Origin of the sequence: Hymenobacter antarcticus (assembly GCF_039539545.1) — a bacterium.
In the GTDB taxonomy this organism is placed as follows: domain Bacteria; phylum Bacteroidota; class Bacteroidia; order Cytophagales; family Hymenobacteraceae; genus Hymenobacter; species Hymenobacter antarcticus.
The window spans coordinates 1-230,686 of sequence record NZ_BAABDI010000001.1; the positions used below are offsets into that span (position 1 = coordinate 1).

The 230,686-nt window shown below is 62.0% G+C and carries 178 protein-coding genes, 2 pseudogenes and 1 riboswitch; of the genes and pseudogenes, 94 read left to right on the top strand and 86 right to left on the bottom strand.

Annotated elements, in window-relative coordinates:
* Nucleotides 1-128 (top strand): annotated as a pseudogene (locus tag ABD819_RS00005) (IS481 family transposase); the annotation flags it as partial.
* 192 nt (nt 129-320) lie between these two features.
* Here the strand turns inward: ABD819_RS00005 and ABD819_RS00010 are convergent.
* Nucleotides 321-1,319, bottom strand: coding sequence for an aspartate-semialdehyde dehydrogenase (locus ABD819_RS00010; RefSeq protein WP_345119694.1), 999 nt, complete (start codon nt 1,317-1,319; stop codon nt 321-323).
* Nucleotides 1,320-1,632: 313 nt separating this feature from the next.
* Between ABD819_RS00010 and ABD819_RS00015 the strand changes: the two genes are divergently transcribed.
* Nucleotides 1,633-4,227, top strand: coding sequence for a lamin tail domain-containing protein (locus ABD819_RS00015; protein ID WP_345119695.1), 2,595 nt, complete (start codon nt 1,633-1,635; stop codon nt 4,225-4,227).
* Here the strand turns inward: ABD819_RS00015 and ABD819_RS21465 are convergent.
* Nucleotides 4,159-4,572, bottom strand: coding sequence for a transposase (locus tag ABD819_RS21465; protein ID WP_425553862.1), 414 nt, complete (start codon nt 4,570-4,572; stop codon nt 4,159-4,161). The two genes, ABD819_RS00015 and ABD819_RS21465, sit on opposite strands and share 69 nt — an antisense overlap.
* A 97-nt stretch (nt 4,573-4,669) precedes the next feature.
* Entirely contained in the window at nt 4,670-4,897 is a 228-nt protein-coding gene (locus ABD819_RS21470; protein ID WP_425553895.1) for a DUF4007 family protein, read from the bottom strand.
* A 760-nt stretch (nt 4,898-5,657) separates the two neighbouring features.
* Between ABD819_RS21470 and ABD819_RS00020 the strand changes: the two genes are divergently transcribed.
* Both ABD819_RS00020 and ABD819_RS00025 read left to right on the top strand, forming a co-directional pair.
* On the top strand, nt 5,658-6,845 hold the full coding sequence (locus ABD819_RS00020; protein WP_345119696.1) for a T9SS type A sorting domain-containing protein: 1,188 nt from the start codon (nt 5,658-5,660) through the stop codon (nt 6,843-6,845).
* Nucleotides 6,846-7,193: 348 nt separating this feature from the next.
* Nucleotides 7,194-7,484 (top strand): hypothetical protein, encoded by a 291-nt coding sequence (locus tag ABD819_RS00025; protein WP_345119697.1) that lies wholly within the window; start codon nt 7,194-7,196, stop codon nt 7,482-7,484.
* An 80-nt stretch (nt 7,485-7,564) separates the two neighbouring features.
* Here the strand turns inward: ABD819_RS00025 and ABD819_RS00030 are convergent, their stop codons facing one another.
* Nucleotides 7,565-8,332: an alpha/beta fold hydrolase gene (locus ABD819_RS00030; protein ID WP_345119698.1), complete on the bottom strand. Its 768-nt coding sequence runs from the start codon at nt 8,330-8,332 to the stop codon at nt 7,565-7,567.
* Nucleotides 8,333-8,581: 249 nt separating this feature from the next.
* Here ABD819_RS00030 and ABD819_RS00035 point away from each other — a divergent pair, with 249 nt between their 5' ends.
* Together ABD819_RS00035 and ABD819_RS00040 are read left to right on the top strand one after the other, a co-directional pair.
* Nucleotides 8,582-9,415 carry a hypothetical protein gene (locus ABD819_RS00035; RefSeq protein WP_345119699.1) on the top strand — a complete coding sequence of 278 codons (834 nt, stop codon included), beginning with the start codon at nt 8,582-8,584 and terminating at the stop codon, nt 9,413-9,415.
* A 254-nt stretch (nt 9,416-9,669) separates the two neighbouring features.
* Nucleotides 9,670-12,495 (top strand): bifunctional transaldolase/phosoglucose isomerase, encoded by a 2,826-nt coding sequence (locus tag ABD819_RS00040; protein ID WP_345119700.1) that lies wholly within the window; start codon nt 9,670-9,672, stop codon nt 12,493-12,495.
* Nucleotides 12,496-12,700: 205 nt separating this feature from the next.
* Here the strand turns inward: ABD819_RS00040 and ABD819_RS00045 are convergent, their stop codons facing one another.
* A complete protein-coding gene (locus ABD819_RS00045; RefSeq protein ID WP_345119701.1) occupies nt 12,701-13,747 on the bottom strand; it encodes an aldose epimerase family protein in 1,047 nt (348 codons plus the stop codon).
* A 428-nt stretch (nt 13,748-14,175) separates the two neighbouring features.
* On the opposite strand from ABD819_RS00045, the gene ABD819_RS00050 reads away from it, so the two are divergent.
* The 3 genes from ABD819_RS00050 to ABD819_RS00060 all read left to right on the top strand — a co-directional run bounded on the left by ABD819_RS00050 (nt 14,176) and on the right by ABD819_RS00060 (nt 16,575).
* Nucleotides 14,176-14,529, top strand: coding sequence for an ASCH/PUA domain-containing protein (locus ABD819_RS00050; RefSeq protein ID WP_345119702.1), 354 nt, complete (start codon nt 14,176-14,178; stop codon nt 14,527-14,529).
* A gap of 208 nt (nt 14,530-14,737) precedes the next feature.
* Nucleotides 14,738-16,009, top strand: a complete 1,272-nt coding sequence (locus ABD819_RS00055; RefSeq protein ID WP_345119703.1) for an AAA family ATPase — start codon at nt 14,738-14,740, stop codon at nt 16,007-16,009.
* On the top strand, nt 16,009-16,575 hold the full coding sequence (locus tag ABD819_RS00060; RefSeq protein ID WP_345119704.1) for a hypothetical protein: 567 nt from the start codon (nt 16,009-16,011) through the stop codon (nt 16,573-16,575). The genes ABD819_RS00055 and ABD819_RS00060 overlap by 1 nt, the downstream gene beginning before the upstream one ends.
* A gap of 67 nt (nt 16,576-16,642) precedes the next feature.
* Here the strand turns inward: ABD819_RS00060 and dxs are convergent, their stop codons facing one another.
* Nucleotides 16,643-18,589: a 1-deoxy-D-xylulose-5-phosphate synthase gene (dxs, locus tag ABD819_RS00065; RefSeq protein ID WP_345119705.1), complete on the bottom strand. Its 1,947-nt coding sequence runs from the start codon at nt 18,587-18,589 to the stop codon at nt 16,643-16,645.
* A 313-nt stretch (nt 18,590-18,902) separates the two neighbouring features.
* On the opposite strand from dxs, the gene ABD819_RS00070 reads away from it, so the two are divergent.
* Nucleotides 18,903-21,851, top strand: coding sequence for a TonB-dependent receptor domain-containing protein (locus tag ABD819_RS00070; protein ID WP_345119706.1), 2,949 nt, complete (start codon nt 18,903-18,905; stop codon nt 21,849-21,851).
* 112 nt (nt 21,852-21,963) lie between these two features.
* Here ABD819_RS00070 and ABD819_RS00075 read toward each other — a convergent pair whose 3' ends face one another.
* The 7 genes from ABD819_RS00075 to ABD819_RS00105 form a co-directional block, all read right to left on the bottom strand.
* Nucleotides 21,964-24,204, bottom strand: a complete 2,241-nt coding sequence (locus ABD819_RS00075; protein WP_345119707.1) for an efflux RND transporter permease subunit — start codon at nt 24,202-24,204, stop codon at nt 21,964-21,966.
* Nucleotides 24,205-24,366: 162 nt separating this feature from the next.
* Complete coding sequence (locus ABD819_RS00080; protein WP_345119708.1) at nt 24,367-25,428, bottom strand: hypothetical protein; 1,062 nt, start codon at nt 25,426-25,428, stop codon at nt 24,367-24,369.
* A gap of 101 nt (nt 25,429-25,529) precedes the next feature.
* The gene (locus ABD819_RS00085; RefSeq protein WP_345119709.1) at nt 25,530-28,250 is read right to left on the bottom strand and encodes a PEP/pyruvate-binding domain-containing protein; all 2,721 of its coding nucleotides are present in this window, start codon (nt 28,248-28,250) and stop codon (nt 25,530-25,532) included.
* A gap of 4 nt (nt 28,251-28,254) precedes the next feature.
* Nucleotides 28,255-29,166 carry a UbiA prenyltransferase family protein gene (locus ABD819_RS00090; RefSeq protein ID WP_345119710.1) on the bottom strand — a complete coding sequence of 304 codons (912 nt, stop codon included), beginning with the start codon at nt 29,164-29,166 and terminating at the stop codon, nt 28,255-28,257.
* Nucleotides 29,163-30,401 carry an aminoglycoside phosphotransferase family protein gene (locus ABD819_RS00095; RefSeq protein ID WP_345119711.1) on the bottom strand — a complete coding sequence of 413 codons (1,239 nt, stop codon included), beginning with the start codon at nt 30,399-30,401 and terminating at the stop codon, nt 29,163-29,165. The genes ABD819_RS00090 and ABD819_RS00095 overlap by 4 nt, the downstream gene beginning before the upstream one ends.
* Nucleotides 30,398-31,558 carry a DUF3419 family protein gene (locus ABD819_RS00100; protein ID WP_345119712.1) on the bottom strand — a complete coding sequence of 387 codons (1,161 nt, stop codon included), beginning with the start codon at nt 31,556-31,558 and terminating at the stop codon, nt 30,398-30,400. The genes ABD819_RS00095 and ABD819_RS00100 overlap by 4 nt, the downstream gene beginning before the upstream one ends.
* Nucleotides 31,559-31,665: 107 nt before the next feature.
* Nucleotides 31,666-33,075 (bottom strand): AMP-binding protein, encoded by a 1,410-nt coding sequence (locus ABD819_RS00105; protein WP_345119713.1) that lies wholly within the window; start codon nt 33,073-33,075, stop codon nt 31,666-31,668.
* Between the two features lie 402 nt (nt 33,076-33,477).
* Here ABD819_RS00105 and ABD819_RS00110 point away from each other — a divergent pair, with 402 nt between their 5' ends.
* Nucleotides 33,478-34,611 carry a lysylphosphatidylglycerol synthase transmembrane domain-containing protein gene (locus ABD819_RS00110; RefSeq protein WP_345119714.1) on the top strand — a complete coding sequence of 378 codons (1,134 nt, stop codon included), beginning with the start codon at nt 33,478-33,480 and terminating at the stop codon, nt 34,609-34,611.
* Nucleotides 34,612-34,640: 29 nt separating this feature from the next.
* Here the strand turns inward: ABD819_RS00110 and ABD819_RS00115 are convergent, their stop codons facing one another.
* Nucleotides 34,641-35,060: a hypothetical protein gene (locus tag ABD819_RS00115; protein ID WP_345119715.1), complete on the bottom strand. Its 420-nt coding sequence runs from the start codon at nt 35,058-35,060 to the stop codon at nt 34,641-34,643.
* A gap of 186 nt (nt 35,061-35,246) precedes the next feature.
* Between ABD819_RS00115 and ABD819_RS00120 the strand changes: the two genes are divergently transcribed.
* The 5 genes from ABD819_RS00120 to ABD819_RS00140 all read left to right on the top strand — a co-directional run bounded on the left by ABD819_RS00120 (nt 35,247) and on the right by ABD819_RS00140 (nt 41,089).
* Nucleotides 35,247-35,528: a LysM peptidoglycan-binding domain-containing protein gene (locus tag ABD819_RS00120; protein ID WP_345119716.1), complete on the top strand. Its 282-nt coding sequence runs from the start codon at nt 35,247-35,249 to the stop codon at nt 35,526-35,528.
* A gap of 221 nt (nt 35,529-35,749) precedes the next feature.
* Nucleotides 35,750-35,865: riboswitch (SAM riboswitch) on the top strand.
* Nucleotides 35,866-36,257: 392 nt separating this feature from the next.
* Nucleotides 36,258-37,637, top strand: a complete 1,380-nt coding sequence (locus tag ABD819_RS00125) for an O-acetylhomoserine aminocarboxypropyltransferase/cysteine synthase family protein (RefSeq protein WP_345119717.1) — start codon at nt 36,258-36,260, stop codon at nt 37,635-37,637.
* A 57-nt stretch (nt 37,638-37,694) separates the two neighbouring features.
* Nucleotides 37,695-38,726, top strand: coding sequence for a homoserine O-acetyltransferase family protein (locus ABD819_RS00130; RefSeq protein ID WP_345119718.1), 1,032 nt, complete (start codon nt 37,695-37,697; stop codon nt 38,724-38,726).
* A gap of 65 nt (nt 38,727-38,791) precedes the next feature.
* Nucleotides 38,792-40,048 carry a homoserine dehydrogenase gene (locus tag ABD819_RS00135; protein WP_345119719.1) on the top strand — a complete coding sequence of 419 codons (1,257 nt, stop codon included), beginning with the start codon at nt 38,792-38,794 and terminating at the stop codon, nt 40,046-40,048.
* A 138-nt stretch (nt 40,049-40,186) separates the two neighbouring features.
* Nucleotides 40,187-41,089, top strand: coding sequence for a S66 peptidase family protein (locus ABD819_RS00140; RefSeq protein ID WP_345119720.1), 903 nt, complete (start codon nt 40,187-40,189; stop codon nt 41,087-41,089).
* Here the strand turns inward: ABD819_RS00140 and ABD819_RS00145 are convergent.
* The 4 genes from ABD819_RS00145 to ABD819_RS00160 form a co-directional block, all read right to left on the bottom strand.
* Nucleotides 41,086-42,117, bottom strand: coding sequence for a M28 family peptidase (locus tag ABD819_RS00145; RefSeq protein WP_345119721.1), 1,032 nt, complete (start codon nt 42,115-42,117; stop codon nt 41,086-41,088). The two genes, ABD819_RS00140 and ABD819_RS00145, sit on opposite strands and share 4 nt — an antisense overlap.
* A 142-nt stretch (nt 42,118-42,259) precedes the next feature.
* Nucleotides 42,260-43,813 (bottom strand): cysteine--tRNA ligase, encoded by a 1,554-nt coding sequence (gene cysS, locus ABD819_RS00150; protein ID WP_345119722.1) that lies wholly within the window; start codon nt 43,811-43,813, stop codon nt 42,260-42,262.
* 95 nt (nt 43,814-43,908) lie between these two features.
* Nucleotides 43,909-44,274 carry a four helix bundle protein gene (locus ABD819_RS00155; RefSeq protein ID WP_345119724.1) on the bottom strand — a complete coding sequence of 122 codons (366 nt, stop codon included), beginning with the start codon at nt 44,272-44,274 and terminating at the stop codon, nt 43,909-43,911.
* Nucleotides 44,275-44,308: 34 nt separating this feature from the next.
* On the bottom strand, nt 44,309-45,565 hold the full coding sequence (locus ABD819_RS00160; RefSeq protein ID WP_345119725.1) for an endonuclease/exonuclease/phosphatase family protein: 1,257 nt from the start codon (nt 45,563-45,565) through the stop codon (nt 44,309-44,311).
* A 211-nt stretch (nt 45,566-45,776) separates the two neighbouring features.
* On the opposite strand from ABD819_RS00160, the gene ABD819_RS00165 reads away from it, so the two are divergent.
* Both ABD819_RS00165 and ABD819_RS00170 read left to right on the top strand, forming a co-directional pair.
* Entirely contained in the window at nt 45,777-49,313 is a 3,537-nt protein-coding gene (locus tag ABD819_RS00165) for a DUF7948 domain-containing protein (protein WP_345119726.1), read from the top strand.
* A 185-nt stretch (nt 49,314-49,498) separates the two neighbouring features.
* A complete protein-coding gene (locus ABD819_RS00170) occupies nt 49,499-52,843 on the top strand; it encodes a DUF7948 domain-containing protein (protein WP_345119727.1) in 3,345 nt (1,114 codons plus the stop codon).
* Nucleotides 52,844-52,980: 137 nt separating this feature from the next.
* Here ABD819_RS00170 and ABD819_RS00175 read toward each other — a convergent pair whose 3' ends face one another.
* The 4 genes from ABD819_RS00175 to ABD819_RS00190 form a co-directional block, all read right to left on the bottom strand.
* Nucleotides 52,981-54,261, bottom strand: a complete 1,281-nt coding sequence (locus ABD819_RS00175; protein ID WP_345119729.1) for a lipopolysaccharide biosynthesis protein — start codon at nt 54,259-54,261, stop codon at nt 52,981-52,983.
* 249 nt (nt 54,262-54,510) lie between these two features.
* Nucleotides 54,511-55,749, bottom strand: a complete 1,239-nt coding sequence (locus ABD819_RS00180; protein WP_345119730.1) for a glycosyltransferase — start codon at nt 55,747-55,749, stop codon at nt 54,511-54,513.
* Nucleotides 55,750-55,930: 181 nt separating this feature from the next.
* Nucleotides 55,931-57,661 carry a T9SS type A sorting domain-containing protein gene (locus tag ABD819_RS00185; RefSeq protein ID WP_345119731.1) on the bottom strand — a complete coding sequence of 577 codons (1,731 nt, stop codon included), beginning with the start codon at nt 57,659-57,661 and terminating at the stop codon, nt 55,931-55,933.
* 129 nt (nt 57,662-57,790) lie between these two features.
* Nucleotides 57,791-60,640 carry a TonB-dependent receptor gene (locus tag ABD819_RS00190; RefSeq protein ID WP_345119732.1) on the bottom strand — a complete coding sequence of 950 codons (2,850 nt, stop codon included), beginning with the start codon at nt 60,638-60,640 and terminating at the stop codon, nt 57,791-57,793.
* A 375-nt stretch (nt 60,641-61,015) separates the two neighbouring features.
* On the opposite strand from ABD819_RS00190, the gene ABD819_RS00195 reads away from it, so the two are divergent.
* Nucleotides 61,016-61,915: a YicC/YloC family endoribonuclease gene (locus ABD819_RS00195; protein WP_345119734.1), complete on the top strand. Its 900-nt coding sequence runs from the start codon at nt 61,016-61,018 to the stop codon at nt 61,913-61,915.
* Between the two features lie 328 nt (nt 61,916-62,243).
* Nucleotides 62,244-62,780, top strand: coding sequence for a hypothetical protein (locus ABD819_RS00200; RefSeq protein ID WP_345119735.1), 537 nt, complete (start codon nt 62,244-62,246; stop codon nt 62,778-62,780).
* A gap of 53 nt (nt 62,781-62,833) precedes the next feature.
* Here the strand turns inward: ABD819_RS00200 and ABD819_RS00205 are convergent, their stop codons facing one another.
* The 6 genes from ABD819_RS00205 to ABD819_RS00230 form a co-directional block, all read right to left on the bottom strand.
* A complete protein-coding gene (locus ABD819_RS00205) occupies nt 62,834-64,624 on the bottom strand; it encodes a VanZ family protein (protein ID WP_345119736.1) in 1,791 nt (596 codons plus the stop codon).
* A 32-nt stretch (nt 64,625-64,656) separates the two neighbouring features.
* Nucleotides 64,657-65,037: a glycine cleavage system protein GcvH gene (gene gcvH / locus ABD819_RS00210; protein WP_345120342.1), complete on the bottom strand. Its 381-nt coding sequence runs from the start codon at nt 65,035-65,037 to the stop codon at nt 64,657-64,659.
* A gap of 168 nt (nt 65,038-65,205) precedes the next feature.
* Nucleotides 65,206-72,744, bottom strand: coding sequence for a T9SS outer membrane translocon Sov/SprA (gene sov / locus ABD819_RS00215; protein WP_345119737.1), 7,539 nt, complete (start codon nt 72,742-72,744; stop codon nt 65,206-65,208).
* Between the two features lie 232 nt (nt 72,745-72,976).
* Complete coding sequence (ruvA, locus tag ABD819_RS00220; protein WP_345119738.1) at nt 72,977-73,582, bottom strand: Holliday junction branch migration protein RuvA; 606 nt, start codon at nt 73,580-73,582, stop codon at nt 72,977-72,979.
* Between the two features lie 272 nt (nt 73,583-73,854).
* On the bottom strand, nt 73,855-76,125 hold the full coding sequence (locus ABD819_RS00225) for an NADP-dependent malic enzyme (RefSeq protein ID WP_345119739.1): 2,271 nt from the start codon (nt 76,123-76,125) through the stop codon (nt 73,855-73,857).
* Nucleotides 76,126-76,382: 257 nt separating this feature from the next.
* Entirely contained in the window at nt 76,383-78,560 is a 2,178-nt protein-coding gene (locus ABD819_RS00230; protein ID WP_345119740.1) for a LysM peptidoglycan-binding domain-containing protein, read from the bottom strand.
* 221 nt (nt 78,561-78,781) lie between these two features.
* Between ABD819_RS00230 and ABD819_RS00235 the strand changes: the two genes are divergently transcribed.
* Complete coding sequence (locus ABD819_RS00235; protein WP_345119741.1) at nt 78,782-79,669, top strand: hypothetical protein; 888 nt, start codon at nt 78,782-78,784, stop codon at nt 79,667-79,669.
* A gap of 212 nt (nt 79,670-79,881) precedes the next feature.
* On the opposite strand, the gene gatA is transcribed toward ABD819_RS00235, so the two are convergent.
* Genes gatA through tatA form a run of 3 tightly spaced genes read right to left on the bottom strand, consistent with a single transcriptional unit; the run spans nt 79,882 to nt 82,147 of the window.
* A complete protein-coding gene (gene gatA / locus ABD819_RS00240; RefSeq protein ID WP_345119742.1) occupies nt 79,882-81,309 on the bottom strand; it encodes an Asp-tRNA(Asn)/Glu-tRNA(Gln) amidotransferase subunit GatA in 1,428 nt (475 codons plus the stop codon).
* 28 nt (nt 81,310-81,337) lie between these two features.
* Nucleotides 81,338-81,781 carry a Sec-independent protein translocase subunit TatA/TatB gene (locus ABD819_RS00245; RefSeq protein ID WP_345119743.1) on the bottom strand — a complete coding sequence of 148 codons (444 nt, stop codon included), beginning with the start codon at nt 81,779-81,781 and terminating at the stop codon, nt 81,338-81,340.
* Nucleotides 81,782-81,799: 18 nt separating this feature from the next.
* Nucleotides 81,800-82,147 carry a twin-arginine translocase TatA/TatE family subunit gene (tatA, locus tag ABD819_RS00250; RefSeq protein WP_345119744.1) on the bottom strand — a complete coding sequence of 116 codons (348 nt, stop codon included), beginning with the start codon at nt 82,145-82,147 and terminating at the stop codon, nt 81,800-81,802.
* A gap of 273 nt (nt 82,148-82,420) precedes the next feature.
* On the opposite strand from tatA, the gene ABD819_RS00255 reads away from it, so the two are divergent.
* On the top strand, nt 82,421-83,365 hold the full coding sequence (locus ABD819_RS00255) for a GAF domain-containing DNA-binding protein (RefSeq protein WP_345119745.1): 945 nt from the start codon (nt 82,421-82,423) through the stop codon (nt 83,363-83,365).
* A gap of 241 nt (nt 83,366-83,606) precedes the next feature.
* Here the strand turns inward: ABD819_RS00255 and ABD819_RS00260 are convergent, their stop codons facing one another.
* From ABD819_RS00260 to ABD819_RS00290, 7 genes are all read right to left on the bottom strand, one after another.
* Nucleotides 83,607-85,193 carry a murein hydrolase activator EnvC family protein gene (locus ABD819_RS00260; protein ID WP_345119746.1) on the bottom strand — a complete coding sequence of 529 codons (1,587 nt, stop codon included), beginning with the start codon at nt 85,191-85,193 and terminating at the stop codon, nt 83,607-83,609.
* Between the two features lie 26 nt (nt 85,194-85,219).
* On the bottom strand, nt 85,220-85,996 hold the full coding sequence (gene lolB1 / locus ABD819_RS00265) for a lipoprotein insertase outer membrane protein LolB1 (RefSeq protein WP_345119747.1): 777 nt from the start codon (nt 85,994-85,996) through the stop codon (nt 85,220-85,222).
* Nucleotides 85,989-87,821, bottom strand: a complete 1,833-nt coding sequence (locus ABD819_RS00270) for a tetratricopeptide repeat protein (RefSeq protein ID WP_345119748.1) — start codon at nt 87,819-87,821, stop codon at nt 85,989-85,991. Before ABD819_RS00270 ends, lolB1 begins: the two co-directional genes overlap by 8 nt.
* Before the next feature lie 112 nt (nt 87,822-87,933).
* A complete protein-coding gene (locus ABD819_RS00275) occupies nt 87,934-88,944 on the bottom strand; it encodes a sugar phosphate nucleotidyltransferase (RefSeq protein ID WP_345119749.1) in 1,011 nt (336 codons plus the stop codon).
* Between the two features lie 114 nt (nt 88,945-89,058).
* The gene (gene dut / locus ABD819_RS00280; protein WP_345119750.1) at nt 89,059-89,493 is read right to left on the bottom strand and encodes a dUTP diphosphatase; all 435 of its coding nucleotides are present in this window, start codon (nt 89,491-89,493) and stop codon (nt 89,059-89,061) included.
* A gap of 71 nt (nt 89,494-89,564) precedes the next feature.
* The gene (locus ABD819_RS00285) at nt 89,565-91,073 is read right to left on the bottom strand and encodes an oligosaccharide flippase family protein (protein ID WP_345119751.1); all 1,509 of its coding nucleotides are present in this window, start codon (nt 91,071-91,073) and stop codon (nt 89,565-89,567) included.
* A gap of 108 nt (nt 91,074-91,181) precedes the next feature.
* Nucleotides 91,182-91,973, bottom strand: a complete 792-nt coding sequence (locus ABD819_RS00290) for an enoyl-CoA hydratase/isomerase family protein (protein ID WP_345119752.1) — start codon at nt 91,971-91,973, stop codon at nt 91,182-91,184.
* Between the two features lie 238 nt (nt 91,974-92,211).
* On the opposite strand from ABD819_RS00290, the gene mscL reads away from it, so the two are divergent.
* Both mscL and ABD819_RS00300 read left to right on the top strand, forming a co-directional pair.
* Nucleotides 92,212-92,640 (top strand): large conductance mechanosensitive channel protein MscL, encoded by a 429-nt coding sequence (gene mscL, locus ABD819_RS00295; protein ID WP_345119753.1) that lies wholly within the window; start codon nt 92,212-92,214, stop codon nt 92,638-92,640.
* A 239-nt stretch (nt 92,641-92,879) separates the two neighbouring features.
* Nucleotides 92,880-93,329 carry a hypothetical protein gene (locus ABD819_RS00300; RefSeq protein WP_345119754.1) on the top strand — a complete coding sequence of 150 codons (450 nt, stop codon included), beginning with the start codon at nt 92,880-92,882 and terminating at the stop codon, nt 93,327-93,329.
* A gap of 221 nt (nt 93,330-93,550) precedes the next feature.
* On the opposite strand, the gene infB is transcribed toward ABD819_RS00300, so the two are convergent.
* The 3 genes and pseudogenes from infB to ABD819_RS00315 all read right to left on the bottom strand — a co-directional run bounded on the left by infB (nt 93,551) and on the right by ABD819_RS00315 (nt 98,906).
* Complete coding sequence (gene infB / locus ABD819_RS00305; RefSeq protein WP_425553866.1) at nt 93,551-96,616, bottom strand: translation initiation factor IF-2; 3,066 nt, start codon at nt 96,614-96,616, stop codon at nt 93,551-93,553.
* Nucleotides 96,617-97,053: 437 nt separating this feature from the next.
* Nucleotides 97,054-98,286: pseudogene (gene nusA, locus ABD819_RS00310) on the bottom strand (transcription termination factor NusA); the annotation flags it as partial.
* Between the two features lie 149 nt (nt 98,287-98,435).
* A complete protein-coding gene (locus tag ABD819_RS00315) occupies nt 98,436-98,906 on the bottom strand; it encodes a ribosome maturation factor RimP (protein WP_345119757.1) in 471 nt (156 codons plus the stop codon).
* 276 nt (nt 98,907-99,182) lie between these two features.
* Here ABD819_RS00315 and ABD819_RS00320 point away from each other — a divergent pair, with 276 nt between their 5' ends.
* From ABD819_RS00320 to ABD819_RS00330, 3 genes are all read left to right on the top strand, one after another.
* Nucleotides 99,183-99,713, top strand: coding sequence for a DUF2911 domain-containing protein (locus ABD819_RS00320; protein WP_345119758.1), 531 nt, complete (start codon nt 99,183-99,185; stop codon nt 99,711-99,713).
* Nucleotides 99,714-99,856: 143 nt separating this feature from the next.
* The gene (selD, locus tag ABD819_RS00325; RefSeq protein WP_345119759.1) at nt 99,857-100,894 is read left to right on the top strand and encodes a selenide, water dikinase SelD; all 1,038 of its coding nucleotides are present in this window, start codon (nt 99,857-99,859) and stop codon (nt 100,892-100,894) included.
* Nucleotides 100,895-100,916: 22 nt separating this feature from the next.
* Entirely contained in the window at nt 100,917-101,513 is a 597-nt protein-coding gene (locus ABD819_RS00330; protein ID WP_345119760.1) for a PH domain-containing protein, read from the top strand.
* A 10-nt stretch (nt 101,514-101,523) separates the two neighbouring features.
* Here ABD819_RS00330 and ABD819_RS00335 read toward each other — a convergent pair whose 3' ends face one another.
* From ABD819_RS00335 to ABD819_RS00360, 6 genes are all read right to left on the bottom strand, one after another.
* The gene (locus tag ABD819_RS00335) at nt 101,524-102,936 is read right to left on the bottom strand and encodes a hypothetical protein (RefSeq protein WP_345119761.1); all 1,413 of its coding nucleotides are present in this window, start codon (nt 102,934-102,936) and stop codon (nt 101,524-101,526) included.
* 139 nt (nt 102,937-103,075) lie between these two features.
* Complete coding sequence (locus ABD819_RS00340; protein ID WP_425553867.1) at nt 103,076-103,687, bottom strand: porin family protein; 612 nt, start codon at nt 103,685-103,687, stop codon at nt 103,076-103,078.
* A gap of 204 nt (nt 103,688-103,891) precedes the next feature.
* Entirely contained in the window at nt 103,892-104,632 is a 741-nt protein-coding gene (locus tag ABD819_RS00345; RefSeq protein ID WP_345119763.1) for a hypothetical protein, read from the bottom strand.
* Nucleotides 104,633-104,673: 41 nt separating this feature from the next.
* Complete coding sequence (locus ABD819_RS00350; RefSeq protein ID WP_345119764.1) at nt 104,674-105,582, bottom strand: hypothetical protein; 909 nt, start codon at nt 105,580-105,582, stop codon at nt 104,674-104,676.
* Complete coding sequence (locus tag ABD819_RS00355; RefSeq protein ID WP_345119765.1) at nt 105,579-106,271, bottom strand: hypothetical protein; 693 nt, start codon at nt 106,269-106,271, stop codon at nt 105,579-105,581. Before ABD819_RS00355 ends, ABD819_RS00350 begins: the two co-directional genes overlap by 4 nt.
* Nucleotides 106,268-106,810, bottom strand: a complete 543-nt coding sequence (locus tag ABD819_RS00360; protein WP_345119766.1) for an RNA polymerase sigma factor — start codon at nt 106,808-106,810, stop codon at nt 106,268-106,270. Before ABD819_RS00360 ends, ABD819_RS00355 begins: the two co-directional genes overlap by 4 nt.
* A 152-nt stretch (nt 106,811-106,962) precedes the next feature.
* Here ABD819_RS00360 and ABD819_RS00365 point away from each other — a divergent pair, with 152 nt between their 5' ends.
* The 10 genes from ABD819_RS00365 to ABD819_RS00410 all read left to right on the top strand — a co-directional run bounded on the left by ABD819_RS00365 (nt 106,963) and on the right by ABD819_RS00410 (nt 120,462).
* Nucleotides 106,963-107,385: a ribosome-binding factor A gene (locus ABD819_RS00365; RefSeq protein ID WP_345119767.1), complete on the top strand. Its 423-nt coding sequence runs from the start codon at nt 106,963-106,965 to the stop codon at nt 107,383-107,385.
* Nucleotides 107,386-107,487: 102 nt separating this feature from the next.
* Entirely contained in the window at nt 107,488-108,297 is an 810-nt protein-coding gene (locus ABD819_RS00370; protein ID WP_345119768.1) for a class I SAM-dependent methyltransferase, read from the top strand.
* A 149-nt stretch (nt 108,298-108,446) separates the two neighbouring features.
* A complete protein-coding gene (locus ABD819_RS00375) occupies nt 108,447-109,679 on the top strand; it encodes an ABC transporter permease (protein WP_345119769.1) in 1,233 nt (410 codons plus the stop codon).
* A 1,634-nt stretch (nt 109,680-111,313) separates the two neighbouring features.
* On the top strand, nt 111,314-113,821 hold the full coding sequence (locus ABD819_RS00380; RefSeq protein ID WP_345120344.1) for an SNF2-related protein: 2,508 nt from the start codon (nt 111,314-111,316) through the stop codon (nt 113,819-113,821).
* 158 nt (nt 113,822-113,979) lie between these two features.
* Complete coding sequence (locus ABD819_RS00385; RefSeq protein ID WP_345119770.1) at nt 113,980-114,420, top strand: SRPBCC family protein; 441 nt, start codon at nt 113,980-113,982, stop codon at nt 114,418-114,420.
* Between the two features lie 42 nt (nt 114,421-114,462).
* Complete coding sequence (locus tag ABD819_RS00390) at nt 114,463-115,659, top strand: class I SAM-dependent rRNA methyltransferase (RefSeq protein ID WP_425553896.1); 1,197 nt, start codon at nt 114,463-114,465, stop codon at nt 115,657-115,659.
* Between the two features lie 58 nt (nt 115,660-115,717).
* Nucleotides 115,718-117,235 carry a 1-hydroxycarotenoid 3,4-desaturase CrtD gene (crtD, locus tag ABD819_RS00395; protein ID WP_345119772.1) on the top strand — a complete coding sequence of 506 codons (1,518 nt, stop codon included), beginning with the start codon at nt 115,718-115,720 and terminating at the stop codon, nt 117,233-117,235.
* A gap of 99 nt (nt 117,236-117,334) precedes the next feature.
* Complete coding sequence (locus ABD819_RS00400) at nt 117,335-118,015, top strand: carotenoid biosynthesis protein (RefSeq protein WP_345119773.1); 681 nt, start codon at nt 117,335-117,337, stop codon at nt 118,013-118,015.
* A 72-nt stretch (nt 118,016-118,087) separates the two neighbouring features.
* Complete coding sequence (locus ABD819_RS00405; protein ID WP_345119774.1) at nt 118,088-118,702, top strand: TetR/AcrR family transcriptional regulator; 615 nt, start codon at nt 118,088-118,090, stop codon at nt 118,700-118,702.
* A 38-nt stretch (nt 118,703-118,740) separates the two neighbouring features.
* Nucleotides 118,741-120,462: a M28 family metallopeptidase gene (locus ABD819_RS00410; RefSeq protein WP_345119775.1), complete on the top strand. Its 1,722-nt coding sequence runs from the start codon at nt 118,741-118,743 to the stop codon at nt 120,460-120,462.
* 4 nt (nt 120,463-120,466) lie between these two features.
* Here ABD819_RS00410 and ABD819_RS00415 read toward each other — a convergent pair whose 3' ends face one another.
* Nucleotides 120,467-120,898 (bottom strand): hypothetical protein, encoded by a 432-nt coding sequence (locus ABD819_RS00415; RefSeq protein ID WP_345119776.1) that lies wholly within the window; start codon nt 120,896-120,898, stop codon nt 120,467-120,469.
* A 160-nt stretch (nt 120,899-121,058) separates the two neighbouring features.
* Between ABD819_RS00415 and ABD819_RS00420 the strand changes: the two genes are divergently transcribed.
* On the top strand, nt 121,059-123,107 hold the full coding sequence (locus ABD819_RS00420) for a M13 family metallopeptidase (RefSeq protein WP_345119777.1): 2,049 nt from the start codon (nt 121,059-121,061) through the stop codon (nt 123,105-123,107).
* A 193-nt stretch (nt 123,108-123,300) separates the two neighbouring features.
* Here ABD819_RS00420 and ABD819_RS00425 read toward each other — a convergent pair whose 3' ends face one another.
* The 4 genes from ABD819_RS00425 to ABD819_RS00440 all read right to left on the bottom strand — a co-directional run bounded on the left by ABD819_RS00425 (nt 123,301) and on the right by ABD819_RS00440 (nt 128,238).
* Nucleotides 123,301-125,238, bottom strand: a complete 1,938-nt coding sequence (locus ABD819_RS00425; protein WP_345119778.1) for an ATP-binding protein — start codon at nt 125,236-125,238, stop codon at nt 123,301-123,303.
* Between the two features lie 124 nt (nt 125,239-125,362).
* Nucleotides 125,363-125,791: a ribose 5-phosphate isomerase B gene (gene rpiB / locus ABD819_RS00430; protein ID WP_345119779.1), complete on the bottom strand. Its 429-nt coding sequence runs from the start codon at nt 125,789-125,791 to the stop codon at nt 125,363-125,365.
* A 126-nt stretch (nt 125,792-125,917) separates the two neighbouring features.
* Complete coding sequence (gene tatC / locus ABD819_RS00435; protein WP_345119782.1) at nt 125,918-126,790, bottom strand: twin-arginine translocase subunit TatC; 873 nt, start codon at nt 126,788-126,790, stop codon at nt 125,918-125,920.
* Between the two features lie 155 nt (nt 126,791-126,945).
* The gene (locus ABD819_RS00440) at nt 126,946-128,238 is read right to left on the bottom strand and encodes a serine hydroxymethyltransferase (RefSeq protein WP_345119784.1); all 1,293 of its coding nucleotides are present in this window, start codon (nt 128,236-128,238) and stop codon (nt 126,946-126,948) included.
* Nucleotides 128,239-128,468: 230 nt separating this feature from the next.
* On the opposite strand from ABD819_RS00440, the gene ABD819_RS00445 reads away from it, so the two are divergent.
* Nucleotides 128,469-128,990 carry a sigma-70 RNA polymerase sigma factor region 4 domain-containing protein gene (locus ABD819_RS00445; protein ID WP_345119786.1) on the top strand — a complete coding sequence of 174 codons (522 nt, stop codon included), beginning with the start codon at nt 128,469-128,471 and terminating at the stop codon, nt 128,988-128,990.
* Nucleotides 128,991-129,128: 138 nt separating this feature from the next.
* The gene (locus tag ABD819_RS00450) at nt 129,129-129,923 is read left to right on the top strand and encodes an anti-sigma factor (protein ID WP_345119787.1); all 795 of its coding nucleotides are present in this window, start codon (nt 129,129-129,131) and stop codon (nt 129,921-129,923) included.
* 102 nt (nt 129,924-130,025) lie between these two features.
* Here the strand turns inward: ABD819_RS00450 and ABD819_RS00455 are convergent, their stop codons facing one another.
* The 4 genes from ABD819_RS00455 to ABD819_RS00470 form a co-directional block, all read right to left on the bottom strand.
* Nucleotides 130,026-132,548: an autotransporter outer membrane beta-barrel domain-containing protein gene (locus tag ABD819_RS00455; protein WP_345119789.1), complete on the bottom strand. Its 2,523-nt coding sequence runs from the start codon at nt 132,546-132,548 to the stop codon at nt 130,026-130,028.
* Between the two features lie 714 nt (nt 132,549-133,262).
* Nucleotides 133,263-133,961 carry a metallophosphoesterase family protein gene (locus ABD819_RS00460; protein WP_345119791.1) on the bottom strand — a complete coding sequence of 233 codons (699 nt, stop codon included), beginning with the start codon at nt 133,959-133,961 and terminating at the stop codon, nt 133,263-133,265.
* A 150-nt stretch (nt 133,962-134,111) separates the two neighbouring features.
* Nucleotides 134,112-134,330, bottom strand: a complete 219-nt coding sequence (locus tag ABD819_RS00465; protein WP_345119793.1) for a hypothetical protein — start codon at nt 134,328-134,330, stop codon at nt 134,112-134,114.
* Between the two features lie 215 nt (nt 134,331-134,545).
* Nucleotides 134,546-135,049 (bottom strand): hypothetical protein, encoded by a 504-nt coding sequence (locus ABD819_RS00470; protein ID WP_345119795.1) that lies wholly within the window; start codon nt 135,047-135,049, stop codon nt 134,546-134,548.
* Between the two features lie 131 nt (nt 135,050-135,180).
* Here ABD819_RS00470 and ABD819_RS00475 point away from each other — a divergent pair, with 131 nt between their 5' ends.
* The 6 genes from ABD819_RS00475 to ABD819_RS00500 all read left to right on the top strand — a co-directional run bounded on the left by ABD819_RS00475 (nt 135,181) and on the right by ABD819_RS00500 (nt 139,793).
* Nucleotides 135,181-135,435, top strand: a complete 255-nt coding sequence (locus ABD819_RS00475) for a 4a-hydroxytetrahydrobiopterin dehydratase (protein ID WP_345119797.1) — start codon at nt 135,181-135,183, stop codon at nt 135,433-135,435.
* Between the two features lie 232 nt (nt 135,436-135,667).
* Nucleotides 135,668-136,438, top strand: coding sequence for a 16S rRNA (cytidine(1402)-2'-O)-methyltransferase (gene rsmI / locus ABD819_RS00480; RefSeq protein WP_345119799.1), 771 nt, complete (start codon nt 135,668-135,670; stop codon nt 136,436-136,438).
* Nucleotides 136,332-138,116, top strand: a complete 1,785-nt coding sequence (gene lnt, locus ABD819_RS00485; protein WP_345119801.1) for an apolipoprotein N-acyltransferase — start codon at nt 136,332-136,334, stop codon at nt 138,114-138,116. Before rsmI ends, lnt begins: the two co-directional genes overlap by 107 nt.
* Nucleotides 138,117-138,202: 86 nt before the next feature.
* The gene (locus ABD819_RS00490; protein WP_345119803.1) at nt 138,203-139,000 is read left to right on the top strand and encodes an inositol monophosphatase family protein; all 798 of its coding nucleotides are present in this window, start codon (nt 138,203-138,205) and stop codon (nt 138,998-139,000) included.
* A 108-nt stretch (nt 139,001-139,108) separates the two neighbouring features.
* Complete coding sequence (locus tag ABD819_RS00495) at nt 139,109-139,318, top strand: FeoB-associated Cys-rich membrane protein (protein ID WP_345119805.1); 210 nt, start codon at nt 139,109-139,111, stop codon at nt 139,316-139,318.
* Nucleotides 139,319-139,451: 133 nt separating this feature from the next.
* Nucleotides 139,452-139,793 carry a hypothetical protein gene (locus tag ABD819_RS00500; protein ID WP_345119807.1) on the top strand — a complete coding sequence of 114 codons (342 nt, stop codon included), beginning with the start codon at nt 139,452-139,454 and terminating at the stop codon, nt 139,791-139,793.
* A gap of 85 nt (nt 139,794-139,878) precedes the next feature.
* Here the strand turns inward: ABD819_RS00500 and ABD819_RS00505 are convergent, their stop codons facing one another.
* The 4 genes from ABD819_RS00505 to ABD819_RS00520 all read right to left on the bottom strand — a co-directional run bounded on the left by ABD819_RS00505 (nt 139,879) and on the right by ABD819_RS00520 (nt 145,056).
* Nucleotides 139,879-140,898, bottom strand: coding sequence for an SPASM domain-containing protein (locus ABD819_RS00505; RefSeq protein ID WP_345119809.1), 1,020 nt, complete (start codon nt 140,896-140,898; stop codon nt 139,879-139,881).
* Between the two features lie 127 nt (nt 140,899-141,025).
* Nucleotides 141,026-142,627 carry a TlpA family protein disulfide reductase gene (locus tag ABD819_RS00510; protein WP_345119811.1) on the bottom strand — a complete coding sequence of 534 codons (1,602 nt, stop codon included), beginning with the start codon at nt 142,625-142,627 and terminating at the stop codon, nt 141,026-141,028.
* A 244-nt stretch (nt 142,628-142,871) separates the two neighbouring features.
* On the bottom strand, nt 142,872-144,269 hold the full coding sequence (radA, locus tag ABD819_RS00515) for a DNA repair protein RadA (RefSeq protein ID WP_345119813.1): 1,398 nt from the start codon (nt 144,267-144,269) through the stop codon (nt 142,872-142,874).
* Between the two features lie 85 nt (nt 144,270-144,354).
* Nucleotides 144,355-145,056, bottom strand: a complete 702-nt coding sequence (locus ABD819_RS00520; protein ID WP_345119815.1) for a hypothetical protein — start codon at nt 145,054-145,056, stop codon at nt 144,355-144,357.
* A 72-nt stretch (nt 145,057-145,128) separates the two neighbouring features.
* Here ABD819_RS00520 and ABD819_RS00525 point away from each other — a divergent pair, with 72 nt between their 5' ends.
* On the top strand, nt 145,129-146,151 hold the full coding sequence (locus ABD819_RS00525) for a cyclic nucleotide-binding domain-containing protein (protein WP_345119817.1): 1,023 nt from the start codon (nt 145,129-145,131) through the stop codon (nt 146,149-146,151).
* Nucleotides 146,152-146,243: 92 nt separating this feature from the next.
* Here the strand turns inward: ABD819_RS00525 and rfbA are convergent, their stop codons facing one another.
* The 6 genes from rfbA to ABD819_RS00555 all read right to left on the bottom strand — a co-directional run bounded on the left by rfbA (nt 146,244) and on the right by ABD819_RS00555 (nt 152,571).
* Nucleotides 146,244-147,122: a glucose-1-phosphate thymidylyltransferase RfbA gene (gene rfbA, locus ABD819_RS00530; protein ID WP_345119819.1), complete on the bottom strand. Its 879-nt coding sequence runs from the start codon at nt 147,120-147,122 to the stop codon at nt 146,244-146,246.
* A gap of 135 nt (nt 147,123-147,257) precedes the next feature.
* Nucleotides 147,258-148,265, bottom strand: a complete 1,008-nt coding sequence (locus tag ABD819_RS00535) for an SDR family oxidoreductase (protein ID WP_345119821.1) — start codon at nt 148,263-148,265, stop codon at nt 147,258-147,260.
* 122 nt (nt 148,266-148,387) lie between these two features.
* Entirely contained in the window at nt 148,388-149,443 is a 1,056-nt protein-coding gene (rfbB, locus tag ABD819_RS00540) for a dTDP-glucose 4,6-dehydratase (RefSeq protein ID WP_345119823.1), read from the bottom strand.
* Nucleotides 149,444-149,532: 89 nt separating this feature from the next.
* The gene (gene galE / locus ABD819_RS00545) at nt 149,533-150,549 is read right to left on the bottom strand and encodes a UDP-glucose 4-epimerase GalE (RefSeq protein WP_345119825.1); all 1,017 of its coding nucleotides are present in this window, start codon (nt 150,547-150,549) and stop codon (nt 149,533-149,535) included.
* A 95-nt stretch (nt 150,550-150,644) separates the two neighbouring features.
* Nucleotides 150,645-151,940, bottom strand: a complete 1,296-nt coding sequence (locus ABD819_RS00550) for a nucleotide sugar dehydrogenase (RefSeq protein ID WP_345119827.1) — start codon at nt 151,938-151,940, stop codon at nt 150,645-150,647.
* A 4-nt stretch (nt 151,941-151,944) separates the two neighbouring features.
* Nucleotides 151,945-152,571, bottom strand: coding sequence for an acyltransferase (locus tag ABD819_RS00555; RefSeq protein ID WP_345119829.1), 627 nt, complete (start codon nt 152,569-152,571; stop codon nt 151,945-151,947).
* A gap of 91 nt (nt 152,572-152,662) precedes the next feature.
* On the opposite strand from ABD819_RS00555, the gene ABD819_RS00560 reads away from it, so the two are divergent.
* Entirely contained in the window at nt 152,663-153,241 is a 579-nt protein-coding gene (locus ABD819_RS00560) for a Uma2 family endonuclease (protein ID WP_345119831.1), read from the top strand.
* A gap of 139 nt (nt 153,242-153,380) precedes the next feature.
* On the opposite strand, the gene ABD819_RS00565 is transcribed toward ABD819_RS00560, so the two are convergent.
* The 3 genes from ABD819_RS00565 to ABD819_RS00575 form a co-directional block, all read right to left on the bottom strand.
* Nucleotides 153,381-154,829, bottom strand: a complete 1,449-nt coding sequence (locus tag ABD819_RS00565; protein ID WP_345119833.1) for an aldehyde dehydrogenase — start codon at nt 154,827-154,829, stop codon at nt 153,381-153,383.
* A gap of 90 nt (nt 154,830-154,919) precedes the next feature.
* Nucleotides 154,920-155,873, bottom strand: a complete 954-nt coding sequence (locus ABD819_RS00570; protein WP_345119835.1) for a glycosyltransferase family 2 protein — start codon at nt 155,871-155,873, stop codon at nt 154,920-154,922.
* 33 nt (nt 155,874-155,906) lie between these two features.
* Nucleotides 155,907-156,665 carry a class I SAM-dependent methyltransferase gene (locus ABD819_RS00575; protein WP_345119837.1) on the bottom strand — a complete coding sequence of 253 codons (759 nt, stop codon included), beginning with the start codon at nt 156,663-156,665 and terminating at the stop codon, nt 155,907-155,909.
* A gap of 98 nt (nt 156,666-156,763) precedes the next feature.
* Between ABD819_RS00575 and ABD819_RS00580 the strand changes: the two genes are divergently transcribed.
* From ABD819_RS00580 to ABD819_RS00590, 3 genes are read left to right on the top strand one after another with little or no spacing between them, the layout of a single operon-like run.
* Nucleotides 156,764-158,338 (top strand): ArnT family glycosyltransferase, encoded by a 1,575-nt coding sequence (locus tag ABD819_RS00580; RefSeq protein WP_345119839.1) that lies wholly within the window; start codon nt 156,764-156,766, stop codon nt 158,336-158,338.
* Between the two features lie 38 nt (nt 158,339-158,376).
* Entirely contained in the window at nt 158,377-158,937 is a 561-nt protein-coding gene (locus ABD819_RS00585) for a hypothetical protein (protein WP_345119841.1), read from the top strand.
* Nucleotides 158,938-158,992: 55 nt separating this feature from the next.
* Nucleotides 158,993-159,544 carry a hypothetical protein gene (locus tag ABD819_RS00590; RefSeq protein ID WP_345119843.1) on the top strand — a complete coding sequence of 184 codons (552 nt, stop codon included), beginning with the start codon at nt 158,993-158,995 and terminating at the stop codon, nt 159,542-159,544.
* 98 nt (nt 159,545-159,642) lie between these two features.
* Here ABD819_RS00590 and ABD819_RS00595 read toward each other — a convergent pair whose 3' ends face one another.
* Nucleotides 159,643-161,952: a DUF6311 domain-containing protein gene (locus ABD819_RS00595; RefSeq protein ID WP_345119845.1), complete on the bottom strand. Its 2,310-nt coding sequence runs from the start codon at nt 161,950-161,952 to the stop codon at nt 159,643-159,645.
* Between the two features lie 245 nt (nt 161,953-162,197).
* Here ABD819_RS00595 and ABD819_RS00600 point away from each other — a divergent pair, with 245 nt between their 5' ends.
* Both ABD819_RS00600 and ABD819_RS00605 read left to right on the top strand, forming a co-directional pair.
* A complete protein-coding gene (locus ABD819_RS00600; RefSeq protein WP_345119847.1) occupies nt 162,198-163,541 on the top strand; it encodes a glycoside hydrolase family 16 protein in 1,344 nt (447 codons plus the stop codon).
* A 106-nt stretch (nt 163,542-163,647) separates the two neighbouring features.
* Nucleotides 163,648-164,199 (top strand): carbohydrate binding domain-containing protein, encoded by a 552-nt coding sequence (locus ABD819_RS00605; RefSeq protein ID WP_345119849.1) that lies wholly within the window; start codon nt 163,648-163,650, stop codon nt 164,197-164,199.
* A gap of 67 nt (nt 164,200-164,266) precedes the next feature.
* Here ABD819_RS00605 and ABD819_RS00610 read toward each other — a convergent pair whose 3' ends face one another.
* On the bottom strand, nt 164,267-164,992 hold the full coding sequence (locus tag ABD819_RS00610) for a glycosyltransferase family 2 protein (RefSeq protein ID WP_345119851.1): 726 nt from the start codon (nt 164,990-164,992) through the stop codon (nt 164,267-164,269).
* 144 nt (nt 164,993-165,136) lie between these two features.
* Complete coding sequence (locus tag ABD819_RS00615) at nt 165,137-165,928, bottom strand: SDR family oxidoreductase (protein WP_345119853.1); 792 nt, start codon at nt 165,926-165,928, stop codon at nt 165,137-165,139.
* Between the two features lie 186 nt (nt 165,929-166,114).
* On the opposite strand from ABD819_RS00615, the gene ABD819_RS00620 reads away from it, so the two are divergent.
* The 6 genes from ABD819_RS00620 (at nt 166,115) to ABD819_RS00645 (ending at nt 172,643) form a co-directional block, all read left to right on the top strand.
* Nucleotides 166,115-167,899 carry a DUF6311 domain-containing protein gene (locus tag ABD819_RS00620; RefSeq protein ID WP_345119855.1) on the top strand — a complete coding sequence of 595 codons (1,785 nt, stop codon included), beginning with the start codon at nt 166,115-166,117 and terminating at the stop codon, nt 167,897-167,899.
* Between the two features lie 75 nt (nt 167,900-167,974).
* Nucleotides 167,975-168,508 carry a 3-hydroxyanthranilate 3,4-dioxygenase gene (locus tag ABD819_RS00625; RefSeq protein ID WP_345119857.1) on the top strand — a complete coding sequence of 178 codons (534 nt, stop codon included), beginning with the start codon at nt 167,975-167,977 and terminating at the stop codon, nt 168,506-168,508.
* 92 nt (nt 168,509-168,600) lie between these two features.
* The gene (locus ABD819_RS00630; protein WP_345119859.1) at nt 168,601-169,695 is read left to right on the top strand and encodes an amidohydrolase family protein; all 1,095 of its coding nucleotides are present in this window, start codon (nt 168,601-168,603) and stop codon (nt 169,693-169,695) included.
* Between the two features lie 199 nt (nt 169,696-169,894).
* Entirely contained in the window at nt 169,895-171,169 is a 1,275-nt protein-coding gene (kynU, locus tag ABD819_RS00635) for a kynureninase (RefSeq protein ID WP_345119861.1), read from the top strand.
* A 113-nt stretch (nt 171,170-171,282) separates the two neighbouring features.
* Nucleotides 171,283-171,993 (top strand): hypothetical protein, encoded by a 711-nt coding sequence (locus ABD819_RS00640; RefSeq protein ID WP_345119863.1) that lies wholly within the window; start codon nt 171,283-171,285, stop codon nt 171,991-171,993.
* A gap of 56 nt (nt 171,994-172,049) precedes the next feature.
* Nucleotides 172,050-172,643: an alpha-ketoglutarate-dependent dioxygenase AlkB family protein gene (locus tag ABD819_RS00645; protein WP_345119865.1), complete on the top strand. Its 594-nt coding sequence runs from the start codon at nt 172,050-172,052 to the stop codon at nt 172,641-172,643.
* A gap of 90 nt (nt 172,644-172,733) precedes the next feature.
* On the opposite strand, the gene ABD819_RS00650 is transcribed toward ABD819_RS00645, so the two are convergent.
* Nucleotides 172,734-175,493 carry a TonB-dependent receptor gene (locus tag ABD819_RS00650; protein ID WP_345119867.1) on the bottom strand — a complete coding sequence of 920 codons (2,760 nt, stop codon included), beginning with the start codon at nt 175,491-175,493 and terminating at the stop codon, nt 172,734-172,736.
* A gap of 136 nt (nt 175,494-175,629) precedes the next feature.
* Nucleotides 175,630-175,887: a hypothetical protein gene (locus tag ABD819_RS00655; protein ID WP_345119869.1), complete on the bottom strand. Its 258-nt coding sequence runs from the start codon at nt 175,885-175,887 to the stop codon at nt 175,630-175,632.
* Nucleotides 175,888-176,079: 192 nt separating this feature from the next.
* On the opposite strand from ABD819_RS00655, the gene ABD819_RS00660 reads away from it, so the two are divergent.
* On the top strand, nt 176,080-177,459 hold the full coding sequence (locus ABD819_RS00660; RefSeq protein ID WP_345119871.1) for an FAD-dependent oxidoreductase: 1,380 nt from the start codon (nt 176,080-176,082) through the stop codon (nt 177,457-177,459).
* Between the two features lie 188 nt (nt 177,460-177,647).
* Here the strand turns inward: ABD819_RS00660 and ABD819_RS00665 are convergent, their stop codons facing one another.
* Complete coding sequence (locus tag ABD819_RS00665; RefSeq protein ID WP_345119873.1) at nt 177,648-178,049, bottom strand: hypothetical protein; 402 nt, start codon at nt 178,047-178,049, stop codon at nt 177,648-177,650.
* 235 nt (nt 178,050-178,284) lie between these two features.
* On the opposite strand from ABD819_RS00665, the gene ABD819_RS00670 reads away from it, so the two are divergent.
* From ABD819_RS00670 to ABD819_RS00685, 4 genes are all read left to right on the top strand, one after another.
* A complete protein-coding gene (locus tag ABD819_RS00670) occupies nt 178,285-179,001 on the top strand; it encodes a LytR/AlgR family response regulator transcription factor (RefSeq protein WP_345119875.1) in 717 nt (238 codons plus the stop codon).
* Nucleotides 179,002-179,067: 66 nt separating this feature from the next.
* Entirely contained in the window at nt 179,068-181,959 is a 2,892-nt protein-coding gene (gene polA / locus ABD819_RS00675; RefSeq protein ID WP_345119877.1) for a DNA polymerase I, read from the top strand.
* 106 nt (nt 181,960-182,065) lie between these two features.
* Nucleotides 182,066-182,485: a DoxX family protein gene (locus tag ABD819_RS00680; RefSeq protein WP_345119879.1), complete on the top strand. Its 420-nt coding sequence runs from the start codon at nt 182,066-182,068 to the stop codon at nt 182,483-182,485.
* Between the two features lie 13 nt (nt 182,486-182,498).
* On the top strand, nt 182,499-182,981 hold the full coding sequence (locus tag ABD819_RS00685) for a DinB family protein (protein WP_345119881.1): 483 nt from the start codon (nt 182,499-182,501) through the stop codon (nt 182,979-182,981).
* A 68-nt stretch (nt 182,982-183,049) separates the two neighbouring features.
* Here ABD819_RS00685 and ABD819_RS00690 read toward each other — a convergent pair whose 3' ends face one another.
* Together ABD819_RS00690 and ABD819_RS00695 are read right to left on the bottom strand one after the other, a co-directional pair.
* A complete protein-coding gene (locus ABD819_RS00690; RefSeq protein ID WP_262891837.1) occupies nt 183,050-183,172 on the bottom strand; it encodes a hypothetical protein in 123 nt (40 codons plus the stop codon).
* Between the two features lie 124 nt (nt 183,173-183,296).
* Nucleotides 183,297-185,429, bottom strand: a complete 2,133-nt coding sequence (locus ABD819_RS00695; protein ID WP_345119885.1) for a sigma-54-dependent Fis family transcriptional regulator — start codon at nt 185,427-185,429, stop codon at nt 183,297-183,299.
* Between the two features lie 249 nt (nt 185,430-185,678).
* Here ABD819_RS00695 and ABD819_RS00700 point away from each other — a divergent pair, with 249 nt between their 5' ends.
* The 3 genes from ABD819_RS00700 to ABD819_RS00710 all read left to right on the top strand — a co-directional run bounded on the left by ABD819_RS00700 (nt 185,679) and on the right by ABD819_RS00710 (nt 188,757).
* Nucleotides 185,679-187,013, top strand: coding sequence for a TolC family protein (locus ABD819_RS00700; RefSeq protein ID WP_345119887.1), 1,335 nt, complete (start codon nt 185,679-185,681; stop codon nt 187,011-187,013).
* A gap of 101 nt (nt 187,014-187,114) precedes the next feature.
* Nucleotides 187,115-187,543 (top strand): universal stress protein, encoded by a 429-nt coding sequence (locus tag ABD819_RS00705; protein ID WP_345119889.1) that lies wholly within the window; start codon nt 187,115-187,117, stop codon nt 187,541-187,543.
* Nucleotides 187,544-187,644: 101 nt separating this feature from the next.
* The gene (locus ABD819_RS00710; RefSeq protein ID WP_345119890.1) at nt 187,645-188,757 is read left to right on the top strand and encodes an HlyD family secretion protein; all 1,113 of its coding nucleotides are present in this window, start codon (nt 187,645-187,647) and stop codon (nt 188,755-188,757) included.
* Nucleotides 188,758-188,824: 67 nt separating this feature from the next.
* Here the strand turns inward: ABD819_RS00710 and ABD819_RS00715 are convergent, their stop codons facing one another.
* Entirely contained in the window at nt 188,825-189,220 is a 396-nt protein-coding gene (locus ABD819_RS00715) for a four helix bundle protein (protein WP_345119892.1), read from the bottom strand.
* 44 nt (nt 189,221-189,264) lie between these two features.
* Here ABD819_RS00715 and ABD819_RS00720 point away from each other — a divergent pair, with 44 nt between their 5' ends.
* A complete protein-coding gene (locus ABD819_RS00720; RefSeq protein WP_345119894.1) occupies nt 189,265-190,839 on the top strand; it encodes a DHA2 family efflux MFS transporter permease subunit in 1,575 nt (524 codons plus the stop codon).
* A gap of 121 nt (nt 190,840-190,960) precedes the next feature.
* On the opposite strand, the gene ABD819_RS00725 is transcribed toward ABD819_RS00720, so the two are convergent.
* Nucleotides 190,961-191,998: a hypothetical protein gene (locus ABD819_RS00725; protein WP_345119895.1), complete on the bottom strand. Its 1,038-nt coding sequence runs from the start codon at nt 191,996-191,998 to the stop codon at nt 190,961-190,963.
* Nucleotides 191,999-192,558: 560 nt separating this feature from the next.
* Between ABD819_RS00725 and ABD819_RS00730 the strand changes: the two genes are divergently transcribed.
* Complete coding sequence (locus ABD819_RS00730) at nt 192,559-193,374, top strand: porin family protein (protein ID WP_345119897.1); 816 nt, start codon at nt 192,559-192,561, stop codon at nt 193,372-193,374.
* A gap of 155 nt (nt 193,375-193,529) precedes the next feature.
* Here the strand turns inward: ABD819_RS00730 and ABD819_RS00735 are convergent, their stop codons facing one another.
* Entirely contained in the window at nt 193,530-195,491 is a 1,962-nt protein-coding gene (locus ABD819_RS00735) for a vWA domain-containing protein (protein WP_345119899.1), read from the bottom strand.
* Nucleotides 195,492-195,741: 250 nt separating this feature from the next.
* Here ABD819_RS00735 and ABD819_RS00740 point away from each other — a divergent pair, with 250 nt between their 5' ends.
* The 4 genes from ABD819_RS00740 to ABD819_RS00755 all read left to right on the top strand — a co-directional run bounded on the left by ABD819_RS00740 (nt 195,742) and on the right by ABD819_RS00755 (nt 199,511).
* A complete protein-coding gene (locus ABD819_RS00740) occupies nt 195,742-196,206 on the top strand; it encodes a DUF2147 domain-containing protein (RefSeq protein ID WP_345119902.1) in 465 nt (154 codons plus the stop codon).
* Between the two features lie 129 nt (nt 196,207-196,335).
* Nucleotides 196,336-197,412 (top strand): DUF6268 family outer membrane beta-barrel protein, encoded by a 1,077-nt coding sequence (locus ABD819_RS00745; RefSeq protein WP_345119904.1) that lies wholly within the window; start codon nt 196,336-196,338, stop codon nt 197,410-197,412.
* 211 nt (nt 197,413-197,623) lie between these two features.
* The gene (locus ABD819_RS00750; protein ID WP_345119906.1) at nt 197,624-198,310 is read left to right on the top strand and encodes an RNA polymerase sigma factor; all 687 of its coding nucleotides are present in this window, start codon (nt 197,624-197,626) and stop codon (nt 198,308-198,310) included.
* Nucleotides 198,297-199,511: an energy transducer TonB gene (locus ABD819_RS00755; protein WP_345119908.1), complete on the top strand. Its 1,215-nt coding sequence runs from the start codon at nt 198,297-198,299 to the stop codon at nt 199,509-199,511. Before ABD819_RS00750 ends, ABD819_RS00755 begins: the two co-directional genes overlap by 14 nt.
* A gap of 77 nt (nt 199,512-199,588) precedes the next feature.
* Here the strand turns inward: ABD819_RS00755 and ABD819_RS00760 are convergent, their stop codons facing one another.
* Both ABD819_RS00760 and ABD819_RS00765 read right to left on the bottom strand, forming a co-directional pair.
* A complete protein-coding gene (locus ABD819_RS00760) occupies nt 199,589-200,689 on the bottom strand; it encodes a proline iminopeptidase-family hydrolase (RefSeq protein ID WP_345119910.1) in 1,101 nt (366 codons plus the stop codon).
* Between the two features lie 235 nt (nt 200,690-200,924).
* Entirely contained in the window at nt 200,925-201,308 is a 384-nt protein-coding gene (locus ABD819_RS00765; RefSeq protein ID WP_345119912.1) for a dodecin family protein, read from the bottom strand.
* 204 nt (nt 201,309-201,512) lie between these two features.
* Between ABD819_RS00765 and fumC the strand changes: the two genes are divergently transcribed.
* The 5 genes from fumC (at nt 201,513) to ABD819_RS00790 (ending at nt 205,218) form a co-directional block, all read left to right on the top strand.
* Nucleotides 201,513-202,913: a class II fumarate hydratase gene (gene fumC, locus ABD819_RS00770; protein ID WP_345119914.1), complete on the top strand. Its 1,401-nt coding sequence runs from the start codon at nt 201,513-201,515 to the stop codon at nt 202,911-202,913.
* 146 nt (nt 202,914-203,059) lie between these two features.
* Complete coding sequence (locus tag ABD819_RS00775) at nt 203,060-203,653, top strand: GNAT family N-acetyltransferase (protein WP_345119916.1); 594 nt, start codon at nt 203,060-203,062, stop codon at nt 203,651-203,653.
* Nucleotides 203,646-204,047 (top strand): diacylglycerol kinase family protein, encoded by a 402-nt coding sequence (locus ABD819_RS00780; protein WP_345120346.1) that lies wholly within the window; start codon nt 203,646-203,648, stop codon nt 204,045-204,047. Before ABD819_RS00775 ends, ABD819_RS00780 begins: the two co-directional genes overlap by 8 nt.
* A 115-nt stretch (nt 204,048-204,162) precedes the next feature.
* Nucleotides 204,163-204,621, top strand: coding sequence for a DUF6970 domain-containing protein (locus ABD819_RS00785; protein ID WP_345119918.1), 459 nt, complete (start codon nt 204,163-204,165; stop codon nt 204,619-204,621).
* 108 nt (nt 204,622-204,729) lie between these two features.
* A complete protein-coding gene (locus tag ABD819_RS00790) occupies nt 204,730-205,218 on the top strand; it encodes a DinB family protein (RefSeq protein ID WP_345119920.1) in 489 nt (162 codons plus the stop codon).
* 102 nt (nt 205,219-205,320) lie between these two features.
* On the opposite strand, the gene ABD819_RS00795 is transcribed toward ABD819_RS00790, so the two are convergent.
* Both ABD819_RS00795 and ABD819_RS00800 read right to left on the bottom strand, forming a co-directional pair.
* Entirely contained in the window at nt 205,321-206,163 is an 843-nt protein-coding gene (locus ABD819_RS00795) for a DUF4382 domain-containing protein (RefSeq protein WP_345119922.1), read from the bottom strand.
* Nucleotides 206,164-206,264: 101 nt separating this feature from the next.
* Nucleotides 206,265-209,297 carry an AsmA family protein gene (locus ABD819_RS00800; RefSeq protein WP_345119924.1) on the bottom strand — a complete coding sequence of 1,011 codons (3,033 nt, stop codon included), beginning with the start codon at nt 209,295-209,297 and terminating at the stop codon, nt 206,265-206,267.
* 465 nt (nt 209,298-209,762) lie between these two features.
* Between ABD819_RS00800 and ABD819_RS00805 the strand changes: the two genes are divergently transcribed.
* The 3 genes from ABD819_RS00805 to ABD819_RS00815 all read left to right on the top strand — a co-directional run bounded on the left by ABD819_RS00805 (nt 209,763) and on the right by ABD819_RS00815 (nt 213,439).
* Nucleotides 209,763-210,962 (top strand): carboxypeptidase regulatory-like domain-containing protein, encoded by a 1,200-nt coding sequence (locus tag ABD819_RS00805; protein ID WP_345119926.1) that lies wholly within the window; start codon nt 209,763-209,765, stop codon nt 210,960-210,962.
* Nucleotides 210,963-211,054: 92 nt separating this feature from the next.
* The gene (locus tag ABD819_RS00810; RefSeq protein WP_345119928.1) at nt 211,055-212,104 is read left to right on the top strand and encodes a PorP/SprF family type IX secretion system membrane protein; all 1,050 of its coding nucleotides are present in this window, start codon (nt 211,055-211,057) and stop codon (nt 212,102-212,104) included.
* Nucleotides 212,105-212,173: 69 nt separating this feature from the next.
* Nucleotides 212,174-213,439, top strand: a complete 1,266-nt coding sequence (locus ABD819_RS00815; RefSeq protein ID WP_345119930.1) for an SUMF1/EgtB/PvdO family nonheme iron enzyme — start codon at nt 212,174-212,176, stop codon at nt 213,437-213,439.
* A 214-nt stretch (nt 213,440-213,653) separates the two neighbouring features.
* Here the strand turns inward: ABD819_RS00815 and ABD819_RS00820 are convergent, their stop codons facing one another.
* The gene (locus ABD819_RS00820) at nt 213,654-214,358 is read right to left on the bottom strand and encodes a ComF family protein (RefSeq protein ID WP_345119932.1); all 705 of its coding nucleotides are present in this window, start codon (nt 214,356-214,358) and stop codon (nt 213,654-213,656) included.
* Nucleotides 214,359-214,576: 218 nt separating this feature from the next.
* On the opposite strand from ABD819_RS00820, the gene ABD819_RS00825 reads away from it, so the two are divergent.
* The 13 genes from ABD819_RS00825 to ABD819_RS00885 all read left to right on the top strand — a co-directional run bounded on the left by ABD819_RS00825 (nt 214,577) and on the right by ABD819_RS00885 (nt 228,990).
* Nucleotides 214,577-214,996: a carboxymuconolactone decarboxylase family protein gene (locus tag ABD819_RS00825; RefSeq protein ID WP_345119934.1), complete on the top strand. Its 420-nt coding sequence runs from the start codon at nt 214,577-214,579 to the stop codon at nt 214,994-214,996.
* A complete protein-coding gene (locus ABD819_RS00830) occupies nt 214,993-215,382 on the top strand; it encodes a hypothetical protein (RefSeq protein ID WP_345119936.1) in 390 nt (129 codons plus the stop codon). Before ABD819_RS00825 ends, ABD819_RS00830 begins: the two co-directional genes overlap by 4 nt.
* A gap of 119 nt (nt 215,383-215,501) precedes the next feature.
* Nucleotides 215,502-216,272 carry an exodeoxyribonuclease III gene (locus tag ABD819_RS00835; RefSeq protein ID WP_345119938.1) on the top strand — a complete coding sequence of 257 codons (771 nt, stop codon included), beginning with the start codon at nt 215,502-215,504 and terminating at the stop codon, nt 216,270-216,272.
* A 143-nt stretch (nt 216,273-216,415) separates the two neighbouring features.
* Nucleotides 216,416-219,922, top strand: a complete 3,507-nt coding sequence (locus ABD819_RS00840) for a DUF4175 family protein (RefSeq protein WP_345119940.1) — start codon at nt 216,416-216,418, stop codon at nt 219,920-219,922.
* A gap of 164 nt (nt 219,923-220,086) precedes the next feature.
* Nucleotides 220,087-220,533: an ATP-binding protein gene (locus tag ABD819_RS00845; RefSeq protein WP_345119942.1), complete on the top strand. Its 447-nt coding sequence runs from the start codon at nt 220,087-220,089 to the stop codon at nt 220,531-220,533.
* A gap of 6 nt (nt 220,534-220,539) precedes the next feature.
* Nucleotides 220,540-221,037: an rRNA maturation RNase YbeY gene (ybeY, locus tag ABD819_RS00850; protein ID WP_345119944.1), complete on the top strand. Its 498-nt coding sequence runs from the start codon at nt 220,540-220,542 to the stop codon at nt 221,035-221,037.
* Between the two features lie 117 nt (nt 221,038-221,154).
* Complete coding sequence (locus tag ABD819_RS00855; RefSeq protein WP_345119946.1) at nt 221,155-221,916, top strand: arginine-tRNA-protein transferase; 762 nt, start codon at nt 221,155-221,157, stop codon at nt 221,914-221,916.
* Nucleotides 221,917-222,053: 137 nt separating this feature from the next.
* On the top strand, nt 222,054-223,922 hold the full coding sequence (mnmG, locus tag ABD819_RS00860; protein ID WP_345119948.1) for a tRNA uridine-5-carboxymethylaminomethyl(34) synthesis enzyme MnmG: 1,869 nt from the start codon (nt 222,054-222,056) through the stop codon (nt 223,920-223,922).
* Nucleotides 223,923-224,089: 167 nt separating this feature from the next.
* A complete protein-coding gene (locus ABD819_RS00865) occupies nt 224,090-224,995 on the top strand; it encodes a class I SAM-dependent methyltransferase (protein ID WP_345119950.1) in 906 nt (301 codons plus the stop codon).
* Nucleotides 224,995-225,261 carry a hypothetical protein gene (locus ABD819_RS00870; protein ID WP_345119952.1) on the top strand — a complete coding sequence of 89 codons (267 nt, stop codon included), beginning with the start codon at nt 224,995-224,997 and terminating at the stop codon, nt 225,259-225,261. Before ABD819_RS00865 ends, ABD819_RS00870 begins: the two co-directional genes overlap by 1 nt.
* Nucleotides 225,245-226,879 (top strand): Ig-like domain-containing protein, encoded by a 1,635-nt coding sequence (locus ABD819_RS00875; RefSeq protein ID WP_345119954.1) that lies wholly within the window; start codon nt 225,245-225,247, stop codon nt 226,877-226,879. Before ABD819_RS00870 ends, ABD819_RS00875 begins: the two co-directional genes overlap by 17 nt.
* 1,000 nt (nt 226,880-227,879) lie before the next feature.
* Entirely contained in the window at nt 227,880-228,374 is a 495-nt protein-coding gene (locus ABD819_RS00880; RefSeq protein ID WP_345119956.1) for a DUF4385 domain-containing protein, read from the top strand.
* Nucleotides 228,375-228,504: 130 nt separating this feature from the next.
* On the top strand, nt 228,505-228,990 hold the full coding sequence (locus ABD819_RS00885) for a hypothetical protein (protein ID WP_345119958.1): 486 nt from the start codon (nt 228,505-228,507) through the stop codon (nt 228,988-228,990).
* Between the two features lie 183 nt (nt 228,991-229,173).
* On the opposite strand, the gene ABD819_RS00890 is transcribed toward ABD819_RS00885, so the two are convergent.
* Nucleotides 229,174-230,577 carry an inorganic phosphate transporter gene (locus ABD819_RS00890; RefSeq protein WP_345119960.1) on the bottom strand — a complete coding sequence of 468 codons (1,404 nt, stop codon included), beginning with the start codon at nt 230,575-230,577 and terminating at the stop codon, nt 229,174-229,176.
* Between the last annotated feature and the right edge of the window lie 109 nt (nt 230,578-230,686).

Here is a 230,686-nt window from a genome sequence, read left to right on the forward strand (position 1 = left end):
ACTTTGCCAAACGCCTCAAACGGCTCAAGGGATTGACACCCTACGAATTTGTTTGTGCGGAATGGCGGAAAAATCCTAGTAGCTTTATTCGAGAACCGACCCACCATACTCCGGGACCATACAGCTAACCTATCTCGACTGAGAAAAGGCTCCTTTCGGTGAACGGTAGGAATCAGCCCATGTTAATGGACATTTTCCGAAAAAGCAAGAATCAGCGCATCCCGCTATCCCTCTGGAAATGCTATTTAATCCGGTTACTCAAATCTGTTTACCGGCTGGCGCACATCTGTGACGAGCGCCAGCGGGTTGGGTAGCAAGCATCACGCTTTTGAGGCCTGTTTGCTCACCAGATACTCGGCAATCTGTACGGCGTTGGTGGCGGCGCCTTTGCGCAGATTATCGGCCACTACCCACATATTCAGCGTTTTGGGCTGGGTTTCGTCGCGGCGCAGGCGGCCCACCAGCACGGCATCGCGGCCGTGGCTGTCTTTGGGCATCGGGTATTGGTTCTGAGCGGGGTTATCCACCAGCTCCACGCCGGGCGTGTTAGTCAGGATTTCGCGCACCTCGGCCATGTCAAATTCCTCGGCAAACTCCACGTTGATGGACTCCGAATGCCCGCCCATCACCGGAATGCGCACGCAGGTAGCTGTGACCCGAATGCTGTCGTCGCCCATGATTTTCCGGGTCTCGTTCACCATTTTCAGCTCCTCCTTGGTATAGCCGCTGGGCTCGAACACGTCGATGTGGGGCAGCACGTTCAGGTCGATGGAGTGCGGGTAGGCGGGATTGCTGGCCGGCTGGCCGGCGCGCTCTTCCAGGAGCTGGTCCACGGCTTTTTTGCCGGTACCGGTCACGCTCTGGTAGGTGCTCACCACGATGCGGCGCACCTGGTATTTCTTGTGCAAATCATTCAAAGCCACCACCATTTGAATAGTGGAGCAATTGGGATTGGCGATGATTTTATCGTCTTCGGTCAGCGTGTCGGCGTTTAGCTCGGGCACCACCAGCTTCTTGGTGGGGTCCATGCGCCAGGCCGAGGAATTGTCGATAACGGTGGTGCCCACGGCGGCAAAGCGCGGGGCGTGCTCCTTGCTCACCGAGCCGCCGGCCGAGAAAATGGCGATATCGGGGCGGGCCGCGATGGCCTCGTCCATGCTCACCACGGGGTATTGGTTGCCTTGATACTCCACGAGCTGGCCCACCGATTTGGCGGAGGCCACGGGCAATAATTCGGTCAGGGGAAAGTGGCGCTCGGCCAGCACTTTCAGCACTTCGGTGCCCACCAGGCCGGTGGCACCCACAATGGCAAGTTTCATGGGACTGGGAAATCAGAACGGTCCTCCAACGGTACCGTCGGGCGCAAAGGTCGGCAGGAACGGCGCAATGCGTTACGGCAAGCGGTTGGGGCACGTTGGACGAGTACCCCGAATTTCCAATTCGGCCCGTGCGCACATCCCGAAACGCCCGTTCCGACAAACCCCACGGACCGAATTGAAAATTCGGGGTACTCCGCCAATGGCTCCTCACCAACGCAAACGGTTTCCAGGACAATCGGGAACTCCCCAAAAGTGCGGAATATCACTCTAATGGGCTTACATTGGGCACAGCTAAGACTCCCTCGTTATTCAAATGAAGCAACTGCTACTGTTACTCTTCCTGTTGCCCCTGCTGGCCAGCGCCCAACTGCGCGACGATTTCACCGACGGCAACTTCACCGCCAACCCCACCTGGACCGGCGACGCATCCAGCTTTCAGGTAGCCGCGCAGCAGCTGCAAAGCAACGGCCCGGCCGTGACGGGCACTGCCATCCAGCTCAGCACGCCCAGCCAGGCCAGCACCGGCACCGTGTGGGAATTCTGGGCCAACCTGAAGCTGGCCACCAGCTCCGGCAACCTCGCCGACGTGTGGCTGATGGCCTCCCAAGCCGACCTCAAAAACCCCAACAACTCGGGCTACTTCGTGCGCCTCGGTGGCACCGACGACGAAGTGAGCCTGTTTCGCAAAGACTCGACCCGCGCCGCCGTGCTCGTCGTCGACGGCCTGAATGGCACGCTGGCCAGCCTCACCAACAACCTGGTGCGCGTGCGCGTGACCCGCAGCACCGCCAACCGCTGGACTCTGGAGCGCGACCTCAGCGGCGGCCGCACCTTCGTGGCCGAGGCCGCCCAGCCCATCGATGCCACCTACCAGCGCAGCGTAGCCCTGGGCGTGTCGCTGCTGTATTCATTGGCCAACAACCGCAGCTTTTACTTCGACGACTTTGCCGTAACCGACGCCACGGCCCCGCTCCTGCTCCGCGCCGTGCCCGTGGATTCGCGCCAGGTGAACGTGGCCTTTAATGAAACCCTGGACCCGGCCAGCGCCACGATTCTGGCCAACTACCGCCTGCAAAACGGGGCGGTGCCCACGACGGCCCAGGTGCTCAGCAATAACCCGGCAGTAGTGCGCCTCACCTTCGCCGCCGACTTTACCACGACCAATGTGCTGGAAGTGCGCAACATGGCCGACCTGTTCGGCAACGTGGCGGCGGGGCCACTCACGGCCGCGTTTGCCGGGCCGCCCGTGGCCCCGCAGGTGGGCGACCTGCTCATCACCGAGATTTTTGCGGATGAAACCCCGCAGATTGGCCTGCCGCTGTCGGAGTATATTGAGATTTACAACCGCAGCGCCACCAGGGTTATCAGCCTGGGCGGCGTGCGGCTGGGCAAGGGCGGCACCACCACGGTAGCCGTGCTGCCCGATACCGCCCGCCTGCTCCCGGGCCAATACGCCATCGTGTGCGGCAGCACGCGGGTGCTGCAATTTGCCGGCTACGGCAAGGTGTACGGCCCCACCAATTTCCCCTCGCTCAGCAACGGCGGCGACCAGCTGGTGCTGCGTGGCCGCGATGGCCGCACGCTATTCGAGGTGACTTACTCGGACTCCTGGTACCGCGACGCCCGCAAGAAAGACGGCGGCTGGAGCCTGGAAATGATTGACACCAACAACTACTGCGCCGGGGCTAATAACTGGATTGCCAGCTCCGACCCCATCGGCGGCACGCCCGCCCGCGCCAACTCGGCGCGCGCCGCCAACCCCGATGCCCGGGCCCCCACCCTGCTCCGGGCCCTGGCCCTGAATGCCACCACCGTGCGGGCCTATTTCTCCGAAAAGCTCGACAGCACCACGGCCGCCACCCTGAGCCGCTACGGGCTGAGCCCGGCCACCACCATCACGCGGGCCGCGCCCGTGGCCCCCGATTTCCGGCAGGTCGACCTGACCCTGGCCGCGCCCCTGACCGCCAGCCGACCCCTCACGCTGGCCGTGCAAACGGCCACCGACTGCGTCGGCAATGCCAGCGGCCCCTTGCAGTCGGCCACGTTTGCCCTGCCCGAGGCGGCGGTGAGTGGCGACGTGGTGATTAACGAGCTGCTGTTCAACCCCCGCGTGGGGGCGGTGCGGTTTGTGGAGCTGCTGAACCGCAGCCCGAAATACCTGAACCTGCAGGGCTGGCAGTTTCTGCGGGGCCGCGTGAACGGCAAAGCCACGGCCACGCAGCTTACCAGCGGCCCGCTGGTGATGGCGCCCGGCCAGGTGCTGGCCTTCACCACCGACGTGGCCAGCATCCAGGCGCAGTATCCCACCAGCCACGACCCCGCCAACCTGGTGGAAGTAGCCAGCCTGCCGTCGTTTGCTGACGTGGACACGGTGTTTTTGCTGAACGGCAGCGGCATGGAGCTGGACCGGCTGGCCTATTCCAAAAAACTGCATCTGAGCCTGTTATCTACCCAGGAAGGCGTGTCGCTGGAGCGCATCCGCACCAGCGGGGCCAGCCTGGGCAGCAACTTCCACTCGGCGGCCGGCGCGGTGGGCTACGCCACGCCCGGCCGGCCCAACTCGCAGGCGCAGGACGAGCTCGGCGGCAACCAGGAACTGACCGTGACCCCGGAAATCTTCACCCCCGACGACGACGGCCAGCAGGATTTCACCACCCTCAACTTCCACCTCGACCAGCCCGGCTACGTCGCCACCGTGACGGTATACGATGCCCTGGGCCGCCTCACGCGCCGCCTCGTGCGCAACGAAACCCTGCCCACCACCGGCTTCGTGCAGTGGGACGGCATTGATGATAGAGGCCGCAAAGCCGCCGTGGGCTACTACATTCTGCTGGTCGAGCTATTCCGCCCCAGCAGCGGCGAGAAGCGCGAGTATAAGAAGACGGTGGTGCTGGGCGCGCGGTTTTGAGGCTGCGCTAAATGAGGAATGAGGGTGCTGGCCGCAGTGTAGCGCGCTGCGCGTAACTGCGGCCAGCACCGGTTTATTGCATACGTTATTGAGGACGAGCATTTTGTTCTTGCCTTCGGCCACCTTTCGCTCGTAGTAAGCCTTCAGCGGCTTGCACCAGCGCACGGCCGGGAGCATGGCCAGATGCAGCAGGGCCTTGACGCGCTTGTTGGCGTAGTCACTCACGCGGGACTGGCCCCGGTGCCGGCCCGAGCTGCGCGCAAAGAGTACCACGCTGGCGTAGCACCTGGAGTCGGTACGGTCGCGAAACGCGTTGGTGGTCAGCAGTATTTCCGTGGTCAGCACCGGTCACACGCCCGGCACGGAGGTGAGCTGTCCAAAGACCGTTTGGGCGTTGGGCATGGGCAGAGACGATAACTCCTGTGCGGCATCGCGGACGATGTTACCGGAAAGGCTGAACGGTCTGGCCATAACATTCTTGTAGCACTTCAGCGAGGTTGATTTGGTCTTTCTTGACAGTTAGCACTCGGTTGCCCGCCGTGCTCGAATAGACGATGGCATTTGGGTAGTATGCCATCATTTCTTCAATCTTGTAAAATAGCCCTTTCTCGTTCAGGGCAAACACTAGCCCTGGCGAGTCAGGCGCAACTTCGAGGTCGGTGAAGCCAATGGTGTCGCCTTACACCTCCATTTTCCAGGATTACCAGCAGCACTTACCTGCCAGGGCAATGCCTGGTTGAAGTGGTACCCAAGCATCGCAAGAGGGCTTTCCACAGCATTGGCCCATCCACAAATCGTAGCAGATGGCGCAGAATCGCCGACGGTTTCGAGCAGGCGGCTGATGCCGGGCTTCGGGCAATTGCTCGACGGCAAACCACAGGACCAGTGAGGGGGAAAAAGTAAGACAGGTGCAATGGCCCAGGTGCTATCTAGCCCGCCCAAATGCAAACTCTTCCTCGATGCAATAGATACCCCTAAGCTTTTATCTAGTTTCGTATATTATATTTTATATATAACATATTATTGATAAGCAGTAAATTGAGCGCTTTGTAAAATTTATTTTGTAATTATTAACTGAATCATAACTTGTTTACAAATATTATAATCAATATTTACACAGAAAGTTACTATCAGCAGTCTGGGTTACTCCACATGCATTACTCCTTATATTCAATTCGAATACGCTTGCCAACCTCAACCCTGATGCATTATGCGTCGAAGCATGAGCAAAGCTTGTTCACAAGACTGTGTTTTTTCTCAAAATACCTTTTTACCATTCAATAAAATCTTTCTCCATGAATACTCTCTTTACTCCGACTACACAGCAACCAAATTATCGGAAAGCCGCATTTCTTGGGGCTCTCGTTTTGCTGCTGAGCCCGCTGAGCGGTTGGGCTCAAACCGTTCAACTCCAACAAGACTTTGAGGGCATGGCTTCCCCCTCGGCTCCTTATGTTGGCTATGCAAATGCGCCCACCATTACCACGGCTCTCACCGTGACAGCCAACGGCCGGCCCAATGATGCTCCGTACTATTCACAAGTATTGGGCAACCGTGCCTGGAATGTGGTCAACGGGGGGACTGGCACACAGACGGAAACCGTTGCGTTCCGCAACATCCGGTTTGCTCCGGGTTCGACAGGCAACAGCATCGAGTTTTTGCTGACGGCACTCTCTGACGTACCAAACAACGGCTTGTTCTTAGCCGACAGAGTCACGGTGGATATCAGCCCTGACTACGGCACCACGTTCTACCCAGTAGCGACTATTACCGGAAACGATGGGCCAGGATATGCCAATGGGGTTACCTGGGGATACGCTGGCAACATCATTGCCCCGGGAGGAAGCACGGCTCAGGGTTCCTTCAACGGCCTGACTCCATCGGCCGGGGCAACGGTCAATACGCCGCCGCTGGACCCAAGCATCGACCCAAAATCCAATGCGGGGAGTCTTACCGGAACCGCTGGGTTCGGCAAGGTGCGCATCACCATCACCAACTCGATAAATGTGCTGCTGCGGATTAGAATGGCGAATACCCGGAATAACCAAATCTGGGGCGTGGATGGCTTAAAGGTGTTCAGCAGCGCGCCCACGCCGTTGCCCGTCGAGCTTACCCACTTCGATGCCACCGCCAAAGCACAGGGCGTGAACCTGAGCTGGGCCACGGCCAGCGAGAAAAACAACGACTATTTCAACGTGCAGCGTAGCGCCACCGGCCAGGAGTTCCAAACCATTGCCACCGTTATGGGCCAGGGCAACAGCACCAGCGCGCACAAATACACCCTGCTGGATAGCCGCCCACTGACTGGCTTGGCCTACTACCGCCTGCGTCAGGTCGATACCGACGGGACCAGTGTATTCTCCCCCGTCGTCACCGTGAAAGGGCAATTGCATACCGACATCGCAGTGTATCCGAACCCCAGCACCGGCACGCTGACGCTACCGGCTACCGTTGGCACCGTGCGCTACAACATTATTAATGCCCTGGGCCAAACTATGCTGAGTGGCCAGGCGGCCGGCAACGACCAGCTCGATATTACTAAACTGACCAAAGGAATTTTTTTCCTGGAGCTGGCCGGTGAAGCCGGCCGCACGACCCAGCGCCTGGTGCGCGAATAAGACGGGTATTCTTGCGGGACGGGCACCCCCTCCCGACGGCTACAATCATCGTGCGGCAAGAGTAGCTCGGCTTGTATTGTTTACCCAAAAAATGCCGGTGGTGGTCCAAATTAGGATGATTTAGATTTTATTATTGCGAAATCAATTTCGGGGAAAGCTGCCCCAACAGACATCCAAAAGGCTCTTTTGATGGCTGGCTAATTGATTGAATCTTGTTTTTCATCCCACTTTGGACCACCAAACGGAGCTTCTGTCACGGTTACCAACCGCCGGGGCGAATCGGTGTATACTGGCACCACGCCGGCTGCTGTTATGCTCAAATCGGGCTCAAGCTTTTTCAAGCGCGAGATGTACAAGCTCGACTTTAACCTGCCTGGTTACGGCACGAAAACCACCACGCTGGAGGCCGACGTGAATGGCTGGTATTTTGGCAACCTCGTATTCGGAGGAGCCATCGGAATGCTCATCGTGGACCCTGCATCGGGCGCGATGTACCGCATTGCTCAGAAAGATGTGCAGGTGTCACTGTCTAAAACTGAAGCGATGAACTTCCTGAAGCCCTCGCCCACCGACTTGCAAATTGTTTCTATTGACCAGGTACCGGCAGCTCTGCGCGACCATGTGGTGCCGCTGAAATAGTAAGTGCCTAGTTCGGGCAAAAAGCAAAAAAGCGCTGGTTTCACCAGCGCTTTTTTGCTTTTTGCCCACTCATTACTCGCTCATTGCCCAAACACCGCCGCCGCCAGTGCCAGCACGGCCCGGCGCGTGGGCTCGGGCTGCTCCAGATACGCCTGGTGGCCGCTGCCTTCCAGAAACAGGGCGTGGCCCTCGGCGGGCAGCGCGGCCTGGCGCACGGCATCGTCGAAATGCACGGCTACGTCGTGCTTGCCGGCCACCATCAGCACCGGGAATTTGGCGGTGGCCAGCACTTTGGTGCGCTCGGGGCGGGCGGCCATGCCGCGCATGGCCCCGGTGATGGTGGCAACGGGCGTGGCCTTGCCAATTTCTTCCAGCAGCGCCCGGGCATCGGTCAGCTTATCACGGTTCGACGGCGCGAAGAGCGGGCGCACGAACGACTCCATGAACTTGGCCACGCCGTACTTTTCCACGAATCCGATGTTTTTCTCACGGTTCTGGCGCTTCTCGTCGGTATCGGCCAGGGCCGTGGAGTTGATGAGCGCCAGGCCGGCCACGCGTTGGGGCCAGCGCTCGGCCAGGGCCAGGGCCACGTAGCCGCCCATGCTGTGGCAGACCAGCAGCACGGGCTCGGGGCAGCCCTTTTGGTTGAGGTAATCGATGACGTGGCGGGCCTGGGCCTCCATCGAAAAATCGGGCACGGGGGCCAGGTTGGTGCCATGGCCCAGCAGGTTGGGCACCAGCAAGCGGTAGCCGTCGGGAAAAGTGCGGGTGAAATCGGTCCAGACCTCGCGGCTTTCGGCAAAGCCGTGGAGGAAAACGATGGTGGGCAGGTTGGGGGTAACGGACATGGGGGCAAATACCTTGCGAGACGGGTGGCGCGGCGATTTCGGAAGCTGCTCCGGCCGGGGCAGCACCGCGCCAGGAGCTCAGTTTTGTCAAAATTACTCATGCGGCGGCAGCAAGGTAGCCGCGCTTCTCCCCCGCGTGTTCCGCCACGTAGCCGGGCGCTGAACAATCACGCCAGCCCGGAGCTTAGGCAGGAGTAAATTACCCTCACTATGAAGCTCTTAGACCTTGTAAAGAAAACTTACCATCCTGTGCACGACTTCTGGGAGAGCCGCCGCACCAATTATTTCATCAGCGGGGTGCTGGTCAGCGTTTTCGTGCTGTGCATGGTGGTGGCCCTGCTCAATTACCTCGGCTGGCTGCCGGTGGGCGGCCTGCTGGGCCGGGTGCATTTCCTGCAAGCGGTGGAAATATCGTTTACGCTGCTGCTGTTTTTCGAAATGATAAGCCTGGTGTTCGTCATTCCGCAGTCCATTGCCAATTCCATCGGCAAGCAGATTGAGATTCTGAGCCTGGTGCTGCTGCGCTCGTCGTTCAAGGAATTCTCGCACTACAATTTTCAGCTGCCGCTGCAAAGCCAGCTCGAATCGGTGTACAAAATGGTGTCGGACGGCATCGGCGCGCTGCTGGTCTTTTTGCTGCTCTCCACCTACTACGGCGTGCAGCGCCACCGCGCCGTCACCCAGGAGGGCGACCGGCAGCAGTTCGTGGCCCTGAAGCAGTTTATCGCGCTGCTGGTGCTGGCCACCCTGCTCGTGCTCTCCGGCCACGACCTGGTGTACATGCTGCGCAGTGGCGTCTGGGTGCACTCGGTCGACCGGTTCTACCTGATTCTCATTTTTGCCGACTTGCTGTTTATGCTCGTCGCCTTTCGCTACACGCTGCACTACCCCGATATTTTTCGGTACTCGGCCTTCGTGCTGGTCACGGTTTTCATCCGGTTTTCGCTGCTGGCCCCGGTGTACTACAACGCCCTGCTGAGCTTGTTCTCGGTGCTGTTTGCCATTGCGGTGGTGCATTTCCACAACTTGTTCACCGATGGCCGGCTGGCGTACATCAACAAAAATCAGCCGCCCGAGAGGTAGCGGGCCGAACCTTCGGAGGGTGCGCCGGGCCGGGTTCAGGGTGCCGGATTCTGCTGATGCTGAAGCGCCTTTGTGAAACGGCGAGAACGGGGTGGCGGCGCGCCGGCAATGGGGATAATGACCACTGTGCAGAGCCTGCTATCTCGCCGGCTCAGGCCACCTTATGCGGGCTCTTTTCCCACATTTCGCGGAGCGCCGTTGAAAACAACGCCGTTCTTGCCGGACCTTTGGGCTCCTGAACCAATTGTCTTTCTATGAATCCTCTCGTTGACATCCGCCAGTTCGACCAAAGCCTGTGGCTGGATTTTATCAGCCGCCCGATATTGATTGACGGCAAGTTGCAGCGCCGCATCAGCGACGAAGCCCTGCGCGGCGTCACCTCCAACCCGGCCATTTTTGCCAAAGCCATCGGCGACAGCACCGACTACGACGCGGCCATTGCCGCGCTGGCCACGCAGGGCAAAACCAACGACGAAATCTACACCAGTCTGGCCGTGGCCGACGTGCAGCACGCCTGCGACCTGTTTCGGCCCCTCTACGACGGCGAGGGCCACGGCTCCGACGGCTACGTGAGCCTGGAAGTGTCGCCCACGCTGGTGAACGACACCGAAGGAACCATCACGGAGGGCCTGGAGCTGTGGCACGCCGTGAACCGCCCCAACGTGATGATAAAAGTGCCGGCCACGCTGGAGGGCCTGCCCGCCATCCGTCGCCTCATTGCCGAGGGCGTGAACGTGAACGTGACCCTGATTTTCAGCGTGGAGCGCTACAAATTGGTGGCCGAGGCATTTTTGACTGGCCTCGAAGACCGCGCCGCCGCCGGCAAGCCGCTGGCCCGCATCGATTCAGTAGCCAGCTTCTTTCTCAGCCGCATCGATGTGCTGATTGACCCGCTGCTGGAAAAAATTGCGGCCGAAGGCGGCGAAAAAGGCACCCTGGCGCAAAGCCTGGTGGGCGAAGTGGCCCTGGCCAGCGCCAAGCAGGCGTATCAGCTCTACAAGGAGCTATTTGCCGGCCCGCGTTGGGCCGCGCTGCAAGCCCAGGGAGCCGAAACCCAGCGCCTGCTGTGGGCCAGCACCGGCAACAAAAACCCGAAATACGACGACCTGAAGTACGTCGAAAACCTCATTGGCCCGCACACCGTGAACACCGTGCCGGTGGAAACGCTGGACATTTTCCGCGCCAAAGGCCAGCCCAAAGTGCGCCTCGAAGACGACCTGGAGCAAGCCCAGGAGGTGCTGCGCCGCCTGCCCGAGCTGGGCCTCAACCTGGAAGAGCTGACCAACCACCTGGAAGTGGACGGGGCCAAGAAATTCAACGAGCCCTTCGGTAAGCTGATGGAGTCCATCGACAGCAAGCGCCAGCAGGCCCTCACCGGAGCCGTGGCCGCCGCCACCATGCAGCTGGGCCAGTACCAGGCCGCCGTGGATGCCAAGATTCAGGCCCTGAACCAGCAGGACTTCACCACCGGTTTCTGGGATAAGAAGGCTGATTTGTGGGTGCAGGACGAGGCCGGCCAGGCCAGCATCCGCAGCTTCATGGGCTGGCTGCGCGTGGCCGAGACGATGGTGGGCCGCGTGGCCGAAATCGAGCAGTTTGTGCACGAGGTGAAGGCCGCCGGCTTCAAGCATGTGGTGGTGATGGGCATGGGCGGCAGCACCATGGCCCCCATCGTGTTCAAAGCCGCCTTCGAGCAGGGCGTGGGCGGCCTGCCCATGTCGGTGCTCGACACGACGGACCCCGGCACCGTGCGCGAGATTGAAGCCGCCGTGCCGCTGGCCGACACGCTGTTTATCGTAGCCAGCAAGTCTGGCACCACGGCCGAGCCGCTGGCTTTCGGCGATTATTTCTACGCTAAGCTGAAGGAGCTGAAAGGCGACAAGGCCGGCGAAAACTTCGTGGCCATCACCGACCCGGGCTCCAAATTCGTGACTGCGGCCACGGAGCAGGGCTACCGCCGCATTTTCCTGAACTTCTCGGAAGTGGGCGGGCGCTTCTCAGCCCTCTCCTACTTCGGGCTGGTGCCGGCGGCGCTCTACGGCCTGCCCATCGGCGAGATGCTGGCCCGCGCCGTGCGCATGATGCGCGCCTGCGGTGCCTACGGTCCGGTGGCCCACAACCCCGGCCTGGAGCTGGGCGCGGCGCTGGGCGTGCTGGCCGAGCAGGGCCGCGACAAGCTCACGCTCGTGGTACCCGATGCCCTGGCCGACCTCGGCCTGTGGCTGGAGCAGCTCATCGCCGAAAGCACCGGCAAAGAAGGCAAGGGCATTCTGCCCGTGGCCGGCGAGCCGCTGGGCGACGTGAGCATCTACGGCTCTGACCGCGTGTTTGTGTACGTGGGCTACCAGGGCCAGGCCGATGCAGCCAACACCGACAAGCTGCGCCAATTGCAGCAAGCGGGCCACCCGGTCATCACCATCCTCATGCAGGATGCGCTGGATTTGGGCGCGGAGTTTTACCGCTGGGAAGTGGCCACGGCCGTGGCCAGCGCCGTATTCGGCATCAACCCCTTCGACCAGCCCAACGTGCAGGCCGCCAAAACGGCCACCGATGGCCTGATGAAAGTGGTGGAAACTCAAGGCAGTCTGCCCGAAAAAACCCAGCCCGTGGCCCGCGAAAACGGCGTGGACTACTACGCGGCCGTGAGCGGCACCAATGCCGCCGAGGTGCTGCAAGCCTTCTTCGCCCAGACCAAGCCCGGCGATTTCCTCTGCCTGCAAGCCTACCTCACCGAAAGCCCCGCCGTGAGCGCCAGCCTGCAGGAGCTGCGCCTGCGGGTGCAGCAGCAGCTGCACATCGCCACTACGTCGGGCTACGGACCGCGCTTCCTGCACAGCACCGGCCAGTACCACAAGGGCGGCCCCGACACCGGTTTGTTCGTGCAGTTCACCGACGACAACCCGCAGGACCTGGCCCTGCCCGGCCGCTCCTACACCTTCGGCACCTTCAAAAATGCCCAGGCCCTGGGCGACCTTGAAGCCTTGCAGAGCTACCACCGCCGCACCTTGCGCGTGCACCTCGGCAGCAATGCCGAGCAGGGCCTGAAAACCCTGCTGGCGGCCCTGCCGAAGCTGGGGTAGCTGTCATTGCGAGGCCGGAGGCCGGGGCAATCCGTCCTGTCAAAACCAGGCATTTTCTAAATCGCCAAGCCCCGGTACTGTGTAGTATCGGGGCTTGTCACATTTCAGGGCTGGCCGCTGAGAACAGGACGGATTACGTCTCAGGGCTGGTCGCTGAGAACAGGACGGATTGCCCCGGCCTCCGGCCTCGCAATGACAAATGCCCCTAATGGCGCACCCCAAACTGATAAACCGTACCCGACCGAAACGTTTCTCCCGGCCGCAGAATGGTAGTCGGGAAATCGGGTTGATTCGGCGAATCGGGGAAATGCTGGGTTTCGAGGCAGAAGCCGGCGTGCTGGCCATACACGGTGCCGTTTTTGCCCGTAAGACTGCCATCGAGGAAATTGCCGGTGTAGAGCTGGATGCCCGGTTGGTCCGTCATGACTGCCATCGTGCGGCCGGAGGCGGGGTCGTACACGCTAGCGGTTACCCGCAGGCCTTCATTCAGCACAAAGTTGTGGTCGTAGCCGCCGGGCACCTGCGCTATCCGCTCGCCAATGGCGTGGGGCATCGTGAAATCGAAGGGCGTACCCGCCACGGACCGCAGCTCCCCGGTCGGAATCAGGGTATCGTCGACTACGGTGTAGCGGTCGGCGGCCAGGGTTATTTCGTGACTCAGAATATCCTTGCTCGTGCCGTGGCTCAGGTTGAAGTAGGCGTGGTTGGTGAGGTTGAGGGGCGTGGCCTGGTCGGTGGTGGCGCTGTAGTCGAGGCGCAGGGCGTTATCGGCGGTGAGGGTGTACACCACCGTCACGGTCAGGTTGCCGGGGTAGCCTTCTTCGCCATCGGGGCTGTGGTAGGTCAGGGTCAGGGTTTCGCCGGCGGCTGAGGTACCCAAAGCAGCTTGCCAGATGCGCTGGTCGAAACCCAGGGTGCCGCCGTGCAGGGCGTTGGGGCCGTTGTTGGTGGCGAGGCCGTAGTCCTGGCCGTCGAGCGTGAACCGACCCTTGGCAATGCGGTTGCCATAGCGCCCAATCAGCGCCCCAAAGTAGGGGTTTGACTTGCGGAAGGCCGGACTTTGATAGCCGCTCACCTCGTCAAAACCCAGTACCACGTCACCCAGCTGCCCAGTTTTATCCGGCATCAGCAGGCTGGTGAGCGTGCCACCGTAGCTGCTGATGGTGGCGATGGCCCCGCGAGCATTGCGCAGGGTGAAAAGCTGAACTTCGATGCCGTCGGTGGTGTGGCCGAAAGAGGTAGCAGTGGGCATGAGCGCGGAAAGGCTAAGAGAGTGGAAGCGACGTAATATCGATTCGAAAGTAGGCACTCAGGGCCGGGGCGCGGGTCGGCCACGTTATTTTATTAGCAGCTCCATACCTGGCGTGCGCCTCGATTGAAGCCGAAGCAACGGCCTTCGGTGAGCTGCCGGCCCTGGCTTCCCAAAAGGGCTAATGCCGTCCGTTCAATCGATTGGGGAGGCCGGATTTGCGGCACCTGACAGCCCGCGCCGCCAGTTTCAGCGCATCAAAAAGGAGGTGAACTACTCTGATTTTCTTATTGTTAAGCACTCTTGGACCAAAATAGGTCTGCTATCTTTTCCTTATCTTCAATCTATTCCGATTCCCGTTACCCAAGTCCCGACTCCGGTTGGGCAGGCCACCACGGCACCGGTAGCCTTCTCTCTAAATGACTACTATCATGACCACCACCGTACTATCCCCCGAGCAATTTATTCCGCAGTTTCAAACCCTGAACCCCGCGCAACACCAAAACCACGAGCTGAAAATCTGGCCCGGCTGCTTTGCCGCCGTCAAGGCCGGCAGCAAGCCCTTCGACGTGCGCGAAAACGACCGTAACTTCCAGGTCGGCGACGAGCTGCTGCTCCGCGAATACGAAACCGAAACCGAGCAGTACACCGGCCGCAGCCTCACCCGTTGGGTGAGCTACGTGCTGCAGGGCGGCGTATTCGGCATTCAGCCCGGCTGGTGCGTCCTCGGTTTCAGCGACCAGCCCCCGATACCCAGCGGCATCACCGATATCCGGCTCTGGTAGCCCCCACCTGGTATTTAGGCAAGCAGCTTTGCGGCACCCGCCACAGAGCTTCTCCGTCGTTGCCCCAAATCCCGGTCCGTTCGCCCAGCGCCGCCCTGCCGCCGCTGCAGTAACCTTCGTAGCTTCGGCTACCCCCGCCGCGCGGCGGTTCCCGGCAACGGGGGCCGCCGCGTGTTACTTTTGGGCCCGTCCCTTTGTTGAGAATCTCATGAACGAGCAGCTAGTTGTCAAGAATTTCGGCCCCATCAAAGACGCCACCGTGGACTTTAAGCGGGTGACGGTTTTCATTGGGCCAACGGGTGGCGGGAAGAGCACGCTGGCGAAGCTGGCGGCGATAATGAAGCAAAATGAGATTGTGAAGCAGGAAAAAATCGACCTAGATGACCTCCTAAGTACCTACTCAATCAAAAATTTTGAAACAGAAAGAATGCGGATTGACTGGACTAATTCCAATAGTTTGGGGTTTTCTGTAAACTATAGAAGCAAAGACAACGAGGAAAAAGCCCATACAAAAGCTGTCAACGAATTAAATTCAATGGTTGATATTGCCTATGATTCTCACAAAGTAAAAATCGAATCCTTAATTGATGAAGGAATCAAAGAGGCGTTGGAAGAACTCAGCATTGATATCCAACAAGTACCTATTAATCTATTAGACAGGGTAAAGGAACGCGCTAAAAGGGCAGCAAGTATAGCACTCCTTAAGCACATTGTTTTTCCTACTAAGCCCACTTATATTCCATCAGAACGAGTATTCTTACCCGCAATAGAATACTCATGGGCAGGCCTGATGCGTGATGATATTGGCTTGTCTAAACTCTTGCTAGAATTCGCGAATAGTTTTTCGCTGTCAAGAAAAGAAATTTCTGAACTAGACATTCAATTTCTTAATGTAAAATACCTGCATATAGACGGCCGCGACTTCATCAAAATCCCCGAACGCGAAGAGCCTCTAATGCTTCTAGAAGCCGCCAGCGGCATCCAATCCGTCACGCCGCTGCTGGTGCTGCTGGAGCATCTGAGCCGCAACACTGAGCAGGCGCAGAGCTTCATCATAGAAGAGCCTGAATTAAACCTGTTTCCAACTGCCCAGTTTGAGTTAGTCAAAATACTCGTTGAGAAATGTGCGCGGCTGGATGGCCAAAATGACTTGGTGCTTACCACTCACAGCCCTTACGTCCTCACGGCCTTAAACCTCATGTGCTATGCCTTCCGCATCGCGCAGCAGGACGAGGCCACCGCCAAGAAAGTGGCCCGGCTGATTCCACGCCACTGCTGGATTGACCCTGACCAATTTGCCGCCTACTACGTGGACCGGCCCGACACCAAGCGCAAGCAACAGGTGCGCTCCATCATCAATAAGAAAACCGGCCTGATTGAAGAAAATGAGTTGGATACCGCCTCAGACGAATTAGCCGACGTTTTCGACAAGTTGGTAAAGCTGCGTAAACCGTCGAAAACTGTAGCCAGCGCCAAATAATGAATGCTGAAAAAGTACGCCAGCACTCCCGCGTAGTGGCCGGCAGTTGCCTTGTCACGTTGAATGCCCGCCAAGCCGCGATTTACGACCACAAGAAAGGAGAAGACCAAGCCGCTGAAGACTTACGCATAGACGGGCGCTGCTATCTGCGCTCATCCCGCGAAGAGGGCGACGAATTTGACTTTATTGTCCGAAACGCTAAAGGTCAAGTTTTTCAGTTTTTAGCGGTGGATAAATGCATGTTTACTGACTCCGAAGGAAAAAGGTGTGACTGCATCATATTCAATGAATCGGTCACGCTGTTCATCGAGATGAAAGAGAACAAAGCTCGAACCCGGAAAGAGGGCCGAAAATCAGCTATTCGCCAGCTACGCCAATCAGTCGAATGGTTTCTAAGCGAAGGATTATTGGCCGAACTCGAAACGGTAGAAGTCATCGTTGCTAATGGGATTCACAAACGCCCGCCACGCTTTGACCAAAGTATTATTGACCGAACTACGGAGCTACAGCTAACCTTCCCAAACTTGAACATTCGCTACGGCGAGTTACCGTTCTACAAATTGTAACCACATAAAGAAGCCCCCGCAGCAACTGCTACGGGGGCTTCTTTATATTTAAAAAGCTCTTTCTGACCTACAGCAGCACCGTTTCCCGAGCCGCCGCCGTCATCTTAGCGCTCAGCTCGCGCACGGCCTGGGCGATGCCGGCGGCATCGAAACCACATTCTTTATACAGCTCATCCTGGGTGCCGTGCTCCACCACGCGGTCGGGGATGCCAAGGCGACGGACGGGCAGGCTGAAGCCGTGGTCGGTCAGGAATTCGAGCACGGCCGAACCGAAGCCGCCGGGCAGACAGCCGTCTTCCACCGTCACGATGGCGCGGTAGCGCCGAGCAATGTCGCGCAGCATTTCCTCGTCCAGCGGCTTGCAGAAGCGCATATCGTAGTGGCCCGCCGAGAGACCTTCAGCGGCCAGGGCAGCGGTGGCCTTCACGGCGTAGTTGCCGATGTGGCCGATGCTGAGGATGGCCACACCGCCCTCTTCGCCCTCGCGCACCACGCGGCCCGTGCCAATGGCCACGCGCTGCAATGGCGTGCGCCACTCGGGCATCACGCCCTCGCCGCGCGGGTAGCGAATGCTGAAGGGGCCGGCATTTTCGGGCAGCTGCGCGGTGTACATCAGGTTGCGCAGCTCCTGCTCGTTCATCGGGGCCGATACCACGATGTTGGGGATGCAGCGCATGTAGGCCAGGTCGTAGCAGCCGTGGTGGGTGGGGCCGTCGGCCCCCACGAAGCCGGCGCGGTCGAGGCAGAACACGACGTGCAGGTTTTGCAGGGCGACGTCGTGAATCACCTGGTCGTAGCCGCGCTGCATGAACGTGGAATAGACGTTGCAGAACGGCACCAGCCCCTGCGTGGCCAGGCCGGCCGAGAACGTAACGGCGTGCTGCTCCGCAATGCCCACGTCAAACGTGCGCTCGGGCATGGCGGCCATCATGATGTTCAGCGATGAGCCCGAGGGCATGGCCGGCGTCACGCCCATGATTTTGTCGTTGGCCTGGGCCAGCTCCAGCAGCGTGTGGCCAAACACGTCCTGATACTTGGGCGGCTGGGGTTTATCAGGCGTTTTCTTGGAGATTTCGCCGGTGATTTTGTCGAACAAACCCGGGAAATGCCATAGGGTCTGGTCTTGCTCGGCCAGGGCATAGCCCTTGCCTTTCACCGTGACGCAATGCAGCAGCTTGGGACCGGGAATGGACTTCAGGTCGTTGAGGATGGTGGCGAGATGCTGCACGTCGTGGCCATCCACGGGGCCGAAATAGCGGAATTTCAGCGCCTCAAACAGATTGCTCTGCTTGAGCAGCGTGGCCTTCATAGCCGCTTCTACTTTGCGGGCAATCTGCTGCGGGTTGGGGCCGAATTTGGAGAGCTTACCCAGCACGTTCCACAGCTCGTCGCGCACCTTGTTGTAGGTGCGGGAAGTGGTGATATCGGTCAGGTATTCCTTGAGCGCGCCCACGTTGGGGTCGATGCTCATGCAGTTGTCGTTGAGGATAACCAACAGGTTGGAATTCACCACGCCGGCCTGGTTGAGGGCCTCGAAAGCCATGCCGCCCGTCATGGCCCCGTCGCCGATGACGGCAATGTGCTGGCGGTCGAATTCACCCTTGTAGTCGGAGGCCACGGCCATACCCAGCGCCGCCCCGATGCTGGTGCTGCTGTGGCCCACGCCGAAGGCATCGTACTCGCTTTCGCTGCGCTTGGGAAAGCCCGACATGCCGTGGTAGCGGCGGTTGGTGGGAAACTGCTCGCGGCGGCCGGTGAGGATTTTGTGGCCGTAGGCCTGGTGGCCCACGTCCCAGACCAGCTGGTCGTGGGGCGTATTGAAGACGTAGTGCAGGGCCACGGTCAGCTCGACCACGCCCAGCGAGGCCCCGAAGTGGCCGCCGTAAATGCTGACGGAATCAATGATAAAATCGCGCAGCTCGGTGCTGAGCTGGACTAACTGCTCGGGGGCGAGCTTCTTGAGGTCGTCGGGCGAGTCAATCGCCGCCAGGAGCGGGCCGGGTTCAATTATCATCGGGGCAGGCGTGGTGGGAATGAGTGACGGGGATGTAACCGCCTGACCCGCTAAAAGATTATCGGGCTGGCACAAAGGTACGACCGCGGGCGAAGTGCGGTTGTTAGGCGGCGATAGAATCGGGGCCTTGGTCGGGGATTCGGACTTGATAATCTATTTAATGGCAGCACGGGCGACTTTCAGAAAGACCTTTGCACATCGGCAAGCTGATTGAGGCGATTACTGGTTAAACAAGTAGGCAGCCTTGCCGGAAAGAAGTAAGCCGGATGCAACCTCCGGGCAGAATTATGGCACTTTGGCCGTTATGAATTGTATGAGACAAAAATTACCGGTTAGCGCCGTTTTGCTATCTACCCTGCTGGGCATCAGCCACTTGGCCGCAGGCCAGCAGACTCCGGCCGGAGCACGGCCCGCTCCGGCCGCGCCGGCGGCACCCCGCGCCGCCACGGGCCGCGTAACCGGCACCGTAACCGATGCCGCCACCGGCAAGCCCGTATCGTACGCCACGGTGGCCGTGCTGGAAACGGGCACGGGCAAGGTGGTGAACGGGGGCGTGTGCGGCGACGACGGCAAGTTTGTGCTACCCGGCATTCCGGCGGGCACCTACACGGTGCAGGTGAGCTTCCTGGGCTATAAAAACGAGGCGCGCCCCGGCGTGACCGTGCCTGCCGGCGGTGTGCTCGAGCTGGGCACCGTGGCCCTGGCTGCCACGGCCCAGAAGCTGGGCGAAGTGGTAGTGGTGGCCCAAAAACCGCTGATTGAGGAGCGGGTGGACCGCACGGTGTACAACGCCGAAAACGACCAGACCGCCCGCGGCGGCGACGCCACCGACGTGCTCAAGCGCGTGCCGCTGCTGAGCGTGGACCTGGATGGCAACGTGAGCCTGCGCGGCTCCAGCAACATTCGGGTGCTCATCAATAACAAGCCCTCGACCATCGCGGCCAGCAGCATTGCCGACGCCCTGAAGCAGATTCCGGCCGACCAGATTAAGACCGTGGAGGTCATCACCTCGCCCTCGGCCAAGTACGACGCCGAGGGCTCGGGCGGCATCATCAACATCATCACCAAGCAGAACACGCTGCGCGGGGCCACGCTGGGCGTGGACCTGAGCGTGGGCATCCGGAGCAGCAACCTGAGCCTGAACGGCGGCCTGCGCACCGGCAAAATGGGCTTTTCGCTGGGTGGCTTCGGCCGGGCGACGTACAACGTGCCGGGCGAGTTCTCGAACACGCAGCTGACGCGCAGCATCGCCGATGGCTCGGCCACCACCACGCTGCAATCGGCCAACACGCGCCAGCAGAACGTCTTCGGCCGCTACACGCTGGGCTGGGACTACGATATCGACAAGTTCAATTCGCTGCAGGCCTCCGTGGCCTACGGTACCCGCAGCGGCCAGAACTACCAGGACGGCCTGCTGCGCACCAGCTTCCGGGGCGAGTCTGCCACGGGAACTCCCTTCGGCAGCGACCGGCGCGACACGTATTCGAAGGACCTGTCGGGCACCGTGGATGCCAGCCTGAACTACACGCACAACTTCGAGAAGCCGCAGCACGAGTTCAGCATCCTGACCTTGTTCAGCCGCAACGACCGCACCAACAGCTTCGTCAACAACATTCTGAGCTCGACACAGCCCGGCCCGACCCGGGTTGTGAACGACAACCCCAGCTACAACGAGGAATATACGGTCCAGCTTGACTACCAGAACCCCATCAGCAAAACCCAGATTCTGGAGATGGGGGCGAAGAACATTCTGCGGCGGGTGAATTCGGACTACGCCACCGCCCGCTTCGGCGCCAGCGGCGAGCTGCTGCCCGTCGTGGGGCTTACGTCCAGCAACGTGTTCACCTACCGCCAGAACGTGACGGCCGCCTACGTGGCCTACACCCTGGGGCTGCCCAAAGGCTTTACGCTGAAGCCCGGCCTGCGCTACGAGTACACCACTATCAACGCTGATTTCGCTAATTCCACCGAGGCCGTCAACATTCCCGACTACGGCGTGCTGGTGCCCAGCGTGAACTTCTCGCGCAAGCTCTCGAACGGCAACGTGCTGAAACTGGCCTACAACAAGCGGATTCAGCGCCCGTCGCTGCAATTCCTCAACCCCAACGTCAACGCCCAAAACCCGAAGAACATCAGCTTCGGCAACCCCCTCCTGGACCCTGAGTTCACCAACAACTACGAGCTGGGCTACAGCACGGCCTACAAGCGCCTGAACCTGAATTTCAGCACCTTCATGCGCAACACCACGGGCTCCATCGAGGCCCTGCGCACGGTGCGCGGCCTCGATACGGTGCAAACCAGCTACGCCAACATCGGGCGGCAGAATGCCTACGGCGGCAGCCTGTTTGCCAACATCAACAACGGCAAGCTCAGCCTGAACGCCGGCACCGATTTCTACTACGTCACCCTCACCAACAACGTGCCCGACCGCAATTTCAACGCCGCCAACGAGGGCTGGGTGATGAGCGGCCGGGTGTTTGGTTCCTACAATTTCACGCCGATATGGGGCTTGCAGGCCTTCGTGTTTTACCGCGGCAACCAGGTGCAGCTGCAAGGCGACCAGAGCGGCTTCGGCGTATACAGCCTCAGCGTGAAGCGCGACTTTGCCGAGAAGCGCGGCAGCATCGGCTTTGGGGCCGAGAACTTCTTCTCCGCCTCCGGCATCGTCATCCGCAACAACGTGACCTCGCCCCTCATCGACCAAACCAGCCGCAACCTGCTGCGCAACCTCAGCTTCAAGGTGAACGTGAGCTACCGCATCGGCAAGCTCACGGTGGACCAGCGCCCCCGCCGCGGCAAGAGCATCAACAACGACGACCTCAAAGGTGATGGCGGTGGCGGTGGTGATATTGGTGGCGGTGGCGGTGGCGCTCCTGGCGGCGGTGGCGGGGCCCCGGCCGGCGGCGGTGGCCGCCCGGCTGGCGCACCCGGCACCCGGCCCGCCGGCGCACCCGGTGCGGCCCCCGGCACCCCTGGTGCCCGGCCCGGCGGCTATCCTGGCGCACCCGCTGGCGCGGCTCCCGTAGCGGCCCCGGGCACGCAGCCCGCCCCTGCCCGCGACTCGACCACAACCCAGCCCAACGCAATGCCCGGCCCTGTGCCCGCTACCCCGGCCCCGAGCGTACAGCCGGCCGATTCGACCAACCAGCGGCCCGCCGTCCCGGCCGGCAACCCCATTAACGCGCCAGCCAACGCACCATCGCCGGGCACGACTACGCCGGGCGGCATCACGCCGGCTGGCAGCCCCGGCGGGCGGCCATAGCGGCTCAGGCTATGAAAGTTAGGAGTCAAGAGTTAGGAGTCAAGAGTGAGGACTATATGGGCTTACTATTTAATCTCTTAACTCCTCACTCTTAACTCCTAACTCCTAACTATCACAGCCGGGCTCGCCGGTCGAACCGTTCCAGCACCAGCGGGAAAATCACCAGCTCGCCAAACAGCGCCCCGACGATGGCCACGGCCGTGAGCGCCCCAAACAGCTGCACGGTTTTGAGCGAAGCCAGCAGCATAACCGCGTAGCCGAGAAACAGAATAACGCTGGTGAGCACCACCGTAGGCCCAATGTGGGCCACGGTGGCCCGCCGGGCCACGGCCGGCAGCTCGCCCCGGAGCCGGCCCTGCTGGTAGGCGTGGATGAAGTGAATACTGTCGTCGGTGCAAAGGCTGAGCACGATGGCGGCGATGCTGGCCGTGGCCGCGTCGAGGGCGATGCCCGCCCAGCCCATCACACCCAGCAGCACCAGCACCGGAAACAGGTTGGGCACCACCGCCAGCACCGCCAGCCGGAAATTGCGGATAAATGCCCAGGTGAGCAGAAACACCAGCCCGAACGAGGTGAGCAGGCTGTTGGTCTGGGAGGTGGTGACGTAGGCCGTGATGCGGGCGTACATGGGCTGGTAGCCGGCGGGCGTGACGCGGGCCACCGGCCCCAGCGTGGCCCGCGCAATGCCCAGCACCGTGGCCATGCGGGCAGTGAGCTGCCGGGCCGAGAGCATCGGGCCCGCTACCGTGATGCGGCCCGTCTGGCTGGGCTCGTGCACATACTGCCGGGCCAGGGCCGGGTAGCTGGCCCGCAGCTGCGCGTGCACGGCCCGCACCACGCCCTGGCTGTGCAGGGCGCGGCGGGCTTTGGGGCCAAACCGGGGCTCCAGCGCCGCCAGGTACAGCGACTGAAACCCGAACCCCGCGCCCGCGCCGGGCATGGTTTGCACCGAATCGGCGAAGGCCACGGCGGCTCGCAGCACCCGGCTGCTATCGAGGGTGAGGCCGGGGCGGGGCTGCACCAGCAGCTCCAGGGGCATGTAGGGGCCCCAGGCGGCTTCCATGGCCCGGTGGTCGGTCACGACCACGTAGTCGTCGGGCAGGTAGCCCAGGGTGTAGGTGTCGCTGTGCAGGCGCGGGAGGCCGGCCAGCAGCGCCAGCATAAGGCCCACGGCCAGGGCCGCGAACGCCCGCCGGTGCCGCAGCACCAGCTCGTACAACCGCAGCACCGCGCCCCCGGTGGCGCGGGTGGCCCGCGGCACCGGCCGGGTGAGCGGCAGAATCGTGACCCCCAGCAAGAACGTGAGCCCCAGGCACAGCGCGATACCGAGCGCCGCGAACAACCCGAAATCGCGCAGAATGGCCATCGGGCTGGTGAGCAGCGCCAGGAAGCCGGCGGCCGTGGTCGTCATCGTGAACAGGCAGGGCTGAAACACGTTGCGCAGGGCCTGCAAGGCACTGGCCCGCGGCGTGTCGGTAGCGGCGGTGGGCAGCAGGTTGCGCTCGTTCACCACGTGCATCGAATCGAGAAAGCCCAGCAGGATGATGACGATGGGCAGCAGCACGGTAAGCAGGTTGATACGGTGCCCCAGCGCCCCATACACCCCCAGCGTGAGGTAGGTGGCCAGCCCCACGATACCCAGGGTGTAGAGCAGCAGGTAAAAATTGCGGTAGATGACCAGAAAAATGGTGAACATCAGCAAGTAGCCCACCCCCAGAAAAAGCCCAAAATCGTGCTGCGACAGCTCATTAAGCCCCGCGAATACGACTCCCACCCCGCCCAGCAAGGCCTGCCCGGGGGCGAAGTGCCGGTACACCACGGCCCGCACCCGGCCCAGAATTGCCCCCCGACGATTGTCGAAATCGGGCAATTGGCGCAGCACCACCAGCAGGCGCGTGGCCCGGTAATCGGGGCTGAAAAGCTGCCCGCGCAGCGTGGGCAGCTCGCCCAGGGCCGCCCGCACCGTGCCGGCCGTGGCCCCCGGCGGCAGCAGGGCCCGGGGGGCTTCCGCACCGAGCAGCCCCCCCCGGCCCGGCAGCTCCGTGGTACCGGCGCCCAGCACCTGGGCCACTTCGGGCAGCCCCGCCAGCTCGGCGCTGAGGGCCCGCAGGCCCGCGAAATACCCCGGCGTGAGCACCGTGCGGTCATCCTTCACCACCACCACCACCACTTCGTCGTTGCCGAAGCGCCCCTGAAAGTCGCGGTACGCGGCCAGGGCCGGGTCGTCGGTCAGGAACCAGGCCGACAGGTTGTTATCCACGACCAGGGCGGCCTGCACGCCCGGCCACAGCACTACGCAAGCTACCCCGGTGAGGGCGAGCAGCAGCAGGCGGATTTTATAGAGAAAGGCCATTGGGGGGAGAGGGTCCTGGGCTGATTTAAGAACGTCATGTCGGGCGCAGCCGAGATATCCCGCTCGGGGCAGTACTCCATGCTGTTGCTGCAATTGAGTTACCAAATCACGCGAAATATTCCGGCTGCGCTCGACATGACGGGCCGACGGGCGTTTCCCCGCTCAGCCTCCCAGCGCTCGCCCAAACAGGGCGTAATGGGCCACCTCCGCCGGTAGCCCATCGGTGAAGTGCCGGGAAAAATTATCGGAGCGCATCAGGCAGAAGATGATTTCCTGGTAGAATTCCCGGAAGCTCATCATGCCATACGCCCCGAGGTAGCTCATGAGCTGCTGCTGGCGAAAATCGGGGTGGACGCCCACGGTTTTGGCCAGCAGCGTTTTGCGCGGCAGGCGCGGGTAGTCGCGGGCAAAATCGGGTGCTGTGGTGGTCGCCAGGCGTAGCGGGGCGTAGTTGGGCTGGCAAAAGCTGAGGGCCACGAGCTGCCCCGTGGGCCGGTCGCGGAACAGCACCGACGTGTGCGGGCACAGCCCCGCCGCGAACCCGGCATTGTATTGCCGCCGGAACTGCGCCGGCGGAATGCGCCGATAAGCCGGGTTGGCGCTGAAAATGCCGTCGACCAGCGCGTGCAGCTCGGTTTCGTGCTGCTGCCAGGTGTCCGGGTTCAGCGGAATCAGGTCGAAGGGAATTTGCTGGAAGGCGGCCAGCAGGTCGGCCTTGCGGCCGTAGGCTTCGGGCACGGTATCGGCCCGAATCAGCCGGCTTTCAAACGTGAGACTGGGGGTAAAACCCAGCTGCTCCAGCAGCGCCGGGTAGTAGGCCGGGTGGCCGGGCTCGCGGTCGAACACTCCCCAGGAAGGAGCCGCGCCCAGCCGCAGCCGGTACGCCTGAAAAGTATTGAAGTTGAGTGGCCCCAGCAGCCGGGCATAGCCGCGCCGCCGCGTTTCGGCCGCCAGCCGGGCAAAAGCTTCGCGGTTCAGCGCCAGGTCGTCGGTAGTCTCCCAGAAGCCGAAATACGCCTCCCCGCCCTCGTGCGGAAAGATGCCTACGACCCGCAGCGCGACGTGGTCGGTGAAAACGACGATGTTGTTGCGCGCTGCTTCCGCCTGAAACAGGTCGAGGATGGCGACGGGGTTTTCAGCCGGCCGGCTGGGGTGAATAGCAGCAGGGATTTCGAAAAAGGAAGCCGGCAGCTGGCCTGTAAACGCCTGACTGGTGATGGACATGAGGAGAGTTGACAGTTAAGAGTTGAGGGTTAAGAGTTGAGGGTTGAGGGTTGAGGGTTAAAGATTTGCCAGCGAAATTTTTAACCCTTAACTTTTAACTCTTAACTCTCCCCAATCTCCCCCGTCCGCCCATCCAGCCAAATGCGCTGGCCGGAGTGCAGCCGCTTGGTTACGCCCGGCACGTTGATAATGGTAGGGATGCCGAGCTCGCGCAGCAAAATGACCGAGTGCGACAGCGAGGAGCCTTTTTCGATGATGACACCCCGGCACATGGGGAACAGGGCCGCCCAGCCGGGGTCGGTGCGCAGGGCACACACGATTTTGCCGCTCACGTCGAGGTTGCCGCCGGGGTCGGTGATGACGAGCACCTCGCCCTCGACCGTGCCGGGATAGCAGCCCGTGCCGCGCAATGCGCGGGGATTTTCGGGCGGCGCGGCCCCGCTCACGGGCGGGCTCGGCACGGTCACCCGCGAAGGCACGTCCTCACGGGCGTAGCCGGCAAACTCGCGGCGGCGCTGCGCTACCAGCGTCGGCAGGGCGGGCGCAGGGTCGGGCCGCGGGGCATCTGCCGCGCCTGGCGTAGCGGCTACTACTGCGGCGGTGGCTATTTCATCCTCGGTGAGCCAGAAGATTTCCGCTGGTTCGGCCAGCTGGCGCTGGGTGGTCAGGTGCTGGCCCAGAGCCAGGTAGAGGGTGCGGTACATTCCAAAAAGGCGTGTCCGCTCCAGCCGCAACGCCTCGCGGTAGCCGATGGCCCGCTGCAGCTGGCGCAGGGCGGCCCAGGTTTGGCGGCGCCCCCAGAAGGGCCGGCCGGCCAGGCGGGCGGCCAGCTCCTGAAGGGCCCGCTGGTGCAGCGCATCGCCGGGCCGGGCGGTGGGCGGCGGCGGGGGCTCGGCCAGCAGGAAATTGCGCAGGTACTGGTAAAAGACCTCGGGCGCGACCCGCATGGTGCGGGTTTCCAGCTTGAGCTCGCCGGCCGTGCGGTCGCCGTACTGGCCGATGAACCCCTCGACTTCACGGTAGAAATCGGGGGCCGTGCGGGCCACTTGCGCGTGGACATCGGGGGGCAGGGCCAGCAGCAGCTCGCGGAGCGCGGGCCGGGGCCAGGCCAAGCGGGCGAGGGCCTGGAGGCGATGGGTGGGCTGGGTGCCGGCCAGCTGCGCATCGCCGGCCAGGTAGCGGCTCAGAAACTCGTCCGGGTCCGCGATGCCGGCTTTTTGCAGGGCGCGGGCCACCCGGCCGTTGGCCATCATCACGTAGAAATCGTTGATGATGGGCGTGGTCCAGCGGTCCAGCAGCGCCGCGTCGAGCCGGGCTTTTTCGCGCAGCAGCGCCGCCGGGGGCAGCGTGGCCAGGGGCAGGGCGTAGAAGCGGCCGTACTCGGCCCGAAAGTGCGCGTGAAAGGCCGCTACCCGCGTTTTCAAATACCCAAAGGCCCAGAGCAGCCGCGCCAGGTTCAGGGCCAGGCGGGGCAGCAGGCGCAGGCTGGCGGCCAGGGTTTTGCGCTGGCTGGTTACGAAATCCACGGGTTCTTCCAGGCCCATCATGCGCTCCATGTCGGCCTTGTTTTGCCGAAAGGCGGGCAGCAGCTGGAGGCCCCGGTACCAGTTGTTGATGTTGTAGTAAATCCGGCCCCGCACCAGGCCCAACAGCTGCGATACCACGGCTTCGTGGGCCGCCACCTGGGCGGCCGGCAGGCCCAGCACCCGCATGGTTTGGCGGTACACGGTGGCATAGGCGCGCTGCGCGAAGCTGAACGTGAGCGGCGTAGTTACTCCGCAGTAGCTCTCCTGAATGTTGGAATTATCGTACACCACCACCTCCGGAATGGGCTGCGTGATAGGCCGGGCCTGCACTACCCACACGCCGTCGGCCGTGGCCACGAACTCCACATCCTGCGGGCCGCCGAGCGCCTGTTCGAGGCGGGTGCCGAGGGCGAATAGCTCGGCGAGCTGGGCGGGCGTGAGGCAGGCGCGGTTTTGGTCGGGCGCGGGCACGGCGGCCAGGTGTAGGGTGGCATGGGAGTCGGCCTTTGTTCCAGCAGCGCCAACAGCTTCAGCAATTTCAATAACTTCATCGGAAGTCGGGGCAACTGCATCAATATTACCGTCAACAGCAAGGTCATTGACGTCGGTACTAACGTCAGCGACCGCCACCAACTGCTCAGGCTTGTGGGCGATGGCGTGGCGGGATAGCTGGCCGGTTTGCTTGGTGAAGTAGAACTCGTCGGGTTGCAGCGTACCGCCCACCAGCCCTTCACCAAAGCCCCAAACGGCATGAATGGCCAGCTCCTGCGGGAACTCGGGCAGGGTGCTGAACAGCACGCCGCTGGCCACGGGCCGCACCTGCCGCTGCACCACCACGGCCGGCCGGGCCACGGCCAAGCCCCGGTGCTGCCGGTAGGCAGAGGCCCGGTCGGAATAGGCACTGGCCGCGCACCGCGCCACGGCGTCCAGCACCTGCGGCAGCGTGGTCAGGTTCAAAAATGAGTCCATTAGTCCCGCGAAAGCAGCCTGGCCCCCATCCTCGTCTACTACCGACGAGCGCACCACCACCGGCTGCCGCGGAAAACCCCAGGCCGTGAGGCAGTCGCGCAGGGCTTGCTCATCAGCAGTTGTGAGGGTAAACTCCAGGAGCCGGGCGCGGCGTTGAGCCAGGCCCTTGGCATCCGTTGGCAACCCGCGCAGCAGCGCGTCGAAGGTTTCGGCCGGGATTACGGCGAAGTCGGGCACGGGCACGCCGGCGGCAAGCAGGCGGCGCAGGCCGTGGCCTTTGCCGCCGAGGGCCTGGGCGGCGGTGAGCTGGGAAGCGGTCAGGAACATGGGGCTAGATGGTCGGTCGAATCGCACTTACAATCACGGCTACATAGCTTCCCAGCAGCGCCAGCGACACCAGCTTTTCGGCTGCCCGCACCAGCTTTTCGCGGGGCCGCCACAGCGCCACGCCGTAGGCGGCCACCGTGGCCAGCAGCAGCGCGGCCAGCAGGCCAAACGCTTCCCCGCCCGCGCCCAGCCGGGCCAGCAGTTGGGCCTGGGCACCGGCGCTGGCCAGCACCACCACCAGCACCGCCGCCACCGCCCCGCCGTAGCCCAGTGTGCGGGAATAAGAATCGACCCCGGCCCGCTCGGCGGCTGGCGTGCGGATTTTGCGGGCCAGCTCGAACGCGAAGCCGCCCAGCAGGCTCAGCAGGGCCAGCAGCCCGCCACCGCCCGGCCCGAACTGCGCCGCCGGGGCATACGCCAGCCACAGCCAGCCAATCACCAGCGGCATGATGAGCATATGCGTGCCAGCGTACAGCAGCAGCCGCGCCCGCAGCCAGGCCGGGGCGCCAAACTCGTAGCGCATCAGCAGGCTGTAGCCGAATAGCAGGCCCCAGCCCAGCACCACCGGGCCGCCCCGGTGCGCCGACCACGCCAGCTCCAGCCCCGCGCCCGCCCAGGCCAGCAACCGCAACTGGCCCAAGCGAACCCGGCCCGATTGCAGCACCCGCTCCGGATGCAGCACCGCATCGGAGGCGAAATCCTTGATTTCATCGAACACGCGCAGCCGGAAAAAGAAGGAGATGGTGGCCGCCATGCCCCCGATTTCGGCCCAGCCCAATGCCGATGGAAATGCCCCCGGCCCGCCCGCTACCCGGCCCGCCACCACGAACACCGTGGCGAACAAAATGGCAAACAGCGCCATGTTCACCACCGGAAACCGCTCGCGCAAATACGCCCATAAGTTCTTGATATTCATGATACAATCAGCGCTTCCGGCTGGCATTTTTCCCGAACGATTTCACTGGCCCGGCGCGGCTCCGGCAGTGCGCCCGGCAGCTCCAGCGGCCGCAGCTGCGCCAGGGTGTCGAAGTAGCTGTCCACCACCCTTGGCAGGAAGGGATAGGGGCTTACCGAGTGCGCCATGAGGTACATGCCGAGGCGGTGCAGGCCGAAATCCAGCGCGGCATAGCCGGCTCCGGCCCGGAAGGCGGCGGCATCGGCGTAGTGGCCGGTGAGGCCGTGCAGCACCTGCCGGTAGTGCTCCAGGTAGCCCAGCCGGAGGCCGTACCGGTCGGGTCCGAGCACGAAGCTGAGCAGCTCCACTACGTCGTACTGCGGTACGTGCCAGGTGGCCAGCTCCCAGTCGTAGGCGCACAGGCGCAGGCCGTCGGGGCTGGTTTTGAAGCAGGTATTGCGCGGGTTGAGGTCGTTGTGGATGAGGGTTCTGGGCATCGTCTCCAACACCGCCCAGTAAGCCGGAATTTGGGCGATGGCCGTGCGCAGGGTACGCTGCCGGGCGGCCGTATACAAGTCCGGAAAATGGGCGGCGGCGTTGGCCAGCAGGGCTTCCCAGAGGGGCGCGAGCTGCCGCATGTGGGCCAGCGAAGGCTGGTCGTCGAAGCCATGCGGGGGCGAGGGCGTGAGGTGGGCGGCGTGCCAGGCGGCCAGCTGCGTGAGCGCCGCCCTAATGTGCGCGTCGGTCCACGCCTCCGGAGCCATCACCGAGTTCAGCAGGGTCACATCGTCGAGGTACTCCATCAGCACGCAGTAGGCTTGCCGGGCATCGTCGGCATACACGCCCCAAATGGTGGGCATGAGGCCGGCGATGGGCAATTGGTAGGCGGCCAGCTCGCGGCGGTGGGTGTGGTGAAAGCCCGTGCGGGCCGCAAACTGCGGGTACACCGTGGCCAGCGGCTCGCCGCAGGCCTGGGCGAGGCTGGCGAGCATGGCCGAAATCTCGCGGCCGGGCGGCTTCACCTTCAGCACCAGGCGCTGGGTTTGGCGGCGGCCGTCGGCTTCCAGCGTCACGGCCAAGCCGAAGTGGCCGATGGCCGCATCAGTCTGCCCCGCCGTGAGCGCCGTGAGGATGCTGGCCGAGCTGTCGAGGGCCAGTGGGGCCACGGCCAGCACGCGAATCTGGCGGGCCGGGGCGTGGGCGCGCATCATTTCTTCCAGAAAAATGGGACGCAGGAAATCAGCCGTGGTCATCATATCGAGTTGGAAATAAATTGATTGGAAACCGGTGCGGCAAGCAGCGCCGGCACGCGGGCCAGCGCCGTGCGGGCGCTCAGCACCCGCACGTTGCGAAAAAAGAAGCAGCCGTCTTCGTGGGCCAGCCGGGCTTGCGCGGCGGCCGGCAGCGCCTCGCCCGCCGGGCCGGCGGGGTGGTGCTGGTCCTGCAGCAGGTTCCAGTAGAGGAGGCGCAGGGGCCGGCCGGCGCTGACTTGCAGGCCCGCGCACACCCGCTCAAACTCGGCCGGACTGGCGTATTCGAAGATGTTGGAAAGGCTGGCCTTCGTGACGGTGCGGCCGGGCGCGGTGCTCAGGTAAGCCACGGCCTCGCCGGTGGTGATGCGGAGGCGGGGCAGCAGCTGGCGCAGGCGGCCGTGGTTGCGGCGCTGGTAGCAGGCCGGCAGCAGGGTTTCGGGCAGGCCCTGGGGGCCGAAAAAGAAGAAGCGGAAGAAGAAGTTGTCGCGCACCAGCTTCGTGGCGATGAGCTGCCGCAGGCGGCCGTAGAACGTAGCCCCGCCCGACTCCGGCGCGTACCGGAACAGCGCCGGGTCGCGCCCCTTGCTCAGGTTGGCCGCGTCGAAATAGGCCACGAACGCTGCCCGGAAGACCGGCCCATCAAGCTCCGCCGCGAAAAAATCGCGCTGGGCCGTCACGCTTTCAAAGGCCAGCAGCTGCCGCAGTTTCGCCTGCAAATCGGCCGGCAGCGTCGGCAGGAAACCCGTGACGTAGCCCTCCAGCCGGCCCGCCGGGAGCAGGCCCGCCGGGTGCGCCGCGAAAAAAGGCTCCCAAAAAGCCCGCAGCTCAACCGGTAGGCTGGCCGCCACTTGCCCCCAGGCCCGCGCCACCGGCGCGGGACCGTCGAAACCCATCAGCGCCCGCAGCACTTCCGGCTCGTAGTGCGCGATGAGGTAGCACTTGAGGCGCAGCAGGGCATTTTGCACGGGGTTCAGGTCGATGGCCGTGACCTGGCGCGGGCCGGCCAGCAAGGCATTCAGCACGTTGCAGCCGGCTGAGGTCACGACCAGCACGTGGTCGGCCGGGCCGATGGCCAGGGCCGCGTGCAGCGTCCGGCTGTCTTCCCACACCAAAGAGTAGCGTACCTGGTCGAGGGCGAGGTTGGCGAATTCAGAGTTCATAATTGACGGAGGTTTTTTGAGTTAAAAGTTGAGAGTTAAAATCCTTGATTATCAATTTTTTAACTCTAAACTTTTAACTTTTAACTAATTTTTCAACTGCTGCCGGATTAGCGGAGTCGGTCGTAGCGGATTTTGGAATGATGCCGGGCATCGACGGGCAGGCGCGGCCGAAACTGCACGGCCCCGCACAAGCCGGGCGGGAAGTCGCGGGCCAGCACCTGGGCAATGGCCCGCGGGCAGGCCGGCCCCTGCACAAACACCGTGAACCCGGCGGCCCCGGCCCGCGCGGCCACCCGCTCCACGCCCGGCAGCTGGCTCAGCACATGCTCAATCTGATAGTGCTGCACGCCCTGGTGCAGGCGTTCGTTGCCTTTTCGTCCCGTTAGAAACAGCTGTCCGTCTGCCACATAGCCGTAGTCGCCGGTGGGCAGCCACTCGCCCGGCTGGGGGCTGGCTACGTGCGCGCCCCGTACCAGCACCTCGCCCACGGCCTGCCCGCCCCGCAGCCGACCCAGCGGGCGCAGCTGCCACTCCAGCGCCGGATGAAACCCTCCCACGTAGTAGCCGGCGCACGGGTCGGCGGGCACCGCGCCCACCCGCCGCACGGCAATGGGCTCCGCTTCCGACGACCCGTAGATGACATGCACGGCTGCCCCCGGAAAGCAGGCCCGCAGCTCCTGCACCAGCCCCTCCGGCACCGGCGAGCCGCCCACGCCAATGCCGACCACCGCCGGCAGCGCCACCGGGTGCTGCCGCAGATACTTCAGCAGGGCGCTGAAATAATGCACGTTGCCGGTCAGCGTCTGCACCTGCTCGCGCACCAGCTGGGCCACCAGCCGGGCCGGCTCCGGCGGGCCGCCAGCCCACGGCACATCGGGCATGATGCTCAGCACCCCCGCCGCCAGGTTGTGCAGCAGCAGGTTGGGAAACAGCGGAAAATCGCGCTGCCCCGCCCACGGCGGAAAAACTTCTTTTATGGCTTCATGCTGCGCCCGCAGCACCCCGTGGCCGCGCCGGATGGCCTTGGGGGCTCCCGTCGAGCCCGAGCTGTGCGACACCAGCGCCGCCTGCCCGGCGACCACTGGGACGGCCGGTTCCGTTGGCTCGGCCGGTTCCGTCACGGTATTCACATCCACGAGGCGCAGGCCCAGCATTCGCGCCAGCAGCCGCACGCCCCGCCCCGGCCGCTGCACGATAATCGTGCGGATGCCGCCGCGGCGCAGCAGCCACCACAGCTGCCAGGGCGAAGCGCCGGCCGGCGGCAGCATGGGCACGGCTCCCCGCGCCTGCACGGCCAGCAGGGCACACACCAAATCCATGCCCACGGGCAAGGCCAGCAGCACCGGCGTGCCGGCGGCCATGGGACTCAGCGCCTCCCGCACTGCCTGCGTCCGGCTCAGAATAGCCGCCCCGGTGAAGGCGCGGCGGCCCGCCGGGCCACCCGGCCATACCACCAACGGCTCTTCAAAAAGCCGTTGCAACGTAGCGCGGATAAGCTCAAAGAAATTCGGGGCCATAACGACGTAGTGAGGAGCCGGACGAAGCGGCGAGTAAAGGTGACGGCTCCGCTGCGCTAAGGCAAACTGATTATTATCAAAACAAGACCCTGAACAATCGGCAATATTACGTATTATGCATTGATTTTTAAGATATTACACGTATTTAATCAGACTTTTAAGTTTGTCTGGCTTCGTTGTGAACGGCTCGTGAGTAAATCAGCGGTTTAAACCACTATTCATGTTTATTTCGACGCTGCCTGCTTCGGCCGAATACTTGCTTTATCGAACCGGCTGGGCCATCAATTTTGGCTGAGCGCCGGCTGGTGCTTCGGTTTCGTCTGCATCCGCACCCCGGCCGGCCTACTTTTGCCTGTCCTCCTTCCGAGCTCTTATTTTTGTCCGCCCGCCCCCTCCCCCGCAATGTCCGAGAAGCTGCTCCCGCCCCTGGCCGAAGACGACGCGCATTTTTTGCAGCGGCTGCAGCCCTCGCGGCTCATTCTACCCGTCGTCATCGGGCTGAGCGTGGTAGGCTTCATGTTCTGGCGCAGCTATAAGCCGGGTGGCCTGGCCCCCCTGGCCCAGGCCAGCTGGGAGTGGCTGCTCATCACGCTGGGGGTGCTGCTGGCCCGCGACCTGGGCTACATCTACCGCATCCGGCACATTGCCGAGCGCGAGCTCAGCTACCGCCAGAGCCTCGACGTGATTATGATTTGGGAGTTTGCCTCCTGCGTGCTGCCCTCGGCGGTGGGCGGCACGGCGGTGGCCTCGTTTATTCTCAATAAGGAGGGTATCACACTGGGCAAATCCATGGCCTACGTCATGGTTACGGCCCTGATGGACAACCTGTACTACGTCATCATGGTGCCACTGGTGGTAAGTATTGCGGGGGCCGGCCTCTACCCGCATGAGGCCTTGCAGGGCGGCTTTATTGCCACGCTGCGGGTGGCCTTCGTGCTTAGCTACATCTTCGTTTCGGCCTACGCCGGGCTCATGCTGTACGCCATTTTTGTCAATCCCCGGTCGGTGCGGCGGCTGCTGGTGCGGCTGTTTTCGTGGCGGCTGCTGCGGCGCTGGCAACGCGCGGCCTACAAGCACGGCCACGAAATGATGCTGGCCTCGGTGCAGCTGCGCGGCAACCCGGCCGGCTACTGGTGGCGCGCCGGCCTCAGCACGTTCTTCGTCTGGACGGCCCGCTACCTGGTCATCGGCTGCCTCATCGCCGCCTTCGTGCCGATGGATACGGACACGTTCCTGTTCATCTTCGCCCGCAACCTCACCTACAAAGTGCTGCTGCTGCTGGCCATCACGCCCGGCGGCGCGGGCATCGTGGAGGGCGCGTTTCCCACGTTTTTCGGCAAGTTCATCGGCACGGCCACGCTCACCAGCTTCATGGTGCTGCTGTACCGGGTGGTTACGTACTACCTGTATCTGGTGCTGGGCAGCGTATTTCTGCCCCGCTGGGTGGCGCGGGTGTTTGCCAAGCGGCCGGCCGCAAGCCCGCTCAACGAACCGGCTCTCGCAACCACAAAAAAAGCCCCTAACCACAAGGGTTAGGGGCTTTACTACTGCCTGAGCGCGGATGCTTACTCGGCTTCGAGCATCAGGGCCGCGCCGTCGGCCGACTTGAGCGTGAGCTTGTCGTCGGTGAGGGTCTCCACGGCGAAGGTGTTGCTGGTGGTGCCACCGTCGGGGGTCATGGTAATGGTTTTGCCGGCCTGGTCGAAAGTGTATTTGCCCGCTACTGCCCCGTTGGCCCCGGTCATGTTGTAGGTGCCGTTTGCAAAAATGCGCAGCTCCTCGTCCTTCTGGGCGTCGGTCTGCTTCACTTTGTCGCCGGTGGTGTCGGTTTCTTTATGCGTTTTCCACACCTTGCTATCGGTGCCGTACAGAATGTTCACGCCCTCCACTTTGCCTTTGTCGTTGCTGCACGAAGCGGCAAAAAGCGACACAAGCACCAAGAGGCTGGCCAAGTAACGGAACGAGAAAAGGGACTGGAGTTTCATAAGCACAAGGAGTAATGATGAGGAAAATGGAACGACGGCGCGCGGAGTGCGAACTCGTCGGCTTACGGCCCACACGCGAAAGAGTTTAGAACGAAACCCGGCCTGTACTTGTCCGTATAGCACCCGGTCGGACTGCCAAAGGCGTTTCCGGCCGCATTCATCCCTCATTTAATCAGCAGCCAACCCATGGGACTCTTAGATTTTCTTAGCGACAAAGGCGAGCAAAAGCCCGTAGAGCCCGCGGCCAAGCCTGCGGCCGGCGGTACCGATTTTTTCGGCAATGCCAAACCGGAAACTGCCGGTGACTCGTATACCGTAGTCAGCGGGGATTCCCTCTCAAAAATAGCCAAACACCACTACGGCGACGCCGCCAAGTGGCATCAGATATACGAGGCCAATAAGGCCCTCATCGGCAACAACCCTGACCACATTGAAGTGGGCCAGGTGTTGACCCTACCTAGTCTCTAGGTACTTTTTTGCAGAAAAAAGGTGAGAAAAGCCACTCTGTTTCAGGGTGGCTTTTTTGCGTCTGATGGGTTCGGGTTTGGCTTTTAAAAAACCGTCATGCAGCGCGTAGCGAAGCATGACGGTCTTCTTTTTTTGCGGGCAACATTTGCCCACGGAAAAATTTCTGCCGTACATTTGGGCCACCAACCCGGTACTCCTCGCTAACGGTGAGCAGTTTTCAAGTTTTATACAGAAGCGGCGAGAGACTAGGCTCCCTGACCCGCTGGCAACCTTCGCAAAACGAAAGGTGCCAATTCCTACCCACTCGCAGCTTCGGCCACGATGGGACAGATGATTCGAGTGCCATGGAAACTTCCCCTCATTCTGCTCCTTTTGCCCCGACTACTCCGGCTGCTTTGCGCGCCGTGGTCTCGGGCTTTTTTGTTTCGGCCCCAGACGGCCGCAGCGTGGCATTGCGCCCGGCGCGAATGCGAATGCGAATGTGTTGTTGCTGCCCGTGTTGTTGCTAAGCTGATTCCGGCTTAGAACCCCTCCCCTTTCTTCTGGATTTTTTTGGTGGCCCCGTGGGTCTGCCGCATGCTCTTTTTCGGGCTTGGCGGTGGGCTCGGGCCAGCCGTTCAGCACGGGCGTTTCGGGGAGTTGCCGCGCTTAGAATCGGCCTTATTCAGCTAATCAGCGCCTTTTAATTTGTATTTCTGATTTTTCACAAACGTTAAATAACCCCGCATCATGTCCACTCCAGCCCAACATTTCGAAACCCTTCAGCTCCACGCCGGCCAGCAGCCCGACCCCACCACCGGGGCCCGCGCCGTGCCGCTGTTCCAAACCACCAGCTACGTCTTCAAGAGCGCCGAACACGGTGCCAACCTGTTTGCGCTGAAGGAATTCGGCAACATCTACACCCGCCTGATGAACCCCACCACCGACGTGTTTGAACAGCGCGTGGCGGCGCTGGAAGGCGGCGTGGCGGCACTGGCCACGAGTTCGGGGCAGGCGGCTCAGTTCATTGCCCTGAACAACATTCTGCAGGCCGGCGACAATTTCGTGAGCACGGCCTACCTCTATGGCGGCACCTACAATCAGTTCAAGGTGGCCTTCAAGCGCCTGGGCATCGAGGCGCGCTTCGCGGATGGCGATAATCCGGCCAGCTTTGAGCCGCTGATTGACGAGAAAACCAAAGCCATTTACCTCGAAACCATCGGCAACCCCAGCTTCAGCATTCCCGATTTTGAGGCCATCGCGGCCATTGCCAACAAGCACGATTTGCCGCTGATTGTGGACAACACGTTTGGCGCGGGCGGCTACCTGTTCCGGCCCCTGGAGCACGGCGCGCACATCGTGGTCGAGTCGGCCACGAAGTGGATTGGCGGGCACGGCACCAGCGTGGGCGGCGTGATTGTGGACGGCGGCACCTACGACTTCGGCAACGGCAAATTTCCGCAGTTCTCCGAGCCCAGCGAGGGCTACCACGGCCTGGTGTTCAGTGATGTATTCGGCAAGAACGGGCCGTTTGGCAACATCGCCTTCATCATTCGGGCGCGGGTAGAGGGGCTGCGCGACTTTGGGCCGGCCATCAGCCCGTTCAACTCCTGGCAGCTGCTCATCGGCCTCGAAACCCTGAGCCTGCGCGTGGAGCGCACCGTGGAAAATGCCCTGAAAGTGGCGACCTGGCTGGAGCAGCACCCGCAGGTAGAAAGCGTGAACTACCCCGGCCTGGCCAGCAGCCCCTACCACGCCATTGCCCAGCGCTACCTCAAGCGCGGCTTCGGCGGCGTGCTCAGCTTCCGGGTGAAGGGCACGAAGGAAACGGCCACGCAATTCATTGACAGCCTGAAGCTCATCAGCCACCTGGCCAACGTGGGCGATGCCAAGACGCTCATCATCCAGCCCTCGGCCACCACGCACCAGCAGATGAGTGAGCAGGAGCAGCTGGCGGCGGGCGTCACGCCCACGTCGCTGCGGCTATCGGTCGGCATCGAGCACTTTGAGGATATCACGGCTGATTTGCAGGCAGCGTTTGATGCCATCGGCAACACGGCCAGCCTGCCCACGGAGGGCGAGGAAGTAGGCGAGCCCGAGTTGCAGCACACCCAACCGCTGGAGGTGTAGATAAATTTCTCGCGGAAACCGCTGCGGACCTCCGCGAGAAACCACACCAGAATAATTATGGAAAACCACCTTTTTCATCTCCCCGACCTGACTCTGGAAAGCGGCGAAGTGCTGCATGGAGCCCACGTAGCCTACCAGACCTGGGGCCAGCTCAACGAAGACCGCGACAACGTGGTGTGGGTGTGCCACGCCCTCACGGCCAACGCCGACGTGCTGGCCTGGTGGCCGGGCCTGGTGGGGCCGGGCTGCTACTACGACCCGGCCGAGTGGTTCATCGTGTGCGCCAATGTGCTGGGCTCGTGCTACGGCAGCACGGGGCCGCTGGATGCTGACCCGGCCACCGGCCAGGCCCGTTTCGGGCACTTCCCGCTGCTGACCATCCGCGATTTGGTGGCGGCGCACGAGGCGTTGCGCCAGGACCTGGGCCTCACGGATATCAACACGCTGATTGGCGGCTCGCTGGGCGGGCAGCAGGCGCTGGAGTGGGCCGTGCTGCGGCCCGATTTGTTCGACCATCTGGTCGTCATCGCCACCAATGCGCGGCATTCGGCCTGGGGCATTGCCTTCAACGAGGCCCAGCGGCTGGCCATCGAGGCCGACCCGACCTACGCTGCCGGGCAGCCCGGCGGCGGCGACGATGGCCTGCGGGCCGCCCGCGCCATTGCCCTGCTCAGCTACCGCAGCTACCCGGCCTACGCCGAAACCCAAACCGACCCCGACAACGACGATGCGCTGCTGCGCGAGCACCGCGCCAGCCGCTACCAGCGCTATCAGGGCGAAAAGCTGGTGGCCCGGTTCGATGCTTACAGCTACGTTTCATTGAGCCGCAGCATGGATTCGCACCACCTGGGCCGGGGGCGGGGCGGGGTGCCGGCGGCGCTGGCCCGCATCGGGGCGCGCACGCTGGTGCTGGGCATCACGTCCGACGTGCTATTCCCGCTGAGCGAGCAGCGCGAGCTGGCGGCGCACATTCCGGGAGCCATGTACGCGGAGCTGGAATCGCGGTTTGGGCACGACGGCTTTTTGCTGGAAACGGCCGCCATTACGCACTTCCTGGAGTTGTTCTACGCGCCCACGTTCGTGCATTAGCGGGTAGGGTGCGGGGCTTGCCCCGCACCCTACTTCTTTTCTGACCTTTGAGAACTCTCCATTCTATGGATAAGCAACAACCGCCCCTGCGCATCGGCCTGATTGGCTTTGGCTGCGTGGGGCAGGGCTTTTACGACATCATTCAACAGCAGCCCGCCCTGGGTCTGGCCATCACGCGCATTGCCGTGAAGCACCCGGCCAAAGCCCGAACGCTGGCTCCCGAGCAGTTTAGCTACCACGCCGAGGCGCTGGTGAACGACCCCACGCTGGACCTGCTGGTGGAGGTGATTGACGACCCGGCCGAGGCCTTTCGGCTGGTGAGCGCGGCCCTGCGCCTGGGCCGCCGGGTGGTCACGGCCAACAAGGCCATGCTGGCCCGGCACTTGCCGGAGCTGGTGAGTTTGCAGCAGGAGTTCGGCGGCACGCTGCTGTATGAGGCGGCGGTGTGCGGCAGCATTCCCATCGTTCGCACCCTGGACAGCTACTTCAGCCACGAGCCGTTGCACGCGGTACTTGGCATCTTCAACGGCTCGTCCAACTACGTGCTCACGCGCATGAGCGAGGCCGGCACCGACTATGGCCCGGCGCTGGCCGAAGCCCAGGCCCAGGGCTTCGCCGAAACCGACCCGGCGCTGGACATGGGGGCATTCGACCCGCGCTCGAAGGCCGTGATTCTGGCAGCCCACGCCTACGGGGTTTTCCTGAATCCCGAGGAGGTCCTGAATCTGGGCATCGAGCATATCAGGGCGGCCGATATCGCGCATGCTGCCGCGCAGGGCCAGAAAATCAAAGTAGTAGCCGGCCTCTACCGCCTGCCCAATGGCCGGGTGACAGCGCTGGTGATGCCGCAGCTGCTGGGGCCCGAGTCGCCGCTTTTCACCGTGGAGCACGAATTCAACGGTGTACTTATCGAGGCCCGGTACGCGGGCCCGCAGTTTCTGCGCGGGCGCGGCGCGGGCGGGCATCCCACCGGCTCGGCGGTGCTGACCGATGTGCTGGCCCTGCGGCGCGGCTTCCGCTACGCCTACGCGAAGCGAGCCACGCCCCCTGAAATCCAACTAACCGAGGGGCTGGAGCTGAATACCTACGTGCGCCATGCCGACGCTGGGGTGCTGCGCGAAGTGCTGACCTGGCTGGAGATGCCAGCCGAAGCGCTACGCACCGATGCCGAAGGGGCTTATGCCACTGGCCCGGTGACGCTTCAGCAGCTATGGGCCTGGCGCAAAGAACTGCGGGCCAATAGCGTGTTTGTGGCCCGCACGGGCGCGGTGCGGCTGGCGGGTGTACCCGTTCCCGCAACCCATGTGGCGGCGCTGGTGTAGCGAGATTAGCGGAAACGACGGGCTGCGACCCGGCCGCCGGCTTTCTGATTGACGCAGAACCCGGAGGCCAGATTCCCGAGCCGGGGCACCCAAAGTTGCGGTTGCGTTATTTGCAGTCCCTTTTTGTCGGTTCCGTTTATGTCGATTCAATTTCCGCCCGCCCTGCAAGCCGGCCAGCGCGTGGCCCTGGTCAGTCCCGCCCGCAAAATCAGCGCCGCCGAGCTGGCCCCCGCCATCGAAATCCTCACCGCCTGGGGCCTGGAGGTAGTGCTGGGCGACAGCATTGCCGGCGACCACCACCAGTTCGCGGGCGACGACACCCTGCGCCGCCGCGACTTCCAGCAGCAGCTCGACGACCCCAGTATTCGGGCCATTCTCTGCGCCCGGGGCGGCTACGGCACCGCCCGCATCGTGGACGGGCTCGATTTTACCCGCTTCAATGCTCATCCCAAGTGGGTGGCCGGCTTCTCCGATATCACCGTGCTCAACACCCACCTGCTGGCCCTGGGCCACGCCAGCATTCACGGCGTGATGCCGGTGCTTTTCCACCAGACCGGCGGCGAAATGGCGCTGGAGAGCCTGCGCCGCGCCCTGTTTGGCGAAGCCGCTCTGCCCGTCATCGTGCCCACGCACCCGCTCAACCGGCCCGGCACGGCCACCGGCGAGCTGGTGGGCGGCAACCTGAGCTTGCTGCATACCGTCACGGCCACGGCCTCGCAGGCCAGCTTCGCGGGTCGGATTTTATTCCTGGAAGACCTCGACGAATACCTCTACCACCTCGACCGCATGATGCTGCACTTGCACCGCAGCGGGCAGCTGGCCGGCCTGGCCGGGCTGGTGGTGGGCCACTTCTCGGCCATGCGCGACAACACCATTCCCTTCGGCAGCGCCGCCCTGGAAATCATCGATTCCTACGCCCGGCTCTATAATTTTCCGGTGGGCTACGGCTTCCCCATCGGGCACGAGGCGGAGAACGTGGCGCTGGTGGTGGGCCAGCTGGCGCACCTGACCGTGGATGAGGCGGGGGCCCGGCTGTTTTAGTCCACGTACAGCGCCTGCACCATGGTCTGGCCCACGGCCTTCAGCGTTTTGCGGTCGATGATGCTCATGTTATCGGTGGTGGCGTGGTGGTAGGCCGGGAAGTAGTCGGTGCCGTAGCGGGGATGGTCGTAGATGTCGATGGTCGGGATGCCAGCCCGGTTGGTGTACACATGGTCGTCGGTGATGCCGGCCGTGTCTTCGTAGCGGAAGAAATCGGAGTAGCCGAGCTGGGTAGCCACGTTCCAGATTTTATCGAGGGCGGCGCGGGCGTTGGTGCGCGAGGTTTCTTCGCGGGTGAAGCTGCCGCCCTTGGCTCCTACCATGTCGAGCAGCACCCCGTACTCGGCCTTGTAGTTGGCGGGCAGCAGGTTTTTGGCCCAATACTGCGAGCCCAGGCACCAGGAATCGGTGCCGCTGCCGTCGAGCTGATTCTTAAGGTCGGCCTGCGTGGTATCATCGTGGCCCCAGTCTTCGGCATCGAAGAAGATGAAGTCGACGCCCACGTTGGGGGCCAGGCTATCGGGCTGTAGGCTGAGCACGCGGGCCATTTCCAGGGCCACGGCCACGGCGCTGGCCCCGTCGGAAGCGCCATCCATGGGGGCGTTTTTCTTCACCTTGTCGTTATCGGCAAACGGCCGGGTGTCCCAGTGGCCGAAGATGGCGACCCGGCGGGCCGCCGTGGGCTGATACTGCGCGATGATGTTGCGGGCCCGGATGTTGGTGCCGTCAAACGTCATGGCCTCGAAGGGCTGCTCCATCACCTTCAGGCCGTAGCTTTTGAGTTTGGCCACGAGCCAGTCGCCGGTGGCAACGTGGGCTTTGGAGTTGGGCACGCGCGGCCCAAACGCCACCTGCTTCGCCGTGAAGGCATAGGCCGAATCAGCGTTGAAAACCGGGGCCCTGGGCAGGACCAGCGCGGCCGGCGTGCCGCCGTCGGCGGTTTCGGCGGGCTTTTTATCGGGGCAGCCGGTGAGGAGCAGGAGGCCGGCGAGCGCGGCGAGGGGAAGGCGAAAGGAGCGAAGACGCATATTTTATTCTGTCATCCTGAGCTTGCGAAGGACCTTATCGCGTCAGGAGGCATTTTGATTACTAATTCAATAAAGCGCTAACGTGATAAGGTCCTTCGCTGCGCTCAGGATGACAGACGAAAAACCCTATTCATACCCGCCTCTATTCCTCGCTGTAGGCCCACTCCACGCCGGCCTTGGTGTCTTTTATCACGATGCCCTGGCTTTTGAGGGCGGCCCGGATAACATCAACCTTGTCGTAGGCTTTGTCGGCTTTGGCTTCGGAGTAGAAGCCCAGCGTGAGGTTCAGCAGCTGCTCGGCGTTGGCGCGGGGCTCGTCGTGCAGGCCTAAGATGTCCTGCACGAAGGTGCGGTAGGTGGCGGCGGCCTGCGCCACGGCTTCGGCCCCAACTTCGGCCAGGGCGGCGGGCGTAGCGGCCAGGGTGTTGAAGCGCTTGAGCAGGTCGAACAGGGCGGCCAGGGCGCGGGGCGTGTTCAGGTCGTCGTTGAGAAATTCGGCGGGCTTGGCGGCGAGGGCCAGCAGCTGCGTTGCTTCAGCGGTTAGTGATGAATGGTTAGTGGTTAGTGGTTGGGGGTTATCCTCGTTCACCATTAACCGTTCACCACTAACCACTAATTTATCGAGCAACCGCAGGCCGTTCATCAGCTTGCGATAGCCTTTGCGGGCGGCTTGCAGGGCATCGTCGCTCACATCTACGGGCGAGCGGTAGTGGGCCTGCAGCAGGAAAAAGCGCACCACCATGGGCGAGTAGCCGAAAGCCAGCGGCCCGGTGGGGCCCTTGAACATATCGCCGAGCAGCACGAAGTTGCCCAGGCTCTTGCTCATCTTGGTGCCGTTCACGGTTATCATGTTGTTGTGCATCCAGATTCGCGCCTCGTCGGTGTGCGAGTGGCTGGCCTGGCTCTGCGCGATTTCGCACTCGTGGTGCGGAAACATCAGGTCCAGGCCGCCGCCGTGGATGTCGGAGAGGTCGCCGAGGTACTTGCGGCTCATGGCCGAGCACTCGAGGTGCCAGCCGGGGAAGCCCTCGCCGGGGGCAGCGCCCCAGGGCGAAGGCCAGCGCATGATGTGCTCGGGCGAAGCCTGCTTCCAGAGCGCAAAATCCAGCGGGCTGCGCTTCTCGCTCTGGCCTTCGAGGTTGGCGCGGGTGCCGGCCAGCTGGTCCTCAATGCTGCGGTTCGAGAGCTTGCCGTAGCGCCCCTCTTTATCGTGCTGTTCGTTGTATTTGGGCACATCGAAATACACCGAGCCGTTGGCTTCATAAGCCAGGCCGTTGGCGATGATTTCGGCAATTACCTGAATCTGCTCGATGATGTGGCCGCTGGCCTGGGGCTCGATATCGGGGGGCAGGCAGCCCAGGGCCAGCATGTGCTGGCGGTAGCGGTTCACGAAGTGCTGGGCCACCTGCATGGGCTCGATACGGGCTGCGCGGGCGGCTTTTTCCATCTTGTCCTCGCCGGTGTCGGCGTCGCTTTCGAGGTGGCCCACGTCGGTCACGTTGCGCACGTAGCGCACCTGGTAGCCCAGGTGGCGCAGGTAGCGCGTGAGCGCATCGAACACCACCGGCCCCCGGGCATTGCCCAAATGCGCCTCGCTATACACGGTAGGGCCGCACAGGTACACGCCCACCTGGGGCGGGTGCACGGGCTGGAATTCTTCTTTTCGGCGGGAGAGGGTATTGTAAAGCGAAAGCATAAAAATCAGTTAACAGTTATCAGTGAGCAGTTAACAGTTGCCGAAGGCGAGTAGAACAGCACTGATAACTGCTCACTGATAACTGTTAACTGAAATTATGCGCGGCCGCTTGACCGCAGGATGGAATAAAGAATACGGCAAAGTTGCTGGCAGTCGTCGTGTAAAGACAGAAACAATTTTTCTTCGATGTACCCAGCGGCCTGCAATAACCGAAGCCAATAGCTTGTCTCGCGGGCCTCCTTGTAGGCGATGGAAATCTTGCTGGTAAAATCAGCCATTGAGATAGCGCCGGTAGCTTCCTCTGCATTCGCACCTATCGATGTGGCGCTGCGAACCATCTGCTTGGAAACAATAAATTCCCGCTCGCTGGTTTGCAGGTACCGATGGAACTTCATCATCTGCACCGCGAAGGCAAAAGACTTTTGCAGCAGCGGTCCATCTTCATGCTTTGGCCTATCCATAGCCAAAACTACTAGCCAGCAAGTTCCCAACTGTTCACTGCTCACTGTTAACTGTTAACTGATAAAGCCCCTCGACCGGGAAATGGTCGCTCCACTTCATTTCGCGATGTACCTGGCAGCCGCGCACCTGCCACTGCGGGCCGGCAAACAGCTGGTCGATGCGCAGGCCGGGCAGGCGGCCGTTGTAGGTGAAGCCCGGGCCGAGGCCCACGGTGGCCCAGGCGTTCTGGAGGTGGTCGGCCAGCTGGTCGTAGGTGTAGGAATAGGGTAGGTCGTTGAGGTCGCCGGCCAGCAGCACGGGGTAGGGCGAGCGGACGATATGGGCCACCAGGGTATCGACCTGCGTGCCCCGGGCCACGGCCCCGTTGCGGAAGCGGCGCAGCAGGTTGGGCGCTTTTTGGCGGAGGCCGGCGCGGCTGGCGGTGGCGGTGGCAATGTCGGCATCGGCCATGGCCATGCTTTGCAGGTGCAGGTTGAACACCCGAATGGTATCGGGGCGGCCCCGGCCGGTGCGGGCGGCGGGGCGGGCCAGGTCGGCCCACATGGCGTGGTTTTGCGAGAGCTTGCCGAAGGGAATCACCCCGCGCCGCACGATGACGAAGCGCGAGAAAATGGCCATCCCGAACTCGGCCCCAATGGCATTGGTGAGCGTGGTGGACACGAAGGAGTGGCGGCCGCTGGCCCGGCCCAGGGCCCGCTCGGACCGAAACACGGCCCCGTCTTCCTTCGAGCCGCCCGGCTCGTTGTAGTATTCCTGCAGGCAGAGCACGTCGGCCGGGCTCTCGGCCAGCCAGCGGATGAAGCCGATGGAAGAGGTGTTTTTGGAATCGCGCAGCTGGGCATACACGTTGAAGATGCGAACGTTGGCCGAGAGCAGGCTCACTTCGTGAGGATGAGGAATGAAGAAGGAGGAAGGAGGAATTTTTATATCATCCAATTTCCTGCTCTGCCCTGGCTTGCGCCGTCCGTCGGCTCCCAATCCCTGCTGCTTCATTGGCTTGCGCCGTCCTTCGGTTCCTGATTCCTCATTACGCGGAGCGTGCAGCGCCAGCCCGCGCTGCACCTGCGGCCAGGTGAGGGCCAGCGCAATGACGGGCAGCAGGGCCACCCGCCAGTTGCGGCGCAGCCAGTAGAGGGCCAGCAGGGCCGTGGCCGCCAGCGCCACCGGCGTAGTGAGCGCCCCAAACATGACGGGCCAGAAAACCCGGACGGGCACCTGCTGGCAAGCAATGGCCAGCAGCAGCCAGGCCAGGGTCAGCAGGGTAATTTTGAAGGCAAAAGAGCGGCGCACGGCACAAGCAAGGAGGAGTCGCAAAGGTAGCGGCAGGGCAGCGAGGGCGCGGCGGGCCGGGGTTATTTATCTTTAAAGCCGGGTGGGTTGATGGGCGGCGTGGTTTGATTTTTGTGTGCCCGTAACTTCGCTCGGCCTGATGCTTTATGCCCGGCTTCGTGGTTCCTTTCCAACCATTCGCCTTCCACTTATTCGTCCTTCTGGTATTCGTATGACTACACGTTTTCGCTCATTCTACCGGCCCTGGCTGAAGCTGCTGCCCGGCTTGGCACTACTGGCCACTGCCGCGCAGGCGGCGCGCCCGGCTGCCGTGGAGCCCCGCTCGCCCAGCCTGGAATTCATTCAAAACAAAGGCCAGTGGGACAGCCGGGTGCGCTACGAAGCGGCCCTGCCCGCCGGCTGCCTGTATGTGCAGGCCGATGCCCTCACCTATAGCTTTCTGGACCCCGCCGCGCTCCGCAACCACCACGGCGGCGCGGCCCCGGTGGCCGCGCCGGCCGAGGGCATCGCGGGCCACGCCTACACCGTGCATTTCGAAAAAGCCAGTGCCCGCGCCCGCCTCACGGCCAGCGTGCCCACGGCCGGCGAGCGCAACTACTTCGTGGGCCAGGACGAAGCGCGCTGGGCCAGCCACGTGGGGGCATTCCGGCAGCTGCGCTACGAGGAGCTGTGGCCGGGCATCGACCTGACGCTGTACGAAAACGCCACCCAGCACCTGGAATACGACGTGCTGCTGGCCCCCCGCGCCAACCCCGCCCGCGTAGCCCTGCGCTACGACGGGGCCGCCGCCCTGGCCCTAGACGCGGCCGGCAACCTCGTCATCAAAACCACGGTGGGCACTACTACCGAGCTGGCCCCGCGGGCCTGGCAACTCTCGGCCGGCGGCCAGCGCCAGCCCGTGGCCTGCCGCTACGTGCTGCGGGGCCGCACCCTCAGCTTCGCGCTGGGGAGTTATGATAAGTCGCGGGCCCTGACCATCGACCCGACGGTGCAGTTCTCGACCCTGACCGGCTCGACGGCCGACAACTGGGGGTTTACGGCGACGTATGACGAGGCGGGCAACATGTACTCGGGAGGTATCGTGTTCAATACCGGGGGCTCATTTCCAGCCACGACGGGCGCTTTTCGCACCACCTTCGGCAGCATCGTTGACATGGCCCTCATCAAATACAACACCGCCACTACCGGCGCGGCTTCGCGGGTGTGGGCCACCTACCTGGGCGGCAACGAGGCCGATTTTCCGCACAGCCTGGTGGTGAACGCGCAGAACGAGCTGGTGGTGATGGGCAGCACGTCGTCGCTGAACTACCCCACCACGACCGGGGCGGCGCAGCGCACCTTCGGGGGCGGCTCGGTGCTGAACCCGTTTCGCGTGGGAGCCGGCAGCCCCGCCCACTACCTCATGGCCAATGGCTCGGACCTGGTGGTGAGTCGCTTCAGCGCCACCGGCAGCGCCCTGCTGGCCAGCACCTACCTGGGCGGCTCCGGCAACGACGGCGTGCTGAACCAGCCCGATGCCATCTCGGCCAACTACGGCGACCCGTTTCGCAGCGACGTGCTGCTCGACGGCGCGGGCAACGTGTACGTGGCGGCGGCCACCAGCTCCACCAACTTCCCCGGCGTGGGGCTGGGCTTCAACGGCACGTACCGGGGCGGGGCTTCGGATGCGCTGCTGTGCAAGCTGCCCCCGGCCCTGAACGCCGTGACCTGGGCCAGCCTGCTGGGCGGCAGCAATGCTGAGGCGGCCTACTCGGTGCAGCGCGACGCGCAGGGCCGGGTGTACGTGTGCGGCGGCACCACCTCAACCAACTTCCCGGCCACGGCCGGGGCCTACCGCCCCAGCTACCAGGGCGGCAGCACCGACGGCTTCGTGGCCCGCGTCAGCGCCGATGGCCGCACCCTGGAGCGGGCCACGTTCATCGGCACCAGCGCCTACGACCAGGCCCAGTTTCTCCAGCTTGATGCAACCGGCAACGCCTATTTATTGGGCCAGACGCTGGGCCAGCTGCCCATCACGCCGGGCCTGTACGGCAGCGCCAGCGGCCCGCAGTTTATCCAGAAGCTGAACCCCGACCTCACCGCCAGCCTCTACAACACGGCCTTCGGCCAGCGGGGCGGCTTCAACAACGGCCCCAACCTGGTGCCCACGGCCTTTTTGGTCGACGACTGCGAGCGGGTATACGTGAGCGGCTGGGGCGGCCTGGATAACGACCTGGGCGGCCAATGGCTGGGCGGCACCACCGCCGGCCTGCCCACGACGAGCACCGCCGTGCAGCGCACCACCGACGGCTCCGACTTCTACCTGGCGCAGTTCGCGGCCGGCATGCGCGGCCTGGAATACGCCACTTTCTTCGGCCAGCTGGGCGGCGTGGCCGAACACGTCGACGGCGGCACCTCGCGCTTCGACAAGCGCGGCGTGGTGTACCAGGCGGTGTGCGCCAGCTGCGGCGGGGCGCAGGGCTTCCCGGTGCCGGCGGGCGCGGGCAGCTACACCACCCGCAACGGCAGCAGCAACTGCAACAACGGGGCCTTCAAAATGAACTTCGAGATAATAAACGCCGACCCCGGCCCCCGCCGCTTCGTGTGCGTGGATGGCGGGCCCATCGTGCTGGGCGGCAGCCCGGCGGGCGGCGTGTGGGCCGGGCCGGGCGTGCAGGCCGGGGCGGGCGGGGGCTACCGCTTCGTGCCCGCCGCCGTGGGGCCGGGCCAGTACGGGCTGAGCTACACGGTGGCGGCCACCGGCACCTGCCAGAGCACGCGGACCGTGCGCTATGTGGTGGCCCCGCCCGTGGTGCCGGTGTTTGCGGCCGTGCCGCCGCAGTGCACCACGCTGAGTGCCGTGACGCTGGCGGCCACGCCGGCGGGCGGCACGTTCAGCGGCCCCGGCGTGTCGGGGGGGCGCTTCGACCCGGCCGCAGCCGGCGCGGGCGTGCACACGCTCACCTACGCCGTGAGCGACTCGCTGGGCTGCGGCATCATTACCCGGCAGGTGACGGTGGGCCGCCCCCCCACCCTCACGGCCGGCCCCGATACTACACTCTGCGCCGACCAGCGGCAGCCGTTTCAGCTGCGCGGCTTCACGCCGGCCGGCGGCACCTGGAGCGGAACGGGCGTGACGGCCAGCGGCTTTTTCACGCCGCCAAACACCAACAACCGGGGCGGCCTGTACCCGCTCACCTACACCTTCAGCCAGGGCCCCTGCCAGGCCACGGCCACGCGCACCGTCACCCTGGCCCCCACTTCCAACCAGAATGTGGGCCTGAACCTACCCGTGTGCGCCACCGCCCCGCAGTACGCCGGCCTCGCGCCCTTCGACTGCCCCCTCACGCCCGTGCTACTGACCCCCACGGCTACTTACCGCTGGGATTTCGGCGATGGCAGTCCCATCAGCGAGCTGCCCACGCTCACGCACCGCTACGAGCGGCCGGGCTTCTACCGCATTCAGCTCACGGCCCGCTACGCTAACTGTGAGGTCGTGACCGGCTTTGCTCCAATTGAAGTGGGCGAGGTGTTCGTGCCCAACATCATCACTCCCAACGGCGATGCCGCTAACCAGACTTTTCAGCCCCGCTTCAGCTGCCGCCCGGCCTCGCTGGAAGTGTACTCGCGCTGGGGCCAGCGCGTGTACCAGACCGATGACTACCGCAACAACTGGGACGCCTCGGGCCTGGCCGATGGCATCTACTACTACCTGCTGCGCGATGCCGACGACCGCCGCGTAAAAGGCTGGGTGGAAGTGCGGCGGTAAAGGGCGGTTGGCGCTGACGCGCCGCGGGAACGAGTACCCCGAATTTCCAATTCGGCCGCGGGAACGAGTTGTTTGAGCATCGTTCAGGCGGCCGAATTGGAAATTCGGGGTACTCGTTCAACACCTTTCGGCTGATGCAAAAACCGCTGCCTGGCGCTATCTTCCGTTCTCCCCATTCCATTCCCATGAAGCTACTTCTACCGTTTGCGATTTCTGCCGGGCTGCTGGCTCCCCGTGCCTTTGCCCAGCCCAGCGAGCACCCCGGCCCGGCCAATCACACGCTGGAATTTATCGAGAATAAAGGCCAGTGGGATGCCCGGGCCCGCTACGTGGCCCCGCTGCCCGGCGGCCGGCTCTTTGCCGAAACCGACGGGCTGACCTTTGCCCTGCTGGCCGACGGCGGCCCGGCCCAACATGGTCACCAGGGCCGAAACGAAAGCCCGCCTCCGCCTGGTCAGGCCGTGCGCGGCCACGCCTTCACCCTGCACTTTGAAGGAGCCCGGCCAGCCGCCATCACGGCCGAAACGCCCACCGCCGAGCACCGCAGCTATTTCCTGGGAAATGATGCCAAGCACTGGGCCGCCGATGTGCGCAGCTTCCGCACGCTGCACTACGCCGGCCTGTGGCCCGGCGTGCGGGCCCGCGTGTACGAAAGTGCCGACCAGCACCTGGAATACGACTTCGAGCTGGCCGCCGGGGCCAACCCGGCCGCCATTGCCCTGCGGCACGACGGGGCTGAAAGTCTGACCCTGGACGCCACTGGCAACCTCGTCACCAAAACCAGCGTGGGCACTGTGATGGAGCGCGCCCCCGTGGCCTGGCAAACCACGGCCGCCGGCCAGCGCCAGCCCGTGGCCTGCCGCTACGTGCTGGCGGGCCGGGTGGCGCATTTCGCGCTGGGCAAGTACGATACCACGCGGGCCCTCACCATTGACCCGGTGGTGGTATTCTCGACCTACTCGGGCTCAGTGGCCGACAACTGGGGCTTCACGGCGACGTATGATGCGCAGGGCAACCTGTACTCGGGCGGCATCGCGTTTGGGCCGGGCTACCCGGCTAGTCCGGGCGCGTTTCAAACGTCGTTCGCGGCGCTTATTGACATTGCCATCATCAGGTACAACACCAGCGTGAGCGGGCCGGCGGCGCGGGTGTGGGCCACCTACCTGGGCGGCAGCAGCGCCGATTTTCCGCACAGCCTGGTGGTGAATAACCAGGGCGAGCTGCTGGTGCTGGGCTCGTCGGGCTCGCTTAATTACCCCACTTCGGCCGGCGCTTTGCAACGCACATTCGGAGGCGGCAGCAGCACGGCCCCGCTCGGCTACGGCGCGCCCTACGACTCGCCCAATGGCTCCGACTTAGTGATTACGCGGCTGGCCGCCAACGGCGCGGCCCTGGTGGGCTCGACCTATCTGGGTGGCTCCGACAACGACGGCCTGCTGCCGCTCGACCCCAACCTGTCGTCGTTCAGCCCCACGCCGCAGCTGCCCCACAACTACGGCGACCCGTTTCGGGGGGATATTCTGGTGGATGCGGCCGACAACGTGTACATCGCCTCGCACACTACTTCGACCAATTTTCCGGTGGCGCGGGGCTTCTCGGGCACGTACCGGGGCGGCACCTCCGATGGCGTGGTGTGCAAGCTCACGCCCGGCCTCACGGCCCTGACCTGGGGCAGCTACCTGGGTGGCTCTGGGGCCGATGCCGCGTATTCCATTCAACTAGAGCCCGTCAGCGGCGACGTGTATGTGGCTGGCGGCACCCTCAGCCCGAACTTCCCGGTGACGGCCGGGGCCTACCGCACCACCCGGCCCGGCAATGTCGACGGCTTCGCGGTGCGCATCGCGGCCAATGGCACGGCGCTGCTGCGGGCCAGCTACGTGGGCACCGCCGCCTACGACCAGGCCTATTTCCTGCAGCTTGGCACCGATGGCGGCGTGTATCTGCTGGGCCAGACGCTGGGCCAGTTTCCGGTGTCGCCCGGCCTGTTCAGCACGCCCGTCGGCACACAGTTTATTCAGAAGCTGGATGCCAACCTGGGCCAGAGCCTGCTGGCCACCGCCTTTGGCAGCACCGACCCGGCCAATGCCGGCCGGGTAGCCCTCAACCCGACCGCCTTCCTCGTTGACCGCTGCGACCGGGTGTACGTGTGCGGCTGGGGCGGGCAGGTAAACGGCTGGACCGGCGGGGCCCCGGCCTCCTCGCCCTACCTGAGCGGTAACGGCAGTACCGACCGCCTGCCCCTCACGACCGATGCCGCGCAGTCCGTCACCGATGGCAGCGACTTTTACCTGGCGCAGTTTTCGGCCGGCCTCACGGCCCTCGCCTACGGCACCTACTACGGCAACTCCGACCCCAACAGCGGGGGCGAACACGTGGACGGCGGCACCTCGCGCTTCGACCCGCGCGGCGTGGTGTACCAGGCGGTATGCTCGTGCTTTTCGCGCACCGGTTTTCCCATTCCGCCCGGCGCGAACACCTACTCAACTGTGAATAACAGCAACTCTCCAGCCGCGGCGGGCTGCAATAACGCGGCGTTCGTGTTCAACTTCCAACCCAACATTGCCAATGCTGGGCCGGCCCAAACGCTGTGCGTGTCGGCCAGCCCACTGGCGCTGGTGGGCAGCCCCGCGGGCGGCGTGTGGGCCGGCCCGGGCGTGAGCGGCAGCGTGGCCACGGGCTTCGTGTTCACGCCCTCGCCGGCCCTGGTGGGCGTGAACGTGCTCACCTACACCGTGGTGAATACTGGCCTGTGCACCACCGTGGACACCCGCCGCGTGACGGTGGTGCCGGCGGTAACGGCCGGGGCCGATACCACGCTGTGCAGCAATACGGGCCAGTCGTTTGCATTGCGCGGCACCCCGGCGGGCGGCACTTTCAGCGGGATTGGCGTGAGCGGCAGCGTGGCCACGGGCTTCGTGTTCACGTCGCCCGTCAACTTCACCGGTACGCTCACCCTGACCTACACCGTTACCTCCACGGGCTGCGGGGGCAGCAACGCGGCTACCCGGCAGGTAACAGTGGCCCCGGTGCCGGTTTTGCGGCCGTCCTGGGCACCAGTGGCTTGTCCCGAAACCCGCCTTGCCCCGCTCACAGTGCGTTTCAGCCTGGGCGATATCGCCAGGCCGCCGGGCCTGACAGTGGTCTGGGATTTCGGCGATGGCAGCCAAAGTACCGAAGGCAGCCCCACGCACACCTACACTACGCCCGGCACCTACCAGCCCCGCGTGCGGGTACGCTACAACTCGGACCGCTGCGAGACCCAGGCCAACGCGCCCCTGGTAGTGGTCACGGAGCGCAAAATCCCCAACATCATCACCCCTAACGGCGACGACCAGAACCAAACTTTCAAAATTGGGCCCGACTGTACCCCGCGCCTACAGGTATTTTCCCGTTGGGGGCAGCAGGTGTTCAATTCGCCCGCCTATCACGACGAATGGGACGCCGCCGGCCACCCCGATGGCGTGTACTATTACCTCCTCTCCTACCCCGATGGCCACCGGGTGAAAGGCTGGGTGGAAGTGGTGCGGTAGTGGTTTCTGAAAGGGAATATGAAAACCACTGGCACGTCATGCTGAGCGTAGCCGAAGCATATCTACTGCGCAACTAATCAATGCTATGGCAACGAAGCGGTAGAGATGCTTCGGCTACGCTCAGCATGACCGTTTTTTTAGTTTTTATTCCCAATTTTCCCCACTACCCAGCGCACATCTGCCGGGCCGGGCAGCAGGGCGGCCCAGGTGGCTCCGGTGGCGCGGCGGTAGTGCCAGCCCAGGTAGGCCACACTAGCCGCGTAGGAAGCCGACATGCCCAGCGCCGCGCCCACCATGCCCAGGCGCGGCACCAGCAGCAGGCCCAAAGGCACCGTGACGGCCAGGCCCAGCAGGGCAGCGTAATTATTCACGCGGTAGCGGGCCGTACCGCTGAAGTAGGTGCTGGCCTGCATGCCCGCCCCGTTGATGAAGATGCCGGGAGCCAACGCCAGGATAACGCCGTGCGCCGCCCCAAACTCCGGCCCGAAAACAGCGGCCAGCCACCCGGCCGGCACGGCGGCCAGCGCCAGCACCGCCGCGCCCGTGGCCAGCAGCGTGAGGCGGCTGCCGCGCAGCGCCGCGTAGGTCTGCTCGCGCTGGTCGGCCGCGTTCACCAGGGCCACGTACTGAATGAGGGCCGTGCTGCGCGGAATCAGCCAGATGGCCTCGGCCAGAGCCACCCCGACCGAGAGGATGCCCAGCGCCCGGGCATCGGCCAGGTAGGCCACGGCATAGTAGCCGAAGCGGTAGTTGGCAAACGTGAGCAGGTTGGACAGCTGCGCGCCCCGGCTGTGGCGGGCCAGCTCGCGGGCGGCGGCGTAGCGACGGGCCCGGGTGGCCCCACCTGGCCGCAACGCCCGGGCATCGGGCAGCCGCAGCAGCAGCCCGGTGCTGAGGAGCCACGGCAGTCCGTACGCCACGTAGTTGGCATAGTAGTACGCCCGGATATCGAACCAGTGCGCCCCGGCAAAGGCCAGGGCCAGCGCCAGGGCCAGCAGCGCCGCCTGCACGGTGGTGAGCACGTTGTAGTCGCGCTCGCGCTTGCGGCCCAGCAGCAGAAACAGGTTGATGGAGAGCAGCACCTGCACCAGCGTCACGGCTCCGAGGTGCAGCGCGTAGGCCGGGCCTACGGGGCGCAGCAGGGCGATTGCGCCCGCGCCCAGCCCACTCACCAGCGCGGCCCAGGCGTAGGCCGGCGGCAGCAGGTGCCACACGTTGCGCCGGGGCACCAGGTATATCAGCGACGAGCCGCCCACCAGCCCCGATAGCAGCACCAGCCCCGACATATCGGTGAAAAACAGGCTGACCTGCCCACGCCCCGCCGCCCCCAAATACCGCGCCGTGAGCCACACCACCGCGAAGCTCAGCCCCGCCGTGAGGACCCGCGCCGCGAAATGCTGAAGTATGCGTTTTATCATGGGAGAAACTGCCGGCAAAGAACGACAAACTCCCCTCCTTTTTTAAGGAGGGGATGTTCGAGCCGCAGGCTCGGACGGGGGTGGTGAAATCGTTGAACGATGGCTGAACGATGGGGTGGCTGAACGATTTGTGGCGGGTGTCGTGCGGGTGTCGTTGGCTACGCCGACCTTCGGTTCAACGACTTCACCACCCCCGTTTCAGCTTTGCTGAAACATCCCCTCCTTAAAAAAGGAGGGGAGTTTGCCGTTCTATTCCTCATCCAGCACCTGCCGGTACACCGCCCCGAATGCCTGCCCCACGGCCACCGGCGCGCAGCGAACGGCGACGTCGGCCCGCAGCCGGGCGGCATCAAAAGTGGTGGTGCCGCTGAGCACGGCCGTCAGGGCGACTTCCAGGCCGGGCTCATCGTCGGGGTTCACCAGCAGGCCGAAGGTGTTTTCGGGTTGGAAAAGCTCGGGCACGCCGCCGGTGCGGGTGGCTACTACGGGGCAGCCGCAGGCCCGCGCTTCCAGCAGCACGCAGCCGAAGGTTTCGGCGCGGCTGAAGGAGACCAGCGCGGTGGCGCGGGCCATCTCGGCGGCCACGGCCGCGTGCGACAGCTTACCCAGGAAAATGACGGTGCCATCGGCCAGCAGGCCCAGGGAGGCCGCGTATCCATGGAGATAAACTTCATCGGGCCCGTAGCCGACGATGCGCAGACGCAGGCCGGGCCAAACGGCTCGCAGCCGCACCACCACCCGCAGCACGCCGGAGAGGTTTTTTACCTGGTCGTGAAAAGCCGAAACATGCAGCAGCGTTGGGGCAACCAAGGATTTATCAGCCACCGCCGAAACGTGCGCTACCTGGGCTTTGGGCAGTTTTTCAGGGTGAAACAGGTCCGTATCCACCACATTGGCAATGACGACGGAGTTCGGATTGACAAAGCCCAGCGCCGCCATGGCATCGCGCAGCCCCCCCGATACCGTGTGCAGCGCCGCCGCCCGCCGCACCACCGCCCGCGTGAGCACCCGCCGCAGCCCCGAGATGCCGCCCGCCCGCAGGGGCAAGTACAGCGTCCAGTGCTCGGTGACGATGAACGGAATGCCGCGCACGGCTTGCAGCGCCCACGCGAATAAGCCCGTGCGCAGCAGCACGTGCACGTGCACCAAATCGGGCGCTTGGCCGCCCCAGTGCTGCCGCAGCCGCCGGTAGCCGCGCCGCAGGCACCAGAAATACAGCAGCAGCTTCAGCGGCTTGTCGAGTAGGGCCAGGCCGGTGGGGGCGGCGCGGTAGTAGTAGCGCAGCGTGGGCCAGGGGCCGGTGAAATCCTCCTCCGCATCAATCAGCCCCGGCAGCGGCCCGCGGGCCACAGCGGCAAACAGCACGGCTACTTCCGCGCCGCCGTGGGCGGCGATGGCCGCTACGTGCCGGCCCACGAAGTCCCCGTCCTGGTCGTCGTAGCGGTGCGGGTACCACTTGGGCAGCATCAGCACGCGGGGCGTTTTCAATGAAGAATAAGAAATGAGGAAGGAAGAATGAGGAATTACCAACAAAGTAAGTCCTGGCTCACTGCTTCCGAAAAAAAGAATGGCCTGCCCCGTTGCCGGACCAGGCCATTCATAAACTATAACTACGATAATCAACTCATTATCATCTCAATAATCCAGTAATCTGCATAATCTGCGGTTATTACTTGGTCACCACGAAGCGGACCGACTGCACGGCATCGCCGGTGGCCACGGTGGCTACGTACACGCCGGGGGCGAGCGTAGCGGGCAGCAGCAGGCGCTGCGGGCCGGCGGCCAGCTTGCCGGCGTTCAGCACAGTGGCCACCGAGCGGCCCATCATGTCTACCACGCGTACGGTGGCGGTAGTGGCGCGGGTCACGTCGAAGCCCAGCGTGGCGGCGGCGCCGTCGGTGGGGTTAGGCGATACGGAGAGGGCTTGCAGCGGGGCGTTGGCCACTTCGCGGGTGGCCAGCGTTTGGCCAGCCACGTTGTAGCAGGTAATCTGGGGGTTGAAGTTCACCCAGCCGGTAGCCCAGTTGGTGGCTCCGAAAGCACCGCGGTAGGTTACTACGTCGAAGGTGCTGTTCGGGCCGCCGTTGCCGGCACCGGTTAGTTTGGCATTGGTGAAGGCCGCGCCGGTGTTCAGCAGCGAAGCAGCGGGCAGGTTGAAAGCAGGAGCGCAAGACTTGTTGACGGCGCTGCACACGCCTTCGAAAGCGAAGTTGTCGGCGTTCAGGCCCAGGGCGGCCACCGTGCGGGTAGTGTCGCTGTTGGCACCTACGAAGGCGTTGATTCTAAAGCCGGCCAGGGCCCCGCCCGTGGCGCGGGCCGCGCGGGGGCTGTAGCCGGCCAGCACGTTGTTCTGGAAAGCCAGCAGGCCCGACTGGGCATTGTTCTGGGTGTTGCCACTCGCGCCGCTGTTCAGCTCCAGGCCGAAGGGACGGCCGGCGAAAACCGAGTTAAAAATGCTCTGGGCCGAGTTGCGGCGAATCTGCGCCGCGTTGGCATTGGCGAAGGGGGAGGCGGCGGCCGGCGTGGTGGGCATAAAGATGCTCATGTTGGCGAACACGGCCGAGGTCTGCGGAGCGTTGTTGGTGCCGGTGGCGTCGTTGTCGCTTTCAAAGCCGTTGGAAATACCGCCCGTGGCGATGTCGCCGCGGCGCGGGTCGCGCAGGCCCACCCCGTATTGCACGCGGCCCGAAAAGCCGTTGTCGGTATCAAAATCGTCGTCGGTGCCGGCCAGGGCAATCAGGTACTTGGCGTTCACGGTGCCGCCGAACCATTCGAAGGAGTCATCGCCCGAGCCCGTCACCTGAACGTGGTCGATGGTGGTGCCCGAACCCACGCCGCACAGCGTCAGGCCGTTGATTTCGCTGTTGGGCAGGAAGGCCACGCCGGGGTATTCGATGCGCACGTAGCGGATGATACCGGAGTTGTCGGCCGGCAGGTTGGCCGAGGGGCCGCCGAACGTCGCCACCACGCCGCCTTCGACGTTGGTGACGGCCGGCAGGTTGACGGGGGCCCGGCCTACAATGATGAGGCCACCCCAGTCACCAGGGGCCCGCGAGCCGGCGGGCTGGTTTGAGGTGAAGACGATGGGCTGCGTGGGCGTGCCGTCGGCGATGAGCACACCGCCCTGGCGGATGATGAGGGCCCCCTTGTTGGGCAGGCTGCCCTTGATGATGGTGCCCGGCTGGATGGTCAGGGTCACGCCGCTGTTCACGTACACGAAGCCGTCGAGCAGGTAAATGTTGTTGCGGGTCCAGGTCGTGTTGCTGGTGATTTCAACCCCAGTCGTCACCGTGCTGCCGAGGCCGATGGCCACCACCGCGCCCGCGGCGGGGCAGGGTGTTTGAGCGCGGGCAGCGAGGCTGGCCAGAGCGAGCAGGGCCGGGAGTAGTAGCTTTTTCATATGCGAGAGGGGGATGAAAATGAGCAGCGAAACTTGATGCCACAAAGGTCCGAAAATAGAACGGCCACCGGAACCCGGTGGCCGTTATCTTATTGTCCGTCTTGGTTTAACAAATTGTTACGGGCCCGACTAAAAGCGGTACGTGAGGCCCAGCGTGGAGTAGGTGCCGCGGCGGTAGCGGTTGAACGAGGCCTCGTTTTCGATGCCGTTGATTTTGCCGTTGCGGTCGAAGTCGTAGTTCTGGCGCACCAGCTGGTTCAGCAGGTTCTGCACCCCGGCGCGCACCTCAAAGTGGGTGCCGATGCCCTTGGTCACGGCCAGGTCCACCACGTGGCGGGGCAGCTCGATGATGGAGGGGTTGTTGAGCTTGTCGCCCACGAAGGAGATGCGCGGCCCGATGACGTTGTACTGCGCCGATACCTGCCAGTGGCTGTCGTCGTCCTGGTAGAAAACCCCGGCGTTCACCACGTAGGGCGACTGCCCTTGCAGGGGCCGGTTGGCGAGGGCAAAGCCGGTGTTGCCGCTCGCGGCGGTGTCGACCTGCACCCGGCTCTTAATCAGCGAAGCGTTCAGGATAAACGAAATCCGCTCCAGAAACCGGTTTTCGGTGAGTCCCACCAACGATTTGCGGGCTTCCACTTCCACGCCGAGGTCGTAGGCTTTAGGGGCATTTTGGTACGTCAGGTACAAGTCGCTGCCGGTTATCGAGGTGGTCATCTGCTCGATAGCGTCGGTGAAGTGCTTGTAGAACACGCCCACCGATACCATTTCCGAGCGGGTGGGGTAAAACTCATAGCGCAGGTCGGCGTTGTAGATTTTGGCCGTTCGCAACGAATCGGAGCCCTTCACGAAGAAGTTGTTGTTGAAGTCGTAATAGTTGTACGCCGCCACTTCCCGGAACTCGGGGCGGTTCACGGAGATGCTGCCGCCGGCGCGCAGCAGGTGTTGCTCGTTAAAGTTGTAGGTGGCGTTTAGCGACGGCAGGAAGAAGGTCCGTTTCTCCTCGTACGGCTTGTTCGTTCCGCCCGATTCCAGAAACTTACGGTTGTACTCCACGCGCACCCCGCCAGTCAGGTTAAACTTGTCGGAGAGCGGGGCCACGCCGCCCACGTAGCCGGCAGCCAGGGTGTTTTCGCCGGTGTAGCGGTCAAAATCGTTGGTGTTTTCCTTCAGCACGAAGCCCGTGGTGGTGTTCAGGTTTTCGGGGTTGAAAATGGTGGACAGCGGCTGGCTGCCAATGGCCGGGTCGAGGCGGCCTGCCCGGGTGTAGTTGAAAATCCGGCTGTCGTAGTTGCGCTTCTTTTGCTCGGTGTAGAAGCCCACCCGCAGCTTGTAGAGGTTGGCGCTGAGCGTGTCGCGGCCCGCGAAGCGACGCTCGGCCTGGCCGCTGGCCATGTAGGTATTCTCGTTCAGGGTGGCGAAGAAGCGCGAGCTGGTCTGCGGCACGCTGTTCACCTGCACTTCAAACGGGGCCGGGTTCATTTCGCCGGGCTTGGTGGCGTCGTAGAGGCGGGTTTGCTGGTTCTGGCGGTAGTCGGGCTCGCTGCGGTTCACGTAGTTGTAGCCGGTGGCCCAGGTGAGGGTGGTGCGGTTGGCCGGGCCCACCTCGTGGGTGCCGCCCAGCTGGCCCGAATAGATGCTGCGGCTCTGGTAGTGCAGGCTGTAGTCGTTGTGCTCCAACCCAATATCGGGCACCTCGCTGTAGTTCGGGCCCCGGCGATTCACCACCTCGTCGGTACCGTATTGGTTGAAGAAGTTGCGGAACTCCAGGCGGTTGCGGTCGTTGAGGCGCACCTGGTAGTTGTGAATCACGCCCAGCCGCACCGCCGACAGCGAGCGGGTGTCCTGGTAGCGGAACTGCGGCAAGGGCATCAGGTCCGGAAATTTGGGGTCGTAGAAGTCGTAGCGCTGGCGCTCCGACGTGTACTGCTCCTGTGTGTTGGAATACGAAATGGACGTCACGTTGCTCACGTACACCTTCCCGATTTCAAACTTGCGGTTGATGCCCAGCGAAAAGCGCAAATCGGGCCGCGAGGTGATGGAGCGGGGCAGAAACTCATTGCGCAGCGAGGTGCGGTTGGCTGCCAGCTCCTGGGAGGTGGTCGCGGCGTTGGGCGTCAGGTTTCCGAGCAGTCCCGGAATGCTGCGCTGCCCGTTGTCGAAGCCCAGCAAGTCGGTTGAGCTGTGGTTGGTGCTCAGGAAGCCGTCTTTAAAGGTATTGGTGCTGCGCGCCCAGCCCGACACCGAGAGCGAGGTGCTGTTTTCCAGCACGCTGTTCTTGGTGTACACCTTCACGATGCCGCCGCCGAACTCGCCCTGCAGTTCCGGCGCGCCACTCTTGAAAATCAGCACCCGGTCAATCACCGAGCTGGGCAGGATATCGAACGAGAACGAGCGGGTGTCCGTCTCGGCGCTCGGCGTGAGGGCGTCGTTCAGCAGCACCGTGTTGTAGCGCTCGGCCAGGCCGCGGATGACGATGAAGTTGTTGTTTTGGATGGTTACGCCCGGAATGCGCTTCACCACTTCGGCCGCGTCGCGGTCCAGGGTGCGTACTATCTGGTCGTTGCTCATGCCGCTCACCACCACCTCACTTCTGCGCAGGTCCTGAATCAGGGCCACTTCGGTGCCGGTCTGCTTCACGCCGGTCACGGTCACTTCGGTCAGGCTGGTGGCGCTTTCTTCCATCGCGCCGTTGAGGGTGGTAGTTTCGCCGCTTTTCACCACGATGCCCGGGAAGGTGAGCGGCTTGTAGCCCACGTAAGTCATCGTGATATCGTAGGTGCCGGGGTCCAGCGGCAGGGTGTAGGAGCCGTCCACGTTCACGGGGGCGGCCTGGGTGGTGCCGGTCACCAGCACGGTGGCGCCGATGACGCCCTCGCTGGTCTTTTTATCCGTGACTTTTCCGGATAGTGTGCCCTGCTGGCCAAAGGCCAACGTATTCAGCCACAACACAAAAAATCCTAGTAGGGCAAAGCGCATACAACGAAAGTTGGTTTTACGGTACAAAAGTACCGGGGCCCTATTATGACAACATAGCCGGATGGTTATGATATTGTTACTGCCTATTCCATCGGTTTTTAACACCGGTTGGAGGAATTACTTTTGCGGCCTTTTTTGAATCACGGATTGGTCGGATTTTTCACGGATTACGCGGATTTTGTGGACGGCCAGGGCTTTGGGGACGGGCAAGGGGTGCAGGCGGCCTGAAAGCTGTTCCTTTACATCGGATGCGTTAACCCGTGCATTGCCAGTCTGCGAGAACCCGCACGTTATTACCCGCCCATTGCTTACTCACTACTCACTGTTAACTGCTCACTGTTAACTACTCCCTGTTAACTGCTAATTGATTCCCCGATGCTTCTATCCATGACCGGCTACGGCCAGGCCCACCGCGAAACCGACAGCTACACCGCCACCGTCGAGTTAAAGTCCGTCAATTCCAAAACCTTCGACCTCACGCTACGCCTGCCCCGGTTTCTGCAGGCCCACGAGCTGGAAGTGCGCAACACCGTGGCCAAAGCCCTGCTGCGCGGCAAAATCAACCTCAACCTGGATTTTGCGCGGCCCGTCGTCACCCGCACCGCCACCGCGCTCAACAAGGAAGCCCTGGTGGCCGCCTACCAGGAGCTAAAAACCATTGCCCAAAGCCTGGGCGTGCCCACCGGCGAAGACACCCTGCTGGCGGCGCTGCGCCTGCCGGGCGTTATCCCCAGCGCCACCGAGGCCCGCGAGGCCGAGCCCCTGGCCGAAGACGTAACCTGGGTGGAGATGCAGCCCCTGCTGGCCGAGGCCCTGGCAGCCATGCAGCAGTTCCGGCAGGACGAAGGCCGCACCCTCACCACCGAGATTCTGACCTACGTGGCCACCATCCGGCAGCAGCTGGCCGCCGTCGAGCAGCACGACCCCGCCCGCATCGAGCACGTACGCCAGCGCCTCACGGCCCACCTGGCCGAGCTCAGCAGCCACGAGCAGTTCAACGCCACCCGCTTCGAGCAGGAAGTGCTGTACTACATAGAAAAGCTGGACATTGCCGAGGAGAAGGTGCGCCTGGCCGCCCACCTGGCCTACTTCCAGCAGGCCGTGCTGCAACCCGACGAGGCCGTAGGCAAGAAGCTGGGGTTCCTGGCCCAGGAAATTGGCCGTGAAATCAACACCATCGGCTCCAAGGCCAATGATGCCACCGTGCAACACCTGGTGGTGGGCATGAAAGAGGAGCTGGAAAAAATAAAAGAACAATTAAATAACATCCTCTAGCGGGCCGGGTTATTGGCTGCCTTTCGCAGACTTCAGCCTTGCTGTTTTTCCGGAATTTTGGGCATGATTTTGCATTATCTCATTAAAATTCGCAATCAAACATCTACATAACGCTGTTTGACTACGATTTTATATTTCAGTCAATGCCCACGGCGGGCCCTTCCCAACCAGCAGAATATTAAGACTTTATTGACTTATTAAGCGCTGCCCTTGGGCGCTATGAAAAATAATCGCAATATTTGTTGTCCAAAAGTTGTAAACCTGAATATTGTATCTAACTTGGCCTAACCAAGAAGCGCTAGTTACTCACCTCCTTATCCCCATTAGCATGAAATCTACATTTTTACTCTGTATCCTGGGACTGTTACTCACGGCCGCACGTCCCGCATCCGAAATCGAGCTGGTAAAAAAACGCGTGCTCAGCGAGCGAGTGGAAATCCTGATTCCCAAAGGCTTCGAAGTAATGAGCGAGCAGCAGATGGACTTTGCCTACGCCAAAGCCCAGAGCCGCCCCAGCGTTATCTTCACCAACAACAACCTCATTACCCTCGCCTTCAACTACAGCGACAACGATTCGGACCAGGACATGGTCGATATCTACGCCGCCTCGTTCGGCAAGACCTACCACAAGCAGTACAAGGACGCTACCTGGTTCGGCGATGGGGTGAAAAACATCAACAACCGCAAGGTGGGCTACCTCGAATTCATGAAGCCTGAAATGGGCCACGAGGTGTACACGCTGGTGTTCTTCACCGATGTAGAGGGCAAACTGATGATTTGCACCTTCAACTGCGCCGACCGTCAGAAGCCCGAGTGGGAGCCCATTGCCAAGCAAATCATGCTCTCGCTGAAAGCCAAAGGCTAGGCAGTTAAGAGTTAAGAATAAGGTCGGTGGTTGAACGCAGGTTCGGCCACCGACTATTTTTTTGCGGCTGGCGCGGCCCCCAGCTCCCCCAGGAAATCGCGCACCAGCCCGAACGCCCCCGCGAAACCAGCCAGTGATAAGGCCGCCGGCTTATCGTTCACATCATGGTAGGCTGCGCTGCCGCCGCGGGTGTAGATAAAGAAGGCCGGCACGCCCGCTTCGGAAAAGGGAAAGTGGTCGGAGTTGGCGGCGCGGCCGCGGGCCCCCAGGGCGGGCAGGTAGTGGTAGGCGTTGTTGAGCGCCAGCAGGCAGCGGAAGGGCGCTTCAAATACGCGGCCGTTGACGACGGTCGCGCCTTCTTCGCCGGTGCCCAGCAGGTCGAGGTTGACCAGGAATTTGATGCGGGCAAGCGGCACCAGCGGGTGCGCCACGAAGTAGCGCGAGCCCACCAGCCCGGCTTCCTCGGCCCCGAAGAGCAGGAACACCACGGAATAGGCGGGGCGGTTTTCGGGGCGGGCGTAGTGGGCGGCCAGTTCCAGGAGCAGGGCCACACCGCTGGCATTGTCGTTGGCCCCCGGGAAATAGGTGTTGCGGCCCATCCTGCCCAGGTGGTCATAATGCGCCGACACGACGAGGAAGGAATCGGGCTGCGCGGTGCCCCGAATGACGGCGGCCAGGTTCTGAGTTTGGTAGTTGCGCTGGAGTTGGGCATCGACTTGCAGTGTTAACAGGTCTTCGGGGTATTCTGGGTTCAGCGGGTACCATGTAACTGGCTCATTGAGGGCTTCAATGTGGATGCCTGCGACCTGGGCCGGTGCGAGGGACGCAGTTAGCTTGGGGACCAACACTATGCGATTAGGCAAGGAATCCAGCGTTTGACGCAACGCTGGTGGTAACGTTGGTAAACGCTGCACATCTCGAGCGGTAAGCACCAGAAAAGGCGGGGTTCCTAGCGTTGATAGCCAGTGCCAAGCGCGTCGCTGCAAGGCTTGCTGAGCAGAGGCCTGAAAGAAGCAGAGGGTATCCAGTCGAAGTGCCGAGGTGGTCAGCAAACCCGAGGTGCCCTTTGATTCAGAGGCGACAATGAACTCTGCTCCAGGCACAAGTTCTTTGGTAACCACTTTGTCCAGGGTGACAACGTGAGTGACTGATAATGCTACGGTACCCGGAAATGTGTTCACATCCAGCGTAAACGGCTGGGTGTAGTTCGGGGCCAGCGGTTCCAGCTTCAGCTCGCGCAGGCGGCCGCGCAGGTAGGCGGCGGCTTTGTGCTCGCCCTGCTGCACATAGCCGCGCCCGTGCAGCTCCGGCGCGGCCAGCTTCTCGATGGTGCGGCGAGCGCGGGGAATATCCTGCGCCGGGGCTCCAATCGCGGGCAGCAGCGCGCCCAACAGCAGCAGGGGTACAATGGGCAACTGAAGCGGCTCGCGGCGGCGCGCAGCCCACAACGTGGCTACGCCCACCGCCAGCGCGGCCCCAATGGCGTCGCTCAGCAAATCGGTCCAGTCGCCGTGGCGGCCCAGGTGCATGTGGTGTTGCAACAATTCAATAAGGCCGCCGAACAGGACGCTGACCAGCAAAGCGGCTGCTCCGGCGTGCCGGGCTAAAAGGGGCCACCGGCTTTGGTGGCGTAATGAAAACCTGCTTAGCCCCGCCAAAACGACAAACACGCCCGCATGGGCGGCCGTGTCGAAAGACAGCAGCTCCCAAACGGGCGTGACAGGCATATCGGCCGCCGGGGTGAGGGTGAGGACCAGCACCAGGGCGGCCCACAGCAGCGGTAGGGCAGCGAAGAAGCGACACGAGGGCTTTGGCTGGGGCGGCGTGCGGGAGGAAATCGGCATGACGACGCCCAAGCTAAAGCATGTGCTACCGACTACGCGCCGACCAGCTCGCCGTAGGCTTCGGCGGTCAGCAGCTCTTTCAGCTCCTCGGGCTTGGTGATGGAGATTTTTACCATCCAGCCGTCGCCGTAGGGGTCGGAGTTCACGGTTTCGGGGGCATCGGCCAGCTGGCTGTTTATTTCCAGCACGGTGCCGGTGATAGGGCTGAACAGGTCGGACACCGTTTTCACGGCCTCCACGGTGCCAAACACGGCGTGCTGGGCTACGTCTTTGTCGAGGGTATCAATATCGACGTACACGATGTCGCCCAGCTCCTTCTGAGCGTGGTCGGTGATGCCGACGTAGGCAACGTCGCCTTCGACGCGAATCCATTCGTGGTCCTTGGTGTAGTGCAGGGTGGCGGGCAGGTTCATCTGGTCAATGAGTGAATGAGTGAATGAGTGGATGAGCGAATGACTCATCAGAATTCAAAAGTAGGCACGGCTTACTCAATGAGCGAATGGGTGAATGAGTGAATGGGTGAATGAGCCAGCTAAACTGACGACTCAATCATTTGCTCATTCACCCATTTACGCATTCACTCACTGGGTGAGGCTGTAGCGGAGCTGCACCCCGCCTTCGGAAGTAGCGTTGCGAAAGGCGTTGCGGACTTGGGGCGTGGTGATTGTCTGGCTGTAGTAGAGCTGCAGGTTGAGGCGGGTATTGAGCAGGTAATCGATGGTGGGGCGCAGCTGAAAGGTTTTTGAGCCATTGGTAATCTGGCCCTTGGCCAGGCCCTGGAACTCCTGCTGGCCCAGCGGGGCGTTGGCTTCCACTACGTTTTCGATGCTGCGCTGAATGGTGATGTTGTCGCGGATGCTCAGGTCGAGGCGGGCCGTGAGGTTGTTCTTGAGCACGCGCTGCTCGCCACCGATGCGGAAAGGCAGCTTGAGGCTGTTGGTGGCGTAGCCGAAGCCCACCACGATTTCCTGGGTGTAGAGCTCGGTGACCTGGGCGTTGGTGGTGTTCAGTACCACGGTGCGGTCGGTGCGGTATTCGAGGCGGCCGGTGGCCCGGCTCACGGTCTGGAAGTTGATACCGACGAGCGGCGAGAGGCGCTCGGCGATGCTCACCTGGCCCACCACGTAGTAGGGCAGAAACTGGTTGGTGGGGGTACTGAGCTGATACGGTGCGCTGGGGTCGGTGAAGTCGGGCTCGCGCTCGTAGTTGGTAGCCGTGGTGTAGCTGCCCACGCTGTAGGTGGAGAGGTAGGCGTGGTTGAAGGTGAAGGACGAGAAGTACTTCTTCACCAGCGGCAGGTCGGAGAAACCGTTGTAGCTGACCGTCCAGTTGGGTAGCGGCAGCATGGCAAACGGGTCGAACTTCTTGGCCTTGTAGCCGTCCGACGAGCGGCCGTGGTAGGCATCGACGAAGCTCTGCACCAGCACCTCCTGCGAGTTGAAGCCGTAGCTGCCGCCGCCGGGGTTGCTGGGGTTGCGGTTGGCATCGGTCAGGCTCTGGCGCACAAACCTGCGGTTTTCCACGAATCGGCTGAAGGCTTTGGACGTTTCGCCATTGGCCCCGAGGTCGCCAAACAAGGTTCGAATGGTGATGGTCGAAACCTGAAACGAGCCCGTGCCCAGCAGCGGATTCGGAGCCAGCTCGAAGCGGCCCGGCCGCCGGAGGTCTGGCACCACCGTCAGGGAGTCGGCGTCGAGCCGGTTGCGGTAGTACACCTCCCGGTTGCGGGCCAGCTGCTGGCGGGCATCCACCTGAATGTTGAAGCCCCGGAACGGCTCCAGCGCCGTGCGCAGCGTGATGGTTTGGGTGAGCAGCGAGCTGAGGGCCGTGTTCAGGTATTCGCTGCTGTTGGTGTACCAGCCATTCTCGATGGCGCGATTGTAGAGCGTATTCAGCGCCGGCTGCTCGCCCAGAATAAACGGCAGGCCCGGAGCCGACAGGTCGTGGTCGAGGCCGAAGATATTGGTTTTGGGCAGGTAGCCGGGCAGCAGCGTGCCCTGCGAGCGGATGTAGGTGAAATTGAGGGAGCGGGCCGTCATCAGCGAGCGCAGCACGGCTTTCACGAAGCGGTTCTTTTCGCGGGTGGTGTCGGCCCCGGCGGCGGCCGGCGGACGGCCGGTTTCCTCACCGGCGCGGGCGGCCTCTTTCAGGCCACCGCCCGGCCGGCCGCTGGGAGCCGGGGCGTTGTTGATGATGTTGAGAAACTTCACCTTGTTGTACAGCTTCACCAGGTCGATGCGGCCATTAGCGCTGATTTCCCGGTTGTTCTGAATGGTGTTGCCCAGCTTGATTTCGGTGGTCAGCGTGTCGCGGGCCTCGTTGCCCACGGGCACCGGGAAGCGCGGGGCCCGCAGCGACACCGGCGCGGACTGCCAAGTGTAGTTGGCCGCGTAGCGGGTATCGGCGCTCAGCCAATCGGTGAGCGGGAATTTGTCGAGCGGCAGGCGGTAAGTCAGCGCCGCCACCTGGTTGAAATTGATGGTCCGGCCGCCCTGGAGCAGGTTTTTGCGGAGCAGGTCGCGGTTATCCAGCGCCTCCTGGCTGTCGCCAATGGTGCGGCCCCGGCCTTCGTCCACCACGCCGCGGTTGGTGGCGGTGTAGTCGAAAATCAGGCTTTTGGTCAGGTCCCACTTCAGGTCGTAAATCCGGCTGATGTAGAAGGATTTCTGCACCACCGGCAGGCCGGCCAGCGTGGGCACGGTGCCCGGCTCCAGCACCCGCTGCAGGAACCGCTCGTTGTAGCGCCGGTCAATATCGGTGCGGAACGAGAAGCGCGAAGGCAGCGGCGTGAAGTTCAGCTCCTGGAAAATCTTCAGGTACGGGTTGTCCAGGGCCTTGAACTTGTTCAGCGGCGTGTAGTTCTTGGGCGTGGTCTGGTACACGTAGGCCACGGCGGCGGTGTACGACTTGGTGTAGTCGCGGTCGGTGCGGATATCGGTGTGCAGGCGGTCGGTGAGGGAGTAGCTCACGGCCACGTTCTCAATGTCCCAGGGCTTGGCCGTGCGGGGGGCCGCGCCGGGCTTGGGCGTGCCGCGCTCCTTGCGCACGTTCAGCACCGCGATGCTGCGGCTGGTGGTCTGGTCGATAACCTTGTTGCGGTACTCGGTCTGGGCGGCCACGTCGGTTTCGCCGGCCGCGTTCTTGAACTTCTCCAGGCTCTGCTTGAGCTTGGTGTCGGGGTCGAGGGGGTCGTAGAGGGGCGAGCGGCTTTCGTGGCCCAGCTGCAGCAGCACGGGCACGCGCAGGTTCAGCTGCGGCGGCAGAAACTTCTCCACGGCCACCGTGGCGTTCAGGTCGCCGCGGAACACGTCGTCAACCGAGCGCTGCTGCACTTTGTCCTGGAGGCCGCCGAAGCCCACGCTGGTGAAGCTGCCGGTGGCCGTGATATTGGCAATATCGGCCATCTTCACGTTGAGGCGGGCGGTGGCGGCGTAGCCGTCCTGCTGCTCAAAGTCGAACACGCGCAGCTCATCGGCCCACAGGTTCACGTTTTTGGCGCTGGTGCTGGGGTCCGAGCCGTCGGTTACGGGGTTGAGAATGCCCAGCATCACGCCCTGCACCGCCGAAAAATCGGGGTTGCCAACCACCGTAATGGTCGCGCCATTAGGCAGCGTCTTGATATACGGCACCAGGTAATTGATGGGGCTGCGCTTGTTGCGCTCGGCCTTGGCATCAATGAAGTCCTGAAACGACACGTCGAGGCGGTTGGCTTCGGGCCACACCTGGTCTACGCCGGTGTCGCCGGCGCGGGTCAGCGTCAGCGGCCGCGAGTACTGGTAGTAGTTCTGGGTGTAGTCGGTGCCGATGCGCAGGAAGGCCTGCACGTCGCCGTTCAGGGTGGTGGGGTCGTCGCTATCGCCGTGCAGAAACAGGCGCAGGCGCTTGTAGCGCAGCATGTTGATGGTGATGTTCTTGTAGGCCGCCTTGGCGTAGCCGTCACGTAGGTTGGTCACCGACAGGCGCAGGCTCTGCTCGTTCTGCAGGCGCGAGGTGCTGCTGCTGCCGTACTCCTGGTCGCGCAGAATGCCGGGCGGCGACACGTACGGAATCTTGCCCGTGCCCGAAGCCGCAGCCAGGCCGTTTTCCTCCACGCTCACCGTCGAGATGCTGAAGGCGTCGGCATCGGTGAGCTGGCCGATAACCGTGCCCAGGCGCGGGTCGGTGATGCTGGGCAGGAAGCGGCGCCACTGGTTGGCCACAAACTGCGGCTGCACCAGGCGCACCACCACCGGCTGCTGCCAGCCGGTCATGTACATGCGCAGAAAGCGAATGTTCTTGAAGCCGAACTCCTGCGTCGCGCCGCGCAGCCGGTAGCCCTCCCGAATGGGAATCCGGAACTGGTACCACGTCACTTCGTCGCCGCTGGTACGCTCGTCCTTGGTCGTCACCTTATCGATGATGAAGTTCTGGCCCACTTGCAGGGCCCCGGGCGCGGCCCCGAGGCGCAGGCGGTACTCGTAGTAGCGCTCTACTTCCTGCACTACGTTGTCGCGGTTCAGGTCCTCCTTGTCGGGGAAGGCGGTGGAGCTGAGCTGGCTGTTTTCGGGCGAGTTGCCGTCGTAGCCGTTGTAGTTCTTGTAGCGGCCCAGAATCTTGGCGTTGGTCTGGTCGTAGCTCGGGTCGAGGTGGTGGCGGAAGTTGTCGGCCGAGGGGTCGGGCAGGTTGGCGAAGGCCGCGCCGTAGCCCGGCGTGGCCGGCGTGGCAGTGGGCAGGGCCCGCACGCGCTCCTGCTCATCATTCACACCGTCGAGGCCCACGTCCTGCCGGGCCCGGGCCCCGGGCGCGGCGTTGAAGGCATCGGTGAGAAACTGCTGGCTCGTGACGCGGCCGTAGTCGGTCAATCGGCTGTTGTTGGCAATATCCGTGGGGTCGTCCGTCGTCGGCAGGCCGTTTTCGAACTCGTGCTGGTTGTTATCCTTCAGGGCGTCCTCGCTCACGTTGCCCAGGTTGATAATCAGGTCGCCGCCGGTGGTATTGGGCTGGTTGTTCCCATCCGAGTCGAACACGTTGCCGCGGTCCGAAGTGGTTTTGATGAACGGGTCCATCATCCAGAACTCCAGGTATTCGATGTTGGCGTTGTCGAAGTCGGTATCGAAGGTGATGGCCCGGCTGATGCCGCCAAACTTGTCCTCGGGCCGCTCGACCGCAGTAAAATTCTTGCCCGCCGCGTCCAGGTTCGGGTTGTAGTTGTACGGCCCCCGCTCGCCGGGGAAGTAAGCCATGTCGAAGGTGTACTCGTAGCCGTTACCGGTCGCGCCCAGGTCCTTATTCGGGAATACCTCGTCGCGCCGCACGCCGCGGGTGTAGTGGTTCACCAGGTCGCCGGCCCCAATATTGCCCGGCACGTTGGGCCCGCCGGTGTAGTAGCTCTGGTCCACAGTATACCACGCCAGTTTGGCGCGCTGGTAGTTGTAGCCCAGCCCCACCGCCGTGCTGCCCCCGATGGGCAGCGGCGTAGCAGCCAGCCGCCAGGCCGGAATACTGGCCAGCCCGCCCAGCGTGTAAGGCGTGCGGGCATTCTCAAAGTCGTCGATGTACGACACGCCGTTCTCGCCGTTGCCCAGCTGCGAGCGGCCCGGCAGCAGCTTGGCAAACTCCCCGCTGAAGGCGATGGTCGAAATCTCCTTGGTCGACACGAAGGGCAGCATATCGAGGTACTTGGTCAGCACCCGGCTGTCTTTCCGAATGCTGCCATCCAGGCCCACAATGGTATTGTTGCCCGGCTCGTCGCCAATATTCACGCGGTTGATACCGGGGGCCTGCCGCTCCAGCAGGCTCAGGGCCGTACCGCCGATGGTCACGTCCCGGTTCAGCTTGTAGTCGAGGCGCACGCCCACCATCCGGCGGGGCTGCACCTGTACCAGGGCGTTTTTCTCGAATTCCACCCGCAGCTCGTTGGCCGAGTTCAGGTAGGCCGGGTTGAGGATTTTCACCTTGGCCTGGTCGTAGAAAACCTGGTAGTCGACGCCCTCCGTGAGCAGCGTTGAGCCCGAGCGCACCCGCACCGACCCCTGCGCGATACCGATGCCCGGCAGGCTGATTTCGTCGGACCCGGCCCCGCCCTGAAAGCGCCCGCGCAGAAAGAACTTATCCTTTTCCTGCCGCTGCTGCGCGTCGCTCTGGGTCTCGTTGTACAGCTCCGAGTACACGTATTTGTCAATCAGCGCCGGCTCGCCGGCGAGCTGACTTCGCAGGAAAGAGCCGAACGGCTGCACGTTCGGGAAAATAATTTTGCCCAGCTCCGGGTCAATCGTCACCCCGGGGAAAAAGTCGAAGTTACCGTCCGGGTTGCGGTCGTTGTTGGGGTTCACGCGGTCCAGCCCCAGCACCTCAATCAGCGGCCGGTTGTTGATTTTGGCTCCCTCCTTCAGCGAAATCAGGTCAACGCCCGTCTCGTCGTCCTTGTAGATAATCTGGAGCTGAAAGTTGTCGCGCTGCAGCTGCGAGGCGTTCAGGGGATAGATGTTTTTCATCATCAAATCCCAGGTTGGCGTGTTGCGGGTCAGCAGGTTAAGGTTCTGCGGGTTGGTGGCGGGCTCGGCCAGGCCCACGCCGGGGTTGCTGGCGCGCAGCATCTTCAGGAAAATCACCTGGTCGGGGGCCACCGAGCCGTAGTTGTCCGAGGTTTCGCCCACGGTGTAGGTCTGCCCGTTGAACAGGTACTGGAAGCTCACGCCCAGCACCTGGTCGGGCAGCAGGGCCGTGTTCAGCGAGACGTAGCCCAGCTGGGCATTATAGGTGTACTCACGCGGGTCGAGTTTGCGGGCCCGCACCCGCTCAAAGTCCACGTTCTTGGTCAGTCCCTGCCCATTCTGTAGCAGCCCGTCGATGCCCAGGTTTTCGCGGGTGCCGGTAGCAGGGTTGGTCAGGATGCCATACAGCTGGTTGGCCGAGTTCTGCGCCGGGGTCTGGGCGTTGGGGCCACCACTGCGGTACTTGCCCTGGTACAGGCGCAGCGGCTCGCCAATGTCCATCAGCGTCACCACGTTGCGCAGGTTTTCGGTGGTGCGGTTGTCGTTGGTCACGTACACCTCGAGGCGGGTGATGGCCACGCCGTCGTTCTGAATGGTGGGCAGGTTGCGCAGGGCGCGGTCGTACTTATCGCGGAAGAACTGCGACAGGAAAAAGTGCCGGTCCCGCTCGTATTGGCTGGCCTTGATTTCGTACTGCCGGCTCTGGGCCCCGTTCTGAATACGCACCTCATCGGCGGTGCCGCGCACGGTGGCGGCCACGGCCGTCACGCCCAGCTTGCCAAACTGCAGCTGGGTTTTGATGCCAAACAGGTTTTGCCCGCCCTGCACCAGCGAGTTGGTGAGCGGCAGGCTCACGTTGCCCAAATCCACCTTCCGGATGATGTCGGTTTCCTCGCCGGCGTAGTCGAACCTCATCTGGTTGTCGAAGTCGAACGAAGCCTTGGTGTCGTAGTTGAACACCAGCTTGAGCTTGGTGCCAATCTGCCCGGTGAGGTTGACGTTGATGTTCTGCTCGAACAAAAAGTCGCCCACACTTTGCTGGCGCAGGGTCAGGGCCGGGTTTTCGTTGCGGTTGAAGCGCCCGCCAAACTTGAGCGTGACCGAGCCCGCCGGCCGGATATCGACATAGCTGCCGCCGAAAATGCGGTTGGCAATGGGGCCAAGGTAAATCTTGGGAATCAGGCGCTGGGCCTGGGGCGTGCCCGCCGCCGCGGCCGGCCCCGTAATGCCGCCCTTGGCCTTGTCGCGGTAGTAGCTCCGGATGCCTTCGCGCCGCCGAAACTCCTCGTATTCCTTGTAGCTGAGCACACTCGGGTCGCGGTAGTCGATTTCGGCTCCCACCTTTTCGCGCACGTCGAACTGGGTCAGGCTGTCGTCCACGGCCACGTTCAGCTTCACGTTTTTGGGCAGCGGCAGTATCAGCGGCGACTCCCGGCGCTTCGTGCCGAAGGGGCTGCCGGGGCGGTCCTGGGCGCGCACCCGTGGGCGGCGGCTGGGCTTGTACGGGCCGGTGGTATCCACCACCGCACCCACGGGCCGGGGAGTATCAGCGGCCAGGGCACGGCTGATGCGCAGCCACGCGCCGGGCAGGCGCGCGCTCGCTACCGGTGCGGCCTGGGCCCACCACGCCAGCAACGACGCAACCACAACAACCGACGCGGGAAGTAATTTCTGACCGGATTTCAAGCAGTATAAATGGATAGTAGCTATTGGAGCTGTTAGCCAATAGCTGTTAGCTGATAGCCGTTAGCCGATGGACATCGGTAGTCTAGTGAGGCTTTGGCAACGAAGCGAAACGGCGTAGGTGGTGATAATTTCGACAGAGACCCAAAAGCTAGTAGCTAAAAGCTATTGGCTAACAGCTTGAAATCGTCACGACTCAATGCGACTTCAAAGCAAATTTAATCAATTCCTCCACGCTCAGCTCCCCGCCGTGTTTGTGCTGAATCTGGTCCAGCAGCTTCTCGGCGGCGGCCCGCGCAAAGCCCAGGGTCACCAGGGCCTGCAACGCTTCGGCGCGCCGCGTATTGTGCTGGCGGGCCAGGGGCACGGTGTCCACGCCGGCCTTGGCCAGCATCTCATCCTTGCGCAGCTTGTCCTGCAAGTCCAGAATTACGCGGGCAGCCGTTTTCGGCCCCACACCCTTAATGCTCTGGATGGCGCGCACGTTGCCGCTCACGATGGCCTCGCGGATTTCGCCCACGCTCATGCTGCTCACCATCACAATGCCCGTGCCCGGCCCAATGCCCGAGACCGAAATCAGGAGCATAAACAACGCCTTTTCGCTGGGGTCGAGGAAGCCATAGAGCGTCTGCCCGTCTTCCTTGATGTGCTGGTAGGTATAGATTTTGGTGGCCGCGCCCTCGGCCGGCAGCTTCGAGTAAGTGGCCAGCGAGATGCGGACTTCATAGCCCACGCCCAGGATATCAACAATGGCCTGAGTGGCGTCTTTGTAAGCAAGTTTACCGTCGAGGTAGGCAATCATAGACTGGGGAAAGGAGGCAGGAAAAGTGCGTTGCAACAATGGAGTAACGCCACCGCCGGGTTTTTATCTCCCAAATTTACTGGCTTTTCGGCCAAAGTTTTTGGGTGAAATAAAGAAGTTGTGGGGCAATAGACAAGCCGGGAAAAAGAACGTCATGCTGAGCAGAGCCGAAGCATCTCGCGTGCAGCAGTAATCCAATCAATTGAGTTACTTCTGCGGTAGAGATGCTTCGGCTGCGCTCAGCATGACGTTCTTTTTCCCGTTTACCGAATTTACAGCGCCTTGCTGCCCAGCTGCGCATCCACTACCGCGATGGCGGCCATGTTCACGATGTCGCGCACGCTCGCGCCGAGCTGCAGAATGTGCACCGGCTTGCGCATACCCATCAGCACCGGTCCGATAGCCTCGGCCCCGCCAATTTCCTGGAGCACCTTGTAGGCAATGTTGCCCGACTCCACGTTGGGAAAAATCAGCGTGTTGGCCCCTTTTTCCGCCAGCGGCGAGAAGCCGTAGTGTTCCTGCAGCAGCCGGGGGCTCAGGGCCACGTTGGCCTGCATCTCACCGTCAATCAGCAGGTCGGGGAAGCGGGCCTTGGCCATTTCGGTGGCGCGGCGCGTTTTTTCGGGCAGCGGGCCGGGGTTCGAGCCGAAGTTGGAGTAGCTGATAACGGCCATGCGCGGCTCCGCATCGAAGAACCGCACGGCGCGGGCCGTGAGGCCGATAATCTCGACCATTTCCTCGGCCGTGGGGTTGATATTCACCGTAGTATCAGCGAAGAAATACGGGCCCTTCTTGTGCTGAATGATGTACATCGAAGACACGCGCTTCACGCCATCTTCGGTACCGATGACTTGCAGCGACGGGATAATGCTCTTGCCGTAGTCCTTGGTGAGGCCCGTGATGCAGGCGTCGGCCTCGCCGGTTTCCACCATCATGGCGGCGTAGTAGTTGCGCTCGCGCATCAGGCGGCGGCCCTCGTAAATCGTCATGCCACGACGCTGGCGCTTCTCGTACAGCAGGGCCGCGTACTCATCGCGCTTGGCGTCCTGCTTCAGAATATTGATGATTTCGCAGCCCTCCAGGTCGAGGCTGTTCTCACGGGCAATGGCCTCGATTTTCTCCTGCGGACCTAGCAGAATGGGCGTGCAGATGCCTTCATCGAGCAGAATCTGGGCCGCTTTGAGGATTTTATAGTTGTCGGCTTCGGCAAATACCACGCGCTTCGGGTTGGCCCGGGCCGCCGAGGTAATGCGGTTCATTAGCTTCTGATTCACGCCGAGGCGGGCCCGAAGCTGGTCCTCGTAAGCGTGCCAGTCCTCGATGGGCAGGCGGGCCACGCCGCTTTCCATCGCCGCCCTGGCCACGGCCGGGCTGATGGTGGTAATCAGGCGCGGGTCGAGTGGCTTGGGGATGAGGTAGGTGCGGCCAAAGGTCAGCGTGTTGTCGCCGTAGGCCTTATTCACCATTTCGGGCACGGGCTCCTTGCTCAGCTCGGCCAGGGCATGCACCGCCGCCAGCTTCATGGCTTCGTTGATTTCGGTGGCCCGCACATCCAGCGCGCCCCGAAAAATGTAGGGAAAGCCCAGCACATTGTTCACCTGGTTGGGGTGGTCCGACCGGCCCGTGGCCATGATAATGTCGTCGCGGGTGGCCATGGCCAACTGGTAGCTCACCTCCGGGTCGGGGTTGGCCAGGGCAAATACGATGGGGTTATCGGCCATGAGCAGCAGCAGCCCAGCCGGCAGCACGTTGGCCGCCGACAGGCCCAGGAATACATCGGCCCCGCGCATGGCTTCTTCCAGCGTCGTCACGTCGCGGCTGGTGGCAAACTGCATCTGAATGACGTCCAGGTTGGTGCGCTGGGCATTGATAACGCCGTCTTTATCGAACACCACCACGTTTTCGCGGGTCAGGCCCAGGGCCAGGTACAGGCGCAGGCACGACACGGCCGCCGCGCCCGCCCCGCTCACCACGAGCTTGATTTCGCCGATTTTCTTGCCCACCACTTCCAGCGCGTTCAGCAGCGCGGCCGACGTGATGATGGCCGTGCCGTGCTGGTCGTCGTGCATCAGCGGGATGTTCATCTTCTCCCGCAGCTCGGTTTCGATGCGGAAGCACTCCGGGGCCTTGATGTCCTCCAGGTTGATGCCGCCAAACGTGGGCTCCAGCGCCTTCACGATGCGGATAAACTCGTCCGGGTCGGTGGCATCAATCTCAATATCAAAGCAGTCGATGCCCGCAAATTTCTTAAACAGCACGCCCTTGCCTTCCATCACCGGCTTGCTGGCCGCCGGGCCAATGTTGCCCAGCCCCAGCACCGCCGTACCATTGCTGATAACAGCCACCAGGTTGCCCTTGGCGGTGTATTTGTACACGTCGTCGGGGTTTTCGGCAATGGCTTTGCAGGGCTCGGCCACGCCCGGCGAGTAGGCCAGCGCCAGGTCGAGCTGGGTGCTCATGGGCTTGGTGGGCACTACTTCCAGCTTGCCGGCGGGCTCTTGTGAGTGATAGTTTAGGGCGTCTTGTTTGTTGATTTTGAGCATAGGAATTCGAATCAGGGAAACGGCGCGGCGCGGGTGGCCTTCGGCCCGCAAGGTCCGGCTATTTCCGCCGAAAGCAATAAACCGGGCTGATTTTGGCACCAAAAAGCGCCACGCCAGGGTGGCGCGGGGCTTTTTCAGGAAAATAACAGCATTGCTTATTTCGACGAAAATTCTCCGAAAGCAGCTTTGGCGACGGCTGTGATATAGTCTCGAAGCCAGCAGTAGCGTATCGCTACTCCCTGGGCTCAACGCCCCCCCTATCCCTGCGGTACCAGCAGCTTCTGGCCGAGCTTCACGTCATCGGAGGTGAGGTGGTTGAGCTCGCGCAGCCCCTGCACCGTCACGCCGAAGCGTTGCGAGATGTTGAAGAGCGTATCGCCCCGCTGCACCATGTGCACCTGCGGCGACAAGCCTTTGCGCTCCGGCGCGGCGCGAGCCGGGGCCACCGCCGTGGCTTTGGAAGCCATGGGTTTTGACTGCCGACGGGCACCTTCCTGCGCACCGGCGTCGGCGGCCGGGGCGTGTAGCATCAGCCGCTGGCCGGGGGTTACGGTTTCGGCATCCAGCCCATTCCAGGCCATCAGCTGTGACACCGTCAGATTATGCTCGCGGGCCAACTTGGTGAGGTAGTCGCCTTTGCGCACGGTGTAGGTTCCAGTATTGACTTCGGGGGCCGACGCTACAGCCTCAGGAGTTTCCTCGGGCTCGAGGGCGGCAGTGGTGGCTTTCGCTTCGTTGCGCCGGGCTTCCGTCACTACGGCAGCCTGCGCCTGTGCCATACGGCGCGCGGCGGCCCGGGCCTGGCCTTCGGCCGCTGCCTGCTGAATGGCCTGCCGCTGCCGGATGCCCACCAACCGGGCTTCCTGTAGTTTCTCCTGCCGCACAACGTCTTGGAGGCGGGCTACTTCACGGGCATTGGCCGCCGCCTGCTCACGGCGGGCCGCTACTTCCTCCGTCGAAACCACCGGGCGCGGAGCCGCTGCAATCATTGGCAAAACTTCCGTGGCCATGGGAGCACGGCGCGGCGCGGCGGCCGGTAGCGGCACAAACACCACCAGCTCGCGGCCGGGCTTGAGGGGCCGGCCTTTGGGCAGCTCGTTCCAGCGGCGCAGCTGGCTCTGGCTCACTTCAAACCGCTCGGCCAGGCTGGCCAGGGTTTCGCCCCGCTTCACTTTGTGCGGCACCCGCCGGAAGCGGGGCGCAGCAGCTTCTTCACTGGTGCGGGGGCCTTCGGTAGCGGCCAGCACCGACTGGCTCACCCACGGCTCCACGCCATCAAGGCGGGGCGGCAGCGTGGCCAGGGCCTGCGGCAAAGCCGCGGTGGGCTGGCAGTATTCCAGTAAAGTGGTCCGGTCCACATCACCCAGATGCACGGCCGCCGCCGCCGGAAATCGCACCACGTAGGGCCGGTAGCCGGCGGGCAGCGCCGCCCGCCGCAGCTCCGGGTTGAAGCGGGTTAAGTACAAGGAATCTTCGTAGCCGCAGGCGCGGCTCAGGCGGCGCAGGTCGAAGGCATAGCCGCGCAGGCTCAGCGTGTCCATCGGCTCGGCGTACTGATAGCGCAGGCTGGGCGTGCGCAGGCCGTGGGCCTCGGCGTACTTCATGCTGTACATGATGGCCGTGAACGTGGGCACGTAGTTGCGCGTCTCGGCCGGCATGTGCGGGTACAGGTCCCAAAAGGTCTTTTTGCCGGTGCGGCGTATCACGCGCTGCACGCTGCCCGCGCCCCAGTTGTAGGCCGCCAGCACCAGCTCCCAGTCGTGAAAGATGCCGTAGAGGTAGCGCAGGTGCTTGCAGGCGGCCTCGGTGGCTTTTTCGGGAGCCATGCGCTCGTCAATCCACTCATCGCGCTGCAAGCGCAGGTCGCCGGCGGTGGGGCCCATAAACTGCCAGAGGCCGGTAGCGCCCACCGGGGATTTGGCCGTCGGAATCAGGGCTGATTCGACCACCGCCAGGTATTTCAGGTCGGTGGGCAGGTTGTATTTGGCCAGGTATTTCTCGAAAATCGGGAAGTAGAAGTTCTCCCGCTCCAGCACGCGTTGCAGGTAGCTGCGGTTGCGGGCCGTGAACAAGGTCACGTAAGCCATCACCGAATTATTGAACGTGTGCGGCACATCGGTTTCGAAGCAGCCCACCCGGTCGCACACCAAATCGCGCATGGTGGGCGGGGTCCGCAGCCACTCCAGGCGGACCGAATCAACTACCATCGGCCCCATGGGCACGGCCACCAGCGAGTCGGGCTGCAGCTCCAGCCGCACCCGCACCGTGTCGCCCAGCAGGGCTGGCAAAGCCGAGTTTCCTTGCCCGGTTGTGTCGGGCAGCGGTACGCGCTGGGCCCGGGCCTGGGGCACTTGCAGCAGCAGGCAAAGCAGCCCCAGCGCAAGATGCAAGAAGCGCCGGCGAGGCGCTTTCACTTTCTTAATCCCTTGCTTCATAGCACTAAGATAGGGCAGAGGTAAACAACTTGTAGAGATGGCTGATTCCGCGTCTACGCAAATACGCGAATAATGGCTGCGCCAGGCCATGCCCGGCTTATCGGTTCTCGCAGGCCCGCCAGCGGTAGGATTTGAATCGCAGTACCTTTGAACCCAGGGACAAGGCTGTTGCACTACGCACGCGCCCGGCACCTTATTGCCCCCACCTTTCACATAGCGGCATGCAACTTCTCTACCTGGTATTCGGCAACAATATCCAAAATCATTTCCAGGCTAATTTCTCCATTTTATCCTTTCTACGGCAGGGCAATCGGCTACTAACCGGCATCACGGTGGTCACCGACGCGCCCGATTTCTACCGCCACCTGGCCGGCGCCGTCACCGTTCACACCATTGATGCCGGCACCCTGGAAGAGTGGCAGGGCGAGTTCAGGTTCTTCTGGCGCGCCAAAATCAAAGCCCTGGAGTTCGTGGCGCGGCAGCAGCCGGAAGTGCCGCTTTTATACCTCGATACCGACACCTTTTTGCACGGTTCGCTGGAAAAAATCAGTCAGGAGCTCGCGGCTGGCGTGGCTTTCATGCACGAAGCCGAAGCGCCGCTATCCACCCTCACCAGCAAAACGGAGCGCCGCATGTGGCAGCAAATCAACGGCCGGGCCTTCGGGGGCATCACCATGCACGAGCAGCACCAGATGTGGAACGCCGGCGTGGTCGCCATTCCGGCCGGCCGCAACCTGGAAGCCATCGCGCTGGCCCTGCGCATCTGCGACGACCTGAGCGCCCAGCAAGTCACGCCCCGGCTCATTGAGCAGTTTGCCCTCTCCGTCGCCCTCTCCGAAACCTACCCCATGCAGGAGGCGCGCCCTTACATCGGCCATTATTGGAGCACCAAGGAGGAATGGAACGCCAGCATCGGGGCCTTCTTGCTGGAATCGCACCTGAAGCAGCGCTCCGTAGCCGCCGAGTTGGAGGCTCTGGGCTCCTTCGACTATCAAACGCTGCCCGTCAAAAAAATAACCCGCAACACCCAGCACCGGCTCACTAAGCTGGTGAGCAAGTTGCTGCCGCCCCGGGAGGTTGAGTTCATCACGCCCCAGGTCAAAAAATAACCGCCATGCCGTAAGCGCAGGCTTACCACATGGCGGGGTTCAGAGCGGTTTCGCTTTTTGTGTACTGAGTTAAAAGTTGAGAGTTAAAAGTTAAAATGCATGTACAGTGGTTTTTAACTTTCAACTTTTAACTTTTAACTTTCTGTAAAAGTGTACGCTAACCTGAAAACTGCTGTAAGCAGAAGTTGAAACAGGGCGCTGACGCGCTGAACCTACGCCAGCACTTCTTCGGTCAGCAAACTGGCGAAGGCCAGCAGCTCCGCTTCGCGGAAGGCCCCGGCCATTACTTGCAAGCCGATGGGCAGGCCGGCGGCATCCTCCCCTACCGGCACCGAAATGGCGGGCACGCCGGCCAACGAGGCCTGCACGGTGAAAATATCGGCCAGGTACATCGAAACCGGGTCCTGCTTCTCGCCTATTTTGAAGGCCGTGGTAGGCGTGGTAGGCAGCACCAGGAAATCGTACTGGCGCAGCAGCTCGTCGGTTTTGTCCTTAATCAGCCGGCGCACGCGCTGGGCTTTGGTGTAATACGCGTCGTAGTAGTTGGCGCTGAGCACGAAGGTGCCCAGCAGGATGCGCCGCTGCACTTCGGCCCCAAAGCCCTGAGCGCGGCTCTTTTTGTAGAGCGACTCCAAATCCGTAGCATCCGGGGCACGGTAGCCGTATTTCACGCCATCGAAGCGGCCCAGGTTGGAGCTGGCTTCGGCGGTGGTGAGGATGTAGTAGGTCGGAATCATAAAGTTGAGGTAGGGAAAATCCACCGCTTCCACCACATGGCCCTGGCCGCGCAGCAGGTCGAGCTGATTTTCCAGCGCCGCCTTGATTTCGGGGTTCAGCCCTTCGTTATCCACGGCATCGGTAATGTAGCCGATGCGGTAGTGCGGCGCGGGCGTGAGCTGCTGACTGTAGGCGGGCACTTCGCGCTGACTGGCGGTGCTGTCCATGCCATCGGGGCCGGCCATGATTTCCAGCAGCAGCGCAGCATCGGAAACCGAGCGGGTGATGGGCCCAATCTGGTCGAACGACGAGGCGAATGCCACCAACCCGTAGCGCGAAATGCGCGAATACGTCGGCTTAAAACCAATGACCCCACAAAACGCCGCCGGCTGGCGCACTGACCCGCCCGTATCGGACCCAATCGAGGCCAAACACATATCGGCCTGCACGGCCACGGCCGAACCGCCCGACGAGCCGCCCGGCACCCGGTCGGGGTCGGCGGCGTTGCGGGCCGGACCGAAATAAGAGGTTTCGTTCGAGCCGCCCATGGCAAACTCATCGCAGTTCTGGCGACCGATGAGGATGGCATCGGCGTCGAGCAGGCGCTGCACGGCCGTGCCGGTGAAGAGCGACTTGAAGCCGTCCAGCATCAGGCTGCTGCTTTGCAGCGAGTGCCCGGCGTAGGCCAGCACATCCTTGATGCCGATGACCATGCCGGCCAGCGGGCCGGCGGTGCCGGCGGCCAGCCGGGCATCCACGGCATCGGCCTGGGCGAGGGCTTCGTCGGCCCACACTTCCAGAAAGGCGTTGAGGTGCTGCTGGCGCTCGATGTTGCCCAGGTAATACTCAACGAGCTGGCGGCAGGACGTGGTGCCCGCCGCCAGCTCGTTACGAACTTCGGATAAAGACTGAAAACGCTTCAAACTATTTGCAGATTAGGTGACCGATTCGTTAGGCGTCGGGATTGGCGGGGAGGTAGGGCTGCCGGGGCTGCGTGCCTTCGGGGGCCAAGTTAGGGGGCAGCGAATAAGCGACGGGCGGCGTGGTTTCCTCGGCCTTGTGGTCGGATGAGTGGTCGGCGGCAGCGGTAGCCGTGGCTACCGGAGCGGCAGCCCAGGGGTCGAAACCCGAACCTGCTTCCGCCACTGGGGGTGTAGGCAGGGGGGCAGGATATTGGTTCTGGGCCGCGTAGTTGGGCTGCGTGGGCTGGCCCGACTGCTCGAATTCGCGGCGGATTTCGGTGCTGGCATCTTTGAACTCGCGGATGCCTTTGCCGAGGCCCCGGGCCAGCTCGGGGATTTTGTTGGCCCCGAAGAAAATCAGGATGACGACCATAATCAGCATGAGCTCAGAGCCGCCGATATCGCCGAGGAAGAGAATGAGGGAATTTTGCATGACGCAGAGGGCACTTATTTAGCGCGGCTGGTTGGTGGGGTCGTTAGGATTGAACACGGGCGGGACCGGCTGCTGATAGCCGGTCTGCGACGCACCTTGCTGATAGCCGGTCTGCGGCTGGCCCTGCTGATAGCCGGTCTGCGGCTGGCCCTGCTGGTAAGGCGGCTGCACGGGCGGGGCCATGGGCTGGTCGCGGTACTGCGGCTCTTCTATTTTGCTGGCGTCCTTGAATTCGCGCACGCCTTGGCCCATGCCTTTGAACAGCTCAGGAATACGCTTAGCCCCAAATAACAGCACAACCACAAATACGATAAGCAGAATTTCGGTAGTGCCGAAGTTGCCAATTAAAAACAGAGAATGAAGCATGAGAAGGTGGGCACCCGGGCCCGGTTATGGTGATTAAAAGAGGATATACGCAGCCGAATGCTTTTTGGAGTATCAAAGATACCCGATAGGAAGACTTTGAGGCATGAAGGTGGGGTTTACAGGCAAAATGCTGTGGTTGGTCGGGCCATAACCAATGTTGAACGGGATAAGTCCATATCTACCCGAAGAGAACGGCTAGCTTTGCTGCCCCATTTCCCATCAACCTAACTATTAATGACGAGGTTAGGTTGAAATGTCACTCCTTATTTTGCTGTGAAACACCCCAAACGCCCTGCTCAAACCTTACCGGTCCTGCCACAGGCCAACGAACCGGAGCGCCTGAGAGTTCTCCGCAGCTACGAGGTAATCGACACTGACCCCGAACAGGTTTTCAACGACCTGGTGCACCTTGCGGCTTTTATTTGCGGCACGCCCATATCGCTGATTTTTCTGGTTGACGACAAGCGGCAATGGTTTAAAGCCCGCGTGGGCCTTGAGCCGATGCAAATGCCCCGCGAAGACGCATTCTGCCAATACGCCATGCTGGCCGCCGATGTGTGCGAGGTGCCGGATGCCACCGTGGATGTCCGCTTTGCCCACAACTCGCTCGTTACCGGCGACTCGCACGTCCGCTTCTATGCCGGCGCACCGCTGCTCAGCCCCGAAGGCCAGCCCATCGGCACGCTTTGTGCCCTCGACACCGTACCCCGGCACCTCACCCCCGACCAGCGCGAGGCCCTGCGCGTGCTGGCCCGGCAAGTGATGGTGCACCTCGAACTGCACCACATGCAGCGGCAGGTTGAAAACGAACGCCAGACGCTCGACGGCGTGCTGCGGATGGTTAACAGCAACAGCGAAGCCCCGCACACCAACAGCCGCTCCGAAATTTTTGTCAAGCAGGAGCAGCGCCTGGTGCGCGTAGCCACCGCCGACCTGCAGTACGTGGAAGCCCTGGGCGATTATGTAAACCTGCATACTACCCGCGAGCGGCTCACCGTGTACGGCACCATGAAGGACTTAGAAGCCAAGCTGCCGAGCCACGATTTTGCCCGGGTCCACCGCAAGTACATCGTGCGTCTCGACCGCATAATTGCCATCGAAAACGACGCGGCCACGCTCGACAGTAGCTTGCCCGCCCCCCAGTCCCGCACCCCGGTGCGCGTGCCCATCGGCAGCTCTTACAAAGCGGGGCTGTTGGCCCGGTTAAATGTAGTTTAAGCCCACGACTGCCAGCGCACCCCGGCAAATGAGGCATTCACCGCGCCAGCAACCCAATTCGCCGAATTATTGGCCATAATAACCGGGAATCCCCCAGTTTTGCGTCGGTTATCAGTTGCAGCCGGCTAGTAGCCCCTGCAACCGGCAACTAAGTTTGTTTTCATAGCTCAGAAAGACCCGCGCCTTTGGCTCGGGTTTTTTTTTGCCCGTCTCCGCTTTTTGCGCTCATTAGCGAGGGAGGCTACTTGTGGCCCAGCCAGTTTTCCGGGTTCAGATTCGAGGAATTATGCCACACCTGAAACTGCACTTCGGAAGTGCCTTCGGTATCGGTGGCGACCGTGCCGATGACTTCGCGGGCGCTCACACGCTGGCCTTCCCGCACGCTCACCGAGCGCAGCTTGGCATACACCGTGAAGAAGTCGCCGTGCTGAATCATGACGATGGTATTCATACCCGCGATGTTGGCAATGGTGAGCACCTTGCCATCGAAGCAGGACCGCACGGCCTCGCCGGCCCCGGTCTGAATGTCCACGCCCCGGTTCTCGACGGTCACGTTGCGCAGCACCGGGTGGGGGTGCCGCCCAAAGCGCTGGCTGATGAAGCCGCGGCCCACGGGCCAGGGCAGCCGGCCCCGGTTGCCGGAGAAGGACGACGAGAGCACCGCCGTTTCGGGCGTGAGGGCAATGCGCACGGCCCGGCGGTCAGACGCCGTTTCGGCAGCGGTTTCGGGCGCGTCGTTTTCGGGCGCGGCGGTGGGGTTGTCGCCGGCTGCTTCCGGGGCGCTGGTCACCGTTTCCGGGTCGCGGCGCGGGCGGGTGGGTCCGGCCCCGCCTCCGCCGCTACGGGCCGCGGCGGCGCGGCGGGCGGCGCTGGCGGCGGCCAGGTTGGCTTCGCGCCGGGCGGCTAAGCGGGCAACGCGGGCGGCGCGGGCTATTTCTTCGCGCACGCGCTCCGCAATCAGGTTATCGAGGCGGTTGACGGCCTGGCGGCGCTCTTCCAGCTCCTGGCGCAGGCCCTGCTCCTGCTGGCTGAGCTGCTGCACCATGTCGTCTTCTTTTGATTTCAGGGTGAGCAGGCTCTTGTTTTCGCTGAGCTGGGTATTGAGCAGGCTGCTTTTGCGTTGCTGCTGCCGCGTGAGGCCCGAAAGCTGCTGGTGCAGGCGCTGCTGCGCGCCCACAATGCGGGCCGCCTGCCGCTGCCGCTCCTCGGTGTATTGCCGGATGTAGCGCAGCCGCAGCGCAAACTGGTTGAACGACTCCGCCGCGAACAAAAACATCAACCGGTTGAATCCGCTGGACGTTTTGGCAGCCGTGTAGAGCAGCCGCGCGTACTCGGCCTTGAGCTCGCGCAGGGTCTGCTGGGTTTTCAGCACCTGGCCGGCGGTTTGGTGCACGTTGGTTTCGATGCCCTGCAATTGGGTTGAAATCCCCCGAATAACCTGCTTCTTTTCCGTCAGCCTGGCCGTGATGACATTCAGCTGGCCCAGGCTCACCTTTTTCCGGGCCTGGGTTTGGTCCAGCGCCTGGCTGGTTTGCTGAATCTGGCGCAGGTTGGCCCGGCGCTCACGCTCCAGCTGGTCCTTGCTTTTGGGGCGCGCGTTGCGCGTGGTGGCGGGCCGCTTCGTGCGGCTGGTTGTTTTCGAAGGCTGCCTGGCTTTCGTCGTCGTCGTTTTAGTCGTTTTCTTTTTTGGGCGCTGCTGCGCCGCCACGGGCGTGGCCAGCCACAGCCCCAGCAGGGCCAGCAGCCACCAGTGCCCACACGCCAGGCCCGCCCGGGACTGGCCCGCGCCGCACTTCTCACCACCAGCCGTTCGTACCTGCTTATTCAACGCGCATCAGTCCTAAATTCTGCTCCTTATTTCTGACGCTTGTAGCCCTTGGGCACCGTGAAGGGGAACGCCAGCCGCTCGCGCCCGGCGTTCACCTTGGTGTAGTTGAGGGCCGCCGTGACCACGCCCGCTGCCGCCTGCTGGGCCTGAATAAACGTGGCATGGGCGAAGGTGATGTCGTCCTGCTGCTCCAGGGGCTTGAAATCGGTATAGTCCACGGTGAGGTTGCGCTTGCTGGCGTCGTCACTCACTTTGAGCTGCTGCACGCGGCCGGTGGCCTGCAAAATGCGCTCGACCAGCACGCCCGCCAGCGGGTAGGCCACGCGCTGGCGGCCAGCCTCTTCGTTGGTCACGGTGGGCGTGGTGCCGGTGGGGGCTGGCAGGTAGTCGCCCAGCAGCAGGGCCTGCATCTGGGCAAAGCTCACGGGCACGTTCAGCAGCTTGCTGAGGTAGTCGTAGCCACCCGTGAAGTAGGTTTTTTCCAGCTTGTTCAGCACCCGTACCGAGTCGCGGGTGAGCACCGCCCGCACGCCTTCCACGCCCAGCAGGCCGGCCGTCACCCAGATAATACTGTCGCGGCGCATACGCAACGAGATGTTAGCTCCCTGCTTCTCGCCCTTCATCGTGATTTGGGCCTTGCCTTTGGCGCTCAGGAATGTGAAGGACGTGTTGGTGGCCCGCACCATCGGCTCGGCCACCGATACCGAGGTGCCGGGCCCCTTGCCCGAAGTAGTGGGCACGGCTTTGCGGGCACAGCTGCCCAGTAGCAGCCCCAGGGCCAGCAGCAAAGTGAGTTTATTCATATAGCTTACGGTCTTTCAGTTTGCGGTCCAGCAATTCGGACGCGGTGCCCATTTTGCGGGCCCGCTGCCACTCAGCCACAGCCTTGTCCTTCTCACCTAGCTGAAACAGGATGTCGCCGTAGTGTTCAATAACAGAAGCATCTTTGGTGGTTGGCACCACTTTTTCGAGGCTGGCTTTGGCCCCGGCGTAGTCCTTCTGCTTGTATAGCACCCAGGCGTAGGTGTCGACGTAGGTGTCGCTGTCCGGGAACTGCTTCACCACCTTGCCCGACATCTGCTTGGCCTTCTCCAGCTTCACGCCCCGCAACGACAGGAAATAGCTGTAGTTATTCAGCACCTGCACATTGTTGGGGTCGCTGACTAGGGAGGCTTCGTAGGCCGCGTCCGACTTTTCGTAATCGCGCAGCTCGTGGTAGGCATCGCCCAGCTGGGCATCAAACTGGCTCAGTAGCTCCGTGTTGTTCGCTACCAGCTTGCGGCCGTGCTCCAGGGCTTTCACGCCTTTTTGCGGCTGTTTTTTCAGCAAGTGCGCCACGCCGTTGTAAAACCACAGCGAGGCCTGGTTGGGAAATAATTCCAGGGCCCGGTCAGTGTGCACGAGCAGCGAATCGGTCTGGTTCAGCTCGGCATCAATGAGCACCACCTGCTGCCAGATTTGGAACTTGGAGTTGTCGTAGCGCAGGGCTTGCAGGTACGTATCGCGGGCCTCTTTTTTCTGGTCGGTCAGGGTCTGGATATCGCCGGCCACGGCGTAGGACTTTGCTTCCTTGGGAAAGGTTTTGACGGTGGCCGCCGCCAAATCAAGCGCCAGCTGGTTCACCGCTGCCTTGGGGTTAGGCAGCTGCTTGATGTAGCCCACCAGAATACGCACCCGCTCGTCGATGTCGAGCGCCGGGCTGGAAAACGCCAGTTTCAGCTGCTGGGCCGCCTCATCGGGCAGGTTTTGCTGGCGGTATACTTCGGCCAGAATCAGGTGGCCCTGGGGGTTGGAGGCATCGAGACTCAGGGCCTGCTGGGCCACCCGCGCGGCATCGGCCAGGCGGTTGTTGCTGGCGTACATCTCGGCCTGGGCCAGCACGTAGCGCGCTTCGCTCGGGCTGGCTTTGATGAGCTTTTCGCCCTCGGCCAGCGCCAGGTCCAGCTTATTCTGCTTGAGGAAAATCTGCTGCTTCTTGAAGGAAATCTCATCGACCTGCCCGAACTCCTTTTCGGCTTGGTCCAGGGTGGTCAGGGCATCGGGCAGCTTATTCTGGGCCAGATACAAATCGGCCAGGTTGAACAGGTAGCTGCCAGAATTGGGCACCTGTTTGATGAGGGCCGCGTAGGTCTTGGTGGCGGCATCATACTGCTTCTGGCTGGCCTGAATCTGGGCCAGCAGCAGGTAATAGTAGGCGTTTTGCGGGTCGAGCCGGGTGGCGGCATCGGCGTAGTTGGCCGCGTCGCGCAGGTTGCCGCCCAGCAGGTTGGCCTCGGCTATCTTGTAGTTGATGGCCGCGTTGTCGGGGTTGAGGGCGTAGGCTTTCAGCAGGCGCTCCAGGGCCTTGGTGTAGTCCTCCAGCAGCACGTACTTCACGCCATCTACAAACAGCGCCTCGCTCTGCTCACGCTCGCGCTCCGAGGCCTGCACGCTCATGCCACCGCGCACTTCGGCCCGGCGGGCTTTGGCTTCGGCCAGCTTCTTGTTGGTGTCGCGCTGTTCTTTTTCCAGGGCCCGCTGTTCGCGGCGGCTTAGCTTGGCGGGTGCCGGCGCGCCATCCGTGGGCTGCGCGTAACCCACGGCCGCCAGCCCCAACCAAAACAGCAGACTCAGAACAACTTGACGCATATATAATAAAACCGGACTTGCGGCCCGGCTCACGAAATTACGGGTAATAAGCCAACGACGCGGCCTCCACCAGAAGGCCGCGTCGCTGCTAACGCATTTCCGGCTTAAAACGTCACACGCGCAATTGGTTATAATCGCCGAGGCTCAAATCGTCGGGCGTGCCGGTCACGCTCGCGAAGTTGCCAATCATCGAGTTTGTAATAACTGCATTCAGCACCGAAGCCGACTGCTGCACGATGGAGTTCGACAGGCGCGAATCGCGCACGTTGGCGTGGTCGCCCAGGCTCACGTGCGGGCCCACCACCGAATCGGTAATTACCGCGTTTTCGCCGATGTACACCGGCTCCAGCAGCACCGAATTGGTGATAATGGCCGATTCCGCCACCAGCGACTCGCCGCGCTCCTTCAGGTACTCGAGGTAGCGCTGGTTGGTGAATACGGTGGCGTCCTTGTTGCCGCAGTCCAGCCACTCGGTTACGCGGCCGGGCACGAACACCGTGCCTTTGTTCTTCATGTTCTCCAGGGCATTGGTGAGCTGGTACTCGCCCTTGTCCATGATGTTGTTGTCGAGCAGGTATTGCAGCTCGCTGCGCAGGTACTCGCCATCCTGGAAGTAGTAGATGCCGATAATGGCCAGGTCCGAGACAAACGTCTGCGGCTTCTCCACGAAGTCGGTGATGCGACCCTGCGCATCCAGCTTCACCACGCCAAACGGCTTGGGGTCGGCCACCTGCTGCACCCAAATGGTGCCGGGCACGCTGGAATCCAGGGTAAAATCGGCTTTGAACAGCGTATCGGCAAAGGCCACCACCACGGGCCCACTCAACGATTCCTGAGCGCACAAAATGGCGTGGGCCGTGCCCAGCGGCTCGTCCTGATACACGATGGTGCCCTTGGCCCCTACCGATTCGGCAATTTTCACGAGGCTTTTTTCCACTGCGTCGCCGAAGCGCCCTATGATGAAGGCCACTTCCTCTACCTGGTCGCCGCACACTTTGGCAATGTCCTCCACGAGGCGCTGCACAATGGGTTTGCCCGCAATCGGAATCAGCGGTTTGGGAACGGTGAGGGTGTGGGGGCGCATGCGCTTGCCCATGCCGGCCATCGGGACGATTATTTTCATCAGTGGTTAGTGGTTAATGATTAGTGGTAAATGATAAATAATTAGTGGTCAATGGCTAGTGGTTGTCCCCCTTCTATCGGGCGACATTAACCACTAACCGCTAATCATTAATCATTACTTCTTTCCCGTGCTTCCATACCCGCCCGCGCCGCGTTGGGTTTCGCTCAGGGCCTCGACGGGCTGCCAGCTTATGGTTTCGTGTTTGGCAACTATCAGTTGGGCAATACGTTCGCCGTCGTTCACCACGAAAGGCTCGTTGGATAAATTCACGAGCAGCACCTTGATTTCACCCCGGTAGTCGGCATCAATCGTGCCCGGGCTGTTCACCAGCCCGATGCCGTGCTTGTAGGCCAGCCCGCTGCGGGGCCGCACCTGCGCCTCGTAGCCCACCGGAATTTCCAGGCTCAGGCCCGTCGGAATGAGGGCCCGCTCCAGCGGCCCCAGCGTCACCGGGGCCTCCAGGTTGGCGCGCAGGTCGAGGCCGGCGGCGTGGGGCGTTTGATATTCGGGCAACGGGTGCCGGGAGTGGTTTATAACGGGAATGTGCATAGAAAAGCAAGCGGTCTGAATACGGCTCGCACCGCAAATATATAAACGATACTATACCAGCAGGCGGCGGCTTAAATCGGGCTAGGGGCCGCCCGCCGGGGCCGCTCCACCACATACAGTGCCGCCAGAAACACGAGCGTCAGGCCCGCGTGCCAGGCGTGGCGGGCCCACCAGTCGGCCACACGCACGCCCCAGCCCAAACCCACCAGCGCCGAGGCAAACAGCAGCCACAGCCCCAGCCGCAACGCCGGGTACGGCACCGGAAAGTGCCGCTCGCCCAGCCGCCAGCACAATATCGCCATCATAAAATAGCAGGCCAGCGTGGCCAGCGCGCATCCCAGGTAGCCCAGCACCGGAATCAGCAAAAAGTTGAGGGCAATGGTGAGCACCGCGCCCCCGGCCCCGATGTAGGTGCCGTAATAGGTTTTATCAGTGAGCTTGAACCACACCGACAGATTGTAGTAAACCCCCAAAAACAGGTTGGCCAGCAGCAGAATGGGCACCACCACCAAGCCCTGCAAATACTCGGGCCGCCGTAGAAACAATTGCCCGAAATCCTCCACATTCAGGCTGATACCAACGAAAATCACCGCACAACACAGCGTAAACCACTTCAGAATCATGGCAAACGTGGCCGGCGAGTTCTTCTCGGTGCTCTGGGCGAAGAAGAACGGCTCGGCCGCGTAGCGGAACGCCTGAATAACCAAGGACATGAAGATGCTCAGCTTGTAGCAGGCCCCGTAAATGCCCACCGCCGTGAGACTGCTCTGGCCGGGGTAAAACCCTTCCGGCAGCCACTTGGGCAGCAGAATGCGGTCCAGCGTCTCATTCACCATGCCGGCCAGGCCCATCAGCATCAGCGGGTAGGCGTACTGCAGCAGCGGCTTGAGAAACGCCAGGTTCAGCCGGAAGCGGAAATCCAGCAGCTCGCGGCCCAGCAGCAGCAGCGTGAGGCCGCTGGCAAACAGGTTGCTCAGAAACACGTAGCCCACGCCCACCGTGGGGTCGTATACTTGCGCCACCAACGGCTGTAGGCCCGGCAGCCACTTGCCGCTGGCCACGGCCGGGCACAGCACGATAAAAAACAGGTTCAGCACCACGTTGGCCACGATGCCCGCCAGCTTGATGCCGGCAAACCGGCGCGCCTTGTTCTCCAGCCGCAGCCGCGCAAACGGAATGGCCGTGAGCGCATCCAGCCCCAGAATCAGGGCCACCCAGATGGCGTACCGCTCATTGCCGGCCGGAATCTCCAGCAGCCCCAGCAGCGGGCGGGCCAGCAGCATCAGCCCGATAGTGAGCCCGATGGTAGTGAGCAGCAGCAGGCTCAGCGTGCGGTCGTACAGCTCGCGTCGGTCGGTGCCCGACCGGTTGGCGAAGCGGAAATACGTGGTTTCCATGCCGTAGGTGAATACTACGTTCAGAAACGACACGTAGGCGTACAGCCCCGTCACCACACCGTACTCGGCCGCCGCAAATGCTCCCGTGTATATCGGCACCAGCAGGTAGGTGAGCACCCGGCCCACAATGCTGCTGATACCATACACGGCCGTCTGCGAAGCCAGTTTTTTTACTACACTCATTCTGAACCAATTAAAAATTGAGAATTAAAAATTAAAAGTTGACCCAACGAGTAGGTACCTGGCAGTTCTTCTGCTCATTTTTAATTTTTAATTATTCATTTTTAATTCTCATTTGCCAATGAACACCGCCGCGCGCTTCTCCACGAAAGCAGTAGTACCTTCCTTAAAATCGTGGCTCTCAAACGCCTGCCCGAAGGCTTTTACCTCGGCCGCGTAGCCGTCTGCATCCTTGGCGTAGTGCGCGTTCACGCACTCCAGCACCATGCTCACGGCCAGCGGGGCCTTGCCCAGAATCTTACCCAGCAGCTGCTGGCAGAACGTCATCAGCTCGGCTTGCGGCACTACGTGGTTCACGAGGCCCAGGCGCAGGGCCTCGTCGGCCTTTACCATATCGGCCGTGAGCAGCAGCTCAATGGCCTTGCCCTTACCGATAAGCTGGGGCAGGCGCTGCGTGCCGCCGTAACCGGGCACCAAGCCCAGGTTCACCTCGGGCTGGCCGAAGCGGGCATTGTCCGAGGCCACGCGCATGTGGCAGGCCATGGCCAGCTCGCAGCCGCCGCCCAGCGCAAAGCCGTTCACGGCCGCCACCACGGGCTTGGTGCTTTCCTCAATGCGGCAGAAGGTTTCCTGACCGTACTCGGCCGCCCGCGCCGCCTGCGCGGGGGTGAGGGCCGCCAGCTCGGCAATATCCGCGCCGGCCACAAAGGCCTTCTCGCCGCTACCCGTGAGGATAATGCCGCGCACCTGCGGCTCGTCCAGCGCCCGCTGCATGGCCACGTCGATGTCGGCAATAGTGGCCGCATTCAACGCGTTGAGCTTAGTGGGCCGGTTGATGGTGATGGTGAGGATGCCGCTGGCGGCATCCAGGTCGTAGAGCAGGTTATCGAAAGAAGCAGACATAAAAAAAGGAGGCCCCGCATAAGGCTGGCCCCGCCAAAGATAGGACACGCGCCCGGTGGTGCTGGTCGGGCCAATGCCGTGGTTTGCCGCCCGGCAGCCTCCGTCGGACGAAACCGCCCCAACCGCTCCAGTCTGGGCAACCAACTTTGCAAGCATATTGAAGCATCGGGCTCTTGATTTAAAGACTTAGCTTTAACGCCATACCCGTTATTCTTTCACTTTTCAACCTTTTGCTACCATGGGATTTGTCTCCGAATTCAAGGAATTTATCGCCAAAGGCAACGTACTCGACCTGGCCGTTGGCGTCATCATCGGCGCGGCTTTCGGCAAAATCGTCACTTCCCTTACCGACGACATCATCATGCCCGTCGTTGGCCTGGCGCTGGGCAAAGTCGACTTCGCCAACCTGTTCATTGCCATGAACGGCCAGCAGTACGCCACCATCGCAGAAGCCAAAAAGGCGGGCGTAGGTACCATCAACTACGGCCTGTTCCTGAATGCGCTTATCAACTTCCTCATCATCGCCTTCATCATCTTCATGATTGTAAAAGCGGCCAACAAGATGAAAAAAGCCCCCGTCGAGGTAGTAGCCGTGGCCCCGCCCCCCACCACCGACCAGCAGCTACTCATGGAAATCCGCGATTCGCTGCGCACCGGCCGCGTTTAAGCACCCACGCCGTTCGGCCAGAAAAAACCGCTGTTTACCGCATATTAGGCGGAAATTTCACCCGTTTTGCTTCAAGTCCTCGTTTTATTGAAGGCAGGTAAGCAGTCGATTCAAAATAAGTTGCGAACTTAGGGGCGGCTTACCGGAGGCGGGCGCACATTTCGCGTCGCGTATTGAACCACCCACTTCTCCCATTCGTTAGGCCGCAACCCCCTTCCCCATTTTCCTCTTTGGCTAACATGAAAACATTGCTTGCCGCCGCGCTACTAAGCACCCTGAGCTTTGGTACCGCCCATGCCCAAACGGGCCCGGCCTTCCCCATGCCCGGCCAGGGCAGCAGCGAAGCCGGCGCTCGCAGTAACAACAGCAACAACGCCGAGGGCCTGGCCCGCAACCAGCGCCGCGCCGCCATGAGCCCCGACGAAATCAAGCGCGACCAGCAGCTTGAACTGCTCGAGGCCCGCACCGGCAACACCAGCTTCGGCGGCCGCAATGGTGCGCCCGAGCGCCAGTTCGACTCCAACCGCAGCGGCAACGGCTTCATGGTTCGCAAGTTCAAAGCCAAGCCCGGCAAACCCGGCTACGCCCAGCAAAAGCGCGGCATGAGCCACCCCATGGGCGGCTCCAACCCCGCTGGCAAGCCGCTGGTGCACAAGCACAAAAGCAACAAGAAATTCCTCCTCTTCTAAATCACGGATTACGCGGATTTTAGCGGATTTCACGGATTTTGTAGTCGATTCGACCAGCGAAAAAGGCTTGCCAAATGGCAAGCCTTTTTCAGTTAAGGTTTAATGCGGGCAAGCCTTGCGCTACAACACAAGAGGCCACCCAAACGGGTGGCCTCTTTATGGCAGAACGCAATCGACTACAAAATCCGTGAAATCCGCTGAAATCCGCGTAATCCGTGATTTTAGAGTGTGCGCTTGATTTCCTTCTCTTCGAAGCCTTCGATGTTGTCTCCTTCAATCAATTCGTTGAAGTTCTTGATGGAGATACCGCACTCGTAGCCCTGGCGCACCTCGCTCACGTCGTCTTTGAAACGCTTGAGGTCCTGGATTTCGCCGGTGTGCAGCACGATGCCGTTGCGCACTACCCGCACCTTGGTTTTGCGGCTCAACGTACCTTCCGTCATCATACAGCCGGCAATAGTGCCCACTTTGGTGATGTTGAAGACCATCCGTACTTCGGCGTTGGCCACCACCACTTCCTGCACCGTTGGGGCCAGCATGCCTTCCATGGCATCCTTCACCTCGTTGATAGCATTGTAAATGATGCTGTAGAGACGCACGTCAATCTGCTCCTGCTCGGCCAGCTTGCGGGCACTCTGCGAGGGCCGCACCTGGAAGCCGATGATGATGGCGTCGGAAGCCGAAGCCAGCAGTACGTCACTTTCCGAGATAGCGCCCACCCCTTTCGATAGGATGTTCACCTTCACTTCCGGCGTGCTCAGTTTCAGCAAGGAGTCGGAAAGTGCTTCCACTGAGCCGTCCACGTCGCCCTTCACCAGGATGTTAAGTTCTTTAAACGAGCCGATAGCCAAACGGCGACCGATTTCGTCCAGCGTGATGTGCTTCTTGGTCCGGATGGTCTGCTCACGGGCCAGCTGCAGGCGCTGGGTAGCCGTTTCGCGGGCTTCGCGCTCCGTTTCCATTACCTGGATGCGGTCGCCGGCCTGCGGGGCCCCGGTGAGGCCGAGTACCTGCACCGGCGTAGCGGGCGGCGCGGTTTTCATTTTCTTACCACGGTGGTCCGTCATGGCCTTCACGCGGCCAAAGTGCGGGCCGGCGAGAATGATGTCACCCACGTTCAGCGTACCGGTTTGCACCAGCACGGTAGTCACGTAGCCGCGGCCTTTGTCCAGCGAGGCTTCGATAACCGTACCAATGGCCCCACGGTCAGGGTTGGCTTTCAGGTCGAGCAGTTCGGCTTCCAGCAGCACCTTTTCCAGCAGCTCTTCAATACCAATACCCGATTTGGCCGAAACCTCCTGGCTCTGGTATTTGCCGCCCCATTCTTCCACCAGAATGTTAATCTGGGAAAGCTCCTCGCGGATTTTCTCGGGGTTGGCGGTCTGCTTGTCAATCTTGTTGAGGGCGATGATAATCGGCACCCCAGCCGCTTGCGCGTGGTTGATGGCTTCCTTGGTCTGCGGCATCACCGAGTCGTCGGCCGCCACCACAATGATGGCAATGTCCGTAACCTTGGCACCACGGGCACGCATGGCCGTAAAGGCTTCGTGACCCGGTGTATCAAGGAAGGTAATGGCCTGGCCCGACTTGGTCCGCACCTCGTAGGCACCAATGTGCTGCGTGATGCCGCCGGCTTCGCCCTTGGCCACACTCGCGTCGCGGATGTAGTCAAGCAGCGAGGTTTTACCGTGGTCGACGTGGCCCATGATGGTCACGATGGGGGCGCGGGGGCGCAGGTCCTCTTCGTTGTCGCCGGCATCGATGCTGATTTCTTCCTCTTCTTTCGACAGGAATTCCACATCGAAACCAAATTCGTCGGCAATTACTGTAATGGCTTCGGCATCAAGGCGCTGGTTGATGGATACGAACATGCCCATACCCAGGCACACCTTGATAACCTCGTTCACGTTCACGTCCATCAGCGAGGCCAGGTCGTGGGCCGAGATGAATTCAGTGAGCTTGAGGATTTTGGCGTCGAGCTCGTTCTGTGCGCGCAGGGCCTCGCGGTCCTCGGCCAGCATGCTCCGCTTGTCGCGGCGATACTTGGCGCGGTTCTGCGTGTTGCCGCCCTTGTTGCCACCGAGCTTGGCCAATGTGGCCTTAATCTGCTCCTGAATCTGCTTTTCAGCCTGTTCAGGGGTAAGTGCGGGGGCATTAGGCTTGGGAGCCGACTGGCCACCGGGACGCTGACCGGGACCACCCGGGCGCTGGCCAGGGCCACCGGCGGGGCGGTTGCCCTGGTAGCCGCCACCCTGGCCGGGTGCGCCAGCCGGGCGGTTGCCCTGATAGCCGGGGCTGGGCGGGCTGGTAGTGCTGCCAGCAGGACCGGGCAGGCGGGTGCGCTTCTTCTGGCCGGGGCCAGCGGGCAAGCCGCGCTTGCTCACATCCGACGATGCAATGGGGCGGGGGCCACGGCCACCCGGACCACGACGGTCATTATTAATAGAAGACAGGTCAATCTTGCCCAATACGGTCAGGCCTTTCAGCGTGTCCGACTTGGCAACGATGGTGCTGGTGTCTTCGGGAGTAGCGGGAGCAACTTCGGCTGGCGCGGCGGCAGGAGTAGCGGCAACCGGGGCTGCAGCGACCGGAGCCACTGGGGCGGCCGGAACCGGGGCAACTGGAGCCGGGGCGACAGCGACAGGCGCAGCCTCCACCTTAGCCACCGGCTGAGCGACCGGAGCCTGAGGTGCAGGAGTTGGCGCAGCAGCAACGGGAGCTTCCACCTTAGGAGCGGGAGCGGCCGGAGCTTCGGCTTTGGGTGCAACGGGAGCAGCTGGAGCCGGAACCGGCGTAGCTACTGGCGCAGCCGCAACTGGTGCTTCGACTGGCTTGGGCTTGGGCGGCACAACGCGGCCTTTGCTATCCAACTCAATCTTGCCCATCACCTTCAGGCCGGGTACGGCGGGTGCATCGGCAGCAGGAGCGGGAACCGGGGCTGGAGCCTCCACCTTAGGCGCAGCGGGAGCAGCAGCTACCGGAGCGGCGGGAGCCGAAACCGGGGCAGGTGCTGCCGCTACTGGCGCAGGAGCCGGAACAGCGGGCACCGGCTTAGCGGCCGGGGCCGCTACCGGAGCGGGCCGGTGAACTGGCGCAGCAGGTTTGGGAGCCGCATCAAGGTCGCTCTGGCGCTTGGCCTGAATGACTTTCTGCGCCTCCTGCCGGTCATGAGCAGAGGATGCGAACTCCTTCTCAAGCGAGGCCACCTGCTCACCAGTGAGCTTAGTGGTCGGCTTGTTCTCTACTTGTATACCTTTCTTGGCCAGGGCTTCTACCACCCTGTCCATTCCAATATTCAGGTCTTTGGCCGCCTGTTGTAGCCGTTTCGGGGTTGCTTCCGCCATTCTAATCTTTTCTCGCGTACGATACGCTTCTAAGTGCAAAGGTATTACAATAAATCTTGCCAGCAGGGTGCAAACCGTGCCTACTGACACGATTTGTTACCCTTGCCGTACCGGCCGCGCGGCCGTCATTGGGCTGGCTCGGCGGGAGAGCTTGCGCCCGCTTCCTCAGTCGTTGGTTTGTTTTCGTCGGTTTCCTCTGTTGCCAGCGGGATGTGCTCGGGAGCCGTTTCGGTGGCCGAAGTGTGCGTTACGGCCGCTTCCTCGTCGGTAGCAGCGGCATCTGCAGCGGCATCTGCAGCAGCATCTGGAGCCGTTGCATCGGTCCTGGCACGGGTTTTAGCAGCTTCCAGGGTGCTGTCGTCGAGGTCCTCGTCGTCGGCAAATTCCTGGCGGATAACGCGGTACACGTCGTCCACCATTTCTTCTTCGAGCTCGGTCCGACGCACGATGTCGTCCTTCTTCACGGCCAGCACGGCACGGCCGGTATCCAGACCAATTTTCTTCAGCTCGGCCAGTACCCAAGGCTCGATTTCGTCCTGGAACTCGTCCAGCGAAATGTCTTCCTCATAGTCGATGGCTTCGCGGAACACGTCGATTTCCATGCCCACCAACCGGCTGGCCAGCTTAATGTTGGCACCGCCACGGCCGATGGCCAGGCTCACCTGGTCAGGCTTCATGAACACGGAAACCCGGCCGCTCTCCTGGTTTATCTTCATAGAACCCACCTTGGCCGGCGATAGTGCCCGCGCAATATAGAGTTCCAGGTTATCGGTGTAGTTGATGATGTCGATGTTCTCATTCTCGAGCTCACGCACTACCGGATGGATGCGGCTACCCTTCATGCCCACGCAGGCACCCACGGGGTCGATGCGCTCGTCGTAGCTCTCCACGGCTACTTTGGCGCGCTCGCCGGGCTCGCGCACCACGTTCTTGATGACGATAAGACCATCGTAAATCTCGGGCACTTCCAACTCGAACAAACGCTCCAGAAAAGCCGGGGCGGCGCGCGAAAGGATGATTTTCGGGGTACCGTTAATCACCTCTACGCGGTGCACCACGGCGCGCACGGTATCGCCCTTGCGGAACCGGTCCTTGGGGATTTGCTCACCTTTCGGCATCACCAGCTCGTTGTCGTCCTTGTCCATGATGAGCGCCTCGCGGCTCCACACCTGGTACACTTCGCCGGTCACAATTTCGCCCACCTGGTCCTTGTACTTCTGGTACAGGTTGTCGCGCTCGAGGTCCTTCACGCGCTGAATCAGCGTCTGGCGGGCCATAAGCACGGCCCGGCGGCCGAAATCTTCCAGCTTCACGCCTTCAGCCACGGACTCCCCTACTTCAAAATCGGGCTCGATTTTCTGGGCATCGGTGAGCGTGATTTTGTCGTGGTCCCAGATGTCCTCGGAGTTGTCGTCCACGATTTCGCGGTTGCGCCAGATTTCCAGGTCGCCGTTATCGGGGTTGATGATAACGTCGAAGTTTTCGTCCTGGTCGAATTTCTTGCGAATCATGGTGCGAAACACGTCGTCCAGGATGCTCATCATCGTGGGCCGGTCAATGTTTTTGCTCCGGGCAAATTCGCCGAAGGATTCAATGAGTTCGTGGCTATTCATAAATCACGGATTTTGCGGATTTAAACGGATTTCACGGATTTTGTAGTCGATTTTATCGCAGAGGAAATACATTTCGGAGAATGTAGAAGACAGTTGACGGTGTCTACAAAATCCGTGAAATCCGCTAAAATCCGTGAAATCCGTGATTATTACTTGAAGGAGATAACAACCTTGGCTTCCTGAATATCCCCGAAAGGATAGAAGGCGGCGGGCAGGGTCGTTTTCTTGGTTTTTTGTTTGATGACTTCTTCAATTTCCACGCCTTCGGGCGTAGCGGCGAGCAGGGTACCGGTTTTCTCGGTACCGTCGGCCAGCTTCAGGGCCAGCGAGCGGCCGATGTGGCGCGGGTACTGGCGGGAGTCGGTCAGGGGCTGGTCGGCACCGGGGCTGGTGACTTCCAGGGAGTAGGCCGATTCCTCGCCGTAGTGCTCGTCGATGCGGCGCGCCAGGCGGCGGCTGATGGTGGCGCAGGCCTGAATGGCCAGGCCCTCGGGGCCATCAAGGGTAACGGTCACCTTCGGCAGCACCGAATCGGACACGGTGAGGCCCACGATGAACAACTCCTGGTCGCCGATGGCGTCGCGGAGCATTTCAAGCAGCAGGGTGCGGTCGAAAGACATAGTTTTTGAAACAAGCGGGCAAAAAAAGAGGGGACTGCGCGTCCCCTTTTTGCTAAAGCGAATACCAACTTCGGGGGTAAAGATACGACAATACCGGAAGGATTACAAGCAATGCGGGACTTCGGGGGCGTGAGCAGGCTTTGGTAGCCCTGAGGCTCGGGACGCAACTGTGGCCTGGGTTTCCCGCTTTTAGAACCTTGAGTCATTGCATCGGGTTTCCCGGCATTGGCACGTAACACTCCCAAAAATTTCCTCATGTTTAATGCTATAAGCCTTATGAACACTCTGCAATTGTTTCGCCGCGCCGCTTTCGGTCTGGCCGCCGTGCTCATCATCAACACCGCCCAGGCCCAAGCCGCGCCGGCCAAGGAAGCCAAGCCCAGCCCGGCGGCGAAGGCAACGGGCAAGGTTGGCGCTTCGAATGTGACCGTGGCCTACAGCAGCCCGGCCGTGAAGGGCCGCCCCATCTGGGGTGGGCTGGTGCCCTATGGCCAGGTGTGGCGCGCCGGGGCCAACGAGGCGACCACGGTAGAGTTCAGCAAGGCGGTGATGGTGGAAGGCAAGGCGTTGCCGGCCGGCAAGTATGGCTTCTTCGTGCTGCCGACCGAGAAGCAATGGACCGTCATCTTTAACAAGGTGCCGAACCAGTGGGGTGCTTATGAGTACGACGCGAAGCAGGATGCGCTGCGCGTGGTGGTGACGCCGCGCAAGGCGGCCAGCATGAGCGAGCGACTGGTTTACGAGGTGAAACCGACCGGCCTGGTGCTGCGCTGGGAAAACCTGGAAGCCCCGATTGCCATTAAATAGCAGCGCCAGGGACTTGTACCCCGAATTTCCAATTCGGCCGCGTGAACGATGCTTGACCGACTCGTTCACGCGGCCGAATTGGAAATTCGGGGTACACGTTTAATGCCCGCTTACTTTTGCACCGACCCTGAATTCTGAACCTTATGGAATACAAACTCACCCAATACAGCCACGGCGCGGGCTGCGGCTGCAAAATCGCCCCCGCCGTGCTCGACCAGATGCTGCACACCAGCATTGCCCAGCCGCAGCACGACAAGCTGCTGGTGGGCAATGCCAGCCGCGACGACGCGGCGGTGTACGACATCGGCGGGGGGCAGGCAGTGATTTCGACCACCGACTTCTTCATGCCCATCGTGGACGATGCCTACGATTTTGGGCGCATTGCCTCGGCCAATGCCATTTCGGATGTGTACGCCATGGGCGGGCGGCCGCTGCTGGCCATTGCCGTGCTGGGCTGGCCCGTGGATAAGCTGCCGCCCGAAGTAGCCGCCCGCGTGCTGGAAGGAGCGCGCAGCATCTGCGCCGAAGCCGGCATTCCGCTGGCCGGCGGCCACAGCATCGACTCGCCGGAGCCCATTTTTGGGCTGGCCGTGACGGGCATGGTCGACATTGTGGATTTGAAGCAGAACGACACGGCCACAGCCGGTTCGGAGCTGTTTCTGACCAAGCCGCTGGGGGTGGGCATTCTAACCACAGCGCAGAAAAAAGGCATTTTGCGGGATGAGGACGCCAGCATCGCGCCAGCCCAGATGATGCAGCTGAATAAGATTGGGGCGGAGCTAAGCAAGCTGCCGGCCGTGACGGCCCTGACCGACGTGACCGGCTTCGGCCTGCTCGGGCACCTGGCCGAGGTGTGCGAGGGCAGCGGCCTGACGGCGGAAATCGACTTTAGCAAAGTACCCCGCATCGCAGCGGCCGAGGCTTACCTGAAGCAAGGGAGCGTACCCGGCGGCACGGTGCGAAACTGGACCAGCTACGGCCACAAGGTGAGCGCCATCAGCGACGAGCAGCGCAACTGGCTCTGCGACCCGCAGACTTCGGGCGGCCTGCTGGTGTGCGTGGCCCCCGAGGGCCGGGCGGCGGTGCTGGCCGTGTTCGAGAAGAACGGGCTGGCGCTGGAAAGCTTCGGCCGGCTGCGGACCCACGCGGAGGGGGAAGCCTGGGTGCAAGTGGGCGCATAGTCCGGCTCGGTAGCTCTACTTTATGAAGTCTGCGATTTTTCGTCCGCTGCTCGAAATAGCGGCGGTGCTTTTGCTGGTGCTGGGCGCGGCGCGCTGGGTTACGGGGCTTTTCTCGAAGCGCACCCACGTGTATCAAACCACGGCGGCGCGGCAAATGCGGCTGCTGTTCTGGCCACTGCTAGCGCTGGGAGCGGGGCTGAGCGTGGTGCCAGCCGTGGCCATGGGCGGCGAGCAGGCCGCCAGCACGTTCGTGTGGCTGCTGACGGCGGGCTTCGTGCTTTTCACCCTGCTGCTGAGTGGGCCGGCGCTGCTGCTGCACCTGCGCTACTGGACGCTGAACCACGAAACCACCCTGGTTTTTCAGCCCGATAGCAACCTGCTGGAAGTGTACGAAGCGGGCCAGCGGGTGGCGTTTGAGCGGCGCGACCTGGCCCGCATAGAGCGGGTGACCTGCCGGGCCCGGCGCAGCTTCTGGGCGCGCTACGACTACCTGCGCCTGCACCTGCACGACGGCCGCGTGGTGGTGCTCACGTCCCTGCTCACCGATTTGGAGCCGCTGGCAACCTTCCTGCGCAACGTGCCTACCGAACGGCGCGCCGTGGCCTGGTGCTGGGTGTAGCGCCCCGGCACTAGGGCCGGCGGCGGTACAGGTTAAGCGTACTGGTCGGCTCGTAAGGCCCGAAAACGGCGGGCAGCAGTTGCTTCAGCCGCGGCACCTGGTTGCTTTGGTCGAGGAGGTAGGCGGGAGGTACGGTGCCCATTTTTTCGGCTACCCGCACCACGGCGGCATATTCTGTAAGGTGGCCAAAGTCAATTTGCGACAGGTTCCAGTCCAGGTAGGGCGTGGCCGGACGATTGTAGAAATAGGCGCGGTCGTCGGGGCCGAGGATGAGTAAGGTCTGGCCGCGCAGGGTAGCGTAGCGCGGGTCGGGCAGCAGGCCAAACCGGCTTTCGGCGGGCATGTGCAGCAGGCTTTCGAGGCGCGGCACATGGGCGCGGAAGCGCAGCACCACCGCCGCGTTGAGGATAAGCAGCAGCCCCAGCTCCAGCAGCAGGGGCCGGCGCGAGCGCTGCCACAAAAACAGGCTGAAGTAGGCCAGCGGCGGCAGCAGCAGCACCAGCACCCCCGCCGCGCCGCCGCGCTCCACGGCCGCCGTGGCAAAGGCTACCGCCAACCACACCAGCATCAGCTGCCGAAACTTTATCTGGAACACCAGGCCCAGCGAGGTGCCCAGGGCGCGCAGCAGCGCCAGCGCCAGCACCAGGCCGGGCACTATCAGCAGGCGCAGCTGCAGGCCGGCGGGCAGGCCACTGGCAATCAAATCGGTAAGGCCCGGCTGCAGGTGAAACTGCGCGAAGCCCGGCAGCGCCCCGGTGTAGAAAAAGAACGTGGCTACTGCCGCATACGGGAAGAAAAAACCGCACAGCAGCAGCAGCGAGCTCCGAAACGAGTTGGCCGCGAAAATCACCACCGCAAACAGGCCCACCAGCACAAACAAGCTCAGCGGCAGGTAGCACAGCGCGCCCACGCCAATCAGGAACCCGGCCCGGAACAGGCGGCGGTTGTCGTAGCCCTCGCGGGAGGTGGGCAGCAGCGCGCTCAGCGCAAACACGACGAAGGTGTGCCCCAGCAGCAGCGGCGACAGCGCATCCAAGTCGGTGCTCACGCTGCCTATCAGCAGGTAGGTGAGGGCTGCAATGTAGCCGCGCTCCGGGTGCACGTCGTAGCGGTTGAACACCAGGTTGAGGCGCAGGGCCTGCGCCAGCAGCAGCAGCAGCGCCACTATCCGGTAGAGCCACACCGGCCGCGAGAGCACGGCATCGAGGCTGGCGAAGAAAGCGGCGGCCAGCGGCGCGGTGCCGTCGTAGAGGTCGCGGTAGGGCATGGCCCCGCCGTGCACCCGCTCGCCCACCAGCAGGGCCCGCAGCTCGGCGGCCGTCACGGGCAGGCCCAGCCAGAGCAATGGCAAACGCAGGGCCAGCACCAGCAGCAGCAGAGCCAGCAGCTGGGCCGGCAGGGAGCTTTTGAAAAAACGAAGCACTGGGCGGAGGTAGCGGGACGGAATTGGGGTTTCGGGGTGTAAAGATTACCCATTCCCCGTGCACGCTGCCGATTCCGTGATGAAATGTGCCCAACCTTAGACTACCCGGCTCATCGGCGCTGAGGGGAGTAGCCTAAGGTTACCGGCCAAGCCGGCGGCTATCGTAGAGTAGAAATCCCAGATTCAGAATCACCTGGCTAGTCGATTGACGATAAGCATATTGCTGACCAGCGTATTCGAACCTCCGGGTGTAAGGCGTGAGGCTATGCTCGTAGCGGGCGCTCACGTCGAAGCGCCAGAAGGTGGTGCCAATGCCCGCTTGGGCCAGCAGTTGCACCGGCACCACGCTGTCGTAGAGGCTTTGAACTAATGGGACGTAGACGACGCTCGGGTCGCCATAATTATCGCGCAGGTTGTAGGCCAGCACCGGCCCGGCCAGCAGGTAGCCCCGCTTGCCGAGGCGCAGGCCGGCGAGCGTAGCCACCTCGAACCGGCGCACCCGAGGCGTGAAGATGACCAGGTTGGGTACTGGAATTGACGGCTGGCTGAAATAGGTCAAGCCATACGCCTGCCCCAGAACTGAGCTGTAGGCCACCTCGGGCTGCACAAAAAACCGGCCCAACCCCACGCCTACCCGCGCGAAGCCACTGAACCGATTGCCAGTATCGTCAAGCCGCGACCCATCAATGTCCGTCAGCAGTTGAAACTGGGCTACGCTCAGGCTGGCTTGCCGGGCCCAGGTTTGGCCCATGCTAAAGCTGGCCGCGACGCCCACTGCCTGCAGCCGCTGCCCCACGGCTCCCTGGGCTGCGGCTAGGAGAAGCCCAAGCGCCAGGCCAGCCCGCCCACGGCCTTTTGCAGGGCCTTGCCACCCATTGAAAGGAATAATGCTGTTCACGAAAAAGAGGAGAAAAGTTGGGTAAGAGGATAATCAACGAGCACACAAGGACTCGCGTCAGCGGCCCAGCGCCAGCCCGATGCGGAGCAGGACAATCACAGTATTAGGAGCGGAAGCTGAGGCCGCACCGGTACCGCTGATGACATGGAAGGGAAAACCAAACGTGAAATCGACAAAGCCATACCGACCCAGACGACGTTGCAGGCCGTAGAGCAGGGCGGCGTCGAGGCGAACCGCCGGTCCGCCGTATTCGTAAGCAAAAAATGGCGTTTCCTGGGCCTGCCGGCCCACGCTGCTACCCAGCGCCAGCGAAAGGTAGTTGGCCGAGAAGTTGCTCGCGCTTTTGCCTTTTCGAATGCGCCGGGCGAGGTTATAATAGTAGCGGCCAGCCAGCTGGGAGCGCACAACGAAGCTATTGCGCAGGCGGCCGGTGCCCCTGTCCCGAAAACGGATAAAGTCGGGGCTGAGCTCAGCCATAACAGACCAGGCCGGCCGCAGCTTGCGCTCATACGTAAGGTGCGGCCCCGCGCGCAGGTAGTACAAACTCTCCCCCGTACTGTCAGTCCCAATAGTAGTGGTGAAATTATTGAGGCCCAGCTTCCACATCTGCTGTTCTTCAACCTGCACCCTTATCAACCGGCGGTACTGCTGCTCCAGCACGCTTTGCGGGGGCTGTGGGTCGGGGGCGGCTTCCTCGCTGTAGCTCACCCGCGACGAATCGGGCACGGTCTGCCCGGCGGCCGGACCAGCCATTAGCAGTGAAAATAGCCCAAGGGCCAGCAGGGAGCGGCACATCATTTTCTTCAGCAAAAGCATAAGTTCAGGGGACTAAGCAAGCCTCACGGCTGCGGCAATAATTGAATAGTAAGGGGGGCGTAGGAAGTGCTGATGCGAATGAGCGGCAACCCGGCTTGATTGGTAACCTGCAGCACGTTGCGGCCCAGGCTGCGGGTTTGGGCACCGGCCAGGCCAGACGGCAGCACCAGGCCCCCCTGGCTATTGCTAAGGCGGTAATTGAAGCGCTCGGCCCGGGCCACGCCCACCTTTACCTCCGTGCGCTCCGCTTCGATATCCAGATTGCGCAGGCCCTCGGTGGGCTCCACCAGCACGCTGCCGTAGCGGTTGCGAATGGCGTAGGTACCGGCAGCCTGCTGCAGGGCAATGGCCGATTTGTCGGCCTCGCAGTCCAGCCGGATATCCGTGTCGTGCCCGGTCAGGTCAGCAAATTTAGCCGTCACGGTTAGGGTGCCGCGCAGGTTCAGCAAGTTGATGGGGCCGAATTCCTGCACGATGGACTGCCGGCCGCTGAGCCCGGCCAGCGTGGTTTGGCCGTAGGCGTTGTGCAGCTCCACGGCCGCACCGGCGGGCACCCACAGGGTGTAGTCGGCCCGTAGGTCGCTGCGCAGGGCCGGGGCCCCAGCGGCCAGGGCATAGTAGTTTACCATGTCAATGGTGCGGCCGTGCGCTTCAAATTGGTAGCGGGCCACGGGCAGCTCCTGCTCGGCCACGGCGCGCTCGGCGTGTTTGGCCACCAGGCGCAGCACGAGGCGCACGGTGGGCTGGTCCCAGCCCTGCACCCGCACGGTGGCCTTCTCGGCCCGAATGCGCACCAGTGTGCCTGCCGGGCACGGCAGTCGCTGCTCCACCGTGCGGGTCACGACCTGCACGGTGCGCTGCGCCCGGGCCGGGGGCCCACTCGTCAGGCTCAGCAGCAGCAGCCAGCCGAAGAACGTGTTCAGTGACTTCATGAGATTAGCAGGCGAATAAGCTCGCGCGTAACGGTGGCTTTGAGGGTGGTTACCTGCACCTGGTGGCGCACCAGCTCGGGGCTGTTGCCGTGCTGGCGCGTGTAGCGGGCCAGGCCCTGCTCCTCGGTTTCAAGCTCGAGCAACTGGCTGTGCAGCGACTGAAAATCCGGCGACTGGCACACTGCTGGCTGGGCCTGGCAATGCGCATCAATAAAGGCCCGGCCTTCGGCTTCCACGGGGTCAGCCGATGGCAGGGCTGCTGGGCTGGGCGCGTCCACCACGGTTTCCTGGCTGTAGGCCAGCGTCTCGCGGGGCCCGCGCGCGGCGGGGCCGGGGCGCAGGTTCCACAGCAGCACCACGGCCAACAGCACACTGGCCGCCAGGGCCGCCAGTCGGCGCACGCTGGTAGTGAGGGGCCACAGGGGGCGCACCACTACCGGCCGGGCCGGCAAGGCAGGATTCACTGCTACTTCGGCGGGCGCGTCGAGGCGGGCGGCAATGGCATTCCACAGGTCGTCAGCGGGCTCGGGCACCGGGAGCTGGGCTACGGCGCGGCTCAGGACGGGCGGGGGCAGCTGGGCCTCGATGCGGGCCCACAGGTCGGCGGCCGGCTCGGGTACAGGCAGCTCGTTCAGGGCCCGGCGCAGGTTCGGCCGGCCGGGTTCGGGCAGTTCGGGCGTAGGGCTCATGGGTATAAATGGTAAAGTTTGACTTGCAGCTGCTGCTTGGCGCGGTAGAGCTGCGATTTGCTGGTGCCTTCCGAAATGCCCAGCAGCTCGGCCACCTCGCGGTGCGTGTAGCCTTCCACTTCAATCAGGCAAAACACGGTGCGGTAGCCCGCTGGCAATTCGCCAATGGCCTTATCCAGCGCTTCCCCGGTCAGGCTATCGTGCCAGGCCACCAGCGGCTCGGCGTGCCGCAGGGGGTCGTATACCTCCATCTGGCTTTCCTGGCGCAGGAGCTGCAAGGCCTGCCGCACCACGATGGTGCGAATCCAAGCCCCCAGCGTGGCTTCCTGCCGGAAAGTGGCCAGCTGCCGAAATACCTTCACAAAAGCTTCCTGCAAGGCATCGTGGGCCAGGTCGCGGTCGTGCAGAATGCGCAACGCGCAGGCAAACATGGCTGCCTTATACCGCTGGTACAACTGGAACTGCGCCGCCCGCTCCTGCGCCAGGCAGCCGGTCAGCAGCTGTTCTTCCGAAGCATTAGCGGGGTAAGGTTGAGTCACGAGAAAGGGAATGTGCCGCAAAGTGCCGGGCCGCGGGCAAAAGGTTGGCTGGGGTTCAAAAAATATTTTTCCGGCGGGCTGCCGCGCAATTCAAGCGCCGTTGGCAGACATACTTACCGGCAATCCACGACCATCGTACCTTTGCCGGTCATATGGAAAGCAAACGACAACAAAAAATGGCCAGCCTGCTCCAGCAGGAGTTGGCCGCCGTGCTGCAGCGCGACCTGCCGCACCTCTTCAGCGGTGGGCTGGCCCCGAGCATCAGCATGGTGAAAGTGACGCCCGACCTGGGCCAGGCCCGCGTGTACCTCAGCCTGCTGCTGGGCAATAACGCCACCGACCGGCTCGAAATCATCAAGGACAACGCCAAGGAAATTCGTCACGCCCTGGCCAAGCGCATCCGCAAAACGGCCCGCGTGGTGCCCGAGCTCATCTTCTTCCACGACGACAGCGCCGCCTACGCCGCCCACATGGACCAGGTGCTCGGCACGCTCGACATTCCGGCTGCCCCCACGGAGCAACCCGACGAGAGCGAAGACAAGCCCGCCCGGCCGCGGCTATTTAACAATGAGTAACTGAGTGAGGGAGTGACTGAGTGACGTTCAATTCTTGAAAATCAATCGGTTATTCCCCGTTTAGCTATGCTCACTCAGTCACTCCCTCACTCAGTCACTCTCTTGTATTACGACCCGATTAAAAAGACGCTCGGCCAGGTTTTCAACCGCACGCCGTGGCTGCGCCGACTGTTTTATCACCTGCTCGACCTGCTGCTGCTGCGCACCTGGCACGTGCACCGGGAGCTGCGCCGCTGGGCCAAAGGCCGCACCCAGGAACCGCTGAATATCCTCGACGCCGGCTCCGGCTACGGCCAGTACACGTACTGGATGAGCGGCCTGAGCCCGCAGTGGAACATCCTGGCCGTGGACGTGAAAGAGGAGCAGGTGGCCGATTCCAATACCTTCTTTCGCCAGATTGGCCGCAGGAACGTGCAGTTTGCCGTGCAGGATTTGGTGCTCTATCAGGAGCCGAATTCCTTTGACCTGGCGCTGTCGGTGGACGTGATGGAGCACATTCTGGAAGACGTGGAAGTGTTTCGCAATATTCACGCTTCGCTGAAGGATGGCGGCATGCTGCTGATTTCGACCCCCAGCGACCAGGGCGGCTCCGACGTGCACGACGACGGCGAAACCAGCTTCATCGAAGAGCACGTGCGCGACGGCTACAACATCCGCGAGATTCAGCAGAAGCTGAGCACCGCCGGTTTCGAGCGCATTGAGGCCCGCTACGCCTACGGCGAGCCGGGCCAGATTTCGTGGCGGCTGAGCATGAAATACCCCATTCTGATGCTGGGCAAGTCGCGGGCCTTTTTCCTCCTGCTGCCACTTTATTACGCCATCACCTTCCCCTTCTGCCTGCTGCTGAACTGGCTCGATGCCCGCACCACCCACGACTCGGGCACCGGCCTCATCGTGAAGGCCTGGAAATAAGACCACAGATTTAACGGATTATAACGAATGAAACGGATTTCTTTGTGGTTCCGCTCATCCGTGACAAGCTGTGATACTTGGTGGAGATACTACCGGCAGAACCACAAATAATCTGCTCTATCCGTTAAAATCCGTTAAATCTGCGGTCCGTGAACGTTCCCCTCCTCATTTCCCGGCGCTACTTCCGGTCCAAGAACAAGCGCAACATCATCACCATCATCTCCAACATTTCGATGATTGGGGTGGCGGTGGGCACGGCTGCGCTGATTATTGTGCTGTCGGTGTTCAACGGCCTCGAGGACTTAGTGCGCACGCTCTATGGCAAGTCGGACCCCAATCTGGTGATTTCGGCCACCAAGGGCAAGGCCTTCGACGTGAACCGCACCTTCCTGATGAAGCTGGAAAACACGCCCGGCGTGGCCCTGCTCACCGAAGTCATTGAGGACAATGCCCTGCTGCAGTATCACGACCGCCAGATGGTGGTGAAAATGCGCGGCCTCTCGGATAACTACTTCGGTCAGAGTCAGATTGATGCTAACATTCGCGAGGGCGACCACCGCCTGCGCCGCGACAGCCTGGAGCTGGCCCTGGTGGGGGCCGGCGTGCAGCACGAGCTCAGCATCACGCTCAACAACCGCCTGGCACCCATGCGCCTGCTGTACCCGCGCAACACGCCCGGCAAAAAAACCCTGCAAATGGACCCCGACAAGGCGTTCAACGAGCAGAACCTGATTGCGGGCGGCGTATTCCTCATCGAGCAGCACATCGACGACAGCTATATTTTCGTGCCCCTTTCCTTTGCCCAACGCCTGCTGGGCTACACCACGCGCCGCACCGCCCTTTATGTGAAAGTGGGCGAGAGCTTTGTGATAGAAGACGTGAAAACGCAGCTCCGCAAGCAGCTCGGGCCCGATTTCAAAGTGCAGGACTCCGATGAGCAGCACGTCAGCTTGTTCAAGGCCATTAAAGTAGAGAAGCTGTTCGTTTTTATCACGTTCACGCTCATCCTGCTCATTGCCTCGCTCAACATCTTTTTCTCGCTCTCGATGCTGGTCATCGACAAGAAAAAAGACATCGCCGTGCTGATGGCAATGGGTGCCAGCCGGGAGAAAATCCGAAACACCTTTTTAATGGTGGGGGCCATTGTGGCCTTTGTAGGCGCGATTGTGGGCCTGATAGCGGGCGTGTCGCTGTGCTGGCTGCAGCAGCGTTTCGGCTTTGTGAGCATGGGCATGGCCACGAGCGTCGTCGACGCCTACCCGGTGAAAATGCAGGTTTCCGACATCGCCTTCACCTGCGCTTCCATCATTTTTATCACGCTGGCCGTAAGCATTCGGCCGGCCCTGAATGCCAGCAGGCTGGACTTACGCGACAGCTTATAAGCAGCACCTTGTCGGTAGCGGGCCGATAATACGAAGCAGGCTCAGCGAAAAACAGTGATAAAAATCATCGTGCCTATTCCATCTTTCGGCCCTACCTTGCGCTTTACGCGTGCCCGGCTATGAAAGTATCTACCGCAGAACCATTTCAAATCATCTACTCGCTGTTTGAGCACGAGTTCCTGGGCCATCTGTTCGCGGCCTACGTGGTGCAGCTGGGCCCCCGCGAGCAGCTAACGCTTCAGCATCAGACGGTTTCGGGCAAAAACGCGCACGAATTCGCGGACAGCCTCGACGCCACTGACTTCGAGCTGGTGGAGCTCTGCGACCAGATTCAGCAGGAGGCGGTGGTGAAGGAGTTCTGGCCCCGCAAGATTGCCACGGCCGAATTCTTCCTCAAAACTTACAACGCCGAAAAAGGCGACAAACCGCTTCAGGAGGTCATTACCAAGCATGTGCAAACGCGCATGGCGGCTATTCTGGCCCGATTGGCGGGCAAGCGCGTGTTCATCATGGGCCGCGATGGCGAGCCTACGTGGAAGGAAATTGGCCTGGCCCCGGCCAAGGCGTCCATCCTGTTCCACTTCCGCCGCAACGAGGAAGGCACGCACTATTTCCCCACCATTCAGTACCAGGGGCAGCGGCTTGATTTTCAGTACAAAGACGCGCTGCTGGTGTGCCTGCAGCCGGCCTGGTTGCTGCTCGGCGATTTGCTCTACTCCTTCCGCACCGAGGTGGACGGACGCAAGCTGCTGCCGTTTCTGAAAAAGAAGTTCATCGTGGTGCCCCGGCAGGTGGAAGAGAGCTACTTCCAGAAGTTCGTGGCTCCGCTCATGGAGTCGTTCGAGGTGCACGCCCGCGGGTTTGATATCCGGCAAGAGCGCTACGTGGCGCGGCCCCGGCTTACGTTCAGCGATGCGCTGCCGGTAGTGGCCCTGCCCGAAGCGCCCGTGCGGCCGCCCGGCCCGCCGCGCCGGGGCCGCATTCCGCTGCCCAAGCCCATCGCGCCGCTGCTCACGGGTTCCGAAACCGAGCAGATTCACTTCGAGCTGAGCTTTCGCTACGGCCCGCACCTCATGCCGCTGGGCACCAACAAGCCCGTGAGCGTGCACCTGGAAAAAACCGCCGACAGCTACGTTTTCCACCGTTTGCTGCGCAACCCCGAGCAGGAAACCGCCACCGTGATGGAGCTGCAGGAGCGCCTGCTCACGGTAGAAAACGGCCACGCCACCCTGCCCAAAGGCCAGGCCTTCAAGTGGCTGCACGACAATACGCCCGCCCTCACCGAGCTGGGCTACACCGTAGAAGCGGCCACTACCGCCACCAAAAGCTACTTCATCGGGCCTACCAGCGTGCGCGTGGGCATCCAGGAAGCCGGCGACTGGTTTGATGTGCGCGGCACCGTGCATTTCGGGGACATTGAAATCCCGTTTATCCGCCTGCGCGGGCACATTCTGCAGCGGCGGCGCGAGTTCAAGCTGCCCAACGGCCAGATTGCCATCATCCCCGAGGAGTGGTTCACGGATTACATGGAGCTCTTTGCCTTCGGCGAAGAAACCACCGAGGGCCTCAACCTGCGCCGCCACCACCTCGCCCTGGTGGCTGATTTGCAGAGCAACGAGCTAGCCACTGTGCGCATGGGCCGCAAGCTGGCCAAGCTGCGCGACTTTGCCGAGGTGGAAGACCACCCCCTGCCCAGCGGCTTTATAGGCGAGCTGCGGCCCTACCAGAAAGCCGGCTACAACTGGCTGCGCTTCGTGCAGGACTACCACTTTGGCGGCTGCCTGGCCGACGATATGGGGCTGGGCAAAGCGCAGCCGTTGCACGCCCGCATTCTGACACCGGGCGGCTGGAAAACGATGGGGCAGATGGCCGTGGGCCAGGAAGTCGTCAATTCTGCCGGTGGGATTTCGCGGGTTACGGGCGTGTTCCCGCAGGGGGAAAAAGAAATCTTCCGGGTCGTCTTTACTGATAATTCCACTGCCGAGTGTTGCGCCGAGCACCTGTGGGCCGTGCAAAGCCCGGTGCAGAAATACCGGAGTCAGCAGTACCGTACCAAAACCCTGGCCGAGCTACACGGCGACTTGCACGACAAGTATGGCAACACGAAATGGTTCATTCCACTGGTGCAGCCCGTACGGTTCGCGGCCCGGCCCGTGCCCATCGACCCCTACCTGCTGGGGCTATTGCTGGGCGACGGCTGCTTTCGCAACAACCGCATCGGTTTGTCGTCCGGAGATGCGGAAATTGTGGCCTACGCGCGGCAAGCAGTGCCCCCAGGCATGATATTGCGCCCGCAGCCCAGCTCCTGCGACTACCTGATTATAAAAGAAACGCCCAACAACTTTACCAACGAGTTGATGCGGAGCGTAGAACAGCTGGGCCTGAAGGACCGAAAGTCGCACGACAAATTCATTCCTGAAGCCTACTTGCTCAACGACGTGACTACCCGCGTGGCCATGTTGCAGGGCCTGCTGGATGCTGATGGCTACGTATCGGCCGATGGCGTCACTTGTCAGTACACGTCAGTTTCCAGCCAGCTGGTGGACGGTGTGACGTTTCTGGTGCAATCATTGGGCGGTACGGTCAGGGCTTCGTCCAGAATCCCAACCTATACCTACGCTGGCGAGCGGCGGGCCGGCCAACTGGCCCATACCCTCACGCTGAGTTTACCCCCACACCTCGCGCCCTTCCGCCTGACGCGCAAGGCCGCCTTGTACCGACCCAAAACTAAATACCAGCCCTACCGGGGCATCAAGTCCATCGAGTTGACTGGCACCATGCCGGCGCAGTGCATCTCGGTAGACGCGCCCGACCATTTGTACGTGACGGACAATTTTGTCCTGACGCACAACACCGTCATGACGCTCACCATGCTGCTCCAGCGCCGCGAAAGTGGCGAGGCGCAAGGTGCGGCTTCGTTGCTGGTGCTGCCTACTTCGCTGGTTTTCAACTGGTTGAATGAGGCCCGAAAGTTTACGCCCGACCTACGCCTGCTGGCTTACACTGGCACCTACCGCGACAAAAACCCCGACCAGTTTGCCGACTACGATGTGGTGCTGACCAGCTATGGCATCGTGCGCCTCGATACCGACCTGCTGACCAGCTACAAGTTCGACTACGTGATTCTGGACGAGTCGCAGGCCATCAAAAACCCGTCGAGCACCACCTCGCAGGCCGTGCGGCAGCTGCGCTCCAAGCACCGGCTCATCCTCACCGGTACGCCGGTGGAAAACAGCACCATGGACCTGTGGTCGCAGATGTCCTTCATTAATCCCGGCTTGCTGGGCACGCAGGCCTTTTTCCGCAAGGAGTTTCTGAAGCCCATTGAGAAACACCAGGATGAGGGCCGCACCCGGCGGCTGCACGCCCTCATCAAGCCGTTCATTCTGCGTCGGCACAAAGCCCAGGTAGCCAAGGAGCTGCCCGCAAAGACGGAGCAGCTCAGCTACTGCCAGATGACGGAGGAGCAGGCCCACGCCTATGAGGAAACCAAGAGCTTCTACCGCAATAAAATCCTGCGTAATCTGGACGAGAATGGCCCGGCCAGCACGCAGTTCCTGCTGCTTCAGGGCCTGACGCGCCTGCGCCAGATTGCCAACCACCCGCGCCTGGCCGACGAAACGTACACCCACGAATCGGGCAAGCTGCGCGAGGTGCTGCGCATGATTCGCAACGTGGTGGCCGAAGGGCACAAGGTTTTGGTATTCAGTCAGTTTGTGCAGCACCTGGCGCTGGTGCGTGCCGCCCTTGATGAGCGTCAGCTGGCCTACGCCTACCTCGACGGCGCCACCCGCGACCGGCCGGCCGAAGTGGCCCGTTTCCAGGAAACCGAAGACCTCAAAATCTTCCTCATCAGCCTGAAAGCCGGCGGCGTAGGCCTCAACCTGACGGCGGCCGACTACGTGTTCATCCTCGACCCGTGGTGGAACCCCGCCGTGGAGGCCCAGGCTGTGGACCGCGCCCACCGCATTGGCCAGCTGCGCCCGGTGTTCACCTATAAGTTCATCACCCAGGGCACGGTGGAGGAGAAAATCCTGGCCCTGCAGCGCCGCAAGCTGGCCCTGGTGAGCGAGCTGATTGCCACCGACGAGGCCGTCATCAAAAACCTCACGCGGGAGGATATTGAGGAGCTGCTGGGGTAGGCCGTTATCCCACGTCAAAAGGTATTGGTGGCCGCAACTGGAGCAGCGCTCCGGCGCTTCACGCGGCCTGGCCTGCTCAGCAACGGGTTCCTGCCCGATTGGAAGTAAGCGCAGCCGGTCACACCAAACAATACGGGCGGCGGGACGTTAGCACGACTATGCACGTTACCCTTCGCACCGCCGTGGGCCAGCCGCCGGCCCAGGTTATGGCCGGCTTCACACGGGCCCTGTTTGAGGCCCTGGCCCCGCCGTTTCCGCGCTTGCGGGTACTTCGATTTGATGGCTGCCGCATTGGCGACCACGTCGACATCGAGCTGGATACGCTGGTGACACGCCTGAGCTGGACCTCGCTGATTGTGGATGCTGGCGTGCTGCCCGATGGCACTCACTTTTTCGTGGACGAAGGCCAGCGCCTGCCGCCGCCCCTGCGCTACTGGCGGCACCGCCACCTCATCGAGCCCGGCCCCAACGGGGGCAGCGTGATTGTCGATGCGCTGGAATACCGCACCGCGTCGCGGCTGCTCGACAGGCTGCTGTACCCGGCCATGTGGGCGCAGTTTGCCTGGCGCAAGCCCATTTACCGGCGCTGGTTTCGGTAGCGGAGCCAGCCCCGGCATCTGGCCGTACCTTTGTGGGCTATGCTGAACCCCGCCACCATCGTCCTCAAAAACGGAAAAGACCATTCCTTACGCCGCCGCCACCCGTGGGTATTCTCCGGGGCCATTGCCCGAGTGAAGGGCGAGGCCGCCGAGGGCGACCCCGTGCGGGTCGAAGCCATTGATGGCGAGCTGCTGGGCGTAGGGCATTTTTCAGGCGGCGGCTCCATCGCCGTGCGCATGCTGGACTTTGGCGAAAACGCCACCCTGCCCACGCCGGAATTCTGGCAGGCCAAGCTGGGCAATGCCTACCAGTTGCGCCAGCGCCTGCGCCTGACCGGCGCGGCCGATACCGACGTTTTTCGCCTTATTCACGCCGAGGGCGATGGCCTGCCCGGCCTGATTATCGACGTGTACGGCGACGTGGCCGTGGTGCAGGCCCACAGCGTGGGCATGTACCGGGCCCGCCCCGACATTGCGGCGGCCCTGCAAGTGGTATTCGGCAATAAGCTGCGGGCCATTTATGACAAGAGCGCCGAAACCGTGCCCGGCAACGCCGTGCCCGATGCTCAGAACGGCTACCTTTTCGGCGAGAGTACCGGCGCTGAGCACCTGGTGACTGAAAACGGCCACCAGTTTGCCGTGGATTGGGAAACGGGCCAGAAAACCGGCTTCTTCATTGACCAGCGCGACAACCGCGCCCTACTGGCCCGCTACTCGCCCGGCCGCAAGGTCCTCAATACGTTCTGCTACACCGGCGGCTTTTCAGTGTATGCGCTGGAAGCGGGCGCTGAGCTGGTGCATTCCGTCGATTCGAGCAAGAAGGCCATTGCCCTCACCGAGCGCAACGCCGAGCTCTCGAACCACGCCGACCGCCACGCCGCCTACCCCGACGATGTGCTGGGCTTCCTGAAAAACCACTCGGCCCAGTACGACCTGCTGGTGCTCGACCCGCCGGCTTATGCCAAGCACATGGGGGCCCGCCACGCCGCCCTGATGGGCTACAAGCGCCTGAACGCGGCCGGTATTGCCCACCTCGCGCCGGGCGGCCTGCTCTTCACCTTCAGCTGCTCGCAGGTGGTGAGCCCCGAATTATTTGAGGGCGCGGTGCTGGCCGCGGCCATTGAGGCGGGCCGGCCGGCGCGCATTCTGCACCGCCTCACCCAGCCCGCCGACCACCCGGTAAGCCTGTTTCACCCGGAAGGTGCTTACCTGAAAGGCCTGGTGCTGGCGGTGGAATAGCCCGCGGCTATTTTTATCGGAGCATAACCTCGCTGGCAGTGCGGCGGTTGTGCTCCGAATGAATTCGCAACCTGTGAAGCAAGCCAAAGCCTCCTCTATTTCCCCCAAACAACCAGTCGCCGTTATCGGCGCGGGCATTGCCGGGCTGGCTACGGCGGTGCGGCTGGCCGTGGCGGGCCACGCCGTGACGGTATTTGAAGCCGCCGCCACGTTTGGGGGCAAAATGCACCAGTTTGCGCTGCCCGGTGGCTACCGGTTTGATGCCGGGCCGTCGCTGTTCACGCTGCCGCAGCTGGTGGATGATATTTTCCGGTTGGCGGGCCGCGAGCCGGCCGACTACTTCCGCTACGAGCGCCTCGACCCCATTACCCAGTACTTTTTTGCCGATGGCACCCGGCTCACGGCCTGGGCCGACGCGGCGAAGTTCGCGGCCGAAGTGGAGGAAAAGCTGGACACGCCCGCGGCGGACGTCACGCAGTTTCTGAGCCGCAGCGGCAAGGCCTACGATGCCACGGCGGGCACGTTCCTGCACAAGTCGCTGCACAAGGCCGGCACCTACCTCAGCGCCGAAACGCTGAAGGCCGTGGCCGCGCTGCCCCAGCTGGGGCTGCTGGGCACCATGCACCAGCGCCACGCCCGGGCCTTTGCCGACCCGCGCCTGGTGCAGCTTTTCGACCGCTACGCCACCTACAACGGCTCGGACCCCTACCAGGCCCCGGCCACGCTGAGCATGATTCCGCACCTGGAGCACGGCATTGGGGCTTTTTATCCGGAGGGCGGCATCTATGCCATTGCCGCGAGCCTGGCCCGGCTGGCGGCGGAGTTCGGGGTGAAATTCCGCTACAACGAAGCCGTGGAGGAAATCACCGTGGCCGAAGGCCGAGTAACCGGCCTGCGCACGGCCCTCGACGTGTACGACTTTGGCCGGGTGGTGAGCAACATGGACGTGGTGCCCACCTACCGCCGCCTGCTGCCGCAGCAGCCCGCGCCCGAGCGCACGCTCAGCCAGCCGCGCTCCTCGTCGGCGCTGATTTTTTACTGGGGAATTGCCCGCGAGTTTCCCGAGCTGGATTTGCACAACATCTTCTTCTCCGAGGACTACCAGCGTGAGTTTCAAGCCATTTTTCAGGAGAAGACCGTGGCCGACGACGTGACGGTGTACGTGAATGTGACCTCCAAGAAAACCCCCACCGATGCCCCGGCCGGCCACGAAAACTGGTTTGTGATGGTGAACGTACCCCACGACCAGGGCCAGGACTGGGCCGCCCTCACGGCGCACACCCGCCGCGTGGTGCTGGCCAAACTCAGCCAGGCGCTGGGCACCGCTATCGAGCCGCTGATTGCCGCCGAAAAGGTCTGGACGCCGCCCGGCATCGCGGCCGATACGTCGTCGTTCGGCGGGGCGCTCTACGGCAGCTCCTCCAACAACGCGCTGGCGGCGTTTTTGCGGCACCCCAATTTTTCGGGGCGGCTCGATGGGCTGTACTTTTGCGGCGGCTCGGTGCATCCGGGCGGCGGCATTCCGCTGTGCCTGCTGTCAGCCAAAATCGTTTCGTCTCTTATCAATGAAGAATGACAGGGAATTGAGGATTAAGGATTAAAAATTAAGAATGCCCGCGGGGGCATCTGAGTTCTTACTTTTTAATCCTTAATCCTCAATTCTTAATTCCCTCCTATGGTTGACTACTCCGAGCCGCTCCCGGCCGTGACCACTACCCGGCTGCGCGTGGCCCAGGGCGTGGTGCTGCTGTTCCACATCACGGGTTTCGTGGGGCTGGCTTTTTCGAAGAATCCCGACTTCTACCTGCGGTTTACGCCGCTCACGCTCGGGCTCACGGCGCTGCTGCTGCTGGCGTTTCAGAAAGACCGGGGGACGGCGTTCTGGGGGTTTTGCCTCACGGTGGCGCTGTTGGGCTTTGTGGCGGAGGTGATTGGGGTGAGTACCAGCCTGCTTTTCGGGCACTACTACTATGGCGACACGCTGGGCGTGAAGCTGCTGGACAGGCCCCCTTTCGTGGGCGTGCCGCCGCTGATTGGCCTCAACTGGCTGGTGCTGACGTACGTGTGCGGCATGCTGGCCCGTTATCTGCCGCTCGGCGAGCTGCCCCGCACCATTCTGGCGGCCTTGCTCATGCTGGGGCTTGACATGTGCATGGAGCCCGTGGCCAGCCGCTTCGATTTCTGGTATTGGTCAAACGACATCATTCCGGCGAAAAACTTCCGCGACTGGTTTATTCTGGCATGCGTGATGCAGATGCTGTTTAACCGGGCCTCGTTCACCAAAAAAAACCCGCTGGTGCCGCTGGTGTACCTGGCGCAGCTGCTGTTTTTTTTCCTACTTGGGGCGGTGAAGTAACTTTATCCGTCCAACGCTCCGCCAAACCGCCCTCCCGGTTTGGCGCTCGAAGTCCTCTTTCCTTTTCCGCTTATGTCCGACGCCACTCTTGCAGGTGCTTCCCTGGAAGCCGCCATGCCCATTTTTTATCAGCAAGGCCTGCAAGGCGCAGCGGACGCGCAGCTCGCTGACGCTCTGCTGACTACTGTACCCAGCTTGACGACCCAGTTTCCCAGTCGGGAGCTGTTGGTGCACCACGTTGTGCTGGCGGATATTGAGCGCCAGAAGCGGGACCACACCGAATTGTACGCGCAATATCCATCGGCCGTGGAGCGCCTTTACGGACTGCTCCAGCTCGGCCTGCGTGACCTGGCAGTGGTGCCGGGCCATTTTTATGCCGACCTGCAAACCGACTTCCCCAAAACCTGGGATGCGCTGATGGAGCACCTGGCCAGCTACTCGGCCCCGCAGCTGCAGCAGCTGCTCAATGATGGAATCCGCAGCCGCCTGTTCCGGTCCGACATCAATATTCAATTGGTAACCAAGATATTGATAGAGCAAATTAACCTGATGCTCAACCCGCAGGTTTTCCCGCCCGACCGGTTTAATATGGCCGAGGTATTCCGCAGCATTTTCCTGTACTACATTCGGGGCATCTGCACCGATGAAGGTGCGCGGATTGCGGCCGAGCATTTTGCCCGGCTGTAGGCAGCCCTGGCCCCGGCCGGGCCTAATTGCTTGTACGGATGCGTTTATTCACGTTGCGCGGGTGGCTGGTGCCGGCCGCGGCGGGCCTGCTGCTAGCGGGCTGCCAGGGCAAAACTTCGTCGTCGGAAACGGCCACGGCTGACAGCCCCACCGAAGCCGTCCCCACCGACACGGCCAGCGTGCCCGCCCCGGCCGATGGCATTACCGCCTCACTCATCGGCCAGCATATCAAGGTGCTGGCTTCGGACGAGTACCAAGGCCGCCGGCCGTTCACGGCGGGCGAGGAGAAAGCCACCGCCTACCTGGCCGCCGAGTTCAAAAAGCTGGGCCTGCAGCCCGGCCCCAATGGCAGCTATTTCCAGGCCGTGCCGCTGGTGGAAATAACGGGTACACCCGACCCCACCGCCACGGTGGCTGGCAACGGCAAGAGCCTGACCCTGACCTACCGCGACGACTACATGTTTCTCACGGAGCGGGAGCAGCCCACAGTCGAAATCAGGAATTTGCCGCTGGTGTTTGCCGGCTACGGCGTGGTGGCCCCCGAGTATAAGTGGGACGACTACGCGGGCCTCGACGTGAAGGGCAAAACCGTGGTGGTGCTGATAAACGACCCCGGCAACGCGGGAAATGACACCACGCTATTCAAGGGCAAGGCCATGACGTACTACGGCCGCTGGGGCTACAAGTACGAAGAGGCCATGCGCCACGGCGCTACCGGCCTGCTCATTATCCACGACACCAAGCCCGCCTCCTACCCCTGGACGGTGGTGCAAAGCAGCAACGGCGGCTCCAAGCTGCACCCCCAAACGCCCGACCATGGCGCCAGCAAGCTCGCCGTGGAAGGCTGGATAACGCTGGATGCGGCCAAGCGCCTGTTCACGGCCGCCGGCCAGAACTATGAGGAAGCCTACACCGCCGCCAACAAGCCCGGCTTTCGCGGCAAAGCCCTGGGCCTGAACCTGAGCACGGTGCTGCACAATAAAATCACGCTCAAAGCCTCGAAAAACGTGGTGGCCGTGCTGCCCGGCACCACCCGGCCGCAGGAGTACGTTATCTACACGGCGCACTGGGACCACCTGGGCATTGGCAAGCCCATTGCCGGCGACTCGATTTACAACGGCGCGCTGGACAACGCCAGCGGCTGCGCCGGCCTGCTCACCATTGCCAATGGCTTTGCGCAAGCCAAGCAGAAACCCGCCCGCAGCATCGTGTTTCTGGCCGTGACCGGCGAGGAGCAGGGCCTGCTGGGCTCGGCCTACTACGCGGCGCACCCGCTGTTTCCGCCGGCTAATACGGTGGCCAACATCAACATGGACGGGCTACTGGGCTTTGGGCCGATGCGTGATTTGACCATCACCGGCTACGGGCAGTCGGACCTGGATGACTACGCCCGCGCCGCCGCCAAGGAGCAGAACCGCTACGTGCTGCCCGACCAGCACCCCGAAACCGGCAGCTTCTACCGCTCCGACCATTTCAGCTTTGCTAAAATTGGCGTGCCGGCCCTGTATGCCAAGGGCGAATTCGACAGCCGCCTGCGTGGCAAAGCTTTCATTGAAGAGCGGCGCAAAGACTTCGAAGCCAAGCGCTACCACCAGCCCGCCGACGAGTATGACCCCCAATGGGACCTGCGCGGCGCGGCGCAGGATGCTCGCCTGCTGTTCCGCATTGGCCAGCAGCTGGCCGGCGAAACGACTTTCCCCCAGTGGAAGGCGGGCTCGGAATTCAAGGCCACGCGGGATAAAAGCCGGGCGGGGAAGTAGCGGCTTAGCGGGCCAGCAGCCAGCCCAGCAGTGCCGCCCGGGCCGTCCAGGCCAGGGTGCGCAGCCAGTTGGTCCGGATAAGGCCGTCGATGGCAATGTAGTCGTAGCCCTGCGCGAGCCGGTTGTGAAAGGGCACGGAGATGAAGAAGGTAACGGCCCAAATCAGCCCGACCAGCGCCAGGCTCCACCAGCCCGCACCGCTGGGCAACCCGGCGCGCCCGGCCCAGGCCAGCCAGATAGCCAGGCCCAGCTCCAGCACCATGGGGGCCAGCACCACGTAGCTCATGCGGCGGGTGTGGGCGGCGTGGAAAGCCTCCCACGCCGCTTTGGGCACCTGCCCGAAGCTGGGGTAATGCACCACCTGCACCGTCCAGATAAGGCCGGTGAGATAGGCGGCGGCGGCAAAGTTGAGGAGCAGCAGGAGGCGAAGCGGCATGGCTGGCAGGATGGTGACGGCGGGAAGATACTGCGGCCCCGAACGGTGCGGGCCGGCTATGCAACAGTTTCCGCCTAACATTGTCGTTGAAACACCCAGAAAGCCCCGTTGGCCCCGCCAGCTTGGACACTCCTTCATTGCCGAAAATCTGCTTCATCGCATGAGAAAACCACTCTTCCTGCTGCCGCTGCTGGCCGCCTTCGTCACGGGCTGCCCGTCCAATTCGCTGAAAACTGCCGAATCCGGCGCCCAGCCCGACCTGCTGCACGCCGCCCTCGACACCACCGTGGCCCCCGGCGACGACTTCTTCACCTACGCCAACGGCACCTGGCTGAAGCAGCATCCCATTCCCGCTTCGGAGAGCAACTGGGGCATCGGCAAGGAGGTGCAGAACGAGGTGTATGCCCGCCTGCGCCAAACCAGTATCGAAGCCGCTGGTGCGAATGCTGCGGCCGGCAGCAACCAGCAGAAAATCGGGGATTTCTGGGCCGTGGGGCTCGATTCGGTGAAGGCCGATAAGTTGGGGGCCGCGCCCCTGAAGCCCGAGCTGGACCGCATCGCGGCCATGAAAACCGTGGCGGAGGTGCCGGGTGTCATCGCCCATGAAATCCCGCTGGGCGTGAACGCCCTCATTGGCCCCCGCGTGAGTCAGGATGACAAGAACAGCGACAAAATGGCCCTCTACCTGCGCCAGGCAGGCCTGGGCCTGCCCAACCGCGACTACTACTTCAACACCGACTCGCGCACCAAAAATATTCGCGCCGAGTATGTAAAGCACGTCGCCAATACCTTCAAGCTGCTGGGCCAGGATGCTCCTGCCGCCCAGGCCAATGCCGCCCGGGTAATGGCCCTGGAAACCACGTTGGCCAAGTCGTCGCGCAAGCTCGAAGCCCTGCGCGACCCGTATGCCAACTACCACAAGATGAGTATCGCGCAGCTCAACAAGCTGACGCCGGGTATCGACTGGAAAACCTGGCTTGGCCAGATGGGAGTCAACAACGTGGATACCGTCATTGTGGGCCAGCCCGAATTTTACCAAACTGCCGGGCAGCTGCTGAAAACCGCCCCGCTGGCTGATTGGCAGGCCTACCTCAGCTGGCAGGTGACGCGCGAGTACGCACCCACGCTCAGCCGCGCATTCGTAGATGAGAACTTCCATTTTTACGGCACGGTGCTGCGCGGGGCCAAGTCCATCCGGCCGCGTTGGAAGCGGGTGCTGGATATGCAGGAAAACGCCCTGGGCGAAGCGCTGGGCCAGCTTTTCGTGAAAGAATACTTCAAGCCCGAGGCCAAGGCCCGCTACGATACGCTGGTGAAAAACGTGGTAGCCGCCTTCGCCGACCACATTCAGAAAGTGGATTGGATGAGCGCGCCCACCAAAGTGGTGGCTTTGGATAAGCTCCATAAAATCACGCCCAAAGTAGGCTACCCCAACAAGTGGAAGGACTACTCGACCCTGACCATTGACCGCAGCTCGTTGGCTGCCAACGTCATGCGCGCCAACCAGTGGCAGTACCGCTACGAGCTGAATAAGCTGGGCAAGCCCGTGGACCGCACCGAGTGGGGCATGACCCCGCAGACCTACAATGCCTACTACAACGGCTCGAATAATGAGATTGTGCTGCCCGCTGCCGCCTTTGCCATCCCCGGCCTGCTCGATGCCGATGCTGACGACGCACTGGTGTACGGCTACGCCGGGGCCAGCACTATTGGCCACGAGCTCACCCACGGTTTCGACGACGAGGGCAGCCAGTACGACGCCCACGGCAACCTGCACGAGTGGTGGAGCAAGGCCGACCGCCAGCGCTTCAACCAGCGCGTGGATGGCATCGTGAAGCAGTTTAATAGCTACACGCTGCTCGATTCGCTGCACATCAACGGCAAGGCTACGGCCGGTGAAAACATTGCCGACCTCGGCGGCATCGTCATCGGCCTCGATGCCTTTAAAAAGACCAAACAGTACAAAGAGGGCAAGAAAATCAACGGCCTCACGCCCACCCAGCGCTACTTCCTGGGCTACGCTTTGGGCTGGCAGAACCACACCCGCGACGAAAGCCTGGCCGCGCAGCTGCTCACCGACGTGCATTCGCCCGCCCAGTTCCGCGTGAACGGCCCCATGGCCGACGTGCCCGCCTTCTACGAAGCCTTCGGCATCAAGCCCGGCCAGAAGCTGTACCGCCCCGATTCGACGCGCGTGGTGATTTGGTAGCCGCCTGTCATTGCGAGGGCGCAGCCCGTGGCAATCCGTCCTGGGTACGCGACCAGCCCTAAATTGCGACAATTACCTCCTATTGACAAAAATCCCCGGCACTGCGCAGTGCCGGGGATTTTCACGTTATTCAGGCTAGTCGCTGAGAAGAGGACGGATTGCTTCGTCCTTCGTCCTCGCAATGACAGCCCCTCTACTTGGCCATCGGCAGACTCACCGTCACATTAGTACCGGCACCGGGGCGGCTCTGGATGACGAGCGTGCCGCCGTGCCGATGCACAAAGGCCCGGCACAGGGCCAGGCCCAGTCCCAAGCCTTTGGCCCGCGGCGTGGCCTCGGGCTCGGGCAGGGCGGGGCCGCTCATGAGGGCGGCAATAGTGGCCGGCTGCATGCCCGGCCCGGTATCGGTACAGCTGAGCAGCACCATCTGCGGGTCGGCGGGGTCGGGGGCGGCTTCGAGGTGGACGTGGCCGTCGTTGGGCATGAATTTGAGGGCGTTGCCCACCAGATTGCGCAGAATAGTGCGGGCCATGTTGCGGTCGGCCAGCAGGTGCAGGCCCGTGGGCGCGGCCATGGTAATGTGCTGCCCGCTGGCGGCGGCCGTGGTTTGGTACAGGGCCTGGCACTCGGCAAACAGCTCCGACACCAGCAAGGGGGCGGGGCGGCAGTCCAGCTCGCCGGTCTGGCTCACGGCCCAGTTCAGGACGTTGTCGAGCAGGTGGTTGAGGCTTTCGGAGGCCTGGCGCACCAGGGCGGGCAGGCGGGCCAGGCCCACCTGGTCGTTGTGGGCGATATAGGAATCAATCAGGCTGGTGACACCGGCAAAGGCCGTGACCGGGCCGCGCAGGTCGTGGGCCACAATGGCGTAGAGCTTGTCTTTGAACACGGCCACGGTGCGCAGCTCGGCCGAGGCTTTTTCCAGCGCCTGATTGTTGGCGGCCAGGGCAGTACGGCTGCGGCGCAGGTTACGATGCAAATACACGGCTACCAGCAGGCAAAGCGCCAGTACTGCCACGGCGCTGCCCAGCAGGCGACTGTGCCACACCTCCTCTTGGTGCGCGGCCGTAAGCTGGCGCAGGCGGCGGGCGCGCTCCTGGGTTTCGTAGCTGACCTGGGAGGCTGCCAGCGTCTGAATGGTTTCCCGATTATTGAGGGTATCGTTCAGCGCCACGTAGTGCTGGTTCCACTCGTAGGCCTGGCGGAAGTCGCTGCGCTCGGCAGCCTCGGCGGCCAGAATGCTGTACGCATCCAGCACGCGCTCAAGATAGCCGCTTTGGCGCGCCAGGCGCAGGGCTTCCCGCGCGGCCGCATCGGCCCGCACCGGCTCATCATTCTGGATGTAGTACAGGGCAAACATCACCAGCTGGTCGGCCTGGTTGCGCACCGCTTGCTGCCGGCGGCTAATGGCCAGCGCCTGAGTCAGCAGGCGCTTCACGCGGGGCAGATTTCCGGTTTGAAGCTGGTAGGCAGCCAGGCTGGACAGGTAGGTGGCCTCGGCCGTCGAGTCGCTGCCGCGCCGGGCCAGGGCCAGGGCCAGCGAGTCGAAGTGCATAGCCTGCGGGTACTGCTTGCGGAAATAATACAGGCTGCCCACGTTGCCCAGCAGCTTCATGCGGGTGCGGGGCGTCACGGTGGCTTGTGCAGCCAGGCCCAGGGCCCGGCGGTAGTGCTGCCACGCCGTAGCCGAATCGCCCCGCTCGTGGTAGATACTACCCTGGGCCGTGTAGGTGCGGGCCAGCGCATCGGAGTTGTGCTGGGCGCGGGCCAGCCGCTGGGCTTCGGATAGCAGCGAAAGGGCCTCCGGCCCATTAGACAGGTTGGCGTAGCAGCTGGCCAGGGTGAGCAGGCCGCGCAGCAGGCCGGGGCCCTGCTCATCGGCGGGCAGGGTGCGGGCCAGCGTCACGGCGGCCTCGCCGTAGCGCAGGGCGCGGGCGGGCTGCTCGTCGTGCAGCTCGTAGCACAGCTTGGTGAGCAGCCGCAGGCGGGTAGTGTCGGGCAGGTGGGTAGCCAGCTTCTGCCGCAGCGCATCGACGCTGGCCACCGCTGGCGGCCGGGCCGCGGCCGGGCCCGCCAGCCCCAGCCACCCCAGGGCCATCAGCCATATCAGCAAAAATCCGGGCCGCGTTATCATAGGCTGTACAGTGCTAGCCAAAGATAAGCACAGCCGTCCATATTCACGCTTTAATGCTATTTCAAGATTTCCCCTTGAAACCAGAAGCCCAGGGCTTACTGCCTGAATATCAGCTCAATCGGGCTTAGCTGTTTATTTTGGCTACCCGCTGCTGATGCCGGCCGCCTTCAAAATCAGTTTTCAGGAAAACCGATACAATTTCCTGCGCCTGCTCGCTGCCGATGTAGCGGGCCGGCAGGCACAGCACGTTGGCGTTGTTATGCTGCCGGGCCAGCGCGGCCAGCTCGGGCAGCCAGGCAATGGCGGCCCGCACGCCCGCGTGCTTATTGGCCGTGATGCATACGCCATTGGCCGAACCGCAGAGGATAATACCCAGGTCGTAGGTGCCGGTTTCGACAGCCATAGCCAGCGGGTGGGCCACGTCGGGATAGTCCATCGAGTCGGCAGAATAGGTGCCGAAATCCCTGATTTCATGGCCTTGCTCACCCAGCCAGGCACGAAGTATTTCCTTCTGGGCGAAGCCGGCGTGGTCGGAGCCAAGGGCGATTTTCATGGGAGTAGGGAAGGGAAAGTGGGAGAACGTCATGCAGAGCGCAGCGAAGCATCTTTACTGCGTAAGTAATCGGAGTTAGTACTAAGGTAAAGATGCTTCGCTATGCTCTGCATGACGTTCTCACCCTTACGCCTGCGCGGCGTCGCGCTCGGCCTGCCGGGCCAGCTTGGCGTTGAGGCGGGCGGCATCGCCGCGCCGCACCACGCGGGCAATGTGAATGCTGAGCTCGTAGAGCAGCAGAATGGGAATGGTTACGATAATCTGGGCCGAAATGTCGGGTGGCGTCACAATGGCCGCAATGATGAGGATGACCACGATGGCGTGCTTGCGGTACACCTGCATAATTTCGGGCGACACAATGCCCGCTTTGGCCAGGAAGAAGACAATCATGGGCAACTCGAACACAAGGGCGCACGATACGCTCATGGTCGTGAGCGTACTCAGGTAGCTCTGCATGTCAATCTGGTTTTCGATGCTGGCATCGACCACGTAGCCGGCCAGGAAGTTGATGCTCAGCGGGGCGGCGATGTAGTAGCCAAACAGCAGGCCCATGATAAATAGTATCGACACGAAAAACACGGCGCCCTGCGAGTTCTGCCGCTCGTGCGGGTAGAGGCCGGGCTTCACGAAGCGCCAGATTTCCCAGAACAGGTAGGGAAATGCCAGCAGAATACCCACAATGAACGAGGTGCTGATGTGCATGGTGAGCTGCCCGCTCATCTCGCGGTTCTGAATCACGAAGCCCACATCGTTGATGCACAAGTCGGGTGCGTGCACCAGCTCGCCAAACTTGCAGAACATGCGGTAGGTCCAGAAATCGGGCCGCGAGGGGCCCAGAATCAGGTCGTGAAACAGAAAATCTTTGGCGAAAAACGCCCCGGTGGCAAACACGACCACCGAAATTGCCGCCCGGATAATGTGCCAGCGCAAGGCCTCCAGATGGTCGATGAAGGACATTTCGTGCGGTTCGCCCGAGGGTTTGAGTGGTTGGGGTTGCACGGAAATCAATGGGTGAGGGAGTGAATGGGTGAATGGGTGAAGGAGGAATCGCGAGAACTTACGAGAAAACCGGAGCTGGGGCCGAAGCAGACGCACTTCCCGCTTTCTCGCAAATTCATTCACTCAGTCACTCACTCACCCATTCACTCATTGAATTAGGCAAACAGCGGGTAGTCCTGCAGCCAGGAATTGACCTGGGCGCGCACCTGCCCGATGCGGGTTTCGTTGTCGTGGTGCATCAGGGTTTCGTCAATCAGCTCCACGATGCGGTGCATGTCGGTTTCGCCCAGGCCGCGGGTAGTTACGGCCGCCGAGCCAATGCGGATGCCGCTGGTCACGAACGGCGACTTATCGTCGAAGGGCACCATGTTTTTGTTGATGGTGATATCGGCGCGCACCAGCGTGTTTTCGGCCAGCTTGCCGCTGAGCCCCTTTGAGCGCAGGTCAATCAGCATGAGGTGGTTGTCGGTACCGCCCGAGATGATGTCGTAGCCGAGGCCCACGAAGCCCTTGGCCAGCGCCTGCGCGTTGCGGGCCACCTGCTGGGTGTAGGTCCGGTAGTCGTCGGTCAGCGCTTCGCCGAAGGCCACGGCTTTGGCGGCAATAACGTGCTCGAGCGGCCCGCCCTGGGTGCCGGGAAACACGCCCGAGTCGAGCAGGGCCGACATGAGGCGGATTTCGCCCTTCGGGGTTTTCAGGCCGAAGGGGTTGTCAAAATCCTGGCCCAGCATGATGAGGCCGCCACGGGGGCCGCGCAGCGTTTTGTGGGTGGTGGTCGTCACAATGTGGCAGTGCTCGAAGGGCGAGTTCAGCAAGCCCGTGGCGATGAGGCCCGAGGGGTGCGAGATATCGGCCAGCAGCAGGGCCCCTACTTCGTCGGCGGCTTCGCGCAGGGCGGCGTAGTCCCAGTCGCGGGAGTAGGCCGAGGCCCCGCAGATAATCATCTTGGGGCGCTCGCGGCGGGCAATTTCCTTGATTTTGCTCCAGTCGATGAGGCCGGTTTCGCGCTCCACGCCGTAGAAGCTGGGCACGAAGTATTTGCCCGAAAAGTTGACCGACGAGCCGTGGGTGAGGTGGCCGCCGTGGCTCAGGTCAAAGCCCAGAATTTTATCGCCGGGCTTGAGACAGGCCAGAAACACGGCGGCGTTGGCCTGGGCTCCGGAGTGGGGCTGCACGTTGGCCCAGGCCACGCCAAATAGCTCCTTCACGCGGTCGATGGCCAGTTGCTCCACCTGGTCCACGATTTCGCAGCCACCGTAGTAGCGCTTGCCGGGCAGGCCCTCGGCATATTTATTGGTGAGCACGGAGCCCTGGGCGGCCATCACCTGTTCCGACGCATAGTTTTCGGAGGCAATGAGTTCGAGGCCGTGGGTCTGGCGGGTTTTCTCCTGCGCGATGAGGTCGAAAACGGCGGTGTCGAGGAGGCGGACGGGAGCGGCTGTTTGCATAAGCGTAAAGGTAATAGGGGATACGGGGATGGCGAGAGGAGACGAAGAAACGTCATGCCGAGCGTAGCCGAGGCATCTCGCGTGGGAGAGTAACCAGCTTATCGAACGATTGGATTAGTGACAGCACGCGAGATGCCTCGGCTACGCTCGGCATGACGTTCTTTCTACTAGGTTCTCTATCCCCGTTCCCCATTTCCGTCGTTACTTGCCACGGCCTTTGCCAACCCACCATGTCCGCGCCCCTCTCCGAAACCCTTACTCAGCTGCGCGTCGGCAATCAGAAGTTTCTGATTGACTTCTACCAGCACAGCCGGCACCTGTTTGCCCGCTGGGCGCAGCGCAAGCACCGGCTCTCGGCCCCGCAGGCTCACGAGCTGCTGCAGGACACGCTGCTCGACTTCTACGACCAGGTGGCCGACGGCCGCATCACCATTATGCCCACCGACCTGCGGGCCTACCTCTACGGCATGGCCCAGCTGCGCCTCGATGCCCACGTGCCCGCCCACCAGCCCCTGCCCGCCGCCGAGGCCAGCCGCCGCCAGCGCCTGCTGGCCCAGTTCAACCAGCTCGGAACCGACTGCCAGCAGGTGCTCACCTACTTTTACTTCCGGGGCTACCACTTCGAGAAAATGGGAGCCAAAATGGGCTTTGCCAACGCTACGGTGGCCCGCCGCCAGAAAAGCACCTGCCTGCGCAAACTTTACGAGCTGGTGCGCGGCGGCTATGAGCCGATAACCGGCCCAATCGAGTAGTGCAACGTCATGCTGAGCGTAGTCGAAGCATCTCTACCGCGCCACTAACTCACTTGATTGAATTACTATTGCAGTAGAGATGCTTCGGCAAGCTCAGCATGACGTTCCTGATACCTCTTCTCCTCCCCTCCCTACTGCATGGACCTGCGCCCCCACTTTGAGGAGCTCGAACGCTTTGCCGACGGCCAAATGGACGCCGCCGAACAGGAGGCGTTTGAGCTGCGCCTGGAGCAGAACGAGGCCCTGACCGATGCCCACGCCGCCTACGAGCAGCTGACCGCTGACCTGCGCTGGGCCGCCGGCCACGACACCCTGCGCCTGCGCCTGCAAGCCCTGGACGAGCGCATGAACCAGCGCGGCACCGCCCTGGCCCGTGCCCAAAGCCTGGTGCGCCGCCGCCAGCGGCGCGGAGCCGTGTGGGGCACCGTGGGCGTGCTGCTGCTGCTGGCGGCCGGCGTGGCGGCCTGGTTCTTCAGCCGCCCCAGCCCCGCCCGGCCCGCCCGCAACTGGCAGGCCTACTACCAGCCCGACCCCGGCCCCGCCGTGACGCCCGCCCTGCTGCACAGCCGCCCCCTCTTCGCCGAAGCCCTCGACCAGTACCAGGCGGGGCACTACCCGGCCGCCCTGCACTCGCTGGGCCGGGTGTCGCCGGCCAACGTGGGGGCCGATACCCTGCTCTACCTGCGCGGCCTCATCCTGCTGCGCCAGAACCAGGGCGATGCCGCCCAGCTCTACCTGCGCCGCGCCAGCGACGAAAACGACACCACCGAGCTGGCCCGCCGCGCCCGTTACCACCTCGGCATGGCCCACTGGCAGGCCCAGGAGCTGGCCCCGGCCCTCAGCACCCTGCGCGCCGTAGCCGCCGATTCGCTGAATCCCTACCGGGCCACCGCCCGGCGCGCCGTAGCCGCCGGGGTACTGGAGGCGCGGTAGCGTGAAGAGGGAAATGGATGGATAATAGCCAAAAAAGCCTCAGCCACTGGCGTGGCTGAGGCTTTCGAAACAGGCGGAACGGCGCGGGGCGCGGCCCTCGCCTCAGTCGCGCACCACGCGCTGGCGCAGCACCTGCCCGCCCACGGTGGCCGTGAGCACGTAGCTGCCGGGCGCGCAGGTGGGCTGCACGTGCAGCGGGGCCGCGCTCAGGGTCTGTAGCTGCTGCTGCCACACCTCGCGGCCCAGGGCATCGAGCAGGCGCAGGGTGGCGGTGGTGGCGGTGGGGTGGCTCAGGGCCACGGTCAGGTCCGCGCCGAACTGGGTGGGGTAGGCGGCCAGGGTGGCGGGCGCGGCCTCAAAGGTCAGGAGCTGGGGGCCGTAGTAGTGGGCCGGGCCGGCGTGGTCGTCCTGGCGGAGGCGGTAGTAGCGGGGGCCGGCTTTGCCCTCGGCGGCATCCACGAAGCGGTAGGCGCGGGGGGCGCTGCTGGTGCCGCTGCCCTCGGCGGCCACGTAGCCGATTTCGCGGAAGACCTTGCCATCGGGCGAAACTTCGATGCCGAAGCCGCGGTTGTCGCGCTCGGTGGCCGTGGCCCAGGTGAGGAGGGCATTGCGGCCCTGGCGCTCGGCCCGGAAGGCGGTGAGGCCCACCGGCAGCGGGGCCGTGAGGTCGCCCAGGGTCCAGCGCGAAAAGCCGCTCACGCCGCCCAGGTAGGCATAGCCTGCGCCGGCCGAGGTCAGGCCCTGATTCTGCCAGGTGCTGCCCCCGTTCACCGACTTAAAGAAGCGCAGATTAGCGGGCGCGATGCCGTTCAGCTCGCGGGTGAAGTACTTGATGGTCAGGCCCACGTTCAGGCTGGTGTTGGTGGCGGCCGTGATGTCGAAATAGCGCAGAATGCCCTGGCGGCCGGCCGCGCCGGTGGGGGCGGTGCCCGTCACGCGGCTCACGAGCGTAACGCCGGGCAGCACCGAGGCGTGGGCCGGCTGCATCAGCAGGCCCACGCCGCCGAAGTCTTCGGCCACGCCCGCCGTGGGCGTGCGGGTAGCTTCTACGCGGCCCAGCACGTAGCTGGTTTCGGTTTCGGCCAGGTTGGCCAGGGGGCGCAGCTTCATGCGGAAGGGGCCGGTAGCCAGCACGCCGCTCAGCATCTGCACGCCGTTGTATACCTCGGCGTCGTCGGTGAAGGTTTTCACGCCGCCACCGTTCACTTCCAGGTTGAAGTAGTTGCCGCCGCTCACGGTCTGGTTGCCGGCCCCGGTCAGCTTCACTTTGCCCGAAGAGCAGGTGAACAGGCCGGTGTTGAGCATGTCGCCCTTCACTTCGAGGTCGCCGAGCGTCTGCACGAAGGTGCCGGTACTGGTGTTGGTGAAATTGCCGTTGATGAGGATGTCGCCGCCCGTGTGGTTGAGGATGCCGGCATTGATGAGGTCGCCGAGCACCACAGTCAGGCCGTTTTCCACCACCATCAGCTGGCCATTGCTCACCGAGAAGGCCGACAGAATGGTCGTACCCTGGCTCACGAGGCTGTTTACGCCGCTGGTGCCGCTGCTGGTCACGTTGGTCACGGCATTGCCGGTCAGCTCCGAGCGGCCGGCGGCGGCGCTGAAGGCCGTGAAGGCGGCGCTGCTCACGCCCGACATATTCACCTCCTTCACCGTGTTGTTGGTCACCTCATTGGTGAGCACCGTGCTACTACCGCAGTTCAGCACAATGCCCTGAAAGTCCTGGGTGCCCGCGTTTTCCCACACCCCGCCGGTGGCTCCCACGGCCCGTCCGCCGATGAAGTTGTTGCTCACCAGCAGGTCGTTGGCAATAATACCGGGGCGGAAGTCGATGGCCGTCTGGGCCGTGGTGGGCACGGCCGCCACGTTGTAGTAAAAGCTGTTGCTGCTGATATTCCACTGGTTGCCGTTGCCGGTAGCGACCAGCACGCCGGTGCGGATGAAGTTGGCCAGCTCACAGCTGGTGAGGGCAAAGCCGTCGTTGGTGCCGCCGCCGGTGTTGGCTGCATACACCAGGTTGGCGGGCAACAGCCCCGGGCTGTCATTGCCCACATAGCTCAGCGTGATGGTGTTGTAGTCGTTGCCGGTGGTCACGCCGTCGCCCACCACCACCACTCCGCTGGCCAGCAGCGTGTTGGAGCCCAGCACCACGGCTTCGCGCACCGTATTATAAGCGGCATCGCCGCTGAACACCACGGCCGGAGCCGTGAGGCTGGGCTGGCGCAGCGTGAGGGCGCGGGCCACCGTACCGTTCTGGCCGCTGAGCACCGCGTACCGGCTGCCCGCACCAAACGTGAGCGTGCCCGTGAGCACCGTGCTCACGCCGGGGGCGGGCCGCAGCGTGAGGGTGTTGGCGGCCGTGCCGGTTTTGTTGAGTAGCACGTCTTCGGCGTAGGTGGCATCCAGCAGGCGCAGCTCGTAGGCCTGGCCCAGGATGGCCGGCACCGCTGCCACAGCCGCCCCAATGGTCGGGTAGTCGGCCCCTGGTGCCACGCCCACCGTATAGATAACCGCGGCCTGTACGCGGCTGCCCATCAGCAGCAACACGCTCAGCAACAAGCCTACGAGCTGCCAGCGCCGCCGTACCCACCAGGGTTGCGCCGGCAATTGCCCAAAACTATACATCGGAGAAGGTAAGGAGTGTTTCATGAAGCTATTGAAAGAGGTAGGATGAGCAGTAAAAGAAAAAGTCGGCAGCTTTTGGCTAACCATTCGTCAGTTCTATCTAAGTGCTTGCGCAGAAGCAAACGGGTTGTTAGTTGCTCGTTTTCGGTTGTTAGTCAGGATTTTCTCTAATGCCTGACAACCGACAACTAATGCCTGACAACTTAATCTGATGCCTGCCCTTGCTCCCCCAAACGGGAGGCTGCAAAAGCAGGCATCAGACAAGCTTCTATATCGGCATTTTCATAAAAATTGATTTTATCATTCTCGCTTACCCTATACTGGAACACATATGCTAAATAGTATTTATCAAACCTAAGCACCTCTGCTACCCGTTGCAATAGGCGAATCAACCAACAAATGAAATAGTACCATTTATCAAGTGCATTATCGAGGATATCCTATTGATATCGAGTAATTTTTCTATTATTTTTTTATTATTCGTGCAAAATTATTGAATTTTCGAAATCCATTCCTGCATCTTAAACCGTATAATCAAACTCGAAAAACATACGCCTATTATATAATTATTTTATATTGCTACGCTCGATTTCTATAAACGTGCTCGATGCCAGTGTATTTTACAATAACTACCGTATAATTAAAATACAAAAAAAGCCCACTGCTCAGCTTGAGCAGTGGGCGTAGAACGCAGCTTTGGCAGGTCAGTAAACGTCAGCGCTTGCCGATGGAATAGGCGGGCTCGCGGTTGGGCACCAGCGTCAGCTCCCAGGTATCGAGGTTGAGGGCCGCCAGGTGCGCCAGCTCCGGATTGTGCCGGTACACGCAGCCCGTGTCGAGGCCCAGCGCGCCGGGCTGCATCGCGACCTTGGCGCGCAACTGAGCCGTGGCAATGGGCACATGGCCGTGCAGCAGGCGCTTGCCCCCCAACCGGGAGGGGTCAAAAACGAATTTTTTGATGTTGAGCATGGTAGCGTGTTCCTGCCGCATGGCGGCGGCAGGCAGCGCGAAGTTGTAGCCGGCGTGCACCAGCACCACATCGGGCAGCTCGATTTCGTAGGGTAGTGCCTCCAGCCAGTCGAGGTAATGGGGCGGAATATCGCCCAGGCGCGGCACGCCGAAGCTGCGCAGCGTGGGCAGGCGGCCGCGGGGGCCCAGCCAGTCCCAGCGCCAGCGGTGCCGCGCGCCATCCAGCAGGGCCTGGTCGTGGTTGCCGCGCAGGCATTGCACCTGGTAGCCGCGGGCCTGCAGCTGCATCAGGTAGTCGAGCACGCCGCGGCTGTCGGGGCCTTTGTTCACGTAGTCGCCCAGCAGGTACAGCTCGTCGTGGCGGGTAAGGCGCAGCTCTTCTTCGACCAAATGGCGGAAGGTGTGCAGGCAGCCGTGCAGGTCGGTAGTAGCGTAGCGGCTCACGTTAGAAAGCTGGTTATCAATGGCAAATTAGCAACAATCCGTCGTGCCGAACGCAGTGAAGCATCTCCACCGCAGCAATTAGTATTGCGGTAGAGATGCTTCACTGCGTTCAGCATGACGGATTGAGTGGTCGTTCGGTAACCGGATTGGTTAGTGGCCGCCGCCGTAGGCTGGCTTGTCGATTTCGGGCTTGTCGAGGTTGCGGTTAGGATGCAGGATGCCGGCATCGAGGGCTTCTTGCTCCAGGCGCTCGCGGGTGGCATCGTCCAGGTCGCTGACGGGCAAGCCGCCGGCCCCCTTGGGCTGTTCGGACTGGGTAGGAGCCCCCTTATTTTCGCTGGATTGCTGATTGGATTTGGTGCTAGACATAATTGTAGGGAAAAGAAATGGATAAATAATCGGGTACTAAGCAGTCAGGCCCGATGTTAATTCTTGATTGACAGTATTTTGATGTCCGACTACTGACTATTCAATACTGGCTACTTACTTACCTGCTGTTACGCAGTGTCTTTGTTCAAGCGCCGCTTGGGGTGTAGCGCGGACTACAAAGTCCGCGCTACATTTCGCTGCGTAACAGCAGTTACTTATTGGTCGATGGCCGTGTCGGTGGCGTTGGGGTCGGTAAGCTCGGCGTTGGTATCGGTGCCCGTGATGGGCGGCAGGGGGCGGGGCTCCATCTGGCCCATGCCCACGCGGGAATTGGGGTTGCGCATCTCGTCCACGCCGGGACGGTGGTCGTGGGCATCCAGCTCATCCACGGGGCGGCCGGTAGGCAGTATGGTGTCGGTGTATTCGTCGAGGGGCGGCATATCCTGATTGGCCCGGTCGGGGCGGCCTTCGTCCTGCGAGCGCATGTTGTCGCGGGGCGGGGCCATATCGTCGGCATTTTCGTTCACACCCACGGCCGTAGAGCCGCCCGAGGTATCGGAGCCGAACCCTTCTTTGCCGTCGCGGTTGCCGAAGCCACCGCGCGCCGCTTCGTTCTTGGGCGGGTCGGCGTTGGGAATGTGGTGGCCGGCTTCCATTTCTTCGTTGCTGGTGTCGTCGTTGATGACACGGATGGGGCGGTTATTCGGGTCGATGGCCATGGAGTTTGGATGAAAGCAGTGATGCGGGAATTTGAGTCAGGTCGGAAAAGGTGTACTTTGGTTTTCGCATTTGGGTTGTACCTCCTCAGTGAGGAAGCCCATTCATACCCTCACTAAATATAGTAAATTTCATGTGGACTGAAACCGACAACAGCCTCCGCCGCAGCCTTCGCTTCGCCGACTTCAAAACAGCCTTCGCCTTCCTCACCGAAGTAGCCACCGCCGCCGAGCGCCTCGACCACCACCCGTGGTTCAGCAACGAGTACAACGTGGTCGAATTCCGCCTGTGCTCCCACGACGCGGGCAATACCGTGACGGCCCGCGACCACCGGCTGGCCGAGGCTATTGATGCCGTGGCTGAGAAGCACGGCGGAACGGAGTGTTAGCAACTCCCCTCCTTGGATAAGGAGGGGATGTTTTCGCGCAGCGAAAACAGGGGTGGTTGGATTCGTTAAACGATGAAAGAACGAAGCAAAAGAACGGCGCAGTAATTATCGTTCGCCCATCGTGCAACGAATCCAACCACCCCAATTTCAGCTTCGCTGAAATGTCCCCTCCTTATCCAAGGAGGGGAGCCAGTCGTCCTTGCCCTCCTCGCCCAGGCCGTACCTTTGCCCTATGCCCAACACGGTCCTATACCTCGTGCCCACGCCCATCGGCAATCTGGAAGATATTACGCTGCGGGCCATCCGCATTCTGGGCGAAGTGGGCACCGTGCTCTGCGAAGACACCCGCACCAGCGGCCGCCTGATGCAGCATTTGGGCCTGAAAAAGCCGCTCCTCTCCTACCACCTGCACAATGAGCACCAGCAAGTGCCCCGCCTGCTGGAGCGTCTGGAGAAAGGCGAAATCATGGCTCTCATCTCCGATGCCGGCACGCCCGGCATCTCCGACCCTGGCTTCCTGCTGGTGCGCGAGTGCCTGGCCAAGGGCCTGGGCGTGGAGTGCCTGCCCGGGGCCACGGCCTTCGTGCCGGCGCTGCTCAAGTCGGGTTTCGGGGCCGAGCGGTTCACGTTCGAGGGGTTTTTGCCGGTGAAGAAGGGCCGCCAGACGCGCCTCCAACAGCTGGCCACCGAAACCCGGACCATGATTTTCTACGAGTCGCCGCATCGCATCGTGAAAACCCTGGGCCAGCTGGCTGAGGTGCTGGGGCCGTCGCGCCCGGCCTCCGTGAGCCGCGAATTGACCAAGTTATTTGAAGAAACCGTGAATGGCACGCTGGCCAGCCTGGAAGCTGATTTCGCGGCCCGCCCCACCATCAAAGGAGAAATCGTCGTTGTCGTTGAAGGAAACCTCACCCCGCCCGCCCGCGAGCCCCGCCCCGGCCGCGAAGACCGAACCCGCCGCCACGCCGATGACGACGACGATGATTCCGACCGCGAAGACTAGCCCGTGGCAGCACCCGGCGGCACTGGCCGGGCTGGGTGCACTGCTGCTCTGGGGCGGCTGGGCCCCGTGGCCCACGGCCTGGCTGGTGCCGCTGCTGTTCATCGGCTGGGTGCCGTATCTGCTCATGGAGCGGCAGTTCACGCTGGCCGGGGCGCGCAAGGGCCGGGTATTTGCCAGCACCTACCTGTTTCTGGTGCTCTGGAATGCCCTCACTACCTGGTGGGTAAGCTACGCCGAGCTCACCGCCGGCATCGCGGCCGTGGTGCTGAACGCCCTGCTCATGTGCCTGCCGCTCATGGCGTTTCGGCAAACCAAAAAGCGGCTGGGCAACCGCTGGGGGTATTTGTCGTTGCCGATTTATTGGATTGCCTTCGAGCAATTGCACCTGCACTGGGACATTACCTGGCCCTGGCTCACGCTGGGCAACGGCTTCGCGGCCGCGCCGCAGTGGGTGCAGTGGTATGAGTACACGGGTTTTCTGGGTGGCTCGGTGTGGGTGTGGGCAGTGAATCTGCTGTTCTTTAGTTGGGTAGTATCAAAGGAGTTAAAGGTTAAAAGTGAAGAGTTAAAACTCCTGGTTGATTCCTCACGCCAGGCAGTGGGTTTTGAATTTTTAACTTTTAACTCAAAACTTTTAACTTCCCTCCTGGTCATCGTCCTGCCTATCGGCCTGTCGTACCTCATCGGGGCCACTTACCAGGAAAAAGGCCCCACGGCCGAAGTCGTGGTGGTGCAGCCCAACCTCGACCCCTACGTGGAGAAGTTCGAAGGCGGCGCGAAATTCGTGCCCTACGACGAGCAGCTCACGCGCCTGCTCAGCCTTTCGGAGCAAAAGCTCACGCCCCAGACGCGCCTGGTCATCTGGCCCGAAACGGCGCTGGAAGAAGCCTACTGGGAAAACACCATCGAAAGCAACCCCAAAATCCGGCGTATCCGCGAGTGGCTGACGCGGCACCCCGGCGTGGCGCTGCTCACGGGCATCACCACCATCGGCTCCTACCCGAATAAGGAGGCGGCCAGCGAATCGGCCCGTTTCCGCGACGACCTCGGCTACTACGACATCTTCAATACCGGCGCGTATTTCGCCGCGCCCACCGCGCCCATCGCGTTCTACCACAAGTCGCGCCTCGTGCCCGGCGTGGAGAAAGTACCACCCATTCTGGCTTCCATCGTTTCGCACATCGACCTGGGCGGTACGGTGGGCAGCGTGGGCAGCCAGGCCGAGCGCACCGTGTACGCCGCCCCCGCCAACGCCCCGGCCCTGCGGGTGGCCCCGGTCATCTGCTACGAGTCCATCTACGGCGACTTCCTGGCCGAATACGCCCGGAATGGCGCCACCCTGCTGGCGCTGTTCACCAACGATGCCTGGTGGCACGACTCGCCCGGCTACCGCCAGCTGCTGAGCTACGGCCGGCTGCGCTGCATCGAAACCCGCCGCGACCTGGCCCGCTCGGCCAACACCGGCTTCACCGGCTTCATCAACCAGAAGGGCGAAATCACCCAGCGCGAGCCCGCCTGGATTCCGACCGCCAGCCGCGCCACCGTGCATCTGAACGATGAGGTGACCTTTTATGCCCGGTTCGGGGAGCTGATTGGGCGCGGGGCGCAGCTTTTGGCGGTGCTGCTGCTGGGGTTTGCCATTGCAACGGGCTTCTCTCGCAAGATTTCGCAAGGTTGAAAGAGGTTTCGCGAAGTAAAATTCATCATTGATTGGTTTCAGCAGACCTTTGCGAAACCTCTTTCAACCTTGCGAAACCTTGCGCTATGGATTACGCCCAACTCTCCCACGACCTCGCGGCACTGTGCCGCACCACGGCCGGGTTCATTCGCCAGGAAGCCGCCACCTTCGACCGCGCTAAAATCGAGCACAAGGGCCTGCACGACCTGGTGAGCTACGTGGACCAGGAAACCGAGCGCCGCCTGGTGGCCGGCCTGCGCCAGCTGCTGCCCGAAGCCGGCTTCATCACCGAAGAAGGCACGGCTGGCCCCGACTCGCACACTGAGGGATTTACCTGGATAATTGACCCGCTCGACGGCACCACCAACTTCGTGCACGGCTTGCCCGTGTACTCCATCAGCGTGGCCCTGACGCAGCATAAGGAACTGGTGGTGGGCGTAGTGCACGAGGTGAACCACGACGAGAGCTTCCGGGCCGTGCGCGGCGGCGGCGCGTTTTGCAACGACCAGCCCATCCACGTCACCGACGTACCCAAGCTGAACGGGGCCCTCATCGCCACCGGTTTTCCCTACAAGGATTTCGGGCAGATGCCCGATTACCTGCAAATCCTCGGCACTTTTATGAGTAGCTGCCAGGGCCTGCGCCGCATGGGCTCGGCGGCCGTGGACCTGGCCTACGTGGCCGCCGGCCGCTTCGAAGGCTACTTCGAATTCAACCTGAACTCCTACGATGTGGCGGCGGGCATTCTGCTGGTGCGCGAGGCCGGCGGCCACGTCACCCAGTTTCTGACGGATGGCGACCCGCTGTTTGGGCGCGAAGTGCTGGCTAGCAACGGGCTGCTGCACAACGAGATGCAGGCCGCGATTGGGAAGTTCTGGCGGTAGAATCTTTCAGCAAATGGTCATGCTGAGCGGAGCCGAAGCATGACCGTTCCTTCGCACATCTGCCCGCCCCTTGGCAAACTATTCTTTTCCACCCGCAGTTAGTGCCTCATGCTCCTTGCCCTCATCTCCGTCGAGATTCAATACGTCCTGATTGGCGCGCTATTCGTGGCGGCGGCGTTCTACGTGGGACGCATCTTCTACCGCGCTTTTTTCAGTAAAACGGCGGCCGGCTGTGCTAAAGGCTGCGGCGGAGCCTGCGGTCAGCTCGACATCGACCAGCTGCAACGCACCATTGAGGCGCGCGCCGCGGCTAAATAGCCTCATCCGTAACACGTTTTTATCTGGTTTCATATAACCCGCCCCCGCCCCGGCTGCGTATAGCCGGAAGCGGGGGCGGGCGGCGTTTAGAGCCGGCCTGCTCCGCGACTACATTTCCAAAATACCCACCGCCATGCAGGACAAAGAAGAAGAACGGTCGCTTGTTAACGTCGAAAACAAGCTGAAGAAGGACGGCTATGCCCAGGACTTCAACGTGGTAGATGGCCGCCTGCATACCATCGGCAACGACTCGGCCAAGACCTACGCGCCCGACGAAGTAACCATTGTGGACTTCTACCGCTTCGAGGGCGAAAGCGACCCCGACGACATGTCCATTCTCTACGTCATCGAAGCCAACGACGGTGTAAAAGGCACTATTTCAAATGCCTACGGCACCTACGCCGACTCCGATACCGACGATTACCTCAAGCAAGTCGAAGACCTCGGCAAGAACCTGACGAAGAAGGACAAGTAGTAGTAATTATAAATTTTGAATTATAAATTATAAATTTGGCGAACTGCTTCATTTATAATTTATAATTCAAATTTTATAATTAGCCTCATCCCCACACCTTGGTGCCTTCCGAGCAGTTGCGGCACATCTCAATCTGGTCGCGGCCTTTGAGCAGGCTACTGCGAAACTGCTGGTACTTGGGCCCGCGCCAGAGCTGGGCGAAGGTCTCGGTTTTGAGGTCGCCCTGCCGGTATTCGGCATCCTTATCGAAGCAGCAGGGCACGACCAGGCCATCCCAAGTGATGACGCAGGAGTGCCACATTTTCCAGCAGTGGTTCAGGAGCTGATTTTTCAGGCTCCAGCTGCCGTTGCCGTTGTTCTGGTAGCGCGAGTAGTAATCGATGGTCGGGATGAGCGGCGAGCCCTGCGCGTGGTCGTAAATCTGCGCGGTTTTGAACCACACGTCGTCGACGCCCAGCACCTCGGCCAGTTGCTTGGCATCGTCAATCTGGTGCTCATTGGGGCGCACCACCAGGAATTGAAAGATGATGCGCGGCGTACTGGATTTCAGCTCCTTACGCCACTTCACCACATTACGGGTGCCTTCGAGAACTTTCTCCAGCTTGCCGCCCACGCGGTACTGCTGGTACACGTCCTGCGTGGTGCCGTCGAGGGAAATGATGAGCCGGTCGAGGCCGCTTTCCACGGTGCGGCGGGCGTTGTCGTCGCCCAGGTAGTGGGCATTGGTGCTGGTGGCGGTATAAATCCCCTTATCGGCCGCGTATTTCACCAGCTCCAAAAACTGCGGGTGTAAGTACGGCTCGCCCTGGAAATAGAAAATGAGGTACCACAGCCGGCTGGCTACTTCGTCAATCGTCTTCCGGAACAAATCGGCGGGCAGCATGCCCGTGGGCCGCGTGAACGAGCGCAGGCCGCTGGGACACTCCGGGCAGCGCAGGTTGCAGCTGGTGGTGGGCTCGAAGCTCAGGGCCAGCGGCATGCCCCGGTGCCGGGCCTTGCCCGTGAGCTTGCTCAAGATGTAGGAGCCGATGATTTGCGTGGCATTCCACACCCGCAGCGGCGTGGCCTTGGACAACACATTGAGACTATCGGTGAGCACGGACATAGGGGCGGGGCGAAAAGCAGTAGCGCGAACCTGGCAGTTCGCGTCGCCGCGCCATTCGGGTTGTCTGAATGGCGCAGGGACGCGGACTACAAAGTTCGCGCTACTTCGGTTGCATCCGGGCGGACGCTTATTTCTTCGTGGGGGCGAATTCGATGGCGCTGGTGTAGGTGCTGGCCTTGCCGAACGACTGGTTGATTTCGTCGACGGCAGCGCGGCTGCTCAGGCGCTTGGGCTTGGTATTGAGGAAGGTACCATCTTCCCCCACCAGAAAATACGTGGGCACCTCCTGCAGGGCATATTCCTTGGCCACCTTCGAGCGCAGCCCGCCACCACCCACGCGCACCTGCACACCGGGCAGTTTTTTCACGGTCACGAGCTGGCGCCAGGCGCCCTCATTCTCATCCAGAGCAATGTTGACGAAGGTGATGTTCTTGCCTTCAAACTTGCGCATCAGCTCCTGGGCGTAGGCCAGGTCGCGCAGGCAGAGGCCGTTGGTAGTTTTCCAAAAGTTGATGTATACCAGCTTACCCACGAAGTCGTGCAGATGAACGGTATCGCCGGTGGCCGATGCCAGCTTAAAGTCCGGCGCGGGCGCGCCAATGGCGAAGTCCTTGTGCCGGTTAAAATCGTTCTGCAAGGTTGGATAATACTGGTTTTTGGGGTCGTAGTTGCGGAAATCGGTGAGCATGGCCGCCGACTGCTTTACGTGCCCAAACCGGAAGGCCTCCTGCAACACCCGGCCCAGAATAATGGTCCGGATGGAGCCGTTGAGCTTCTTGCTGGCCAGGGCGTACGAGGCGGGATAGAAGTCGGGGTCCGAGCGCTGGCGCTTGTCCTGAGCCACGGCGAAGTGCACGTAGTTGATTAGGAATTCGTGATAAAGCTCGCTCTGCACGGCCGTGGGCTCGTTGAGCAAACCGGGCTCGCGCAGGAAGTTGTAGTAGTCGGGGGCCATTTTCAGGCGGCCTTCGGTGTTCACCACCTGCTCGCGCAGGTCCTGATAGGTCAGCTTGTCGTTGGCGTAGGCGTACACCACTTCGGCGTGGGCGTAGTTGTAGAACTCCTGAGTGAACGACTGCTTGGCCGCGTGGTCCTCCAGAAATTCGAACTGGTGCTTGCGCCGGTATTCCAGAAACGACAGGAAGGGGGCCTCATAAAGCTGAATGTTATCGGGCAGCACCTGAAAGCCGTCGTTTTCCACAAACTGAGCATCGGCTTCTACCAGGTAGTTGTTGGCATTGGCGGCCTGTTGGCGGTGACGCTGCTCATCGGTGAGGTTGGTCCGGTTGCGAATTTTGGTAGCGAAGCCCGTGGGCACATCGTTGGCCTTGAACTTGAGCGTGCCCGACATGTCATTGCCCTTGAAGCGCACGTCGATATCGGTCCCGGGGTCCAGAAACAGGGGGGCCACATCGTCGCCGTACACGAAGTCGGCCTTGGTGGGCCCACTCACTGGCACCGACAATTTAAATTCGCCTTTGTCGTTGAGCGGTACCCGGAAGAGCTTTTCCTTGGGGTCCAGCGGATTTTCCCGCACCGATATCGCCACCGAATCGGTGGTGGGCCCGCTCACCCGGCCGCTCAACACCGCCAACCCCGACGGCGCGGACACCGCCACTGCCGCCTTGCCTGGAGTAGCCGGACGGCTCTGCCCGTAGCCCAGCAGCGGAGCCAGCAGCAGCGCCGTTCCCAGCACCCGGCGCAAACAAATAGTGATGGTTGCTTTCATAAAATCAGTAGACTAGCGCTTCGACGACTCCTGGCAATTGCCAATAACCAGCCAGGTATACGGTAGAACCAATCTGCTTTCACCGTCAATTCACGGGAAAAGCCTATTGGCACACCGAAGATAAGGACTTTTGATTTATAAAATCCAATCCTTAATCAATCATTTTTAGCCGCTTCTATTGCTTGCGCTCGCAAACAAACTTTCCGGGCAGGGGCCACCAACTGATAATCAGTATGCTTTTCCATCAGCCGAATAGTCCATCCAGCACCTCATCGAGCCGGCTCACGGCGTGTACTTTCAGCCCGAAACGGGCCAGGTCGAGCCCTTTACCGTTGAACTGAGAAACATACATTTCACGAAACCCTAACTTTTCGGCCTCGGCCAGGCGCTGGTCGAGCCGGCTCACGGCCCGGATTTCGCCGCTCAGGCCCACCTCGGCGGCCAGGCACACGTTGCCGGGAATAGGCAGGTCGTTGAGCGACGAAACCACGGCCGCGCACACGGCCATGTCCAATGCGGGGTCGTCGAGGCGCAGGCCGCCGGCAATGTTCAAAAACACGTCGTGCTGGCCCAGGCGCAGGCCGGCCCGCTTTTCGAGCACCGCCAGCAGCATTTGCAGGCGCTTGGCGTCGAAGCCGGTGCTGCTGCGTTGCGGGGTGCCGTAGGTGGAGGGCGTGACCAGCGCCTGTACTTCCACCAGCAGCGGGCGGTTGCCCTCCAGCGTGGCCCCGATGGCCATGCCGCTCAGGCTTTCGCCGCGCTGCGAGAGCAGGATTTCGCTGGGGTTGCTCACCTGGCGCAGGCCGTCGCCCTGCATCTCGTAAATACCCAGCTCCGAGGTGCTGCCGAAACGGTTTTTGGTGGTGCGCAGAATGCGGTAGCTCAGGTGCCGGTCGCCTTCAAACTGGAGCACGGTATCCACCATGTGCTCGAGAATTTTGGGGCCGGCAATGCTGCCATCCTTCGTGATGTGGCCGATGAGCAGCACCGGCGTGCCGGTTTCCTTGGCGAATTTCAGGAACTCGGCGGTGCATTCGCGCACCTGGCTCACGCTGCCCGCGCCGCTCTCCACCAGCGTGGAGTGCATGGTCTGGATGGAGTCGATGACGAGGATGTTGGGCTGCACCTGGTCAATCTGGCGGAAGATGTTCTGGGTGTTGGTTTCGGTGAGGATGTAGCAGCCCGAATGCTGGCCGTCGGCCATGCGCTCGGCCCGCATCTTTATCTGGGCTTCGCTCTCTTCGCCGCTCACATACAGCACCTTCAGCTGGCTCAGGCTGAGGGCAATCTGGAGCATGAGCGTACTTTTGCCGATGCCGGGTTCGCCCCCGATGAGCACGATGGAACCGGGCACGAGGCCGCCGCCAAGCACGCGGTTCAACTCGCCGTCGGGGGTTACGATACGGGGCTCGTCTTCGGCCAGAATATCGCCGAGCTGCACTGACTTGGCGGCTTTTTTGGTGTTGCCGCCGGGCACGGTGCTGGCGGGCTTCCACTGGCCGGTGGTGGTGGCCACGGTTTCCTTCTGAATAACTTCCTCGACGTAGGTATTCCACTCGCCGCATACCGGGCAGCGGCCTATCCATTTCGATGATTGAGCGCCGCAGCTCTGGCAGAAAAATACGGTTCTTACTTTGGCCATAGAGGGCAGGTTTCGGGAGCTAATGGGGTGTTTTTACAAGGCAGATTTACCCGGAAAAGTTGCCTGGTGGCCGGGTTTGCGCGGGCTACTTGGCGGCGGCGAAGTGCGCGTTATATTCCTGCACCAGCTGCGGCATATTCTTGTAGCCGGCATCCTGGGCCTGCTGCCGCACCCGGGCGGCCAGTTCGGGGTAGTCGGCAAAGGCGGTAGCCATGAGGGCGGCGAAGGCCTTGCCCGAGCGCGGCACCTCCTGGATGGGCCCGCCGGCTGGCTGCACGTACCAGAAGTATTTGTCGTGCGAGCCCAGCGGGATGAGGGCGTACCCATACACCAGCGGAATCGGAATGTACATATTGGCCTTGGTGATGGAGTAGCCGTAGGTTTTGCTGGCACCGGCCGGCGTCATGTTCTCGGCCAGCATGCCCAGGGGCTTGCCGTTTTTGCTGAGAGCATCCAGCGTGTGGCCTTCGACAACCATGGTTTTAATGCGCTCAACGGCCATTTCCTTGATGGGCGGGGGCGGCAGCTGGTTGGGCGGCAGCTCGTAGCACATCACTTTATCGTGCGTAAAAAGGTCGTAGCCGGTAACGTAGCCACGCACTTGCTTGCCACTGACCATCGTGAAAACAACCGGCACGAAAACGATGGGGGCATTGCGGGCAGCCCGCAACGAATCGACGCGGGTAGCCACGCGAACGGGTTTTTGGGCGTGGGCCGGCCGGGCGGCAATCGCTGCCAGCAGGGCCGCGAGCAGTAGCCGGGAAAAGGAGAAGCGCAGGGCGAACATATCGGGCGATGAAAAGGACTGGCAAGATAGCCGCGCCGCCCCCAACAACTGCCGCCGCCGGGTTATGCGAACATGGCTATTTCTACTGCCCTCACCCCCATCGACCTCGCGCCCATCGCGGCCTTCGCCGGGCTGCCCGCCGCCACCTTGACCTGGCTGCTGGCCCACGGCGAAATGCGGGCCTACACCGACGGCGAATCCATCATCAACGCCGGCGACACCGCCGATTTTAGGATGGCCGTGCTGCGCGGCGGCGTCCAGTTTTACGCCGTGAAGGGGAGCCAGCGCGACCCGATATTTCGGGTCGGAGCCGGGCAGGTGTCGGGTGTGCTGCCCTATTCGCGGCTGCGCGAGGCAAAAAACCAAGGCACTGCCACCGACGACACTCTGCTCTATCTGCTGCACCGCGACCAGTCTCCGGCCCTGGAGCAGGCCAGCCCCGAGCTGGTGCAGCGCTTGGTGGCCATCATAAACGACCGCAGCCGCGACCAGGTGCGGGCCCAGGAGCGCGACGACAAGCTCCGCACCCTGGGCAAGCTCTCAGCCAGCCTGGCCCACGAGCTCAACAACCCCACCGCCGCCATTGCCCACGCCGCCCAGGCCCTGAAGGAGCGGGCCCAGGCCAATCCCGCCCTGCTTGCCGAGTTGGTGGGCCACTGCCCTCCGCCCGAAGCCATGCGGGCCCTCACGGAGCTGGCCGTGCCCGCCGAAACGCCCCCGCCGCCAGTTTCGGCCAAGTCAGCAGCCTCAATCAGGTGTGGACCTACATTATCGACAATGCCACCTCGAAGCCGTGGTCCTGGACACCAACGGCACCGTAGAAAAGCGGCCCGCCCGTGCCCTGCTCGTGTTCATCGGGGCCAAACCCGGCACCGAATGGGTATGCGACCAGGTGCTCTGCGACAGCAAAGGCTTCCTCCTGACCGGTCGCGACCTCGTGACGGACCCACGCTACGCCGAATTCTGGAAAAAACAGCGCGAGCCATCCCTACTCGAAACCTGCGTGCCGGGCATTTTCGCCACAGGCGACAGCCTCAGCCGTGGGCAGCATGGCCATCAAATTCGTGCACCAGTACCTGGACGAGTAAGAATTGAGGTGAGAGGGTAGGAGGGTATGGGGGTAGGAGTTGTGCATTATTGGCCAAACTCCTACCCCCATACCCTCCTACCCTCTCACCCTAGAAACCCTACGCTTCCAGCATCAGCTGGTCAGGCAGGTTCATCAGGTAGTCGCCGTAGCCGCTTTTGCGCAGCGGGGCGGCAATTGCGCGGAGCTGGTCAGCGTCGATAAATCCCTGACGATAAGCGGCTTCTTCAATCGAGCCCACTTTCAGGCCCTGGCGCTGCTCAATTACTTTCACGAACTCGCCGGCCTGCATCAGGCTTTCGAAGGTCCCGGTATCGAGCCAGGCGGTGCCGCGGCCCAGGATGCCCACTTTCAGCGTGCCGCGCTTGAGGTACTCGCGGTTCACATCGGTGATTTCATACTCACCACGCGGGCTCATTTCCAGGTTTTTGGCGATTTCTACCACGTCGTTGTCGTAGAAATACAGGCCCGGGACGGCGTAGTTGCTCTTGGGCTTGGCAGGCTTTTCCTCAATGCTGAGGGCTTTTTTATCGGCGTCGAACTCCACCACGCCGTAGCGCTCGGGGTCGTGCACGTGGTAGGCGAAGACCACGCCACCGGTGGGGTCGTTGTTCGATTTCAGCAGTTCCTCCAGGCCGGCACCGTAGAAAATATTGTCGCCGAGTACCAGCGCTACCTTGTCCTTGCCGATGAAATCGGCACCCAGCACGAAGGCTTGCGCCAGGCCGTTGGGCACTTGCTGCACCACATACTGAAAGTCGCAGCCCAGACTCTTACCGTCGCCGAGCAGCTTTTTGAACTGCTCCTGGTCGTGGGGCGTGGTGATAATCAGCACTTCCCGAATACCCGCCGACAGCAAAATCGACAGCGGATAATAAATCATCGGCTTGTCGTACACAGGCATAAGCTGCTTCGATACGGCGAGGGTGAGTGGGTGCAAACGGGTGCCGGAGCCGCCGGCGAGGATGATGCCTTTCATGTGGTTAGGTGATGATGAATTTATCGGAACGTCATGCTGAGCTTGCCGAAGCATCTCTACCGATTCGCCTGAACCATTGCGACGAATCGGTAGAGATGCTTCGGCAAGCTCAGCATGACGTTCTTTCTGGTCTGTCTAATTGCGCTGTTGAATAAAATCCTGATTCACCTTGAACCATGCCAGCGTCTGGCGCAAACCCTCGCGGATACGCACCTGCGGCTTATACCCCAGCAGGCGGCCGGCCTTCGAAATATCTGCCAGCGAGTCGCGGATATCGCCGGCCCGGTCCGGACCGAACTTGGGAGCCAAATCGGAGCCGGCTTCTTCGCGCAGGATGTCGTACATCTGCACCAGCGAAGTGCGGTCGCCCACGGCGATGTTATAGACCTGGCCCAGAGCCTCGGGGTTCGTCACGAGGGCGGCGCGGATGTTGGCTTCCACGCAGTTTTCCACGAAGGTGAAGTCGCGGGTCTGGCCGCCGTCGCCGTTCAGCGTAGGCGGCTCATTGCGCAGAATGGCGTCGATGAACAGCGGAATCACAGCCGCGTAGGCTCCGCCCGGGTCCTGGCGTGGGCCGAAGATGTTGAAGTAGCGCAGGCCCACGATTTCCATGCCGTAGGTGCGGGCAAATACGTCGGCGTACAGCTCGTTGGCATACTTCGTCACGGCGTAGGGCGAGAGCGGCTTGCCGATGCGGTCCTCCACTTTGGGCAGACCGGGGTGGTCGCCGTAAGTCGAAGAAGAAGCGGCGTACACGAAGCGCTTCACGCCCGCGTTTTTGGCGGCCGTCAGCATCTGCACGAAGCCGCCCACGTTCACGTCGTTGGTCAGCACCGGGTCTTTGATGGAGCGCGGCACCGAGCCGAGCGCGGCCTCGTGCAGCACTACGTCCACGCCCGCGCAGGCGGCGGCGCAGACAGCCGCGTCACGAATGTCGCCGTCCATTATTTCCAGGCGGGCATCATCGGCAAACAGCGCCAGATTCTTGCGGAAGCCGTTGGAGTAGTTGTCCAGCGTCCGCACCTTTTTCACGCCGTATTTCAGCAAATACTCCACGATGTTGGAGCCGATGAATCCCGCGCCGCCGGTAACGAGAAAAGTCAGATTATCGAGCGGCTGCTCGTGGAAGGGGTTTTCGTACATTCTTTTAAGTTAATCAGCACGTCATGCTGAGCTTGTCGAAGCATCTCTACCGAGCAACTAATCAAATCGATGCAACGAAGCGGTAGAGATGCTTCCTTCGTCAGCATGACGTTCTGGTTGATTTACCGTCCCGCGTACTGCTTCAAATTATATTCCTGATACGCGCCGCTGGTTACGCTGTTCAGCCATTCCTCGTTGGCGAGGTACCAGTCTACGGTTTGGGCCAGGCCCTGCTCAAAGGTCACGCTCGGCTTCCAGCCCAGCTCGTTCATGATTTTGCTGGAGTCGATGGCGTAGCGCATATCGTGGCCGGCGCGGTCGGTCACGAACTTGATGAGCTTGCGCGAGGTGCCGGTTTCCTGGCCGGTTTTCTGGTCCACCACGTCGCAGAGCAACTGAATCAGCTTGAGGTTCTGCCACTCGTTCACGCCGCCGATGTTGTAGGTATCGCCGTTTTTGCCCTCGTGGAACACCGCGTCGATAGCCGTGGCGTGGTCTTTCACGAAGAGCCAGTCGCGCACGTTTTCGCCCTTGCCGTACACCGGCACCGGCTGGCCGGTGCGCAGGCGGTGAATAGCCAGCGGAATGAGCTTCTCGGGGAAGTGGTTCGGGCCGTAGTTGTTCGAGCAGTTGCTCAGCTTGATGGGCAGGCCGTAGGTGTGGTGCCAGGCGCGCACGAAGTGGTCGGAGCTGGCTTTCGAGGCCGAGTAGGGCGAGCGAGGGTCGTAGGAAGTCTCTTCCGTGAACATCTCGGGGCCGAAATCCAGCGAGCCATACACCTCGTCGGTGCTCACGTGGTAGAATACATGGCCGTCGTAGCCGCCGGGCTGCCACAGGTTGCGGGCCGCGTTCAGCAAATTCACGGTGCCGATGACGTTGGTTTTCACGAAGGCCATTGGGTCCGTAATGCTGCGGTCGACGTGCGACTCGGCCGCGAGGTGAATCACCGCGTCCGGCTCCTCATTGGCGAATAGCTGGTCGATAAACGACTGGTCGGAGATGTCGCCCTTGATGAAGCGGTAGTTCGGCGCGGTTTCGATATCGCGCAGGTTCTCCAGGTTGCCGGCGTAAGTCAGCGCGTCGAGGTTGAGAATCTGGTAGTCGGGGTATTTCGAAACGAACAGCCGAACTACGTGGGAGCCGATGAAGCCGGCCCCGCCGGTGATGAGGATTTTCATAGTATTCAATGAGTGAATGAGTGAATGGGTGAATGGGTGAGTGAGGAGTATTGGGTGCAAAGGACCTATTCACTCATTCACCCATTAACTCATTCACTCAATGATAATTGCCATTTCCAGGAGCTGGCCAGCGAGTCGGCCAGCGACGTTTCGGTTTTGAAGCCCAGCACCTCGGCGGCTTTGGTCGCGTCGGCATAAATGGCGGGTACATCGCCGGGGCGGCGCGGACCGAGCAGCACGTTCAGCTTCTGGCCCGATACTTCTTCGAACGTACGCACCACTTCCAGCACCGTGTTGCCCCGGCCGGTGCCCACGTTGAAGGTTTCGACGCGGTCGGCGGCCGGGCCATCCAGCAGGCGGCGCACGGCCACCACGTGGGCCTTGGCCAAGTCAACTACGTGGATGTAGTCGCGGATGCAGGAGCCGTCCGGCGTGTCGTAGTCGGTACCGTACACGGTCAGCTTCTCGCGGATGCCAGCGGCAGTTTGCGTAATGAACGGCACCAAATTGTTGGGTACGCCCAGGGGCAGCTCGCCAATTTTGGCCGATTCGTGCGCCCCAATCGGGTTGAAATAGCGCAGCAGAATAGTGCGCGGGCCCCCGGCGGCGGCCACGTCGGTGAGGATATCCTCGGCCATCTGCTTGGTGGCACCGTAGGGCGAGGTCGCTTTTTTGGTGGGCGTGGCCTCCGTCACGGGCAGGGCATCGGGAATGCCATACACGGTGCACGATGACGAGAACACCAGCTTATCAACCCCAAACTCGGGCATCACGGCCAGCAGCGCCAACAGCGAGCCAAGGTTGTTCTGGTAGTACGCCAGCGGCTTGGCCACCGACTCTCCCACCGCCTTGAAAGCGGCGAAGTGAATGACCCCCGCAATGTCTTTTTCGGCCTGAAACACGCCGCGCAGGGCGGCCTCATCGGCGCAGTCGATGCGGTAAATAGGCACCGCAGTCCCAAGAATGGATTCGATGCCCACCAGCGCCGATTCCTGCGAATTGCTGAAATTATCAACAATAACCGGCTGATAGCCGGCCTGTTGCAGTTCGACCACCGCGTGGGAACCGATGTAGCCGGCACCGCCGGTAACAAGAATTTTTTGCATAATGATTAATGGTTAATGGTTAGTGATTAGGAAGCAGTAGTTGGCAGGCCTGTTGAACAGCGCTAACCACTAACCATTAATCATTCACCACTATTCTACAGGCTCCAGTATTGCAGGTCCTTCATCTTGCCGCGGTACAGGCCTTTGATGTCGACCAGCACGGCGTTGTCGGAAGTAATGGACTGGAAGTAGGCCTCGTCCTTGGCGGCGTAAGGCGTGTGGCTCACGGCCACGATTACGGCGTCGTAGTCGGTGCGCACGTCGTCGTTGTGGGTCAGGCGGAAGCCGTACTCGTGGTGCAGCTCGTTCGAGTCGGCGTGCGGGTCCACGATGTCGACGTTCACCGAGAAGTTTTTCAGCTCCTGAATTACGTCGGCCACTTTCGAGTTGCGGATATCCTCCACGTTTTCCTTGAAGGTAGCGCCCATCACGAGCACGCGGCTTTTGGCCACGTCCTTGCCTTTTTTAATCATCATCTGCACCGTTTTACGGGCGATGTAGGCGCCCATGTTGTCGTTGGTGGTGCGGCCCGAGAGAATAACTTTGGCGTCGTAGCCCAGCTCTTTGGCCTTGTAAGTCAGGTAGTAGGGGTCGACACCGATGCAGTGACCGCCCACCAGGCCGGGCGAAAACTTCAGGAAGTTCCACTTCGTGCCGGCCGCTTCGAGTACCTCGTAGGTGTTGATGTTCATGCGGTCGAAAATCATCGACAGCTCGTTCATCAGGGCGATGTTGACGTCGCGCTGGGTGTTTTCGATGATTTTGGCGGCCTCGGCCACCCGAATGCTGCTGGCGCGGTGCACGCCGGCATCCACCACCAGCTCATACACTTTGGCCACGGTGTCGAGGGCCTCTTCGTCGTTGGCACTCACCACCTTGATAATGCGGCGCAGGGTGTGCTCCTTATCGCCGGGGTTGATGCGCTCGGGCGAGTAGCCCACCTTGAAATCGGTCGGGAACTTCAGGCCCGAGAGGCGCTCCATCACCGGAATACAGTCTTCCTCAGTGCAGCCGGGGTACACGGTGCTCTCAAACACCACATAGTCGCCTTTTTTCAGGACTTTGCCTACCGACGACGACGCGCCGAGCAACGGCTTGAGGTCGGGCTGGGCGTGCTCATCGATGGGCGTGGGCACGGCCACGATGTAGAATTGCGCCTGGCGCAGCACCTCCAGCGAATCGGTGAAGGTGATGTCGCAGCCTTCAAAATCCTTTTTCTCCAGCTCGCCGCTCGGGTCGATGCCCTGCTTCATCTGGGCCACGCGGCCGGCGTTAATATCGAAGCCAATTACTTTGAGCTGCTTCGCGAATTCGAGGGCGATGGGCAGGCCCACGTAGCCAAGGCCGATGACGGCCAGGGTGGCCTCTTTGCGCAATAGTTGGTCGTACACGTAGTTAGTTTTTCGTGGTTCGTTTGTCGTTTTTGGGAAGCGGGCGCACGGTTTGGGCCGTTTCGCTCAGCTCGTATTGCTCGCCGCTTTCGGGGCAGGTGGCCCGGTGCTGAGCGTCGAAGGTCAGGCGGTGGCCGTAGGCGCTCATCCAGCCCTGCGGGCGGGCGGGCGTGCCGTATACGAGGGCATAGGCCGGAACGTCGTGCGTGACCACGCTGCCGGCGCCCACAAAGGCGTAGCGCCCCAGCCGCACGCCGCACACGATGGTGGCGTTGGCCCCGATAGTCACGCCCTGCTCCAGGTAAGTGGGCTGATACTGGCCGGGACCTTTGCGCGGCACGGCGCTGCGCGGGTTTTTCACATTAGTGAATACCACGGAAGGGCCCAGGAATACGTCGTCTTCGCAGATTACGCCGCCGTAGAGGCTCACGTTGTTCTGCACTTTCACGTTGCGGCCCAGGGTCACGCCATCGGCCACAAACACGTTCTGGCCCAGGTTGCACTGCTCCCCAATGGCGGCCCCGGCGCAGATGTGGCAAAAGTGCCAGATGCGGCTGCCTTCGCCTATCTGGCAGCCCTCGTCGAGGATGGCTGTGGGATGGGCGTAGTAATCGGGGGAGATATGGGGCATGCAGGCAGACGGGCGGTTCAGCCCGCAAAGGTAAGGACACAGGCGGGGTTGGGTTCGTACTTTTGGGTAATTCCCTTATTGTGCTTGTATTATGAGTCCGCCCGTTCGCCAAATTGATTCTCCCAAATACGTTTCGCCCGAAGACTACCTGCGCCGGGAGCGGGAAGCGGAGTATAAGCACGAGTACTTCAATGGCGAAGTGCGGGCGGTGACTGGAGCCAGCTACGCGCATAATTTGATTTGCGCCAACCTCACCGCCATCATCAGCCGGTATTTACGCGGTACTACCAGCAACGTGGTCGGCAGCAACCAGCGCCTGCACGTAACCGAAGCCAACGCCTTCTGCTATCCCGACCTGGCCGTTATACATGGCACGCCGGAGTTTCTGGATGACCAGACGCAGGAGAATCTGCTGAATCCGACGTTGCTGGTGCAAATCGTAACGCCCACTGCTGAAGGCTGGGCTGGCCGATTCGGCTTGTACCGCCAGTTGCCCGGTCTACAACAGTTTGTGCTCCTGCATTCGCCGCTGCCTTACGCCGAGTGGTACTGGCGGGACGAGCAGGGCCGTTGGTTGCTAACCGATACCAACGCCCGGCCCGGCGTGCTGGACCTATGCAGCATCGGCTGCCAGGTGCCACTGGCCGAGGTGTACAAGACCACAGATTAGCACGGATTTTAGCGGATTTCACGGATTTTGTAGACGACCGCAACTAGCACGAGGAGGGAGGTGTTGCACGACATTCTTTCCAAAAGATAGCCGGCTCAATAATCGTCCACAAAATCCGTGAAATCCGCTAAAATCCGCGTCAATCCGTGGTCAGTTTAACGCACACATTCTGGGCCTCGGTGAAAAACCGCAATGCCTCCAACCCGCCCTCGCGGCCGACACCGGAGTTCTTCATGCCGCCGAAAGGGGTGCGCAGGTCGCGGTGCAGCCAGGTATTTATCCAGACGATGCCGCTGTGCAGCTGGTGCGCCACGCGGTGGGCGCGGGTGAGATTAGAAGTCCAGATGGTAGCCGACAGGCCGTAATCGGTGCTATTGGCCATCATCAGGGCTTCTTCGTCGGTATCGAAGGGCGTGAGGGTAACGACGGGGCCGAAGATTTCCTCCTGGTTGGTGCGGCAGTCGAAGGGCAGATTTTCGAACACGGTGGGCTCCAGGAAATAGCCGCCTTCGCAGCGGCCGGGCACGGTGGCGCGGTGGCCGCCGGCCAGCAGCGTGCCACCTTCTTCGTGAGCCAGCTTAATGTAATCAAGCACTTTATGCAAGTGGGCCTCGCTCACCAACGCGCCTTGTTTGGTATCGGCTTCGAGCGGGTCGCCGATTTTCTGGTCCTGGAGCTGCCTGAGAAACTCAGTTTTGAAGGCCTCATAAATCGGGCGCTCGATGAATATGCGCGAGCCGCAGAGGCAAATCTGGCCCTGGTTGGCAAAGCTGCTGCGGATGCTGGTGGCCACGGCGGCGGCCAGGTCGCAATCGGCAAAAATGAGGTTGGGGTTTTTGCCACCCAGCTCCAGGCTGAGCTTTTTGAACATCGGCGCAGCGGTGGCCGCTAGGTGCCGCCCCGTGGCCGTACCGCCCGTGAAGCTGATAGCCTTGATGCCCGGATGCTCCACGATGGCCTGCCCGCAGCTCGGGCCATTGCCGTGGATGATGTTGAGCACGCCCGCCGGCAGACCGGCCTCTATACACAATTCACTCAGCAGAAAGGCGGTGGCGGGCGTGATTTCCGAGGGCTTGGCCACCACGCAGCAGCCCACGGCCAGGGCCGGCGCAATCTTCCAGGTGAAAAGGTAGAGCGGCAGGTTCCAGGGCGAGATGCAGCCCACCACGCCCACGGGGTGGCGCACGGTGTAGTTCACGGCCACGCCTTCCTGCACGTGGGCTTCGGTGGCGAAGTGGCCGGCGGCGGTGCCGAAGAAGTGGAAGTTGGAGGCCGCCCGCGGGATGTCCATGGCGCGGGCCAGGCTCAGGGGCTTGCCGTTGTCCTGGCTTTCGGCGCGGGCCAGGCGCTCGAGGTTGGCATCAATAAGGTCGGCGATTTTGACGAGGAGGCGGCCCCGGTCTTCGGCCGGCAGCTTGCGCCAGGCGGGCAGGGCGGCTTCGGCGGCGGCCACGGCGGCGGCTACGTCAGTGGCATCAGAGTCCGGAATCTGGCCGTAGACCTGGCCGGTGGCAGGGTCCACGTTATCGAGGTAGCGGCCGGCATGGGGCGGCACGAGCTGGCCGTTGAGGTAATTCTGAATGCGCATAGGGAGGGAAATACGAAAACAACAATGCCCACAACGACGTCACCACCAAACGGAATGTTCCTGCCGCCTGCCAGTCGGGCAGACGGGGGATTAATGAGCGGGCGGGCTGGGCAGAGATGCCGTATTGGTATTGGATATCAGGTACAAAGGGCGTTGACGAACATTGGCCGAGAGCCGCGCTATGTACTCGCCAATGATGCCCACCGAAATCAGCTGTACCCCGCCCAGAAACAAAATACTCACCATCAGCGACGCCCAGCCCGGTTCGTAATCACGGGTAAAAAAGCGGGCGTACAGCGTGTAGATTCCCACCAGAAAAGCCACTCCGGACACCGTAAAGCCCATAAGGGTGGCCGCTTTGAGGGGTACGTCGGAGAAGGCGGTGATGCCATCCAGGGCAAAGCGCAGCATTTTGCGGTAGGTATAGCCGGTTTCGCCGCCCCCGCGCCCGGCCCGGTCGTACTCGATGAACGTTTGGCGGTAGCCAATCCAGGAAATCTGCCCGCGAATAAACTTGTTCTGCTCGGGCATCAGCCGCAGGCCATCCACCACTTTGCGCGAGATGATGCGAAAGTCGCCGGTATCGACGGGGATGGAAACGCTGGTGATGCGGGCCAGCAGGCGGTAGAAAACCCGGGCCGTGAGCTTCTTGGCCGCGCTGTCGCCCTGCCGCGAGCGCCGCTTGGCATACACGACTTCAAAGCCTTCGTGCATCTTCTGGTAGAGCAGCGGAATCAGCTCGGGCGGGTCCTGCAGGTCGGCGTCGATAATGACCACGGCCTCGCCCTGCGACCGGTCGAGGCCGGCCGTGACGGCAATCTGATGGCCGAAATTGCGGCTGAAGTCGATGTAGCGCACCCGCTCGTCGCGCGCGGCCAGGTTGAGCAGCAGGGGCAGCGACTGGTCCCGGGAGCCATCGTTGACGAACACCAGCTCGAAGCCGCCGGGCAGGGCCATGGGCTCCAGCACCCCCAGCAGGCGCTGGTAGAGCTCCGCAATATTGGCTTCTTCGTTGTAGATGGGAATAATGACGGACAGTTCCACGCGGGCTTACGAATACTTTGGGGAGGAAAAAATTCAGGCCGGCTTTTGAGCCAGGGCAAACACGCTGACCCCCAGGGGCAGGTTCAGCCGCCGCAGCAGGCGGTTTTCGAGTTTCACCCACAGCAGCAGCAAAGTGTTGGCCGGGCCAGCGAAGTGGTGGAGGTCGCCGGTGGCCCCCGGCTTTTGCACCGGCGATACGGGCCCGGATACCAGCCGGCGGCCCAGCCGCAGCGCGGCGGTGGGCAAGTACATGGCCGCGTTCCAGAACGAGCTGCGCTCGACGCGTAAGCCCGCCCGCCCCAGGGCCGCCGTCAGCCCCGGGCGCGAGTAGCGCCGGAAGTGGTGGTTCACCACGTCGTGCTCGCTCCAGAGGTAGGCGTGGGCGGGCACAAACACCAGCAGCTGGCCGCCCGGCCTGAGCACGCGGGTCCACTCACGCAGCGCGCGACCCTCGTCCTCAATATGTTCCAGCACGTCGGAGGCAATCACCAGGTCGAAGCGCGCATCGCCGAACGCCAGGGCGGCCCCGTCCATCACCGACACGTTGGGCACGCCCCGGGCCTGGGCCAGCTCGATGGCCGGCCCACTCACGTCGATGCCCGTCAGGTCGGTGTAGCCGGCGGTGCGCAGGCGCTGCATCAGCGGCCCGCCCGAGCAGCCAATCTCCAGAATGGCCGCCGTGGTGGGCAGTTTGAGCTGTTTGATTATATCGTAAACCGCGTCGCGGCGACTGGCGAACCACCAATGCTCTTCTTCCAGCTGGTGGTATTTGGCTTCGTAGGTCAGGTCCATGCCTGGCAAAAGTACACGATTGCAATACAGCGCCCGCGTGCCGTGTCCTACCTTTGTCGCTGCCTTCCTTGCTCCACAACTGCTGACACTCCATTTATATGTCATTCTCCGTTGCTTCGGTGCGGTCGTTCCGGCCGCGCCCCTACCACGTAGCGGCGGCGCTGTTCTTCATTATTCTGGGTGCTTTTTTCTACGGCCCCTACCTCAACGAGCTGCCCAACGGCATTCATACCTGGGCGCAAACCGACCGGCTTTCGCTGGCGCTTAATTTCTACGATTACGGGTTCGATTTTTTCACGCCGCGCACCTCGTCGCTGGAGTCCATTGGGGGCGTTACCGGCGTCGAGTTCCCGCTGCAGGCTTATCTGGCGGCTTTGGGCGGCCTGGTGTTTGGGCGCGGCAATATCGGCCTGCTGTTTCGCTTGCTCGATGTGGCCGTCACGCTGCTTGGCTTCTACTACCTGTTCCGGCTGATTTTTGAGCGCACGGGGCACTTTGTGGCCGGGCTGGTGCCGGGCGTTTTCCTGCTGGCTTCGCCTTTTTTCGCGTTTTACGCGGGCGGCTTTCTGCCCGACCCTTTCAGCCTGAGCCTGAGCTTTGTCGGCTACTACTACTGGGCGCGTTTCTTCGAAAACCGGCACTTTCCCGACCTGCGCGTGGCGGTGCTGGTGCTGGGCCTGGCGGCACTCATCAAAACCACCACGGGGCTGCACCTGGGCGCGGTAGCCGGCATCACGCTGCTCTGGTCCTTTTTGCAGCCCGACCGGATGACGCCGCGGCAGCGCCTCGGATTTCTGGGCCTGCTGGCAGTGGTGCTCGGCGTCGTGGTGGCCTTTTTCGTGCACAATCAGCACCTGAACGAAACCTACCAATCCGGGCAGTTCCTGGCCGCCGCCCGGCCCATTCCCGACCCGGAAACCCTCCACGACGTACTCCGGGACGTGCGCCGGGGCTGGCTGTTTGAGTACGGTACCATTACGCAGTACCGAATGCTGGGCGTGTGCGTGCTGCTGCTGCTGGTTTTTCTGCGGCGCAACCTGGGCCGTTACCTGCCCCTCACCCTGCTGCTGCTGGCCGCCGTGGCCATCGGGCTGTTGTTCGCCCAGCTCATGGGGGCGCAGTTTGGCGTGCACGACTACTACATTATTTGCGCGGGCCTGCCCCCGGCCGTGCTGCTGCTGGTGCTGGCCCTGCTCAACCTGAGCCAGTACACGGGCTTCGTGCGCTACGGGACCACGGTGGGCCTGGCCGTGCTGGTTTTCTTTTTGGCGGCCAACGGCTACAAGCGCCTAAAGCATCGTTCCAGCGACGACTACCTGACCTTTTCGCCGTGGCCGCATGTCTGGATGCGCGGCGGAGCCGCCGAAATGGCGCAAGCCGGCGTGCCAGCCACGGCCAATGTGCTCTACTTCAACGAGCCGGCTCCGAATATCTCGCAGGTGTATTTCGACCGGCGGGGCCTGACGTGGACCCCGGCGAGCGTGACAACGGTGAAGGCTGAGGATTTCCTGGGGCGCATGGCCTTCGACAGCCTCGACTACGTGGCGATGAATCCCGCCTTTTTTGGCCAGCTGCCGGCCGACCAGCGCGAAGCCATGGCCGCCGGCTTTGAAACGGTGGGCCGGTCGCCGGCCATTATCCTGCGTCGCCGCGACCGCCAGCGCCCCTGGTAGGGCCTCCCATTTCCGACTGCCGCCCGTTTCGCTTTTCCATGAAAATTCGTTCTTTCCTTACCATCGGCGGGCTGGCCCTCGCGGGCCTGCTGGCCGCCGGCTGCCACCCGCGCGATGGCCGCACAACGCCCCGCCGGCGTGAGCTCGCGCGCACCGATTTTGAGGGCTTCAAGGGCTGGGCCCCCGCCATGCTGCCCCAGCTGGCCACCGACAAGGCCCACTCGGGCCAGTTCTCGATACGCGTAGACCCGCAGCATCCGTACTCGCCCACGTTTCGCGCCGAGCTGGGGCAGCTGTTTTCGCACCGGCCGCGCCGCATCACGCTGGGGGCCTGGGTGTGGGTGCCCGGCTTTCGGGACGATGCCGTGTTCGTGGTCGTCATTTCCAACCCCGATAACCCCGACAACCCCGTTTTCCGCAAGGAGGTGTTTCTCAACGACAGCAGTCCGTTCGGGGCCTGGAAATGGGTGAGCCGCGACCTGGACATTCCGCTGAACACCTATTTTTCGTCACGCAGCCAGCTCGTGGTCTACCTTTTCGCAAAGGATGTGACGAGCCCCGTGTACGCCGACGACCTGCTGCTGACGGAGCTGTGGTAGCATCACCCGTTTTCAACTCCTACATTCTCTCCAATTCTCTGTTTTCTCTTTATTCATGAAAAAACTTCTCTGCTCGATGGGCGCACTGGCTGCGCTGACCCTGGCCGGCTGCGGTGGCAGCAACGAGTCGGTCATCGACCCCAACGTGCTGGTTGATGCCAACTTTGACACCCTGGCCGGGTGGATACCCGATGCCATGAGCGGCACGCTGGCCCGCGGAAAAGCGCACTCCGGCAATTACGCCCTCAAAGTCGACGGCACCCACGAATACAGCCTGGGCTACACCGCACCGCTGGGCAACCTGAGTGGCACCCGCATCAAAAAAATCAAGGTCTCGGCCTGGACATTCCTGCCGGCGGCCGGGGCCAGCGCCACGCTGGTAGTAACGGTGGGCAACCCCGCCACCCCCGCCGAAAAGCCCCTGATGTGGGAAGGCATATCGTTGGGCAAATTGGCCGCCCCCGGCAAATGGGTTGAAGTAAGTAAGGTCATCACCCTGCCCGAAAATATCCTGCCGACCTACACGCTCGGCCTGTATCTGTGGCGCGAGGGCAGTGCCAGCCAGCCCATTTACCTTGATGATTTGCGCGTGACCATCGAGCCCTAAACCGGAGCGACCGGCTTCCCCGCCCCGCCAGTGCTGGAGCGGGGAAGCCGGCTTTAGCCACTGCGCACCCGCAGTAGCAGGTGCGCGGTGGCCGACGGCTAGGGATTCAGCGGGTAGGTGTTCTTGACGAGCTTGCGCCGGGCACCCGTGCCCACGTAGTAGTACACGTCGGTATTGGCGGGCCGGATTAACAGGTCGTCGACGAGCAGCCCCCGGTTATCATAGAGCACCTCAATGCGCACGGCGGACTGGGTTCGGCGGAAAGGCACCACTACTCGTACCCATTCGCCCAGCACTTCGGTGGCATGGCGGGCATCGGCCGTTTGATGGTCCAGCATTTGCCCGGCCGCATCGTAGAGCTTGACCTGCATGTTGCCGTAGCCGTAGTCCATCTTGCCGTATATCCACACGCCAGCCTCGTAGCGGCCGGTATCAGCCGGCATCGGCAGCGCCCCATCATAAAGGATGGAAAAACCTTCTTTCGGCTCGTAGAAGGCTCCGGCACCAAGCCGGCCGCGTCGGTCCTTGGCCTGGTCGAATGACTGGAGCATAACGCCGGCTGGCGTAGTGACACGCAGGCCGTTGGCCCGCTGGGGCAGCCGTGGCAGCAACGAGTCGGCGATGGCCCGCTCCCGAAGCTGGCTGGTAGCGGCCAATGCCGCGATGGGCAATTCGTACAGCGCGCCTTCCGGAGCCTGAAGCAGCAGCTTGCCCAGACGCACGAGGCGCTGCTCGGCCTCGGTGAGGGCATCGGGGGTCACCAGCAGCAACAAAGGCTTTTGATTGGGAAAGTAAGTCAGCAGCTCTTTGGGCACTAACTCACTACTCAGCAGCTGCACATGCAGCATGGCCTGGCCCACCGAAGCCCGCGATACGTAACAGGCCAGCAAGGGCAGGCCGGTAGTGGCCGAGGCCTTATCGGCCTGGTAAATGGAATTGCCGCTACCGCTCAGGTCGAATTTATCGGTTCCGATGTTGTAGTAGGGCAGGGGCAGAATAGCCTGAAAGTCCGAGGCCTTGCGGTTGGTCCACGTCAGCCGGGAAATCAAGTCTTTGTTAGGGTCCAGAAACGCACTGGCTCCACTGCTCGCCGTTACCTGGTCGGCTTTTGCAGAAACCTGCATCCACGATTCGGCGGCCCACAGCAGTAGCAACGGCACGCCCACCCAAGCCACTGCCTGCCGGCGCTGCCGACGCAGGTAGCGCCATAGCCGATACAACGCATAGGCCGTGTAGGTGGAAGCCACGTAGTAGAAAGGCCACGCGAAACGGCCCAGTGACCGAAACTGCTTCACTGGTCCCGAATGGTCGGTCAGCCAATCGAACCAGCGCCACTTAAATGGCAGCCCGAAAGCCAGCAGCAACAGCAGCGTAGCAGCCCACAGGCCGGTGCGCAAGTGCAACGGCAGCGCGGGCCGCCCAAGTCGCCGCCATTGCCGGCGGCGCACCAGGTTTATCGCGCCCAGTATGAGCGTCACAAACAGGGTTGCGGTGCACACCAGGCCCACGTACGAGAGGCCTTCCATCCCATCGGCTTGCGGCAGCCCATGCCGTTGCCCCCACTCGTGCAGCGGCCCCAGTACTGGCAAGAATACCGACGTAGGCGTGGCGACATACACCAGCAGGCCATAGGGGTTGGGTGGCCGGTCGGCCACGTGGTCGGTGGCCCAGAGGTAGCCCCGGAACAGCAGCAGCGGCAGCAGGGCAGCCAGTACCATCCGCCCCAGCCACGGCCGCATTCGGGGCTGCTGCCACGCCAGTATCAGCACGTGCGCCAACAGAAAAAAACAGCCGCAAGCCAGGAAATAAAGCATTACGCTGCCCATCAGCAGGCTGCCCAACGCAAATAGCACGTACCACCGCCACTGCTGCGGCTCTTCCTGCATGCGAATAATGCAGTACCAGAGCAAGGGCACGAAACACGCATAGCTCAGCGACAGGTGAGCGTCGAGGCGCAACACCTGAGGCGACATGAACCCAATGATGAGCGCCAGCACCGCCGCATAGAGCACCGGCAGGTGGGTACGGCGCAAAATTGCGTATAGTACCACTGGTGTCACGACCAGCGAAGCCAGCGCCAGCAAGTTGGTGATGCCCACCGTATAGTAGCCCGCTGGCACGCCGTGCCGCTGCAAAAAATTCAGCACTACCGCAATGAGCGGCTGCAGGTTGGGGTAATTGAAATGCTCGCCGAACGGATAGTTCATGCCCGTAAAACGGTCGCCCACGTCGTGCAGCGCGTAAAAAGCCGTAGCGTAGTAACTCTGCAACGCGTCCCCTCCAGCCGTAAAAAAATGGTCGTTGGGGTTAATCAGCACCGACCAGAATAATACAGCTGTCAGCGCGGCCGCTGCCAGCGCAACACTGCTCATACCCAACCAATGGTCTCTGCGAAGATTCGTGCTCATTCAAGGTAAAATTGTGGCGAACCGCTGTAGGGCATCTTTACGGCCGTCAAAACTACGGCTCAATTGGCGAGTGCCGTTCTTCGAAATCACCGAAAACCTCTCCTTATTTGTGGTGCCACGCGGTCAATTCTTCTCTTCCGAGCCGCGCATGTGCCATTTTTGCTTGCCGTAAATACTCGCTGCCACACTACTGTGCTTAACCAAATATGCTGGCCAGGGCCTCCCGAATGACTATCACCCGAATAATGCGGAAACGAATAGCACAGGTTATTGCCCTGCTGCTAGTCTGGCACGGCGTATTGCCAGCTTCTGCTCAGCAACCCATCAACTATGCCGACTGGCACCTGGAATGGGCAGAAGAGTTTAACGCGCCGGTTGATACCCTCGCGCTGACAGAGCGGTGGCGGTTTTCTTACCCGTGGGGGCGGGCCTTAGCCAACTCCATTGAAGTCGGCTATTACACCGCCCGGGAATTGCAAGCCAGCGCTGGGGTATTGAACATGACCCTGCACCGGCTGGCCGAGCCCTTGGTTTATCGGGGGCGGCCGCTCCACTACACGGCTTCGATGCTGTTTAGCCGGCACCTCATCGATTCGCTTCGCCCCGCCAACTGCCATCCTGAAGAGGGCTTTAGCTACGGGCTTTTCGAAGTGCGGGCACGGCAGCCCGCTTCGTCGACTTCCGCGCCCGCATTCTGGCTTTTTGGCGGAGTGCCCGATGAAGTGGATGTCTTCGAGGCCGATGCCAATGTCTTCTCCAACACCCTTCATCTGGCTCCCGGCGGGTATTGGCGGCCCACCCGCCAACAGGAGCAAACCTGTCAGTGTCTTTTTTACAACACGGACCCCGCGGGCAACCTGCACGAGCAATTTCACACGTACGGCGTGAAGTGGATGCCTGATGGTATTGTCTTTTATTACGACGGGGTTCCGATTCGCCACGAAACGCGGCTGCTGCCCGCCGGCTGCGCCATGGCTGTAATCGTGAACATGACCGCCCTCGCCTGGGCCACGCATCCCGCAGATACGCTGGCCCTTGATTACATTAGAATATACCGGCCCCGGCACTTACCCCCGCCGGTTGCGGTGCTACGCCCGGGTGGGGATTTCCCGCAATCAGAGCTGGCGTGGCTGCCCGCTGAAACGCAGCCCGGCCGGCCCGACCAGGCGATGTATCAGGCGTGGAATTTGGCCCCGTCACCTCGCGCGGCCCCGCGTCTTGCATTGCAACTTACCGACAATTATAACCCGGCGTGTGACCTTTTTTTACCCTTGCCCATTGCCGGGCGCTGGGCCCCGGCCTGGACCCAAATCGCGGGCACTCCGGAACTACGGATTAGTATCCCCAAACCAGATTCCGTAGCCTGGGCCGTTCACGACCTACTCGGCAGGCTCGTAGCCGGTGGCACCACCGCGGGGGGGGGCACATGGCGGCCCCGGTGGGCCCCACTGCCGCCGGGGGCCTATGCGGTACACCTCCGCCAGGGCCAAGCCTCCGTGGTGCATCCCCTTACCGTTTTGGGCCGCCCCGACGGTTCGGCACCAACCGCAATCTGGCGGGAGACTCCCGCCCCTGCTCCGGAGCCTTAGCCCAAGCCCCAGCAAACTTGGCGTAGCACCAGAAAACGCCGTTTTTCAATTACTGAGCCGATTCAAGTAGTTTTGTAGCACCCTATTTCTGCTTATTTTCAAATTGATGAAACGTTTTACCTCCTTCGTCTGGTCACTACTAACCGGAAGTGTTTTGCTTACTTCGTGTGCAAAAAAAGACGATGCCCTTACCAAAGGAATCGCCATAACCCACAACGATTTTGAGAGTGTATTGGGCTGGAATGGCAATACCGATGGTAGCGTTACCACCGAGCGGGCGCATTCTGGTAAGTATGCTTTAGCGGTAGGGCCACAAGCTGAATACAGCTATACCTACAGCTCGATTCTTGGCAAAATGAGTACCGCCAAAATCAGGACCATTACCCTATCGGCCTGGGTATGGGTGCCCAGCGACCAAGTGCCGGGCAGTTTAGTACTAGCCATCGCGCATTCGCCAGAACGTAGCACGCCGGTATTCTACGGCGATATCAGCTTGGCAAAAGAAGTGAAAAAGTTTAAGGAGTGGCAACAGGTATCACGCACTTTTACTTTACCCGATTCAATTCAGGACACCAATCAATTAAAGTGCTACCTGTGGCGCGCAGGCAACAGCGAAAACGTGTATGCCGACGACATTGCGCTCCGCATTGAAAATTAAACAGTCCCGCCTTCCAATCCATTTCCAGGTGGGTGTCACACGCATTGGCTAGCGCGTAACGCCTGACTTACTGTCCCAGCAGGCCATACTTAACGATGCAGTAAATGGCCCGGAACCCATCGCGCCACCCGATTTTCTTGCCCTCGGCGTAGGTGCGGCCGTAGTAGCTGATGCCCACTTCGTAGATGCGCACGTCTTTCACGCGGGCTACTTTGACGGTCACTTCAGGCTCGAAGCCGAAGCGGTTTTCTTCCAGCTTCATCCCCTGAATGATGTCGCGCCGAAACAGCTTGTAGCACGTTTCCATGTCGGTCAGGTTCAGGTCGGTCACCATGTTCGAGAACAGCGTGAGCCAGTAGTTGCCGATGCTGTGCCAGAAGAACAGGATGCGGTGCGGATTGCCGCCCATGAAGCGCGAGCCGAAAACCACGTCGGCAAAGCCCTTGAGAATGGGCTTTATCAGCACGTTGTATTCCTCGGGGTCGTACTCCAGGTCGGCATCCTGAATGATGACGTAGTCGCCGGTAGCTTCGCGAATACCGGTGTGCAGCGCCGCCCCTTTGCCCTGATTAACAGTGTGCTCCAGCAAACGCAGGCCCAGTTCGGGGTAGCGCGCGGCGTAGGCCCGAATGGTTTCGGCCGAGGCATCGGTCGAGCAGTCATTCACGAGGATAATCTCCTTGCCAATGTTGTTCACCAGCTTCAGCTCGCGCAGCAAATCCAGAATCTGATGAATGGTGCGGGCCTCATTATAAACCGGGATGACGATGGAAAGCGTATCGAATTTTACCACAGAAAAGGCATTGGAGCAGCAGGAAGCAACAAAGGTAGTTTTAGTTAGCAGTTAGCAGTGAACAGTTAGCAGTTATCAATGCATTGCCCAACTGTTAACTACTCACTATCAACTGCTAACTGTTCACTGCTAACTGCTAACTGCCTAAAGGCTGCCGGTGCGGCCGCCATCCACGGGCACGCTGGTGCCGTTGATGTAGCCGGCCGCCGGCGAGGCCAGGAAGGCCACGGCGGCGGCTACCTCCTCGGCCAGACCGAAGCGGCGGGCCGGAATGGTTTTCAGCATCTCGGCTTCGATGGCCTCGGCCGACTGGCCGGTTTGGGCGGTTTTCTTCTCGATGAGCGAGGTGTGGCGCTGGGTGAGCGTGGCCCCGGGCAGCACGTTATTCACCGTGATGCCGTGCGGGCCCAGCTCATTGGCCAGGGTTTTGGCCCAGCTGGCCACGGCCCCGCGAATGGTGTTGCTCACGCCCAGGCCCGGCAGCGGCACCTTCACCGACGTGCTGACAATGTTGACGATGCGCCCGAAACCGGCGGCCTGCATGCCCGGCACCACGGCCTGGGCCAGCAGGTGGTTGGCCACGAGGTGCTGCTCGAAGGCGGCCCGAAAATCGGCGGGCGTGGCTTGCAGCAGCGGGCCGCCGGCGGGGCCGCCGGTGTTGTTCACCAGAATGTGAAAAGTGCGGCCGGTGGCGCTCAGGTAGTCGCGCACGGTGGCGGCCAGCACTTCGGGGGCCGCGAAATCGGCTACCAGAAAATCGTGGGTCTGGCCGGCGGGCGTGGGCAGGGCGGCGGCTACCGCGCGCAGCTGGGCTTCGTTGCGGGCCAGCAGCGTGACGGTAGCACCCTGGGCGGCCAGGGCCTCGGCCACGGCCCGGCCGATGCCTTGCGTGGAGCCGCCCACGAGGGCGCAGCGGGAAGTAAAGAGAAGGCTCATGCGGGGCGGGGGTGGTGGGGCAAAGGGGATTGGTGCGGAACAGAGCAGCTTTCGGCGGGAAAAAAGCGGGCCTTGCTAAACCGTTAGCGCGACCATCTTGCCCTTTACTCGTTGCTTTGTGGAAGTAACGCGGGTAAAATTACCGTGCTGGCCCGGTTCCACCGGCTACCGTCAGAATTCTTTCCAATGGAAAAACACGCAATGCCGCGCCTGGCCGGGTGGGGCGCTCTTCTTGCCGTCGCCTTTAGCTACTCTGCCGTGTTCCTGGCCTGGACCTGGCCCCTGGGCACCCAGCTGGCTACGGCATTCCCGGCCGTAGCCGACCACGATGGCTACATGCAAATCTGGAGTGTGTGGCACTTCCGCGAAATGCTGCTGAGTGGGCACAACCCTTTTTATTCCGATTGGCTGCTGTATCCGGAAGGGGCTTCCTTGCTGATGACGACTTACACGCCCATCATCGGCCTGCTCAATGTGCTGGTGGGCAACGAAATGCTGGCGCTCAACCTCATGCTGCTCGGGCAGTACACCTTGTCGGGCGTGGGAGCGTGGCTGCTGGTGCGCCGCTGGGTACGCCAGCCGCTGCTGCAATGGCTGGCGGGGTTTGTTTTTGCCTTCTCGCCCTACAAAATGCTGCGGCTTCCGGAGCACTACGACCTGGTGCTGACGGCCACCGTGCCTTTTTTCGTACTGGCTTTCCTGCGGGCTTTCGAGTTCCGAGCCGGGCGGCTGTGGCCACTGGTACGCAGCTGGGGCGCGGTTGCTGCCTGCCTGGGGCTCGGGTTGCTCACGCTGTTCAGCGACTATTATATCACCTTCGCGCTCCTGTACTTTTCGCTGGGTTACGCGCTGTGGTTCTGGCTTCGGCTGGGGGAAATAAACTGGCGGCAGTGGCGCTCCTGGCTGGTGCTGGCCGGCATTCTGCTGGTTAGCCATATTGCGCTGCGCCTGCTCCGCCTGGCGGGCGTGCCCGACAATGGCGGCTTCTGGTGGGGGGGCGACGTCGTCAGCTACTTTATGCCGCCCCCCAATAGCTACTGGCTGGACGTGGCCTGGGCGCAGCGGCTTTTCATCAATGCCGGGGTGTACACGATGCCGGGCTCCATCGAAAACATTATGTTTTTGGGCTTTGCGCTGCCTTTGCTGGGCCTGGCGGTATGCTGCTGGCCCGGCAAGCAGGTATCGACGCGGCAGCAGGACCCGCAGGGCCGCCCGCTGGCCTGGGTGCTGCTGTTCAGCGTGATGCTGACCCTGCCGGCACTCCGCATTTTCGGGAAGTCGCTGGTGAACCTGCCCACGGGGTTTTTGCACCTCATTCCCTTTTTCAATAACATCCGCTGCCCCACCCGCTGGGTGCTGCTGGTGAGCCTGCTGTTGCCCCTGGTGGTATTTGCGGCCCTCGAAGCGCGCTGGACGCACTGGCAGCCCCGCTGGCAATGGGTATTGAGCGCGGTGCTACTCGTAGCCGTGAGCGGTGAATACTGGCCAGTGGCCCCGCCCCTGGCGTCGTCGGCAGCGTTGCCGCCGGCTTTTCGGGCCGTTGCCGCGCTGCCTGGCAAGGCACTATTGACGATACCGGTAGGGCTGGTTGATGGAAAAAAGCAGGTCGGCAAAGTGGAGCTGGTTAATTTTCTCTACCAGCCGCATTACCGCAAGAAGTTGCTGTCGGCCTACTTATCCCGCATTCCGGATGCTCGTTTCGAGGCGTTTGAGCGGGGCGACTCGGTGCTGCGGATGCTGCTGCGCCTACAGCAAGCCCCTGCCGACACCACTGTTCGCCCGCCATCGGTAGCGGCGGCCAGGGCTTTCCGTCAGCATTTTCAGCCGGCGGCCGTACTCATCAGCCCCGATTGGCGCGGTGGGGCGGCGCATCGCTACATCAGGGCCGCCTTTCCCGATTTTACGGAAGAGCATTTTGCCGACGGTTATGTTCTGTTGCGCCCTAACGGCCCGCCTGCCAGCTCACCCTGACAAAGCCCGGGAAAAGCTGACAATTGCTTGGCTATTTTTGGGCATCTTCTCCTCACCTGTCTCTAATCACCACCCATGATAGCCCGCCCCTTTAATTTCCAGAAATGGATTGATGAGCACCGCCATCTGCTGAAGCCCCCGGTGGGCAACCAGCAGGTGTTCAAAGACAACAAAGACTTTATCGTGATGGTGGTGGGCGGCCCCAACGCCCGCAAAGACTACCACGTGGATGCCGGCGAGGAGCTATTCTGGCAAATCGAAGGCACGATGACCGTCAAAATCATGGAGGACGGCCAGCCGGTTGACATCACCATCGGCCCCGGCGAGATGTTTCTGCTGCCGCCCCACGTGCCGCACTCGCCGCGCCGCCCGGCCGGCACCGTGGGCCTGGTGCTCGAGCGCTACCGCACCACCGACGAGCCCGACGGCTTCCAGTGGTACTGCGAAAACTGCGGCCACAAGCTGCACGAGGAATTCACCCTCATCACCGACATCGTGGCCCAGCTGCCGCCCATCATGAACAAGTTCTGGGCTTCGGAAGCGCTGCGCACCTGCCAGAACTGCGGCACTTATATGGAAGCGCCCACACCGGTGCCAGTGACCGAATAATAGTTGAACGTCATGCTGAGCGTAGCCGAAGCATCTCTACCGCAATAGTAAATGAATACTTGCACGGTAGAGATGCTTCGGCTACGCTCAGCATGACGTTTTTTCCGCTCCTCCTCCCCCACCCCTCGCCCACCCACCCGTTGCTTTCCATCGACATTCACACCCACATTCTGCCCGAGCGCTGGCCCGATTTGGCCGAGCGCTACGGCTATGGGGGCTTCATCCGGCTCGACCACCACAAGCCCTGCTGCGCCCGCATGATGCAGGACGACAAGTTCTTCCGCGAAGTGCAGGACAACTGCTGGGACCCCCAGGTGCGGATGCGCGAGTACGACCAGTTTGGCGTGCAGGTGCAGGTGCTGAGCACCGTGCCGGTCATGTTCAGCTACTGGGCCCAGCCGCTGGACTGCCTGGATTTGAGCCAGCTGCTCAACGACCACATTGCCGGCGTGGTCCGGCGCTACCCCACCCGCTACGTGGGCCTGGGCACTATCCCGATGCAGGCCCCCAAGCTGGCCATCCGGGAGCTGGAGCGCTGCCTGAAAATCGGCCTGGCCGGCGTGCAGATTGGCTCGCACGTGAACGACTGGAACCTCGACGCACCCGAGCTTTTTGAAATATTCGCCGCCGCCGAGGAGCTCGGGGCCTGCGTATTCGTGCACCCCTGGGACATGATGGCCCAGCAGAAAATGCCCAAGTACTGGCTGCCCTGGCTGGTGGGCATGCCCGCCGAAAGCACGCTGGCCCTGTGCTCGCTGATATTCGGCGGCGTGCTGGAGCGCCTGCCCAACCTGCGCGTGGCCGTGGCGCATGGCGGGGGCTCGTTCGCCAGCACCATCGGCCGCATCGAGCACGGCTGGCAGGTGCGGCCCGACCTCTGCGCCGTGGACAACCCCCACAACCCGCGCAACTACCTGGGCAAGTTCTGGGTCGACTCGCTGGTGCACGACCCGCTGATGCTCGACTACCTGGTGAAAACCCTGGGGGCCGACAAAATCACGCTCGGCTCCGACTACCCGTTTCCGCTGGGGGAGCTGGAGCCCGGCCAGCTCATCAGGTCCATGCCTTTTTCGGCCGATACCAAAGCCCGGATGCTGGGCCAGAATGCGCTGGATTGGCTGGGGCTCGCCGCCGAGCGGTTCGGGCACGGCCACACGAGTACCCCGAATTTTCAATTCGGTCGTTGAACGATTGACGTTCGCCCGGCCGGATTTTTAGCTCGGTCGTTGAACGATTGACGTTCGCCCGGCCGGATTTTTAGCTCGGCCGTTGAACGATTGACGTTCGCCCGGCCGAATTGGAAATTCGGGGTACACGTTCTGAACGCCCGCAAGGCCATAACCTTTTGTTAGCATCGGCGCGGGCTTTGCGCCGACCTTTGCCTTTATGACCGCTGCCCTTTCCGCCACTCCCGCCACCCACCTCGACGCGACCGACCCGCTGGCAGCTTTTCGCCAGGAGTTTCACCTGCCGGCCGGGCCCGATGGGCAGCCCTCCGCCTACTTTTGCGGCAACTCGCTGGGCCTGATGCCCAAAGCGGCCCGCGCCGCCGCCGAGCAGGAATTTGATGCCTGGGAACGGCTGGGCGTGGAAGGCCATTTCCAAGCGCCCTCGTTCTGGATGCACTACCACGACACCCTCACCGAGGCCAGTGCCCGCCTGGTGGGCGGGCTCCCGCTGGAAGTGGTGGTGATGAACAACCTGACCGTGAACCTGCACCTGCTGCTGGTGTCGTTTTACCGCCCCACGGCCACGCGCTACAAGATTCTGATGGAAGGCGGCGCTTTCCCCTCCGACCAATACGCCATCGAAAGCCAGGCTCACCTGCACGGCCTCGACCCCGCCGAAGCCATTGTGGAGCTGGTGCCGCGGCCCGGCGAGCACACCCTGCGCACCGAGGACATCGAAGCCAAAATCGCAGAACTCGGCGACTCGCTGGCCACTGTCCTCATCGGCGGGGTGAACTACTACACCGGACAGGCCTTCGACATGGCCGCCATCACGCGGGCGGGCCACGCGGTGGGGGCCTACGTGGGCTTCGACCTGGCCCACGCGGCCGGCAACGTGGAGTTGCACCTGCACGACTGGGACGTGGACTTCGCCTGCTGGTGCACCTACAAGTACCTGAACTCGGGCCCCGGCGGTACGTCGGGCGTGTTCGTGCACGAGCGGTTTGCCGAGCGGCCCGACCTCGTGCGCCTGGCCGGCTGGTGGGGCCACGACCCGACGGTGCGCTTCCAGATGAAGAAGGGGTTTCAGCCCATGGCCGGCGCGGCCGGCTGGCAGCTCTCCAACGCCCAGATTTTCCCGATGGCCATTCACCGGGCCAGCCTCGCCATTGTGGAGCGGGCCGGGGGCATGGCCGCGCTGCGCCGCAAGAGCGAGCTGCTCACCGGCCGCCTCGAAAGCCTTATCCTGAATCTGGGACTACCCACGTCGCAGCTCGAAATCATCACGCCGGCCGACCCCGCCCAGCGCGGCTGCCAGCTCTCGGTGCTGGTGCATGAGCGCGGGCGCGAGCTGTTTGATTTTCTGGCCGCGCAAGGCATCATCGCCGACTGGCGCGAACCGAATGTCATTCGCCTGGCACCCGTACCGCTCTATAATTCGTTTGAGGACGTGGACCGGGTGGGCGAAGCGCTGGCGCGCTTTTTCAGTTAAAAGTTAAAAGTTAAGAGTTAAACCCTCTTTGCGGCTGGTGTCTGCTTGGCACCCGTTTTTCGTTTAACAACTTCTGCTTTTCACTCTTAACTCTTAACTTTTAACTGACCAAAATGGAAGATTACGCCGCTAAGATGCTGCTCAAGACCGACGCGGCCCTGCGCGAATACGTGACCGGCCATGCGCAGTACCGGGAGGCCGCCGTGCTGGCCGCCTTCGATGAGCTGCGCCGCCGCGGCCAGCCCGCACCCGAAGAAGCCGCCCTGCGGCCCGGGATGGAGGTGGCCGCCGCCAACCAACGCACCCTCGACGAAGCCGCCGAAGCCGAACGCCGCCGCGCCCTGCCCCCCACCGCCGCCGATGCCACCACGGGCGAGACCGACGAAACCACCCCAGCCCTGTACTCGCCGATGGCCATCGTGCTGTTTTCCATCCTGCCGGTATCCACCATGATTACGGGCGGGGTACTGATGGGCATGAACCTCTACCGGCTGGGGAAAAAGCGGGCTACGCTGGGCCTGGCGATTTTCGTGGTGGCGTATTTTTTCGCAGGTTCGGCGCTGGTCAACTGGGCGGTGTTTCAGCAGGGACTGAGCCCTATTTGGGGAGTTTTACTGTTCAATTTGCCGGCGGCCCTGATTTATGTGCTGTGGATATGGCCGCGCTACATTGGCAGCACCAATTTTCGAAGCCGCAGCATTATCGCACCCATTTTGGTGTGCATGCTGATTGTATGGGGTGCCCAACGCATTATGCCCTACCTCATTAAGCAACAGCCCAAGGAAGTGCGCGAGCAGCTGGAGCGGATGCAGAAGCAGCCCTAACCCGACCCACCCACCCGGGCGCGCCGGCCAGTGCGCCCCGTTCTCACTGCTTGCTCATGGCGCTCTCGCCGCTGTCGTTGCCCCAGGCCGACCTGCTTTTCGACCCGGCTTTTTTATCGAAAACGGAAGCTGCCGCGCTGCTGGCCGGGCTAACGGCTGAGGCGGCGTGGGAGCAGCGGGCCATTCGCATTTTTGGGCAGGAAATTCCGCAGCCCCGCCTCACGGCCTGGTACGGCGACCCCGATGCCCGCTACACCTACTCGGGCCTGCGCTGGGAGCCCCGCCCCTGGCTGCCGGCCCTGCACGCCCTGCGCCAGCGCCTCGAAGCCGCCACCGGGGCCCGCTTCAACAGTGTGCTGCTGAACCTGTACCGCGACGGCCGCGACAGCATGGGCTGGCACGCCGACGACGAGCCCGAACTGGGCCCCACCCCCGCCATTGCCTCCCTCAGCCTGGGAGCCACGCGCCGCTTCCGGCTGCGCCCGAGGGCCGGCCTGGCGCACGCCCCCTTCGGCCTCGACCTGGCCGCTGGCAGCCTGCTCCTCATGCGCGGCCCCACCCAGCAGCACTGGCAGCATGCCCTGCCCAAAACGGCCCGCCCCGTGGGGCCGCGCCTCAACCTCACGTTTCGCTGGGTGGCCGGCCGCTAGTACTACCAGCCAAATCAAGGGCCGTTTAAAGCAAGAAAGTCCCGACCAATAGCTGGCCGGGACTTTCTTATGAGGTTGATATAGCAGCGGTTACTTAATATCAAACAGCAGACCCGCGTACACGATACGACCGTAGTTGGGAGCACCGTACACCTGCAGATTGGGCGAGTCGAGGAGGTTGGTACCGCCGACCTGCACGGTGGTGTGCAGCGGCTTGATGGTGTAGCCGAGCTGCGCGTCTACCGTCTGGGCGGTGGGCACGGTGCCGGTGGCAAAGGTCGACTCATAGAGGAAGCTGTCGACCCAGCGGTAGTTCAGGTTGTAGCTGAAGGCGCGGTCCAGCAGCTGGCCGTCGATACCGAGGTTGAACTTGTTGCGCGGCGTATTGAAGAACGACTGGGTGCCGACCTTGAAATCCTTCGTGATGAGGTCGTTGTAGCTATAGTTGCCGCTCACGCTGAGGGCCGGGGCAAAGGCGTAGGTGAGGGTGATGCCCGCGCCCTGGCTCTGTACGCGCTGGTCTACGTTGGTGGCAATCTGGATGACGCGGGTGGGCAGGGCGCTGCTCTGGAAGCGGCCAGGGGCCGCCGCGCCAATTTGCTGGGCCGTGGGGCGGGTGCCGTCCACGTTGCCAATGAAGTTCTGGGTGGCGATGAAGTTGTTGTACGTGTTGTAGAAGTAATCCACATCGACGTATAGCTTCTTCGCCAGCTGGGCGCGGTAGCCCAGCTCGAAGCTGTTCACCTCCTCCAGCTTGAGCGCGGGGCTGCTGTACTCGAAGCCGGCCAGCTCGGCCGTGCGGGTGGGGGCCAGAATGCCGGGCAACTGCGGGGTAAGCGCCGTAGTGTAGCCCTGGAAGCCGCCGCGCACGTTGCCCAGCAGAATGGCCCGGCCCACATCGAGGCGGATGTACTGGTCGTTCTGCGTGGGAGCCCGGAAAGCGCGGCTAAAGCTGGCGCGGAAGTTCTGGAGCTTGTCAGCTCCCAGTGAATACACCGCCGAGGCCCGGGGCGAAAACGCCGTGCCGAAGTTCTGGAAGCGGTCGACGCGGCCGGCGGCGGCCAGCTTCAGGTGGTCGTCGAGCAAGGTCTTGCTGGCCTGGGCGTAAGCGCCGTACTCGTAGTTTTTGATGCGCTCGCCATCCTTTACGTCCTCAAACAAGCTGCCGTCCGAACCCAGCAGAAACTGGCGGTAGGCGGCCCCTACGGTCACGTCCGCAAAGTTGTTTTTGAAGGTGTACTGCCCACTGCCCTCGTTAAGGATAGAGCGGATAACCAGGCGCGCGCCCTTGCCGGGCGTCGGGTCATGAATAATCTGGTTGCGGGCCGCGTTAAATTCCGGCGTGCCGGGCTGCAGCAGCGGGGCATTGGCATTGGCGAAATCGCGGGCCGTCTGGGCTGCCCCGTCGGCGTTGTTGCCGTTGGTAGCGAAGGCTTGGTTATACCTGGTCGCGTAGGTGCCAAAGTACCGCTCGGCGTAGGTGCCGGGGCGGGTGCCGCCGCTGCTGTTGGGCACGGTGAAGTTGGGAGCAATCTGCGTTTGCAGGAACGCGCCCAAGAAGCCCAGGTTGTAAGAGCCATCCGTTTGAGGGTCGCGGCTGCCCGAGAAGTCACGGGTAGTGAAGGCGCGCACAAACCAGTTGGCACCTTCCAGCTGCACCCGTCCCTGGTGCGCGCCGCTGTTCACGAAGCGGTAGCGGCTGGCGCTTTGGTAAGTCGAGTTGGTACTGGTGTACTTGTAGTCGATGCTGGCCTTGAGGCTGTTGGTGAGCAGCACGGCCAGGCTGGGGGCCACTTTGTAAGAATACGTTTTGTTGTCGTCGGCCACCAGCTCGCCCTCCGTGTAGCCGGGTAGAAACACCGTTTTGCCCGCCAGCGCCCCGCCCGAGGCCGTGAAAGTGTTGCCCACGTCGCCGTAGCGGCTCACCGCATCGTAGCCCAGGTTCGAGCCGGCGGCGTTGTTGCCGGGCTCAATCTGGGTGGAGGTGGCGCTTTGGTTATCGGCAATAAAATCGTTGGCCACGATGGCCCCGCCCGAAATCTTGAACGCCACCCGCTCCCCGATTTTGGTGGCGTAGCGCAGCTGGCCATCCAGCATGTCGCGGTTGCCGCCGCGCAGGCGCACCGTCAGGCCAGGGTCGCGGAAGGCGTCTTTTGAGTTGGTGAGCAATACGCCGTTAAAAGCGTTGGCCCCGTAGAGGGCCGAGGCCGGGCCGTGCACGATTTCTACGCTGGCCACGTCGAGCACCGGCGTGCCCAGCAGGTTGCCGAAGTTGCTGCTCAGGCTCGGCAGCTGCGTGTCCATGTAGTCGGCCAGCTGAATCACGCGCTCCGAGCGCGAGGAGTTGAAGCCCCGCGTGCTGAAGCTGGTGGTGAGCATGCTGGAGCTGCTCACGTCGATGCCCTTGAAGCGGCCGAGGCCGGCCACCAGGTCGGGGGTGGTGATTTGCTCTACCTGGCGCTGGCTGAGCTTCTCCACCGTCACTGGCACCTGGCCAATGCTTTCCTCCACGCGGGAGGCCGCTACCACCACTTGGTCGAGCACGGCGCTGGGCCGCAGCGTGATGCTGATGGCATTGTCCGGCGCGCTCAGGGTCAGCTCCTGCGTTTCGTAGCCGATGAACGAGACCGTGAGGGTAACAGGGCCCTTGGAAAAATCCGATTTCAGCTGAAACTGTCCTTCCTCGTTGGTACTGCTGCCTGTGTAGGTTCCTTTAACGATGACGGTGGCTCCCGGCAGCGGGGTACCCGCTTCTGTTTGGACCGTTCCACTGATGGCTTGTGGGCCTTGTGCCCGGCTACTCAGCGACAGTAGCAAGGATAAGATGATAAGTAGGTAACGATTATGCATTTGGAATGAATTTTTAAAAAGTAGGCAGCAAAAATACCGCTAATTCTTCGTACCCATCCCCTATTTCACCACATTATCCAACGAATGGTGTTATATTTTTAATTATTTAAATATTATCCGGTCAAATATTACTTGATTAATATCTGATATCGGGATGCCCCGAGATTTGGGGGTCGCCCTGCTCGCTTACCACGTAGTGGCCCACGCGCAGCACCAGAGGCTGGGGAGTGGCTGGCAGCTGAACCGGAGCCGGGCGCCGCCACGCGGCCTGGCTGGGCACGTGGCGGGCGGCCGGAGTGAGGGGCAATAGCAGCAGGGTGGTGCGGTGGCGGGCAGCCCGGCAGCGCCAGCGCATATACCCTACCCGTTTGTAGCGAAACCGAAAGTGAGTCATAGCAAAAATGAGTTTAGTTCTAATTCGTCAAAGGTCCGGCGATGGTTGTCCGATAAGGCATTTTTCCGGTTAAGTATGTTAATTAACCGGCGAACACTCCTCCCAGCCCGGTGGCGCCGACCGGCCGGGCGGGGCCAAGCGCCAGGACCGTAGTAATTTCGTTGCCCCACCCACCCCGCTTAGCCCACTCCCATGTCCACTACTGCTGCTCCGCTGCCTGCTACCGAGCCCCTCACCGTGATGGGAGCCGGCCTGGTAGGCTCCCTCTTATCGCTCTACCTGGCCCGGCGCGGCCATCCGGTGCAGGTCTTTGAGCGCCGCGCCGACCCGCGCCGCGCCGGCTTCCAGGAAGGCCGCTCCATCAATCTGGCCCTGTCGGACCGGGGCTGGCGGGCCCTCGGGGGCGTGGGCGTGGCCAACGATATTCGCCAGGTAGGCATCCCGATGACCGGCCGGGTCATGCACGACGTGCAGGGCAACCTCACCCACCAGCCCTATGGCCACGAGGGACAGGCCATTTACTCGGTGAACCGGGGCCACCTCAACCGCCGCCTGCTCGACCTGGCCGAGGCCCAGACCGGCGTGCAGCTGCACTTCGGCCAGCAGTGCCTGGGCATCGACCTGAAAAAGCAGCAGCTCAACCTGCTCGACACGGCCACCCAGCAGGCCCGTACGGTGCCCTATACCCGCCTTTTTGGCACCGATGGGGCGTTTTCGGCCGTGCGCGGCGCCCTGCAAAAAACCGACCGCTACGACTACTCGCAGGACTACCTGGAGTATGGCTACAAGGAGCTGACCATCGCGGCCGGCCCCGATGGCAGCTGGCTGCTGGAGAAAAATGCCCTGCATATCTGGCCGCGCGGGCAGTACCTGATGATTGCCCTGCCCAACCTCGACGGCTCGTTCAACTGCACGCTGTTTTTTCCCTACGAAGGCCCCGAGAGCTTCGCCGCGCTGCAAACCCCGGCCGAAGTCACGGCCTTTTTCACCCGCGTATTCCCCGATGCCGTGCCGCTGATGCCGGCCCTGGAGGAGGAGTTTTTCGCGCATCCCACGGGCTCGCTGGTCACCATTAAGTGCTTCCCCTGGAAGTACGACGACGACGTGCTGCTGCTCGGCGATGCCTCACACGCCATTGTGCCCTTCTACGGCCAGGGCATGAACTCCGGGTTTGAGGATTGCAGCGCGCTCAACGAGCTGCTCGAGGCGCACGGCGACGCGGCCTGGCCCACCATTTTTGCCGAGTTTCAGCAGCAGCGCAAGCCCAATACGGATGCCATGGCCGACCTGGCGCTCTACAATTTCATTGAGATGCGCGACCGGGTGGCCGACCCGCGCTTTCTGCTCCAGAAAAAAATTGAGGCCAAAATCGCCACCCAGTTCCCCGGCCGCTGGACGCCGCTGTACTCGCAGGTCACGTTTTCGCACACGCCCTACGCCGAGGCCTGGGCCGCCGGCCAGCGTCAGGATGCCATCATGAGCCGCCTCATGCCCCATATTCAGGCCGAAGCTGATTTCGAGCAGCCCGCCGTGCAGGCGCTGGTGCAGCAGGAAATGGCCGCGCAGGCGTAGCGCAAGCCGCCCAGGGCATTAAGTTGTCAGTCATTAGTTGTCAGTTGTTGGCAGGATGGTAATCGTCTGACTGACAACTAACAACAAGCAACTGACAACCTGTTTACTTTTGAACGACTGCTTAGGCAGCATAGGTAGTAGTAGCCCGGAGCCCTGCTTCGGGCTGCTTTTTGGGGGCCGGGAGCGGGCTAGCGCACGGCCAGCTCGGTGCCGTCGAGGGGCAGGGTGGTGCCGGCCAGCTGCTGGCACAGAGCCACGTAGGCATTCAGCTGGCTGAGCGCCAAAACTTTGTGCAGCGCCTTGAGGTATTGGCCCTGCGCCTGCCTGAAGTCGGCTTCGGTAACGGCCAGCACCAGGGCCCGGCGCTCGGCCACGGTGCAGCGCGCCACGGCATACCGCTGGGCCGTGCTGAGCAGCAGGGCATCTTCGAGAAAGATGGTGATGCGGCGGGCATCACGCATGTGCCGCGACAGGCTGGGGGCCGCCGTTTCGTTGCGGGCTTCGACCGCGGCCGTTTTGAGCGGCTTGGGCCGGTTACCCGCCTGGGCCCCCACAATACTAGCCAGCAGCAGGAAACCCGTTAGACGCATACACTTCGTAATCATTGGACAGGTGCCTGATACTGGTGAGTTGGAGGCAATACGCAAACAACATTCTTAGTACGCCACAAAACTATATAAAAATTACCACATAATAACCAGGGCAATAATTATTCGTTTTCTGGGCGAGCGCATACTTTTGCCTGGCCGGTGGTTACTTTATGTCTGCGAATGGAAAAATGCTTTATCTACTCCCGGCCGCTACCCATCCCTTTTGCCTTTTCCTATGCTGACCTGTGCCATCATTGACGACGACGAGATTAACCGTCTGACCCTCGAACACTACGTTGAGCTTACTCCCAACCTGAAGCTGGTGGCCTCGCTGGCCGATGGCATTGCCGGGCTCACCTTTTTCCGGGAGGGCAACCACGTGGACGTGCTGTTTCTGGATATTGAGATGCCCCACCTCAGCGGCCTGGAGCTGCTGCGCGTGCTCACGGACCCGCCCGAAGTCATTATCACCACCGCCCGGCACGACTTTGCGGTGGATGCGTTCGACCTGCGCGTGACCGACTACCTGGTGAAGCCTTTCGACTTTGCCCGCTTCACTCAGGCGGTGCAGCGGGTGCAGCCGCGCCGCCCGGTGGCGGCCCCGGCCGCCGGGCCCGTTGCCGAAGCCCCCACTTCGGCCGACCTCTTTGTGAAGGTGAACAGCCGCATGGTGCGCGTCAATTTCGACGAGGTGCTGTACGTGGAAGCCCTGTCGGACTACGTCAACATTGTGACGCTCAAGCAGAAATACATCGTGTACACCACGCTCAAGGCGCTGGAAAACCGGTTGTCGCCGTTTGCTAACTACGTGCGGGTGCACCGCAGCTACCTGCTCAATACCCAGCACATCGAGTCCATTGAGGACAATACGGCCAACCTGCGCGGCGGGCACTTCGTGCCCATCGGCAAGTCGTATCAGGACGGTTTTTACAAGGGCTTGCAGCGAATTTAGGGGCTTGCGGGCGGTGGCGCGCACCCGGCAGGTGGCGCTACTGCCCGCGCCCGTACCTTCGCCCTCATGACCGATACTGCCGCTACCGCCCCCAAAAAGCTCTTCCTGCTCGACGCTTTTGCCCTGATTTACCGCTCGCACTTCGCGTTCAGCAAAAACCCGCGCATCAACTCCAAGGGCATGAATACGGGGGCCGTGCTGGGCTTCACCAACACGCTGGTGGAAGTGCTGCAAAAGGAAAAGCCCACGCACATCGGGGTGTGCTTCGATGGGCCCAAAAAGACCTTCCGGCACGAGCAGTACGCCGAGTACAAGGCCCAGCGCCAGGCCATGCCCGAAGACATTGGCATTGCGCTGCCCTACATCAAGAAAATCATTCAGGGCTTTCACATTCCCATTCTGATGATGGACGGCTTTGAGGCCGACGACGTGATTGGCACCCTGGCGCAGAAGGCCGAAAAGGAAGGTTTCGAGGTGTTTATGATGACGCCCGACAAGGACTACTGCCAGCTGGTGACGGAGAACATCAAAATCTACCGCCCCGCCTTCATGGGCAACGCGGCCGAGATTCTGGACGTGGCCCACGTACTGGCCCGCTTCGAGATTGAGCGCGTGGAGCAGGTAATTGATATTCTGGGCTTGCAGGGCGACGCGAGCGACAACATTCCCGGCATCCCCGGCATCGGCGAGAAAACGGCCAAGGCGCTGATTCAGAAGTACGGCTCGGTGGAAAACCTACTGGCCAATACCCACGAGCTGAAGGGCAAGCAGCAGGAAAACGTGCGCAATTTCGCCGAGCAGGGCCTGATGAGCAAGGAGCTGGCCACCATCCACGTCAACGTCCCGCTCGATTTTGAGGCCGACAAGCTGGTGCTCGATGCGCCCGACGAAGCCACGCTCCGCGAGCTGTTTGAGGAGCTGGAATTCCGGCAGCTGGCCGCCCGCATCCTGAGCGGCAGCGGCCCGCAGCGCACGCCGGCCAGCGTGGCCGCGCCCGGCAGCACGCCCGTGCGCCGGCCCAAGCTGGTACCCGGCGGGCAGGCGTCGCTATTTGGCAGCAGCGAAGACGCGGCCGTAGCCATCGGCGCGGAGGAAGGCGAAACTGCGGGCCTCGGTGCGCCCGGCGGCCTTCACAAGCGCCTGGAAGACGTGCCGTACAACTACCACTTGATGGACACGCCCGAGCTGCGCCAGTCGCTGCTCGCGTTTCTGGTGCAGCAGGAAGAAGTGAGCTTCGACACCGAAACTACCGGGCTGGATACCATGACGGCGCGGCTGGTGGGCATGAGCTTCGCCTGGCTGCCGGGCGAGGCCTACTACGTACCCGTGCCCACCGACGACCACGCCGCCACCCAGGCCATTGTGGACGAGTTCTGCCCATTTTTTGAGGCGAAAACGATTCTGAAAATTGGTCAGAACATCAAGTACGACCTCACCATCCTCAAGCACTACAAGGTCAATATTTCGGGGCCGCTGTTCGATACGATGCTGGCCCACTACCTCATCGAGCCCGACATGCGCCACAACATGGACGTGCTGGCCGAAACCTACCTGCACTACTCGCCGGTGCCCATCACGGACCTCATCGGCCCCAAAGGCAAGAAGCAAATCACGATGGCCGACCTGCCGCCGGCCCAGGTGAAGGATTACGCCTGCGAGGATGCCGACGTGACGCTCCAGCTCAAGCACGTTTTCGAGCCGATGCTGAAGGAGCTGGGCCTGCTGGGTTTGCTGAACGACGTGGAAAACCCGCTGGTGCCCGTGCTGGCCGACATCGAGTACGAGGGCATTCGGATTGACAGCGTGGCCATGAACGAGTATTCGGCCGAGCTGCAGGGCTACATCGCGGAGCTGGAAACCCAGATTTTTCGCGAAGCCGGGCAGGAGTTCAACATCGGCTCGCCGAAGCAGCTGGGCGAGGTGCTGTTCGATAAAATGGACATCGGCAAGGGTAAAGTCAAGAAGACCAAAACCGGCCAGTACGCCACCGGCGAGGAAATTCTGAGTCAGCTCGCCGCCGAAAACCCCATCGCCGCCCTCATCCTCGAATACCGCCAGCTCACCAAGCTGCGCAGCACCTACGTGGAGGCCCTTCCCCAGCTCGTGAGCCCCGTGGATGGCCGCGTGCACACCAGCTTCAACCAGGCCGTGGCGGCCACCGGCCGGCTTTCCAGCACCAACCCCAACCTTCAGAATATCCCCATCCGCACGGAGCGGGGCCGCGAAATCCGCAAAGCCTTCGTGCCGCGCGACGAAAACCACGTCCTCCTCGCGGCCGACTACTCGCAGGTGGAGCTGCGCATCATGGCCGACTTCTCGGGCGACAAGACCATGATTGAGGCCTTCCGCCTGGGCATCGACGTGCACGCCAGCACGGCCAGCAAGGTGTTCCATGTTCCCATCGAGGAAGTGGATTCAGAAATGCGTCGCAAGGCCAAAACCGTCAATTTCGGCATCATCTACGGCATTTCGGCCTTCGGGCTGGCCCAGCGCATCGGCATCAGCCGCAAGGAAGCCACCGATATTATCGAGACCTATTTCCAGGAATTCCCCTCGGTGAAAGCCTTCATGGACGACAGTATCAACCGGGCCCGCGAGCTGGAATACGCCGAAACCCTGCTCAAGCGCCGCCGCTACCTGCGCGACATCAACTCGCGCAACGCCACGCTGCGCGGCTACACCGAGCGCAACGCCATCAATGCCCCCATCCAGGGCACGGCCGCCGACATCATCAAAATGGCCATGATTAATATTCACCACTGGCTGCGCGAAGAGAAGCTGGGCACCAAGATGATACTCCAGGTGCACGACGAACTCGTGTTTGACGCCGTGGCGGAGGAAGTGGCCTACATCACCCCAAAAATCAAGGAGCTGATGACCACGGCGCTGCTGCTGCCGCGCGGCGTGCCGCTGGAAGTGGAAGTGGGCTCGGGTAAGAACTGGTTGCAGGCGCACTAAGCGTAGGGGCGGGGGCGTACCCGGTAGGGCTTGCCCCCGCTTCTACCTCGTGCACCCGCACCGTCGGCCGGCCGTATTGCGTCCACACTTCATCACTCAGGAACCTATGCGACAAGAAATCCACACTACCACGCTCCAAAACGTGGCCCGTGGGCTGCTGGGCACCTTTATGGTCGTAGCTGGAATAGGCCACTTCACCTTTGCCCGGCAGGATTTTCAGGCCCAGGTGCCCGATTTCGTGCCGCTGGACAAGGACACCGTGGTATTGCTATCGGGCGTGGTGGAAATCGGGCTCGGCCTGGCGCTGCTGCTGCTGAAAGGCAGAAACCGCGTGCGGATGGGCCTGGGGCTGGCCGTGTTTTATGCCGCCGTATTCCCGGGCAATATCTATCAGTACACCCACCATCTTTCTGCCTTCGGCCTCGATACGGATGCCAAGCGGCTGGGGCGGCTGTTTTTTCAGCCCGTGCTGATGGGCGCGGCGCTGTGGAGCACCGGGGCCTGGCAGGCACTGAAAAAGAAATAGCACTCCCTGTTTTATGGACCAAGCCACCCGACAAGGCATCGTCGCCGAGCTCATCAGCCTGCTCACCGAGGCCAACGCGCACGCCACGTTCGAAGACGCCTGCGCCGACCTCACGCCCGCAATCTGGAACCGGCGTGTGCCGGAAGCACCCTATACCATCTGGCAACTGGTGGAGCACCTGCGCATTGCGCAGTGGGATATTGTGGAGTTTTCACTTGGCGAAGCGCACGAGTCGCCGGAGTGGCCGGCCGGCTACTGGCCCGCCGCCGACGCTACCGCCGATGAACCGCAATGGCAGACCACGCTGGACCACATCCAGGCCGACCGGCAGCGCTTTATCGACTTGCTGCACGACGAGAAGACCGACCTGCTGGCCACTATTCCGCACGGCGCGGGCCAGACCATTCTGCGCGAGGCCATGCTCATTGCCGACCACAACGCCTACCACACCGGCGAAATCATCTTGCTGCGTCGGCTGCTGAAAGACTGGGAATAAGGATGTTTGTCGAACGCAAAAGAGCCCGGCGCGTCAGACGCGCCGGGCTCTTTTATGTGTTTGGAAGACTACTTCTTCTGAGTCACTTTGGTTTTGCCGGAAACCTTGTCTTTCACTTCGGTTTCGTTTTTCTTCTCGTCGCGCTTGGTAGCGGGGTCGGTGTGCTTGGGGGTGGTGACGGGCGTGGCCATAGCAGGGAGTCGTGATTGGTGGAACAATGCCCCCTCATACGCCTGGCCCAAACCAGTGGCCATGAAATTGTCCCGAAAGCCGGAAACCTGCTGTCGGCCATGTGCCACCCACGACTGTATTGCCTCAGTGCATTTCCACGCCCACCGTGCGCCGGATGCCCAGCTTTTTCATGCGGGCCTCCAGGGTTTTGGGGTTGACATCCAACAACAAAGCCGCGCCCTGGGCACCGCTCACGCGGCCACCGGTGCGCTGCAATGCCGCCATAATATGGTCCCGCTCCTGCTCTTTCAGGGTTTTGAGGGGCGCTAAACCGGCCGCTGAAACCGCGCCCGCCGCCAGCCCCGGCGGCGCGGCGGCAAAGCCTCCAAATTCCAGAAATAGCCCCTGGCTCACGATGATGGCCTGCTCCAGCACGTGCTCCAGTTCCCGGATATTGCCGGGCCAGGCGTAGGCCTGCAGGGCCGCCAGGTCGGCGGGGCGTACCTGGCGCGGGGGCTTGCCCAGGCGCTTGCTCAGGCGCTGGATAAAGTGGCGCAGCAGCGGCTCAATGTCTTCGCGGCGCTCGCGCAGAGGGGCCAGCTCGATGGGGAAAACGTTGAGCCGGTAGTACAAATCGGCCCGGAAGCGGCCGGCGGCCACCTCGTCGGCCAGCACGCGGTTGGTGGCGGCAATCACGCGGGCGTCGGAGTGCAGCACTTTGGTGCCGCCCAGGCGCTCAAATTCCTTCTCCTGAAGCACGCGCAGCAGCTTGGCCTGCAGGTCGAGCGGCAGCTCACCGATTTCGTCCAGGAAAATAGTGCCGCCGTTGGCCAGCTCGAACTTGCCCATGCGGCGCTCCACGGCCCCGGTAAAAGCGCCCTTTTCGTGTCCAAACAACTCACTCTCAATCAGGCTGGCGGGCAGGGCGGCACAGTTGAGCTTGACGAGGGCGCGGGCGTGGCGGGGCGAGGCATTGTGCAGCTCACGGGCCACCAGCTCCTTGCCGGTGCCGGTTTCGCCGGATATCAGCACCGTCGTATCCGTCGGGGCTACCTGGCTGATGCGCAGCTGCACCTGCCGCAGGGCCGGGCCGCTGCCGACGAACGCGCCCGAGTCGGCCCCAAAACGAGCCGAGGTGTTGATTTCATCCACCAGGTACGTCCGTTCCTGCTCCACTTGCGCCTTCAGCTCCTCAATCTGCTCGAAGGCGAAGAGGTTTTCGAGGGCCAGCGCAATCTGGGGCGTGAGGGCCAGCACGGTGGCCAGGTCTTCGGGCCGGAAAGCATCGGGGCGGGCGGCCGAGAGCGTGAGCACCGCCGCGCCGTCGGGCCGCTGCCAGATGGGGGCCACCAGCAGGGCGCGGGTGTGGTAGTGCTCGTACACGTAGCGCAGGCGCGGGTAGCGCACGGCCAGGGCCTTAAACTCGGGGCCGGAGTAGATGGCAGCGGCTTGCATCAGCGCGGTGTTTTGCTGGTGGATGCCAGCCTCGTTGGCCAGGATTTCGTCTTTGTCGCGGTCGGGGCCCAGGGCTGCGAGCGGAGCCCTGGGGCCGGTGCGCGAGAACTCGGCAAAGGCCTGAAACGCCGGCCCCTGCCCCGCCCGCTGCACCCGAATACCAAAGTATTCGAACGACACCACCTGGCTCAGCGCCTCGGCCACGGCCCGAAACAGCGGCTCGCGCCGCTTGATGCTGAGCAGCGCGTTGGTGATGTTGAGCTGCAGGGTGCGCTCCTGCTCGCGGCGGGCTACTTCCTCAAAAGCCAGGGTGTTGGCCACGGCTACGGCGATGAGGGAACCGATTTTTTCCAGCAGCTTTTCGTCGTCGGCCGACAAGTCGGGCTTGCGGCGCGAGGCCAGCAGGAGAAACCCCGTGAGGTGGCCGCCGGTGCTCAGCGGCACGGCCGTGAGCTGCACGATATCGAGCCGCTTCATGCGGATAAAAGGCTCATAATCGGGGTACTGCCCCATGTAGCCGAGCAGCGTGAGCTGCTGCACGCGCGGGTCGGCCACCAGCTGCTCAATCGGTGAGCCGGCGATGGGCGAGAAGGCATTGGGGAGGCCGGGCTGGGCCGGCGGCACTTCTTCCTCACCGTAGTAATCGCGCAGAAAAATTCGCTTGTTCTTCAGCTCCGCATCGAAAACGTTGATGCCGATAAGGTCGAAGGGAAAGATGAGGCGCAGCTTCGTCGTCACGATTTTGAAGAGCGAATGCTTGTCGCGAACCGTAGCAATGGCCTCGTTGATATGCAGCAGCAGGGTTTCGTCTTGGTTGGGCATGGTCTTCTTCTTCTGCAAGTCAGCACGGCAGTCTGCCCGGTGATTTCCTGAAATATCAGGACTGCATTATGAGCAATTCCTATTATTTGAGGAAAACAGCAGGCCGGTGGATATGTTCAGCGTGGTCTGAACTTGGCTGTAAACGGCTTTAGAATGCCTGGAGCGCGGTTTTCGCGCAATCTGCATAGTGCCCGGACCCCTGGCACAGCTTTCGGTAAGGGGCAGCTCGGTTCAACTCTGCTTTTCTCTATGTTCTCTCGCTTTTCTTCCCCGGCTGTTGCGGCAGTTGCCCTGGTGCTGCTGGGTGCTGGTGCGGCTCAGGCGCAAACCGCGCCGGGTATCGATGTCATTTCCGACTCGCTGACGCTGGATGGCACCGTGCGCTCGGTGCTGGATGCCAATCCGGCCATCACCACGCTCGATGAGCTGGCCAACGCCGCCACCGGCCGGCTGGCGCAGACCCGCACCGGGTTTTTGCCGCAGGTAACGGGCACGGCCACCTACACCCGCATCGACCCCGTGGTGCAGATACCGCTGGGCGGCGAGTCGTTTCAGATTGCGCCCAATAATAATTACGACGCCCACATCACGGCGCAGTACCTGCTGCTGGACTTCGGCAAGAGCGACGCAACCGTGAAGCTGGCCGCAGCGCAGGTGCAAACGGCCAAAGACAACGTGACCGTGAGCCGCCGCGACCTGGCCTTCAACGCGGCGCAGGTGTACTACAACATCCTGTTTATGCGCGAAAGCATTAAGGTGCAGGACGCTCAGATTGTGTCGCTGCAGGCCCACCGCAACGAAATGCAGAAGCGCGTGGAAGGCGGCGTGAGCACCAGGTTTGACGTGACCACCACCGACGTGCGCATCACCCAGGCCCAGAATACCCGCATCGACCTGCAAAACCAGCTGCGCAACCAGCAGGTGCAGCTGGCCCGGCTGCTGCACAAGCCCAGCCAGGCCGACCTGCCCGTGAAGGGCCAGCTGGCTTTCCAGCCCCAGGCCGTGGACGTGAACGCGGAGCTGGCCAAGGCCTACGAAAACCGCCCCGAAATCAAGCTGGCGCGCGATGCCGAGACGTCGGCCACGCTCCAGCAGCATCTCATCGAGCGCAGCAACATGCCCAGCCTGGGCGTGGGCGCGCAGGTGGGCGCCAGAAACGGCTACCTGCCCAACCTCAACCAAATCCGCCCCAATACGGTGGGCGTGGTGCAGCTCTCGGTGCCGATTTTCGACGGCCACAAGAACAAGAACCAGCGCGTGGAAGCCCTGGCCAACTCGCGCAGCGCCGTGGCCCGCACCCAGGATACGCAGGAGCAAATCCGCGCCGACGTGCGCCAGGCCGCGAACAACCTGGAATTCAGCCAGGCCCGCTACGATAATTCGCAGCTGCAAATAGCCCAGGCCGCCGATGCCCTCACCCGCGCCCGGGGCCGCTACCGCTACGGCGTGGGCCAGAACCTCGACGTGCTCGACGCCGAAACCCAGCTCGCCCAGGCCCGCCTGGCCCGCGCCCAGGCCATGTACAACTACACCCTCGGCCAGTACCAACTCAAGCGCGCCACCGGCGAGGTTATCTGGAAATGAGTGAAGGAGTGAATGGGCGAATGAGTAAATGTTTCGCGTTCGCTCCCTTCCTACTCCCAGTACTCCTCATTTGCTCATTCACTCCTTCACCCATTCACCCATTGAAAAGCATCCTCTGTCCGCTTGATTTCTCGGCTGCATCGGCGGGGCTGGTGGCCTACGCGGCGGCGCTGGCCGTGGCTACCGGGGCCGAGCTGCGCCTGCTGCACGTGTGCGAGCCGCGGGAAGACCCCAGCGGCCAGCAGCCTGATGCCCAGGTTTTTGGCTCGTGCAAAGACCGGATGCAGGCCTTTCGCGCGTCGGCTGAGCAGGCCGGTGTGGCCCGCGTGCACACGGGCATGGTGCGCGGCGAGGCCGCCCCGGAAATCGTGGCCGAAGCCAGCCGCCAACAAGCCGACCTGATTATTATCGGCGCGCACGGCCAAACGGGCCTCACCCGCTTTCTGATGGGCAATACCGCCGAAATCGTACTGCGCACCGCTCACTGCGCTACCATGCTGGTGCGCGACGCTTTGCCTAATGAAGAATGAGGAATTGGCCGTTTGGGTCGCTTCATTCCAACAGTTCTCCGTTCTCCCCCTTTGTCTTCGTAATTCTTCATTCTTACTTCCTCATTCTTAATTTAATTAAGATGGCCCAGACCGAAACGCCCCCCGACGTGCAAAACACTCCTGCTCCTTACCCCCACGCCGCCACCACTGAGGGCGAGCCGATGGAGGAGCCCAAGCGTCGCAATCCGCTTTTTTTCATTGTGCTGATGGTGGTGCTGCTGGCCGGCGGCTACTACGGCTGGACGCGCTACCAGTTTGCCAAAGCCCACGAAAGCACCGACGACGCCCAGGTAGAAGGCGACGTATTCCCGATTCTACCGCGTGTGGGCGGCCCGGTGCTTGAGGTGAAAGTGGTAGATAACCAGCCCGTGAAAAAAGGCGACGTGCTGGCCACCCTCGACCCCGCCGACTTCCAGCAGCGCGTAAATGCCGCCGAGGCCGCCCTGGCCGCCGCCCAGGCGCAGGTAGCCGCCGCCCGCGCCGGCGTGGCCACCGCCCAGGCCAGCGTGCGCACTGCCCAAACCGGCATTGGCGTGAGTGAGGCCAACCAGGCCAAGCTCCAGAAAGACCTGAAACGCAGCACATTCCTGCGTCAGCAAGACATCATCCCGCAGAGTGAGTACGATGCCGTGCAGGCCAACCTGCGCGCCACCAGCGCCCAGCGCGCCACCGCCACCGACCAGGTGAGCGTGGCCCGCCAGCAGGTATTGGCCGCTCAGCAGCAAATCAACGTGGCCCAGGCCGTGGTGAAACAGCGCCAGGCCGACCTTGAGAATGCCAAACTGCAGCTGAGCTACACCACGCTGCTGGCCCCCGGCAACGGCACGGTGAGCAAGAAAAACGTGCAGCCCGGCCAGGTGGTGGCCCCCGGCCAGCAGCTCATGGGTCTGGTGTCGAGTAACAAAACCTGGGTCATTGCCAACTTCAAGGAAACCCAGCTGGAGGACATGAAAGTGGGCCAGCCCGTGAAGCTGGAAGTGGATGCCTACCCTCATCAGGAGTTTCGGGGCCACATCGAGTCACTCTCGGCCGCTACCGGGTCCCGCTTCGCCCTGCTGCCCCCCGACAACGCCAGCGGCAACTTCGTGAAAGTGACCCAGCGCGTCCCCGTGAAAATCGTGCTCGATAATGTCGATGCCCAGCACCCGCTACGCGCCGGCATGAGCGTGAATGCGGTGGTGAGAGTTCAATGAGTGAATGAGTAAATGAGTGGCTGAGTGAATGCTGTTTGATAATTCACTCAGCCACTCAGCCACTCATTCATTTCCCGGAATAAGACTTGCGGGCGGTGGCGAGTATTGATACAATTTCCAGGTACTCCTGCTCCAGGCTTTCCAATTTTGATTTGGGGAAGATTTCGGAATCGCCGAGCAACTCCAGCCACAGCTGGGTTTCATCGGCTTCTTCCACGCAAATACACAGTTTGGCATACCACTCTGCCCCCGAACGGCCCCGACAGGCGGCCCGGTAGTTTGCGGCCACCGATGTTGCGGAGCGTAACAGCTGCTTGCCTATTACTTCGGCTTCACCTGTTTTTGGCAATTGTTGATACAGACGAATTACCCGTAACGCTGCTGTTTTCGTGCGTGCCCGAAATGCTTCAACAAAAGCTGATTTAGAGTCCATCACTATTTTTTTAACCCGAATGAGAAGCAAGCCGCTAAGCTACTTCACTCATTCGCTCATTCGCTCATTCACCGATGGAAACCGGATTTACCAAGTGGATTATCGTTATCACGGTCGTCCTCTGCGTCCTGCTGGAGCTCATTGACACCAGCATCGTGAACGTGGCCCTGACCCAGATGATGGGCAACCTCTCGGCCACGCAGCAGGAAGTGACCTGGGTGGTGGCCGCCTACGGCATCGCCAACGTGATTGTGATTCCGATGACCGGCTTCCTGGCCGAGCAGTTTGGGCGGCGCAACTACTTTTTCGTGTCGGTGGTCATTTTCACCCTGGCGTCCATCGCCTGCGGGCAGAGCACCAATATCTGGGAGCTGGTGGCGTTTCGCTTCATTCAGGGCATCGGGGGCGGCGCTTTGATGGCTACCTCGCAGGCTATTTTGATTGACACCTTTCCGCCCCGGCAGCTGCCGCTGGGGCAGGCGTTGTTTGGCATGGGCATCATTATCGGGCCCACCATCGGCCCCACGCTGGGCGGCTACATCGTGGACAGCAACCTGGGCTGGCCCTGGATTTTCTACGTGAACGTGCCGGTGGGCATCCTGGCGGCCATCTTCACCCTGCTGTTCATCCGCGACCCGGAGCGCATCAAAAACGCCATTCCCCGGCCCCTGCGCGAGATTGACTGGGCCGGCATTGGCCTGCTGATTCTGGGCGTGGGCTCGCTGCAGCTGGTGCTGGAGCAGGGCGAAAGCGAGGACTGGTTCGAAAGCGCCTATATCAACACGTTCGTGGTGTTTGCAGCCGTTGGCATCGTCGGTTTCATCTGGCGCGAGCTCACGGCCGACAAGCCCATCGTGGACCTGCGGGTGCTGGGCAAGAGCCGCAACCTGGCGGTGGGTGCGTTCCTGTCGTTCGTGCTTGGCTTCGGGCTGTTCGCGTCGGTGTTTGTGTTCCCCATCTTCACGCAGCGTATTCTGGGTTTCACGGCGGCCCAAACTGGTTTTTTGCTGCTGCCGGGAGCTTTGGCCTCGGGCTTTATGATGCCTGTTATCGGCAAGGCCCTGCAAGCGGGCGTGCCCCAGAAATACATGATTCCGGCGGGCTTCACCATCTTCTTCCTCTTCACGTTCTGGATGTCGGCCCGCATTTCGCCTACCGCCGGCGAGGGTGACTTCTTCTGGCCCCTCATGGTGCGGGGCGTGGGCCTGGGCCTCATTTTCCTGCCCATCACCACCATGAGTCTGGCCGGCCTGCAGGGCAAGGATGCGGGCCAGGCGGCGGGCATCACCGGCATGATTCGCCAGCTCGGCGGCTCTTTTGGCGTGGCCATCGTGGGCACGTACCTGGAACGCAACATTGCCATCAACCGGGTGGGCCTGCTGCCCAATATCTCGCTCTACAACCCCGAAACCGTGCAGCGCATCCAGGCCTTCACCCAGAACTTCGTGAACAAAGGCTTCCCCCCGGAGCAGGCCCGCCAGCAGGCCTACGCCGCCCTCGAAGGCATTCTGATGAAACAGGTTTCCATCATCACCTACTCGCAGGTATTTTCGGCGCTCGGCTTCTTCTTTATCGCCTGCCTGCCGCTCATTTTCCTCATCAAGCGCAACAAGCCCGGCGCGAAAATGGACCTGAACGCCGCGCACTAAAGAGTGACTGAGTGAGGGAGTGACTGAGTGATGTTCAAAATACGTTACGCTTTTGAACATCACTCTCTCACTCTCTCACTCAGTCACTCTTCACTCAGTCACTCCCTCCCTCAGTCACTCTTTACTGGTACTGAATGTAGAGCGGCGACGGCACGAGGGCAATGACCTCGGCGGGCGTCATGATGTGGTGGGGCTTGGGCCGGGCATCGTACTCGTAAAACAGCTTGAAGCCGGTGAACTGCACGGGCTCTTTCACGATGTAGTCGTGGTAGGAATCTTTCTTGAGCGTGGGCTCGCCGTGGCCGTCCATGTGCATCACAATCTGCACGCGGGGGTCGAGCTTGATGTTTTTGTAGTTGGTAATCATCTTCCGGGTGAAGCGGTGCACCGTCAGCACCTTGGGCGGGAGCTTGTTCTCGCTCACGATGCGGGCCAGGAAGTTCACCGTGAAGTTCACGTCCTTGGCATCGAGGGTGCCGATGCGCTGGTTGGGGCGCACGCCGGGCATGGTAGAAAGCGAGAATTCGGGGTCGATACCCAGGTGAACGATGGGGTCTTTGAGGTACTGCTCCAGCTTGGGCAGCTCGGCCTGCAGGGTGCTGTGCCCGGGCTGCACATCCAGAAACAGAATGCACTTGTGCTCCTTGGCCCAGCTGATAACTTCTTCGATGGTGGCCTTGGAGTTCATCAGGCGCCACTTGCCGTCTTTGCCGGGCGTGCCCTGGGCCGTGATGGTGACGTTGTGCAGCGCCGGCTGCACGCCCCGGCTGGGGTCGGCGGCTTCCCACTCTTTGATAACACCGGCAAACTTGCGGAACATCTGCTCCTTGGGCTCGCGGCCCAGAATGCCCATGCCCTTCGAGCGAATGTTGCCATAGAAAGCCACAATGCGGCGGCCCGGCAGGATAGCACCCGGCAACGCGCCGCTTTTGCGCACGATGGAGTCGGCCCGTAGCGAGTCGCGGCGCATGGCCAGGGCCTTCAGCTTGATGGTATCGATGGGCGCGGGCTTGGCGGCCACCTCCCCTTCGGCGGCGGTGCCGGCAGCGGCGGTTTCGCCCTCGGCGGGGCGGGTGGAACAGGCGGAGAAGCCGGCGGCGGCCAGCAGGCTGAGCGAAGCAGCCACCACGGCGCGGCGCGGCAGGAAGGAAATCAACACTGAATAAAAACGAGTTAGAAGGCCAATACGAACCGCAAGTTAGCCCTTTTCGGGCGGTTGCTCTCCGGCTAAACCTAGAAAATCCCCAGCAATAGCTAAAGCTTCTCGGACAATTTCTGCAAGCAACCAGCCGAAATCGGCCCCACGACCCAGCCGGCAGGCAGAATAAAATCAGGCTGTTTCAACCCAGCCGCTGAGGCCTGTACGTGCTGCGCCTCACGCCGCCCACCGGCCCGGCCACCAGCCGCCGGGTGGTGCGCGAGTAACTCCTGCTACCCTTCCTTCCTTTTCCACTTTCCACTTGCAAAATCGGGGCTGCTCCACGGAGCGGCCCCGATTTTTTGCTTTTCAGGGCTGGCCGTTGGTCGATGTTGCGGAGGGCTTAATCAGGAAAATCAGGACGTTAATCTGAAAGCCGGAAGAATCCGGCGTTGGCTTCTGCCGACCGGCTGGTGGTTTGGCACGGTTTTGTAATACCATCCCTCATCGGCCCAATAGCCGGGCCGGGACTCCGGCCTCCGAGGGCCGGTTTCTTTCACTCGCTCCAACCAGTTCTGGTTATGAAAATTTCACGCCTTTCGGGCGGCCTGGCCGCGGCTTGCCTATTGATTTCTGCAGTGGCGACCACCGCTTCGGCCCAGGTTGCCCGTGATGCCTATGGCAACCCCAAAGCTGCACCCTCGCCCCGGGCTTCGGCTCCGGTGCGCCGCTCGCCAGGGTATAATAAGCCCGCTTATTCTTCGCCCAGCAGCAGCGGCAGCGCTTCGGGCGTGCGCTTCGGCTTTCGGGGCGGCCTGAACCTGGCCGACGTGCAGGGCGATGCCGTGAAGAGCTTCACCACCCTGGCCGGCTACGCTCCCGATGGTGCCATCACCCGCGAGCTGCGCCCCGGCTTCTTCGCCGGCCTGTACGCCACGCTGCCCATTGGGCCTGGCTTCGCCATCGAGCCCGGCATCAGCTACTCCGAAAAAGGCACCGTGCTCCGGGGCACGCTGCCCTTCCCGGCCCTCGATTTTCTGAATACGCAGGTGACGGGCACGGCCCGCCTGGCTTATGTCGATGTGCCGGTGCTGGCCAAGGTGTTCATCACGCCGGGCTTCTACCTCTACGCGGGTCCGCAGGTCTCGTTCCTGGTCAGCGGCAAGGCCCGGGTGGAAGCCGGAGCGCTGGGTTTTTCGGCCTACAGGCAGGATTTCGACATCTCAAACCAGCTGCGCAAAGTTGACTTTGCCGCCGTGGCGGGCCTGGGCTACCAGTTCGAAAACGGCCTGGGCCTGAGCGCCGGCTACGACTACGGCCTCACCTCGCTCGACACCGACAACCGCTTCGACGCCCAGAACCGGGTAATCAAAGTCGGCCTGAACTACTCCTTCTAAATTATTTAAGCCGATTACCGGCCATTCTATCCCACTATCCAAGTTCGTTTATTGCTCGGGTAATTATCCGAAATAGGTTATCGAAAACGCCCCACCGCTAGTACGGTGGGGCGTTTCTGGTTTGTAGCGCGGACTGTGTAGTCCGCGCTACGCCCCTACCGCACGCCTACGGTGCCGGTGCCGCTCAGGCCTTCAGCAAGCCTTACCAACCTAACCAGCTCGGCCCGGTAGCCGTCGGCGTCGGCACCCCGGGCCCCGTCGGCCAGTTTTTCGGTGGCGGCCCAGGTGGCGGTGCCGCGCTGCTCGCTCTGGCGCAGCAGCATGCCGAACTGGGCCACGGCGGCGGCAAAGCGGAAGTCGGGCGTGGCTTTTTCAATGCTGGTGGGCGCGCCGGCCAGGCCTTGGCTGAGGAGCTTGCTGCTGCTGCCCTGCGGCTCTTTGTAGCGCAGCTTCACGGTTAAAACTTCGTTTTGAGTGACTGGGTGAGGGAGTGACTGCGTGTTATTGGGCTGGTATTTCAGGTTATCGATAAGCGGCTGGGCGCTGCCCACGGGCACTATTTCGTAGAGGGCCGTCACGGTGTGGCCCGCCCCAAGCTCGCCGGCATCCTTGCGGTCGTTGTTGAAATCCTCGGCTTCGAGCAACCGGTTTTCGTAGCCCACGAGGCGGTAGTTGGCCACGCGGGCGGGGTTGAACTCGATTTGCAGCTTCACGTCTTTGGCCACGGTGAAGAGCGTGCCGCCGAACTGCGCCACCAGCACCCGGCCGGCCTCGTCGAGGTTGTCGAGGTAGGCGTAGTTGCCGTTGCCTTTGTCGGCCAGGGTTTCCATGCGCGAGTCGCGCAGGTTGCCGCGCCCGCAGCCCAGCACCGTGAGGAAGACGCCGCTTTCGCGCTGGTCCACAATCAATTGCTCCAGCGCCGCATCCGAGCTTTCGCCCACGTTAAAATCGCCGTCCGAGGCCAGAATCACGCGGTTGTTGCCTTCCTTGTTGAAGCTCTGACGAGCCGTGGAATAGGCCAGGCGCAGGCCCGCGCCGCCGGCCGTGGAGCCGCCGGCCTGCAGCCGGTCGATGGCATCGAGGATGACCTGGGGCTGCGAGCCGGGCGTGGGCGGCAGCACGAGGCCGGCCGCGCCGGCGTACACCACCAGCGCCACGTGGTCCTGGGGGCGCAGCTGTTTCACCAGCAGCCGGAGCCCAGCCTGCACCAGCGGCAGGCGGTCGGGGCCCATCATCGAGCCCGACACATCGACCAGGAATACGAGGTTGGCGGGCGGCAGCTTGGCGGTTTCAATTTTCCGGGCCTGAATGCCGATGCGGGCCAGCTGGTGGGCCGGGTTCCAGGGGCAGGCCGCCAGCTCGGTGCTGATGCGCACGGGGTCGGGCGAAGCGGCGGGCGGCGCGGCGTAGTCGTAGCGGAAGTAGTTCAGCATTTCCTCCACCCGCACGGCATCGCGCGGGGGCAGCTGGCCTTCGTTGAGAAAGCGGCGCACGTTGGCGTACGAGGCATTATCCACATCGAGGGCAAACGTGCTGAGGGGCGTTTTCTTCGCTTCGAAAAACGCGTTTTCCCTGACGTGGGCGTAGGTATCGCCGGCCCCGGCCTCTTCGCGGGCGGGGTAGGGAACGTAGCTTTTATCGGCCGCCGGCGCAGAATAGCCGTATTGAGCGGCCTGCCTGGCCTTGCCTCCCCGAAGCGCCGCAGCCCCCCGAATCAGCACGCCCGACACCCGGCCCTGCATGCCTGTCACCACCACCTCGCTCAGCTGTTTGGCATCGATAACTAAGCTCACGTTGAGGACGCGGGCCGGCCCCACGGCCCGCTCCACCGTCACGTAGCCGACGCTGGAAAACACCAGTATGGCCTTGGGCGCATTGGGCATTAGCAGGGCATAGGCGCCATTGTTATCGGTCGAAACGCCGATGGTGGTGCCCTTGATGAGGACGGTGACACCGGGCAGCGGCTGGCCGGTGCCTTGCTCGCGCACCACGCCGCGCACCTCGTGGTTGCGCACCGTATCGGTTGGAACGGGGATGGCGGTGGGGGCGCGTTGAGCAAAAGCAGGGCTGGCCGGGGCCAGCAGCACAAGCAGCACTGGAAGCAGGAGGTTTTTCATGGCACACAGGGATTAGGTGAATACCTTGCTGATGCCACCTGACCGGGCAATTGCACACGCCCCCCCCCGCTTTTAGCCAGCCTCCCCCACCAGCTGCCACCAAGGCCACATTTTGAGCGCTAATTCCCAAGAAGTTAAATTCTTTGAGAAATCTTCACCCTACATTCATCAATAGTGGACTGCGTTGCTACATTTGGACTTCATTTTGTTATGTCTCCATTTTTTCTCACTCAAATTCCCACTCCCGATTATGAATAAGCGTTTCGTTGGCTTCGGCCTGCTCCTCATCTTCAGCCTGCTGCTGGCCGTTGTGCCCGCCCGCGCCGCTGGCAACCCCGATGCCGTGCTCGGCGTGTGGAAAAATGGCGAAGGCACGGGTATGATTCAGATTTTCAAGAAGGCCGATAAGTACTACGGCCGCCTGGTGTGGCTGAAAGTGGCCAATACGCCCGCCGGTACGCCCCGCACCGACGTGAACAACCCGGACGAAGCCAAGCGCAAAACCCCCCTGAAGGGCCTCGAAAACATGCGCGAATTCACCTTTTCGGGCGACAACAAGTGGGAAGGCGGCAAGATTTACGACCCCAAAAACGGCAGCGACTACAGCTGCGAAATGACGCTCGTAGATGCCAACACCCTGGAAGTACGCGGCTTCATCGGCGTATCGCTCTTCGGACGTACCGACGTGTGGAAGCGCCAGATGATGAAAAAGTAACCCTTCGGATTGAGGAGCAATAAGCTGACTGCCGGCCCATACGCCCACTTTCAGCTTGTTGCTCCTCGCTCCGGTAGCGGGCAGCCTGCGCCGGCTTTATTCCTGTTTTTCGATTTCTAATTCTTATCAATGAATTCATTCTACACCTTACTTGTCGGCGGCTTATTACTAAGCATCGGGGCCCGGGCCCAAACAGTGCCGGCCGACACCAGCCGCCGCGCTGCCCCCGCCGCCGAAGAGAACTTCGACGCTTTTGGCGATGCCGCCGCCGATGCCAGCATGAGCTACAACACCCAGAAAGTGCTCTACCTGACGCCGACGAAGCTTATTTCGGTTGGCTACGAGGCGCAGCTGCCCTTCGACCTCACCACCACCGGCCCCACCACGGCCGCTGGCGGCGGCACCACGGCCGAAACCAGAGTTGACGCGGCCCGGGGCATTCGCCTGGCGCTCAATGCGCCAGTGGTTTCGCGCACCGATTTTATTTTCAACGTGGGCCTCACTTACTGGAACACGGGCCTCAACCTGGCTAACCCCGAGCGCTCGCCCTTTTTCGACAAGCTGAAGGATGGCCTGCGTACCACGGGCGTGAACACCACCATCTTCAACCCCTTCGACAACAAGCACTTCCTGCTGCTACAGTTCAACCTGGATGCCAACGGCAACTACCGCAACCTGGGCGACCTGAAAAGCGAGCATTTCACCTTCAGCGGCACGGCTATTTATGGCTGGAAGCCCAACGACAACCTGCAGTGGGGCCTGGGCCTGACGCGCACCTATCGCGCGGGCCAGCTGCTCTACATTCCGGTGCTGCTCTACAACCGCACTTTTTCGCCGCAATGGGGCTGTGAGGTGGTATTTCCGGCCCGGGCCGAGCTGCGCCGCAACTTCGGCACGACGTCGCTGATTAAAATCGGCTACGAGCTGGAAGGCAACGCGTACTACCTGGGCCGCATCGGCAACGACAACGTGTACCTGCGCCGGGGCGAGCTGAAACCGCGCGTTACCTATGAGCGCAAACTCGCGGGCTTCGTGTGGGTATCGGCCCAGGCGGGCTTGCGCTACAACTACCGCAACGACGCGTTTCGCAACCAGGATGTGACCGGCGAGCGCGAAAGCACCCTCGGCTCGGAGCCCTCGCTTTTCAAAAACACGCTCACCAACCCGCTCTACTTCAACCTGAGCCTGAACCTGGTTAGCCCATAAATCGGGCTGCGGCCTGAGCAGCACTTCGGTGGCTGCCCAAGCCGCTGACCTACCACTTGCGACTGCCCCGGCAGCGCAGAGCCGGCCCCAGGGGCTGCTTCTGCGCTGCCGGGGCTTTTTTTGCGATTTTGAGCTGCTGCCGGTCAGCGCGCACCTACGGCGTTTCGGCCCCGCCCGCTATCTTAACGACCCCAAAGCTGCTCCCGCTGCCATGTTTTTCCGCCGCTCGCCGTCGCCCGCTGCCGCGCCACTCTCCGACCAGGAGCTGCTGGCCCGCTACCGCGCGCACGGCGACGTGGCCGACCTCGGCCGGCTCTACGACCGGTACCTGCCCGAGGCTTTCGCTGTAGCCCGCCGTTACCTGGCCCCGCCCTACGAAGATGCCCAGGATGCCGCCATGCAGTTGTTCGAGCATCTGGTGAAAGTGCTGCGCACCCACGCGCCCGACAATTTTCCGGCCTGGCTGCACACCACGGCCCGCAACTATTGCCTGATGCAGCTGCGGGCCCGCAAGCGCGCCGGCCCCAGCGCCGGGCCGCTCATTCTCAGCTTTCCCGATGCAGCCGATGTGGAATCGGCAGCCGCCCGGCATCTGCCGAACGAAGGCGCGGCTACCGAAGAAGCCGAAGCCGCCGAGCTGCGCCTGCAAAGCGTGGAGGCGGCGCTGGCCCAGCTGCCCCCGGCCCAGCGCCGCTGCCTCGAATTATTTTACCTCGAAAAGAAGTGCTACCGCGACATCGCCGCCGAAACCGGCCTGGAGCTGAACTTGGTCCGCAGCCACTTGCAGAACGGCAAGCGCATGCTGCGGCGCCAGCTGGAACCGCCCGCGCCGCCCGCAGCTGCTTCGCTCCCGCCACTTCCCACTTCCGATAAAAGCCCCATTCATGTCGCCCGCTGATTCGCCTTTTGCCCAGCTGCCCGCCCCCGGTCCGCACCCGGCCACGGCCGAGCTGCGCGCCTACGCGGCCGGCAGGCTCGGCCCCGAGGATGAGCACCGCATCGAAGCCCACACCCTCGATTGCGAGCGCTGCGCCGATGTGGTGGCCGGCTTCGCGATGACCGACCCGGCCACGACCGACCAGGCCGTAGCCGACCTACGCACCCGCCTGCAAGCCCGTGTGGGCCCGGCCGAACCCGTGCCCGTGGCGGGTGGCTGGGCCTGGCCGCGCATTGCGGCGGCGGCGGCGCTGCTGGGCGCGGTAGCCAGCGGCATCTGGAGCTGGGAGCATTATGCGCCAGCCCCCTCCACCGCCCGCCTCGAAACGACGTCACCGGTAGCTCCCGCTCCGAGCACCATACCAAGTGGCTCGCCTACGCCCGCCCAAATACCTGAAATAGCGGCTGCTGAAGTTCCAGCGGCTACGGCAGTGCCTCAAGCAACAGATGCCTTAGTGGCTTCAACAACACCAGCAAGCGCCAGGCCGGCTGATTACGCGGCCGTCATGCAAGCTCCGGTGCCGCGACGGCGGGCCCTTGGCCGGGTAGCCCGGCCGGCCGCTCAGCCGGCTACGGAACCGGCTGACCGTTTCGGTTTCTCAAATCAGGAAAGCGAAATGGCCGCAAACGAGGCCGCCGCGGAAGCCGCTGATATGCCCGTGCCAACAGCGGCCCCGACGGCAGCCAGCTCCGCGGCCGGGGTTGCGCTCCAAAGTGCCCCCGCACTAGTCGAACCAACCGCCGCTGACACGCTGGCGCACGATAATGCAGTCAGGCTGAGCCGGCAGTTCGCCCAGGCCAAATCAGGTATCAACAACCTGGCGGCTGATAACGCGGCGCGCGTGGCGGCCACGCCCATGCCGACGGCTCCGGCCATCAACCCCGCGCCGGTAGGTGGCACGCCGGCTTTCCGCGAGTACCTGCGCCGCGAGGCGGCCGGATTTGAACCCGAGGATGGAGCCTCCCGCCTCAGTGGCTTGGTTCGCCTGCAGTTCACGGTGGGGGCCGATGGCAAGGTGAGCACCCTGAAAGTGCTGCGCGGCCTGCGGGCCGACTACGACGCCGAAGCCCTGCGCATGGTGTGCGAAGGCCCGGCCTGGCAGCCCGGCATTGCCAGCGGCCGCCGCGCCCCGCTGCCGGTGGAGATAACGGTGCCGTTTTAGTGGTTAGTGGTTAGTGGTTAGTGGTTAGTGGTTAGTGGTTAGTGGTCAAGATAAGTTATTGACCACTAACCATTAAATCACAGAGTGGCTCCGGGTTTCAGGGTGCCCTCGTCCACCGATTTCAGGAACTTGACGAGGCCGGTCATGTAGGTTTGCTGGTCGTCGTACATGCTCATGTGGCTGCCCTGGGGGCAGATGAGGGCGTTGCCGCGCTGCACTTTGGTCGCAATCATGCGCATGTGTTCGGGGTCCATGGTGTCGTACTTGCCGCCGATGCTGAGCACGGGCACCGTGAGCCTGGGCAGGTCGGCCACCCGGTCCCAGGTGGTGAGCTTGCCCGAGATACCGAACTCGCTGGGGCCCTGCATGGTCACGTACAGCGACTGATTTATTTTGCCCATCGCGCGGGTTACCGGCTCGGGGTTGGGCACGATGCGGCACAGGTGCTGGGCGTAGAAGTTGGGTTCGAGCAGGCCCATGTAGCGCGGGTTGCTGAAGTCCTTATTAGCTTCGATTTTTCGGATTTCGGCCAGCACTTCCGGCTTCATCTGCTTGGCCAGCACGTCCTGGGCGTATTTGCCGTAGGCGGGGCAGCTCATCATCATGTTCGAGATAATGAGGCCCTTGAGGTGCTGCTGGTACTTGAAGGCGTACTCGGCGGCCAGGATGCCGCCCCAGGAGTGGCCCAACAGGAAAAAGTTGCTGCTGTCCAGCTTCAGGGCCTGGCGCACCTGCTCCACTTCCTCCACGTAGCGCGGCAGGCTCCACATGCTGGTGTCCCGGGGGTTATCGGAGTTGCCGCAGCCCAGCTGGTCGTAGTAAATAAACTCGATGCCTTCTTTCGGCAGGAAGTTCTCCATGCACTCGAAATACTCGTGCGTAGCGCCCGGCCCGCCATTGAGCAGCAGCACTTTGATTTTGGGGTTGTTGCCGAAGCGCTTGGTCCAAACCTTGAACTGGCCCTTGGGTGTGCTGATGGGAATCAGGCGCACGTTGCCGTCCTGCACGCCGGTTTCGGTGTTGGCGAAGTAGGTGGCCGGGGCACTGGCTGAGGCGGGGGCAGTGGCCAGCTCGGTGGCCGTATCCGTGTCGGGCGGCGCGGGCTTGCTGCAGCTAATGAAAAGGGGCATACTGAGCAGCAGGGCCGCCGTCAGGCGCAGGGAGACAAATGGCTTCATGGCAAAACTGAATTAAGTGGCAGCCTCTCAAATGGCTATTTAGAGGAGCAATAACGTCATGCCGGGCGCAGGTTGAGGCGGGGCAAAGCCCGAAAAGAAAGACGACTCAAATAACGGCGGCCTTTCTCCGGCATCCGCCCTCCGAATTGGCCGCTTGGCGGACACCAAAACGCCGCATCGCCTTGAGTGAAGACGATGCGGCGCGTGGAATTATTAGGCAGCTTTTCAGGCAGCCTTAGCCGCTGTAGCCACCGCCGCTGGCGGGCTCGGTGGCGCTGCCGTTTTCGGGCTCGACGGGCGTGGGCAGCTCGGGCTCGGTTTTAATTTCGAGGTGGCTGTAGTCGGGCGCGCCGTTGCCGGCGGGCTGGGGGGCTTCGTTGTAGGTGCGCTCAATGTCGGTCATGTCGAAGTCCTCCACAGGCGTGCCGAAGCTCACCTTGGCCGTGATGCGGTACTCCACAATGCGGTTGTCGCGCACCTTGCAGCTCTGGTCTTTGATGTAGATGCCCGAAATATTGGGCACCGACGTGCTGAGTGACGCCACGGCGCGCTGCAGCGCGTCTTCGAAGCTTTTATCGGACGAGGCCAGGATTTCAATGACTTGTTTGATGGAGGACATGGTGACGGATTGATTTTTTGATGTGCTGAAGTGCTGAAAACTGCGTGGTTTTTATCCACTGGGATACTTCTCCTGTACGGAGGAGGGCATTCGGCGGCTATTTCGGTTGAGATAAAAGCCACCATTCAGCAGTGGCGTACTTTTGCGCCCGTTGCTGGTCCGCATCAGCAACTCAACCCATCCAACCAATCAGCACATCAACAAATGGATTTCCGCACCGAAAAGGATACCATGGGCACCGTGCAGGTGCCTGCTACCGCCTACTGGGGCGCCCAAACGCAGCGCAGCATCGAGAACTTCCCCATTGCCCAGGACATCAACCGGATGCCCAAGGAAATCATCGCTGCCTTCGCCTACCTGAAGAAAGCCGCCGCCCTCACCAACCGCGACGCCGGCGTGCTGACGGCCGAAAAAGCCGAGCTGATTGGCAAGGTCTGCGATGAAATCCTGACCGGAGAGCTGGCCGACTCGTTCCCGCTGGTGGTGTGGCAAACCGGCTCGGGCACGCAGAGCAACATGAACGTGAACGAGGTGATTGCCTACCGCGGCCACGTATTGCAGGGCGGCCAGCTGAGCGACGAAAAGAAAGTGCTGGCCCCCAACGACGACGTGAACAAGAGCCAAAGCTCGAACGACACGTTCCCGACGGCCATGCACATCGCGGCCTACAAAATCCTGATGGAGCTCACCATTCCGGGCATCGAAAAGCTGCGCGACACGCTCAAGGCCAAGAGCCAGAAGTTCATGCACATCGTGAAAATCGGCCGCACCCACCTCATGGATGCCACGCCGCTGACGGTGGGCCAGGAGTTTTCGGGCTACGTGTCGCAGCTCGACCACGGCCTGCGCGCCATCAAGAACACGCTGGCCCACCTGAGCGAGCTGGCCCTGGGCGGCACCGCCGTGGGCACGGGCATCAACACGCCCAAAGGCTACTCCGAGAACGTGGCCAAACACATTGCCGACCTCACCGGCCTGCCCTTCATCACGGCCGAAAACAAGTTTGAAGCCCTGGCTGCTCACGATGCCATCGTGGAAGCCCACGGCGCGCTGAAAACGGTGGCCGCCTCGCTCATGAAAATCGGCAACGACATCCGCCTGCTGGCCTCGGGCCCGCGCGCCGGCATCGGCGAGCTGCACATTCCGGACAACGAGCCCGGCTCGAGCATCATGCCCGGCAAGGTGAACCCCACCCAGTGCGAGGCCATGACCATGGTGGCGGCCCAGGTGATGGGCAATGACGTGGCCATCAACATCGGCGGCATGAGCGGGCACTTCGAGCTGAACGTGTTTAAGCCGGTCATGATTTACAACTTCCTGCACTCGGCCCGCCTCATCGGCGACGTGTGCGTGGCCTTCAACGACAAGTGCGCCGTGGGCATCGAGCCCATTGAAGCCAACATCAAAAAGCACGTCGATTCGTCGCTGATGCTCGTCACGGCCCTCAACCCGCACATCGGCTACTACAAAGCCGCCGAAATTGCCCAGACCGCCCACAAAAACGGCTCGACGCTCAAGGAAACCGCCATCAAGCTCGGCTACATCACGGCGGCGGATTTTGATGAGTGGATGAAGCCCGAGGAAATGGTGGGCGAAATCAAGTAGCTTTCTGTCATCCCAATAGTCGTCTGTCATCCTGAGCTTGCGAAGGACCTTGTCACAATTGAACGACGTGTTCTAGCGTGATAAGGTCCTTCGCTCCGCTCAGGATGACAAACGATTAATTGTTAAGCGCCTACTCCTATTCTGCTATGGATTTTTCCGCCCCCGTCGTCCTCGAAAACAGCCGCGTGCGTCTGCGCCCGCTCGAACTCACCGATTTCGAAGCCCTCAAAGCCGTGGCCTTCGATGCCGAGCTGTGGCGCTACACCCTCACCCGCGCCGACGATGCCGTGAGCCTCGCCGCCTACCTGCGCCAGGCCGTGGAGGCCCGGGAGCAGGGCCAGCGCTACCCCTTCGCCATCATCGACCGGGCCACCGGCGAGCTGGCCGGCAGCACCAGCTACTACCACGTACACGAGGCCGAGCAGCGCCTGAGCATCGGCTACACCTGGGTGGGCAGCAAGTTTCAGCGCTCGGGCCTGAACCGAGCCTGCAAGCACCTGCTGCTCAGCTATGCTTTTGAGGCACTGGGCTGCGAGCGGGTGGAGCTGGAGACGGACTCGCGCAACCAGAAGTCGCGCACGGCCATGGCCCGCATGGGCGCTACCGAGGAAGGCACGTTGCGCCACCACCGCCTCACCCAGGGCGGCCTGCGCCGCGATACCGTCATTTTCAGCATTCTGCGCCCCGAGTGGTCGGGCCTGCGCCAAACGGTTTTTCAGGAATTTGAAGCCCGTGGCTGAGCCCTCGCAACGTACTCCCGACCGCCTGCGCCCGCCCGAGGGCCTGTGGCGGCGGCGCGTGGCTAGTTTCGGCCACGCCGGGCGCGGCGTGTGGTCAGCGCTGCGCTCCGAGGTGCATTTGCGCTTCCACGCGCTGGCCACGGTGATAGTCATTGGGCTGGGGTTTTACTGCGGGATAACGCGCCTGGAATGGGCGCTGGTGGCCATCTCCGTAGCCGGCGTGTGGGCCGCCGAGCTGATGAACACGGCTATTGAGGCGCTCACTGACTTGGCCTCGCCGGCTTACCACCCGCTGGCTGGCAAGGCCAAGGATGTGGCGGCCGGAGCCGTGCTACTGGCGGCTCTGGGGGCACTGTTGGTGGGGGCGCTGGTGTTCGTGCCCCGTTTCATTTGACCAACCCGCATTTTAAAAATGGATTAAAAACCATTGCCTGATGTGGGCGTAAGCCTATTCAAACGCCGTTGAAGTCCAACCCGTACGGTGGTTGGCTGCTAACCCCTAAATGACCATGCGCCTCCTTGTTTTAGCCGCCTCTCTGCTGCTCACCTCCGCCTGCGCCCCGCAGCAAGTAAGCGTGACTACGCCCGCCACGCCGCCCCGAGGGCCCATTGCGGCCGGCACGCCCGCGCCCACCCGGACCAGCACCAACGCCGTGGCCCCCGGGTCTGCCCGCGTGGCCGAATCCGACACCGCGGTTCGCCCAGGCTGGCTGAAGGACCGCATCGCGGCGGTGCTATCGGAGCGTAAGCGCAACCCCATCACACGCATTCTGCGCTATCAGTATGAGGGCAAAGACGTTTACTATGTGTCGGCCCCGTGCTGCGACCAGTATTCGCAGGTGTTCGACACCAAAGGCAAGCTCATTTGCCAGCCCGACGGCGGCATCACGGGCAAGGGCGACGGCCAGTGCCCAGACTTCGAAAAAAACAAATCCAACGAGAAGCTGGTCTGGCAGGACCCGCGGTAACCAATGAGTGAATGGGTGAATGAGTGAATGAGTGAATGAGTGAATGACATTCAGGTGCATTCGTTTTCATTCACTCATTCACCCATTCATTCATTCACTTATTGCCTTATGAATACCCTCGAAAAACTCGGCGCTTTCAACGTGTGGGCCAATACCACCGTACTCAGCCGCCTCGACGAAGTGGCCGCTACCGGCCAGGAAATTCCACCCATCGTGCTGCGCCTGTTCAGTCACGTTCTCAATGCCCAGGCCATCTGGATTTCGCGCATCGGTGGCACCCCCAGCCCCGTGAAGGTGTGGCAGGAGCACGACTTAGCAACCTGCCACCAGCTGCACGCCCAAACCTCCGAACCCCTGCACCAGCTTATGGTGCAGGCCGATGAGACTGAGCTGCACCGCCTGATTTCCTACACCAACTCGCTGGGCGACAAATATGATAGCCTGGTGCACGACATCCTGACCCATGCCGTGGTGCACGCCAGCTACCACCGCGCCCAGGTAGCCACCCGCCTGCGCGACCACGGCCTGGAGCCCGTGAATTCCGACTTCATCACTTACTGCCGCGAATTGAGTGCCCAAGGCGTGCCGCAACTTTAAAATTTCGGAGCACGGCATCTATCCAGCAGATTCACTGAAGTATACAACAGCAAAAAAGGCCGCCCAATGGGCGGCCTTTTTCGTGTGCATTTATAAGCGGAGTTAGTTCAGGGTGGTCACGCGCAGGTCGGTGCGCAGGTCGTTCAGCACAGTCACGTTCGGAACGACCACAGTGCGGTAGGGCGTCTGGCCAACCGGCGCAGCGGTACTCGGGAAATACTCGACCCGGTAGGTGCCGGCCGCCAGGCCGCCAATCTGGTACGCGCCCGAGGCATCGGCCATGGTGCTCACCGTATCGGGGGCCAACAGGCCCGACGTGCGGATGGCCAGAATCTGGGGCCGGGCCGCGGCGGGGTTCACGGTGCCGTACAGGCCGCCACGCAGGTCCTGGGCCACTACCCGAATGACGGGCTTGAGCAGGTACCGCTCCTTTTTGTCGTTGCCGGGGCGCCAGTTGCCGCGCTCCACGATGGACTTGGCCACGTCGAAATCGAGCAGCAGCTGGAAGGTTTCGCGCTGGCGCAGGGTGGCTTTATCGAGCTTAAGCTTGATGCCGGAGCTTTGGCCGCTGGGCGTTTTCAGGTCGTAGCGCAGGCCATCGCGACCGATGACGTAGCTGTCAGGGCCCAGGATGAGGCGGATTTCCTTGAGGTCGCCGGGGGCAAAATCCTCGCTCACCAGCAGGGCCGATTTGCCGTTCACGAATTCAAGCACATTGATTGCCTTGGGAGTGAAGCTCAAGGTTTTCCAGCCGTTCGGGTCGTTCTCCTCCTTCAGGTGTACTTCTACCTGGCGCACGTCCAGCACCACGCTCTGAAAGTCGCCGGGGGCATCCATGAGCCGCACTTCAAGTTTCGAGCTCGTGTTGTCATCGTCGCTTTTCGAGCAGCCAGCCAGGCCCAGCAGGGCGATGGCGGCAAGGGGAAACAGGCGATTGAGCTTCATACAGTTAAGATTAGGTGATTCTGGGATTAATGCAACTATTTAACTACCAACACGGTAATCAGTTGCCCTACTCCAATAATACGGCCAAAGTTGCCGACAGCTTAAGGCTTGGTGGTATCAGCCGGCACGGGGTCTACGGGTTTGGGCTTCGGTTTGGGCTTGTTGAACAGGCTGTTGAAACCCTTTGCCAGCTGTTCCCTGGCCTTGTTAGCGGCATCAATTCGCTGCTGCTGTTTGTCCTTTTCGGCCTGGCGGGCGGCCTCTTCTTCGGTCTGGCCGGCGCGCCGGATGCTGTCTTCGCGGCTCATGGCGCGGGGCTTCACGCCCAGCAGGTCGAGGGCCTTTTGCTTGGCTACGTTGGCTACCAGGGCCTTGCCCTGGTCTTTCATGCTGCCGCTGGTCAGCTTCACCAGCGGGGCCTTCACGGTGCCCCCAATGTTCAGGCCCAGCGTCACGCGGTCGGTGCCCTTGATGTTGCTCACGCCCGTGAGGCGGGTGAGCTGGCTGCTCATAGCCGTGCCGAGGCGGCCGGTGGGCACGTTCAGGGCCGTGATGTAGGCCAGCGCTCCGGTCAGGCTGTTCGAGCCGCCGATGGTCATTTTCACGTCGCCTACCGCCAGGTCGAAGGGCTGCACTACTAGGTTACCATCCACGATGTTGGCTTGGATTTTCTTATCCACCACCAGCAGGGTTTTCAGCTCGGGCAGAGTGGTGAGACTGGCAATCTTAGTCATCACCTCCGACTGATTGATGGCCGCCCGAACCACGTCAAAAACCCCTTTGCCTGATAGAGTGGCCAGGTTCGGGAACATATCCGGCCCCATTTCGCCGCTCACGCTGAAGTTGGTGCCGAACACGCCCTCCACCTGGCTGGCCAGCGGCACCAGTGTCTTAATGGTGTTGAAGGCCGAGAAAGCCTTCTGAAAATTCAGGTCCTTGATGTTCAGCCCGAAGTTGAATTTCGGGTGCGCCAGGTTCTGGCTGCTGTAGCTGCCCGTGGTGCCAAACGTGGCCCCCAGCGTATTGAACGTCATGTTTTTGAGCGTGGCCGTCTGGTCGCGCACCAGCACGGTGCCCTGGGCGTTGGTCAGCTTCAGGTTGTCATAGGTCACGTTGTCGACGCGACTGTTCAGCACCAAATCAAAGAATTTCGGAATCTGCAACACGCCATTGGCCTTGGCCGGGGCCGCGCCGCCGGTGGCCGTGGGCCTGGCCGATACCTCGTCCACCATCCACTCGTTCACGTTGAAATTGCGCGAGTTAACGGTCAGGTTGCCTTTCAGCGACTGCCCCGGCGTGAACAAGTACCCCAGGTAGTTGCTGATGGTGCCCGAAGCCGCGAAATCGGAGCTACCGGCCGTGCCGTTCAGGCTTTGCACCGCAATCTGGTTATTGTTGAAAGTAGCAGTGCCCGAGCTGATTTTCACGCCCTGCGGCAGGTCGGCGCTCTTGTAGGTCACGTTGCTGGCCCGCACCGTGCCGCTGGCCACCACGTTCTGGTAGCGGCCGGCTTCCACGTCGGCCATGTTGCCTTTGGCGGCAATATCGCCGGCCACGCGGCCAGTCACGGTCATGCCTTTCAGCGGGAAAATCTTCGTGATTTTGGTGAGGTCCACCGTGCCGCGCACCTTGGTATCGAACACCGGTTTATCAATATTATGCGCCATCAGGCGGCCTTCCAGCGGCTCGCCCTCCAGCACCATCCGGAACTGCGGCAGATTAATCTGCGTGTCGTTCACCTGGCCCGTCGTGTTCACCACCGTACCGCTCAGGTTGATATTCTCAATGGGAGCCGGAAATTTGGCCGATTTCACAAAGCCGTTGGTGAGGCGAATGGCCGCGTTCACCACCGGCATCCGGGTTTTGGAATAGATGCCCTTGGCCGTGCCGTCCACGAACAGCTGCCCGCGCATGGCCAGGTCCTTCACCGGGTACACTTTCAGGGCTTCGGCCAGGTTCACATTGGCCTTCACGCGGCCGTCCACCTTCATCGGCTCCAATCCGTCGATGGCAATATTGCCGTCCACCGGGTCGGGGCCCAAGTCGAGGTGAAACTGCGGGATGTTGACTTTCAGGTCGTTGGTAACGCCCGTGGGGTTGCTCACCGTCATCTTCAGGTTGATGTTCTTGGCCGCCCGGGGCAGCTCCGGGTAGTGGAACTGGCCGTTGGTCACCACCAGGTTCACGCCGTAGCCGGGCATTTTGGTGTCGTTCTGCACGCCCTTCGCGTAGCCATCAAACGCCACTTTGCCGCTGGTTTCAATGTTTTTGAACTTGTCGTTATACGCACCGGGCACCAGGCTGAGCAGGGTTTTAAAGTCCGTTTCCAGCGCCTTGAAGGTGATGTCGTAGGTAATATCCGTGGCATTGGGCAGCCCAATGGCTCCGGCGAAGCTGAACGGAAAGTCATTGAGGATAAATTTGTTGTCCTTGAACGTGTACAGGCTTTTGTTCAAATCCATGTTCATCGTCACATCGGCATCGAGCTTCTTATCGGTCACGTAGGCCACGTTGTTGTAGGTCATGTCCAGGTCGGTGGCCGTGGTCTGCGATTTCATATCGAACACGTTGCTGGCGAAGTCGCCGCTGCCACTATGGTTCACCCCGCGCGCCTCCATGCGGAAGGGGAGGGTCAGGTCCTCGTAGCGCAGGTGGCCGTCGGTCAGCTTCCAGCCCTTGATGGCCAGGCTTACCTGGCTGGTATCCTGCCCCTGGGCGGCGGCGGCCGAGTCCGAAATCACCACGTCCCAGTTGGCCAGGCCGCTTTTCAGGCGGCGCAGGCTCAGGTCGGGCCGCTCCAGCTCCACGCTGTTAATCTTGATTTCCTCGCCCTTAATCACCGTCATGATGTCCAGACCCACGCGCATATTGGGCAGGTAGGCCAGCGTATCGCGACTGAATGAGTCCAGACCAATCACGCGCAGGTCTTTGATATCCAGCGTCAAATCGGGGAAGGAGCGCAGCACGCTCACCTCGATATTGGCCGGGTCGTACTGCACCTGCGCCCGCACGCGCTGCGCTATCTGCTTGTCGGCCAGGGCCCGCAGCTTGTCTTTGAACAGGAACGGGGCGGCCACGGCCGCCGCCAGCAGCACCACCACAAATACGATAACACCCAACAGAATTTTCCGCATAGCAGGACAAAATGAGTTATTTCAGCCAAAGGTAAAACCAGGGGCTTGCCCCGGTTTTGGCACATCATCAGCACCAAACTGATTGTGAAGCCGCACGGCTGCGCTATTACGACTTACCAAGCAGCCACTGTGGCGCTTGGCTATTAACGCACCACCACCACCAAACTACTCCCGCTATTATAGGAATCCCCACTCAAGGAATTATCAATGGAGAATCGACTTGATAAAATCCTTTTTTAGTTAATTAGATAAATTATAAATTATTAACAAATTATCATAAATAGATTTTTACGCTATATTTGGCTTCGCTTGGCTTTTTTCATTGCCAGGTTGCGGTATAATTGACTGCTTTACCCCTGTTTCCCTGATTCAGCATCCTACAATTACCCGCTACCGGCAATATCCGGGCGGCTTTTGGCTCAAGTAGCGAGGAGGCCACCTGAATTTTTTGGCATTTTCTGCATTATGAATCGTTCTCTTCCCTTTTTGACTTTTTTGCTACTGGCGTTTGCGCACCTGGCGCACGCCCAGGCCGCTACCACGAGCCTTAGCGGCAGTGTGCAATCCGATGAGAACAAGCCCCTGCCCGGCGCTGCTGTCACCGTCATTCATGTTCCATCGGGAGTGCGCCACGCCGCTGCTTCCGACGGTAGCGGGCGGTTCGTCATTCCCAATCTGCCGGTGGGTGGCCCCTATGTGATGCAGGTAGGAGAGGGCGGCTATCGCCCCCAGACAATGGAAAGCATTTTCCTGGAGAATGGCAAAACGGCTCCCTTCACCGTTACCCTCAGCAAGCTCGATGCGGCTGCCAGCAACAATCCCGGCAAAAGCCGGAGTGCCCGGGCCACCAAAACCACCTCCACCGAAGGCCTCGCGGCAGAGAGCGTGGTAGGCGGGCCCATCCTGTTTGCTACTACGACTTCGACCTCCGGCCGAATGTCCCCTGCTGCCCGCAGCGCCACTCCTGCGCGGAGTGTCCCGGCAGCCCGGTTTCAGCCGGTTCCCCAAATCATTCCGGCTCCCGCGCCCGCCCCGCCGCCGCCCGCGAGCGTGCTAGCCCCGGCTCCGGCAGCGCCCTACCGCTACGCCCGCAACAACCGCTACCCCCCGCGCCGCACCAGCCCCCCCGCGCCCGACCCCATCGTGCCGGGCCGCTACGACGCTAAAACCGGCAATTACCTCTACGACACCGGCCAGCCCACCACCCTGAAGCTACCCGGTGGGGCCGTCATCGCGGGCGTGGGCACCAACTCGACCGAGAGCTACCTCCACCGGTTTCTCGATAACGCGGCGGTGCAGGTCGATACCGTGGACCTGACCCGGGGCTGGTTCAACTTCGACCGGGTGTTTTTCAATGCCGGCAAGGCCACCCTCACCGCCGAATCGGTGAGCCAGCTGCGCAATGTGGCCGCGCTGCTGCGCGCCTACCCCAGGGCCCGCGTCAAGCTGGGTGGCTATACCGACAGCACCGGCACCTACAAGGTGAACAAGCTGCTGAGCGATGCCCGCGCCCGCACCGCCTGGGCCAGCCTGGTCGAAATGGGCATCAGCCCCAGCCGCGTTGATGCCCATGGCTACGGTCCGCGCTACTCCATTGCACCGAATACCAGCGAAGAAGGCCGCGCCCAAAACCGCCGCCTGAGCGTGAAAGTGCTCCAGAAATAAGCCCCCGGCAGCCCCGGCTCCGGCGGCTTCGGGTGTATCTTCGCGTAGCCCGCCGCACTAATCCGCGTAGTGGCGGCGTTATCCCGGCCACTATGCCAGTGCTTTACCCTTCGTTGCGCAGCAGAACCCTGCGGCTGGCCCTGGCCGCGGGCCTGTTGCTGAGTGCCGTTTCGGGTGCTCAGGCGCAGGATGTATACTTCTCGCAGCCGTTTGCCACCCGCCTGCACACCAACCCGGCTTTCACGGGGCTGGTCGACGATTACAGTATCACGCTGAGCTACCGCAACCAGCACCCGACCGTAGCGGGCTCCTTCGTGAGCGCCCAGGCCGCCGCCGACGTGCGCCTGACCACGCCCGGCCAGCACCACGCCCTGGGCCTGCTCATCAACCAGGACCGGACCGGGAGCGTGGGCTACACCCGCCTCGAAATCGGGGGCCTCTATGCCTACCACACCCGCCTCACCGAGCGGCTGGCCCTGAGCGGCGGCCTGCGGGCCAGCTACGGCCGCCAACGCGTCGGATATGACAATTTCGTGTTTGGCGACCAGATTCTGGAAGATGGCAGCCTGACCGGCCCTTCGGCCGAAGCGCTGAGCTTTTCGCCCGTTAACTACCTGAGCGTGGGCACCGGAGCCGTGCTATATTCCGAGCAAGGCTGGCTGAGCTTGGCGGGGCAGCACCTCAATCAGCCCAGCCTGGGTTTCCAGCGCCAGAGCCAGCTGCCGATGCTGCTGAGTGCTTCGGGCGGCTATAAGTTTTTCGTAGTCAAGCCCGGAACGGGCGTGGCCACCCGCGAGGTAAGCTATACTCCCGTAGCCGCCTACACCCGGCAGGGCGGCTCGCAGCGCGTCGAAACCGGCCTCTACTTCACCGCTTCACCGGTCACGCTTGGGGCGGTATATCGCAATATTTTTGCTCCGGGCAGCGTTGGTGCTCAGCACGTACTGGCCGTGGTAGCTGGTATTGAGGCCGGCGGCCTGCGCGTGGGCTACAGCTATGATGTGGGCATCAGCCGCTTGAGCGCCGATTTGGGCGGAGCCCATGAACTTACGCTGGCCCTTCGCGCATTTGACCGATTGGAAAACGCCCATCGTCGCCTAAAAAGGCGTGTTTACCCGCTGGCCCCTTGTCCGGCATTCTAATTTTTTGTACTATTGTGTCCTAATTGCCCTAGCTACCCCTCTCCACCCCATACTCATTTTAACTTTGTTATGAAATTAACCAATTATCTACGCTTGGCAGTAGTGGGCCTAGTGGCCTTGGCCAGCTGCGGTAAAAAAGGGCCGCCCACTGCCTCCAAGCCCGGCAAATATTCCTCTACTACGGGTATTGAGTATAACACGGAGAAGGGCATGGCGGTCGCCAACTTCAAGAAGATTCCCGAAGGCCCCGGCCTTGTGTTTATCGAAGGTGGCCGTACGGTACTGGGCTCGCAGGAGGAAGACGTGACTATGTCGCACGACAACATCGAGCGCACGGTGACCATCGCCTCGTTCTACATGGACGAAGCCGAAGTAGCCAACATTCACTGGCTCGAATACCTGCACTTCATTCGCACCGACTCGGCCGAAGAGTTTTACCGCTCGGCCCTGCCTGACACCACGGTGTGGGCGCGCGACCTGTCGTTCAACGACCCCTACGTGACGTATTACCTGCGTTACCCCGGCTTCCGCTACTTCCCCGTGGTGGGCGTGAGCTGGCTGCAGGCCGATGACTATTGCACCTGGCGTACCGCCAAGGTGAACGAGGGTCTGGCTTCCGGAGAAGACAGCAAATCCGGCAAGGGTGGCTTATTCGGCAAGAAGAAAGACAAAGCTGCCGCCGCAGGTGCCGAAGGCACGGCTACGGCTGGCGGGCTGAGCGACGGCAAAGGTGGTCCTTCGATTGAGAAAGGCAACACCCTGCCCAACTACCGCCTCCCCACCGAGGCCGAGTGGGAGTACGCCGCGCAGGCGCTCGTAGGCACCCAGGAAGTGAACAATGAGAACCAGGAAGAGAAGCGTATCTACCCGTGGGATGGCAAGTCGACCCGCAACGCCTACGGCCGCAAGCAGGGTCAGTTCCTGGCTAACTTCAAGCGGGGCCGCGGCGACTACGCCGGCATCGCCGGCAGCCTGAACGACGGGGCCATGATTACCGACTACATCTACTCGTACCCCCCCAACGATTACGGCCTCTACAACATGGCCGGCAACGTGAACGAGTGGGTGCAGGACGTGTACCGCCCCCTCTCATACCAGGATGTGGAAGACCTGAACCCCTTCCGCCGCAACGGCGTGGGCGACCCGGCCGATAAGTACGACAAGAAAGGCTACCAGTCACTGATTGACGACCATGTGCGCGTGTTCAAAGGTGGTTCGTGGCGCGATGTGGCCTACTGGCTCTCGCCCGGCACCCGCCGCTTCATGGCCGAGGATTCGGCCACGGCAACCATCGGTTTCCGCTGCGCGATGATTAACGCCGGCAGCAACAAGTAAAACCGCAGATAGGTAAGATTTTTGGATTACGTAAGATGAAGAAAGCCGCCTTTACCGGGCGGCTTTTTTTATTCGCTGCATTCGAACAGGAGAATCGGATGAGAGAATAGGGCGGCAGAATCAAAAAATATTCTGCCTGAGCTGTGCCCATCCCAGCGCGCAATGAGCAATTCCGCATCTTACTTCATCATTAAATCTCACCTATCTGCGGTCCCTATCTGCGGTCCGCGTAGGCAATGGTGGCGATGCTGACCTCGGCCGCGCCGGCGGCCAGCAGCACCGCGCCGCAGGCTTCGAGGGTGGCCCCGGTAGTGAGCACGTCATCGACCACGAGGATGCGGCGGCCGATGATGAGGGCGGGGTTTTCGACCTCGAATACCGTGGCGACGTTTTCCCAGCGCTGGGCGCGGTTCTTTTTGGTTTGGGTTTTAGTGTTGGTGGTGCGGCGCAGGGCGGTGTTGCTGGCGGGCACTTTCAGTCCCTCGGCGAGGCCGGTGGCGAAGGCGGCGGCCTGGTTGTAGCCGCGCTTGGCCAGCTTGCGCGGGTGCAGCGGCACGGGGATGATGAGGTCGAAATCGGCGGCGATGCCAGCGGCGTGCAGCTCGGCCCCGTAGAGCTGGCCCAGGGCGGTACCCACATCGCGCTGGCCCTGGTACTTGAGCTCGTGCAGCAGGTGCTGCACCCGGCCGTGGCGCACGAAGCGCAAATAGCTCAGGGCGTGGCGCAGGGGCAGCTTGCCCCAGAAGCGGCGGCCCAGCGGGTTCGCATCGGCGGGCAAGAGGTGGAAATCGGTGTAGGGCAGCTCGGCCCGGCAGCCGGTGCAGAGGTGGGTTTCGCCAGTCACCAGCGGCTCGCGGCAGGCCAGGCACAGGCGCGGGTAGATGAGGCCGAGGAAATCGGCCCACAGGGTGCGGAGCATGGCGGTAGAGTGGGGGAGGTGTTTGGGAGTAATTTTGAAGGAGCAATGTAGCTAGTATTGGTTACCATTAGCCGTAAGCACGTCATGCTGAGCGCAGCCGAAGCATCTCGCTCGGAGAAGTAATCATAATTCGCTGAACAGCTGGTTTGCTGCTGCACGCGAGATGCTTCGGCTGCGCTCAGCATGACGTTCATTTTCCTTTGCCTATCCAATCCATAATGTCCCAAGTAACCGAATTCAACGAGTACCGCCAGCGGATGAATGCCACCATTCTGGCGGCTGATAACAAAGTCATCAAGCGGTTTTTCAACCTCGACACCAACACCTACGCGGCCGGCGCGATTGACGTGAAGACCAAGGAAATGCTGGGCCTGGCCTGCTCCATGGTGCTGCGCTGCGACGACTGCATCAAGTACCATGTGGGCAAATGCTTCGAGGAAAAGCTGACCGACGAGGAGATTTACGAGGTGTTTGCCATTGCCAACGTCATCGGTGGCAGCATCGTGATTCCGCACTTCCGCCGGGCGGTGGAGTACTGGGAAATCCTGAAATCGGAAGCTGGCAGCGCGGCGCAGGGCGCGGAGCAGGCGGCACTGGCGGCCCACAAGGCCGCGCACGGCACCGAACCAACGGTATGAGCGACAAACTGACGACCGCCGAACACGAGCATCCCGAAGCGGAAGCCGATTTCGAAGCCCGCTGGGAAATTCTGATGGTGGAAATGGAGGCCCGCTTCGGCAAGCGCCCCGACCTGAACGCGATGCTGCTGCTTATCGGCATTCAGGAGCTGAACCAGGGCATCACCACCTTCACCAAGGAGCAGAAGCAGGACCTGATGCACATTGCCACCTGCCGCCTCTTCAGCCTGAGCGGCCACTACGCGCTGGAACGCGTGGACGAGGATGGCTGGCCGCACTACAAGCTGCTGCGCCCCGTGCCCTTCGCCAACCTGAAGGAGCAGGAGCGCATGCTGAGATGGCATGCGCTGGAATATTTCGCGCTGGACCCGGGGGATGACCTGTGATTCAGAACGTCATGCTGAGCGTAGCGAAGCATCTCTACCGCATTAGTAACTAATTACTTGCGCGGTAGAGATGCTTCGGCTGCGCTCAGCATGACGTTCTTGTTTTATTTAGATGAACAATGAAAATCGTTTCTTACAACGTCAACGGCCTGCGCTCGGCCCTGAGCAAAGGCCTGCTGGATTGGGTGGCCGAAGCCGCGCCCGACGTGCTGTGCCTGCAGGAAATCAAGGCCGGCCGCGAGGCTCTGGACGTATCGGGGTTTGAGGCGCTGGGCTACCATGCCTACCTGCACCCGGCCCTGAAGCCGGGCTACAGCGGCGTGGCCATCTTCTCGAAAGTGGAGCCCACGGCCGTGGTGCATGGCTGCGGCCAAAGCTGCTACGACGACGAAGGCCGGGTATTACGGCTGGATTTTGAGAACGTGTCGGTGCTGAACACCTACATGCCCTCGGGCACGAGCGGGCCGGAGCGGCAGGCGTTTAAGCTGGAATGGCTGCGCTTTTTCCGGGAGTACGTGGCCGGGCTGCGGGCCGACGGCGCTACGCCGCCGCTGCTTATCGGCGGCGATTTCAACTGCTGCCAGACGGCCATCGACCTGCACAACCCCAAAGCCAACCAGCACAGCCCCGGCTACACGCCGGAGGAGCGACAGTGGTTCAAGGATTTTCTGGGCGATGGGCTGGTGGACACTTTCCGGCACCACCACGGCGAAGCAGTAGGCCACTATTCGTGGTGGAGCTACCGGGCCGGCTCGCGGGCCCGCAACGTGGGCTGGCGCCTCGACCACTGGCTGGCCGATGCGGCCCTGCAACCGCAGCTGGTGGGCGCGGGTCTGTTGACGGATGTAGTGCATTCGGACCACTGCCCGGCCTGGGTGGAGGTGCAGTAGCGCGGACTTTGTAGTCCGCGAGTTGGGTAGCTTAGCTCATGCTACTGGCGTAACTCGCGGACTACAAAGTCCGCGCTACACCGAACCAAGCACCGCATCCCGTTGTATCTTTCCAGACTAAGACCTGATTTATGGCGATGCTGATGGAGCACGGCGCTGCGGCGGCCGGGTACCCCGCCCTGGCGCGGGTGCGAACGGAGCTGGAAGCCTTCAAGCGTAAGTTTTACCTGAACCTGCTGGTGCGTGGCCTGCTGGTAGCCGGTGGGCTGCTGCTCACGTTTTTCGTGGTGTTCAACGGGCTCGAATACTTTCTGTACCTACCCACCGTGGTGCGGGGCGGACTGCTGTTCGGATTTATCGGCCTCACTGTTTACAGTTTTGTGCGCTGGATTTGGACGCCGCTGGCGGCCCTCACCAACCTGCGGCGGCTGTTGAGCGATGAGCAGGCCGCCCGCCGGGTAGGGGAGCTGTTTCCGGAGGTGCAGGACCGGCTGCTGAACGCCTTGCAGCTGCAAGGGCAGGCCCGCGATAACGCCCTGATTGCGGCCAGCCTGGAACAGCGGGCCGCCCAGCTGGGCCAGTTTTCCTTCGCCGAGGGCATCAACATCCAGCAGCAGAGCAAGCCCCTGTGGAAATATGCGGCCGTGCCAGTGGCGGTGCTGCTGGCGCTGCTGGCTTTTTATCCCAGCTTTCTGGTGCAGGGCACCGAGCGCATCTGGCACTACCGGCGGGCGTATTCGCCGCCGGCCCCGTTTCAGTTTGTCATCAAAAATTCTAAGCTGACGGCCTTTCGGGGCGAGGATTTTACGCTGGATGTGGGCGTGGCCGGTGCCGCCCTGCCAGCCGATGTCAGCATAGCTTTTGCTGAGGGCGAGCGGCGGCTGAGCAAGGTGGCCGGGCATGGCGACCAGTTCCGCTACACGTTTGAGCAGCCGCAGGCCGATGTGAGTTTCCAATTGAAGGGAGCAGGTTTCAACTCGCCAGAGTACCAGCTGACGGTGCTGGAACGGCCCAATCTGCGCGATTTCAAGGTTAATATCACCTACCCGCCCTACACCGGCAAGGCCGCCGAAACCATTGAGAACGGCGGTAACCTGACGGTGCCCGAAGGCAGCACGGTGCGCTGGCAATTCGCCACGGCGGCTACCGATGAGCTGGCGCTAATCTTCCAGAACCCGGATGAAACGCTGACGGCCACGGGCGACGACGATACCTTCACCGCCACGCGGCGGGTGCTGCGCTCGCAGCCCTATCTGCTGCGCCTGAAAAACCCGGCCAGCCTCAACCGCGACCCCATTGCCTACCAGCTCACGGCCGTGCCCGACTTGCCGCCCACGCTCACGCTGGAGGCTTTTTCGGATACGGTGACGCGGCGCTATCTGGCGCTGGGCGGGACAGTGCGCGACGACTACGGCCTCACGCGGCTGGAGCTGCACTATGCCCTGCGCCGCGCCGGCCAGGGACCCAACTCAACCCCCAAAACCCAAAACTCAAAACCTCTCGAATTGCCCCGCGAAAGCGCCGGCACCTATGCCTACACCTGGAACCTTGGTGCCCTGAATATGCGGCCCGGCGACCGGCTCGAATACTATGTAGAAGCCTGGGACAACGATGGCGTGCACGGGGCCAAAGCCACGCGCACGCGCCCGGCGGAGTTTCGCCTGCCCGGCAAGCGCGAAATGCGCCAGGAAATGCAGGCCCAGGCCGAGTCGGTGGCCAGCCAGATGAGCCAGGCCGCCAAGCAGAGCGAGAAGCTGGAGCGCGAGCTGGCCAAAACCCAGGACAAGCTCAAGACCAAGCGCGACCTGAGCTTTCAGGACCGCAAGCAGCTGGAAAACATGCTGGACCAGAAAAACCAGCTGAGCCAGCAGATGGAGCAGATGCAGAAAATGTTCGAGCAGCTGCAACAGAAGCAGGACCAGGCCAACCCGAAAAGTGAGGAGCTGGCCAAAAAAGCCGAGGAGCTGAAAAAGCTGATGGCCGACCTGCTCGACCCCGAAACCAAGAAGCTTTACGACAAGCTGCAAAAGCTGCTGGAGCAGCAGAAGCAGCCCGATGCCGAGATGCAGAAGCTCATCCAGCAGCTCGAAAACAAAGAAGACACGCTCCAGAAAGAGCTGGACCGCGCCCTCGAAATGTTCAAGCAGATGCAGCTGGAGCAGAAGGCCGAAGAAACCGCCAACAAGCTGGATGAACTGGCTAAACAGGAGGAAAAGCTGGCCGAAAAAACCGAGCAGAACGATAAGGAAAATCCCGATAACAAGGCCTCGAACCAGGACCAGAAAGCCAGGCAGGAGCAGCTGAAGCAGGAGCAGGCCGAAACCCGGAAGGAATTCGAGGACCTGAAAAAAGAGCTGCAGGACCTGAAGCAGATGGACAAGGAGCTGGGCGACCAGAACGGCATGGACGAGCAGAAGCCCGACCAGGAGCAGACCGACCAGGACATGCAGGAAAGCCAGCAGAGCCTGAGCAAAAACCAGAACAAAAAGGCCGCCGGCAAGCAGAAAAGCGCCGCCTCGCGCATGAAGAAAATGGCGCAGAAAATGCGCGACCAGATGAGCGAGGAAGAGAGTGACCAGGCCCAGCAGAACATCGACGACCTGCGCGATATCCTGGACAACCTGCTCACCCTGAGCTTTGACCAGGAAAACCTAATGAAGGATTTTCGCAAAGTAGACCAGAGTGACCCGCGCTTCGTGCAGTTGGGCCAGACCCAGCGCAAGTTGCGCGACGATGCCAAGATTATCCAGGATTCGCTGTACGCGCTGGCCAAGAAGGAGCCCAAGATTCAGAGCTTCGTGACACGCGAGGTGGGCGAGATGAACGGCCGCATGGACGAGTCGCTCACCCACATTCAGCAGCGCGACCTGGCCCGTGCCACCGCCACCGAGCAGCAGGCCATGACCAGCATGAACAACCTGGCCCTGATGCTGCAAAGCTCCCTCCAGCAGATGCAGCAGGAGGCCCAGGCCGGCAAAGGCCAGCCCCAGGATGGCCAAGGCAAGCCCGGCAAGAAAAAAGGCAAGGGCAAAGGGCAGGGCCAGGGCAGCAAGCCCGGCCCCGGCAGCATGGGCCAGATGCAGAAACAGCTCAACGAACAGATTCAGCAGCTCTCCAAGAGCGGCAAAACCGGCCGGGCCATGTCGCAGGAGCTGGCCAAGCTGGCCGGCCAGCAGCAGATGCTACGCCAGGCCATGCAGCAGCTCGATAAGATGCAGCAGGGTGGCAAGCCCGGCGGCTCGCAAGGCCAGGGCCAGGGCGGCAAGGACGGCAAAGACGGCAAGCCGGACGGCCAGAACGGCAAGGACGGCAAAGGCGAGCAGGGCGGGGGCGGCACCGGCGACCTCAAGAAAATGATGGAGCAAACCGAAACCGACCTCGTCAACAAGCGCCTCACCGAAGAAACCATCCTGCGCCAGCAGCAGATTCTGACCCGCTTGCTGGAGGTGGAAAAATCGGCCCGCGAGCGCGACCAGGATACCAAGCGCGAGGCCCAGGCCGCCCAGAATAAGCCGCCGGTTTTTCCGCCAGCCTTCGACAAATACAAGGTCAGCAAGGAACGCCAGACCGAATTACTACGTAGTACCCCACCGAACCTTACTCCGTATTACCAACGCAAGGTGGGTGAGTACTTTCAGAAAATCAAATAACTGTGGCCCTTAATTCATCCAAACCGGCCGCAGTTTCGTTACCTAATTAGTGTTCTGTTGGAACTACGCGACCGAGGGTAGCAGAAATTGTTGTGACGCTTTGCCGTTAAAAGACTATTTTTGCCGCCCCGAACACGCTGCTGTTCGTCCTATTAAACCGCCTTATGAAGCAGGTAAAAATTCAGATTCCGTCGCTCGTTGAGAATATCCGCGTGGTCGAAAGTTTCATCGACAACTCCAAGGACACCTTTCAGATTGAAGACGATATCTACGGTAATATCATGGTGGCCGTGACCGAAGCGGTGAACAACGCCATTCGCCACGGCAACAAATTCGACAAAGACAAGAACGTTTACCTGTCGCTCTACGTGGAGCCACAGCAGCTCAAATTCGAGATTGAGGACGAGGGGGCGGGCTTTAATTACGATAATCTGGACGACCCGACCGCGCCCGAAAACCTGGAGAACCCGGGCGGCCGCGGCATCTTCCTCATTCGCCATCTGGCCGACGAGGTAGAGTTCAGCAAGGAAGGCCGCCGCGTGCTGCTTACCTTCCAGCTGGCCGATGCCCCTACCGACGAAACCGCCGCCACTGACCACATCGCCGCCTAAACTGCCATGATGAGCACTCCGCCGGCGGGCCCGCCCCACCACGAAAACTTCCCGCCCGGCGAGCTGCACCACGAAGCCGCCGGCATCGAGTTCATGGTGGAGGACGTGCCCGATTTCGAGTTATCGGAGGCCGAAGGCATCCTGAGCTGGATTGAGCGGGTGGCGCAGGTGCATGAGCACCGCATCGTGCAGCTCACCTACATCTTCTGCTCGGATGATTACCTGCACCAGATGAATGTCGAATACCTCGACCACGACACCTATACCGATGTCATCACGTTCGACAATTCGGACGATGCCGATATTATTGAGGGCGACGTATTTATCAGCGTTGACCGGGTGCGGGAAAATGCCAACGACCTGGGCATCAGCTTTCGCGATGAGCTGCACCGCGTCATGATTCACGGCGTGCTGCACCTGCTCGGCTACCAGGACAAAGACTTGCTGAGCCAGACCGCCATGCGGGCCCGCGAAGACTACTGCCTGGCGCTGCGGACCTTCTGAGCCGTTTCACCTGAAAATTCAAGAATAAAGAACGTCATGCTGAGCTTGTCGAAGCATCTCTACCGCGTAAGTAATTAGATTTACTGCTGCAGTAAGAGGTGCTTCGACAAGCTCAGCATGACGTTCTTTTATGCGCTGTTGCCCCAATTTATGGCCGCTTCTTCATCGTCCGCCTTACCCATTATTCGGGGCGATGCCCTGGATTATTACCTGGCCCAGGGCTACTACCGCATGCAGCAGGACCTGTTCACCTGCCAGTTCGTACCCTTCGATAGCCGCCTCTACACCGCGCACTGGCTGCGCTTGGACCTGGCCCGCGTGGCATGGGGCCCCGAGCAGAGCCGCCTGCTGCGCCGCAATGCCCGGTTTGCGGCTACCGTGCGGCCGTTTCGCCTCACTGCCGAGTATGAAGAGCTGTACGCCCGCTACCGGCAGGCCATCACCTTCGATGCCGCTCCCACTGTGGATGAGGTGCTGCTGGGCGGCGCGGCCCACAACGTGTTCAACACCTACAGCATCGAGCTGCGCGACGGTGGCCGGCTGATTGCCACCGGCATCTTCGACCGGGGCGACCGCACCCTGGCGGGCATCCTCAACTTTTACGACCCCAACTATCGCAAGTACAGCCTCGGCAAGTACCTGCTGCTGCTGAAAACCGACTACGCCCGCCGGCTGCACCTAGACTACTATTACCCCGGCTATCTGGTGCACGATTACCCCAAGTTTGACTACAAGCTTTTCGCCTGCGCCGCCGCTACCGAGGTATTCGACAGCATCAGCGGCCAGTGGCTGCCCTTCTCCCGGGAAACCGTGCAGGCCAATTCGACCGAGCTTTTCGCCGAGTGGCTGCCCGAGGATTTGAAGGACCAAATTGCGTAATTTTGTAGCTATCAATGCCGGACAGGCTTTTTCGCGCAAGGTTTCGCAAAGTTGAAATCAAGTTTCGCAAAGCTTGGTTCTAACCTTTATCGCCTTAGCGAGACTTAAATTTTAAACTTCGCGAAACTTCGCGCTCTATGTTTCAGCAAGAAGAATACGACGTCATTGTAGTGGGTGCGGGCCATGCCGGCTGCGAAGCCGCGGCTGCGGCCGCCAACCTCGGCTCGAAAGTGCTGCTGGTGACGATGAACATGAACACCATCGCCCAGATGTCGTGCAACCCGGCCATGGGCGGCGTGGCCAAGGGCCAGATTGTGCGCGAAATCGACGCGCTGGGCGGCCAGTCGGGCATCATCACCGACCAGACCATGATTCAGTTTCGAATGCTGAACCGCTCGAAAGGCCCCGCCATGTGGAGCCCGCGCGCGCAAAGCGACCGCATGCGCTTCGCCGAAGCCTGGCGCCTGACCCTGGAAGGTATCGCCAACGTAGATTTCTGGCAGGAAGCCGTGACCGGCGTGGTGGTGGAAAACGACACCGTGGTGGGCGTGACTACGGCCCTCGGCATCGAGTTCCGGGGCAAGTCGGTGGTGCTGACGAATGGTACGTTCCTGAACGGCCTCATCCACATCGGCGAGAAAAATTTTGGCGGCGGCCGGGCGGCCGAGAAGGGCAGCCGGGGCATTACGGAGCAGCTGGTGGAGTTGGGCTTTGAGGCCGGGCGCATGAAAACCGGTACCCCGCCCCGCGTGGACGGCCGCAGCCTCGACTATTCCAAAATGGAGGCGCAGGGCGGCGACGAAGCACCGAGCAAATTCTCCTACCTCGACACGCCGCGTCTCACGCAGCAGCGCCCCTGCTACATCACCTACACCAACGAGCGGGTGCACGACATCCTGCGCGAGGGCTTCGAGAAGTCGCCCATGTTCCAGGGCCGCATCAAGGGCCTGGGGCCGCGCTACTGCCCCAGCGTGGAGGATAAAATCAACCGCTTCGCCGATAAGGACCGGCACCAGATTTTCGTAGAACCGGAAGGTTGGTCGACGGTAGAATGCTACGTGAACGGCTTCAGCAGCTCGCTGCCGGAGGACGTGCAGTACCGCGCCCTGCGCGAAATCGCGGGCTTTGAGAAGGCCAAGATGTTCCGGCCCGGCTACGCCATTGAGTATGACTTTTTCCCGCCCACGCAGCTGGCGCTCACCCTTGAGACCAAACTCATTTCGGGTCTCTATTTCGCGGGCCAGATTAATGGTACCACGGGCTACGAGGAAGCCGCCTGCCAGGGCCTGATGGCCGGCATCAACGCGCACAACAAGGTGCACGGCAAGCAGCCCTTCGTGCTCAAAAGGAGCGAGGCCTACATCGGTGTGCTCATTGATGACCTGGTGAACAAGGGCACCGACGAGCCCTACCGTATGTTTACGAGCCGGGCCGAGCACCGCATTCTGCTGCGCCAGGACAATGCCGATTTGCGCCTCACGCCGCTGGGCCACGAGTTGGGCCTGGCCTCGGATGAGCGGCTGGCGCGGGTGCGAATGAAGGAAGCGCAGACCGCCGAAGTGGCTACGCTGTTCCAGAAATTTGCCATTGAAACGTCTGAAATCAACCCAATGCTGACGGAGCTGGGCTCGGCCGAAATCCACGAGAAAACCCGCGCCGTGAACCTGCTGCGCCGGCCCAACGTGGAGCTGACCGACCTGCGCCGCGCCCTGCCCGCCCTGGACGAAGCCCTGGCTGGTTACGATGCCGAGGCGCTGGAGCAGGCCATCATCAACATCAAGTACGAAACCTATTTGCAGAAGGAAAACCAGCAGGCGGCCCGCCAGCAGGAGCTGGAAAACTTCGTGATTCAGGGCCGGCTCGACTACCGGGCCATGCCCGCGCTCAGCCACGAGGCCCGCGAAAAGCTGCTCAAGATTCAGCCCGAAACCATTGGGCAGGCCTCGCGCATCAGCGGCATCTCGCCGGCCGATGTGTCGGTGCTGATGGTGTACCTCAATCGCTGATTTTCGCTGATTAACCGTGATTTCGCTGATTGCTGTTTTGCTGGCTCCGATTGGATTAGAAGCAAGTCCTGATGTTTTCGGCGATGAATTTGCGAACTTTACCCGATAGAACGACGGATTTTGCACCAAAATAAATCAGCGAAATCACGATTAATCAGCGAAAATCAGTGATTTACGAACGATTGGAAAGCTGCCCGGTTTGCGGCAAAACGGAGTTTAAGAACAAGCTCATCGTTCAGGACAACACGGTGAGCCACGAAAGCTTCGCCATTGTGCAGTGCGCGGGCTGCGGCTTTCAGTTCACCAACCCGCGGCCCAACGCGGCCGAAATCGGCAAATACTACGAATCTGAGGCCTACGTGTCGCACAACAGCGCGGCAGTTGGGCTCGTGAATCAGGCGTATCGGGTGGCCCGGTTTTTCACTATGCGGCGCAAGGTGAGCCTGCTGAATAAGCTGGCCCCGCGCCGGGGCAAACTGCTGGATTACGGCTGCGGCACCGGCCACTTTCTGGCGGCGGCCAAGTCGGCGGGCTGGCAGGTTTCGGGCCTGGAGCCCAACGCCCGCGCCCGGGATGAGGCCAGTAAGCGCCTTGGCCAGCTCATTGGGCAGGAGAGCCTGACTTCGTTTCAGCCCGGCACGTTTGATGCGGTGACGCTCTGGCACGTGCTGGAACACGTGCATCTGCTGAACGAAACCCTGGCCCAGCTCACGGCGCTGCTTAAGCCCGATGGCGTGCTGCTCATTGCCGTGCCCAACGTGGAAAGCCTCGACGCCCAGCACTACCGCGAGCATTGGGCAGCCTACGACGTGCCCCGGCACCTCTACCATTTCGCCCCCAAAACCATGGCCCAGCTGCTGAAAAAGCATAAGCTGACCATCCGCCAGACGCTGCCCATGCCCCTCGATGCCTACTACGTGAGCATGCTCAGCGAGAAGCACAAGGCCGAGCGCGCCGGCGGCCTGCTCACGGTGCTGAAGGCCGGCTACAAGTCAAACCAGTACGCCGAGCAGCACGAAGGGCAGTATTCGAGCCTGCTCTACGTGGTGGGGCGGCGCACCCCGGCGGCCTGATGCGGCGGGGCGCGCGGTGGCGGCTGGGTCTTGCGGCGGGCCTGCTCACGGCCGCCGCGCACGCCCAAACCGTGCCCGCGCCCCGGCCCGATACCCTCAAAACGGCGACGCCGACCTTTGTGGCCGATACCGCCCGGCAGGTGGTCGTCGTTACCTCCCCGGAGCCGCCCGATGCCGTGACGCGCCGCACGGGGCTGCGCATCGGGGCGGCCATTGTTGTTCTTACGCTCACCACGCTGCTGTTGTATAATGTCCGTTCGCGCTGAATTGCTGGCTTTGCTGGCGCTGATTGCCTTGCTTGAAAGCTGCGCCGCCGTGGCCCCGCCCCTGGGCGGCCCCCGCGACCGCACGCCCCCGCGCCGCATCAGCAGCTCGCCCGATAGCGCGGCCCGCAACGTAAAGCAGCAGTTCGTGCGCTTGATTTTTTCCGAGCCCGTGGTGACCAAGGACCTGAGCAAAAACCTGCTCATCACCCCCCAGCTGCCCGCCGACAACCCCTACAAGCTGCGCGAAGACCGCAACTCCATCAGCCTGCTCTTCGACAAGCCGCTGGACGCGAACACGACGTACAGCTTCAATTTCCGGGAAGCCGTGGTGGACATCACCGAAGCCCTGCCGGCCAAAAACGCCAGCCTCACCTTCAGCACGGGCCCGGAGCTTGACTCGGGCCGGGTGAGCGGCAACGTCGTCGGCCTGCTCACGACCAAACCCGTGGCCGAAGCCAGCATCGGCCTCTACCGCGAGGCCGACACGGCCGGCGTGCGCCGGGGCCGCCCGTACTACACCGTGCTCACGGACAAGGAAGGCCGTTTCAGCCTGAATTTCCTCAAGGCCGGCCGCTACAAGCTCTACGCCATCACCGATAAAAACAACAACGGCCAATTTGACGACGGCGAGAAAATTGCCTATTTGCCCGCGCCCATCACCGTGGCCAGCGGCCCCGGCACCCCCGTCACGCTCGTACTCACCCAGCCCGACCGCCGCCCGCCGCTGCTCACCACCCGGCAGCCCAGCCCCACGCAGCTGCGCCTGAGCTTCAACGAAGGCCTGAGCTCGGCTACGCTGGCCCCCTTGGACCCCGGCACTACGGCTACCGCCGTGTCCGAAGCCGTGCAGCTGGCCGACCGGGGCCGCACCGTGGTGCTCTTCAAAACGCCGGCAGTAGGCGATGGCCGCTACCTCCTCACCACGGCCGACAGCACCGGCAATAGCACCGTCGACACCTTGCAGGTAAAGTTTCCGGTGCCGCCAGCCACGGCCCGGAAAGTGGTGAACCCGCCGCTGTACTCGGTGGAGGGCGGGGTAGCCAATGTCTATCCCGAAGGCCTGGTAAAATTCCAGTTTGCCGTGCCGGTGCGCGTGGCCACGGGCCGGCCCTTTGGCACGCTGGTGGAGGACTCGGTGCGCCGCCGCCCGTTGCGCCTGCCCGCCGATGGCACCCTCAGCCCCGACCGCACCCAGCTCACCGTCCGCTTCAATACCAAAGCCAAAACCCGGCTCGAGGTGCTGCTCGACAGCACGGCGATAACGACCATCACGGCGCAGTCGCTGCGCCTGCGGCCCCTGCGCCTGGGCATTAGCGAGCAGGACGTTTCCACCAGCTTATCTGGCACCATCAGCACCAAGGAAAAGAGCTTCGAGCTGCAATTGCTCGACGATAAGCTGCAGGTCGTATCCAGCCTGGCTTCCCCCAAAGGCACTTATCGGTTTGCCGACATGCCTCCCGGTACCTACCGCCTGCGGGTGCTGATTGATAGCGACGGCGACGGTCGCTGGCGTGGTGGCGACCCCAACCTCCTCCTGGCCCCCGAGCCGGTGTTTCTGTACCCCAAGTCGCTGCAAATCCGGGCTGGTTTCGATGTTGTGGAGCCGCTGAAGTTTTAGCGGGCACCCGAACGGGGCCTGGCGGGTAGTACCGCCAACTTGTAGCTCGCGTCCCCACGCCGTTTGGTTGACTTGGAAACTGCCCTTAAAATGCCTCCAGAGCAGTTCTTAGGTCACGGATGAGGTGAAACGATAGGGGGTGAAGTGTACCACCAACCCAAAAACCGCTACCTACTGCTTTCAATCGCCACAATCAGCACGGCAAGGCCCGTGAGCCGCCCAGAAGCTACCGTTGCGGGGAAAGGGTTTGGGTTGAAAATCCTTTAGCAGCCTTTTCCATATTGCCGCGCTGGCTTCCGGGCTCTCCTTGCCGCACACAAGCTCCCACCGTCGGGGAACAGCCGAAACAGCCGCTGCTTTCCACATTAGTGGATAACTCAGGGCTTTTTCCAGTTACTGAGACCGGTTTTCGGGGCTAATCCACCGGTTTTCCACTGGGTTTTCCACACTGATTATCGGCTGGGGGTAAAATCGGGGATAACCTGGGGGAAACAGGAGGACAGCACGGGGATAAGTGGGGTAGAAGTTTTTTTGGCAATTCCGACTTTCACACAGGGGAAAACGACGGGGGATAACCGTGGATAACTTCCCCACCACAAAAGCCCTTCCCACATCCCCGTTTTCCGGGGGATAATGAAAATGGGGAAACCAGGTGGACATGTTGAAAAACAGCAAAAGTCCTTGATAAACAGTGCCTTGTTTTCCACATAGCTGGTGTATAGCGCGTGGAAAAGCGTGGCATTACCCCCACGTTATCCACGCTGGGGATAACCTCCCGCGCTTATCCACTTATCAACCGACCTAATGAGTGAGAATAAGAAGGGTTTTTTAGAAAAAAATTTAATTAAAAAGTAAGACTGGGGAAAACCCTCTTAAAATTTCGAAAGGCCAGTTTCAAACAAGTCAGGCAAAACGATTCGGAATTTAGAAACCCAAATACCGCTTTTGGGGAAAACGCGTAGAAAGCAGTTCGCAAACCCACCGATGCCTGCTTCGCAAAATGCCGTTTGACTACACCCTCGATTTCCACACCGTTGATTTCCGCCAGCACCCCGAGCTGTACCGCGTGGGCCGGGGCGAGCAGGGCGTGCTGCTGGTACAGCCCTACAAGGGCGAAATCCTGCCCCACTGGCGCTTCAAAGACGCGGCGGCAGCCACCGAGTCGTCGGAGACGATTTACGGCCTGTTTGAGGCGTATTTGAAAGCCCATGACTTTGTGGGGGCCGACATGGCCCGCAAATTCATTCAGATGGGCTTCACGCGGGCCCGGCGCTATGCCAACCACAAGGGCGGCAAGAAGTACGACGGCCCCGTACCCGACGACAAAAAAGGCCAGAGCGGCGCCCACGGCCGCGCCGAGCTGCCCCGTACCACCCACCCTGATGTGGATAAGGTGGAAGCCGCTGCCATTTTCAAGCGCAAGTGGGACGAAGCCAAAGTTCACCCCGAGTACCTGCTGCAAAAGCAAGCGTTTGTGGAGAAGTACGGGAAGTGAATTGGTGCATGGTTGTTGGTGACTGGAGCTTGGTTTGTTCCACCGTGAAATATTCTGAGCCCAAGCACCAGGCACCAACAACCATGCACCAACCCTACCTTTGCCTACTACCCTTCACCCCCCCAATCTCATGAGCACTCCCCAACCCTCCAGCATCGAGGAAAACGAAATTATTCTGGGCACCGGCATGGGCCCGCTGCGCTTCGGGGCCACCATGGACGAAGTCCGGACCCTGGTGGGCGAGCCCGAGGAAATTGAAGAGTCGGACGACGATGACGAGTTCGAGCACAAGGCCTGGAACTACCACGAAGAAGACTACCTGCTGTCGCTCTACTTCGACCGCGAAGACGACTTCCGCCTGAGCTGCATCGAAACCGACAACCCCGGCATGCGCCTCTTCGGCGAAGCCATTCACGGCCTGAGCGTGGACCAGGTGAAGGCCCTGATGCAGCGCCACAGCCAGCCTGCGCCCGAGATAGAAGAGATGGAAGAAGGCGCGGTGCGCCTCTCCTATGAGAAGTCGATGATTGACTTATACTTCGAAGAAGGCGAGCTGCAGTTCGTCAATTTCGGCGTTTTCATCAACGACGATATGGAAGTGCAGTGGCCTAAATAGGCTGGCTTATCCACATTTTCACGATTTTTAGCTGTGGATAAGTGGACAAGTGAATGAAAACAGGCAGGTTAACCACAATTTTGGCTGCTAAAACTCAAGGCCGGTAATCTCCTCGCTCGCGTATGCACACAAAAAAGGCTGCCCACAATGGGCAGCCTTTTTTGTGTTTTGGCTGGCTGTTGGTTAGCCTAGTATGGCGCGGAACAGTAGGAACAGTAGGCCTGACAGCACCATGGTCACGGGCAGGGTGAGCACCCAGGCCAGCGCAATGTTGCGCACGATGCCGGGGTTGATATTCTTTACGCCGCGGCTGGCCACCATGCTACCCGCGATGGATGAGGTGAGCACGTGGGTGGTGGAGGCAGGTAGGGTCATTTGCGTGCCGATGCCGATGATAGCGGCCGCTACCAGCTCCGAACTAGCGCCCTGCGCGTAGCTCAGGTGCTCCTTGCCGATGCGCTCGCCAATGGTTTTCACGATGCGCTGCCAGCCAATCATGGTGCCGCAGGCCAGCGAAAGGCTCACCATGAGCAGCACCCACCACGGGGCGTAGTCGGTGAAGGTTTTCATGTTGGCCGCGGCCGCGTCGTAGATGCCGCGGTCCTGGGTGCTGAGGCTGACATTGGGCGAGGCCATGAGCTTCTTGGCACGGTTGCCGAGCAGCAGCACGTCGCGGCGGATTTCAAAACGCGTTTGCTGCGGCAGTTCCTTGATGTCGGTTTTGCCGGCGAAAATGCGGTCGAGGTCGGCGGTCTGCACCTGCATTTCGGCCAAGGTCTTCTGGTCGGCGGGGCTGAGCTCGGCTCGGTTCACGCGGCTCATCACGTACTCCACCTTGCCCAGCGACTCGCGCAGGTCGAGCGGGTTCTTGCTCTCGTCGAGCGCAAACCGGAAGGGTACGATACCGATGAGAATCAGCATGACCAGTCCCACGCCCTTCTGGCCGTCGTTGGAGCCGTGGAAAAAGCTCACCAACGTACAGGTGGTGATGAGTACCAGCCGAATCCAGAGGGGCGGGGGCTTGCGCTTGTGGGGCTCCTTGAAAATAGCCTTATTGGGCACGAAGCGCTTGAACAGGAACATCATACCGATGGTGAGGGCGAAGCCCAGCAGCGGGCCCACCAGCAGGGCAATGCCCGTTTCGCTGGCCTTGCTCCAGTTCACGGCCGCGCCGCGCGACTCGGGCAGCAGCGAAAAGGCAATGCCAACGCCCAAAATCGACCCAATCAGGGCGTGCGAGCTGGAAGCCGGAATGCCGTAGTACCAAGTACCCACGTTCCAGATAATGGCCGCCAGGATGAGCGCGCCCACCATGGCGATGCCGTGGTAGACGTTAGAGTCGACCAGGCTCTCGACGGGCAGCAGGTACACGATGCCCATGGCCACGCCAATGCCGCCGGCAAACACGCCGATGAAGTTCCAGAAAGCCGACCAGACCACCGCCACCCAGGGCCGTAGCGCGTTGGTGTAGATAACGGTAGCCACGGCATTAGCCGTGTCGTGAAAGCCATTGACAAACTCGAACGCGCAAGCGGCTATCAAGCACACGATAAGCAGCAACAACACGTGAGGTTCTAAACCAAACATATAGGACGGGTTTGTGGGAATTTATTTTGATTCATGGCTCAAAGGTAGGAAGAGGGTGCAAAGACAGTATGTTACCGAATTGTGATGCCGACTGTCATTCTCAATGCCT

Excerpts from the sequence above, each read along its gene's own strand:
- ABD819_RS00105 (WP_345119713.1), bottom strand. The coding sequence starts at position 33,075 with ATGGCCCCGAATTTCTTTGAGCTTATCCGCGCTACGTTGCAACGGCTT.
- ABD819_RS00340 (WP_425553867.1), bottom strand. The coding sequence starts at position 103,687 with ATGGGCCAAACCTGGGCCCGGCAAGCCAGCCTGAGCGTAGCCCAGTTT.
- ABD819_RS00750 (WP_345119906.1), top strand. The coding sequence starts at position 197,624 with ATGTTTTTCCGCCGCTCGCCGTCGCCCGCTGCCGCGCCACTCTCCGAC.
- ABD819_RS00120 (WP_345119716.1), top strand. The coding sequence starts at position 35,247 with ATGGGACTCTTAGATTTTCTTAGCGACAAAGGCGAGCAAAAGCCCGTA.
- ABD819_RS00420 (WP_345119777.1), top strand. The coding sequence starts at position 121,059 with ATGAGAAAACCACTCTTCCTGCTGCCGCTGCTGGCCGCCTTCGTCACG.
- ABD819_RS00825 (WP_345119934.1), top strand. The coding sequence starts at position 214,577 with ATGTCCCAAGTAACCGAATTCAACGAGTACCGCCAGCGGATGAATGCC.
- ABD819_RS00765 (WP_345119912.1), bottom strand. The coding sequence starts at position 201,308 with ATGTCCTCCATCAAACAAGTCATTGAAATCCTGGCCTCGTCCGATAAA.
- ABD819_RS00875 (WP_345119954.1), top strand. The coding sequence starts at position 225,245 with ATGTCCGTTCGCGCTGAATTGCTGGCTTTGCTGGCGCTGATTGCCTTG.
- ABD819_RS00230 (WP_345119740.1), bottom strand. The coding sequence starts at position 78,560 with ATGAAGCAAGGGATTAAGAAAGTGAAAGCGCCTCGCCGGCGCTTCTTG.
- ABD819_RS00110 (WP_345119714.1), top strand. The coding sequence starts at position 33,478 with ATGTCCGAGAAGCTGCTCCCGCCCCTGGCCGAAGACGACGCGCATTTT.
- ABD819_RS00445 (WP_345119786.1), top strand. The coding sequence starts at position 128,469 with ATGTCCGCGCCCCTCTCCGAAACCCTTACTCAGCTGCGCGTCGGCAAT.
- ABD819_RS00835 (WP_345119938.1), top strand. The coding sequence starts at position 215,502 with ATGAAAATCGTTTCTTACAACGTCAACGGCCTGCGCTCGGCCCTGAGC.
- ABD819_RS00135 (WP_345119719.1), top strand. The coding sequence starts at position 38,792 with ATGGATAAGCAACAACCGCCCCTGCGCATCGGCCTGATTGGCTTTGGC.
- ABD819_RS00185 (WP_345119731.1), bottom strand. The coding sequence starts at position 57,661 with ATGAAAAAGCTACTACTCCCGGCCCTGCTCGCTCTGGCCAGCCTCGCT.
- polA (WP_345119877.1), top strand. The coding sequence starts at position 179,068 with ATGACCGATACTGCCGCTACCGCCCCCAAAAAGCTCTTCCTGCTCGAC.
- ABD819_RS00585 (WP_345119841.1), top strand. The coding sequence starts at position 158,377 with ATGAAAATTCGTTCTTTCCTTACCATCGGCGGGCTGGCCCTCGCGGGC.
- ABD819_RS00025 (WP_345119697.1), top strand. The coding sequence starts at position 7,194 with ATGTACAAGCTCGACTTTAACCTGCCTGGTTACGGCACGAAAACCACC.
- ABD819_RS00760 (WP_345119910.1), bottom strand. The coding sequence starts at position 200,689 with ATGAAGCCATTTGTCTCCCTGCGCCTGACGGCGGCCCTGCTGCTCAGT.
- ABD819_RS00720 (WP_345119894.1), top strand. The coding sequence starts at position 189,265 with ATGGAAACCGGATTTACCAAGTGGATTATCGTTATCACGGTCGTCCTC.
- selD (WP_345119759.1), top strand. The coding sequence starts at position 99,857 with ATGGAATACAAACTCACCCAATACAGCCACGGCGCGGGCTGCGGCTGC.
- rpiB (WP_345119779.1), bottom strand. The coding sequence starts at position 125,791 with ATGAAAATCGCCCTTGGCTCCGACCACGCCGGCTTCGCCCAGAAGGAA.
- ABD819_RS00755 (WP_345119908.1), top strand. The coding sequence starts at position 198,297 with ATGTCGCCCGCTGATTCGCCTTTTGCCCAGCTGCCCGCCCCCGGTCCG.
- ABD819_RS00385 (WP_345119770.1), top strand. The coding sequence starts at position 113,980 with ATGCACGTTACCCTTCGCACCGCCGTGGGCCAGCCGCCGGCCCAGGTT.
- ABD819_RS00645 (WP_345119865.1), top strand. The coding sequence starts at position 172,050 with ATGGCGCTCTCGCCGCTGTCGTTGCCCCAGGCCGACCTGCTTTTCGAC.
- ABD819_RS00885 (WP_345119958.1), top strand. The coding sequence starts at position 228,505 with ATGAGCACTCCCCAACCCTCCAGCATCGAGGAAAACGAAATTATTCTG.
- infB (WP_425553866.1), bottom strand. The coding sequence starts at position 96,616 with ATGGACAGGGTGGTAGAAGCCCTGGCCAAGAAAGGTATACAAGTAGAG.
- ABD819_RS00235 (WP_345119741.1), top strand. The coding sequence starts at position 78,782 with ATGCAACTTCTCTACCTGGTATTCGGCAACAATATCCAAAATCATTTC.
- ABD819_RS00880 (WP_345119956.1), top strand. The coding sequence starts at position 227,880 with ATGCCGTTTGACTACACCCTCGATTTCCACACCGTTGATTTCCGCCAG.
- ABD819_RS00690 (WP_262891837.1), bottom strand. The coding sequence starts at position 183,172 with ATGGCCACGCCCGTCACCACCCCCAAGCACACCGACCCCGCTACCAAG.
- ABD819_RS00845 (WP_345119942.1), top strand. The coding sequence starts at position 220,087 with ATGAAGCAGGTAAAAATTCAGATTCCGTCGCTCGTTGAGAATATCCGC.
- ABD819_RS00490 (WP_345119803.1), top strand. The coding sequence starts at position 138,203 with ATGGATTACGCCCAACTCTCCCACGACCTCGCGGCACTGTGCCGCACC.
- ABD819_RS00735 (WP_345119899.1), bottom strand. The coding sequence starts at position 195,491 with ATGAAAAACCTCCTGCTTCCAGTGCTGCTTGTGCTGCTGGCCCCGGCC.
- mnmG (WP_345119948.1), top strand. The coding sequence starts at position 222,054 with ATGTTTCAGCAAGAAGAATACGACGTCATTGTAGTGGGTGCGGGCCAT.
- ABD819_RS00130 (WP_345119718.1), top strand. The coding sequence starts at position 37,695 with ATGGAAAACCACCTTTTTCATCTCCCCGACCTGACTCTGGAAAGCGGC.
- ABD819_RS00660 (WP_345119871.1), top strand. The coding sequence starts at position 176,080 with ATGTCCACTACTGCTGCTCCGCTGCCTGCTACCGAGCCCCTCACCGTG.
- ABD819_RS00300 (WP_345119754.1), top strand. The coding sequence starts at position 92,880 with ATGAAAACATTGCTTGCCGCCGCGCTACTAAGCACCCTGAGCTTTGGT.
- ABD819_RS00405 (WP_345119774.1), top strand. The coding sequence starts at position 118,088 with ATGTCCGACGCCACTCTTGCAGGTGCTTCCCTGGAAGCCGCCATGCCC.
- ABD819_RS00615 (WP_345119853.1), bottom strand. The coding sequence starts at position 165,928 with ATGAGCCTTCTCTTTACTTCCCGCTGCGCCCTCGTGGGCGGCTCCACG.
- ABD819_RS00245 (WP_345119743.1), bottom strand. The coding sequence starts at position 81,781 with ATGCAAAATTCCCTCATTCTCTTCCTCGGCGATATCGGCGGCTCTGAG.
- ABD819_RS00015 (WP_345119695.1), top strand. The coding sequence starts at position 1,633 with ATGAAGCAACTGCTACTGTTACTCTTCCTGTTGCCCCTGCTGGCCAGC.
- ABD819_RS00600 (WP_345119847.1), top strand. The coding sequence starts at position 162,198 with ATGCGGAAACGAATAGCACAGGTTATTGCCCTGCTGCTAGTCTGGCAC.
- rsmI (WP_345119799.1), top strand. The coding sequence starts at position 135,668 with ATGCCCAACACGGTCCTATACCTCGTGCCCACGCCCATCGGCAATCTG.
- ABD819_RS00200 (WP_345119735.1), top strand. The coding sequence starts at position 62,244 with ATGAAATCTACATTTTTACTCTGTATCCTGGGACTGTTACTCACGGCC.
- ABD819_RS00350 (WP_345119764.1), bottom strand. The coding sequence starts at position 105,582 with ATGAAGTCACTGAACACGTTCTTCGGCTGGCTGCTGCTGCTGAGCCTG.
- ABD819_RS00565 (WP_345119833.1), bottom strand. The coding sequence starts at position 154,829 with ATGCGCATTCAGAATTACCTCAACGGCCAGCTCGTGCCGCCCCATGCC.
- ABD819_RS00630 (WP_345119859.1), top strand. The coding sequence starts at position 168,601 with ATGACGTTTTTTCCGCTCCTCCTCCCCCACCCCTCGCCCACCCACCCG.
- ABD819_RS00830 (WP_345119936.1), top strand. The coding sequence starts at position 214,993 with ATGAGCGACAAACTGACGACCGCCGAACACGAGCATCCCGAAGCGGAA.
- radA (WP_345119813.1), bottom strand. The coding sequence starts at position 144,269 with ATGGCCAAAGTAAGAACCGTATTTTTCTGCCAGAGCTGCGGCGCTCAA.
- kynU (WP_345119861.1), top strand. The coding sequence starts at position 169,895 with ATGACCGCTGCCCTTTCCGCCACTCCCGCCACCCACCTCGACGCGACC.
- tatA (WP_345119744.1), bottom strand. The coding sequence starts at position 82,147 with ATGCTTCATTCTCTGTTTTTAATTGGCAACTTCGGCACTACCGAAATT.
- ABD819_RS00840 (WP_345119940.1), top strand. The coding sequence starts at position 216,416 with ATGGAGCACGGCGCTGCGGCGGCCGGGTACCCCGCCCTGGCGCGGGTG.
- ABD819_RS00175 (WP_345119729.1), bottom strand. The coding sequence starts at position 54,261 with ATGATAAAACGCATACTTCAGCATTTCGCGGCGCGGGTCCTCACGGCG.
- ABD819_RS00650 (WP_345119867.1), bottom strand. The coding sequence starts at position 175,493 with ATGCATAATCGTTACCTACTTATCATCTTATCCTTGCTACTGTCGCTG.
- ABD819_RS00085 (WP_345119709.1), bottom strand. The coding sequence starts at position 28,250 with ATGTTCCTGACCGCTTCCCAGCTCACCGCCGCCCAGGCCCTCGGCGGC.
- ABD819_RS00665 (WP_345119873.1), bottom strand. The coding sequence starts at position 178,049 with ATGCGTCTAACGGGTTTCCTGCTGCTGGCTAGTATTGTGGGGGCCCAG.
- ABD819_RS00525 (WP_345119817.1), top strand. The coding sequence starts at position 145,129 with ATGGCTATTTCTACTGCCCTCACCCCCATCGACCTCGCGCCCATCGCG.
- ABD819_RS00795 (WP_345119922.1), bottom strand. The coding sequence starts at position 206,163 with ATGAAGCTCAATCGCCTGTTTCCCCTTGCCGCCATCGCCCTGCTGGGC.
- ABD819_RS00140 (WP_345119720.1), top strand. The coding sequence starts at position 40,187 with ATGTCGATTCAATTTCCGCCCGCCCTGCAAGCCGGCCAGCGCGTGGCC.
- ABD819_RS00560 (WP_345119831.1), top strand. The coding sequence starts at position 152,663 with ATGAGTCCGCCCGTTCGCCAAATTGATTCTCCCAAATACGTTTCGCCC.
- ABD819_RS00450 (WP_345119787.1), top strand. The coding sequence starts at position 129,129 with ATGGACCTGCGCCCCCACTTTGAGGAGCTCGAACGCTTTGCCGACGGC.
- ABD819_RS00205 (WP_345119736.1), bottom strand. The coding sequence starts at position 64,624 with ATGCCGATTTCCTCCCGCACGCCGCCCCAGCCAAAGCCCTCGTGTCGC.
- ABD819_RS00590 (WP_345119843.1), top strand. The coding sequence starts at position 158,993 with ATGAAAAAACTTCTCTGCTCGATGGGCGCACTGGCTGCGCTGACCCTG.
- ABD819_RS00475 (WP_345119797.1), top strand. The coding sequence starts at position 135,181 with ATGTGGACTGAAACCGACAACAGCCTCCGCCGCAGCCTTCGCTTCGCC.
- ABD819_RS00855 (WP_345119946.1), top strand. The coding sequence starts at position 221,155 with ATGACGTTCTTTTATGCGCTGTTGCCCCAATTTATGGCCGCTTCTTCA.
- ABD819_RS00290 (WP_345119752.1), bottom strand. The coding sequence starts at position 91,973 with ATGTCTGCTTCTTTCGATAACCTGCTCTACGACCTGGATGCCGCCAGC.
- ABD819_RS00425 (WP_345119778.1), bottom strand. The coding sequence starts at position 125,238 with ATGATAACGCGGCCCGGATTTTTGCTGATATGGCTGATGGCCCTGGGG.
- ABD819_RS00010 (WP_345119694.1), bottom strand. The coding sequence starts at position 1,319 with ATGAAACTTGCCATTGTGGGTGCCACCGGCCTGGTGGGCACCGAAGTG.
- ABD819_RS00605 (WP_345119849.1), top strand. The coding sequence starts at position 163,648 with ATGAAACGTTTTACCTCCTTCGTCTGGTCACTACTAACCGGAAGTGTT.
- dut (WP_345119750.1), bottom strand. The coding sequence starts at position 89,493 with ATGCACATTCCCGTTATAAACCACTCCCGGCACCCGTTGCCCGAATAT.
- ruvA (WP_345119738.1), bottom strand. The coding sequence starts at position 73,582 with ATGATTGCCTACCTCGACGGTAAACTTGCTTACAAAGACGCCACTCAG.
- ABD819_RS00100 (WP_345119712.1), bottom strand. The coding sequence starts at position 31,558 with ATGAACTCTGAATTCGCCAACCTCGCCCTCGACCAGGTACGCTACTCT.
- ABD819_RS00470 (WP_345119795.1), bottom strand. The coding sequence starts at position 135,049 with ATGGCCATCGACCCGAATAACCGCCCCATCCGTGTCATCAACGACGAC.
- ABD819_RS00670 (WP_345119875.1), top strand. The coding sequence starts at position 178,285 with ATGCTGACCTGTGCCATCATTGACGACGACGAGATTAACCGTCTGACC.
- cysS (WP_345119722.1), bottom strand. The coding sequence starts at position 43,813 with ATGCTTTCGCTTTACAATACCCTCTCCCGCCGAAAAGAAGAATTCCAG.
- gcvH (WP_345120342.1), bottom strand. The coding sequence starts at position 65,037 with ATGAACCTGCCCGCCACCCTGCACTACACCAAGGACCACGAATGGATT.
- ABD819_RS00060 (WP_345119704.1), top strand. The coding sequence starts at position 16,009 with ATGAATGCTGAAAAAGTACGCCAGCACTCCCGCGTAGTGGCCGGCAGT.
- ABD819_RS00330 (WP_345119760.1), top strand. The coding sequence starts at position 100,917 with ATGAAGTCTGCGATTTTTCGTCCGCTGCTCGAAATAGCGGCGGTGCTT.
- ABD819_RS00555 (WP_345119829.1), bottom strand. The coding sequence starts at position 152,571 with ATGCCCCATATCTCCCCCGATTACTACGCCCATCCCACAGCCATCCTC.
- ABD819_RS00165 (WP_345119726.1), top strand. The coding sequence starts at position 45,777 with ATGACTACACGTTTTCGCTCATTCTACCGGCCCTGGCTGAAGCTGCTG.
- ABD819_RS00345 (WP_345119763.1), bottom strand. The coding sequence starts at position 104,632 with ATGATGTGCCGCTCCCTGCTGGCCCTTGGGCTATTTTCACTGCTAATG.
- ABD819_RS00080 (WP_345119708.1), bottom strand. The coding sequence starts at position 25,428 with ATGTCCATCACCAGTCAGGCGTTTACAGGCCAGCTGCCGGCTTCCTTT.
- ABD819_RS00655 (WP_345119869.1), bottom strand. The coding sequence starts at position 175,887 with ATGACTCACTTTCGGTTTCGCTACAAACGGGTAGGGTATATGCGCTGG.
- ABD819_RS00810 (WP_345119928.1), top strand. The coding sequence starts at position 211,055 with ATGCCAGTGCTTTACCCTTCGTTGCGCAGCAGAACCCTGCGGCTGGCC.
- ABD819_RS00685 (WP_345119881.1), top strand. The coding sequence starts at position 182,499 with ATGGACCAAGCCACCCGACAAGGCATCGTCGCCGAGCTCATCAGCCTG.
- ABD819_RS00355 (WP_345119765.1), bottom strand. The coding sequence starts at position 106,271 with ATGAGCCCTACGCCCGAACTGCCCGAACCCGGCCGGCCGAACCTGCGC.
- ABD819_RS00710 (WP_345119890.1), top strand. The coding sequence starts at position 187,645 with ATGGCCCAGACCGAAACGCCCCCCGACGTGCAAAACACTCCTGCTCCT.
- dxs (WP_345119705.1), bottom strand. The coding sequence starts at position 18,589 with ATGATAATTGAACCCGGCCCGCTCCTGGCGGCGATTGACTCGCCCGAC.
- ABD819_RS00125 (WP_345119717.1), top strand. The coding sequence starts at position 36,258 with ATGTCCACTCCAGCCCAACATTTCGAAACCCTTCAGCTCCACGCCGGC.
- ABD819_RS00170 (WP_345119727.1), top strand. The coding sequence starts at position 49,499 with ATGAAGCTACTTCTACCGTTTGCGATTTCTGCCGGGCTGCTGGCTCCC.
- ABD819_RS00095 (WP_345119711.1), bottom strand. The coding sequence starts at position 30,401 with ATGATGACCACGGCTGATTTCCTGCGTCCCATTTTTCTGGAAGAAATG.
- ABD819_RS00155 (WP_345119724.1), bottom strand. The coding sequence starts at position 44,274 with ATGGATAGGCCAAAGCATGAAGATGGACCGCTGCTGCAAAAGTCTTTT.
- ABD819_RS00890 (WP_345119960.1), bottom strand. The coding sequence starts at position 230,577 with ATGTTTGGTTTAGAACCTCACGTGTTGTTGCTGCTTATCGTGTGCTTG.
- ABD819_RS00815 (WP_345119930.1), top strand. The coding sequence starts at position 212,174 with ATGAAATTAACCAATTATCTACGCTTGGCAGTAGTGGGCCTAGTGGCC.
- ABD819_RS00270 (WP_345119748.1), bottom strand. The coding sequence starts at position 87,821 with ATGCGTCAAGTTGTTCTGAGTCTGCTGTTTTGGTTGGGGCTGGCGGCC.
- ABD819_RS00455 (WP_345119789.1), bottom strand. The coding sequence starts at position 132,548 with ATGTATAGTTTTGGGCAATTGCCGGCGCAACCCTGGTGGGTACGGCGG.
- ABD819_RS00320 (WP_345119758.1), top strand. The coding sequence starts at position 99,183 with ATGAACACTCTGCAATTGTTTCGCCGCGCCGCTTTCGGTCTGGCCGCC.
- ABD819_RS00145 (WP_345119721.1), bottom strand. The coding sequence starts at position 42,117 with ATGCGTCTTCGCTCCTTTCGCCTTCCCCTCGCCGCGCTCGCCGGCCTC.
- ABD819_RS00365 (WP_345119767.1), top strand. The coding sequence starts at position 106,963 with ATGGAAAGCAAACGACAACAAAAAATGGCCAGCCTGCTCCAGCAGGAG.
- ABD819_RS00075 (WP_345119707.1), bottom strand. The coding sequence starts at position 24,204 with ATGGCCTTTCTCTATAAAATCCGCCTGCTGCTGCTCGCCCTCACCGGG.
- ABD819_RS00045 (WP_345119701.1), bottom strand. The coding sequence starts at position 13,747 with ATGCCCACTGCTACCTCTTTCGGCCACACCACCGACGGCATCGAAGTT.
- ABD819_RS00275 (WP_345119749.1), bottom strand. The coding sequence starts at position 88,944 with ATGAAAATAATCGTCCCGATGGCCGGCATGGGCAAGCGCATGCGCCCC.
- ABD819_RS00190 (WP_345119732.1), bottom strand. The coding sequence starts at position 60,640 with ATGCGCTTTGCCCTACTAGGATTTTTTGTGTTGTGGCTGAATACGTTG.
- ABD819_RS00820 (WP_345119932.1), bottom strand. The coding sequence starts at position 214,358 with ATGCTCCGCACCCTGTGGGCCGATTTCCTCGGCCTCATCTACCCGCGC.
- ABD819_RS00800 (WP_345119924.1), bottom strand. The coding sequence starts at position 209,297 with ATGCGGAAAATTCTGTTGGGTGTTATCGTATTTGTGGTGGTGCTGCTG.
- ABD819_RS00870 (WP_345119952.1), top strand. The coding sequence starts at position 224,995 with ATGCGGCGGGGCGCGCGGTGGCGGCTGGGTCTTGCGGCGGGCCTGCTC.
- galE (WP_345119825.1), bottom strand. The coding sequence starts at position 150,549 with ATGCAAAAAATTCTTGTTACCGGCGGTGCCGGCTACATCGGTTCCCAC.
- ABD819_RS00465 (WP_345119793.1), bottom strand. The coding sequence starts at position 134,330 with ATGTCTAGCACCAAATCCAATCAGCAATCCAGCGAAAATAAGGGGGCT.
- ABD819_RS00745 (WP_345119904.1), top strand. The coding sequence starts at position 196,336 with ATGAATTCATTCTACACCTTACTTGTCGGCGGCTTATTACTAAGCATC.
- ABD819_RS00805 (WP_345119926.1), top strand. The coding sequence starts at position 209,763 with ATGAATCGTTCTCTTCCCTTTTTGACTTTTTTGCTACTGGCGTTTGCG.
- ABD819_RS00040 (WP_345119700.1), top strand. The coding sequence starts at position 9,670 with ATGAATCCTCTCGTTGACATCCGCCAGTTCGACCAAAGCCTGTGGCTG.
- ABD819_RS00315 (WP_345119757.1), bottom strand. The coding sequence starts at position 98,906 with ATGTCTTTCGACCGCACCCTGCTGCTTGAAATGCTCCGCGACGCCATC.
- ABD819_RS00380 (WP_345120344.1), top strand. The coding sequence starts at position 111,314 with ATGGGCCGCAAGCTGGCCAAGCTGCGCGACTTTGCCGAGGTGGAAGAC.
- ABD819_RS00730 (WP_345119897.1), top strand. The coding sequence starts at position 192,559 with ATGAAAATTTCACGCCTTTCGGGCGGCCTGGCCGCGGCTTGCCTATTG.
- ABD819_RS00785 (WP_345119918.1), top strand. The coding sequence starts at position 204,163 with ATGCGCCTCCTTGTTTTAGCCGCCTCTCTGCTGCTCACCTCCGCCTGC.
- ABD819_RS00740 (WP_345119902.1), top strand. The coding sequence starts at position 195,742 with ATGAATAAGCGTTTCGTTGGCTTCGGCCTGCTCCTCATCTTCAGCCTG.
- ABD819_RS00625 (WP_345119857.1), top strand. The coding sequence starts at position 167,975 with ATGATAGCCCGCCCCTTTAATTTCCAGAAATGGATTGATGAGCACCGC.
- ABD819_RS00055 (WP_345119703.1), top strand. The coding sequence starts at position 14,738 with ATGAACGAGCAGCTAGTTGTCAAGAATTTCGGCCCCATCAAAGACGCC.
- ABD819_RS00050 (WP_345119702.1), top strand. The coding sequence starts at position 14,176 with ATGACCACCACCGTACTATCCCCCGAGCAATTTATTCCGCAGTTTCAA.
- ABD819_RS00500 (WP_345119807.1), top strand. The coding sequence starts at position 139,452 with ATGCAGGACAAAGAAGAAGAACGGTCGCTTGTTAACGTCGAAAACAAG.
- fumC (WP_345119914.1), top strand. The coding sequence starts at position 201,513 with ATGGATTTCCGCACCGAAAAGGATACCATGGGCACCGTGCAGGTGCCT.
- ABD819_RS00090 (WP_345119710.1), bottom strand. The coding sequence starts at position 29,166 with ATGAATATCAAGAACTTATGGGCGTATTTGCGCGAGCGGTTTCCGGTG.
- ABD819_RS00520 (WP_345119815.1), bottom strand. The coding sequence starts at position 145,056 with ATGTTCGCCCTGCGCTTCTCCTTTTCCCGGCTACTGCTCGCGGCCCTG.
- ABD819_RS00775 (WP_345119916.1), top strand. The coding sequence starts at position 203,060 with ATGGATTTTTCCGCCCCCGTCGTCCTCGAAAACAGCCGCGTGCGTCTG.
- ABD819_RS00415 (WP_345119776.1), bottom strand. The coding sequence starts at position 120,898 with ATGCCGCTTCGCCTCCTGCTGCTCCTCAACTTTGCCGCCGCCGCCTAT.
- ABD819_RS00195 (WP_345119734.1), top strand. The coding sequence starts at position 61,016 with ATGCTTCTATCCATGACCGGCTACGGCCAGGCCCACCGCGAAACCGAC.
- lolB1 (WP_345119747.1), bottom strand. The coding sequence starts at position 85,996 with ATGAATAAACTCACTTTGCTGCTGGCCCTGGGGCTGCTACTGGGCAGC.
- ABD819_RS00505 (WP_345119809.1), bottom strand. The coding sequence starts at position 140,898 with ATGTCCGTGCTCACCGATAGTCTCAATGTGTTGTCCAAGGCCACGCCG.
- ybeY (WP_345119944.1), top strand. The coding sequence starts at position 220,540 with ATGATGAGCACTCCGCCGGCGGGCCCGCCCCACCACGAAAACTTCCCG.
- ABD819_RS00115 (WP_345119715.1), bottom strand. The coding sequence starts at position 35,060 with ATGAAACTCCAGTCCCTTTTCTCGTTCCGTTACTTGGCCAGCCTCTTG.
- ABD819_RS00400 (WP_345119773.1), top strand. The coding sequence starts at position 117,335 with ATGGTTGACTACTCCGAGCCGCTCCCGGCCGTGACCACTACCCGGCTG.
- rfbA (WP_345119819.1), bottom strand. The coding sequence starts at position 147,122 with ATGAAAGGCATCATCCTCGCCGGCGGCTCCGGCACCCGTTTGCACCCA.
- ABD819_RS00070 (WP_345119706.1), top strand. The coding sequence starts at position 18,903 with ATGAGACAAAAATTACCGGTTAGCGCCGTTTTGCTATCTACCCTGCTG.
- ABD819_RS00695 (WP_345119885.1), bottom strand. The coding sequence starts at position 185,429 with ATGCCCAACCAAGACGAAACCCTGCTGCTGCATATCAACGAGGCCATT.
- ABD819_RS00575 (WP_345119837.1), bottom strand. The coding sequence starts at position 156,665 with ATGGACCTGACCTACGAAGCCAAATACCACCAGCTGGAAGAAGAGCAT.
- ABD819_RS00620 (WP_345119855.1), top strand. The coding sequence starts at position 166,115 with ATGGAAAAACACGCAATGCCGCGCCTGGCCGGGTGGGGCGCTCTTCTT.
- crtD (WP_345119772.1), top strand. The coding sequence starts at position 115,718 with ATGAATTCGCAACCTGTGAAGCAAGCCAAAGCCTCCTCTATTTCCCCC.
- ABD819_RS00535 (WP_345119821.1), bottom strand. The coding sequence starts at position 148,265 with ATGTACGAAAACCCCTTCCACGAGCAGCCGCTCGATAATCTGACTTTT.
- ABD819_RS00640 (WP_345119863.1), top strand. The coding sequence starts at position 171,283 with ATGGAAGATTACGCCGCTAAGATGCTGCTCAAGACCGACGCGGCCCTG.
- ABD819_RS00595 (WP_345119845.1), bottom strand. The coding sequence starts at position 161,952 with ATGAGCACGAATCTTCGCAGAGACCATTGGTTGGGTATGAGCAGTGTT.
- ABD819_RS00285 (WP_345119751.1), bottom strand. The coding sequence starts at position 91,073 with ATGAGTGTAGTAAAAAAACTGGCTTCGCAGACGGCCGTGTATGGTATC.
- ABD819_RS00510 (WP_345119811.1), bottom strand. The coding sequence starts at position 142,627 with ATGAAAGCAACCATCACTATTTGTTTGCGCCGGGTGCTGGGAACGGCG.
- ABD819_RS00020 (WP_345119696.1), top strand. The coding sequence starts at position 5,658 with ATGGCTTCCCCCTCGGCTCCTTATGTTGGCTATGCAAATGCGCCCACC.
- rfbB (WP_345119823.1), bottom strand. The coding sequence starts at position 149,443 with ATGAAAATCCTCATCACCGGCGGGGCCGGCTTCATCGGCTCCCACGTA.
- ABD819_RS00225 (WP_345119739.1), bottom strand. The coding sequence starts at position 76,125 with ATGCTCAAAATCAACAAACAAGACGCCCTAAACTATCACTCACAAGAG.
- ABD819_RS00495 (WP_345119805.1), top strand. The coding sequence starts at position 139,109 with ATGCTCCTTGCCCTCATCTCCGTCGAGATTCAATACGTCCTGATTGGC.
- ABD819_RS00440 (WP_345119784.1), bottom strand. The coding sequence starts at position 128,238 with ATGCAAACAGCCGCTCCCGTCCGCCTCCTCGACACCGCCGTTTTCGAC.
- ABD819_RS00410 (WP_345119775.1), top strand. The coding sequence starts at position 118,741 with ATGCGTTTATTCACGTTGCGCGGGTGGCTGGTGCCGGCCGCGGCGGGC.
- mscL (WP_345119753.1), top strand. The coding sequence starts at position 92,212 with ATGGGATTTGTCTCCGAATTCAAGGAATTTATCGCCAAAGGCAACGTA.
- ABD819_RS00030 (WP_345119698.1), bottom strand. The coding sequence starts at position 8,332 with ATGTCCGTTACCCCCAACCTGCCCACCATCGTTTTCCTCCACGGCTTT.
- ABD819_RS00580 (WP_345119839.1), top strand. The coding sequence starts at position 156,764 with ATGTCATTCTCCGTTGCTTCGGTGCGGTCGTTCCGGCCGCGCCCCTAC.
- ABD819_RS00680 (WP_345119879.1), top strand. The coding sequence starts at position 182,066 with ATGCGACAAGAAATCCACACTACCACGCTCCAAAACGTGGCCCGTGGG.
- ABD819_RS00700 (WP_345119887.1), top strand. The coding sequence starts at position 185,679 with ATGTTCTCTCGCTTTTCTTCCCCGGCTGTTGCGGCAGTTGCCCTGGTG.
- ABD819_RS00790 (WP_345119920.1), top strand. The coding sequence starts at position 204,730 with ATGAATACCCTCGAAAAACTCGGCGCTTTCAACGTGTGGGCCAATACC.